222 protein-coding genes, 2 tRNA genes, 1 other RNA gene, 2 pseudogenes, 1 CRISPR repeat array and 2 riboswitches (2 of these 230 only partly in view) are annotated in these 230686 nt (G+C 61.6%); of the genes and pseudogenes, 78 read left to right on the top strand and 149 right to left on the bottom strand.

All coding sequences use genetic code 11. The features are described from left to right. Positions 1–1943, top strand: the 3' portion of a protein-coding gene (locus GS_RS01375) for an ATP-binding cassette domain-containing protein (RefSeq protein ID WP_010940950.1). 226 nt of this gene lie to the left of the window's left edge; the window shows 1943 of its 2169 coding nt (coding positions 227–2169); the start codon falls outside the window, past its left edge; its stop codon occupies positions 1941–1943. Beyond that, positions 1936–3108 carry an HlyD family type I secretion periplasmic adaptor subunit gene (locus tag GS_RS01370; protein WP_010940949.1) on the top strand — a complete coding sequence of 391 codons (1173 nt, stop codon included), beginning with the start codon at positions 1936–1938 and terminating at the stop codon, positions 3106–3108. Before GS_RS01375 ends, GS_RS01370 begins: the two co-directional genes overlap by 8 nt. 515 nt (positions 3109–3623) lie before the next feature. Here GS_RS01370 and GS_RS01360 read toward each other — a convergent pair. The 3 genes from GS_RS01360 to GS_RS01350 form a co-directional block, all read right to left on the bottom strand. Continuing rightward, positions 3624–5483, bottom strand: a complete 1860-nt coding sequence (locus tag GS_RS01360; protein WP_010940947.1) for a cytochrome c3 family protein — start codon at positions 5481–5483, stop codon at positions 3624–3626. A 300-nt stretch (positions 5484–5783) separates the two neighbouring features. Next, a complete protein-coding gene (locus tag GS_RS01355; protein ID WP_010940946.1) occupies positions 5784–7664 on the bottom strand; it encodes a B12-binding domain-containing radical SAM protein in 1881 nt (626 codons plus the stop codon). Positions 7665–7696: 32 nt separating this feature from the next. Further along, the gene (locus tag GS_RS01350; protein ID WP_010940945.1) at positions 7697–8242 is read right to left on the bottom strand and encodes an MXAN_5187 C-terminal domain-containing protein; all 546 of its coding nucleotides are present in this window, start codon (positions 8240–8242) and stop codon (positions 7697–7699) included. A gap of 160 nt (positions 8243–8402) precedes the next feature. Here GS_RS01350 and GS_RS01345 point away from each other — a divergent pair, with 160 nt between their 5' ends. Further along, positions 8403–9833 carry a bifunctional UDP-N-acetylglucosamine diphosphorylase/glucosamine-1-phosphate N-acetyltransferase GlmU gene (locus tag GS_RS01345; RefSeq protein WP_010940944.1) on the top strand — a complete coding sequence of 477 codons (1431 nt, stop codon included), beginning with the start codon at positions 8403–8405 and terminating at the stop codon, positions 9831–9833. A gap of 65 nt (positions 9834–9898) precedes the next feature. After that, positions 9899–11728 carry a glutamine--fructose-6-phosphate transaminase (isomerizing) gene (gene glmS, locus GS_RS01340; RefSeq protein WP_010940943.1) on the top strand — a complete coding sequence of 610 codons (1830 nt, stop codon included), beginning with the start codon at positions 9899–9901 and terminating at the stop codon, positions 11726–11728. A gap of 98 nt (positions 11729–11826) precedes the next feature. Here the strand turns inward: glmS and GS_RS01335 are convergent, their stop codons facing one another. From GS_RS01335 to GS_RS01320, 4 genes are all read right to left on the bottom strand, one after another. Continuing rightward, a complete protein-coding gene (locus GS_RS01335; RefSeq protein WP_235044945.1) occupies positions 11827–12105 on the bottom strand; it encodes a DUF1634 domain-containing protein in 279 nt (92 codons plus the stop codon). A 32-nt stretch (positions 12106–12137) separates the two neighbouring features. After that, a complete protein-coding gene (locus GS_RS01330; RefSeq protein WP_010940941.1) occupies positions 12138–12971 on the bottom strand; it encodes a sulfite exporter TauE/SafE family protein in 834 nt (277 codons plus the stop codon). After that, positions 12968–13693, bottom strand: coding sequence for a GntR family transcriptional regulator (locus tag GS_RS01325; RefSeq protein WP_235044943.1), 726 nt, complete (start codon positions 13691–13693; stop codon positions 12968–12970). The genes GS_RS01330 and GS_RS01325 overlap by 4 nt, the downstream gene beginning before the upstream one ends. A 350-nt stretch (positions 13694–14043) precedes the next feature. After that, positions 14044–14967 (bottom strand): LysR family transcriptional regulator, encoded by a 924-nt coding sequence (locus tag GS_RS01320; RefSeq protein ID WP_010940939.1) that lies wholly within the window; start codon positions 14965–14967, stop codon positions 14044–14046. 394 nt (positions 14968–15361) lie between these two features. On the opposite strand from GS_RS01320, the gene GS_RS01315 reads away from it, so the two are divergent. The 8 genes from GS_RS01315 (at position 15362) to GS_RS01280 (ending at position 22039) form a co-directional block, all read left to right on the top strand. Further along, on the top strand, positions 15362–16264 hold the full coding sequence (locus GS_RS01315) for an AEC family transporter (protein ID WP_010940938.1): 903 nt from the start codon (positions 15362–15364) through the stop codon (positions 16262–16264). 57 nt (positions 16265–16321) lie between these two features. After that, positions 16322–17557, top strand: coding sequence for a multidrug effflux MFS transporter (locus GS_RS01310; RefSeq protein ID WP_010940937.1), 1236 nt, complete (start codon positions 16322–16324; stop codon positions 17555–17557). Positions 17558–17734: 177 nt separating this feature from the next. Beyond that, positions 17735–18076, top strand: a complete 342-nt coding sequence (locus GS_RS01305) for a hypothetical protein (protein ID WP_235044942.1) — start codon at positions 17735–17737, stop codon at positions 18074–18076. Positions 18077–18487: 411 nt separating this feature from the next. Then, positions 18488–20254 carry a cation:proton antiporter gene (locus tag GS_RS01300; protein WP_010940935.1) on the top strand — a complete coding sequence of 589 codons (1767 nt, stop codon included), beginning with the start codon at positions 18488–18490 and terminating at the stop codon, positions 20252–20254. Between the two features lie 60 nt (positions 20255–20314). Beyond that, positions 20315–20782 carry a universal stress protein gene (locus GS_RS01295; protein WP_010940934.1) on the top strand — a complete coding sequence of 156 codons (468 nt, stop codon included), beginning with the start codon at positions 20315–20317 and terminating at the stop codon, positions 20780–20782. Between the two features lie 206 nt (positions 20783–20988). Beyond that, positions 20989–21558, top strand: a complete 570-nt coding sequence (locus GS_RS01290) for a flavin reductase family protein (protein WP_010940933.1) — start codon at positions 20989–20991, stop codon at positions 21556–21558. Next, entirely contained in the window at positions 21555–21761 is a 207-nt protein-coding gene (locus GS_RS01285; protein ID WP_010940932.1) for a hypothetical protein, read from the top strand. The genes GS_RS01290 and GS_RS01285 overlap by 4 nt, the downstream gene beginning before the upstream one ends. Continuing rightward, positions 21749–22039, top strand: a complete 291-nt coding sequence (locus tag GS_RS01280; RefSeq protein WP_010940931.1) for a putative quinol monooxygenase — start codon at positions 21749–21751, stop codon at positions 22037–22039. The genes GS_RS01285 and GS_RS01280 overlap by 13 nt, the downstream gene beginning before the upstream one ends. A gap of 87 nt (positions 22040–22126) precedes the next feature. Here GS_RS01280 and GS_RS01275 read toward each other — a convergent pair whose 3' ends face one another. The 9 genes from GS_RS01275 to GS_RS01235 all read right to left on the bottom strand — a co-directional run bounded on the left by GS_RS01275 (position 22127) and on the right by GS_RS01235 (position 34227). Continuing rightward, positions 22127–22564 carry a hemerythrin family protein gene (locus tag GS_RS01275; RefSeq protein WP_010940930.1) on the bottom strand — a complete coding sequence of 146 codons (438 nt, stop codon included), beginning with the start codon at positions 22562–22564 and terminating at the stop codon, positions 22127–22129. Positions 22565–22669: 105 nt separating this feature from the next. Then, positions 22670–24520 (bottom strand): sensor histidine kinase, encoded by a 1851-nt coding sequence (locus GS_RS01270; protein ID WP_010940929.1) that lies wholly within the window; start codon positions 24518–24520, stop codon positions 22670–22672. A 202-nt stretch (positions 24521–24722) separates the two neighbouring features. After that, positions 24723–25370, bottom strand: coding sequence for a response regulator transcription factor (locus GS_RS01265; protein ID WP_010940928.1), 648 nt, complete (start codon positions 25368–25370; stop codon positions 24723–24725). Continuing rightward, the gene (locus tag GS_RS01260; RefSeq protein WP_010940927.1) at positions 25371–27863 is read right to left on the bottom strand and encodes a PAS domain S-box protein; all 2493 of its coding nucleotides are present in this window, start codon (positions 27861–27863) and stop codon (positions 25371–25373) included. Between the two features lie 310 nt (positions 27864–28173). Further along, a complete protein-coding gene (locus GS_RS01255; protein ID WP_010940926.1) occupies positions 28174–29292 on the bottom strand; it encodes an IS4-like element ISGsu1 family transposase in 1119 nt (372 codons plus the stop codon). A gap of 661 nt (positions 29293–29953) precedes the next feature. Next, a complete protein-coding gene (locus GS_RS01250; protein WP_010940924.1) occupies positions 29954–30394 on the bottom strand; it encodes a DUF2721 domain-containing protein in 441 nt (146 codons plus the stop codon). Between the two features lie 45 nt (positions 30395–30439). Then, positions 30440–31417 carry a DMT family transporter gene (locus tag GS_RS01245; protein ID WP_010940923.1) on the bottom strand — a complete coding sequence of 326 codons (978 nt, stop codon included), beginning with the start codon at positions 31415–31417 and terminating at the stop codon, positions 30440–30442. A gap of 60 nt (positions 31418–31477) precedes the next feature. Then, entirely contained in the window at positions 31478–32764 is a 1287-nt protein-coding gene (locus GS_RS01240; RefSeq protein WP_010940922.1) for a B12-binding domain-containing radical SAM protein, read from the bottom strand. Further along, complete coding sequence (locus GS_RS01235; RefSeq protein ID WP_010940921.1) at positions 32764–34227, bottom strand: B12-binding domain-containing radical SAM protein; 1464 nt, start codon at positions 34225–34227, stop codon at positions 32764–32766. The genes GS_RS01240 and GS_RS01235 overlap by 1 nt, the downstream gene beginning before the upstream one ends. A gap of 181 nt (positions 34228–34408) precedes the next feature. On the opposite strand from GS_RS01235, the gene GS_RS01230 reads away from it, so the two are divergent. The 12 genes from GS_RS01230 (at position 34409) to GS_RS01175 (ending at position 45837) form a co-directional block, all read left to right on the top strand. Further along, positions 34409–35239 (top strand): polysaccharide deacetylase family protein, encoded by an 831-nt coding sequence (locus GS_RS01230; RefSeq protein ID WP_010940920.1) that lies wholly within the window; start codon positions 34409–34411, stop codon positions 35237–35239. Then, on the top strand, positions 35224–35886 hold the full coding sequence (locus GS_RS01225) for a glycosyltransferase family 2 protein (RefSeq protein WP_010940919.1): 663 nt from the start codon (positions 35224–35226) through the stop codon (positions 35884–35886). Before GS_RS01230 ends, GS_RS01225 begins: the two co-directional genes overlap by 16 nt. Positions 35887–35935: 49 nt before the next feature. Next, a complete protein-coding gene (locus GS_RS01220) occupies positions 35936–37312 on the top strand; it encodes a radical SAM protein (protein ID WP_010940918.1) in 1377 nt (458 codons plus the stop codon). A 91-nt stretch (positions 37313–37403) separates the two neighbouring features. Next, on the top strand, positions 37404–38303 hold the full coding sequence (locus GS_RS01215) for a lysophospholipid acyltransferase family protein (protein WP_010940917.1): 900 nt from the start codon (positions 37404–37406) through the stop codon (positions 38301–38303). Positions 38304–38307: 4 nt separating this feature from the next. Continuing rightward, positions 38308–38565 (top strand): phosphopantetheine-binding protein, encoded by a 258-nt coding sequence (locus tag GS_RS01210; protein ID WP_010940916.1) that lies wholly within the window; start codon positions 38308–38310, stop codon positions 38563–38565. Next, complete coding sequence (locus GS_RS01205) at positions 38562–39854, top strand: B12-binding domain-containing radical SAM protein (protein WP_010940915.1); 1293 nt, start codon at positions 38562–38564, stop codon at positions 39852–39854. Before GS_RS01210 ends, GS_RS01205 begins: the two co-directional genes overlap by 4 nt. A gap of 14 nt (positions 39855–39868) precedes the next feature. Next, entirely contained in the window at positions 39869–40699 is an 831-nt protein-coding gene (locus GS_RS01200) for an ACP S-malonyltransferase (protein ID WP_235044940.1), read from the top strand. Between the two features lies 1 nt (position 40700). Then, positions 40701–41123 (top strand): acyl-CoA thioesterase, encoded by a 423-nt coding sequence (locus tag GS_RS01195; protein ID WP_010940913.1) that lies wholly within the window; start codon positions 40701–40703, stop codon positions 41121–41123. After that, positions 41120–42505, top strand: a complete 1386-nt coding sequence (locus GS_RS17675; protein ID WP_010940912.1) for a lipid biosynthesis B12-binding/radical SAM protein — start codon at positions 41120–41122, stop codon at positions 42503–42505. Before GS_RS01195 ends, GS_RS17675 begins: the two co-directional genes overlap by 4 nt. A gap of 61 nt (positions 42506–42566) precedes the next feature. Beyond that, positions 42567–43043: a MaoC family dehydratase gene (locus tag GS_RS01185; protein WP_010940911.1), complete on the top strand. Its 477-nt coding sequence runs from the start codon at positions 42567–42569 to the stop codon at positions 43041–43043. A gap of 11 nt (positions 43044–43054) precedes the next feature. Further along, entirely contained in the window at positions 43055–43471 is a 417-nt protein-coding gene (locus GS_RS01180) for a thiol-disulfide oxidoreductase DCC family protein (protein WP_010940910.1), read from the top strand. Positions 43472–43551: 80 nt separating this feature from the next. After that, positions 43552–45837: a Tex family protein gene (locus GS_RS01175; protein ID WP_010940909.1), complete on the top strand. Its 2286-nt coding sequence runs from the start codon at positions 43552–43554 to the stop codon at positions 45835–45837. Positions 45838–45840: 3 nt separating this feature from the next. On the opposite strand, the gene GS_RS01170 is transcribed toward GS_RS01175, so the two are convergent. Beyond that, a complete protein-coding gene (locus tag GS_RS01170) occupies positions 45841–46653 on the bottom strand; it encodes a formate/nitrite transporter family protein (protein ID WP_010940908.1) in 813 nt (270 codons plus the stop codon). A 14-nt stretch (positions 46654–46667) separates the two neighbouring features. After that, complete coding sequence (locus GS_RS01165; protein WP_010940907.1) at positions 46668–47327, bottom strand: YceH family protein; 660 nt, start codon at positions 47325–47327, stop codon at positions 46668–46670. Between the two features lie 255 nt (positions 47328–47582). Between GS_RS01165 and GS_RS01160 the strand changes: the two genes are divergently transcribed. Both GS_RS01160 and GS_RS01155 read left to right on the top strand, forming a co-directional pair. Beyond that, positions 47583–49358, top strand: a complete 1776-nt coding sequence (locus tag GS_RS01160; RefSeq protein ID WP_010940906.1) for a response regulator — start codon at positions 47583–47585, stop codon at positions 49356–49358. A 45-nt stretch (positions 49359–49403) separates the two neighbouring features. Then, positions 49404–50474 carry a type IV pilus twitching motility protein PilT gene (locus GS_RS01155; protein WP_010940905.1) on the top strand — a complete coding sequence of 357 codons (1071 nt, stop codon included), beginning with the start codon at positions 49404–49406 and terminating at the stop codon, positions 50472–50474. A gap of 5 nt (positions 50475–50479) precedes the next feature. Here the strand turns inward: GS_RS01155 and GS_RS01150 are convergent, their stop codons facing one another. Continuing rightward, positions 50480–52132, bottom strand: a complete 1653-nt coding sequence (locus tag GS_RS01150) for a fatty acid--CoA ligase (protein ID WP_010940904.1) — start codon at positions 52130–52132, stop codon at positions 50480–50482. Positions 52133–52300: 168 nt separating this feature from the next. On the opposite strand from GS_RS01150, the gene GS_RS01145 reads away from it, so the two are divergent. Further along, the gene (locus GS_RS01145) at positions 52301–52804 is read left to right on the top strand and encodes an FKBP-type peptidyl-prolyl cis-trans isomerase (protein WP_010940903.1); all 504 of its coding nucleotides are present in this window, start codon (positions 52301–52303) and stop codon (positions 52802–52804) included. Positions 52805–52867: 63 nt separating this feature from the next. Here the strand turns inward: GS_RS01145 and GS_RS01140 are convergent, their stop codons facing one another. Further along, on the bottom strand, positions 52868–53785 hold the full coding sequence (locus tag GS_RS01140) for a DNA cytosine methyltransferase (protein WP_010940902.1): 918 nt from the start codon (positions 53783–53785) through the stop codon (positions 52868–52870). 16 nt (positions 53786–53801) lie between these two features. Beyond that, the gene (locus GS_RS01135) at positions 53802–55430 is read right to left on the bottom strand and encodes an L-lactate permease (protein ID WP_010940901.1); all 1629 of its coding nucleotides are present in this window, start codon (positions 55428–55430) and stop codon (positions 53802–53804) included. A 180-nt stretch (positions 55431–55610) separates the two neighbouring features. On the opposite strand from GS_RS01135, the gene GS_RS17380 reads away from it, so the two are divergent. Next, entirely contained in the window at positions 55611–55751 is a 141-nt protein-coding gene (locus tag GS_RS17380; protein ID WP_010940900.1) for a hypothetical protein, read from the top strand. Between the two features lie 72 nt (positions 55752–55823). Continuing rightward, a complete protein-coding gene (locus GS_RS01130; protein WP_010940899.1) occupies positions 55824–56156 on the top strand; it encodes a cupin domain-containing protein in 333 nt (110 codons plus the stop codon). Between the two features lie 20 nt (positions 56157–56176). On the opposite strand, the gene GS_RS01125 is transcribed toward GS_RS01130, so the two are convergent. The 7 genes from GS_RS01125 to GS_RS01095 all read right to left on the bottom strand — a co-directional run bounded on the left by GS_RS01125 (position 56177) and on the right by GS_RS01095 (position 61936). After that, positions 56177–56989 (bottom strand): protoheme IX farnesyltransferase, encoded by an 813-nt coding sequence (locus tag GS_RS01125; protein ID WP_010940898.1) that lies wholly within the window; start codon positions 56987–56989, stop codon positions 56177–56179. Then, positions 56986–57900 carry a cytochrome c oxidase subunit II gene (gene coxB, locus GS_RS01120; protein ID WP_010940897.1) on the bottom strand — a complete coding sequence of 305 codons (915 nt, stop codon included), beginning with the start codon at positions 57898–57900 and terminating at the stop codon, positions 56986–56988. The genes GS_RS01125 and coxB overlap by 4 nt, the downstream gene beginning before the upstream one ends. Positions 57901–57909: 9 nt before the next feature. Next, positions 57910–58200: a cytochrome C oxidase subunit IV family protein gene (locus tag GS_RS01115; protein WP_010940896.1), complete on the bottom strand. Its 291-nt coding sequence runs from the start codon at positions 58198–58200 to the stop codon at positions 57910–57912. Positions 58201–58216: 16 nt separating this feature from the next. Further along, positions 58217–58819, bottom strand: a complete 603-nt coding sequence (locus GS_RS01110; RefSeq protein ID WP_010940895.1) for a cytochrome c oxidase subunit 3 family protein — start codon at positions 58817–58819, stop codon at positions 58217–58219. Next, complete coding sequence (ctaD, locus tag GS_RS01105; protein ID WP_010940894.1) at positions 58816–60441, bottom strand: cytochrome c oxidase subunit I; 1626 nt, start codon at positions 60439–60441, stop codon at positions 58816–58818. The genes GS_RS01110 and ctaD overlap by 4 nt, the downstream gene beginning before the upstream one ends. After that, positions 60438–61274: an SCO family protein gene (locus GS_RS01100; protein WP_010940893.1), complete on the bottom strand. Its 837-nt coding sequence runs from the start codon at positions 61272–61274 to the stop codon at positions 60438–60440. The genes ctaD and GS_RS01100 overlap by 4 nt, the downstream gene beginning before the upstream one ends. A gap of 95 nt (positions 61275–61369) precedes the next feature. Beyond that, positions 61370–61936 (bottom strand): nitroreductase family protein, encoded by a 567-nt coding sequence (locus GS_RS01095; protein WP_010940892.1) that lies wholly within the window; start codon positions 61934–61936, stop codon positions 61370–61372. Between the two features lie 527 nt (positions 61937–62463). Between GS_RS01095 and GS_RS01090 the strand changes: the two genes are divergently transcribed. Then, positions 62464–62679, top strand: a complete 216-nt coding sequence (locus GS_RS01090; protein ID WP_010940891.1) for a hypothetical protein — start codon at positions 62464–62466, stop codon at positions 62677–62679. An 83-nt stretch (positions 62680–62762) separates the two neighbouring features. Here GS_RS01090 and GS_RS01085 read toward each other — a convergent pair whose 3' ends face one another. The 17 genes from GS_RS01085 to GS_RS01005 all read right to left on the bottom strand — a co-directional run bounded on the left by GS_RS01085 (position 62763) and on the right by GS_RS01005 (position 79210). Then, the gene (locus GS_RS01085) at positions 62763–63635 is read right to left on the bottom strand and encodes a bifunctional 5,10-methylenetetrahydrofolate dehydrogenase/5,10-methenyltetrahydrofolate cyclohydrolase (RefSeq protein ID WP_010940890.1); all 873 of its coding nucleotides are present in this window, start codon (positions 63633–63635) and stop codon (positions 62763–62765) included. Positions 63636–63799: 164 nt separating this feature from the next. Further along, positions 63800–64687: an ATP-binding protein gene (locus tag GS_RS01080; RefSeq protein ID WP_010940889.1), complete on the bottom strand. Its 888-nt coding sequence runs from the start codon at positions 64685–64687 to the stop codon at positions 63800–63802. Between the two features lie 365 nt (positions 64688–65052). After that, on the bottom strand, positions 65053–66561 hold the full coding sequence (locus GS_RS01075) for a radical SAM protein (RefSeq protein WP_010940888.1): 1509 nt from the start codon (positions 66559–66561) through the stop codon (positions 65053–65055). Positions 66562–66602: 41 nt separating this feature from the next. Then, positions 66603–67400: an ABC transporter ATP-binding protein gene (locus GS_RS01070; protein WP_010940887.1), complete on the bottom strand. Its 798-nt coding sequence runs from the start codon at positions 67398–67400 to the stop codon at positions 66603–66605. After that, entirely contained in the window at positions 67393–68304 is a 912-nt protein-coding gene (locus tag GS_RS01065) for an ABC transporter permease (RefSeq protein WP_010940886.1), read from the bottom strand. The genes GS_RS01070 and GS_RS01065 overlap by 8 nt, the downstream gene beginning before the upstream one ends. 16 nt (positions 68305–68320) lie before the next feature. Then, complete coding sequence (locus GS_RS01060; RefSeq protein WP_010940885.1) at positions 68321–69313, bottom strand: ABC transporter substrate-binding protein; 993 nt, start codon at positions 69311–69313, stop codon at positions 68321–68323. A 477-nt stretch (positions 69314–69790) separates the two neighbouring features. Next, entirely contained in the window at positions 69791–70591 is an 801-nt protein-coding gene (locus tag GS_RS01055; RefSeq protein WP_010940883.1) for a DUF4350 domain-containing protein, read from the bottom strand. 171 nt (positions 70592–70762) lie between these two features. After that, positions 70763–70963: a cold-shock protein gene (locus tag GS_RS01050; RefSeq protein ID WP_010940882.1), complete on the bottom strand. Its 201-nt coding sequence runs from the start codon at positions 70961–70963 to the stop codon at positions 70763–70765. A 195-nt stretch (positions 70964–71158) separates the two neighbouring features. Next, the gene (gene zupT / locus GS_RS01045) at positions 71159–72061 is read right to left on the bottom strand and encodes a zinc transporter ZupT (RefSeq protein ID WP_010940881.1); all 903 of its coding nucleotides are present in this window, start codon (positions 72059–72061) and stop codon (positions 71159–71161) included. Further along, the gene (locus tag GS_RS01040) at positions 72058–72684 is read right to left on the bottom strand and encodes a TetR/AcrR family transcriptional regulator (protein ID WP_010940880.1); all 627 of its coding nucleotides are present in this window, start codon (positions 72682–72684) and stop codon (positions 72058–72060) included. The genes zupT and GS_RS01040 overlap by 4 nt, the downstream gene beginning before the upstream one ends. 24 nt (positions 72685–72708) lie before the next feature. After that, a complete protein-coding gene (locus tag GS_RS01035) occupies positions 72709–74067 on the bottom strand; it encodes a B12-binding domain-containing radical SAM protein (protein WP_010940879.1) in 1359 nt (452 codons plus the stop codon). A gap of 64 nt (positions 74068–74131) precedes the next feature. Continuing rightward, positions 74132–74743 (bottom strand): nucleotidyltransferase family protein, encoded by a 612-nt coding sequence (locus GS_RS01030; protein ID WP_010940878.1) that lies wholly within the window; start codon positions 74741–74743, stop codon positions 74132–74134. After that, the gene (locus GS_RS01025) at positions 74740–75507 is read right to left on the bottom strand and encodes an XdhC family protein (RefSeq protein WP_010940877.1); all 768 of its coding nucleotides are present in this window, start codon (positions 75505–75507) and stop codon (positions 74740–74742) included. Before GS_RS01025 ends, GS_RS01030 begins: the two co-directional genes overlap by 4 nt. 35 nt (positions 75508–75542) lie before the next feature. Then, positions 75543–77714 carry a xanthine dehydrogenase family protein molybdopterin-binding subunit gene (locus GS_RS01020; RefSeq protein WP_010940876.1) on the bottom strand — a complete coding sequence of 724 codons (2172 nt, stop codon included), beginning with the start codon at positions 77712–77714 and terminating at the stop codon, positions 75543–75545. Next, entirely contained in the window at positions 77711–78181 is a 471-nt protein-coding gene (locus GS_RS01015; RefSeq protein ID WP_010940875.1) for a (2Fe-2S)-binding protein, read from the bottom strand. The genes GS_RS01020 and GS_RS01015 overlap by 4 nt, the downstream gene beginning before the upstream one ends. 236 nt (positions 78182–78417) lie before the next feature. Further along, positions 78418–78627 (bottom strand): hypothetical protein, encoded by a 210-nt coding sequence (locus GS_RS01010; protein ID WP_010940874.1) that lies wholly within the window; start codon positions 78625–78627, stop codon positions 78418–78420. 76 nt (positions 78628–78703) lie between these two features. After that, the gene (locus GS_RS01005) at positions 78704–79210 is read right to left on the bottom strand and encodes a DUF3750 domain-containing protein (RefSeq protein ID WP_161598794.1); all 507 of its coding nucleotides are present in this window, start codon (positions 79208–79210) and stop codon (positions 78704–78706) included. 206 nt (positions 79211–79416) lie between these two features. Here GS_RS01005 and GS_RS01000 point away from each other — a divergent pair, with 206 nt between their 5' ends. After that, positions 79417–80181, top strand: a complete 765-nt coding sequence (locus tag GS_RS01000) for an SDR family oxidoreductase (protein ID WP_010940872.1) — start codon at positions 79417–79419, stop codon at positions 80179–80181. Between the two features lie 80 nt (positions 80182–80261). Continuing rightward, positions 80262–80750 (top strand): PaaI family thioesterase, encoded by a 489-nt coding sequence (locus tag GS_RS00995; protein ID WP_010940871.1) that lies wholly within the window; start codon positions 80262–80264, stop codon positions 80748–80750. Between the two features lie 93 nt (positions 80751–80843). Here GS_RS00995 and GS_RS00990 read toward each other — a convergent pair whose 3' ends face one another. Beyond that, on the bottom strand, positions 80844–81062 hold the full coding sequence (locus GS_RS00990) for a dodecin (RefSeq protein ID WP_010940870.1): 219 nt from the start codon (positions 81060–81062) through the stop codon (positions 80844–80846). Between the two features lie 54 nt (positions 81063–81116). After that, positions 81117–82199 (bottom strand): ADP-ribosylglycohydrolase family protein, encoded by a 1083-nt coding sequence (locus tag GS_RS00985; RefSeq protein WP_010940869.1) that lies wholly within the window; start codon positions 82197–82199, stop codon positions 81117–81119. 169 nt (positions 82200–82368) lie between these two features. Here GS_RS00985 and GS_RS00980 point away from each other — a divergent pair, with 169 nt between their 5' ends. The 3 genes from GS_RS00980 (at position 82369) to GS_RS17375 (ending at position 84889) form a co-directional block, all read left to right on the top strand. Continuing rightward, positions 82369–83508, top strand: a complete 1140-nt coding sequence (locus GS_RS00980; RefSeq protein ID WP_010940868.1) for a PQQ-dependent sugar dehydrogenase — start codon at positions 82369–82371, stop codon at positions 83506–83508. Between the two features lie 885 nt (positions 83509–84393). Continuing rightward, positions 84394–84594 carry a cold-shock protein gene (locus GS_RS00970; RefSeq protein ID WP_010940866.1) on the top strand — a complete coding sequence of 67 codons (201 nt, stop codon included), beginning with the start codon at positions 84394–84396 and terminating at the stop codon, positions 84592–84594. Between the two features lie 145 nt (positions 84595–84739). Further along, entirely contained in the window at positions 84740–84889 is a 150-nt protein-coding gene (locus GS_RS17375; protein ID WP_010940865.1) for a hypothetical protein, read from the top strand. Positions 84890–85020: 131 nt separating this feature from the next. Here the strand turns inward: GS_RS17375 and dbpA are convergent, their stop codons facing one another. Next, positions 85021–86403 (bottom strand): ATP-dependent RNA helicase DbpA, encoded by a 1383-nt coding sequence (dbpA, locus tag GS_RS00965; protein WP_010940864.1) that lies wholly within the window; start codon positions 86401–86403, stop codon positions 85021–85023. Between the two features lie 438 nt (positions 86404–86841). Here dbpA and GS_RS17510 point away from each other — a divergent pair. The 4 genes and pseudogenes from GS_RS17510 to GS_RS00945 all read left to right on the top strand — a co-directional run. Continuing rightward, a pseudogene (locus GS_RS17510) lies at positions 86842–87045 on the top strand (MFS transporter); the annotation flags it as partial. A 14-nt stretch (positions 87046–87059) separates the two neighbouring features. Next, positions 87060–87407, top strand: coding sequence for a transcriptional regulator (locus GS_RS00955; RefSeq protein WP_010940862.1), 348 nt, complete (start codon positions 87060–87062; stop codon positions 87405–87407). Between the two features lie 100 nt (positions 87408–87507). After that, positions 87508–87991 (top strand): annotated as a pseudogene (locus tag GS_RS17790) (DUF1579 domain-containing protein). Positions 87992–88165: 174 nt separating this feature from the next. Beyond that, positions 88166–89371 (top strand): MFS transporter, encoded by a 1206-nt coding sequence (locus GS_RS00945; RefSeq protein WP_010940860.1) that lies wholly within the window; start codon positions 88166–88168, stop codon positions 89369–89371. Positions 89372–89396: 25 nt separating this feature from the next. Here the strand turns inward: GS_RS00945 and GS_RS00940 are convergent, their stop codons facing one another. Further along, on the bottom strand, positions 89397–90044 hold the full coding sequence (locus GS_RS00940; protein WP_010940859.1) for an HAD family hydrolase: 648 nt from the start codon (positions 90042–90044) through the stop codon (positions 89397–89399). A 243-nt stretch (positions 90045–90287) separates the two neighbouring features. Further along, positions 90288–90364, top strand: a riboswitch (cyclic di-GMP riboswitch). Positions 90365–90486: 122 nt separating this feature from the next. After that, positions 90487–90563, top strand: a riboswitch (cyclic di-GMP riboswitch). Positions 90564–90628: 65 nt separating this feature from the next. On the opposite strand from GS_RS00940, the gene GS_RS00935 reads away from it, so the two are divergent. The 3 genes from GS_RS00935 to GS_RS00925 all read left to right on the top strand — a co-directional run bounded on the left by GS_RS00935 (position 90629) and on the right by GS_RS00925 (position 93422). Then, entirely contained in the window at positions 90629–91936 is a 1308-nt protein-coding gene (locus GS_RS00935; RefSeq protein ID WP_010940858.1) for a L,D-transpeptidase family protein, read from the top strand. A gap of 98 nt (positions 91937–92034) precedes the next feature. After that, positions 92035–92337: an Lpp/OprI family alanine-zipper lipoprotein gene (locus GS_RS00930; RefSeq protein ID WP_010940857.1), complete on the top strand. Its 303-nt coding sequence runs from the start codon at positions 92035–92037 to the stop codon at positions 92335–92337. 155 nt (positions 92338–92492) lie between these two features. Continuing rightward, positions 92493–93422: a L,D-transpeptidase family protein gene (locus tag GS_RS00925; RefSeq protein WP_010940856.1), complete on the top strand. Its 930-nt coding sequence runs from the start codon at positions 92493–92495 to the stop codon at positions 93420–93422. 45 nt (positions 93423–93467) lie between these two features. Here GS_RS00925 and GS_RS00920 read toward each other — a convergent pair whose 3' ends face one another. Together GS_RS00920 and GS_RS00915 are read right to left on the bottom strand one after the other, a co-directional pair. Continuing rightward, a complete protein-coding gene (locus tag GS_RS00920) occupies positions 93468–93977 on the bottom strand; it encodes a M48 metallopeptidase family protein (RefSeq protein ID WP_010940855.1) in 510 nt (169 codons plus the stop codon). Between the two features lie 155 nt (positions 93978–94132). Continuing rightward, positions 94133–94768, bottom strand: coding sequence for a flavodoxin family protein (locus GS_RS00915; RefSeq protein ID WP_010940854.1), 636 nt, complete (start codon positions 94766–94768; stop codon positions 94133–94135). A 154-nt stretch (positions 94769–94922) separates the two neighbouring features. On the opposite strand from GS_RS00915, the gene GS_RS00910 reads away from it, so the two are divergent. Next, positions 94923–95267 carry a winged helix-turn-helix transcriptional regulator gene (locus GS_RS00910; RefSeq protein ID WP_010940853.1) on the top strand — a complete coding sequence of 115 codons (345 nt, stop codon included), beginning with the start codon at positions 94923–94925 and terminating at the stop codon, positions 95265–95267. Between the two features lie 105 nt (positions 95268–95372). Here the strand turns inward: GS_RS00910 and GS_RS00905 are convergent, their stop codons facing one another. The 3 genes from GS_RS00905 to GS_RS00895 form a co-directional block, all read right to left on the bottom strand. Then, entirely contained in the window at positions 95373–95894 is a 522-nt protein-coding gene (locus GS_RS00905; protein ID WP_010940852.1) for a GNAT family N-acetyltransferase, read from the bottom strand. Positions 95895–95903: 9 nt separating this feature from the next. Then, positions 95904–96278 (bottom strand): DUF1992 domain-containing protein, encoded by a 375-nt coding sequence (locus tag GS_RS00900; RefSeq protein ID WP_010940851.1) that lies wholly within the window; start codon positions 96276–96278, stop codon positions 95904–95906. 121 nt (positions 96279–96399) lie between these two features. Continuing rightward, positions 96400–97011: a TetR/AcrR family transcriptional regulator gene (locus tag GS_RS00895; protein ID WP_010940850.1), complete on the bottom strand. Its 612-nt coding sequence runs from the start codon at positions 97009–97011 to the stop codon at positions 96400–96402. 233 nt (positions 97012–97244) lie between these two features. Here GS_RS00895 and GS_RS00890 point away from each other — a divergent pair, with 233 nt between their 5' ends. Next, entirely contained in the window at positions 97245–98807 is a 1563-nt protein-coding gene (locus GS_RS00890; protein ID WP_010940849.1) for an acetyl-CoA hydrolase/transferase C-terminal domain-containing protein, read from the top strand. A gap of 196 nt (positions 98808–99003) precedes the next feature. Here the strand turns inward: GS_RS00890 and GS_RS00885 are convergent, their stop codons facing one another. The 35 genes from GS_RS00885 to GS_RS00715 form a co-directional block, all read right to left on the bottom strand. Then, the gene (locus tag GS_RS00885) at positions 99004–99735 is read right to left on the bottom strand and encodes a cupin domain-containing protein (protein ID WP_010940848.1); all 732 of its coding nucleotides are present in this window, start codon (positions 99733–99735) and stop codon (positions 99004–99006) included. A gap of 246 nt (positions 99736–99981) precedes the next feature. Continuing rightward, complete coding sequence (locus GS_RS00880) at positions 99982–100359, bottom strand: VOC family protein (RefSeq protein ID WP_010940847.1); 378 nt, start codon at positions 100357–100359, stop codon at positions 99982–99984. A gap of 204 nt (positions 100360–100563) precedes the next feature. Next, a complete protein-coding gene (locus GS_RS00875; RefSeq protein ID WP_010940846.1) occupies positions 100564–101019 on the bottom strand; it encodes a YaiI/YqxD family protein in 456 nt (151 codons plus the stop codon). Positions 101020–101039: 20 nt separating this feature from the next. Then, positions 101040–101522: a GreA/GreB family elongation factor gene (locus GS_RS00870; protein ID WP_010940845.1), complete on the bottom strand. Its 483-nt coding sequence runs from the start codon at positions 101520–101522 to the stop codon at positions 101040–101042. 29 nt (positions 101523–101551) lie between these two features. Continuing rightward, on the bottom strand, positions 101552–103189 hold the full coding sequence (locus GS_RS00865; protein WP_010940844.1) for an ABC-F family ATP-binding cassette domain-containing protein: 1638 nt from the start codon (positions 103187–103189) through the stop codon (positions 101552–101554). A 121-nt stretch (positions 103190–103310) separates the two neighbouring features. Beyond that, entirely contained in the window at positions 103311–104477 is a 1167-nt protein-coding gene (locus GS_RS00860; protein ID WP_010940843.1) for a Fic family protein, read from the bottom strand. A 245-nt stretch (positions 104478–104722) separates the two neighbouring features. Further along, positions 104723–104992, bottom strand: coding sequence for a transposase (locus GS_RS00855; protein ID WP_235044935.1), 270 nt, complete (start codon positions 104990–104992; stop codon positions 104723–104725). 63 nt (positions 104993–105055) lie between these two features. Then, positions 105056–105607, bottom strand: coding sequence for a hypothetical protein (locus GS_RS00850; RefSeq protein ID WP_010940841.1), 552 nt, complete (start codon positions 105605–105607; stop codon positions 105056–105058). Continuing rightward, positions 105594–106949, bottom strand: coding sequence for an AAA family ATPase (locus GS_RS00845; protein ID WP_010940840.1), 1356 nt, complete (start codon positions 106947–106949; stop codon positions 105594–105596). Before GS_RS00845 ends, GS_RS00850 begins: the two co-directional genes overlap by 14 nt. Positions 106950–107016: 67 nt before the next feature. Then, on the bottom strand, positions 107017–107379 hold the full coding sequence (locus GS_RS00840; protein ID WP_010940839.1) for a MarR family transcriptional regulator: 363 nt from the start codon (positions 107377–107379) through the stop codon (positions 107017–107019). Then, positions 107376–107663, bottom strand: a complete 288-nt coding sequence (locus GS_RS00835; RefSeq protein WP_010940838.1) for a toxin-antitoxin system TumE family protein — start codon at positions 107661–107663, stop codon at positions 107376–107378. The genes GS_RS00840 and GS_RS00835 overlap by 4 nt, the downstream gene beginning before the upstream one ends. 121 nt (positions 107664–107784) lie before the next feature. Then, a complete protein-coding gene (locus tag GS_RS00830) occupies positions 107785–109017 on the bottom strand; it encodes an LL-diaminopimelate aminotransferase (protein WP_010940837.1) in 1233 nt (410 codons plus the stop codon). Positions 109018–109218: 201 nt separating this feature from the next. Continuing rightward, positions 109219–110019, bottom strand: coding sequence for a 4-hydroxy-tetrahydrodipicolinate reductase (dapB, locus tag GS_RS00825; RefSeq protein ID WP_010940836.1), 801 nt, complete (start codon positions 110017–110019; stop codon positions 109219–109221). 21 nt (positions 110020–110040) lie between these two features. Continuing rightward, positions 110041–110913 (bottom strand): 4-hydroxy-tetrahydrodipicolinate synthase, encoded by an 873-nt coding sequence (gene dapA, locus GS_RS00820; RefSeq protein ID WP_010940835.1) that lies wholly within the window; start codon positions 110911–110913, stop codon positions 110041–110043. A gap of 33 nt (positions 110914–110946) precedes the next feature. Continuing rightward, a complete protein-coding gene (lysA, locus tag GS_RS00815) occupies positions 110947–112200 on the bottom strand; it encodes a diaminopimelate decarboxylase (RefSeq protein ID WP_010940834.1) in 1254 nt (417 codons plus the stop codon). A 137-nt stretch (positions 112201–112337) separates the two neighbouring features. Next, a complete protein-coding gene (locus GS_RS00810; protein WP_010940833.1) occupies positions 112338–113111 on the bottom strand; it encodes an LPS translocon maturation chaperone LptM in 774 nt (257 codons plus the stop codon). 38 nt (positions 113112–113149) lie between these two features. Next, complete coding sequence (argH, locus tag GS_RS00805; RefSeq protein WP_010940832.1) at positions 113150–114526, bottom strand: argininosuccinate lyase; 1377 nt, start codon at positions 114524–114526, stop codon at positions 113150–113152. 21 nt (positions 114527–114547) lie between these two features. Next, entirely contained in the window at positions 114548–115711 is a 1164-nt protein-coding gene (locus GS_RS00800) for a hypothetical protein (protein ID WP_010940831.1), read from the bottom strand. A gap of 10 nt (positions 115712–115721) precedes the next feature. After that, positions 115722–116165 carry an NUDIX domain-containing protein gene (locus GS_RS00795; protein WP_010940830.1) on the bottom strand — a complete coding sequence of 148 codons (444 nt, stop codon included), beginning with the start codon at positions 116163–116165 and terminating at the stop codon, positions 115722–115724. 166 nt (positions 116166–116331) lie between these two features. Beyond that, complete coding sequence (locus GS_RS00790; protein WP_010940829.1) at positions 116332–117552, bottom strand: argininosuccinate synthase; 1221 nt, start codon at positions 117550–117552, stop codon at positions 116332–116334. A 32-nt stretch (positions 117553–117584) separates the two neighbouring features. Next, complete coding sequence (gene argF, locus GS_RS00785; RefSeq protein WP_010940828.1) at positions 117585–118496, bottom strand: ornithine carbamoyltransferase; 912 nt, start codon at positions 118494–118496, stop codon at positions 117585–117587. Next, the gene (locus GS_RS00780) at positions 118493–119692 is read right to left on the bottom strand and encodes an acetylornithine transaminase (RefSeq protein ID WP_010940827.1); all 1200 of its coding nucleotides are present in this window, start codon (positions 119690–119692) and stop codon (positions 118493–118495) included. Before GS_RS00780 ends, argF begins: the two co-directional genes overlap by 4 nt. Positions 119693–119772: 80 nt before the next feature. Further along, the gene (gene argB, locus GS_RS00775) at positions 119773–120651 is read right to left on the bottom strand and encodes an acetylglutamate kinase (RefSeq protein ID WP_010940826.1); all 879 of its coding nucleotides are present in this window, start codon (positions 120649–120651) and stop codon (positions 119773–119775) included. A gap of 133 nt (positions 120652–120784) precedes the next feature. Continuing rightward, positions 120785–121900: a hybrid sensor histidine kinase/response regulator gene (locus GS_RS00770; RefSeq protein WP_010940825.1), complete on the bottom strand. Its 1116-nt coding sequence runs from the start codon at positions 121898–121900 to the stop codon at positions 120785–120787. Between the two features lie 22 nt (positions 121901–121922). Next, entirely contained in the window at positions 121923–124550 is a 2628-nt protein-coding gene (gene alaS / locus GS_RS00765) for an alanine--tRNA ligase (protein ID WP_010940824.1), read from the bottom strand. A gap of 71 nt (positions 124551–124621) precedes the next feature. Then, entirely contained in the window at positions 124622–125101 is a 480-nt protein-coding gene (locus GS_RS00760; RefSeq protein ID WP_010940823.1) for a regulatory protein RecX, read from the bottom strand. 28 nt (positions 125102–125129) lie between these two features. Beyond that, complete coding sequence (locus GS_RS00755) at positions 125130–126290, bottom strand: type IV pilus twitching motility protein PilT (RefSeq protein ID WP_010940822.1); 1161 nt, start codon at positions 126288–126290, stop codon at positions 125130–125132. Positions 126291–126293: 3 nt separating this feature from the next. Then, positions 126294–127310, bottom strand: a complete 1017-nt coding sequence (gene recA / locus GS_RS00750; RefSeq protein ID WP_010940821.1) for a recombinase RecA — start codon at positions 127308–127310, stop codon at positions 126294–126296. Between the two features lie 132 nt (positions 127311–127442). Further along, positions 127443–129572, bottom strand: a complete 2130-nt coding sequence (locus GS_RS00745; RefSeq protein ID WP_010940820.1) for a sensor histidine kinase — start codon at positions 129570–129572, stop codon at positions 127443–127445. Positions 129573–129615: 43 nt separating this feature from the next. Then, positions 129616–130857, bottom strand: a complete 1242-nt coding sequence (locus GS_RS00740; protein ID WP_010940819.1) for a competence/damage-inducible protein A — start codon at positions 130855–130857, stop codon at positions 129616–129618. Further along, positions 130854–131306, bottom strand: a complete 453-nt coding sequence (locus GS_RS00735; protein WP_010940818.1) for a phosphatidylglycerophosphatase A family protein — start codon at positions 131304–131306, stop codon at positions 130854–130856. The genes GS_RS00740 and GS_RS00735 overlap by 4 nt, the downstream gene beginning before the upstream one ends. Further along, a complete protein-coding gene (gene larC, locus GS_RS00730; protein WP_010940817.1) occupies positions 131303–132469 on the bottom strand; it encodes a nickel pincer cofactor biosynthesis protein LarC in 1167 nt (388 codons plus the stop codon). Before larC ends, GS_RS00735 begins: the two co-directional genes overlap by 4 nt. Positions 132470–132476: 7 nt before the next feature. Then, entirely contained in the window at positions 132477–133226 is a 750-nt protein-coding gene (gene larB / locus GS_RS00725; protein WP_010940816.1) for a nickel pincer cofactor biosynthesis protein LarB, read from the bottom strand. A 206-nt stretch (positions 133227–133432) separates the two neighbouring features. Then, complete coding sequence (locus GS_RS00720) at positions 133433–134047, bottom strand: DUF2269 family protein (protein ID WP_010940815.1); 615 nt, start codon at positions 134045–134047, stop codon at positions 133433–133435. A 227-nt stretch (positions 134048–134274) separates the two neighbouring features. Beyond that, complete coding sequence (locus GS_RS00715) at positions 134275–135855, bottom strand: peptide chain release factor 3 (protein WP_010940814.1); 1581 nt, start codon at positions 135853–135855, stop codon at positions 134275–134277. A gap of 149 nt (positions 135856–136004) precedes the next feature. On the opposite strand from GS_RS00715, the gene GS_RS00710 reads away from it, so the two are divergent. Further along, on the top strand, positions 136005–136703 hold the full coding sequence (locus GS_RS00710; RefSeq protein ID WP_010940813.1) for a PilZ domain-containing protein: 699 nt from the start codon (positions 136005–136007) through the stop codon (positions 136701–136703). Between the two features lie 150 nt (positions 136704–136853). Here GS_RS00710 and GS_RS00705 read toward each other — a convergent pair whose 3' ends face one another. Continuing rightward, complete coding sequence (locus GS_RS00705; RefSeq protein WP_010940812.1) at positions 136854–137291, bottom strand: DoxX family protein; 438 nt, start codon at positions 137289–137291, stop codon at positions 136854–136856. A gap of 234 nt (positions 137292–137525) precedes the next feature. On the opposite strand from GS_RS00705, the gene hemB reads away from it, so the two are divergent. Together hemB and GS_RS00695 are read left to right on the top strand one after the other, a co-directional pair. Next, entirely contained in the window at positions 137526–138503 is a 978-nt protein-coding gene (gene hemB, locus GS_RS00700; RefSeq protein ID WP_010940811.1) for a porphobilinogen synthase, read from the top strand. Positions 138504–138581: 78 nt separating this feature from the next. Beyond that, complete coding sequence (locus GS_RS00695; RefSeq protein WP_010940810.1) at positions 138582–139682, top strand: ribonuclease Z; 1101 nt, start codon at positions 138582–138584, stop codon at positions 139680–139682. A gap of 8 nt (positions 139683–139690) precedes the next feature. Here the strand turns inward: GS_RS00695 and rdgC are convergent, their stop codons facing one another. After that, on the bottom strand, positions 139691–140857 hold the full coding sequence (rdgC, locus tag GS_RS00690) for a recombination-associated protein RdgC (RefSeq protein ID WP_010940809.1): 1167 nt from the start codon (positions 140855–140857) through the stop codon (positions 139691–139693). Positions 140858–141133: 276 nt separating this feature from the next. Between rdgC and GS_RS00685 the strand changes: the two genes are divergently transcribed. Next, entirely contained in the window at positions 141134–141640 is a 507-nt protein-coding gene (locus tag GS_RS00685; RefSeq protein WP_010940808.1) for a chemotaxis protein CheX, read from the top strand. Positions 141641–141797: 157 nt separating this feature from the next. Here GS_RS00685 and GS_RS00680 read toward each other — a convergent pair whose 3' ends face one another. The 4 genes from GS_RS00680 to priA all read right to left on the bottom strand — a co-directional run bounded on the left by GS_RS00680 (position 141798) and on the right by priA (position 146366). Further along, on the bottom strand, positions 141798–142553 hold the full coding sequence (locus GS_RS00680) for a DUF116 domain-containing protein (RefSeq protein ID WP_010940807.1): 756 nt from the start codon (positions 142551–142553) through the stop codon (positions 141798–141800). 2 nt (positions 142554–142555) lie between these two features. Continuing rightward, positions 142556–143509, bottom strand: coding sequence for a methionyl-tRNA formyltransferase (fmt, locus tag GS_RS00675; protein ID WP_010940806.1), 954 nt, complete (start codon positions 143507–143509; stop codon positions 142556–142558). Positions 143510–143519: 10 nt separating this feature from the next. After that, on the bottom strand, positions 143520–144023 hold the full coding sequence (gene def, locus GS_RS00670) for a peptide deformylase (RefSeq protein WP_010940805.1): 504 nt from the start codon (positions 144021–144023) through the stop codon (positions 143520–143522). An 87-nt stretch (positions 144024–144110) separates the two neighbouring features. Continuing rightward, on the bottom strand, positions 144111–146366 hold the full coding sequence (gene priA / locus GS_RS00665) for a replication restart helicase PriA (RefSeq protein ID WP_010940804.1): 2256 nt from the start codon (positions 146364–146366) through the stop codon (positions 144111–144113). A gap of 122 nt (positions 146367–146488) precedes the next feature. On the opposite strand from priA, the gene ttcA reads away from it, so the two are divergent. The 11 genes from ttcA to GS_RS00610 all read left to right on the top strand — a co-directional run bounded on the left by ttcA (position 146489) and on the right by GS_RS00610 (position 156688). Next, positions 146489–147262 carry a tRNA 2-thiocytidine(32) synthetase TtcA gene (gene ttcA / locus GS_RS00660; RefSeq protein ID WP_010940803.1) on the top strand — a complete coding sequence of 258 codons (774 nt, stop codon included), beginning with the start codon at positions 146489–146491 and terminating at the stop codon, positions 147260–147262. A 206-nt stretch (positions 147263–147468) separates the two neighbouring features. Next, positions 147469–148446, top strand: a complete 978-nt coding sequence (locus GS_RS00655) for a 4Fe-4S binding protein (RefSeq protein ID WP_010940802.1) — start codon at positions 147469–147471, stop codon at positions 148444–148446. Positions 148447–148470: 24 nt separating this feature from the next. Further along, positions 148471–149124, top strand: coding sequence for a lactate utilization protein (locus GS_RS00650; RefSeq protein ID WP_010940801.1), 654 nt, complete (start codon positions 148471–148473; stop codon positions 149122–149124). A 3-nt stretch (positions 149125–149127) separates the two neighbouring features. Continuing rightward, positions 149128–149844, top strand: a complete 717-nt coding sequence (locus GS_RS00645) for a ComF family protein (protein WP_010940800.1) — start codon at positions 149128–149130, stop codon at positions 149842–149844. Positions 149845–150002: 158 nt separating this feature from the next. Further along, positions 150003–151118: a hydrogenase small subunit gene (locus tag GS_RS00640; protein WP_010940799.1), complete on the top strand. Its 1116-nt coding sequence runs from the start codon at positions 150003–150005 to the stop codon at positions 151116–151118. Between the two features lie 3 nt (positions 151119–151121). Next, on the top strand, positions 151122–152822 hold the full coding sequence (locus GS_RS00635) for a nickel-dependent hydrogenase large subunit (RefSeq protein ID WP_010940798.1): 1701 nt from the start codon (positions 151122–151124) through the stop codon (positions 152820–152822). Positions 152823–152831: 9 nt separating this feature from the next. Further along, positions 152832–153500: a Ni/Fe-hydrogenase, b-type cytochrome subunit gene (cybH, locus tag GS_RS00630; protein WP_010940797.1), complete on the top strand. Its 669-nt coding sequence runs from the start codon at positions 152832–152834 to the stop codon at positions 153498–153500. Between the two features lie 3 nt (positions 153501–153503). Next, positions 153504–153974, top strand: coding sequence for a HyaD/HybD family hydrogenase maturation endopeptidase (locus tag GS_RS00625; protein ID WP_010940796.1), 471 nt, complete (start codon positions 153504–153506; stop codon positions 153972–153974). 157 nt (positions 153975–154131) lie between these two features. Then, positions 154132–154482, top strand: a complete 351-nt coding sequence (locus GS_RS00620; RefSeq protein WP_010940795.1) for a VOC family protein — start codon at positions 154132–154134, stop codon at positions 154480–154482. A gap of 17 nt (positions 154483–154499) precedes the next feature. Beyond that, positions 154500–155105, top strand: a complete 606-nt coding sequence (locus GS_RS00615) for a hypothetical protein (protein ID WP_010940794.1) — start codon at positions 154500–154502, stop codon at positions 155103–155105. A 278-nt stretch (positions 155106–155383) separates the two neighbouring features. Then, positions 155384–156688, top strand: a complete 1305-nt coding sequence (locus tag GS_RS00610) for a pyridoxal phosphate-dependent aminotransferase (RefSeq protein WP_010940793.1) — start codon at positions 155384–155386, stop codon at positions 156686–156688. Positions 156689–156802: 114 nt separating this feature from the next. Here GS_RS00610 and GS_RS00605 read toward each other — a convergent pair whose 3' ends face one another. The 11 genes from GS_RS00605 to GS_RS00555 form a co-directional block, all read right to left on the bottom strand. Continuing rightward, positions 156803–157756, bottom strand: a complete 954-nt coding sequence (locus GS_RS00605; protein ID WP_193360258.1) for a transglycosylase domain-containing protein — start codon at positions 157754–157756, stop codon at positions 156803–156805. Between the two features lie 2 nt (positions 157757–157758). After that, positions 157759–158778, bottom strand: a complete 1020-nt coding sequence (gene pdxA / locus GS_RS00600; protein WP_010940791.1) for a 4-hydroxythreonine-4-phosphate dehydrogenase PdxA — start codon at positions 158776–158778, stop codon at positions 157759–157761. Between the two features lie 86 nt (positions 158779–158864). Then, positions 158865–159281 (bottom strand): F0F1 ATP synthase subunit epsilon, encoded by a 417-nt coding sequence (locus tag GS_RS00595; RefSeq protein ID WP_010940790.1) that lies wholly within the window; start codon positions 159279–159281, stop codon positions 158865–158867. A gap of 60 nt (positions 159282–159341) precedes the next feature. Beyond that, positions 159342–160754 carry a F0F1 ATP synthase subunit beta gene (gene atpD, locus GS_RS00590; RefSeq protein ID WP_010940789.1) on the bottom strand — a complete coding sequence of 471 codons (1413 nt, stop codon included), beginning with the start codon at positions 160752–160754 and terminating at the stop codon, positions 159342–159344. A gap of 57 nt (positions 160755–160811) precedes the next feature. Next, the gene (atpG, locus tag GS_RS00585) at positions 160812–161675 is read right to left on the bottom strand and encodes an ATP synthase F1 subunit gamma (RefSeq protein WP_010940788.1); all 864 of its coding nucleotides are present in this window, start codon (positions 161673–161675) and stop codon (positions 160812–160814) included. A gap of 21 nt (positions 161676–161696) precedes the next feature. Continuing rightward, on the bottom strand, positions 161697–163208 hold the full coding sequence (gene atpA, locus GS_RS00580; protein ID WP_010940787.1) for a F0F1 ATP synthase subunit alpha: 1512 nt from the start codon (positions 163206–163208) through the stop codon (positions 161697–161699). Between the two features lie 8 nt (positions 163209–163216). Next, positions 163217–163759, bottom strand: a complete 543-nt coding sequence (atpH, locus tag GS_RS00575) for an ATP synthase F1 subunit delta (protein ID WP_010940786.1) — start codon at positions 163757–163759, stop codon at positions 163217–163219. Further along, on the bottom strand, positions 163756–164376 hold the full coding sequence (locus GS_RS00570) for an ATP synthase F0 subunit B (protein ID WP_010940785.1): 621 nt from the start codon (positions 164374–164376) through the stop codon (positions 163756–163758). The genes atpH and GS_RS00570 overlap by 4 nt, the downstream gene beginning before the upstream one ends. A gap of 2 nt (positions 164377–164378) precedes the next feature. After that, positions 164379–164804, bottom strand: a complete 426-nt coding sequence (locus GS_RS00565; RefSeq protein ID WP_010940784.1) for an ATP synthase F0 subunit B — start codon at positions 164802–164804, stop codon at positions 164379–164381. A 178-nt stretch (positions 164805–164982) separates the two neighbouring features. Continuing rightward, positions 164983–165822, bottom strand: coding sequence for a ParB/RepB/Spo0J family partition protein (locus GS_RS00560; protein WP_010940783.1), 840 nt, complete (start codon positions 165820–165822; stop codon positions 164983–164985). Further along, positions 165815–166588, bottom strand: coding sequence for a ParA family protein (locus tag GS_RS00555; RefSeq protein WP_010940782.1), 774 nt, complete (start codon positions 166586–166588; stop codon positions 165815–165817). Before GS_RS00555 ends, GS_RS00560 begins: the two co-directional genes overlap by 8 nt. Before the next feature lie 187 nt (positions 166589–166775). Here GS_RS00555 and GS_RS00550 point away from each other — a divergent pair, with 187 nt between their 5' ends. Then, positions 166776–167057 carry a cytochrome c3 family protein gene (locus GS_RS00550; RefSeq protein ID WP_010940781.1) on the top strand — a complete coding sequence of 94 codons (282 nt, stop codon included), beginning with the start codon at positions 166776–166778 and terminating at the stop codon, positions 167055–167057. Between the two features lie 60 nt (positions 167058–167117). Here the strand turns inward: GS_RS00550 and GS_RS00545 are convergent, their stop codons facing one another. From GS_RS00545 to GS_RS00485, 13 genes are all read right to left on the bottom strand, one after another. Next, positions 167118–167507 (bottom strand): response regulator, encoded by a 390-nt coding sequence (locus GS_RS00545; protein ID WP_010940780.1) that lies wholly within the window; start codon positions 167505–167507, stop codon positions 167118–167120. 17 nt (positions 167508–167524) lie between these two features. After that, positions 167525–169636 (bottom strand): ATP-binding protein, encoded by a 2112-nt coding sequence (locus GS_RS00540; RefSeq protein ID WP_010940779.1) that lies wholly within the window; start codon positions 169634–169636, stop codon positions 167525–167527. A 147-nt stretch (positions 169637–169783) separates the two neighbouring features. After that, positions 169784–171694 (bottom strand): selenocysteine-specific translation elongation factor, encoded by a 1911-nt coding sequence (gene selB / locus GS_RS00535; RefSeq protein WP_010940778.1) that lies wholly within the window; start codon positions 171692–171694, stop codon positions 169784–169786. A 30-nt stretch (positions 171695–171724) separates the two neighbouring features. Further along, positions 171725–173503, bottom strand: a complete 1779-nt coding sequence (locus tag GS_RS00530) for an ABC transporter ATP-binding protein (RefSeq protein ID WP_010940777.1) — start codon at positions 173501–173503, stop codon at positions 171725–171727. Between the two features lie 150 nt (positions 173504–173653). Beyond that, positions 173654–174241, bottom strand: coding sequence for a GTP-binding protein (locus GS_RS00525; RefSeq protein WP_010940776.1), 588 nt, complete (start codon positions 174239–174241; stop codon positions 173654–173656). An 18-nt stretch (positions 174242–174259) separates the two neighbouring features. Then, the gene (locus GS_RS00520) at positions 174260–174751 is read right to left on the bottom strand and encodes a roadblock/LC7 domain-containing protein (protein ID WP_010940775.1); all 492 of its coding nucleotides are present in this window, start codon (positions 174749–174751) and stop codon (positions 174260–174262) included. A 266-nt stretch (positions 174752–175017) separates the two neighbouring features. Then, positions 175018–178605, bottom strand: coding sequence for a pyruvate:ferredoxin (flavodoxin) oxidoreductase (nifJ, locus tag GS_RS00515; RefSeq protein ID WP_010940774.1), 3588 nt, complete (start codon positions 178603–178605; stop codon positions 175018–175020). 64 nt (positions 178606–178669) lie between these two features. Then, positions 178670–179263: a recombination mediator RecR gene (recR, locus tag GS_RS00510; RefSeq protein WP_010940773.1), complete on the bottom strand. Its 594-nt coding sequence runs from the start codon at positions 179261–179263 to the stop codon at positions 178670–178672. Between the two features lie 188 nt (positions 179264–179451). Next, positions 179452–179766, bottom strand: coding sequence for a YbaB/EbfC family nucleoid-associated protein (locus GS_RS00505; RefSeq protein WP_010940772.1), 315 nt, complete (start codon positions 179764–179766; stop codon positions 179452–179454). Positions 179767–179836: 70 nt separating this feature from the next. Then, a complete protein-coding gene (gene dnaX, locus GS_RS00500) occupies positions 179837–181576 on the bottom strand; it encodes a DNA polymerase III subunit gamma/tau (protein WP_010940771.1) in 1740 nt (579 codons plus the stop codon). 79 nt (positions 181577–181655) lie between these two features. Then, positions 181656–181754: signal recognition particle sRNA small type (gene ffs / locus GS_RS00495), an RNA gene on the bottom strand. A gap of 93 nt (positions 181755–181847) precedes the next feature. Further along, a tRNA-Ser gene (locus GS_RS00490) sits at positions 181848–181935 on the bottom strand. Between the two features lie 11 nt (positions 181936–181946). Further along, a complete protein-coding gene (locus GS_RS00485; protein ID WP_010940770.1) occupies positions 181947–183719 on the bottom strand; it encodes an ABC transporter ATP-binding protein in 1773 nt (590 codons plus the stop codon). Between the two features lie 651 nt (positions 183720–184370). On the opposite strand from GS_RS00485, the gene GS_RS00480 reads away from it, so the two are divergent. The 8 genes from GS_RS00480 to GS_RS00445 are packed head-to-tail and all read left to right on the top strand — an operon-like array spanning position 184371 to position 191586. After that, on the top strand, positions 184371–184955 hold the full coding sequence (locus GS_RS00480) for a 4Fe-4S dicluster domain-containing protein (protein WP_010940769.1): 585 nt from the start codon (positions 184371–184373) through the stop codon (positions 184953–184955). Beyond that, complete coding sequence (locus GS_RS00475) at positions 184952–185842, top strand: CoB--CoM heterodisulfide reductase iron-sulfur subunit B family protein (RefSeq protein WP_010940768.1); 891 nt, start codon at positions 184952–184954, stop codon at positions 185840–185842. The genes GS_RS00480 and GS_RS00475 overlap by 4 nt, the downstream gene beginning before the upstream one ends. Next, on the top strand, positions 185843–187840 hold the full coding sequence (locus GS_RS00470) for a CoB--CoM heterodisulfide reductase iron-sulfur subunit A family protein (RefSeq protein WP_010940767.1): 1998 nt from the start codon (positions 185843–185845) through the stop codon (positions 187838–187840). Next, positions 187840–188340, top strand: a complete 501-nt coding sequence (locus tag GS_RS00465; protein WP_010940766.1) for a hydrogenase iron-sulfur subunit — start codon at positions 187840–187842, stop codon at positions 188338–188340. The genes GS_RS00470 and GS_RS00465 overlap by 1 nt, the downstream gene beginning before the upstream one ends. 33 nt (positions 188341–188373) lie before the next feature. Next, positions 188374–189303, top strand: a complete 930-nt coding sequence (locus tag GS_RS00460; protein WP_010940765.1) for a 4Fe-4S dicluster domain-containing protein — start codon at positions 188374–188376, stop codon at positions 189301–189303. Positions 189304–189346: 43 nt separating this feature from the next. Beyond that, complete coding sequence (locus tag GS_RS00455) at positions 189347–190351, top strand: 4Fe-4S dicluster domain-containing protein (protein ID WP_010940764.1); 1005 nt, start codon at positions 189347–189349, stop codon at positions 190349–190351. A gap of 11 nt (positions 190352–190362) precedes the next feature. Continuing rightward, positions 190363–190731 (top strand): hypothetical protein, encoded by a 369-nt coding sequence (locus GS_RS00450; RefSeq protein ID WP_010940763.1) that lies wholly within the window; start codon positions 190363–190365, stop codon positions 190729–190731. 12 nt (positions 190732–190743) lie between these two features. Next, positions 190744–191586, top strand: coding sequence for an FAD/NAD(P)-binding protein (locus GS_RS00445; protein ID WP_010940762.1), 843 nt, complete (start codon positions 190744–190746; stop codon positions 191584–191586). A 98-nt stretch (positions 191587–191684) separates the two neighbouring features. Here the strand turns inward: GS_RS00445 and GS_RS00440 are convergent, their stop codons facing one another. From GS_RS00440 to GS_RS00420, 5 genes are all read right to left on the bottom strand, one after another. Continuing rightward, positions 191685–192860, bottom strand: coding sequence for an aminotransferase (locus GS_RS00440; protein ID WP_010940761.1), 1176 nt, complete (start codon positions 192858–192860; stop codon positions 191685–191687). 13 nt (positions 192861–192873) lie between these two features. Further along, positions 192874–193674, bottom strand: a complete 801-nt coding sequence (gene pgeF / locus GS_RS00435) for a peptidoglycan editing factor PgeF (protein WP_010940760.1) — start codon at positions 193672–193674, stop codon at positions 192874–192876. Between the two features lie 2 nt (positions 193675–193676). Further along, positions 193677–194645, bottom strand: a complete 969-nt coding sequence (locus GS_RS00430) for an RluA family pseudouridine synthase (protein ID WP_010940759.1) — start codon at positions 194643–194645, stop codon at positions 193677–193679. An 84-nt stretch (positions 194646–194729) separates the two neighbouring features. Further along, positions 194730–194993 carry a hypothetical protein gene (locus GS_RS00425; RefSeq protein ID WP_010940758.1) on the bottom strand — a complete coding sequence of 88 codons (264 nt, stop codon included), beginning with the start codon at positions 194991–194993 and terminating at the stop codon, positions 194730–194732. Positions 194994–195036: 43 nt separating this feature from the next. Next, complete coding sequence (locus GS_RS00420) at positions 195037–196452, bottom strand: DegQ family serine endoprotease (RefSeq protein WP_010940757.1); 1416 nt, start codon at positions 196450–196452, stop codon at positions 195037–195039. Between the two features lie 181 nt (positions 196453–196633). Between GS_RS00420 and GS_RS00415 the strand changes: the two genes are divergently transcribed. Next, on the top strand, positions 196634–197224 hold the full coding sequence (locus GS_RS00415) for a helix-turn-helix domain-containing protein (RefSeq protein WP_010940756.1): 591 nt from the start codon (positions 196634–196636) through the stop codon (positions 197222–197224). 18 nt (positions 197225–197242) lie between these two features. On the opposite strand, the gene GS_RS00410 is transcribed toward GS_RS00415, so the two are convergent. The 3 genes from GS_RS00410 to GS_RS00400 all read right to left on the bottom strand — a co-directional run bounded on the left by GS_RS00410 (position 197243) and on the right by GS_RS00400 (position 198472). Next, complete coding sequence (locus tag GS_RS00410; RefSeq protein WP_010940755.1) at positions 197243–197584, bottom strand: PilZ domain-containing protein; 342 nt, start codon at positions 197582–197584, stop codon at positions 197243–197245. A gap of 9 nt (positions 197585–197593) precedes the next feature. After that, positions 197594–197791 carry a hypothetical protein gene (locus tag GS_RS00405; RefSeq protein ID WP_010940754.1) on the bottom strand — a complete coding sequence of 66 codons (198 nt, stop codon included), beginning with the start codon at positions 197789–197791 and terminating at the stop codon, positions 197594–197596. 81 nt (positions 197792–197872) lie between these two features. Continuing rightward, a complete protein-coding gene (locus GS_RS00400) occupies positions 197873–198472 on the bottom strand; it encodes a hypothetical protein (protein ID WP_010940753.1) in 600 nt (199 codons plus the stop codon). Positions 198473–198583: 111 nt separating this feature from the next. Between GS_RS00400 and GS_RS00395 the strand changes: the two genes are divergently transcribed. From GS_RS00395 to GS_RS00380, 4 genes are all read left to right on the top strand, one after another. Continuing rightward, positions 198584–199501, top strand: coding sequence for an NAD(P)H-binding protein (locus tag GS_RS00395; RefSeq protein WP_010940752.1), 918 nt, complete (start codon positions 198584–198586; stop codon positions 199499–199501). 72 nt (positions 199502–199573) lie between these two features. Further along, positions 199574–200227 carry an isoprenoid biosynthesis glyoxalase ElbB gene (gene elbB / locus GS_RS00390; protein WP_010940751.1) on the top strand — a complete coding sequence of 218 codons (654 nt, stop codon included), beginning with the start codon at positions 199574–199576 and terminating at the stop codon, positions 200225–200227. A gap of 53 nt (positions 200228–200280) precedes the next feature. Continuing rightward, the gene (locus GS_RS00385; RefSeq protein WP_010940750.1) at positions 200281–200883 is read left to right on the top strand and encodes a porin family protein; all 603 of its coding nucleotides are present in this window, start codon (positions 200281–200283) and stop codon (positions 200881–200883) included. A 445-nt stretch (positions 200884–201328) separates the two neighbouring features. Beyond that, positions 201329–201778: a GSU0071 family protein gene (locus GS_RS00380; protein ID WP_010940749.1), complete on the top strand. Its 450-nt coding sequence runs from the start codon at positions 201329–201331 to the stop codon at positions 201776–201778. A 70-nt stretch (positions 201779–201848) separates the two neighbouring features. Here the strand turns inward: GS_RS00380 and nrfD are convergent, their stop codons facing one another. From nrfD to tadA, 8 genes are all read right to left on the bottom strand, one after another. Continuing rightward, complete coding sequence (gene nrfD / locus GS_RS00375; RefSeq protein WP_010940748.1) at positions 201849–203102, bottom strand: NrfD/PsrC family molybdoenzyme membrane anchor subunit; 1254 nt, start codon at positions 203100–203102, stop codon at positions 201849–201851. Positions 203103–203104: 2 nt separating this feature from the next. Next, the gene (locus GS_RS00370; protein ID WP_010940747.1) at positions 203105–203878 is read right to left on the bottom strand and encodes a 4Fe-4S dicluster domain-containing protein; all 774 of its coding nucleotides are present in this window, start codon (positions 203876–203878) and stop codon (positions 203105–203107) included. Next, positions 203871–204353 carry a multiheme c-type cytochrome gene (locus tag GS_RS00365; RefSeq protein ID WP_010940746.1) on the bottom strand — a complete coding sequence of 161 codons (483 nt, stop codon included), beginning with the start codon at positions 204351–204353 and terminating at the stop codon, positions 203871–203873. Before GS_RS00365 ends, GS_RS00370 begins: the two co-directional genes overlap by 8 nt. 104 nt (positions 204354–204457) lie before the next feature. Then, on the bottom strand, positions 204458–205105 hold the full coding sequence (locus GS_RS00360) for a carbonic anhydrase (protein ID WP_010940745.1): 648 nt from the start codon (positions 205103–205105) through the stop codon (positions 204458–204460). After that, on the bottom strand, positions 205086–205793 hold the full coding sequence (locus GS_RS00355; protein WP_010940744.1) for a peroxiredoxin-like family protein: 708 nt from the start codon (positions 205791–205793) through the stop codon (positions 205086–205088). The genes GS_RS00360 and GS_RS00355 overlap by 20 nt, the downstream gene beginning before the upstream one ends. Positions 205794–205864: 71 nt before the next feature. Beyond that, on the bottom strand, positions 205865–206077 hold the full coding sequence (locus tag GS_RS00350) for a GSU3473 family protein (protein WP_010940743.1): 213 nt from the start codon (positions 206075–206077) through the stop codon (positions 205865–205867). 167 nt (positions 206078–206244) lie between these two features. Further along, a tRNA-Ser gene (locus GS_RS00345) sits at positions 206245–206334 on the bottom strand. Between the two features lie 60 nt (positions 206335–206394). After that, a complete protein-coding gene (gene tadA / locus GS_RS00340; RefSeq protein ID WP_010940742.1) occupies positions 206395–206934 on the bottom strand; it encodes a tRNA adenosine(34) deaminase TadA in 540 nt (179 codons plus the stop codon). A gap of 380 nt (positions 206935–207314) precedes the next feature. Between tadA and GS_RS00335 the strand changes: the two genes are divergently transcribed. Beyond that, positions 207315–208634: a tyrosine-type recombinase/integrase gene (locus tag GS_RS00335; RefSeq protein ID WP_010940741.1), complete on the top strand. Its 1320-nt coding sequence runs from the start codon at positions 207315–207317 to the stop codon at positions 208632–208634. A 26-nt stretch (positions 208635–208660) separates the two neighbouring features. Here the strand turns inward: GS_RS00335 and GS_RS17785 are convergent, their stop codons facing one another. From GS_RS17785 to cas1, 5 genes are all read right to left on the bottom strand, one after another. Next, entirely contained in the window at positions 208661–208873 is a 213-nt protein-coding gene (locus GS_RS17785; RefSeq protein ID WP_369126802.1) for a helix-turn-helix transcriptional regulator, read from the bottom strand. A 213-nt stretch (positions 208874–209086) separates the two neighbouring features. Continuing rightward, entirely contained in the window at positions 209087–209389 is a 303-nt protein-coding gene (locus GS_RS00325) for a type IV secretion system DNA-binding domain-containing protein (protein WP_164930414.1), read from the bottom strand. Between the two features lie 130 nt (positions 209390–209519). Continuing rightward, on the bottom strand, positions 209520–209978 hold the full coding sequence (locus tag GS_RS00320; protein WP_010940738.1) for a DUF3232 domain-containing protein: 459 nt from the start codon (positions 209976–209978) through the stop codon (positions 209520–209522). A 752-nt stretch (positions 209979–210730) separates the two neighbouring features. Continuing rightward, positions 210731–213552: a CRISPR direct-repeat array (repeat unit 37 nt; unit sequence GCTTCAATGAGGCCGGGGCATCATGGCCCCGGAATAC). 205 nt (positions 213553–213757) lie between these two features. Then, positions 213758–214045: a CRISPR-associated endonuclease Cas2 gene (gene cas2 / locus GS_RS00310; RefSeq protein ID WP_010940736.1), complete on the bottom strand. Its 288-nt coding sequence runs from the start codon at positions 214043–214045 to the stop codon at positions 213758–213760. Positions 214046–214049: 4 nt separating this feature from the next. Continuing rightward, positions 214050–215729, bottom strand: a complete 1680-nt coding sequence (cas1, locus tag GS_RS00305) for a CRISPR-associated endonuclease Cas4g/Cas1g (RefSeq protein ID WP_010940735.1) — start codon at positions 215727–215729, stop codon at positions 214050–214052. 113 nt (positions 215730–215842) lie between these two features. Between cas1 and GS_RS00300 the strand changes: the two genes are divergently transcribed. Both GS_RS00300 and GS_RS00295 read left to right on the top strand, forming a co-directional pair. Next, positions 215843–216070 carry an addiction module protein gene (locus GS_RS00300; RefSeq protein ID WP_010940734.1) on the top strand — a complete coding sequence of 76 codons (228 nt, stop codon included), beginning with the start codon at positions 215843–215845 and terminating at the stop codon, positions 216068–216070. Beyond that, positions 216063–216359: a type II toxin-antitoxin system RelE/ParE family toxin gene (locus tag GS_RS00295; protein WP_010940733.1), complete on the top strand. Its 297-nt coding sequence runs from the start codon at positions 216063–216065 to the stop codon at positions 216357–216359. Before GS_RS00300 ends, GS_RS00295 begins: the two co-directional genes overlap by 8 nt. Positions 216360–216409: 50 nt before the next feature. Here the strand turns inward: GS_RS00295 and csb2 are convergent, their stop codons facing one another. The 9 genes from csb2 to istA form a co-directional block, all read right to left on the bottom strand. Beyond that, positions 216410–218029, bottom strand: a complete 1620-nt coding sequence (gene csb2 / locus GS_RS00290) for a type I-G CRISPR-associated protein Csb2 (protein ID WP_010940732.1) — start codon at positions 218027–218029, stop codon at positions 216410–216412. Positions 218030–218042: 13 nt separating this feature from the next. After that, the gene (gene cas7u, locus GS_RS00285) at positions 218043–219134 is read right to left on the bottom strand and encodes a type I-G CRISPR-associated RAMP protein Csb1/Cas7g (protein WP_010940731.1); all 1092 of its coding nucleotides are present in this window, start codon (positions 219132–219134) and stop codon (positions 218043–218045) included. Between the two features lie 2 nt (positions 219135–219136). Beyond that, positions 219137–220027, bottom strand: coding sequence for a type I-G CRISPR-associated protein Cas8g2 (gene cas8c, locus GS_RS00280; protein WP_010940730.1), 891 nt, complete (start codon positions 220025–220027; stop codon positions 219137–219139). Then, a complete protein-coding gene (cas3u, locus tag GS_RS00275) occupies positions 220024–222768 on the bottom strand; it encodes a type I-G CRISPR-associated helicase/endonuclease Cas3g (RefSeq protein ID WP_164930412.1) in 2745 nt (914 codons plus the stop codon). The genes cas8c and cas3u overlap by 4 nt, the downstream gene beginning before the upstream one ends. A 26-nt stretch (positions 222769–222794) precedes the next feature. Then, a complete protein-coding gene (locus GS_RS00270) occupies positions 222795–223193 on the bottom strand; it encodes an HIRAN domain-containing protein (protein ID WP_010940728.1) in 399 nt (132 codons plus the stop codon). 73 nt (positions 223194–223266) lie between these two features. Then, on the bottom strand, positions 223267–224229 hold the full coding sequence (locus GS_RS00265; protein ID WP_010940727.1) for a helix-turn-helix transcriptional regulator: 963 nt from the start codon (positions 224227–224229) through the stop codon (positions 223267–223269). 221 nt (positions 224230–224450) lie between these two features. Next, on the bottom strand, positions 224451–225230 hold the full coding sequence (locus GS_RS00260; protein ID WP_262421276.1) for an IS3 family transposase: 780 nt from the start codon (positions 225228–225230) through the stop codon (positions 224451–224453). A 66-nt stretch (positions 225231–225296) separates the two neighbouring features. Next, positions 225297–226091, bottom strand: coding sequence for an IS21-like element ISGsu6 family helper ATPase IstB (istB, locus tag GS_RS00255; RefSeq protein WP_010940725.1), 795 nt, complete (start codon positions 226089–226091; stop codon positions 225297–225299). After that, positions 226088–227113: an IS21-like element ISGsu6 family transposase gene (gene istA / locus GS_RS00250; protein ID WP_010940724.1), complete on the bottom strand. Its 1026-nt coding sequence runs from the start codon at positions 227111–227113 to the stop codon at positions 226088–226090. The genes istB and istA overlap by 4 nt, the downstream gene beginning before the upstream one ends. Before the next feature lie 34 nt (positions 227114–227147). Between istA and GS_RS00245 the strand changes: the two genes are divergently transcribed. Both GS_RS00245 and GS_RS00240 read left to right on the top strand, forming a co-directional pair. Beyond that, on the top strand, positions 227148–228056 hold the full coding sequence (locus tag GS_RS00245) for an RHS repeat domain-containing protein (protein ID WP_010940723.1): 909 nt from the start codon (positions 227148–227150) through the stop codon (positions 228054–228056). Positions 228057–228290: 234 nt separating this feature from the next. Next, a protein-coding gene (locus tag GS_RS00240; protein ID WP_164930410.1) for a chitobiase/beta-hexosaminidase C-terminal domain-containing protein crosses the window boundary here: on the top strand, positions 228291–230686 show its start. 3748 nt of this gene lie beyond the right edge of the window; the window shows 2396 of its 6144 coding nt (coding positions 1–2396); its start codon is at positions 228291–228293; its stop codon lies beyond the right edge, outside the window.

Here is a 230686-nt window from a genome sequence, read left to right as displayed (position 1 = left end):
CGCAGCTTCGCTGGGAACGCCTCGATCGCCGTCATCTCCCCGTCCTGGTTCTCTGCAACGGCCGCTGGCAGCTGGCCGAGCAGGGCGAAGGCGAAACCATCACCCTGACCGCGGCCGACGGAACCTCCGCGCACCTCAACGCCAATGATTTGACCGACACCATCGTCCTCTGGCTCAAGGCGGAACGGGTTGAAGCCTCTGCCGTCGAGCTCCTCCAGAGCAACGCCTCCCGCTTGCTTTTGGCAGAGCTGCTCAAGGAGAAGCGTTGGCTCGTCGAGGTATTCGTCGCAACAATCATCATCAACCTGCTCGCGGTTGCCACTTCCCTCTTTTCGATGCAGGTCTACGACCGTGTTGTTCCGACGTTCGCCTACTCGACCCTGACCGCCATGGTGGTCGGCATGGGGATCATGGTCCTGTTCGACTGGGTGCTCAAGTATCTACGGGCGAGAATCCTTGACGACGTGGCGAAGCGGGTCGACATGGCACTGTCTCAGAAGCTGTTCGAGCATGTGGTGGATCTTCGACTCGACCGGCGCCCGCGCAGCCTCGGCTCCCTCGCCGCCCAGATGAACGGCCTGGAGACAGTACGAAACTTCTTCTCCTCCACCATCGTCTTTGCCTTGACTGACCTTCCCTTCGGCCTGATGTTCATTGCGATCGTGGCCAGCATCGGTGGCCAGGTCAGCTTGGTCTACATCACGCTCGTGCCGGTGTCCCTCCTCCTCGGCTGGCTGGCCCAAAGGAAGCTACGGCTGCTGGCCCGGCTTGAGATCCAGCGCGGGCACGAGCGGCACGGCCTCCTCGTCGACACCCTCCAGGGCGCAGAGACGATCCAGTCCAGCGGTAGCGCATGGAGGTTCGCGGACACCTGGCGCGGCATCACCGCCACGATGGCCGGCTATTCGCTCAAGAGCAAGCTGATCTCAAGCCTGACCACGACCACTGCGGCAACCCTCGGCACGGTCGGCTACGTGGGCGCAATAGTGGTTGGCGTGATCCAGATCGAAGAGGGGCACCTGACTACCGGCGGACTGATCGCCTGCACCATCCTGGGAGGCAAGATTCTCGGCCCGTTGGCCCAGAGCGTGGGGATTCTTGTCCAATGGCAGCATGTGCGCGAGGCCATCGAAATGGTGAATCGCCTGCTCGCCATGGAAACAAGCCGTCCTGCGGACAAGAGCCTTCTGGTTCCGGACAACCTCCCCGATCGGCTGGAGCTGGACGGGGTCCGCTTTTCCTACCCAGCCACCCCCGTGGTGCGCCTCCAGTTGGGGTCGCTCCAATTCGCGGCAGGCGACCGGGTGGTACTCATGGGCCCCAACGGCTGTGGCAAGTCTACCCTGCTCAAAGTGGCGGCGGGGCTCTACAAGGCGGGCGAGGGGCAGGTGCGGCTCGGCGGCGCCGACATCTGGGAGCTTGATCCGCAGGTGTTGATGGAGCGGGTAGGATACCTTCCTCAGGATGTGCACCTCTTCAAGGGAACTCTGCGGAGCAACATCGCCCTTGCCGGAGGGGTGGGCGATTCGCGGCTGCTGGAAGTCGTAGAGCTCCTGGGCATCGACAAGCTGGCGGCCGACAATCCCCGCAGCATGGAGCTGGAAATCAGCGAGGGAGGGCAGGGACTTTCCGGGGGACAGCGTCAGCTCACGGCCCTTGCCAGGATTTTCATGGCGCAGCCGCGGGTATGGCTGCTGGACGAACCCACGGCAGCCCTTGACATGGAATCGGAAGAACGGGTTTTCAAGGCTATCCAGAACTGGACGCGGCCAACTGACATCATACTGATCGCGACCCATCGCCCGCGCCTGCTGGCCCTCGCCAACCGGCTGATCGTCATGCGCCGTGGACAGATCGTAGCCGACGGGGCTCCCAATGACGTGATCCAGGCAATGCAGGCGGGTCCCAAGACACCTCACCATTCAGGAGCAGTGCATGAATGACGCCATGGAACAGACATCGGCCAAGCCGGTCCGCTCAGTGCTGCTGTGGGCCTTCGTCGTTGCCTTCATTCTCTTTTTCATCTGGGCGTACGTTTATCGTGTCGACCAGACGACCCGCGGGATCGGCTCGGTCATTTCCAGCAGCCGGGTCCAGGTCATTCAGGCAGTGGACGGGGGAGTGCTCCAGTCTCTGAAGGTAAAGGAAGGTGACCGGGTCAGGCGCGGACAGGTAGTGGCCTTGCTTGACCAGACCCGCTCCGGAGCTTCGGTCAGAGAGCTCGACGCCCGGCTGGCGGCGATGAAGGCCCAATCGGCCAGACTCCGGGCCGAGGTGCTGGGCTCTCCGTCGGTCGCATTTCCTCCCGAATTGCGCGGCTTCCCGGAGCTGGTCAAGGTACAGCAGGCACTGTTCGATCAGCGACGCCAGAGCCTCCGCGAAGAGTTGCGGACCCTTGACGTCGCGGTAAAACTTGCGCGGGAGGACGCCCACCTGGTGGCGCAGTTGGCCAAGACCGGCGACGTGAGCCGCTCAGAGGTGATCAGGAGCGAACGGGCATTGAACGATGCCGAGGCACAGCTGATCAACCGGAAAAACAAATACTACCAGGATGCAAGCGCCGAGTTGGCAAAGATTGAGGACGAGATCAACCAGAACGAACAGGTGAGGACTCAACGCAACCAGCAACTGTTCGACAGTGTCATGAAAACTCCCGTCGACGGAATCGTAAAAAATGTCCGCGTCACGACCCAAGGGGGCGTGCTCCGCTCCGGCGAGGAGCTCATGCAGATCGTCCCACTTGACGACAAGCTGATCATCGAAACCAAGGTGAAGCCGTCCGATATCGCCCAGATCCGACCGGGCCTGCCCGCAGCAATCAGGTTCGACGCCTTCGACTATACCATCCATGGTGCGGTCGACGGTACGGTCGCCTATGTCAGCGCAGACACCATCAAGGAGGAGTCCAAAGCGGGCGAGCAGACCTATTACCGGGTCCATGTCGAGATAGCCGGCAGCAATCCGGTCAGGACGAGAACCGGTAAGCAGCTGGACATCATACCCGGCATGACGGCCCAGGTGGATATCCGTACCGGCAGCCGGACCGTGCTTGACTACCTGCTCAAACCACTGCGCAAGACCATGACCGAATCGATGGGCGAGCGCTGACGGGCTCTCCGCCTTGCCAACCAGATTGCCGGTGTGGCTGAAGCGGCAATGAGAATTCGCGACGGCATAAGGCTAAACGCATCCATGCACGAAGAGATTCGCCGGCGAACAACATCGCCGGATCTCTGGAACCGTCATCACATCATGATGGCGCAACATGCGGCACATACACCAGATGCAGCCGGCTTCGTGACATCTGCCGCCCAGCCGGCTGCACTTCCTTGATACCCCGCCCGACCCGACAGTGGCTGGGCTCCTTCCTTGAGCACAATCCAATTCCCCGAGCATTCCCCCGCAGGCTTGGCAGCCGGCACCAGAAAATGACGCGGCAACCGTCCCAGTTCATTCGCCGTGCGAGGGCATCAGTGCCTTGGCGCCTGAGATCGTTGGATCTGAACAGAATACCTAATGTTGGCGAAAAGTGCGGGGGCTCCACAGCGTTACTTCGCAAATGCAAAGGGGGAACCGGCTGACCGGTTCCCCCTTTTCGTTCCTGCGATGCCGCTACTGAAAGATCAGTGCGCGCCTCCGCTCAGGAAGGCGTACAGCATGAGCACGACCAGGGTGAGGCCGATGACTACCGCGGTGAAACCAAAGCCTTTCACGATGAAGTCATAGACGACGCCACTGGTTTTCTTGGCGGCGAATTCCTCGGTGATGCCGAGTTCCTCATAGCGCTTCCACTGGTCGCCGCGCTCTTCGATGAACTCATGTTTCGGCATCTGACCATTGAAGATGACGAAGTCCATCGGGAACTTCTCGGGCCTGCCGTGGGTGTTGAAGAAGTGGACCGTGAAGATGAAGCCGGTAGCAAGCAGCGCCTCGTCGGAGTGGACGATGGTGGCCACGTTGAACATCCAGCCCGGCAGGAAGCTACCGAAGAACTCAGGGAACCAGAGCATCAGGCCCGAGCCGCCGATGGCAAACATACCCCAGAAGACCGCGATGAAGTCGAATTTCTCCCAGTAGGTCCAGCGCTCGAAGGTCGGCTTCGGCCCCCGGAACAGGAACCAGCGGACCATCCCCGCCACATCCTTGATGTCGCGGAAGTTGGGCATGAGAGAGTCGGGTCCGAACATGCGCTGGAGCCAGTTACCCTTGATATCCTTCCGGACGAAGAGGAAGTGGAAGGACAGGAGCAGAGCACCCGCGAAGTAGACGAAGGTGATGCCGGCACCGATGCGGTGAACGAGCGCGGCATTGGCCGAGTGCCCGAAGATGTGATCCATCATGAACTTCGCCCAGTGCTGGCTGCTGAACTTGAGCGGCAGACCCGAGAGAGACAGGATCAGGAAGCTGATGATGACCAGGAGATGGAGGAAAATGTGGCGACGCTTGAAGCGGCGGTACACCTTGTGCCCATCGGGGATGTGGTGCTCGGCATGGCCGTGAATGAGCGCCTGTTGCTTCTCGCGGTTTTCCACGAAGCCGCGGAACATCCAGAGCAGCGTGTGAATCCAGAACACGGCGAAGGTGCTGACGAGCAGGCCGGTCATGGCGATGAAGGTGTAGTAGAGGATCGGGTACTTCTCACGATCGCCAAGCTCACCGTGGGAGTAGAACTTGGTGAAGAGGGGGGTCGCCTTCGGGTGGCACTTGGCGCAGGTGGCGACCAGGTTCTGGGGATTAACGCTGGAGTTGGGATCCTTGGCCGGGAGCACGCCGTGGGCGGTGTGGCAGTCGGCGCAGCCGGCGACCTTCTCGGGGAAGCCGAGACGGTAGTTCTTGCCGTGGTAGCTGTCCATGTAGGTCTTGACGGCGACGGTGAAGACGTTGTTGCGCTCCATCATCTTCTCGTCGGCGTGACACTTCAGACACACCTTGGTATGGAACTCTCTGTTTTCCTTGGACTTGGGATCACCCAGCGGTTTGATGTCATGCAGGTTGTGGCAGTCGTTGCAGGCTGCCGAATCCATGTTCCCGGCCGCGACGCCCTTGCCGTGGATCGAGTTGCGGTAACCGGCCTCCTTATCGTGGCACTGGATACACTTGGCCACGACCTTGCGCTTATCCTTGTTCCAGTAGGAGTGGGTGTGGATATCGGTGTGGCAGTCAGCGCACCTGACATCTTTCTGGGCATGGACACTGGAGTAGTGTTCGGCGTTTTCCTTCTTGTGGCACCGTTCGCAGCGCACCTTTTCGACCTTGACCTCACCCTTCATGTGCTTGGTCAGATCGGTGATCTCCACGTGACAGCTGGTACAGGCATTCTTGCCGTGTACCGAGGCAGAGAACGCCGCGGCCGAAATCTTGTTGCTGTGACAGCCGAGACAGGTGGCGGGATCAATCGCCATGCCGCTCTCGGCCGCTGCCGTGCCGGCGAGGGTCACGAACAGCAGAAACGCGGGGAACAGCCGGAGAAACGTGGACAACATATATAACTCCTCCTCTGTTGGTGTATTCTATTCACACAAATAGAACACGGTATCGCCCATTAATACTCAAACCCATTTCCAGTCAGGGCGCATTATTGACAGCCATAGCAAACAGGAATTACATGGGGGATAATTTGCGTTAACGGCTATCGTAAAACCGTATTTTAAAGTATAAGAGTACTTCAATGAAACAGCTCTGAATCCCGGCGATACTAATACACGCAAACGAGAAAAAGCAACAAAATTGTATGATTTTTTTATACAGAGCGTAACGGGGAAGAGGGCAAACTCACACTTGAACTACTGCGCCTGAGTCGCAAGGACAACGATCCCCTCTGCCGCGGCGAAATCGAGAAATTCCCGTGCCTCGGCCCGGGTCAGGCCGGCACGGGACGCTGCTGCGCCGGCCTGGCCGGTACCGTCGAGCCCCTGCAGAAATTTCGCATATGATTCGAGAAGCGGTTCCGTGTAAACGTCTCCTCCCCGGGGATAAATGACCGCCCAAGAGCCGGAAGGGGCAAAGCAGTCGCGGAATGCCGCCAGATCCACCTCTCCCGCTTCGAGAATATCGACGATTTCATAGGAGAAGTGGGCAAGCCGGGCCGTCGGCGCGAGGGAAAAGACCGCTCCGAGCAGATCCCGGCCCGACAGTTCCCGGTCGGTTGGAAGAGGAGGCGGCGGCGCAACCAGTGCTGCCGCGAAGTAGTAATGGTAGTCCACCAGATCGAGGGCCAGGGGAAGAAGCGCCGCCCGCTTGCGGCGGCGGAAAATCCGGTCGAGAAACTCCCGCTGCATGAGCCAGATATCCTGATCGCCCAGGTCGGTACCGCGCTCCCCCTTCTGCCGGGTATCATCGAGCCAGGCGGCAAACTCGTCGAGCAGGGCGGCGGGAGACAGGCGCAGGGCCGACGCCACGCTGTTGAACCAGGCAACGGCCTTTCCGCGGGTATAGAAGATATCGCAGGCTTCGGCCAGGCGAGCAGCCCTCTCAAGGTCCGAGGGGGTAAAGGTGGGGGATCCCGTAAGGGTATAGGGAGGCGCGGTAAGGTGCTCCAGGCCTTCCGAAGACGCCCGGTTGGCGAGGATGGTGCCGGGAAGGATCGCCAGGGGAAAGATGTCCAGGTGATTCGGGTAGAGCTCCAGGGCAAAGTCGAGGCTGCGGCGGAACGCAGCCAGGGAGTCGCCGGGAAGCCCGTAGATCAGGTCGAAACCGAAAATCGCCCCGCTTTCGTTGAGCAGGCCAATCCGCTCGCGAAAGTCGTCGGGATCCAGATGGCGCCTGATTCTGCGCAGGATTTTCGGGTCGGCGCTCTGGAGACCGATCTGAAGGGAACAGGTAATCCCCGCGAAAAGCTTGGCCATCTCCCGGTCGATGAACTCGCTCCTGACCTCGAAATGGAAATGGACATGGCGGGCGCGGGCCCGAATCATCTTCAGGACTTTTTTCGCCCGTTCCCGATCCTGGTTGAAGGTAGAGTCAAGGACAAACACCTGAGGAACGCCACTGCGGACGATCACGTCGAGCTCCGCGTCGATCCGCTCCAGGGAGTAGCGCCGCACCCCGCGCTCTCCCTTGTCGTCAAAACAGTATTCGCAGGAGAAATCACAGCCTCGGGCAAGCTGCCAGAGGATGCCGGGATAGCCGGACGGATCGATAATCCCCGTCAGCAGGGGCGATGGGGCGGTATCAATAAGGCGGATCGGACGAGCCGGCGTGTGCTTGAGCGTGTCGTTGTCAAGCCAGGCCGTACCCACGGCTCCCCGGCCCGGTTCACCGATCTCAAGGCGCCCCATCACATCGAGAAAAGGGATTTCCCCCTCGCCCTGGATGAGGAAATCAAAGGAAGAGCCGGTGAGCAGTCCCGCCGGATCGGCCGTTGCTTCGGGGCCGCCGGCAAAGAGCGTCAGACCCGGTGCGCGGCGCCGCAACTCATCCGCCACGGCACGGGCGTCGTCCCGGTTCCAGAGGTAAACGGAAAACCCGACGGCATCGGGGGCATTGGCAAGGATATCGTCCACGCAGGTGCCGACAGCCGTGCCGGTAAAAAAATCGCACAACACGGCCCGCACCCGGGCCGACAGCTCCTCGTCGGTAGCAAGATATGCCGCAAGACAGGCATTGGCGAGGGGAACGGCCTGGGGCGAGGGATAGGGATGAATGGCGACAAGGACAACCTTCACGTCAGACTCCGAAAAAGAGAAGACAAGGCGCTTCAGCGGCGGGGACGGGCCTTGATCTTGGGCACGCCGTCTTCCACCACCACACGGAATTCCACCTGGTCGGTGCCGTACTTGGCTTTGATGACCGGCTTCTGGCGTTCGATGGCCGCGGCGACCTGATCGCGGGAGACCTTGTCCGTGGAAAGGTTGCAGGAACGGCGAGCCTCCACGAACTGGCGATAGAGCTCTTCCGCCTCATCCTTGGGAGGCGGGGGTTCATGCTGCCGCACCTCCGGTGATGAACGTTCGTGGATCGCCATCCTGAAGCGGTCCCGCGAGTACTTCCCTTCTTCCATGAGCCGGAGGATTCGGTCCCAGTACTGGCGGTAACTGGCGTAGCGGGAAACAAGAGAGGTATACTTGAAGTTGAGCATGGTATTGACGATCTTCACGGCTGAGTGCTTGCGCGCCAACCGGTCGACCGTTTCCCGCAGACGCAGGGGTTCCCGCTTCTCGATACCGAGGAAGTACTGCTCGTACTTGATGACGAGCTCATTGAGGCTCTGCTCGAACAGGTGTATGTCTTCAGGTATTCCCATAGGTTCTCCGGCAAAAGACTACTCTAGAACCCATCCCGTGTAAAGGCGAAAGCTCGCGGTTTCGCCACGTTAATCACTTGACTGGAAACCTCGGCATCGTTTAACGTTACTTGTTTTCGAATACGAATTATTTCCGACGCTTTCAGTCCGGGAGGAACCCATGGATAATCTTGCGGCAATCATCCTTGCCGCCGGCAAGGGGACAAGGATGAAATCGGGGATCGTGAAAGTCATGCACCCCCTGGCCGGCGCGCCGATGGTGGCATGGCCGGTGGCAGTGGCCCGACAGGCCGGCGCGGGACGCATCGTTGCCGTGGTCGGCCACCAGGCCGAGCGTCTTCGCGAGCATTTCTCCAACGATGCCGACATCACCCTGGCCGTGCAGGAGGAGCAGCTCGGCACCGGGCACGCCGTTGCCTGCGCCGCCGGGGATCTGTCCGGCTTCAGCGGAAAAGTTCTCATTCTCTGCGGCGATGTCCCCCTCATCCGCACCGAGACTCTGCGGGCCATGGTGACGGCCCACGAGGCGACCGGGGCGGTCCTCACCGTACTCACGGCCCGTCAGGAAAATCCCCACGGTTATGGGCGCATCATCCGCGGCTTCGACGGCAGGGTCATCCGGATCGTGGAGGAAAAGGATGCGACCCCCGACGAGCGGAGCCGCACCGAGGTGAACGCCGGCATTTACTGCGCCGAGGCATCCTTTCTCTTCGATGCGGTGAAGCGGATCGGCAACGATAACGCCCAGGGGGAATATTACCTTACCGATATCATCACCATGGCCAATGACCGGGGTCTGCGCTGCACCGCCCATCCGGTGGCCGATCCGGTGGAGGTCATGGGGATCAACGACCGGGTCCAGCTGGCCGAGGCAGCCCGGCACGCCCGCCGTCGAATCGCCGAGGAGCATATGCTGAACGGCGTCACCCTGGTTGACCCGGCGGCCACCTACATCGACCAGGGGGTCGTCATCGGCGCCGACACCACGATTCAGCCGGGAGTCCAGATCGCAGGCGGCTGCCGGGTCGGCGAGGGGTGCACCATCGAGGCCGGCGCAATCATCAAGGGGAGCGAACTGGGCGACCGCTGCGTGGTGGAATCGCGGGCGGTGATCCGGGGCTGCCGGCTCGGCAGCGACGTGGTCATCAAAGCGGGTACCGTCATGGAGGATTCCACGGTCATGGACCACGCCGCCATCGGCCCCATGGCCCACCTGCGCCCCGGCAGCGAGCTCGGGGCCCACGTGAAGATCGGCAACTTCGTGGAAACCAAGAAGATCGTCATGGGAGAGGGGTCCAAGGCATCCCACCTGACCTACCTGGGGGACGCCACCATCGGCCGGAACGTGAACGTGGGCTGCGGCACCATTACCTGTAACTATGACGGCGTGAACAAGCATCGGACCGTCATCGGTGACGACGTCTTCGTCGGGAGCGACGTGCAGTTCGTGGCGCCGGTCACCATCGGCAGCAACACCCTCATCGCGGCAGGCACCACAGTGACCCGGGATGTACCAGCGGATTCGCTGGCCATAGCCCGGACGCCGCAGATAAACAAGGAAGGCTGGAAACTCAGGAAACGGGATCAGTAATCATGACGCGGGGATCGCTGACACGCGCCCCCACTGAGCCCCCCATACAAACGGAGACCTGATCTATGTGCGGAATAGTCGGCTATATCGGCGCTCAGGAAGCAACCCCCATCATCCTCGACGGGCTCAAGCGGCTCGAATACCGGGGCTACGACTCGGCGGGAATCTGCACCCTTCTGGAAGGGAAGGCGGACAAGCGCCGCAGCGAAGGAAAACTCATCAACCTTGAGAGGCTCATCCAGAGCACTCCCCTGGCGGGCCGCATCGGCATCGGCCACACCCGGTGGGCGACCCACGGCCCCCCTTCGGAGCGCAACGCCCACCCCCACCAGGCCGGCTCCATCATCGTGGTGCACAACGGCATCATCGAAAACTACCTGGAACTGAAGCAACGGCTCGTGACAAGCGGCCGGGTTTTCAACAGCGACACGGACACTGAAGTCATCGCCCATCTGATCGACGACAAGTTCGCGGGCACGGGCGACTTCGAGCGGGCGGTTCGGGAGGCCCTGGCCGAGGTCCGCGGCGCCTATGCCCTCTGCATCCTCTGCGAGCGGGAGCCCGGCGTGCTCATCGCCGCCAAGCAGGGCTCCCCCATGGTGGTCGGCCTGGGCGAGGGGGAATTTTTCGTCGCCTCGGACATTCCCGCCATCCTCTCCCACACCCGGGAGATGGTCTTCATGGAGGACGGCGAGATAGTTGTCTTCCGGGACGGCCACCCCACCTTTTCCACCGTGGCCGGCGCGCCCCTGGATAAAAAATCGCGCCACATCGACTGGTCCCCCCTCATGGCTGAAAAGGGTGGGTACAAGCACTTCATGCTCAAGGAAATCTTCGAGCAGCCCCGGGCGGTCCAGGACACCATCACCGGCCGGTTGCTGGAGGAGCAGGGGGACGTGCGGCTTGAGGAGATGAAGCTCGCCGACGAGCAGTTGCGGGGAATCGGCCGGATCTGCATCGTTGCCTGCGGCACCTCCTGGCATTCGGCACTCGTGGGCAAGTTCCTCATGGAGGAGCACTGCCGCATCCCGGTAGAGGTGGACATCGCCTCCGAGTTCCGCTACCGCAACCCGGTCATCGACTCGAAGACGCTGCTGCTGGTCATCTCCCAATCCGGCGAGACCGCCGACACCCTGGCCGCCCTCCGGGAAGCCAAGGCCCGGGGCGCCATGACCGCCGCCATCTGCAACGTGGTGGATTCCTCCATCGCCCGGGAAGCCCACGGCGTGCTCTATACCCATGCCGGACCCGAGATCGGGGTGGCTTCCACCAAGGCCTTCGTCACCCAACTGGTGGCCCTCTACCTCTTCACCATCCGCCTTGGCCGGGCCGTCGGCACCATCGACTGCGAGCAGGGACGCACCATGATCGGCGGCCTGCTCAAGGTGCCGGCACTCCTGGAGCAGGCCCTGGAGACCAACGAGCAGGTGGAGCGGATCGCCCGGCGCTACATGAATGCCCGCGACTTCCTCTACCTGGGGCGGGGCATGAACTATCCCATCGCCCTGGAAGGCGCCCTGAAGCTCAAGGAGATTTCCTACATCCACGCCGAAGGCTACCCGGCCGGCGAGATGAAGCACGGCCCCATCGCCCTCATCGATGAGAACATGCCGGTGGTGGTTCTCGTGCCGAAAAACAGCACCTACGAAAAGGTCCTCTCCAACATGGAGGAGGTCATCGCCCGGGGCGGACGGGTGATCGCCATCTGCTCCGCCGGTGACGAGGCGATTGCGAAAAAGGCCGAGGTAACCCTGGAGGTGCCCACCGACGGCGAGGAACTGGCCCCGATCATCCTCTCGGTGCCGCTTCAGCTCCTGGCCTACCACGTGGCGGTCCTCAAGGGGACCGACGTGGACCAGCCGCGGAACCTGGCGAAATCAGTCACGGTGGAGTAGACATGCGACGGCTGTGATGTCGTTTGCAGCCAAGCGGCGCGAGTAGTAATGCAAAAGGGGCCTTCGGGCCCCTTTTTGATGGTATTGAAACCGGTGCCCTATCCAACCTGCCCGAGCAGGACGCCCGCAGCGAGCGAACAGAGCACGACCAGGCAGAACAGGGTAAAGAGCCAATCCCGCTCACGGAAAAAGACCAGTCCGGCCACCAGCACCCGCATGATCGGCGTCGCCAGGAGCACGACCAGGCCGGCCGTGATGAACCGGGGCGCATAGGCGGCCCCTGTCAGCAGCGTGGCCGCAATACCGATTGCCAGCAGGATGGCGGCGATGATCGAACCAATGCGCAGCAGACGGGCCAGGATCAGTTCTATCGGCACAACGCCCTCGTTTTCCGGCTGGTTCGGACTTGTCACGGACTGACCCCCTTGTACATCATCATGACGGCCGTGTAGATGATCAGCGGGATGAAGAGCTTGCGGATGGTGGTCGTCTTCATCCTGACCATCAGCCGGGCTCCCACCAGCGCTCCCAGCAAGACCCCCAGCACCACCGGCCCCGTAATCAACGGATTCACGTCGCCCCGGACAAAGTAGACCACCGCGCCGGAGGCCGCCGTTACCCCGATCATGAAGTTGGAGGTGGCGGTCGAGGCTTTGAACGGCATGCGCATCACCTGGTCCATTGCCGGCACCTTGAAGATGCCGGCGCCGATTCCCATAAGGCCGGCCGCGGCACCCGAAAAATACATGATGATCAGGCCGAGAATGCTCCTGGTCACCTGGTAGTCAACGCGGGCATTGAGGACATGGTCGTGGTAGGAGCCGGCAAGGCCCAGCCGCTGCGATACCTTGTCGGGCAGCACCTCGCCCGGCAATTCGGCCTTGCGGGCCTTGAACATGTTGTAGCCGGAATAGGCCAGCAGCACGCCAAACATCAGGAACAGCACGCGCTGGTTGAGGTAGCCGGCCACCAGCGCCCCGGTCAGCGCGCCGGTGGCGGTCCCCATCTCCAGCCACATGGCGACCCTCACATTGGACAGCCGGTCGTTCAGGTAGGCCACCGCCGCACCGGTCGAAGTGGCAATGATGGACACCGTCGATGCCGCCACGGCTGTGCGTATCGGTATGCCGAACAGCAGGGTCAGGGCCGGCACGATGATGATTCCCCCGCCCAGGCCCAGGATGGCGCCGGCAACGCCGGCCGTTATTGCAATCAGGAATATTTCCAGCGTGGTCATGATCATGCGTGCGGCCTGCCTCTCTTCAGTTCGACTTCGTATTCGTAGCGATCAGAGCGGTAGAGCGTCCTGAACCACACGAGCGGACGGTCGGCAGCGCCGTGGATGACCCTGCTGACACGCAAGACCGCTTCACCGGCCCGCACCCCCAGCAGGCGCGCCTCTTCCGGTCCGGCACTCATGGCGCCGATCCGCTGGCTGCCGCGTAGAGGAGCGATGCCGTTGTGGGTCAGCAGCAGGGCCATGCCGTGCTGTTTCAGGAGTTCCTCGTTCAGCTCTACCCCAAGGTCGCAGGGAAGCCACACGGTCGAAAGCATGAGCGGCTGCTGCTCCACAGTGACGATCCGGTACAGGTACCACCCTTCGGCGCCGGGACTTCGCTGCAGGGCCTCAGCCACTTCGGCGATCATGGGTCGGGTCTCCAGCGCCAGCACCCTGACCCGGGGATCAAGTCCGCGCAGCTGCAACTCTTCCAGGTGGCCCGTCAGGTTGGCCAGCGACTCGGTTATGGGCCGCTCTTTTGCGCCGGCCACAAAAGTCCCCCGCCCATGCTTCCGGTAGAGCAGCCCGGCAGCCACGAGATTTGCCAGGGCCTGGCGGATCGTGATCCGGCTGACCCCGTACTGCTCGATCAGCAGCCTTTCGGGAGGAATCGCTTCGCCGGCCTGCCACTTGCCGCTCCTGATGACCTCCCGGAGATGACTCTCGATTTGATGATACAACGGCATGCGACTGTGCGGGTCCAGCACGCGGGCATCCTTTCCAGCGTTAACATTATGTTGTCATGACAACATAACATCATTTCACCCATGAGGACAAGACCGGATCTCAAATCGGACAGAGTCAGCCGTTCCGGGCACGGTCCGGCATCACCCGGGGGGCGTGGCCGAATTATCTGATTATTTGTCGTTGTGCCACACGGCGTATTCCTTTAGGCCTGAACCATGAAACGCTCCAGCCAGCATAGGCCTGCCGACAACACGGCGCCGCGCATCGTGTCGATGGCCGCCTACCAAGGGGCCGGGCCAAAGAGGAAATGGGCCGAAAAGGCAAGAGGGGTGTACGCGGGAAGCCATCTTCAACCAGCAGGAACCAACCGCGCGGGACACGAGCCGACCGGTTGATGCGCCCTGGCGCTCTGCTCCAGCAGAAAATCAACAAACGCACGGTTTGCCCGCGACAGATAACCGTATTTTTTCCAGGCGATCTGGAGATCCAGGTACAGGGGCGGGTCCAGGGGAATCGCCTCCAGATCGTCGTCTTCCTCAACCACCATTCTCAAGAAAACCGAAATGCCCATCCCTTTCCGGATGAGCGACTTGACCAGGGTGTAGAGATTGGTCTCGAACCTGATGGCCGGATTGAGCCCCGCCCCTCTCATGACGTCGAAAACGAGCTCCCGCAGGTAGTACCCTTCCTTGTAGAAAATCAGGGGATGGCGGGCGAATTCCTGCAGCGGAAGACGTTCCATCTCCGCCAGGTGGTGGTTCTTGGGTACGCAGACGATCACCTCTTCCCGCAGGAATCTCCGCAACTCGAGCGTGTCGGGAAAACTCGCGCCAGCAATGACACCCATGTCGAGTTCCCCATCGAGGATCATCTTCTGGATCTTTGAAGCTCCTTCGCCGGACACGCTCAGGTGCAGCTCCGGATAGCGGTTGGAGAAGTCCCGGATGATCTGCGGAAAAAAGTAGGCGCTCATCATGGGGGGTATCCCCACCCGCACCTCGCCCTTGGCAAGACCGCGCAACTCCTCCATTTCCGTTTCCGTCGACGCCACTTCCTCCAGGATCTTCTCCGCATGCCGCAGAAAGATCTCGCCTTCGGCGGTCAGAGACACTTTCCGCTCCTGCCGGTTGAAGAGCACAAGGTCAAGCTCCTCCTCAAGCCTCTTCATGGCCATGCTCACGGCCGGCTGAGCCACGCGCAGCCGCTCCGCGGCCTTGGTGAAGCTGCCGAACCTGACGATTGCGACGAAAAACTGCAACTGGCGGATATCCATAGCCGGGCCCTTGAATAAACATAAGTTATGCAATTCATAACTATAATATATTTTATTTATATTTCGACCACTGCTATCTTGATTATATCTGACAATGTCGTACGGAAGGCAGGTACCGCTAGGGACAGAGTTCACCAAGGTGCGGGGCATTTCATACCTTATGCCTCACCCTGTGCGGCGGGAGCTTCGCCGCCCACCTCCCCCGGAGATATATGCAGTCGCTTCTACCGGGCGTTCACGCCGGATGGCACGGGTTGACCGAAGGGGGGTCATCCATTCGTCACGGAACCCGAAGGCCGGCGCTAATGGGTCGACTCCCAGGTCGCACATTGGACCGGGGCGTATAAATGACGATGGGCACGGGCGATCCGAATAGCCTGTGCCGGGAGAAACCATGCACAACTTTCTCATAATCGGAGCCTTCATTTCGCTGGGGATTCTCCTGCGGCGGTTCAAGGCGCTGCCGGAACATACCCCCTTCGTGCTCAACAAGATCGCCATCAACGTCTGCCTGCCGGCGCTCATCCTCCTCAACGCCCCCAAAATCGCCTTCACTCGCGACGCGGTGACGGCGGCGATCATCCCCTGGGCGCTGCTGGCGCTTTCCGTGGGACTGGTGCTGCTCGGGGCGAAGATCTGGCAATGGCCGCGGCCCGTCGTGGGGGTGCTGCTCCTGATCGTTCCGTTGGGAAACACCTCCTTTCTGGGGGTGCCGATCATCCGGACCTTCTTCGGCGCGGACGGCCTGCCGCACCTGATCGTCTACGACCAGATAGGGACCATGATGATCTTCGCCACCTACGGCTCCTTCATCCTTTCCCTCTACGGCCAGGATGGAACTCTGTCCGTTTCCGCCGTGGTCCGCAAGATGCTCCTCTTCCCGCCATCCCTGGCCTTGGCCGCCGGGCTCGCGCTCAAGTCGTGGTCCTATCCGGACGGACTGTCCCTTGCGCTCCACTACCTGGCACTGCCCTTGGTGCCGGTGGTGATGACGGCCATCGGCCTGCAGCTCCGGCTGAGGTTGCCCCCCCATCTCGCGGCGCCGGTCGGCATCGGACTCGGTATCAAGATGCTCGCCGCTCCGCTGGCAGTCCTGGTGGCATGCCGCCTGGTCGACATGAACGGCCTGGCGGTAGGTGTTTCGGTCGTGGAGGCAGGCATGCCGCCGATGGTAACCGCCGGAGCCCTGGCAGTGGTTGCAGGAATGGAGGCGGAGCTCGCCATCGCACTGGTCGGGATCGGCATCCTCTGCTCCTTCGGGTCGCTGCCGGCACTCTTCTGGCTGGTAAGCCTGTAAGAAACGGGAGCAATAGTGCGGCATGAACATCATTGGCGGAACGGAGAACCCTGCCCTATGGAAATAACCTCCACGGCCCCGGCGTTCCAGCCGGCCGACATGACCCGGCGCGAACTGGCGCGACTGGTCCTCATCCTGGGTGCGCTGACCGCTTTCAGCTCCATGTCCATCGACATGTACCTTCCCGCCTTCCCGCAGATCGCCCGGGACCTCGGCGTGCCACTCGGAACGGTGCAGCTCTCCATCTCCGCCTTCCTGTTCGGCTCGGCCGCGGGGCAGCTCGTGTACGGTCCGCTGGCCGACCGGTGGGGCAGGCGAACCCCTCTCCTCGGGGGACTGGCCCTCTATGTGGCGGCAGCCTTCGGATGCGCCGCCGTCCACACGGGGGAGGGGCTGCTCTTCTGGCGGGTGGTTATGGCGCTGGGAGGCGGGGCCGGCATGGTGATCTCCCGCGCCGTGGTGCGTGATCTCTACGACACCGCCGAGGCGGCGAGGATGTTTTCACTTCTCATGCTGGTCATGGGGGCCGCGCCGATCCTGGCCCCAATCGCGGGGGGACAACTCCTGCTGATCACCGGCTGGCGGGGGATTTTCGGTTTTCTGGGGATCTTCGGCATTCTCTCTCTCGCCGCGGCAGCGGCATGCCTTCCCGAGTCGCTGCCGCCCGAACGGCGGAGCACGCGCGGTGTCGCCGAAATGGCCGCCATCTACGGCCATCTGCTCCGCAACCGCCGCTACCTCCGCTATGCCATCGCCCTGGGCTGCGTCGCCGGGGTCAACTTCTCCTACATCTCAGGCTCCCCGTTCGTCTTCATCGAGCTGAACGGCGTCTCTCCCCAGCAGTTCGGCCTTTTCTTCGGGGCCAACGCCTTCGGCCTGATCGGCGCATCCCAGGTGAACCGCCGGCTCCTGCGACGCTTCAGCGCCCAACGGATTCTCAACGTCGCGTTCACCGTCAACGCAGCGGCGGCCCTGCTCCTCACGGTGGCGGGATTCACGGGGGTGGGCGGCTTCCCGGCCCAGGTCGTCCTTCTGTTCGTGTGCCTCTGCATGACCGGATTTCTCTATCCCAACGTGACGGCCCTCGCCATGGCCCCCTTCGACAAGGCGGCAGGGAGTGCATCGGCGCTTCTGGGAACGATCCAGTACACCCTGGGGGCAAGCGCGGGGGCTCTGGTTGGGATGCTCCACAACGGAACTGCGGTGCCGATGACCGCTGCCATGGCGGCCTGCGGGCTGCTGGGCTGGTGTGCCGCCGTGGCCGGAATCCCTCGCGCCCAAGTCGACCACTGACCGCTTCCCCGGAGAACGTGCCCTGGCGCCATCAGGACTGGCTCAACAGCAACCACTGCCGGACCGGCCTCACACGCGGGCGGAGAGACTCCCTCCGGGGACTGCGCGGGACGCTCCGCAGAGTTGGCGCATAACTTTAACTTGTATCAGCCGGCAACTATGTACTATGGTCCTCATATGCAAACAGGGCTGAAAAAATTCTCGGGAACACCCCTGCGAATTGCGGTGATCGCCACGATCTTCGTTGTTCTCGCCCTCAACGGGGTCGCCAGCTCCGGTTTTCTGGAGCATGGCGGCTCCCTCCAGCCGAAGTGCGCCATCAGCAAGTCACAGAGCGCTACGGCCCATTCGACGACCCTCAAGCATGTCCAGATCGTAGTCCTCGGCCAGCGGCTCTTCGAGTTTCACAGCCCGGTGTCCTTCCTTTTGAACGGCCATCAGGACCCCCGCCCACAGACATCCCTTACCGCATCGATCGTTTTCACCCGGGCCCCACCCGCCCGCAGCAGTCTTTCATAGCACAACACCATCCAACTGCCACCCTTACGATTGCCGACAATTCTCTGGCAGAGAGGGTCGAGATGTTCGATCTGATCCCCGCACCCGGGCGAGGACCATCACAGGCCCCGCCGAAGGTCTTTGCCCGGAGCATCAATCGAAATCCCCGCACTCTGCAATAACGCCGCTCACCGCGCCGATGGCCGCCCGTAGCTCCAGACCTGCGGCGGAGACGCGTTGCGCGTTTGTCCCTTTGCCCTTTGTGCAGTCATTATTCTTTGGCATCAGTTCATCGGTTTTGCGGCTAATCCAACCGTTTCGAACGGCAGACAGGGCACGGCAGACGTAACGCATCGAATTAGGCCGGCACGACCGGCTTCGGCCCCACATGCCGCCGGCAGACGGTCCGCCGGGAGGAGGAATTAAGAACATATGCACGATCTTGGACTCATCATGACCATCACGGGGAGCTTCACCGCGGCGCTGCTCCTGGGGTATCTGACCCATCGCCTGGGCATGTCGTCGATTGTCGGATATCTTCTGGCGGGCATTGCCGTCGGAACCCACACGCCGGGGTTCGTCGCCGACCTGGGGATGGCTGAACAATTCGCCGAAATCGGCGTCATCCTTCTGATGTTCGGCGTGGGGCTCCAGTTTCACGTCAAAGAACTGCTCGACGTGCGGCGTGTGGCCATTCCCGGCGCTGTATGCCAGAGCGCCGTGGCCACACTGCTGAGTTGCCTGCTGGCCAGGTGGCTCGGCTGGAGTTGGTCGGCGGGTATCGTCTTCGGCTTCGCCGTGTCGGTTGCGAGCACGGTCGTGCTTCTCCGCGTGCTGGTGGACAACAATGAGCTGCATACCCCCACCGGCCACATTGCCGTGGGCTGGCTCGTGGTGGAAGACATCTTCACCGTTTTCCTGCTGGTGATCCTGCCCATCTTTTTCGGCTCCGGGGTGGCCGGATCGGACAGCCTCCCCCTCGCCATCGGGCTCTCCGTGGTCAAGATAGCCCTCCTCGTCGCCCTGACCTTCTTCGTCGGAAGCCGCCTCATCCCCCGCCTCCTGTGGCACGTGGCGGCCACGCGCTCACGGGAGCTGTTCACCTTGACCGTGCTGGTGCTCGCCCTGGGGATTGCCGTGGGCTCCGCCAAACTCTTCGGCGTGTCCATGGCGCTCGGGGCATTTCTGGCAGGCATGGTGGTCCGGCAGTCCGATTTCAGCTTTCGGGCCGCATCGGAAGCGCTGCCGATGCGAGATGCCTTCGCGGTCCTCTTTTTCGTCTCGGTGGGGATGCTCTTCAACCCGACATACCTGATGGAGGAACCCGGCCTCGTACTTGCCACCCTCGTGATCATCCTGGTGGGCAAGCCGCTGGCCGCGCTGGTGATCGTTCTCGTCCTCGGCTATGCGCCGCGCGTTGCGCTGTCCATTGCCGTCGCCCTGGCGCAGATCGGGGAATTCTCGTTCATCCTGGCCACCGTCGGCAAAGACCTGGGCGTCCTCGGCGAAGGGGGAGCCAACACCCTCGTTGCCGCATCGATCATATCAATCAGCCTCAACCCACTGCTGTACCGGCTCATCGGGCCGTTGGAGAAAAAAGCCCGACATTGGCGCCTCTGGCGCATGCTCGACGAACGGGCGAAGTCGCGCACCACAGGGAGTGCCGAAGACGCGGGCAGCCATGTGCTCACGTCCCGGAACAGGGCAATCGTGGTGGGATACGGCCCCACGGGCAGAACCCTGGCCCGTCTGCTCAGTGAAAACGGGATTGACCCGGTCATTATCGAGATGAACCTGCACACGGTCCGCCAGCTCAACGCCGACGGCACATTGGCCATTTACGGGGATGCCACGCGCGAGGAAACACTGAAGGGGGCGGGGGTGGAGAGTGCTGTTGCCTTCATCCTGACCTCGGCAGGGATGCAGGGAAGCGACGAGGCCATCCGCCTGGCTCGGGAACTCAACCCCAACCTGCGCATCATCGCCCGCGCGGCCTATCTGAGGGATATTCCGGCCCTGCGCCGCGCCGGGGCCGATGCGGTGTTCTCGGGAGAGGGCGAGATAGCGCTCAACATGACCGAGCACATGCTCAACAAACTCGGCGCCACGCCCGAGCAGATCGACCGCGAACGGGAGCGGGTCCGGTCGGAGCTCCTCGGAGGGACGCCGGCCGTAACACCGCTCGCCACGGATCACTAACGCCGGAACCAGCCCCGCACATTACACAGATGTCCCGGCACTATGACTGGAGGGAACGGAATGAGAATTCTTCTTGCAGTAGATGGTTCACCGGGCAGCGACGCTGCCGTTGCAGAGGTATGCCGCAGGCCCTGGCCGGCCGCAAGCGAAGTCCGCATCGTGACCGTGCTTTCCCCGCTGGAATCGCTCCCCTTGCGCAACTCTTCACACATCCCCCTGTCCTATGACGAGATCTTCGAGCAACAGGGGTGGGATGCGGCCAAACGCTTGAAGGACGCGGCCGAAACCCTGCAGCAACGGGCACCCGACCTGCACGTCACGCCCGTGCTGCTGGAAGGCCGGCCCAAGAATGCCATTCTGGACGAAGCCGAACGATGGTGTGCGGACCTGATCGTTGTCGGCTCCCAAGGATCCGGGGCGCTCAAGCGCTTTTTCCTCGGCTCCGTATCCCTGGCCGTTGCCCTTCACGCGCCCTGCTCCGTGGAGATCATACGCCGCTCGCCCGATCAGCCGGACCCAGCGGCCTGAACGGTCGAGCGCCGGAGGGAACCGGTCTTGTCGCTCCCGGAGCAACGACTCTCCCCTGAGTAACCAGAGCGGTTTCGGTCCGGATAAAAAGTATTCCTTGTTGCTGCCGGTCCGAGTTATATTCTGTCCGCAACGGGACTCGTCCCCCCGGCGTCGCCCGTTGGAGAGCGAATCGAACGTTTCCGAAATCCTTGACTGGAGGTCCCATGAAACAATCACTCGGTGCCAGAACACTGCTCGTCCCGACCCCCGTCCTGATGGTTGGAACCTATGGCCCCACAGGCACGCCGAACCTGATGAATGCGGCCTGGGGCGGCATCTGCTGCTCCGACCCGCCGTGCGTTACGGTATCCGTGCGCACGTCACGGCTTACCTACGACAACATCGTTCAGCGCAAAGCATTCACGGTTAGCGTGGCCAACGAAGCCACAATGGTGGAAGCGGACTATGTCGGCATCGCCTCAGGCCGTGATGCCGACAAATTTGCCGTGGCCGGCCTGACCCATGTCGCCGGCGAATACGTGGACGCACCCTATGCGGAGGAGTTTCCGCTGGTGCTGGAGTGTCGGCTGCTGCATACCCAAGAGCTGGGGCTGCACACCCAGTTCATCGGCGAGATCGTCGATGTGAAGGCGGACGAGGCCATCCTGGGCGAGGACGGACTCCCCGACATCCTCAAAATCCGGCCGCTGGTCTATGACACCGCCCACAAGGGGTATCACGCGGTCGGACAACTGGTTGGCAAGGCCTTCTCCGCAGGGAAGAAGCTACTATGACGCCTGAGGTTTCCGCACTGGACAAGGCCCTCGCAAAGGTCTGCGAATTGTGCCCGGTCTGCCTTCATGCCCGCTATCACCAGCAAGGGGTCGTCTTTGAATTCGTGCGGAATGTGGAGCGGGACATCTGCCCCTTCTGCAAGGCCTATGAACGGGTTCACGGGAAAAAGTCCCACGAGAGGAGGCAGCCATGCCGACGGTAACGGTAATAGCGGAAGTACGGGCACGGGAAGAGGCGGTCGACGCGGTCAGGGTCGAACTTCTGAAACTGGTGTCGGAAACCCGTCAGGAGGAAGGCTGCCTTGAATACCGGCTGCATCAGGACGGGGACGACCCGGCCCTGTTCATCTTCTACGAGAACTGGCAGAGTCCGGCCTGCCTGGAACGGCATCTGGGGTCCGGCCACTTCCGGGCATACCTCGCCGCGGTCGAGGGAATGATTGCCGGCAAGACGGTCCGCAGGCTGTCGGAACTCACCTGAAGGGTATCAACGCTTTTGATGAGGTGGTGGGGTTTGGGCCGGAGGGGTCATGCGTGGTTTCGGCGCTGTCTGCGCCGAAACCCGGCGTCACTTCACGTAAGGGACGTAGCGTGCGTCGTTGGACTGGATGTGGCTCAACCACCACTTCTTGAGGAAATCCATCAGTTCCCAGGAGAGATCTTCGCGCTTTTCACGGTACTCCGAGCGGATTGAGCGGGTACGCTGCATCATCCAGTCATGGTGCTTCTTGTGCTCCTCATACTCGGGATACTTTGCCAGGCGGAGGAGTTGCTCCTCATCGGCGAAGTGGTTCTGGGTGTAGGTGGACAAGTCATCGAGAATGCGGCCCAGATCGAGCAGCCCCGTCCTGCCCTGCAGATAGTCGTACACCTCATTGATGAGATCAATGATCTTTTTGTGTTGACCATCGAGCTTCGGGACGCCGACACTGTAGCTGTCCTGCCAGACAATGAACTTCTGGGATGCTTTGTTACTGTTTGAGGCGCTTGAATCCGCTGTTCCCATGCTCACCCCTTTCCAGAACCTGTGCACTATACTAGTTAATCAGGATGGTTGTTGCGGGTTATTTTAGCACGAACCGGGCCAATCGCCTCCGCGCGGAACATTTCTTCAGTTATCCAGAGTAAAGAAGAACACGGCGCCGTGCCCTTCCCGGCCCTGCGCCCACACACGCCCCCCATGGCGCTCCACGACACGGCGCACCGTTGCCAGACCAACGCCCGACCCCTCATAGTCCTCCGCGCTGTGGAGCCTCAGGAACGGCTTGAAGATTTTTTCGGCATGTTCATTGGCAAAGCCAACTCCGTTGTCCCTGACAAAGAAGACCGTTCGCCCCCGATCCTCGCCCACACCGAACTCTATAACGGCATCCTGCCGCTTCCCCGTGTATTTCCATGCATTGCTGAGGAGATTCTCCATAACGACTTGCAGCAGCCGGGGATCGCCGTTCACCTCGATCCCGTCGGTTATCCGGAATGCAACCGCGCGCTCCGGCTGAGACAGCGTCAGATCCTGCACAATGCCATGTGCGATCGTGCTGAGATTGGTGGGACGCCGGTTGATTTCCCCCTTGCTGACCATGGCAAGGCGGAGCAGATCGTCGATCAGTTGCCCCATCTTTCTGGCTGCCGAACAGAGCCGGGCCAAGTGTAATTTCCCCGTATCGTCAAAGGCCTCGTAGTAATCCTCCTGAAGAGCCCTGCCGAACCCTTCGATGTGGCGCAGGGGGGCCCGCAAATCGTGGGAAACCGTATAGCTGAAGGCTTCCAGTTCCCGGTTGAGTGCCGCCAACTCCGACGTTCGCTGCGCCACCCGTTGTTCGAGCTCGGCATTGAGTCTGGACAGTTCATCCTCGGCATTCTTTCGCCGGCTGATATCGGTCATGACCCCGCGGAGCTTCACGTGGCCGTTCGTGTCCTCGACAACCACGAATGAGTTCCGCAGCCAGATAATGTGGCCATCGGCGGCGAGTCCGCGATACTCCAACTCATGGCTGGTTCCCTCGCCATGCGCCGTGCGGCAGGCGGCAAGCACCCACGCGCGGTCGTCGGGGTGGATGCAGCGCTCCCAGAACCCCGGCTCGGCCAGCCATGCCTCGGCGGGATAGCCCAGGATATCCTCTGACCTCCGGCTGACAAACGTGAAACAAAAACTCTCGACGTCAAGCTCCCAGACGATGCCGCTGATGGCATTGACCAGTTCGACATACTTTTCGTTGCTTTTTCTGAGACTTTTAGCCGCAGACTTGCGGTCGGTGATGTCGGTGAACATTGCGATCACGCCGGCGTTCAGCCCGGCAGGATCGTGCAGTGGCGCAGTGGAGATGCTGACACTGATCAACTCTCCGTTTTTCTTCATGCGCACGCCTTCGATATCGTGCAGGACCGCCTCCTGGCAGGCGCTCCCGCAGACCCGCTCCTCATCTTTCGTGTCGTCGGGGTGGAGCAGGGAAAAGGGCGTCCCCCGAACCTCCCCCTCAAGCCAGCCGAAGAGGCGCTCGGCGGCACGGTTCCACACCACGACCTTGTCTTCCCTGTCAAGCGCCACGATGGCGACCGGTGACGCCTGGAGGATGGCTGCCATTGCCTGATGTGCCTCGAACAATTTTTTCTGGCTCTCGTAGTTCTCGGTCAGCTGCTGCCGAAGTTCTTCCTCGGCCACGATCAGTTCTTCGTTTTGCTGCCTGAGTTCCTCCTCTACCACGGTCAGTTCTTCATTCCGCACCCGGAGATCTTCCTCGGAGCGACTGATCTGCGCCGTATCCCGGTGGACGAGCCAGTAGAGGAGCATGGCGGTCGCGGCCACGTACACCCATCCCTTTCCCATCTGGAGTCGCGTGAGGAGATGAGGGTCGCCAACCGCGAGATAGAGCAGCCAATCGGAAAAGAGAATCCATGACACGCCGACGAGCGCATAGATCGCAGTAATCCGTAACGCTACATTCTGATTGCTGCCGGCCATGCTCCTTCCTCCTGTGTTTTGCCGGATCATTCCGCTCCGGGGCCGGAAGCGGCGTATACATGTCAAAGGACATGGGCACGGTTGGGACAGGTACTGCAGGGTTTCCCGCGGTATGAACAAAAGGATAGGCGCCCAACGACAGTAAATATCCGAAATAACGTCGTCAGTCTGTCAGGAATGTTTGACTCAAACAGTGAAAAGACTATTTTGCGGGGGTAACGCCGTGTAGAAGGGCAAATTTGACCAGCGAAGGGATATTGGTGATACCGAGCTTAATCATCAGCCTGCTGCGGTAGGTTTCGATGCTTTTGGGTGAAAGGGAAAGGATTTCAGCAATCTCAGAGCTTTTCTTCCCCTCGACTACCAGCTGCAGGACCTCCCGCTCCCGCTGGCTCAGGCTGTCGAGGGGACTTTTCGGGAGATCGGCGCAGGCGGAGCGGTGCATGTCGGACGGCAGCCGACTCCCTCTGCCGAAATAGCGGTGCCCCCGCATGACCGTTCGCACTGCATCGGTGACCTCGGCACCTGCCGATTCCTTCAGGAGATACCCCCGCGCGCCGGCCTGGAGCGCGCGGTAGACGTGCTCAAGGGTGTCGTGCATGGAAAGAATGACGATTTTTGTCGCCGGCTGCTCTCTGGCAATCAGGCGGGCGGCTTCGATGCCGTTCAGTTCCGGCATGGTAATGTCCATAACCACCACGTTGGGCTTAAGCGACTCGGCCATCGCTATCGCCTCGCGCCCGTCGCCGGCCTGACCGATCACGGCAATATCGCTCTGGGATTCGAGAATCATGGTCAGTCCGTCCCTTACGACGGCATGGTCATCGGCAATGAGAACCTTGATCACCATCTACGAACCCTCGTCAATTTCAACAGTCAGTACCGTACCTTTGCCCGGCGCGGTATTCAGCCGGAACGTCCCGCCGATCAGTTCAGCCCGCTCGCGCATGATTGTCAGCCCCCAGCCGCTTCCCGCCGGTGTCGGCGAGGCACTTTCAGGTGCAAATCCAATACCGTCGTCCACAACCGAAAGCCGCACCCGCCCATCGCCGTGATCCAGGGAGACCTTCACGTTCCCTGCGTTTGCATGTTTCGAACAATTCGTGAGGGCCTCCTGAACGATACGAAAGAGCGCTATTTCCTTTTCCGCAGGCATCCGGGGAACGCTGTCGGCCCCCCGTACCGTCACCTCAATCCCGGTCCGCCGTGAAAAAAGATCAGCATGCCAGCGTAGCGCTGCCGGCAGACCGTAGTCGTCCAGCACGGGCGGCCGCAGCTTGGCAGTTAGGCCCCGGACCGTGCGGCTTATGTCTTCGATAAGCCGTTCCGTGTCTTCGATCCTCGCCTTGAGGCACCCGTCCGGGCCCTGCACGAGACGGTTGCCGATAACGGAAAAGTTGAGATTGAGGGCGGTCAGATCCCTCCCGATCTCGTCGTGCAGTTCGGCGGCGAGCTTCTTCCTCAGGTCCTCTTCCATCTCGGTGAGACGCCGGGTGTAGCAGCGGAGGGCTGCCTCGGCCCGCCGGCGTTCGGCAATCTCGGAGGCCAGCTCCATGTTCCGCAGTTTCAGTTCCGCAGTCCGCTGGTGAACCAGCTCCTCGAGCAGTTCCCTGTGGCGATGAAGCTCATCCTCCGCCAACCGGCGCTCGGTGATATCGATGAATGTCGCCAGGACCGTGCCCTCAATCGTTATCCCGGAAACTTCCACCAGACGAATATCACCGTTCTTGCACGCGACCCGGAATTCAGCGGGTTCGATATCACTCGCACCGTTCGGGCCTCTTTGCACGGACGCCTGCCAGGCATCGGCCGTCTCCCCTCGGCAGCGCCCATCGGTGCAAACCCGACTCCACCACTCCTCCTGCGTCGGGATGTCTTCCGGCGCATAGCCGAACAGCCGCGTGAACCGGTCGTTTACGTACCGCAAGGTGCCGCTCGCATCCGCGAAGCACAGTGGCAGCGGCGCCATCTGGACGAGACGCCTGAACCTTGACTCGCTTGCACGAAGAGATTCCTCGGCCTGGCTGCGTGCGGCTACCTCCTCCTGCAAGGCCCGGTTGGCCTGTTCCAGATCCGCAGTCCTTTCCCTGACGCGAAGCTCCAGCTGTTCCTTCGCTTCCCGGAGGGCCGCCTCCGCCGCCTTGCGGGCGGTTATGTCTTCCACGATGGCGATGTTGAAGCTCGGCTCCTCGCCGTCCGCCCACAGGGGAGAGACGGTCAGTCTGACCCACACGTTGCAGCCGTCCCGGTGCAGGTAACGCTTCTCTCTCGTAAAGGTACGGATTTCCCCCTTCAAGAGCCGGGAGATGCACTCCAGGTCGACCGCCAGATCGTCGGGGTGGGTGAGCTCCTGGAACCCCATCGTCAGCATTGTCTCGGGAGAGTAGCCGACGATGTCGCCGTATTTCGCATTGACCCTGACGAACCGGCCCGTCAGCGGATCAACCAGGGCCACCCCGACTGCCGCCTGCTCAAAGACCGTCCTGAAGCGCTTTTCGCTTGCGAGCAACTGCGCTTCAGCCTGCTTGCGCTCCACCAGGTCCATGATCATCGAGGCGAGCTCATGCAGCGCATCCGCATCTTCACGGATGTACTCCGTCGCCTTGTTGCCCACGCCGATAATGGCGAGCACCTTGTCGCCATGAATGATCGGCACACCCATCACCCGCACAATGGGGGGGTGTCCCTCGGGCAGTTCCTTTTTATGTGGAAGCCCGGCGTAATCGTTATGGATCATGGCAGTACGTTCGCGACAGCAATCACCCCAGATCCCGGCCCGTCTGGTCGGATGGTGCTCTTTTTCGCCTCTCACCCGGCACATGGTGGCCAGGGTATTGCTCGACCACGCCTGCAGGGAAGCCTGCTCCCGGTCCGGGGCAACAACATGGAGGTAACCGATACTGCTGTCGGTCAGCCGTTCAGCGGCATCCAGGGCTGACCGAAGTAACTCGTCGAGGCTTTCGCACCGGGCACGTTCCGACAGCTGCAAACGGATGCGCAGCAACTCTTCGGAGCGACTGCGCCCGGCGGAGTCCCGAAGGTACATCACCAGGCGGTCATCACCAGCCCTGGCCACCCGGAGGAACGCCCGCACGGGCTGCCCATCCCGCCCGATCAAAGAACATTCTCCTTCCCAAAACCCGGTGTCGGTCAAGGCGGCTCCGGCGCGAAGCACGGCCTCGCACTGTTCCGCATGCATGATGTCGGCCAGAGCGCTGGGGGCGGAGTGACGCGATCCTATGCCCAGGAATTCGAGACTTGCCGGGCTGGCTTGCACAATGCGTCCCTGCGGTTCTACCAGCAGAACGGGAAACGGCGAATGTTGAAGGTGCCGATGGATCACTTCCGAAACTCCTGCAAATACAGATCAGACACTTCGAGCCCGAGGTTCGACTGTTCCCTTGAACTCAGCTAAGTCTATTAATGCCGTAAGCAAATCGCCGCATTCCCACAAGCTCACGAACGAACATCACCCGCAATCAAACACTAGCAGAGGACTTGATCTTTGACATGTAATTCCGCCACGATTAAGTGCACAACTTCGGCAGAATAGAAAATAACAAATCAGTCCGTCTGTCGGGAAAGTTTGACTACCCGTAAATTCTCCCTGGAACTGAAACTTGATATGCCGCGCCACTGCTGTCCCATAGTTTCTAAAGCAGCACCAGTTGTGGCGAAGCCTCTACTTTCGGTGGTTTGAATAGGCTTTCAAGGTCTCGCCGCTCGAACAAATTCAGCTGTAATAACCGTAATATCTGCTGCATCGACGATCCGATCTTTGACAGAAACGTCAAGTATGCCAGTACCAGATACACGCACAGGGCAATCCAGATCTGTGTGAGTACGGCATTCTCCGAGGTGCCGAGGAAGGTCTTGATCTTCAGGTTCTGTTTGATCCACTTGAAGAACAGTTCGATCTTCCAGCGCTCTTTGTAGAGATCCGCCACGATTGCTGCTTTCAGGTGATGCGCATTGGTCACGAAGCGGTAATCGTTGCCGTCATCGGCGATGAACTGGACAAGCCGCAGTTTGTCCTTCATCCCTTTGAGCCGAATCTCCTGGTCAAGAATGACGCCCGTTGCTTTCCTGCCGGGACGCTTCTTGAAGTATTCCACCAAGGCGTTCTCTTTCAGCCGGGTTACGAAGAAGATGCCGTTGGTCGTTAGTTGCTGCCACCAGTCGTAATCGGTGAAGCCCCGGTCAAAGACGGCCAGTGAACCGGCAGGCAGTTGTAGCATCCTGGCCCAGGACATCTCGTGCTTCTTGCCTTCGGTCACATCGATGAACTCAGGCAGATAGCCGTCAGCATCAAGACCGACATGCATCTTTATGGCACCCTTCTTCTGCCGGTAGGTGGCCCAAGGGAACGCCTCCAGACAGAGATTGATGGTGGTGGCATCCAGCAGATAGACTTTTTCATCGATCTTGAAGCGATGACTGGGTGCAACTGCCTTGCATCGATGCAGCATTTTGTAAAAGAGCTCTTTGTACAACTCATGCGGCTGTTCATCGTTCACTCTGGCCAAGGTGGTACGGGAAACCGTCTTCATGCCCAGATGATAGAGCTTGTGGCCTTGGGCCTTGAGGTTTTCCACGATATCCCGCAGACTTTTTCTGCCGGAAAGTTGACAAACCATCATCGCCATGAACTGCGACCAACGGTTAAAAGAACGAAACTTCTGCCCGATGTGATGCTTGCGGGCAAGGGATTCAAATTCATGTCTCTTGAAAAAACCGACAACTTGGTTAAGGACTGTGTTACAATGTGCCACGGCTCTGATCTCCTTGTTAATATTGGTGTTTTGGCGAACTCAATATATCACAAGTAGCTCTCAGGGCCTCTCTTTATTCAGTTAAACTATGGGACAGCAGTGATGCCGCGCAAAGCTCCATGACAGGTCCATCGCACAACCGGGCGACTGTGACCGGCCTGCCGTCATGCCCGCTGCCAGCAGCAGGGTTTAGCCGCTGGATGTGTCATTCATGATGCGCGGAACATCTTCTCTTTTGCCACGCCGGTGAGGGGTCACGGACTGGAGGCCGACGAGATGAGAGGGTACTCAACACCAACCGTAACAGTTACCGCAGAGGCGACAGTGAGGGAGGCTGCCGGCGCTGTCAGGACAGAGCCCCTGAACCTGGTGGCAGAAACACGCGTGGAGGAAGACTGTCCGGAGTATCGTCTGTCTCGTGACCTGGAGTCCCCGAGCCAGTGCGCCATCCGCGGGAGACGGCAGGGTTATACCTGGCGCAGCCCTCACGATGGAACTTCGGCAATTTGCGGCACCGAAAGGGAGGCGGTAGCCGGCAGGGCTGCCCACAGGAATCCGGCACGTGCCTGCGGTGCTGAATAGATTGTGGAGGTGGTGGCGGAATATCTCGTCGTGGAGCGGATTGTGTACAGTCATCGCGCTCGGCCCGGGATCGGCAGCGTCAGCGCATCCCCAGGCGTGCAGTGGCGATCGCCAGGTAGATCTCCCGGAGAAAGCCCAGCAAGCCTCCGATCAGTGCGAGCATGGCAAACACGAACAGCAGGGCGGCAACGTCCGACACATTGACGTGGAGGAACGCACCCACAAAAAGCAGGGCTATGACCACGCACACGAGGAGCGCGCTTATCGTGCACGAACTGATGGCCCAGTTGATCAACCGCATGCGGCGACCGAGCGTTGTCAGCTCAAGCCTGGCCAAGGCCCTGCCATCACTGGCGACATCGGCAAGGTGCTGTTCGATGACGCGGGCACGGTCAACGATGCGGCCCAGCCGATTGATGAGCACGGACAGAATCGCGCCGACACCGGTGAGGAGAAAAACCGGCGCGACAGACATCTGGATGACATGGGCAATGTTCGAAACGACGGGCTCTGGCTGCATTATGCCGGCATCTCCCCCGGGGATGAATTCCATCCGTGATCATTATTACCCTTTCTCTGCCCGGCTGTGAACCATTTCTTTAAGCGGACCCGCGGTCTGGGCCCGGACATACAGCATGAGCCCGCCGACGACCAGCACCAGCCCCGCGGTGCCCGACGAGCCCGGCAGTGCGCCATGGAGAAAGACGATCTCCCCTAGAAGCGAAAAAATAACCTCGGTCGATTGGGTCGCATCAATGGCGGCAAGTTCGTAGGTAGTTGACGCGCAATGCCGGGCATGAAGAAACAGGCTCGTGGCAATGACGCCGGAAAACACCGCCACCAGGGCCGTGTTGACCAACTGACCGGGCGAGGGGGGCGGGGGCGCTGCCACGATGAGCAGCACGACCCAGAAGGGGATCGAGCCGAGCACCATGAGCAGTACCCTCCCGAAGCTGTCGTCGACGACGGGGTCCGTTATGGCCGGCAGCAGAGAAGATGTCCCATGGCGGGCCTCCCACACCATCTGGTTGCCCAGGGGATAGGCGAATGCCGCGGCCACAACCGGCACTACCCCCCGCAGGATGTCGCCCAGCGGAGCGGCGGTTGCCTGCTCAAGGGTAACCAGCACAATGCCGAGAAAAATCATGGCAGTGAACAACACCCCCCTGGCCGGCACCCGGCGGCCGAACAGCAGGAGCACCACCGGTGTCGCGAGGATGGTAATCTGCCAGGTGGTTGCCACCACCCAGCCGGGAGCGAACGACGCGCTGAAGGAGATCAGGGCGTAAAACGCCCCGCAGCCGACACTTCCCGCCGTGGTCCAGAACAGCCAATTCCGGCGAAAGGCGTCCCATGCAGCAATCAGTACCCCCCGTCGTCCTTTCAGCAGCAACCAGGTGCAGAGCAGAAGCAGCATGTATCCGTAGCGCAGGCTCGCGGTCCATGCCCAGTGCCCTCCCTCCAGGCTCATGGCCCGGTTGAGCACGAACGTGCTGCTGAAGAAGAATGCCGCAAGTATTCCGAAGACAATCAAACGGGTCATGGCAGACGTTCCATCCTCATGCCGGCAGGGTACGCATCGGATCGAGAGGAGAACGGTGCCCTACGGCGCCCCATCCTCCAGCAGGTCGTTTGGTCCCTTGCGCAGCATGTTGTAGGCGAAATTCGTCAGGCGGCGCCCCGGATTGCGCATGACGCGGGTGGCGATGGCCCGCCAGGAGTAGGCCTCACGGCGTGCCTCCAGCCAGCCCCGGTGAAGCCGTTCGGGAGACATGAGACGGGGCCGGAAGACCACGGTAGAGTGATCGTAACGGGACCAGTCGGTGGTCAGGAGCCGCCCCTCCTCCTGGAACTGGCGGAACAGGGCCGTGCCGGGGTAGGGGGTGAGGATGTGGAAGGTGGGGACGCTGGGGGAGCACTCCTCCAGGAAGCGGACCGTGGTCTCGAAGACGCTCTCGTCGTGGTCGTCGAAACCGAAGATGATGGAGGTTTCCAGGATGATGCCGGCGTCGCGGACCCGCTTCATGAGATCGGCCTGGGAGTAACGGGTGCCGGACTTGGCCATGTTGGCGTGGGCCCCGGTCACCGACTCGATCCCCACGAAGAGGCCGATGCACCCCGAGTCCGCCACGAGTTTCAGGAGCTCCGGGTCCTCGGCAAAACGGAGATTGGTCTGGGAGCCCCAGCGGACGTTCATCTCGGCCAGCCCCCGCAGGATGGGCCGGGCCTTGGCCGGATCGCCCAGGAGGTTGTCGTCGAGAAAGACCACGAGCTTGCGTCTGAAGGAGCGAATCTCTGCCAGGATGTCGTCGGGGTCGCGGTAGCGGAAGGTGCGGCCGAAGTAGGGAGTGACGGTGCAGAAGGAGCAGTCGTAGGGGCAGCCCCGGCTCGCCTGGACCGTCTGGGTGGTGAGGTAGCGGCGGCCAGCCAGGATCTCGCGGCGGGGCCAGGGGGCGGAGAGGATTTCGTCCGTGGGGACCGGCGCCCGGTAGACCGGTGCGAGCCGCCCGGCCAGGAGGTCGTCGAGAAGGTGCGCCCAGACCGGCTCGGCCTCCCCCACCACCACCGCGTCGGCGTGCTCCAGTGCCTCGTCGGGCAGGACCGTGGGGTGGATTCCCCCCATCACCACGGGGACACCCCGGGCCCGGAACCGGTCGGCGATCTCATAGGCCCGCGTCGCCTGGTGGGTCATGGCCGTGATCCCCACCAGGTCGAAGGTTCCGTCAAAGGGGACCTCGTCATGGACCTCGTCGGCCAGGATCACCTCCCAGTGGCGGGGCGTGGCCGCGGCCACCATCTGGAGCGAATGGGAGGGAAGCTGAAAATAGCGCGCCCAACCGAGCTTGTGGGTCGCCGGGTAGATCAGCAGCAGCCGAGGGGAACGGGACATCAGGCGGCTCCCCCGCAGTACGCCCCGGCGCTGAAATCCACCAGGGGCTCCGTTGTCCGGGGCCGGGTCGCCTCGTACTCCCTGAGATAGGCCTCGGGCTTCATCATCCGCTGGGTCCGCCAGAGGACCCGGGCGATGTAGGGAATCTGGGAGGGGCGGACCTGCTTCATCCAGTCCACCAGGCTCTTGTCTCCCGAGGTATTGAGGATGGAGCGGCGCCAGGTCTCGGCATAGAGCTCGAAGAAACGCGGGGCGCCCACCCGGGGGTCCCACAGGAGGTGGTGCATGTCGAAGTTGGACCAGGGCTGGCGGGCAATGCGCGGGGCCACTTCCCGGAAGAAATCGGTGCCGGACAGGGGCGTGAGGATCGTGAACCCGGCCCGCTGGAGGCCGTAGCGGGCCACAAAGTCCCAGAGGTCGCGGAAATCGTCCTCACCCCAATCAGGATCGATGAGGAAATTGCCGTTGATGCCGTAGCGCAGTTCGCGGGCAAGGCGGACCGCCTCCACGCTCTCGGCCACGCCGGAATCCTTGGTGATCCCGGCGAGCCCCTTGTCCGTGGCCGCCTCCAGCCCCAGAAAGATGTCGAAATCCTTGGCCAGGGGACGCCAGGCGGCCATGAGGTCGGCGCTCCGGCAGATGAGGTCGGTGCGGGTCTGGACGAGAATCCAGCGTTTGAAAACCCCGCGCTTTTTCAGCGCCTCGGCCAGCTCCAGGCTCCGGGCCGGATTGTGCCAGAAGAGGTCGTCGGCCACGAAGATCGAATCCCCGGCCGTGGCGAAATCCTCCACCACCGCGGCAATGCTCCGCTCGCGGCAGGAACGGCCGTAGAGCTGCCAGACGGAGCAGAAGGAGCAGCGGTGGGGGCAGCCCCGGGCCGTCTCCACGAGCCAGACCGGCTTAAAGAGAAGGCAGTGGTAGCCGGAGCGGTGCCGGTCCACCAGGTCCCGGGCCGGGAGCGGCACGAGGTCGAGGCAGGTCTGGCGGTCGAGGCAGGGGGTGTCGCGCCAGCCGTCGGGTTCGCGCAGCCGGAGCCCCGGTACCTCGTCAAGCCGCCCACCCTTCGCCAGGGCGGCGGCAACCAGGGGCACGATTTCCTCCCCGTCGTCGCGGCAGATGGCGTCCACCGCGTCGCACTCCAGAGGAGCGGGAAAGGCGGCGGCCGCATGCCCCCCCACGAAGATGAAGGCATCGGGGCTTGCCCGCCTGACCTCACGGGCCGTTTCAACCACCCGCTCGTACTCCAGGGCGTGGAGGCAGGATATTCCCACGAGACGGGGCCGGGTGCGCCTGACCCAGGTTGCGGCACCGGGGCGGAAGCGAAGATCTGCCGCGGTAACGGTGTGGCCGTGGGCGCGAAGCGCCGCGCCGATGTATTCGAGCCCCAGGGGCTCGACCCGAAAGAAGGGGCCGAGGCCGAACCGGTCGTTGCCGGGATGGGGGCGGAGCAGGAGAATGTTCATCTGAATCTCGCCAAGGTGAAGTAACGGGGGTATTGTTTCCGAAAAGGGCGGCGGGGGTCAAGGGTAATATGTTTCGTTAAAGCTGATTCCCTGCGTATTGACTAAAGTTAGGCGGGAGTATTATACTTTCGCTATTCTTGAAAGCAGAGGGGGAGATGCCATCCCCTTTTTTTTCTCGGTGATGCCCGTTCTGAATGCCCTGACCATCGACGTGGAGGACTGGTACCATGTCTGCGGACTCCCCGGCGAGCCGGTCGTCAGTCCTGACACGGAGCGGGTCGTTCCCGCCGTCGGACGGCTGCTGGCGCTGCTGGCCAGGCGCGGCTGCCGGGCCACCTTCTTTCTGCTCGGCTCCGTGGCCCAACGGCATCCGGGCCTGGCGCCGTCAATCGCCGAAGCGGGCCATGAGATTGCTTCGCACGGCTGGTCCCACCGGCTCGTGACCGGGCTCTCTCCCGAAGAATTCCGGACGGAGCTGCGGCGAACCGGTGACCTCCTGGAACGGCAGACCGGCCGGCGCCCCGTGGGATTCCGGGCACCCCAGTGGTCCCTCTGCCGCCGGCGGACCCCCTGGGCCTTTCCCATCCTGCGGGATGAGGGATACCGGTACGATTCCAGTCTCTCGCCGCTCCCCTTCGTGGGAGACCGGCGCGGTCCGCGCGGTCCGTTCAGGATCGACACCCCGGCGGGGCCCCTGGTGGAGGTGCCGCCCCTGGTGACGCGGACCCCCTTGGGAAACCTGCCGACGGGCGGCGGGTGGGGCTTCCGGTTCTTTCCGCTGGGGCTGATCGGGGCCAGCGTAGCGGGATTGAACCGGCGCGGCATGCCGGCGGTGCTGTACGTTCATCCCCGGGAGGTTGACCCGGAGGGCCCGCGGCTGGCGCTGCCGCCCCTGCGCTCCTTCGTGGCCTACGGACCGCGTAGCGATGCGGCACCGCGACTCGACGCCCTGCTGGAACGATTCTCATTCACTACACTCGATCAGTTGGTTGACCGTTGGGATACTGTATAATCATACCAGCCTACAACGCGGCCCGGACCCTGCCGGCCGTGGTCCGGGAAGTCCTCGGCCTGGGGATGCCATGCCTCGTGGTGGACGACGGCTCCACCGACGGGACCTCCGCCACGGTGGAGGGGCTGGGGGTACACCTGCTGCGCCACGACGGCAACCGCGGCAAGGGAGCGGCCCTGCGGACCGGCTTCGAGTGGGCGCTCGCGCACGGATACTCCGGCGTGGTGACCCTGGACGCCGACGGCCAGCACGACCCCACGGCCATCCCGCTCCTGGCGGCTACGGCCCGGGAGCGCAACGTCGACATCCTCATCGCCTCCCGCGATACCCAGTTCCGGGAGATGGCGGGGCTTCGCTCCGTCTGGAACCGCTTCGGCGTCTGGTGCATGAGGAAGCGGACCGGCTTCACCATCACCGACAGCCAGTCCGGGTTCCGCTGGTACTCCGCCCGGCTCCTGAAAGGGGTCTCCCTGGAGGCGAGCGGCTACCACCTGGAGATGGAAATCCTCATGAAGGCATGGCGGGGTGGATTCGCCATCGATTCGCTCCCCGTGGCCGCCCGGGTGGCGGACGGACGTGCCACGAGCCATTTCCGGCCGGTGCGGGATACCTGGAATATCTGCATGACGTTCCTGCGCCACATGTGAGGCTGCGCAGGGGCCCTTTTGCCGGGAATCACAACGAGGTCACAGATTGATGCTCCAGAGCCTGAAAAACTATACAACCGAAAAGATCGTCTCCCTCCTTCTCTCCATGGCCACCAACGCCTCCAACGAGAACCTGGCGCGGATGACGCACCTGATGGAGCTGATCCCGAAGAAGGAATACTACAAGGAACGGATCCGCTGGATCCGGAGGCTCATCCGGGAGAACCATCCTTCCATCGAGTTTCCCCGCCGTATCCTGCGGGAGATCCACCCCAACCAGCGGGAGAAGTGGATCACGAACCTGGCGGTGAACCACCTCCTCTCAGGCACCAACAAGCGGAAGGCGTGGCAGGAGCGGGAGGGGTACTATCCCCCCTCCACCGTGGTCATCAGCACCACCATGAAGTGCAACCTCTCCTGTTACGGCTGCTACGCGGGCGATTACGCCAAGGCCCTGGAGCTGACCAACGACGAGATCGATTCGATCCTCACCCAGATGAAGGAGATGGGGGTTTACTTCGCCGTCATTTCCGGCGGTGAGCCGTTCTTTAAAGAAGACATCTTCGAGATCTTCAAAAAGCACTCGGACATGGCCTTCCTCGTCTTCACCCACGGCGGGCTCATCGACGAGGCCATGGTACGGAAACTGGTGGAGGTGGGGAACGTGATGCCCGCCTTCTCCCTGGAGGGGTACGAGCAGGAAACCGACGAACGGCGCGGCCCCGGCCATTTCCGCAAGGTCATGCGGGCCATGGACCTGCTGCGGGAGGCGGGGCTCTCGTTCTGCGGCTCCTTCACCCAGACCAGCCGGAATACCGACATCATCACCAGCGACGAGTACATCGACATGCTGGTGGCGAAGGGGGTCTTCGCCCTCTGGCTCTTCACCTACGTGCCGGTGGGACGGGAGCCCGATCTGGAACTGATGGCGACACCGGAGCAGCGGGACGCCCTGCGGCGCCGGATCGTCGATTTCCGGGCCGCCAAGCCGATGCTCTTCGTGGACTTCTGGAACGACGGACCCATCATCAGCGGCTGCATCGCGGGGGGGCGCAAGTACTTCCACATCAACGCCAACGGCGACATCGAGCCGTGCGTTTTCTGCCACTTCGCCGTGGACAACATCCGGCGCACCACCCTGCGGGAGGCCCTGCGGTCGCCGCTGTTCCGGAAAATCCGCCAAGTGCAGGGCGAGCACGACAACCTGCTCCGCCCCTGCATGCTCATCGACCACCCTGACGTGGGGCGCGAGCTCTTCCAAAGCGCCGGGGCCTATCCCACCCACGAGGGGGCCGACGCCATCTTCACCGCTCTGGCGGACAACATGGACGACTATGCCCGGCGGTACGCCGAGTTCGCCGACCCGGCCTGGGAGCAGGAGTTCGGCGCCGGGCAGGGGAAACGGCCCAAGGGCGTAACCCGCTGATGTATCTGAAACCTGAATCCCTGGAGCCGAAGAGCCACGGATTCGGGAGAAACTTCACCGACGCCGGAACTCCGGCATGACGAGCTGACACGTGCCGCTGCACAACCGGATAAACCTGTTCCTTATCAACCTGTTCACCCTGCTGGTCCCCCGGACGGTCCATGCGCCCTTCGCCTTTCTGACGGGGCTGATTCTCTACCTGGCCATTCCCGGGCCCCGGCGAGGGGTGCGTGCGAACCTGAGGGCCGTGACCGGCAGGCGCAACGTGGAGCGGCTGGTGCTCTCCACCTACTACAAGTGCTCCCGCAACTGGACCGACATCATGCTCATGATGCGCCGCCGGGGCGAGCGGCTCTTTGCCCTCATCGGCCGGCAGGAGGGGCACGGTATCCTGGATCGGGTCCTGGCGGAGGGGAACGGTGCCATCATCGTTTCGCCCCACCTGGGCAACTGGGAACTGGGGGGGCTGGGGCTGGCCGAGCGGGGCTACCGGCTCAACGTCATGACCTTCCGGGAGCCCGACGAGCGGGTGAACGACCTGCGGGAGCGGGTCCGGGAGGAGCGGGGCATCCGCTTCATCTACGTGGACCGGCACGACACCTCTCCCCTGGCTGCCGTGGAGGCGGTGAACGCCCTGCGCCGCAACGAGGTGGTGGCGCTCCTGGTTGATCGCGACGGCTCGTCCCAGACCATGGAGCTGGAGTTCTTCGGCCGGCCGACCCCCATCCCGGTGGGGGCCGCCTACCTGGCCCTGGCCACGGGTGCGCCGGTCATGCCGGTGTTCGTCCCCCTGGAGGGGAGCCGCTACGCGACCATCATGGAGGAGCCGATCCGGTTCGTCGGCGGGCGGGGCCGCAACGCCGAGGCCATCCGCCGGGGGATGGAGCAGGTACTCGGGGTCTTCGAGCGGTACATCCGCTGCTACCCTGACCAGTGGTACAACTTTTTCGACTTCTGGAACAATGAACACAACGAAACCGTGAAGGGATAACCGCATGTCCGACCAACTTATTGTGCAGGTAAAGCAGATGATCATCGACGCCCTCCGGATCGAGGGAATGTCCCCCGACGACATCGACACCGACGCCCCCCTCTTCGGCGAAGGGCTCGGCCTCGATTCCATCGACGCCCTCCAACTCGTGGTGGCCATGGAGAAGGATTTCGGCGTGGTGGTCCCCGACGCCGCCACCGGCACCAAGGTCTTCGCGTCGGTCCGAAGCATGGCCGACCATATCGCCGCCAACCGGAAATGAAGATTCTCTTCGTGGCGCCGGGCTGGCCCCGGGGCAGGCTCTGGGGCGAACTGGGCTTCAAGTTCCCGTCCCTTGCCCTGGCCGCCCTGGCTGCGGTTACTCCGCCCGAGTGGGACGCGGCCCTCTGCGACGAGAGCCGGGAGACCATCGACTTCAATGCCCCGTGCGATCTGGTGGCCATCACCGCCATGACCCCCCAGGCGCCCCGGGCCTACGAGATCGCCGCCGGCTTCCGCGCCCGGGGAAAAACCGTCGTCATGGGGGGATTCCACGCCAGCAATCTCCCGGACGAGGCCCTCGGCCACGTGGACGCCGTGGTGGTGGGCGAAGGGGAACTCTCCTGGCCCCTGCTGCTGGCGGATTTCCAGGCGGGCCGGCTCCAGCGCCTCTACCGGTCCCCGGGGCTCCTGCCCATGGCATCGATCCCGGTGGCCCGGCGCGAGATCTTCGCCGGCAAGGGGTATCTGCTGACCAACACCCTCCAGACCACCCGGGGTTGCCCCTTTGACTGCGAATTCTGCTCGGTCACCGCTTTTTACGGCCGCAAGTACCGGGAGCGCCCCGTCGAAGCGGTGCTGGCCGAGCTGGAAACCCTGCGCAAGGCCAATTCCTTTGCCTTTTTCGTGGACGACAACCTGGTGGCCGACCGCCGCTACGCCCTGCCCCTGTTCCGGGGGATGAAGGGAATGGGATTCAAGTGGCTCTCCCATGCCCCCATCGATTTCGCCGGTGATGAGGAGTTGATGCGGGCCGCCGGCGAATCGGGCTGCATCGGCATGTTCGTGGGATTCGAGTCCCTGGACCAGGAGGCCCTGGCCGCCATGGGAAAGGTGACCAACAGCTCCTCCGCGTTCCTGGACCAGGCCCGGAAATTCCGGGACCACGGCATCGGCATCCTCGGGTCCTTTGTCCTGGGCTACGACGGCGACACCCCGGACTCCTTCGGACGCATCCTCCGCTTCTGCGAAGAGGCCCGGATCGAGGCGGCCATCTTCCCGATCCTCACCCCCTACCCCGGTACCGCCGTACGCCGGCGGCTGGAGGCCGAGGGGCGGATCACCTCCAACGACTGGCGCGACTACGACATGGGGCACGTGACCTTCCGCCCCACGGGAATGACCGCCCGGGAGCTCCAGGATGGGCACGACTGGCTCAACCGCTCCTTCTACTCCTTCGGCTCCATGTGGCGGCGCATCGGCAAGCTGCACCGCTCGGTACAGGTCTTCGGCCCCATGAACCTGGGGTTCCGCAGCGCCATCCGAAAATCCGACAAAACGAAAGCCTCCTGACCATGATCTGCTTCATGTTTCCCGGACAACCCCTCGCGCCCCCGGTCGAATTCCCGGAGGACGCGGATTTCGAGGCCATTGCCCTTTTGACGCGGCAGCGGGCCTCCTTTGACCTGCACACCTTTTCCTGGACCGGCGAGCCGTCCAGCGATACCGTGGCACTCCAGGCCTACGGCGTGGCCATGGGGCTCTACCGGACCCGCCGGCTCAGGGCCGAGGGGATCGCGCCCCGGCTCATCGCCGAGCACAGCATGGGGATCTACCCCGCCCTGGCCGCGGCCGGCGCCCTGGATGAGGGGGACGCCCTGGAGCTCGCCGTCCGCCTCGGCAGGACCATGGCCGCCATGGGGAGACAACGGACCTACGCCCTCGGCTGCATGGTGGGGCTCACCCTGGAACCCCTCCTGGTCATTGCCGAGAACAACGGCGTGTACCTTGCCAATCACAATACGTCCCGCCACTTTCTCCTGGCCGGCGAACGGGGGGCCATGGAGGACGCCTGCGCCGAGGCCCTGGCCCGCGGCGCCTTCTCGGCCAGGCTCTTTCCGTGCGACGCCCCGCTCCACACCCCGCTCATGGCGGAGGTGGCAGAAGAGCTTGCTGCCGTTGCCGGCGATTACCGCTACCGGGAGCCGTCCGTCCCCCTGGTGGACCACATCGACCAGGACTTCCTGGCCGCCGCAGACCTGCCGGTGTTCATGGTCCGGGACCTCATGGAGCCGGTCCGGTGGGAGCGCACCTACCGCGCCCTGCGCGCCGCCGGCGTCGACCGTCTTTACGAGGTGGGGGCGGGTGATTCCCTCCGCAAGTACAACCGGTGGATCGAAAGCGAGCGGGGGAGGTAGCATGCGGGAACACGAGACACCACTCACCGTCCGTTTCAACGAGGTTGACTCCTACGGCGTTGCCTGGCACGGCCACTACGTGGCCTGGCTGGAGGTGGGGCGCAACGACCTGGCGGGGCGATTCGGGCTCGACGCGGCCCAGATCGGCGAGCTGGGATACCTGGCGCCGGTCGTGGACCTGGAGCTCTCCTATCGCCGACCGGCCCGTTTCAACGAGGAACTGCGGATCATGACCACGGCCCGCAGGACCGAAACGGCCACCATCGAATTCGCCACCCGCATCCTTGGAGCCGACGGCACCCTCTACGCGCGGGGGCGCACCGTTCACGCCCTCACCGACCGGGACGGGGTGCTCCAGTACCGCCTTCCCCCCGCAGTGGGCGAACGGCTGGAACGGCTGCTCGCCTGGACGGAGGGGGCATGAGGCTCCTCCTCGTGTCGGCAAACCGGGAGCGGAGCCCCTACCCGGTCTTTCCCCTGGGGCTCGCCTGCCTGGTCCCGTCCCTGGAGGCGGCCGGCCACGAGCTCCGGGCCCTGGACCTCTGCTTCGAAGCCGATCCGGAGGAGGCCGTGACCGCGGCTCTGGCGGATTTTACCCCCCAGGCCGTGATCATCTCCGTCCGCAACATCGACAACGTCACCTGGCCCGGCTCCCGCTCCTACGTGGCCGGGGTCAAGGCCATCGTGGACCGCTGCCGGGGCATAGCCACCACCATCCTGGGGGGATCGGGCTTCTCCCTCATGCCCGCCGAACTCCTCGCCTTCACCGGCGGTGACCTCGGCGTGGCGGGCGAGGGAGAGGAGATCCTGCCCGAGCTCCTGGCCTGCATTGAGCGGGGCGAGTCCCCGGCGGGTTTGCCGGGAGTGGTGGCCGGCGCCGGGGCCTTTGCGCCGCCCCGGCCGGTGGAGCGGATCGCCGCCCCGGACCGGCGCCTCTTCGCCCTGGCCCGCTACCGGCGGGAGGGGGGGATGGCCAACATCCAGACGAAGCGGGGATGCCCCTTCGGCTGCATCTACTGCACCTATCCGCTCCTGGAGGGACGGCGCATGCGGCTCCGGCCGACGGCGGAGATCGTGGCCGAACTGCGGGAACTGGCCGATGCCGGCATCGACTACGTCTACTTCGTGGACGACATCTTCAACTACCCTCCCGACTTTGCCGAGGAGCTCTGCCGGGCCATGATAGCCTCGGGTCTCACCATGGGCTGGTCGGCCTTCATAAACCCCCAGTTCATCACCCCGCGCCTCATGGAATCCATGGTGGCCGCCGGCTGCGACGCCGTGGAGTTCGGCACCGACTCGGGCTCGCCAGCCATGCTCCGCAACCTGGGCAAGTCCTTCGGCGTGGCACAGATCCGGGAGTCGTCCCGCATCTGCCGCGAGCTGGGGGTCGACTTTGCCCACTACATCCTCTTCGGCGGCCCCGGCGAAACCCCGGCGACCATTGCCGAGAGCTTCGCCCTCATGGACGAGGTGGCCCCCACCGCGGTCATCGCCATGACCGGCATCCGGATCTTCCCCGGCACCCCCCTCTTCGAACGGGCCGTGGCCGAGGGGATGGTGACGCCGGATGAACCGCTCCTGGAACCGACCTTCTACCTGGCCCCCGCCATCAGGGACGTGCTGGGGGAACTCGTCACTGACGGGGCCATGACGCGGCGGAACTGGGTGGCGCCGGGACTGGAGATCAACATGAGCGACGCCATGCTGGAGGCCATGCGCCACTTCCCGGTGCGCGGTCCCCTGTGGAAACTGATCAAGCGGCTGGGACGGAGCCACGCGAAACCGCTTTCCCAGCCTCAATAGCCGCTGTAGGGGCACTTCACGAATTGCCCCTACAGTGAACGGCAGATTTCACGGAGGTTCTATGTCGGCAGCGGACGACCTGATCGCATTCCTTGCCCCGAAACTCGGCACTGAAACCCACGTGGGCCCCTGGCTCACCGTCGACCAGGAGCGGATCGACCGGTTCGCTCACGTAACCGGCGACATCCAGTGGATCCACACCGACCCGGAGCGGGCCCGGCGCGAATCCCCCTACGGCGCCACCGTGGCCCACGGCTTTCTGACCCTCTCCCTCCTCCCCTGCCTCACGGAGGCGAACCATCCGGACTTCTTCCAGCGCAACTACCCCGGCATGCGGCTGCGGGTCAACTACGGCCTGAACCGGGTCCGCTTTCCCCAGCCGGTAATCGTGGGCTCCCGGCTCCGGGCGCGCACCCTGCTCAAGGCGGTGGAGCCCCTGGCCGGGGCGGTCCAGATCACCTACGAGATCACCGTGGAGATCGAGGGCAAGGACAAGCCCGCCTGCGTGGCCGAGCAGGTGGTGCGGGTCTATCCCTGAGGCGGCGCACCGTGCCGACCCCTCCGGCATTCCCCCTCACCGTCTTCTATGACGGCGCCTGCTCCGTCTGCGCGGCCGAAATGGCGGTCTACCGGCGCAAAAACCACGGGGGACGGCTCGTCTTCGTGGACATCAGCGATCCCGCCTTCGACCCGTCCCCCTGGGGCATCACCCTGGAGGCGTTCATGGCGCAGATGCACGCCATCGACCGGGATGGCCGCGCCTACCGGGGAGTGGAAGGCTTCTGGGCCATCTGGCAGGCCTTCCCCGCCTCAACCTTCTACGGGCTCCTCGGCACCCTCGTGATGCTGCCGGGGTTCAACCTCCTGGCCCGGCTCGGCTACCGGGGATTCGCCCGCATCCGCAGGTACCTTCCCAAACGCGCATCCCGCTGCGACGGCGGCACCTGCCGCATGGACCGGCACTGAAGCCTTCCCCGCTTTTCAAACGCCGCCCCCTGTGGTAGGATGCCCGCCTTTCCCAACTCCCCCGGAACAGAGGACTTTCCATGGCACTGAGCGACCAGACCCTGCAGGATATTCTCCGCTACCTGACCGAAGAAACCGGCCTCGCCCCCTTCCAGGTGGCGAACACGGTGGAACTTCTGCGCGAAGGGGGCACGGTCCCCTTCATCGCCCGCTACCGGAAGGAGCGGACCGGCGAACTGGACGAGGTCGGCATCCGCGGGATCGAAGAGCGCCTCGCCTATTTCACCGAGTTGGAGGAGCGCAAGCTCACGGTCCTCAAATCCATCGAGGAACAGGGGAAGCTCACCCCCGAGCTGGCGGACCGCATCCGGACATCGCGCCAGAAGACCGAGGTTGAGGACCTCTACCTCCCCTACAAGCCCAAGCGGCGCACCAAGGCGACCATCGCCCGGGAGCGGGGGCTGGAGCCCCTGGCCGACCTCATGGCGGCCCAGGAGCTGACCGCGGGCACGCCCGAAGAGGCTACCCTCCCCTTCGTGGACCCCGCCGGCGAGGTGCCCGACGCGGCCGCCGCCCTGGAGGGAGCCGGCCACATCCTGGCCGAGCGGCTGGCGGACGACGCCGATGCCCGGGCCTTTGTCCGCCGCCTCACGGCCGACCAGGGGATCTTCTGTTCACGGGTGGCGGCCGACCGGAAAGGGGCGGTCACCAAGTTCGAGATGTACTACGACCACCGGGAGCCCCTGAAATCGGTACCCTCCCACCGGATGCTCGCCATGCGCCGGGGCGAGAAGGAAGAGGTGCTCGTCCTGACCATTGAGGCGCCGACGGAGGAGATCCTCGCCGGCCTCCGGGCCCGGATCGCGGGGCGCGCCAGCATCTTCCGCCAACTTCTGGAAGGGGCGGCAGAGGACGCCTACAAACGCCTCATCGCCCCCTCCATCGAAGTTGAGCTGCGGCTGGAAGCCAAGCAGCGGGCCGACGAGGCAGCCATCACCGTCTTTGCCCAGAACCTCCGCAACCTCCTCCTGGCGCCGCCGGCCGGCGGCAAGCGGGTCCTCGGTGTGGACCCGGGGCTGCGGACCGGCTCCAAGCTGGCTGCGGTAGACGGCACTGGCCGGTTCCTGGAGCATGTGACCATCTACCCCCACGCCGGCGGCGAAGGGAAGGTGGCGGCCGCGAAGCGCGAATTCCTCCGGCTGGTGGAGTGCCACGGCATCGAGATGGTGGCTGTGGGGAACGGCACCGCGGGACGGGAGATGGAGCAGTTCGCCAAGGAAACCCTGGCCGAAGGAGGCAAGAGGATTCCTGTGGTCATGGTGAGCGAGGCCGGGGCCAGCGTCTACTCCGCCTCGGAGATCGCCCGGGAGGAGTTCCCGGACCTGGACCTGACCGTGCGGGGGGCCATCTCCATCGCCCGGCGCCTCCAGGATCCCCTGGCCGAACTGGTGAAGATCGACCCCAAGAGCATCGGCGTGGGCCAGTACCAGCACGACGTGGACCAGCGCGCCCTGAAGAAGTCCCTGGACGCGGTGGTGGAGTCGTGCGTCAACTACGTGGGAGTCGACCTGAACACCGCCTCCTGGGCGCTCCTCTCCTACGTCTCCGGCGTGGGGCCGTCCTTGGCCCGTGCCATTGTCCGCCATCGGGACGAGCACGGTCCCTTCCCCGCCCGCCGGGCACTCATGAAGGTCCCCCGGTTCGGCGACAAGGCCTTCGAGCAGGCAGCCGGCTTTCTCCGCATCAGGGGCGGCGAACACCCCCTGGACGCCACCGCCGTCCACCCGGAGCGCTATCCGGTGGTGGAGGCCATGGCAACGGATCTGGGCGTGTCCCTCAGCCAGCTGGCCGCCGACCCGGCCCTGCCGGCGCGGATCGACCTGAAGCGCTACGTGACCGACGCGGTGGGGCTTCCCACCCTGCGTGACATCATGGAAGAGTTGAAAAAACCGGGCCGGGACCCGCGGGAGGAATTCCGCACCGCCGCCTTCCGGGACGACGTGACCGAGATCGGCGATCTGAAGGAGGGAATGGTGCTCCAGGGGGTGGTGACCAACGTGACCGCGTTCGGGGCCTTCGTGGACGTGGGGGTCCACCAGGACGGCCTGGTCCATGTGAGCCACCTCTCGGTCAAGTTCGTGAAGGACCCGGCCGAGGCGGTGAGGGTGGGGCAGGTGGTGCAGGTGAAGGTCTTGTCCGTGGACGTGCAGCGCAAGCGCATCTCCCTCTCCATTCGGGAGGCAGCGCCCGGCGGTGCCCCGCGGAGCACGGAAAAGCCGGCGCGAAAGGAAGAGCCGCGGAAAACCGGCGGCGGACTTGACCTGGGAGGGCTGGAACGGGCCGGATTCCGGGTGAAAAAGCGGTAACGGTTAGGCCTGTTTCCCCTCTTTTTTCAGGTGGATGAACCAGTAGGCAATAGCCACGAAGATCACCCCGCCGATGACATTGCCGATGGTGACCGGCACCACGTTCCCCATGAATGCGCCCCAGGAAAGGTCCGGCTCCGTCGTGCCCCGGGCGCCGGCCACCAGGAGTCCCGTGGGGATGAAGTACATGTTGGCCACCGAGTGTTCGAAGCCGCTGGTCACGAAGGTCATGATGGGGACGTAGCAGGCGAGCATCTTGCCCCCCACGTCCCGGGCCGCCGTGGCCATGAGGACCGCCAGGCAGACGAGCCAGTTGCAGAGGATACCCCGGATGAGGGCGGCGCCGAAGGGGATGGCGCACTTGGCCGCAGCGATCCTCACCGCCTGGTCGCCCACGGCCCCGTTCTCCCAGAGCCTGGACTCCACCATGAGCCAGGCGAAGAAGAGGGAGCCCGCCAGGTTCCCCAGGAGCACCACTCCCCAGTTCTCAAGCATCTTCACCCAGGTGATCTCGCCGTGCAGAAGCGCCACGGTCAGAAGGCTGTTGCCGGTGAAGAGCTCCGCCCCGCAAATCACCACCAGCATGAGACCCACCGAAAAGACACTGCCCCCCAGGAGCCGGGCGACCCCCTGCCCCACATGGAGCGCTGCGTCTTGGGTCACCACCGTTGCCAGCTGGGCGCCGAAGGCGATGTAGAACCCGGCCAGCAGGCTCAGGAGCACCGTGCGGGCGAGGGACTGGGTCAGAACACGCCGGCCGTTCTCAACCGTTGCGTTCAGTGCCTCGGCCGGGGTCAGGAAACGCTTGTCCGTCATGACGCTCTCCCCTCTCACTCGAACTGGGACCTGAACTCTTCCATCACCTGTCGCAACTCGCCCACTTCCGCCCTGAGCGTCGCCACCTCCAACTCCAGCGCGGCAATCCGCTCATTCTCCGCCATGACCTGAAGCCGTGCCCCCTCCGGCGGGGCCGTCCGCTCCTCGGCCGACAGGTCCGGCTCTCCGGCCAGCAGATGGGCGAAACGGGATTCCTTGCGGCCGGGCTGACGGGGAAGCCGCATCACGAGAGGCGGGGTGCGCTCCGCCAGTTCGCCCAGCACCTGCTCCACGGCAGCCAGATCGGCAAAGGGATGCATCCGCTCCGCGCGGGTACGCAGCTCCCCCAGGGTCTGGGGCCCCCGCAGGAGCAACTCTGCCAGGATCGCCAGTTCGGCCGGGGAGAACCGCAGCCGCTCCGACAGGATATGGCGATAGCGGGGAACCCGCCCCGAATCGGCCGCCTGGATCGCCACATGCTTCATCTTCAGGCCGTCCAGAGCCCGCACCACCTCGGACTCCTCCAGGGCCATGACCGGATCCCGGTTCGACTTCTGGTTGCAGGCCGTGGTGAGGCTGTTGAGGGTGAGGGGATAGTACTCGGGGGTCGCCAGCTCCTTTTCGATCAGGCAGCCGAGAACCCGCACCTCCACGTCGTTCAGAAGTATCTCCATAGGGTCTCCTTTGTCGTTGGGGTTGGCCTCGCAGTATACCCGGATTCGGCGCCGAACGCATGCGCTTTTCAGCTTCAGCGGACGGACTGCGGAAAGGTTTCCTCAAGCAATTCCGTTTCTTTCCGATAGGTGTACTTGAAGGGGCGCTCGTTATCGAGTTTAATTGAACCTGGGTCCAGCGGGGAAAGTCGCCCCCCTGACGGTCCAGGGCTGGACCGGGCGCATCCTGACGCCCCCTGCAAGGAGAACCGCCTCATGTCTTTCACCGGTGACCTGGAACACCTGTCGATCGTCGACGTCATCCAACTGCTGCACGCCACCCGCAAGTCAGGCACCCTCACCGTGCGGGGACGCAAGGGAGAGTCCCAGCTCGTCTTCAACGACGGCTACATCATCAGCGCCAATCACTTCGACAACAGCGTCCGGATCGGCAACATCCTCGTAGAGGCCGGCGTCATCAGCAAGGAGGTCCTGGAGCAGGCCCTGCAGGAGCAGGAGGAGGCGGGAGCGGGACGGAAACCCCTGGTGGCAACACTTCTCGAACGGGGCAGCGTCCGCAAGGAGGACGCCTACCGGGGGCTTGAGGCCCTCATCGAGCTGACGGTGGTGGAAATTCTCACCTGGAGGCGGGGCACCTTTGATCTGGACGTGAACCGGGTCAGCGTCTCCGACGAGTACCGCTATTTCCCGGAAAAGCTCCATGAGGAAATCACGCTCCACACGGAAAATGTCCTCATGGACGCCCTCCGCATCTACGACGAGAAAAAGCGCGATGGTCTGCTGGTGGAGGAGGAGTTTGCGATCGAGGCCCCTATCCCGGACCTCTCCGGCGATGAAGCCGCCGATTTCAACATCTCGGCCGACGATCTGGGACTCGGGGACCTGGATCAGATCGAACGGAAAATTCCCCAGGTCTTTCTGGGGCTGGAGGATCGCAGCCCCTCCCTTCAGCGTAAGATTCAAGAGCTGGGCGCAGACCTTTCCGACAAAGAACAGGAGGAGCTCTTCGCCTTTCTGGGCCGGCTCGGGAACACCGCACCAGCCGCCGGTGCGCCCACTCTTTCCGCCATCCTCTTCAGCCCGGACGACCTTTTTTCCTACTGCGTAACCACCGTCTGCCGTCAGGCGGGGATTTCCGTTTTCACCACCAACGACGAGCAGGACCTGGCCCCTCTGGCGCAACAGTTCGCCTCCCGTGGCGGGCAGACGACCCTGATCCTTGACTCGCCGGCATCGCCCGGCTTTACCCTGCCCGCAGAAGATGCGGCGCGGCTCCTGCGACGAGTCAGGGAGCACCACCCCTCCCTCGCCCTCATCCAGCTCGCTTCGCCCCTTGAGCCGGCCTTTGCCCTCCAGGCCCTGAAAGACGGAGCCGTGGCCGTCTTCCCCCGCCCCGTGCGCGAGGTGAGCGGCGACACCTTCCTGGAGGACACCCTCCGGCTTCTGGACGCCCTGCCCCTCTATCTGAGGCGGCGGGGCTCAGACGGCGGCGAAGCGGCCATGGCCCAACTCGGCAAAACGTTAATGGAGTTGCGGGCACTTCGCGAGCCTCCGGAAATCGCCCTGACCCTCCTGAGTACGGTGGCAGGCACCTTCGAGCGGGCACTCACTCTCATCGTGCGCGAAGAGGAACTTATCGCCGAGCGGAGTATCGGCATTCGGAGCCCCCGTGGCGCCTGCGTCTCACCCTCTTTCGGGACGAGGATCCCCCTGGACCGCCCGTCGGTGCTCCGGGACGCGATTGAAAAAAGAGCTGCATTTTATGGCGAAACTGACGATGAGATACTGAAGGGGCATCTTTTTCCCATCATCGGCGCTCCGCTCCACCCCACGGTCATCCTGCTCCCGCTGGTCTGCGGCGGCAAGGTCATCGCTCTCATCTACGGGGATTTCGGCCACAAGGGGGCAGCGCCCGTGCGCACCGAGCTGCTTGAGCTCGTGACGGGCGAGGCGGGGTTGGTTCTGGAAACGGCGCTCTATCGCAGGAAACGGGAGCGGAAGGCTCCCGAGGGGACGGCCTGTGACCGCTGAACGGTCTTTCCGGCCGCATTTTTTAGATAGCAGTGAGGTACCGCCATGGATATGAACCTTCTGTCCCAGATTCTGGGCATTGCCTTTGAAAAGCGGGTTTCCGACCTCCACTTCGAGGTGGACAATCCCCCCTTCTTCCGTGCCAAGGGGCAGTTGCTCCGCTCAAAGTTGCCGAAGCTCTCCCCCCAGGACACCGAATTCATCGCCCGGGCCGTTATGGAGCAGAACCACCGGACCCTCCCCGACGAGCTGCGGGAGCTGGACGCCTCCTACTCGCTCCCCAATGGCGGGCGCTTCCGGGTGAGCATCTTCCGTCAGCGCGGGAGCATCGGCATCGTCATGAGGGTGATTCCTCCCCACGTGGGGACCTTCGAGGAACTCAACCTGCCGCCGGTCCTGGGAGAGATCGCCAAAGCCCCCAACGGCCTCGTGCTGGTCACCGGCCCCACGGGCAACGGTAAGTCGACCACCCTTGCCTCCATGATTCGCCACCTGAACGAGACCTGCACCTTCAACATCATCACCATCGAGGACCCCATCGAGTTCCTCTTCACCTCGGACAAGAGCTGCATCATCCAGCGGGAGGTGGGAATCGACACGGTCGACTTCAGCGCGGCGCTCCGCTCGTCCCTGCGGATGGACCCCGACGTGATCATGGTGGGCGAGATGCGCGACCTGGAAACCATCGACGCCTGCATCAAGGCGGCGGAGACGGGCCACCTGGTCTTTTCCACCCTCCACACCCAGAGCGCCGTATCCACTATCAACCGGCTCATCGGCCACTTCCCCCCCGATGCCCAGGAGGTCCTGCGCCAGCGCCTGGCCGACATCCTGGTGGCCACCGTGTCGTTACGGCTCATCAAGGACAAATCCGGGGAGAACATCCTGCCGGTGGTGGAGGTGATGCGAGCCACAACCACCATCCAGGCCTGCATTCGCGAGGGACGCCTGGACGAGATCGAGAAGCACATCGAAAACGGCCGCTCCCTCTACCAGATGCAGACCCTTGACCAGCACCTGCTGGAACTGTGCGAGAAGGACGTCATTACCTTCGACCAGGCCAAGCAGATCACCCGCTCCATGGACCTTGAGCGGAAGCTGGCCTTCACCGAGTAGCCGTCCTATGCCAGGTACTTCTCCCGCAGGGTCACTTTGCTGATCTTGCCCACGCTCGTCTTGTCGATGGCATCCACGAGCCGCACTTTCAGCAGGACCACCTGCTTGCTGACCATCCCCTTGTCGGCGTATTCCCGGACAAAATGCGCCAGGTCCTTTTCCCCCACCCGGCCGGCCTCCTCGGGCTTCAGCACCACCAGGGCCAGGGGGCGCTCCCCCCATTTCTCGTCGGGCTGGCCGATGACCGCCACTTCGGCCACGGCGGGATGATGAGCCAGGATATCCTCCAACTCCAGTGAAGAGACCCATTCTCCCGCCACCTTGATCACGTCTTTGGTCCGGTCGGTAATCCGTACGTATCCCCGTTCGTCCCGCACCGCCACGTCACCGGTATGGAGAAAGCCTCCCTCCCAGAGCTTTTCCGAGGTACGGTGGTCCTTCAGGTACCCCTGGGTCAGCCAGGGGGCGCGCACCACGATCTCGCCGGCGCTCCGGCCGTCCCGAGGCTGCTCTGCCCCGGTTTCCGGATCCACCACCCGCAGGTCCACGAACGGCAGCGACAGCCCCGTGAGGCAGCGGACCTCGGCCTGCTCGGCCGGGCTTCCCGCCAGCATTTCAGGCGTGAGACGTGAGAAGGTCAGAATGGGGCAGGTCTCGGACATGCCGTAGCCGGTGAAAACGTCGATACCGCGCTCCAGCGCCTCGCAGCAGAGGGCCCGGGACATGGCGGCCCCGCCGATGATCATCTTCAATCCCGCCAGGTCGACCCGCTTGGCATGGGGATGCTTGAGGAGCATATGAAGGATGGTGGGGACACAGTGGGTAAAGGTGACCCGTTCCTTTTCGATGAGGTCCAGGAGCAGATCGGGCGAGTAGCGCCCCGGATAGACCTGTTTGATGCCGAGCATGGTGGCCAGATAGGGCACGCCCCAGGCGTGGACATGGAACATGGGGGTGATCGGCATGTAGACATCCCCCTGGTGGAGGCGGCCATGGGCGAAGACCGTCCCCAGGGACGCCATAACTCCCATGGTGTGGAGCACCAGTTGGCGGTGGCTGAAGTAGACCCCCTTGGGGAGGCCGGTGGTCCCGGTGGTGTAGAAGGTGGTTGCCCGGGTGTTCTCATCGAAATCGGGAAAATCGTACTCGCCTGAGGCCGCGGCCAGGAGCGCCTCGTACTCACCCACAAAGGGGATGTGGCTCTCGGGCATCTTTTCCTCGTCGGTGAGGAGCACATACCCCCGCACCGTGTCGATCCTGCCCCGGATCTGCTCCAGAATGGGGAGGAATTCGCTGTTCACCAGCAGCAGATCGTCCTCGGCATGGTCGATGGTATAGAGGATCTGCTCCGGGGAGAGGCGGACGTTGATGGTATGGAGCACTGCGCCGATCATGGGCACCGCGAAGAAAAGCTCCAGGTAGCGGTGGCTGTCCCAATCCATGACCGCCACGGTATCGCCCGCCTTGACCCCCAGGCCCGTGAGAACATTGGCCAGGCGCCGGACCCGCTCGCGCAGATCGCGGTAGGTGTGGCGGATCACGCCCCGGTAGACGATTTCCTGGTCGGGGTTGTCGACCACGGGATTGCGGAGCAGGCTCTTGATGAGCAGGGGATAGTCGTAGGCTGAGGGGGTGCGGGGTATCAGGGTATCGGTCATGGCGGAACTCCTTTGGTCCGGGAATGGCGTGGCCGCTCATCTTACACGATTTTCACCGTCAAGGCACCGGGTTAACCGCCGGCCGGCACGATTTTTTGGTGGACTGTTTACCCCTCGCACCTGTACTCTAGAGAGGCAGAAACATCATTAAACAAAAAGGGAACAACAATGGCACAAGCACAAAAAGGTGACCGGGTAACGATCGATTTCACCGGCACCCTGGAAGACGGAACGGTTTTCGACAGCACCCTCGAAGGGGCTGGATGCGACACGGACGACTGCGAATCCGATGACTGCGGCGACGGCAGCTGCGGCTGCGGTTGCGAGGAGAGCGGCCCCATGACCCTGACCATCGGGGGGGGCGAGTTTTTCGAGAAGATTGAGGAGGCGCTGATCGGCATGGCCCCGGGTGAGAAGAAGACCGTGGTCATCCCGGCGGCGGAAGGCTTCGGCGAGTACGACGAGGAAAAGGTCTTCACCGTCGAGCGTTCCGATCTCCCCCCCGACCTGATCCCCGAAGTGGGTCAGGAACTGGTCATCTCCAACGAGAACGACGAGGACTTCGGCGTAACCGTGGTTGAAGTGACCGACGAAAGCGTCACCTTCGACGCCAACCATCCCCTGGCGGGAGAGGACCTCACCTACGAGTTCCAACTGGTGGAAATCCTCTAGCTCCTCCCTTCTCCTCCACAAAAAAGGCGGCCTTGAGCCGCCTTTTTTCATTTCCCTCCCCGATCACCCCTCCTCAGCCGGTAACGGCAACGCCCGAAGCACCTCCCGCACCGCGGCCACGGACAGACTGTTCCCCACCAGTTGCCAGCGCTTGCGCAGCGGCACCTCTTCCGGAAAGCGGAACGACGGTGGAAAGTGCAGCAGGCGGGCGATCTCCTCGGGGGAAAAACGCCTGACACCGTCGCTGCAGCGCAGGTAGGCCCCCGATGCCGTGAGGGACCTGCCGTAGCCCGAAGTGAAGCAGGTGGTGTAGGCATCGGGATCGGCAGGGTCGAGAATGCGGAAGCCCGCGCCGAACCGTTCCACGATGGCGGGGGAGAGCAGGAGCTCGGCCGGCTGGCCGTTTGCCGGCAGGAGATCAAGGTACTCGGCCAAAGGCTGCCGGGGCAGTGGCGAGAGAACCTCCGCCGGTGCCAGGGACTCCCGGGAGGCGGCCAGATAGTAGCGGGGGCGACGGGAGGGAATGCCCAGCTCCGTGGGGCAGAGCAGCCGCTCCTGCAGCCGGTACCCCCGCGACGACAGCACCTCCGTGAGCCGGCCGTGGGCTTCGGAGCCGACAAAGCCGGCCACGTTCTCCAGGGCCAGATGGCGCGGCAGAGCCTCATCGGACATCCTGGCGGCCAGATTGAGGATATGCACGAGGCTCCGGGCCCGGGGATCAGCCAGATCCCGGCGGACGCCCCGTTCGCAGTAAGGCTGGCACGGAGGCGACAGCCACCAGAGGTCTACCCCTCCTGCGGTCAGCTCCCAGGCGCTCACCCGCTCCAGATCCACCTTCCGCGCGCCGTGGCCGGGGAAGTTGAGCCGGTAAGTGGCAAGGGCCGCCTCGTCCTGGTCCATAGCCGCCACCACGCGGACGCCCGTCCCCTCCACCGCGGCGGCGAAACCGCCGATGCCGCAGAAGAGCTCGACCGCCCTCATCCCCGCCCCTCCGGGCTCACGAAACTCTCCCCATGCCGTTGACCGTGAGCAGAACCACCACGAACAGGGAGGTGACCAGGGTCAGCAGGAGTGCGAAGACAAAGGCGATGCGGATCACCTTCCCCTCCTCGCCGATCCTGTCGATGGCTGCAGCAGCGTTCTGGAGCTTGGCGGGCGAGATGACGCTGGCAAGCCCACCGCCGAAGGCGAGCCCCGCCGTGACGATGATCAGCCCCGACAGCGGCATGTCCAGGTTCTTGGCCGTGGTCATGGTGTACTTGGCGAACATGGCGATGGTCGATGCCTCGCTGCCGGTGATGAACCCGCCGAAAAGCCCGATGAACGCCACCACCTCCCCGTACATCCCCTGGAAGGCCAGCGCCGAGGAATCGGCCAGCACCGTGACCATGCTCGGCACAACGAACCGGCCCGCCGCCATATCGTAGCCCGCCATGTTCATTATCTCGCCGATGGCAAAGAAAACGGCTGCCGCGAACACCGGCCGGGGTGCCCGCCGGACCCAGGTCCGGACTGTTTCCCGGAGCTGCTCCCCCGTGGGCTTCAGGAACGGCACGGCCAGGATGGTGCTGACCAGGATCCAGGTGTAGGCCTGCCACAGGGCCCGCGTGTCCAGGGGCTTGCCGTCGGCCGTAAGGCCCGCGATGGGCAGTTTCATGGTCCGGTAGAGCCAAGAGAAAAGGTCCTGGGGAACGTTCAGGACGAGAATAAGGATAACGAGGAGGGTCCACGGCATGAAAGCCCGCCAGAGGGGCATGGCTGCGGCGAATTCCCGCTCCTCGGCGGAGAGGAGGGAGCGGTCGATCACTTTGCCGCCGGTGACAACCAGGTAGGCCGCCATGGCGGCAATGACGGCGATGCCGCAGAGGACGCCCGTCAGCACCACCAGGTTGTCGTACTGATTGGTGAAGCGGGCCACCACGCCGATGACCGCGCCGGTGAGGAGGCAGGGGAGCCACCCGTCCCGGATCGCCTGCCACTTCCCCACGATCCAGAGCATGCAGAACCCGATCATGGTGGAAACCACCGGAAGGAACATGTAAAAGACCATGCCGGCCTGGTGAAGGGCGATCTCGTTCCCCTTGCCGAGAAAACTGTTGGCGATATCCACGAAGACCACGATGGGCGCGCCCAGGAGCGCATAGGTGCAGAGCGAGTCGTAGCCGATTGCCGGCAGGGCGATGGCCACGTAGGTGGAGTAGCCCATGGCCAGCAGGATCGGCGGCAGGATCGAGACCGGCGTGGCCCCCACCGCCACCATGAGGGTCCCGAAGCCGATGTTGATCATCATGATCTGCACGGCCCGGTTGTCGCTGGCAATGGTCCTGATGAAGATGGTGATCCGCCGGAGCGCGCCGGTCTTCTCCATGAGCGCCATCTGCAGAAGCGACGTGGCCACGATGAGTGACACGGAAAAGGAGCGGATAAAGCCGGCGGCGGTAGAGCGGAGAATGACTTCCGGCGCGGTCTGGAATCCGAGCCAGGCCACCACCGAGATGGCGAGCCAGCCGATGATGCCGCTCACATCGGCGGCCTTGCGGAACACCAGAAGCATGACGAGGATGACTACGATGGGGAGCAGGGTCAGCAGCAACGGCAGGGTCAAGGGAATAACCTCCAGTAACATACCGGCCCCTCAGGAGTCGGGGGCGGTGCATCGACAGACCGTCGCACAGCATACACCCGGCACCGCCGGCGAGGCAACCCCCACGGAAGACCGCCCACCCTTGACCTGCATCAAGGCCATCGCGGGCCGGCGATGCTATCGTACCAGACATGGCAGCACCATCACCGCAGGAGGAATGCCATGACCACAAGTGAACTGATCGTCACCGCAACCATCTGGGCCCTGACTGCCGTCGGGGGGTTCTTTGCCCTGCGCGGCATCTGGCGGCGGCGCCGGCACGGAGCCGCTGTCGCGGCAAAGAACCGCAATCGCCTTCCTTGACTCCCGTCAATGGCGATTCGCCCCGGATACGGCATACTGTACCCATACCACAACAAAGCACGGGAGGATATCATGAGCACAGGAAACGAAACTCTCGCGGGACGCGCCATCGGCATGTCCGAGCTGGCCCAGTACCAACCCGGCTCGGTCGTGAGCCGCACCCTCATCGACAAGAAGATCGGCACCATCACCCTGTTCGCCTTTGACGAAGGCCAGGGACTCAGCGAGCACACGGCCCCCTATGATGCCTTTGTCCAGATCGTGGACGGCGTCGCCGACATTACCATCGACGGCCAGGTCCACCGGGTCGCCGCCGGGCAGATGATCATCATGCCCGCGGATCGCCCCCACGCTCTGAGGGCCGTGGAACGGTTCAAGATGCTGCTGGTGATGATCAGGGCCTGACGGGTACCGGCGCTGCTCCCTTATCGGAGGAGCAGCGCCAGGGCCATCAGGGGCGGAAATGCATTGAGGCAGGAAAAAAGCGTTGCTTCGGAGCGAGGACGGCAGACCGGGAGGAGCAGGAGCGGCACCGCGGCGATCCACGGGGCCATGCGCGGAGCCATGAGGCCGAAGGCGGGGAGGAGCAGAACACTCGCCGCGAGCGCGCCCAGCCAGAGCCGCACATGGAAGGAAGGCCCGAGTCTCCCCGCCCCCGGGGTGAACAGCGGGATGCCCGCCCGCCGGTAGTCGTCGGCGTGACGGCGCTGGAACAGCCAGAAGTGGGGAACCTGCCAGAGAAAGAAGATGCCCGCCAGGAGGATGATCCGATAATCTCCGGGCGCGCCCCCGGCAAGGGTCCAGCCGATCACCGGCGGAAGTGCGCCGCTCACGGCCCCGATGGCCAGGGCCAGGGAGGTGCGGCGCTTGAGCGGCGTATAGACCGCCAGGTACCAGGCGAGCGCCACGGCACCGAGCAGCGGGGGGACGGGGCCGCCAGCGGCAAGCACCAAAAGGCCCGTCCCGATGCAGGCACAGCCAAGGGCAGTGGCCATGGCGGGAGAGAGATCGCCCCGGGGCAGGGGCCGTTGCCTGGTCCGCTCCATGAGGCGGTCCAGGTCCCGCTCCAGCACCTGGTTAAGGGCCGAGCCCCCCGCGGCCAGGATCGCGACGCCCGCCAGCGCCACCCAGAGAGTCGCATGTGCGGCATCGGGGACAAGGGCATGCCCCGCCACCGCCGCGATGCCATTCAGCAGCGCCAGCCGGGGCCTGAAGAGAACAAGGTCCTGCCGGGTCACTTGAGCTCCCTGATGAATTCCACCATCTCCTCCACCTCTTCATCGCTAAGTCCCGGATAGGGCGGCATGACCGGCGGGAATCCCTTGACAACCTGGGCCGCCGGCTGACGGATGGAACGCACGAGGTATGCCTCGTCCACGGTCAGGGTCCGCTCGACGCCATCCTCCGTCACGGTCACCTGGTGGCCCCAGATACCCTTAAACGTGGGGCCCAGCCGGGGAGACCCATCCAGGGAATGGCAGCCGAGGCAGCCGTGCTTCTCCAGCAGTTCTCTGCCGTGTCCTTCTTTCTCCTTTTCCCCTTCCTCCCCATGGCTGAGCCACGCCTGGAACTCCGCGTCGGGAATCGCCTCCACTGTAGTGATCATGGCCGAGTGACCGGTACCGCAGTAAACCGAGCAGAAGATGTCATAGGAACCTGCCTTGGGAGCCACGAACCAGACATGGTTCTTCATCCCCGGCACCACGTCCCGCTTCACCCGGAATGCGGGAATATAGAACCCGTGCAGAACGTCTTTGGACACCAGATCGACCCGCACCGGCTTGCCCACCGGCACGTAGAGACGAGGGCTCGTCCTGCCGCCCGGATACTCGAAGCTCCAGGACCACATGCGGCCAACGGCCGTAACTTCCATGGCCCCCGGCGGCACATGACGAAGCGACAGGTAGCTGGACCAGCCGTAGTAGAACATGGCCAGAACCAGCACCGTGGGAAGGGCCGTCCAGACGATCTCCAGCCAGAGATTCGTCGCCGCCTGCGACGTGGGCTCGGGGGAGCGGGAGCGGTGGTAGCGGATGACAAAGGCCACCATGACCACCGTGATGCCGGTCAGGAGGAGGATGCAGGCCCCCAGGATGAACATGAAGACCGGGTCAACGGCTTCGGTTGTGGTGGTAGGGAAATCGCGCACGTCAGTCCCTCAGCGGTAGAGCACGTCGAAGAAGGTGATTCCGATGAACAGGGCCAGGGTCACCAGGGCCAGGAAGAGGAGCCACCGCAGGAGCCATCCCTCGTATTTCATGTGCATGAACACGGCGATCACGAGCCCCCCCTTGACGGAGGCTATGGTCAGGGCCGCCGCGACCTTGTATCCCCCCAGATCGAGCCTCGTCACAAAAACCGTGGCCGCGGTAAGGATGAGAAGCGCTGCCCAGACCGAGGCCAGGGTGCCGTAGCCGACGGGGCGGTGGGTTGTGGAATCGGACGTCATGCGCCTTTCCTTCCTGTCACAGCATGAGGTAGTAGAGCGGAAAGATGAAAATCCAGACCAGGTCCACCAGGTGCCAGTAAAGTGCCCCGTTCTCGAGCCAAATATAATCGCCGGCATGAACCCGGCCCCCCTTGACCCGCCGCGCCACCACGGTCAGCAGGACCCCGCCGATCAGGACGTGGAGCCCGTGGAGCCCGGTGGTGAGGTAGTAGAGACCGAAAAAGACCGACTCCCCCGGCGGTCCGGCCGCCAGGTCCGGTGAGCCGGGATAGATGCCGTGACTGATCTTGGCGCTCCACTCAGCGTACTTGATACCCAGGAAGAGTCCGGCGCAAAGGATAGTTCCCCCAAGCGCCCGGAACGCCACGCGCCCCTCGTCCCGCTGGACCGCCGTTACCGCCAGTGCCGCCAGAAGACTGCTGGTGAGAAGGATCACCGTATTGGCCGTGCCCAGAACCAGGTCGAGCCGGTGCCCCGCCGCGGCGAACTCCGCGGGGTAGCGGTGGAGATAGACCGCATAGAGGATGAAGAGTCCCCCGAAAAGAAGCATCTCCGTGAAGAGAAAGAGCCACATGCCGAGCTTGGCGCCGGCGTAGTCCCGATGGGTCGCATGGCTCATGGTATCCCCGCTCCCCGGAAGTCATAGGGTCCGTGGGTCACCACCGGCTCCTCGGCAAAGTTCTCCGTGGGGGGCGGGGTCGGGATGGTCCATTCCAGGGTCGCGCCTCCCCAGGGATTCGCCTCGGTCACGGGCTCCCCCTTCCACAGCCCCCGGAACAGGTTCACCAGCATCACAGCGAGCCCCAGAGCCAGGATCCAGCTGCCGATGGTAGACACCAGGTTGAGCGTCGCGAACTCGGGAAGGTAATCGTAGTAGCGCCGCGGCATCCCCTTCATCCCGAGGACCTTCATGGTGAAATAGAGAATGTTGAACCCCACGAACATGAGCCCCCAGGCGATGACCGCCGGCCGGCGGGCGTACATCCGCCCGTAGAACTTGGGCAGCCAGTAGTGCATGGCCGCGAAGAAGGCGAAGCCGGCGCCGCCGAACATGACGTAGTGGAAGTGCCCCACCACGAAGTGGGTGTCGTGCACATGGACGTCGGTGGCGGCCGCACCGAGAATCAGGCCGGTCAACCCGCCGATGGAGAAGAGAAGGATGAAGGAGAGGGCGAAGAGCATGGGCGGATCCAGGGAGATGGAGCCCCGATAAAGGGTGGAGATCCAGTTGAAGACCTTGATGGCCGAGGGTATGGCCACGATGAAGGAGAGGAAGGAGAAGACCAGCACCGCCGTATCGCTCATGCCGCTGGTGAACATGTGGTGTCCCCAGACGAGCGACCCGGCCGCTGCGATGGCAAGACTGGAGAAGGCAATCATCTTGTAGCCGAAGATGGGCTTTCGGGCAAAGACCGGGATGATCTCCGACACCACTCCCATGGCAGGCAGGACCATGATGTAAACCGCCGGGTGGGAGTAAATCCAGAAGAGATGCTGGTACATGAGGGGATCCCCCCCCCGGCTCGGATCGAAGAGGCCGACCCCCAGGATCCGCTCGGCAATGATCAGTACCAGGGTGATGCCGAGGATCGGCGTGGCCAGGATCTGGACCCAGGCCGTGGCGTAGAGGGACCAGACAAAGAGGGGAAGCCGCCCCCAGATCATCCCCTCGGCCCGGAGCCGGTGGATGGTGGTTACGAAATTGATCCCGGTCAGGATGGAAGAGAATCCGACAATGAAGACCCCGAAAACCGCAAGGGAAACGTTGGTGGCCGTGCGGCCGCTGAAGGGGAGGTAGAAGGTCCAGCCGGTGTCCGGCGGGCCGCCGCCTGTGACGAGGGAGAGGAGGATCACGCCGGCGCCGGTGGCATAGAGCCACCAGGAGAGGAGATTCAACCGGGGAAAGGCCACGTCCCGGGCCCCGATCTGGATCGGCATCAGCATGTTGCCGAAGGCGCCGGGAATGCCGGGGATGATGAAGAGAAAGATCATCACCACGCCGTGTACGGTGAAAAAGGCATTGTAGGCATCGGGCCCCATGATGGTGCGCCCCGGCGCCATCAGCTCCAGCCGGAGGATGAGCCCCAACACGACCCCCACCAGGAAAAAGCCGAATACCGACCAGAAGTAGAGCAGCCCGATCCGTTTGTGGTCGGTGGAGAGAAGCCAGGCGCCGATACCGCCCTTTTCCGTATCGCTCCAGAAGCCGGCAGCGGAGCCTGTCCGTTCAGACCGGTTCATGATCCTCCCTTGCGCTGCCGTGAGCCCGTTCTGCCCGTTGTCAGCAGAAAGGCGAGAAATGCCCCGGCTGTCAGGATGACTACCGTGGCGCTCACGCGCAGCAGGTTGAAGACATAGGTTTTCTGCTTCGGATCAAAGGAAAAGCAGTATCCCACCACCGTCCGGATGGTCTTGCCGACTTTCCCCTCCCGCGCCTCCAGCAAGGCCAGGGTCACATCCTTGGGCAGGAAGGCGGTCCCGTAGAGATAGCGGATGATGGTGCCGTCCCCGGCGATCACCACGCTTGCCACCGGATGCACGAAGTCGCGCCCCTTCCGCTGGAAGCGATATCCGATCGCGTCGGTCAGTTGCCGGATATTCGCCGCGTCACCGGTCAGGAACCGCCAGCCGTCCCCAGGGAACGGCGTGGTGATGGCACCCTGATAGATCCGCCGGTAACGGGCAGCCAGATCGGGCGGCTCCGTCTCGTCGAAGCTGACGGAAATCACCCGGTACTCCTCCCCCGGTTTCCGCCGTATCTCGGGGATCACCGCTGCCATGCCGTTCTGGAGGAAATTGCAGACATTGGTGCAGCGGTAGTAAACGGGAAGGATAATCGTCGGTCCCGTAACCAGATCCGCCAAGCGAACCGGCCGGCCGGCTTCGTCGTTGAACGTCAGGTCGAGGGGAATCTTCTCCCCCAACCGCTCGTCGACTCCCACGCCGGCTGCCTCCGCCGCAGCCGGCGCAGCATGGTGATGGTGCTCTTCAACCGGCGTGGATCCGTCGGTGGCCGCGCCACCGTGCAGGGGCAGCACCAGGGCCAGGCAGAGGATAACGAGATATCGCAGCACCCTTCCCTCCGTCATGGACGCCGGAACCTGTCGAGGGCCGGTGCGGGGGCGGTCTGTTCTGCCGGTCCCGCACCGGCGTTCTTTCCAACGGCCGGCTAGGACTTCCACTTGCCCTGGAACACGATCTCATCCAGGGGCTTGCGCGCCGGGCCCGACTTCGCCTGCGTCTCCTCCCGGGGATAGCCCAGGGGGAAAAGCCCAACGATCCTGATCTCCGGCGGGATGTCCAGGAGGTCGCCGAGCTGTTCCTCGCCGAAGACGCCGACAAACACCGAGCCGAGTCCCACGGCATGGGCGGCGAGCATGAGGTTTTCCGTGGCGATCCCCACGTCCGTCATGTAGTACTGCTGCCCGCGCAGATCGCCCGACTCGCCGGGCACGCCGCAGGCAACGATCACCACCGGCGCTTCGGCGAGCGCCTTCTGGGCCGGGTTGGTCCTGTAGCCGAGCGGCGCGAAAAATGCCTCCACGAACGACAGCTCGCTGATCTTTGCCTTGACTTCGGCATCCTGCACCACCACGAAGCGGCTGCACTGCATGTTTGCCCAGGAGGGCGCCTGACGTGCCGCCTCCAGCACCATCTGAAGCTTTTCCGGCTCCACCGGCCGGTCTGAAAATGCCCGCACGCTCCGTCGCGTCCTGATTGCCTCAAGAGTATCCATTTGCATGCCTCCTTGTTGGTTCATACCGGTTTTTGCTCGCCCCAGGGGATCGACGGACCGGGCTCTCCCCGAGAGAAAACGCCCGCTCAAAACAAAGAACCGCTCAGAACTGTCGGCTCCACCCTGAGGCAAAGTAGAACTAAGTTTACCGGTAGCCAGCCTCCGACGCAAATCAGGAAGGCATTTTCCAACTGAAATCGCGACAATTGCAACTCATGTTCTGCATGCGGCAGTCAGTCGCGGCAATGGGCCGAAGATACCCGATTGTAACAAAAGGCCCCCATGAACTCAAAGTGCCCGTTATCAAAATAAAATTTCGTTTCCCACAAAAAAGTCATGCAACTACGGCATGTTACAGTATAAATAAAATCAGTATACACATTAAAACCAAATAGCAGTCTATATAGCGACACAACACACTTGTAACATGTTGTTTTGTTGTAACTTTTTTCACATTACCCCTTGCATTCCTCAGGAGACCCGTTTATAGTTTCAGTAAACTAGTCAAGAATGAAAGGAGTAACACCATGAAGTGCCCCGTATGCAAAGCCCACGGCCAGCAGGTAGCCATCGATCTCCACTCGGAAGGTTTTTCCGAAGACATCGTGACCTGCGATATCTGCGGAACAGTGTGGGCGGTTAACCACGGCGCGATGGAAATCATCACTGATCCCCAGGAGAACTCGTTCCTCGAAGCCGTAACCGAGTGCGTTGAAGCGCACGACTACAGCTTCGCGGCCTAACGACACTGAACGCACGAGGGGCGGGACACCTCTCACGGCGCCCCGCCCCCGTGGAAGCGTAGCAGACGGCTCATGGACTCCGGTCAGGCCAGATTGAAATTATTCTGGTAGGCCATGAGCGTATTGATCATCAGGGCGGCAACGGTCATCCTCCCCACACCACCGGGGACCGGCGTGATCCAGGAACATTTCTGCGCCACATTTTCGAAATCCACATCCCCCACAATCTTGCCGCTCTCCAGACGATTGATCCCCACGTCTATCAGCACGACCCCATCCTTGACCATATCGGCCGTAACAAACCCCGGGATGCCCACGGCAACGATCACGATGTCCGCCCGGCGTGTTTCATCCAGCAGGAGCTCGCGCGGAGTTTCGATATGGGTGAGCGTCACCGTGGCGTTGCCGATATCGAAGTCGTTGGAGAGCATGATGGAGATCGGCTTGCCCACGATGTTGGACCGGCCGATCACGACGCAGTGCTTTGCCTTTACCGGCACCTCGTAGAACTGCAGCAGCTTGCAGATGCCGTAGGCGGTGGCCGGACGGAACGCCTTCTGCCCCAGGGTCATGCGGCCGAAGTTTGCCGGATGGAATCCGTCGATGTCCTTTTCCGGCGCAATGGCGTTGATGACATGCTGCTGGTTGATGTGTTTCGGCAGGGGCAGCTGGACGATGAGCCCGTCGGTGGTGGGGTCTTCGTTAACCTCCTTGATCTTTGCCAGCAACTCCGACTCCCTGATTGTCTCGGGGAACCTCAGCAATGTGCTCTCGAAACCGGCGAGGCCGCTGGTGGCGATCTTGGATTTCACATACGATTCACTCGGCGCGTGCTCGCCTACCAGAATGATGGTCATGTGGGGCGTGCGCAGCCCCGACTCCGTGTAACCCGCCACTTTCCTGGCAATCTCGGCCACCAGGCTCTCGGCACACTTCTTTCCGTCCAGCAGATTCATCTCGACACGCTTCCTCTCTCCGTCAATCCGGGCTTACCCCCTCAACGGGAAACGACAAACCATTTTTCGTATACAAATCGATAACTTCACCAACAGGCTCCCGTTGTATCACAAAAAATGACCGGCCACAACATCACCCCTGGCGGAGCTGTCGGGAGATCATGTTACCGCCCGCCGAGCAGGTAGCGCCCAACCCAGTGCCGTGAAAACTGAAACGCCGTCCGCCCGCATCGCTTGCTCTTGTCGTGGGACCACTGGATAGCCTCCCGCTCGATCTCCTTGGCCCAGGGAATCTCCACCCTGCGCTGGCGGGCCTCCCGCTCGATGCAGAGGCGAACCGCCTCCAGATAACGGTCCTGGGAGAAGACGTGGAAGGCAACCCACAGCCCGAAACGGTCAGAGAGGGAAATCTTTTCCTCCATGGCCTCGCTCTGCTGGAGCTCGCCGTTGACGTATTTCCACCCCACGTTGTCCGACTCGTACTCGGGGATCAGGTGCCGACGGTTTGAAGTCACGTAGATGAGCACGTTTTCCGGGGCCGAGTAGACCGAGCCGTCCAAGGCGCTCTTGAGCATCTTGTAGCTCAACTCTCCCACCTCGAAACTCAGGTCGTCACAGAGAAGGATGAAGCGGTAAGGCTCGTTCTCTACGGCAGCGAAGATCTCGGACAGATAGATCAGGTCCTCTTTCTCCACCTGGACAATCCGGAGGCCCTGAGCGGCATATTCATTCAGCAGCGCCTTGACGAGAGACGACTTCCCCGTCCCCCGCGATCCCCAGAGCAGGGCGTTGTTGGCCGGAAGCCCCCGGAGGAACTGGAGCGTGTTGTTTGTCATCACCTCTTTCTGCTTCTCGATGCCGAGCAACTCGGGCAGGGTGACGGTATCGGTCTGGCGCACCGGTTCGAGATAGCCGGAAAAAGAATGGCGGCGCCAGCTGGCGGCATGACACACGGACCAGTCCACCGGTGCCGTGGGGCGCGGCAGGAGCATTTCCACGGAGGTGAGCACCCGTTCAAGACGGGCCACGAGTTCAGGTTTCAGGTTGAACATAACGCATCTTTCTTGCCGGGCATTTGGAAAGACTAGCCTGTCACAGCTCCACCGACGGTCCCCCAAGGGAGTCGGGGATTCTCCCGGAGAAGAAAGTCCAGCTCAAAGCAGGGTGCCGGTGCGCCAGGAAATCGGCTCTATGGCTGTTGAGGCGAATCGGGGGACCCGGGCGACGCGTGGAGTCTTATCCGAGGGAGAATCCCCGGCCCCTTTACACCACCAGAAACCAGCAATGACAAAGTAGAATTAACTGCCCGTAATTTGGACTGAAAAGCCGATTGATCCTGTATACGCCACGGCCATTGACCCTGTCAAAGCAATTCTGCCCGGGATACAGGAGGCGCGGAATGGATGACGCAGCCTGATCAGGCCCCGGCGAAAAAGGGGGCATGGTTGGATGTGAAGACCGGCGGATCCCGGCGCAGGATCGGCGCCACGGCGGGATGGCGCGTGAACTCCCGGTCCAGGAAGCGCCGCACCTGCTTCCGGTCCCAGCCCCGGGGATGCCGGAAGGCGGTGTAGAGCGAGAGATCTCCCTCGTAAAACGGCGCGGTGCCGTAAGCATCGGCCTCATCTCCGCTGATCGGCATGTTGAACACCGCTAGGTTGAGGAATCCGATCTCCTCCCGGTGCTCAGCCACGAATGCCAGCGTCCGCCGGGCAGCCTCTTCCGTTTCCGCGGGGGTGCCGAACAGGAGGTAGGCGTACACGGCAATGCCCGCCGCGCTCAGGCTCCGGAGGGCCCGAGCCGCCGTTGCCAGATCGATCCCCTTGTGCAGCCGGTCCAGAACCCCCTGATCCCCCGACTCGAGCCCAAGCTTCAGCATCACGCATCCCGAGCGCCTGAGGGCCCGGCAGAAGTCGGGATCGGCCAGTTGCTCGTCAACCCTGGCGAAGCCATACCAGGGGACGCCCGGCGGGGCAGCTGCCATCCCCTGCAGGAGCGACGGACTGACGGCATTGTCAAGGAGGTGCAGCAGCGCGGGTTGGTGCCGGCTGACCAGGGTCTCCAGATCGGCCAGTACTCGCTGAACGGCGCGGGGGTGGTAGGCGTTCCCCTCGGCCCGCTCGGGACAGAAGGAACAGTGGTTCCAGTAGCAGCCGCCGGCGGCGCTGTAGGGCAGAACCAGTCCGGGGGAAAGGTAGTCGTGCAGGGGCAGCGGGTCGTAGGCGGGCGGCACCTGATGGCAGAGCGGCTCTTCGGCCCCCAGAAGCCGCAGAAGGGGCAACTCCCCGGGCCCGTCCACCAGGTGATCCACGAGGCCGCCGAACGGATTGCGCCACCCGGGGCGCCGCAGCCACGAAGTGACCAGTCCGCCGCCCAGCACCAGGGTCAGTCCGGGGAACCGCGTGCGGAGAAAGCCGATCATGGCAAAGGCAGAAACCGCTTGGCTCAGGTAGTTGAGGGACAGGCCCGCCACGCGGACACCATCCAGCAGTTTAGGCAGGCGTTGACTGAACCAGGGATGGAAGGGATTGCGCTCAGGCTCTTCCGCGGCCCTGAGCAGATCGGCGCTCGATACGGGGGAAAAGCCGTCCTGCCGGTAATCTGCAAGCCCCGGCACTGCGCCGGAGTCGCGCCCCGCCGCGGCCAGGAGCCGGTTCAGGTCGCTGACCGCACGGCGGTACCGGTCGGGGGAGCGGCAGGCGTCCATTCCCCGCAGTGTGGCCACGTGATCTGCACGGCTGCGGGATGCCCGGCGGGTCCAGGTGTCGGTAGCCGCAGACGGCTGCTCCAGCAGCCAGAGGAGCCCCTCCAGGCTGGCATCCAGCACCCGGCAGGGAAGGCCGTGGGCCCGGAGCTCACCCGCAAGGCGGGCGATGCCTGCGGGCGGTTCGCCCGGCTTGGCTACGGGGGGATGGATGAGGAGCATGGCTGAGGTCGGGACGGCGCGGGACCGGTAACGGCCCGCGCCTAGTCGTCGGATAGAAGGGTGCGGTCGTTTTCGAAGGAGGTGTGGCGGATCTGGTGGAATTTGTCGATGAGCTTCTCCACGGTCAGCGCCCGCTTCTCCTCCCCCTCGGCCTCGAAGATGATCTCCCCTTTGTCCATCATCAGGAGCCGGTTGCCGTACTCGATGGCATGGCTCATGTTGTGGGTGATCATCATGGCGGTGAGATTGTATTCCCGGATGAACTTGTCGGTGAGCTCCAGGACGATCTGGGCGTTCTTGGGGTCCAGGGCCGCCGTATGCTCGTCGAGAAGGATCAGATCCGGCCGTGAGAGGACCATCATCAGGAGCGTCAGGGCCTGGCGCTGCCCCCCGGAGAAGAGGGCAAGGTTCTCCTTCATCCGGTCCTCCAGCCCCATCTTCAGCTGGACCAGTTCCGTCCGGAAGTACTCCCGCATCTTGTGGTTCAGGCTCCTCTTGAGCCACTTGAACCCCTTTTTATAGGTGATCATCATGTTGTCTTCCAGGCTCATGGTTGAAGCGGTTCCCAGGAGCGGATTCTGGAAGATCCGGCCGATGTACCTCGCCCGCTTGTACTCGGGTTCGCGGGTGATGTTCCGGTCATTCAGGAAAATGGAGCCGGAAGAGGGGGTGATGGTCCCGGCAATGAGGTTGAAGAGGGTCGACTTGCCGGCGCCGTTGCTGCCGATGACGGTGATGAAGTCCCCCTCCCGGACCTTCAGGCTGATGTTCGAGATGGCCTGGTTCTCGTTCACCGTCCCCGGGTTGAAGATCATTGACACATTTTTGAGCTCAATCATTTTTCACCACGGCTTTAACGGCGAATTTCTTCAGCTTCCTGCTCTGGGTAAGGACCAGCAGCACGATAATCAGGATCCCCTTGATGAGGTTCAGGTCGTTGGGGGTCATGTTGATGACGTAGCCGTAGTAGCGCCCCACGTACATGACCGCGTAAAAACAGATTGAACCCAGAACGGCGCAGAGGGTGAGCACCCCGATCCGGTTGCTCTTCATGACCAGGAACTCGCCGATCATGACCGACGCCAGGCCCGAAATGATGATCCCCTGGCCGAGCCCCACATCGGCGAAGCCCAGGTACTGGGCCGCAAAGGCGCCGGAAAGGGCCACCAGCCCGTTGGAAAGGCCCAGGCCGATGGACTTGAGAGTCTTGGGGTTCACCCCCTGGGAAATGACCATCTGCTCGTTGTTCCCCATGGCCCCGATGGTGAGCCCCAGGTCGGTGCGGAAAAAGAGGTCGAGCAGGAGCTTGATCACGAGGGTCACCACCGCGAAGAAGACCAGGAGGATATACTCGTCCGGGATGATCCCCGTAAGCCGCTCGGTCACCAGGGAGAGGATCGTTTCCTGGTTCAGGAGCGGGACGTTCGCCCGGTTCCCCAGCACCCGGATGTTGACGGAGTAGAGCATGGTCATGGTCAGGATGCCGGCCAGGAGGTTCGGCACCTTCAAGTGGTTATGGATGAGGGAGGTGACCACGCCGGCGATCACCCCCCCCACGAAGGCGATGAGAAGCGCCAGCCAGAGGGTTACCCCCATCATGATGCACTGGGCCATGAGGGCCGCTCCCAGGGGAAACGACCCGTCCACCGTCAGGTCGGGAAAATCGAGTATCCGGAAGGAGATGAATACCCCCAGGACCATGATCCCGTAAATGAGTCCTTCAACAAAAATACCTTCGATCATGGAAACCTTCTTGCTGTTACTTCTTGGTCAGCTTGCCGTTCTCGACAACCTTGTTGGCGCTCTTCACGATGGCGGCCGGCACGGTGAGGCCCAGCTTCTTCGCCACGTCCAGGTTCACCAGCAGGTCCACGTCGGAAGCCTTGGTCATGAAACGGGTCGGAAGCTGCTCCGGCTTCTTGCCCTTCAGAATCTCGGCCACCATCTTGCCCGTGGCGCGCCCCATCTTGTAATAGTCGAAGCCCCAGGCCGCCAGGACGGGATGGCTCTCGGCAGAGCTCGGGTCCGCCGACATGACCGGCACCTTGTTCTTCATGGCAACGTCGGTCAGGGCGCTCATGGCCGACACCACCGTGTTGTCGGTGCTCACGTAGAGGGCGTCGACCCTGCGGATGATTGACTGGGTGGCCTGCTTAACCTCGGCGGACTTGGACACGGTGGTCTCCACGTACTGGATGCCCAGATCCTGGCATGCCTTCTTCACCACGCCGGCCAGCACCACGGCATTCTCTTCGGAGCTGGTGTAAATGTGGCCGAGCCGCTTCACCTTCTTGATCTGGAGCAGGAGCTCGATCTGCTGCTTCACGGGGGTCATGTCGGAAACGCCGGTGACGTACTTCTCACCCTTGGTCAGGGATTTCACCAGACCGGCCTTGACCGGGTCGGTCACTGCGGAAAAGACCACCGGCGTCGTTTTCAGGGTATTGACCAGGGATTGGGCGGTGGGAGTGGCGATACCCACGGCCAGGGTCACTTTCTCGGACTGGAATTTATTGGCGATGGAGGCGGCGGTGTTGGCGTCGCCGTTGGCGTTCTGCAGATCGTACTGGGCATTGATCTTCAGGGCGGCCAGCTCGTCCTGAAGCCCCTTTTCAACGGCATCCAGGGCCGGATGCGAAACGATTTTCGACACTCCGATAAGGACCTTGCCGCCGGCAGGTGCCGCCATGGCCGTCGAAAGCAGCGCAAGGGTAAGGGACATGAACACAGCCAAGAAACCGAATTTTCTCACCGGACACCTCCTGAGCTCTGGTTGATTTCCATCGGCCGATCAAGGGCTAAGACAGAATCTGCACACAATAGCACCGCTGGCTGGCCGGCGTCAACGTGATACTCTGCTGTAACCCCGGCAGAGTCATGGAATTTTGTAGATGGTAAGACACGCAAGCGTCATGATCTGCAACATCGACACATATGCGGTCAAAAGGTCTAACCAGCACTCGAGCAGCAGGCCCGACACCGCTCCAAAAACGAAACAAGGCGGCACAGTGGCCGCCTTGCTCGTACGCCTTGCATTTTTCCGCTTCGTGGTCAGGCAGACCAGAGTCATGGCCGTGACCCGGCTCCGTCCACCCTGCTTGGCCGCGGAACCCCCCCCCCCGGCGGCCGCAACCTCGTCGAGCCACGACAGATGCCGTCCTTTTTCGCGCCGACGCCCCAGATGAAGGCAACCGACCCGGAAGGGCTCAGGGAATGGGAGATGTACAGATCACATGTCCCGGCCTCGAACCTTCCCGCCGGAGAGTTTACCGCCCCCCAGCCATTGGGCGAGATTTCTCGCAAGACGCGAGTTCGCCTCATCCAGGTACCGGTTCTGGAAAATGGCATCATCACCGAAGACCAGAATGCGCCCGGCCCCGACATTCCCCTCCGCCACAACCGTGAAGCGATCCATGGCGTCGCGCTCGGTAAGCTGTTGGTCGCCATTCAGATCCACCCAGGTTTCGGCGCTCGTCCGGGCGAGCGGAGCCTGGCCGTTGAGGGCCCAGCCGCCGTAGAGGCTGAAGTGATCAATACCGGCAAAGAGGGGGTGTGCCGTCAGATCGCGCACCTGGAAGCTGATATCGTCAGTTCCCACCAGGTTGATCTGCTCATGAAGGACGCCATTGGAAAAGGCAATTCCCACCCTCTGCATGAGAGCGCCCACCGGAGGGCCGATGTGCAGCATCAGCGCGACCCTTCCCCCGCGCTCAATGAAGCGGATCACCGCATCCACCTCGGCCGGGGCCAGAGGGGCAAAGGGGCCGGAAATCACGAGGCCTGTCGCCTGCCGGAGCGACTCGTCGGTCAGCCGTTCCCGGCTGGCTGCAACCCGGAGCCCCTCCTCGCCCAAAATGGCGCCGAAGCGGGACAACTGCAGCTCCCCTTCCTGCTCAATGACGAAACACTGGCCGTGGCCCTGATCCACCATCACCAGCGGCGCGGCCCCCCAGGCCGGTATCCCGGCACACAACAACGCACCAAGCACGAGAAACAACGCAACGATTCTTTTTCCGGGCAGGCGAGACATGAATGACCCCCTCCATCAAACAGGATATTTAAGGTCCTTTTTATATCATTTGCCTCGTGCGGGGGGCAAGCGCTTTTTCGTAAACCATGGGGAGGAATCAGCCCGTTCGCATCGGACACAAAAAAAGGCCCCGGATATCTCCGGGGCCTTTCTCACTGCAGTGCGGTCAATCTATATCCGCGTCACGTTAGCGGCCTGAAGCCCCTTGGGGCCCTTGGTCACTTCGAAGGTTACCCTATCGCCTTCAGCAAGGGACTTGAAGCCGTTGCCGTTGATGGCGGAGAAATGCACGAATACGTCCTCGCCATTCTCCTGCTCAAGAAAACCAAAGCCCTTGCTGTCATTGAACCACTTCACTGTTCCGTTTACCATGTACTTGCTTTCTCCATACTTACTTTTTTGATGTGTTCCGCATCGCGCGGACATACAAACAATAGCAGGTTCAGTTTCAGGAAAACAAGAAAAAAACCCGGAACATCACAATTTTTTTTCGGTCGCGCCGGAACCGGCGGAACAACGTGTGCGCTGAGGCATCAGTGAAGCGTCTTTGGCCGTTGTGCCGCCCCCTTACTTCATCAGCAGCAGGCTCAGCGCCATGACCGCCATACCCCCCACGAGCCCCAGCAGGCTGTCGTGTCCCTTGCCGTAAGCCCGACTGGCCGGCAGCAGTTCATCCAGGCTGATGTAGACCATGATGCCCGCGACCCCGCCGAAGAGCGCTCCCGTCACTTGGTCGGGAATGGCGCCGGACGCCCCTCCCGAAAACAGCAGGAGAGCCAGGTAGCCGATGGCGGCACCGACGGGCTCGGCCATGCCGCTCAGCAAAGAAAGGGCAAATGCCTTTCGGCGATTGCCGGTCGCGTAGAAAATCGGCACGGAGACGCTGACCCCCTCGGGGATGTTGTGGAGCGCAATGGCCACGGCAATGGCGGCCCCGACACGCGGACTCTCCAGGGCAGCCAGGAATGTGGCCATCCCTTCGGGGAAGTTGTGGATCGTAATGGCAAGGGCGGTGAACAGGCCCATCCGCAGCAGGTGTCGCTGCGGCGGCCGGTGATCGTGGGTGCCGGTCGGTGCGCAGCGGGGATCGGCGGCAAGGGAGCCGAAGTCGGGCAAGGGGGCGGAGCGGTCGTGGAGGGGGGCTATCTCATGGTCGGCGTGGATCTCGTGGGGGTTTTTCGCTGCGGGAATCACGGCATCGATGAGGCCGATGCAGAGCATACCCCCGAAGAACGAAGCGGCGTTCAGCCAGTGCCCCCAGGACTCGCCGCAGGACCGCACCAGGGAGTCGAGCCCCTTGGGCAGAATTTCCACGAAGGAGACATACACCATGACGCCGGCCGAAAAGCCGGTAGCCACCGAAAGAAACCGGAAGTTCGTCCGCCTGGCGAAAAAGGCAATGGCACTGCCGATGCCGGTGGCCATACCGGCAAACAGGGTCAGGCCCAATGCAACCAGAGCGGGGTTCATGGAGCGGCCGGGCCGGAGCGGCCAAGCATGCGCGCCCCCTCTTCCGTCAGGCGGCAGCAGACCGTGCGTCGCACCAGTTCGTTGCCGCGGCGCAGGGTCGACTCGGTAACGTCTTCTCCGCCGACCTCGAGGTAATTCAGCCAGAACAGGGTCAGCAGCCAGATCTCTTCCGCGAAGAGCCCCAGTTCGTCCTCCTCCATGGGCCTGAGCACTCCCTGGGCGATGCTGCTTTTGATAGAGTGACGGACGAGCCGGAGCATGGCTTGATGGACCCTGAGATGCTTTTCGCGCAGAAGCGGGTCGCTGAGGATGAGAGAGGTCAGTTCCCGCTTGAAGAAGCGGTAGCGCCAGTTGAAGCGCTGGATCATCAGGAAGGTCTCTTCCATGGCCGCCAGGGAGCCGGCCGGATGCTCGGCGATAATCTGCTCGTAATCCTCGAAGCCCACCGCGTCCATCTGATCGAAGATCGCCCGGATGATCTCCTCCTTGTTGCGGAAATGGTAATAGAGATTGCCGGGGCTGATCTCCATGGCCGCTGCGATGTGATTGGTGGTGACCGCCTTGGTCCCCTTCTCGTTGAACAGGGTGATGGCAGTCTCGATGATCCGTTCCCTGGTAGTCATGGAAGGAGCATACGTCGGTTCCGCTCAGTAATCAAGATGGGCGGCACGCAGCCGGGCGAGAAATGTTCCGAACAGGCGCATGCGCAGCAACAGGCCGTGGAGCCCGAACTTCAGGAGCGTCGGCAGCGAGCGGTGAATCGGCACGGCCTTCCCGTAGAGGCCCGCCATTTCCTCGTAAAACTCGGGGAGCGGCAGCCGGGTCGGCAGCAGGGCGTGGAGCATGTCATACAACTCCGGTTTGGTGGAGAGGAGTTCGGCCTCCCGCGCGGCATGGAGCTCGGTTCCCGGCAGTGGCGTCATGACCGTGAAGGTGGCGTAGGTGAGCCGGAGCTTCCTGACATAGGCGACCAGGGCGCGGAAGTCGTCGCGGGAGTAGTCCGGGTCAACCATGAACGAGGCGTACATCATCACCCCGAGATCCCTGAGAATCGTTGCCGCCCTCGCCTGCTGATCGGTGGTGACACCTTTCTTCATGGCCGCCAGCCGCGCGTCCGAGAAATCCTCCATGCCTACGAACACCTGCTTCAGTCCGATGTCGGCCCAGGCGCGGAAGAGTTCCGGATGCCGCACAATGGTATCGACGCGGGCATAGAGAAAGTAGTTCTTCCTGATGCCGGCGGCCCTGATCCTGTCGGCCAGAAGCGCCATCCGCTTCGTGTCGCACATGGACTCGTCGTCGCAGAAAAAGACATTCGGCTCGGCGATCCCCTTCAGCTCCTCCACTACGCGGTCCGGGTCCCGCCGCAGGTAGGCGCCGCCGGTGATGGACCAGAGGGCGCAAAAGGTGCAGCGGGCCGTACATCCGAGAGAAGTCCTGATTGAGGCAAGGGGGGTGAACCACTCACTGAAATAGCCGGCGCGGTAGCGGGCCGTCAGATCCCGTGCCGGAAGGGGAAGTTCGTCAAGGGGGGTGTAGGGACGGGGCGGCGTGAACAGCATCCCTGCCGGTGACGGGACGCCGAGCCCGGCAATGTCCTTCAGGGGAGCGCCCCTCTCCCGGGCGGCGAGGAGTTCGCGCAGGGCGGCCACCCCCTCGCCGATCACTACGGCATCAAAGGCGCTTTCGTTGAAGTCCGCCGGCCGCACCGTGGCATGGTGCCCGCCCACCACGAGAAAGGAGTCCGGCAGCAGTTCGCGGACCTCCTTCGCAATCCGGTGCGCAATGGTGACCTGGCTCGTGAAGGCCGTCACTCCCACCACATCGGGGCGGAACTCGCCGAGTACCCGGGAAATGTCCGACTCCAGCCGCGCGTCGAGGAGGTACACCTCGTGGCCTTCGAGCCTGGCCCCGGCTCCAAGGTATTCCAGGGCAAGAGGCTCGAACAGGTAGACCTGATCCATCAGGGGATAGTGACTTGGGGGCTGGATGAGGAGAATCTTCATGGCCTGCACCTCCTAGAGTATTTACTCTATTTAGTGCAATTGCTCTATTATTGGCAAGCTTTTTTTACCGGAGCGACAGGCCCTCCTGGGGCGCCATCAGACGACAGACGTGGCGGTAATCCTCCGGCGTGTCCATGTCGATCAGGATTCCCGGATCAGCCACCGCCACGCAGCATACCCGGGCCGGATCGCACACCACCAGGTCCCGGAGGGTCAGTCCGTCCTCCAGTTCGGCCAGCACAGGCAGGGGGAAGAGAAGCGGATGCCCCCGTCGGCCGCCGTGGGTAGGAATGATGATCCGGCCGGGCTCCGTTGCGTGGCGATCCCGAAGGCGGGCAACGGTCCCCGCCGCCACCAGGGGCTGGTCGCAGAGGGAGACGATAACTCCGCCCACGGCACTCCCGAAGGCGTCACGTCCCGCCCGGACCGACGATGCCATGTCCCCTTCGCGGTCCGGGTTGACCACTACTCGCACGCCATGGCCGGCTGCGGCCCGGGCCACCTGCTCCCCATCAGCCGAGACGACCACCGCAATCTCTCCGACACCGCCCCTTCTCAGGGTGTCGAGGCAGCGCCCCAGCACCGTGGTGTTCCCCAGGGGCAGGAGCTGCTTGCACCGCCCCATGCGGATGGAGCGGCCGGCAGCAAGCAGCAGTGCCGCTACGGAGCCCCTCATGCCTGCCTCCTGAGCTTCACCAGCTGTCCCACGATACTGACCGCGATCTCCTCCGGGGTCTGGGCACCGATGTCGAGGCCCACCGGCGTCACCACCCGGGCCTGGCGTCCCGCCTCGTACCCCTCCTCCGTCAGGGTTTTCATGAGTGCCTCCCGTTTGCGGCGACTGCCGAGCAGTCCGATGAATCCGACTTCCGTGGCAAGACACCCCCGCACGGCATCGAAGTCATGAACATGTCCCGGCGTGGCAATGACCGCGAAACTCTCCCGATCCAGCGTCAGCCGCGCGAACGCCGCACCGACCGGGACGCAGACGATCTCATCGGCCCCCGGCAGTAGTGCCGGAACGGCGTATTCGGGGCGCTCGTCAACCACGATCACCCGAAAGCCGCAGCCGTGGGCAAGGGCCGTAACAGCCCGCCCCACGTGACCGGCACCGAACATGACCAGCAGCGGCCGACGCCCTTGGGGCTCTATAAAGACCGACATGCTGCCGCCGCAGGCGTAGCCGTGCTCTTCGGTCAGAACGAACTCCAGGGTGCGGGGTGCCCCCTCCGCCAGGGACGCTCGGGCCGCCGCCAGGGTGTCCTGCTCGACATGCCCGCCGCCGACGGTGCCCAGGGCGCTGCCGTCACCCCGAATGAGCATCTTGGCGCCTGCCTTGCGGGGTGACGAGCCCGAGCTCGCCACCACCGTTGCCAGCGCAAAAGGCTCGCCCAGCCGGGCGAGCCGCGCCATTTCCTCGTACAGTTCCAGATCGGTCACTGATATGTCCTTTTCGATTCGATGAGTTCAGCCCCTCAGGCGGCCCGGCCGCCGGCCCGCTTGACGGTTTCCGGTGTCAGCGGCAGCGATCTTACCCGGATGCCGCTGGCCGCGAACAGGGCATTGGCCACCGCCGGCGCGATCGGCGGCACCCCCGGTTCCCCGATGCCGCCCGGGTCCTCCCCGCTCAGGACGATGTGCACCTCTACCGTGGGCATCTCCGCCATGCGAACCAGGGGATAGTCGTCGAAGTTCCCCTGCTCGACCCTGCCGTTCCTGAGGGTTATGGCCCCGTGCAGGGCAGCGGAAAGGCCGAAGGTGATCCCCGACTCCATCTGGGCCTCGATGGTGTCAGGATTGACGATGCGACCGCAATCCACTGCGCAGACTACCCGGTGGACCCTGATCCGTCCGTCGCCGGACAGTGAGACTTCGGCCACCTGGGCAATGAAGCTGCCGAAGGACTCGTGCACGGCAATGCCCCGCCCACGGCCTTTGGGCAGTGGCTTTCCCCAGCCGGCCTTCCGGGCGGCGGTTTCCAGGACCTTCAGGTGACGCGGATGCTTCGCCAGCAGGGCACGGCGGTACTGGTAAGGATCCTTGCCGGCCGCGTGGGCAAGTTCGTCCAGGAAGCTCTCTACCACAAAGGCGGTGTGAGAATGTCCCACCGACCGCCACCAGAGCACCGGCACGGGATTCCTGGGGCTATGCAGCTCCACCTGGAGATTGGGGATGGCGTAGGGGGTGTCGGCGGCCCCCTCCACAGACGTATCGTCAATGCCGTTCCTGATCATCGCCTCGAAGGGGGTCCCGATCATGATCGACTGCCCTACGATGCAGTGATGCCAGGCCAGCGGATACCCCCTCCCGTCCAGACAGGCTGCCACGCGGTCGCGCCACAGGGGGCGGTAGAAGCCGGCCCGCATGTCGTCCTCCCGGGTGCGGATCACCATGACCGGTTTGCCGACGGTCTTGGCCACCTGTACCGCCTCGATCACGAAATCAGATGCCGGGCAGGCCCGGCGGCCAAAGCCGCCCCCCAGAAAAGTGGTCTCCAGAGTGACCTGCTCGGGCTTGAGTCCGGCCACCCGGGCCGCGGCATTGCGGTCGCCGGTCTGAAACTGGCTGCCGGTACGGATGAGGCAGCTGTCGCTCTGTAAATCCACGAAACAGTTCAGGGGCTCCATGGTGGCATGGGCCAGGTAGGGAACCTCGTACTCAGCCTCGAACCGCCGGGCGGCTTTCGCCAACTCGGCCGGGGCGTCGCCGTCCTTCCGGGCCACGGCGCCCGGGGTGGCTGCCAGGCGGGCATACTCCTCTCTCATGGCGTCCGTCGAGACCCGCGCCCCGTCCCCTTCGTCCCAGGAAATCGCCAGAGCCTCCCGTCCCTTCAGTGCCGGCCAGAAGCCGTCGGCCACCACCGCGACCCCCGCATCCACCGCCACCACGTCCAGAACGCCCGGCACCGCCTTAGCCTTGGCAGCATCGAAGCCTTTCACCGTGCCGCCAAAGACCGGCGGCCGGGCTATGAGGGCGGTCAGCATGCCGGGAGCCCGGACATCGATGCCGAATACGGCCGTACCCTTGATCTTGGCCGGACTGTCCAGACGTTTGAGCGGCTTCCCGAGAAGGGTCTTGGCGCCCGGTTTCAGTTTCGGCTCCTTGGGTACGGGCAGGGAGGCTGCCTTGGGGGCCAGGGTGCCGAAGCTGAGCTTCCGGCCCCCGGGACCGAGCACGAACCCCTTCTCGGCCCGGCAGGCAGCCGGCTCCACTCGCCATTCCTGCGCCGCCGCCGCGATCAGCATCTCGCGCGCCGCCGCGCCGGCAAGAGAAAGCCGGGACCACTCGGAGCGGACGCTGGTGCTGCCGCCGGTGACCATGATCGGCCCGAACTGGGTGTGGTTGTATTCCGGCGCCACCGGCGAGGGCCTGAAGGTCACCCGCTTCCAGTCGCAGCAAAGTTCCTCGGCCACCAGCATGGGGAGCGAAGTGTAGACACCCTGCCCCATTTCAGACTTGTTGACAATGACGGTTACGCGTTCGTCAGTGCCGATATGCAGAAAGGCGTTGGGCGTGAATGCCTCCGCCGTTGCAGCAGCGGCATCTCGTCGCCCCAGGGGGAGATGGCAGGCCAGCAGCAGCCCGCCGGCAGCCAGGGCACTGGTCTTCATGAACTGTCGGCGACTCACTCCATTGTCATTGCTCATGACCGGCTCCCTCCCTTCCGGGCCCTTCTGCCGCCGGCGGCATGAATTGCACGGCGGATGCGGCCGTAGGTTCCGCAGCGGCAGAGATTGCCGCTCATGGCGCTGTCGATGTCGGCGTCGGTGGGGCTGGGCTTGCTGGCCAACAGGGCCACGGCGGACATGATCTGGCCCGGCTGGCAATAGCCGCACTGGGACACATCCTGGGCCAGCCAGGACTTCTTGACCGGATGGTTCTCCGGGATGCCTTCGATGGTGACTACCTTTTTCCCCTGCACGTCACCGACCGGGGTGATGCAGGAGCGCTCGGGGCGACCGTCGATGTGGACTGTGCAGGCTCCGCAGAGCCCCTCGCCGCATCCGTACTTGGTTCCCGTAAGCCCCAGCTTATCGCGCAGCACCCACAAGAGAGGTGTGTCCGGGCTCACGTCCACTCGCTGCTCTTTTCCGTTCACCAGAAAAACAATCATGACGCGCCTCCTTTTCCCCGAGTCTCCGCAGAGATCCGGAGAAAAGTATAACGCTCAGCAGGGGTGCCGCAACAAACAGTTAAAATAAGGCAAAAAACTCCGCTGGAGAGCTCAGCCTATCCTCCGCTGGTGGACAAAAAAAATGCCCCGGATTCCTCCGAAGCCTTCCGTGACCACGCATCGCCGTTTTCACGCAACCTTCATGCGCATCGGCAGAAGTTCCTGCCTTTCTCCCCCTAACTCAGGTTGTCGTAGTCGCCGCTCGTGTAGGGGAACGTATCGTGCTTCACTTCATGGCTCAGGTCGGCAATGGTCCCGCACAGATCACACCGGTATTTGTCACCGATGGCCGTGTAGGAATCATGTCCGCATGCTCCGCTCCACGTCTTGATGTCGCATCTCTCCGTGGACGGACTGCCGGTTGTTGTTTTGCGTGTGTCCAACATGACCATGCACCCCCTTCCATATAATTATTGTATCACGGTTGGGGGCAAGGGGGCGCCGCCATCCTGGGCCCCGCGCTCAGTCGCCGTAGCCGCTGCCGAGTGCGGAAAAGGGGAGGTCCAGGTCGAGTTGGGGTACCTGCCGGGAAATCCAGGCCGTGAACGTATTACTGTTGGGTCCCGGGAAAGCCTGGTAGGTACCGGCCCACGGATAGGAGCGGGCCGCCCGGTCCACCGCGTCGATCAGTTCATCAACCCCTGCGCCCCGATGCTCTTTGAGCAGCCGGGGTTTTTCACCGAACCAGAAGCGGTCGGGCAGGTCCTTTTCGATGCGCACCACCGGCTGCCCCCGATGCAATCGCCACCCCACCACCTCGTACACGGTGTACCCAGGCTCACCGGTACCCTTAGCGGCGATCCATGTGTGGATCGCAAACCATCCTCGCCAGCCCCACGCCCGGGCGCCGTACACCTGGAGCACCGCTTCCTTCGTCACCGCCGGGTCCGGCGCGATGCCCGCAGGCTCACGACTGGCGGTGCGCCAATCCTTTCCGGAGATGCAGCCGGCCAGGGCTAGCATCACCATGCTGAGCAGCAGGATTCTTTTCAAGTGAGTCCTCCGAAAGAGAGTGAGGGAGATGCTGGAATTCCGAGGGCACGCAGACGGCAATTGACATCTCCGGAGTTGTGCCTGCCTGGCCCGAAACGCCGGGAATATTCATCAGTGGCTTGCGCACCGCGAAAATACGGTGCATAGTCTCTGGCATCACTGCAACCTCAGGGGAGGATCACATGAGCAGAACGGTATTCATCACCGGGGCGTCGGCGGGGTTCGGCGCGGCATGCGCCCGGCTCTTCGCCGACAGGGGAGACCGGCTGGTTCTGGCGGCCCGCCGGGAGGAACCGCTCCTGGCGCTCAGGGACGAATTGGCGCCGCGGACGGAGGTGCACGCCGTCACCCTTGACGTGCGGCGGCGCAAGGCGGTGCAGGATGCGATTGAGGGGCTGCCCGACGCTTTCAGCCAAATCGACATCCTCGTCAACAACGCGGGGCTCGCGCTGGGACTGGAGCCGGCCCACGAGACGAACCCGGACGACTGGGACGCCATGGTCGACACCAACATCAAGGGGCTGATCTACTGCACCCGCTTTCTCCTTCCGGGCATGGTGGCCCGCAACCGGGGACATATCGTCAACATCGGGTCGGTGGCCGGTTCCTGGCCCTATCCCGGCGGCAACGTCTACGGGGGCACCAAGGCGTTCGTGGAGCAGTTTTCCCGTAACCTCCGGGCCGATCTGCTGGGGAAGCAGGTGCGGGTCACCTGCCTGGCGCCGGGGATGGCCGAAACCGAGTTCTCCATGGTCCGCTTCAAGGGCGATGCGGAACGGGCGGCCCAGGTCTACGCCGGGACCCAGGCCCTCACGGCCGAGGACATCGCGGGCATCGTCGCCTGGGTGACGGAACTCCCGCCCCATGTGAACGTCAACGCCCTGGAGGTCATGTCGATCTATCAGTCGTGGGGGCCGCTGGCGGTCCATCGGGATGGGGCGAACTGACCCCCCGCCCGCCCGTATCGCCGCACTGCATTATCACCGCATCCCGCGCCGGGATGCGTACGCTACGGAGGAAACTAATCGTGTCAGAAACATCACCTCAACAGGGTGCCGAAAGCATCTGCCCGCCTGTCGACCTGAGCGGTGATGCCGGCTGGGTCCCCTTTGATGCACCGTCGCTGGTCGGCGAATCGCTCCGCTTTGTTTCCGGAGAGCCCGACGGCAACCGCTTCCGGGTTCGCTACTATCGCGACAGCGAACAGCATCTCCATGCCCGCATCTGGTTCGGCCCCGAGACCGAAGGCCCGCCGGGCCACGCCCACGGCGGGGCGGTCTCCGCCGTGATGGACGAAGCACTGGGCCTTGCCGCATGGGCCGCCGGCTACCCCATTGTAGTGGGGAACCTCAACATCAGCTTCCGCACCATGCTCCCCCTCCAGAAGGTAGTCACCGTGGAAAGCCGCGTCGTCTCCGCCCAGGGCCGGAAGGTCATGGTTCACGGCCGGCTCTTCTGCGGCGATGCGGTCTATGCGGAAGGGGAGTGCCTCTGCATCACCCTGCCGGGGCGCTGACCGGGCAGTCCCCATCTCCGGCGGAACCCGGACGGTCAGCCGCCCTCCCCCGGGTTCCGCCCCCCCCGAATGCCCGCCGGCCGGAAAGCTCCGTCAGTCCTTCAGCTCGAAGGAAACCTTCAACACCACCTGGTATTCAGCCACCTTGCCATCGGCACCGATGTGACCGCGGACTTCCTGCACCTCGAACCAAGAGAGCTTGTCAAGGGAGTTCCGGGCCCTGACCAGGGCCGTCTCGATGGCCCCCTCGATGCTCACGCCAGACACGCCGATGATCTCCACCTTCTTGTAGATTCTGTCCTTGCCGTACATGACTGCCTCCTTTCATCCCCGAGGGGCGGCTGCTACGGGACTCTGCCCGTTCGTTCAGGCACAAACCTGTGCGGCCAGGTCGTCGGCCAGCCGGCACAGGGTGGCGGATTCCTCCAGGCTGTCGATAAAGCGCCAGGGGATGCGCGAAAGGCCGACCTGGGCGCCGACCAGGGCACCGGCAAGCATGGCCCGGGCCTGGTTCTGGCCGCCGCCGTTGACGGCATGGAGGACCGCGGCCTCGAAATCGTCGCGGAAACGGGCCGCCAGATAGTAGACCGCCGGCAGAATGTGGTAGATGGCGCAGGGCATGCCGTAGACGACAGAGACCTTCCATGCTGGCTCGATCCGGACCTGGGGGTCCGCCGCGGCTGCCGCCATGTAGGACGGGGTCAGCAGGGCGTCGGGAGAAGCGAACTTGCCCGCCCGGGGGGGATCCGGCTCACCGGGGCGGGGCGGCTGCAGGTTGCCGGTGGTGACTGCGTGAAACGGCAGTTCCCCGCGCGCAACCAGCGCCATGAGCCTGGCCGACAGGTCTGCGTCGAGGGGATGCCCCCGCACCAGCATCCCCAGCACCGCACCGTAGGCGGTGGTCATTGACACGACGGTGTCGTCGATCTGGGTAAGGACGCAGTTGCCCGCCACGGCGGCGGCAAGGCGCGCGGGCTCGCATGCGTAGCGCACCGCAAGGGCGAGGGTCCGCTCCGCCGCCTCGGTGGTGTCGGCATGGCCGCCGGTCCTGCCCCACGGAAGTTTCAGCTCCACCCGCTGCCGCCACAACTCGCGGATGGACTGGCTGGTATAGCCGCCCGGACCGCACACGGGGGTCCCGTCCAGCAGCGGCAGCAACTCCTCATCCAGGCGGCGGCAGAAATCCGCCTCGTCATAGCCGCCGCACGCCACCAGGGAACGAAGCAGCAGTTTCAGGATGTACCCCGCCTGGGAAAGCTGGCCAGCTTTCAGTCCTGCATGGTAGCGGTCCGGCCGGGGGTCGGTATAGTCGGAGATCCACGGGCCGAAGTCCCGGCGCATCTCATCGAGATCGTAATACCAGTGGGGCCCCAGGCCCAGGGCCTCGCCCACGAAGGCGCCCATGACGGCGCCCGCGGCCCGGTCCCGGATGGTGGTTGCTTCAGACATGCTGACCCTCCCTCTCCGGTGGAGACGCGGGACCGACCTCGGCCCGCGGACAAAGACACCGGTCGTTATGGAAGGATAACAAGGACGGGGCATCAGTCAACGAAGCCTTGCGCATCGTCCCGCCGTGGTACACTTGAGGGACACGAACAAGCTGTCGCGGGAGGTTTCCATGCACCCGATCAAAACCCTTCGATTCCTGCTTGCCCACCTGTTCCTGCTGGCTGCTGCCACGGGCTGCAACGCCGCCCGGACGCTGCCGGCCGCCATCACGCTCCCCCCCGGATTCAGCATCGCCGTTTATGCCGACAACGTGCCGGGGGCCCGCTCCATGGCCCTCGGCGCCAAGGGGACCCTGTTCGTGGGGAGCCGTGGGGAGGGCAAGGTCTACGCCCTGGCGGACCGCAACAGCGACCAGGTGGCCGACGAGGTAATCACCATCGCCAAGGGGCTGCAGATGCCCAACGGTGTGGCCTTCCGAAACGGCTCCCTCTACGTTGCAGAGGTGAGCCGGGTGCTGCGGTACGACGCCATCGAAGAGCGCCTGAAAAATCCCCCGCCGCCGGTCGTCGTCAACGACTCCTTCCCGGACAGGACCCACCACGGCTGGAAATTCATCCGTTTCGGCCCCGACGGCAGGCTCTACGTGCCGGTGGGGGCCCCGTGCAACGTCTGCGAGGAAAAGGACCCCCGTTTCGCCACCATCATGCGAATGAATCCGGACGGCACCGGCCTGGAGATCTTCGCCAACGGAGTCCGCAACACGGTGGGCTTTGACTGGCACCCCCGCACCGGCGAACTCTGGTTCACGGACAACGGCCGCGACTGGCTGGGGAACGACCTGCCGCCGGACGAGCTCAACCGGGCGCCCCGGTCCGGTCTCCACTTCGGTTTTCCCTATCGGCACGGCCGCGACATCCCCGACCCCGAATTCGACGCAAAGCGCAAGCCCGACCAACTCGTGGCGCCGGAGATGGAGCTTGGCCCCCACGTGGCAGCCCTGGGCATGCGCTTCTACAACGGCACCATGTTCCCCGAACGCTATCGCAACCAGATCTTCATCGCCGAACACGGCTCCTGGAACCGGAGCGAACGGATCGGCTACCGCGTCGTCCTGGTGCGCCTCGAAGGGAACCGCGCCGTCTCCTACGAGCCCTTTGCCGAGGGATGGCTTGACAACGACAAGGTCTGGGGCCGGCCCGTTGATGTGCAGGTAATGCCCGACGGCAGCCTGCTCGTTTCCGACGACAAGGCCGGGGCCATCTACCGCATCAGCTACCGGCAACAGCCGCTGGCCCATGGCGCGCAGTGAGTGCATCTCCTGCATACTTAGCCCCCCTGCGAAGGGATCACCCGCTTGGGGCCGTTGCAGCCGATCTTTGCCACGTTGCACGAGCCGCAGGATCAAACCGCCACAAATGCCGGCACACGCTTGTATTCCGTTCCTAAAGAAAGAGGGGACACCATGGCACCCGACACACAATGACAAAGGCGGTCCTTGATGGGCCGCCTGTCTTAACACAAGATGTCGCCGAGGCACTCTCCGCGATACTTACTTTTTTTTGGTCATCCGGGGGGGGCGAGAAGGCTTTGCCACAACAGCAGCTTCAGGTGGAGGAACATATGAGTCCGGGGCAGCGGGTTCGAGCGTACAGAAGTACGATGCCGCTATCTTGCGGCTTTTTCCGTCACTGAACTGGATCATTGCCAAGGTAGCCGTCACTTCCAGAACCTTGCCGGAGCCCCATCCCAGCCCACCAGTGTGACTAACAATATTACCGACTTTAATAGTCATTTGAGTAACCCCGCTTTCTTTTATTGAGGTGAATGATTTGTCAAAACCTCCGGAACCTGATAATGCGTAGAAAACAAATCCTAGAATCCAACAATACTCCTATTTAGTTTAAAACCATACAATAATATTTCTATCGATCAATTAATGTTATATACAATCTATTTATTATCCATAAAATACTTACAACACTCTCAATATACTAGGAATTTTCAATAGCCACATCAAGCTAATGAAAGAAAAATCCCTTCATGATGTATTGGCAATCTACTCAAAATAGCCCTATTTGCTCCCTCTAAATAATATAAATAGGTTGACTTACCTGGAACAAAACTGTTAGGTTCGATACAAGTTCGGCATGACGCCTGACAAAAACAACAGGAAGTATCAGGAGAAAGTACACACATGGTAAACGGTACGGTAAAATGGTTCAACGACAGCAAGGGGTTTGGTTTTCTTGAGCAGGAAAATGGTGAAGACGTGTTTTGTCATTTTTCCGCCATTTCGGGTGACGGATTCAAATCCCTTACTGAAGGCGATAGAGTAACGTTTGAAATCACCAAGGGGCCGAAAGGCCTCCAGGCTGCAAACGTGACCAGAGCGTAACCGCTTGTCCCCAGCAGACAAAAAAGCCCCGGGTACCCCCGGGGCTTTTTTGTCTCTGAAATTTCGGTCCACGACATTAAATCCGCGGCAGCATCGGTTTCCTTGATGGAAATCCCGGCTAACCCTGCACAGGAGTGATGATTCAATGGCTAAACCCAATTTTCAGTTTCAGAAAAGGCAGAAAGAGTTGGAACGGAAGAAAAAAATGGAGGAAAAGCAGCAGCGAAAGCTCGCAAAAAAAGATCGTCTGCCTGGCAGCATCGAGAGCACCTCTCCCGGCGGGGAAACCGAATGACAACGGCAACAGACCGGTTGACCGCCTTTCGTTCACCTTAACACCGCAAGGCTTCAGCGGAGTCTCGGGAGAACGGCATGGTCAGCAGATTGCCACGCATGCCCCGCTTCTCTTCCAGAAAACCCATATCGTCAGACTGCTTTCCTCACCTTGAAGAAACGCCCCTTGATCCTGTGTCCCCTCAGAAAGTTCAAGGCCTGCTCACTGCTCTGCCGCGCAATGGCCACGTAGGTAAAGAAATCGAACACATCAATCTTCCCCACCTCGCTGGCCGGCATACCTCCCTCTCCGGTGAGTGCCCCCAGAATATCACCGGGCCGCAGCTTGTTTTTGCGGCCCCCGTCGATGCAGAGCGTCACCATGGGGGGCAGCGGCGGCTTCGCCGTTAGCGGTGCCAGCGTGGACAGGTCGCCACGGGCGATAATGCTGCCGGGCACATCCGCGATGGCTGCAATCAGACGGCTTTCCCGGGGCGTTACCAAGCTTACGGCCAGCCCCCGCTCCCCGGCGCGACCGGTGCGGCCGATGCGGTGGGTATGGACCTCCGGATTGCGGGTCAACTCGTAGTTAATCACCGCCGAAAGCTCCTTGATGTCCAGCCCCCGGGCGGCAACGTCGGTTGCTACCAGCACCGATGCGCTCCTGTTGGCAAACCGGACCAGCACCCGGTCCCGCTCCCGCTGGTCCAGGTCACCATGGATGGCCAGTGCGGCATACCCCCGGACGGCCAGGGCATTGGCCACCTCCTGGCACTCCAGCTTCGTGTTGCAGAAGATGAGAGCAGACTCGGGACGATAGTGCCCGAGAATCCGCTCGACCGCTTCGATCCGCTGGCCGCTGTCCACCTCGTAGAATACCTGCTCGATGGCCCCCTCCCCATGGACCTCGTCCACGCTGACCTCCACCGGCTCCCTCTGGACCCCGGCGCTCATGGCGGCAATGGAGTCCGGGTAGGTGGCGGAAAAGAGGAGAGTCTGCCTCTTGGGCGGGGCGGCGGCGATCAGGGCACTGATGTCATCCTGGAACCCCATGTCGAGCATCCGGTCCGCCTCGTCCAATACCAGGGTCCGCAGCGCGGAGAGGTCAAGGCTGCCGCGCCGCAAGTGATCCAGCAGGCGGCCGGGTGTGCCTATCACCACATGGGCCCCATGCTCCAGCGAACCCAGCTGGGGCCCGAAGGGAACACCGCCACAGATGGTCAAGATCTTGATGTTGTCGGTGAATCGAGCCAGACGCCGCAGTTCCTTGCCCACCTGATCGGCCAGCTCACGGGTCGGGCAGAGCACCAACGCCTGCACCCGGAAGGATAATGCATCCAGACGCGACAGCAGTCCGATGCCAAAAGCCGCGGTCTTGCCGCTACCGGTCTTGGCCCTGGCGATCACATCCTTGCCGGCCAGGATGAGCGGCAGGCTGTGGGCCTGAATCGGTGTCATCTCGGCATAGCCGAGGGAGGCCAGGTTCCTGAGCATGGGGGCTTTCAGGCGAAGCGACGAAAATGCTTTCGGATTCATGGGGACACTCCCGTTCTGCGCCCACAAAAAAACCACAGGGCCGGCCCTGTGGTTCAGACGCTTGCCAGATATACCACGCTGCGACCAAGGGATCAATCCAATAAGCCAATCAATGTGGTGACCTTCCCCCGGAACGAGATATAGTTGAATCAAGACGGTTCAGCGCAGACAAAAGGGATATCAGATCATGGCAAATCCATTCGTCCATGTGGAACTGGCTACCAATAAGCCAGCAAAGGCCAGAACCCTCGGGGCGCCCCTGCGCTCTGACAGGCGAACCCGAAGCAATTGAAATCCTGGCAGGATACTGATTTGGTGTCCGGAAAGAAGCTGCACCATGAACACGATAGCGGAATCAATGACCTCCACCAAGAGAGACCTTGTCATCACCCGCACGCTCCCGAACCACACCGTACCACCCGAGAGCCCGGCACAGCCATGACCTCCCTCCGCCGCAACATCTCCCTGCTCTATGCCTTCTCCTTCCTGCAGATGACCCTGTTCCCCATGGCGGTCATCACGCTCTTCTGGAAGATCGGACAGAGCCTGTCCGAGATCCTGCTCCTGCAGGGCATCTTCGCCGTGGCCATGGTGGTGATTGAATGCCCCTCCGGCTACTTCAGAGACCGGATCAGCTACCGGCGGAGCAAGGCCCCGTGAACCGGAGGGCGAGAAAGCCGGCTGTCCCGCGTCCCGCGCAGGAAACGGCACGCCGTGCCGTCATCACGCTGATCCGCAACCACCCCCTCTCGGCCAGGGATATCTCGGGGCAGGCACACATGACGGAAAAAGATGTCTACAGCCACCTGGAGCATATCCGCCTCAGCATTCACGCCACCGGGGAGTTCCTGGAAATAACCCCAGCCGAGTGCCGCTCCTGCGGCTTCGTGTTCTCCAAACGCGACCGCCTCACCCCGCCCGGCAGATGTCCCGTCTGCCGGGACGAGTTCATCTTCGAGCCGCTGTTCGCAATCCGCCGGCGGGAGGATCGCAGCAGGGAATAGGTCATCTTCCCGCATCCCTCCCGCCGCGACAGTGATACAATGGAACCATGGAAAGGAGATGATCGTCATGTCGCAAGGCGAAAAAATTCATGAGCCGACGATGCAGGCCGAGCCCCAGCAAGAGCACCTCTGGCTGCAGCAACTGGTCGGCGACTGGACCTACGAAGCCGAAGCACTGATTGAACCGGACAAACCCTCCGAAACATGCACGGGGAGCGAAACCGTTCGCCCCGTGGGAGGTCTCTGGATTCTGGCCGAGGGAACGGGCGGGATGCCCGGGGGGGGGAGACGCGACCATGCTGCTTACCCTAGGCTATAATCCGCAGAAGCAACGGTATGTGGGAACCTGGGTCGGGTCGATGATGACCCATCTCTGGGTGTATGACGGCGAACTGGACAAGGACGGGAAGACCTTGACCCTAAACAGCGAGGGCCCTGATTGTTCCGCCGAAGGGAAAATGACGGCGTTCCGGGACGTGATCGAGCTCAAGAGCCGCGACGAGCGCACTCTCACCTCGTACATGCTGACCGGCGACGGCACGTGGCTGCGGGTCATGACGGCACGCTACCGGAGGGTTGCTTGAAGGGGGAAAACGGTGCGCAGGGGGGGCTGAACGAGTCCTTTGACAAGCCGGCCGTAATCCTGGGACGGGAGAGGAAAGGACCATGAGGGACACGATCCTCGGGTTGGTGCTGCTGGTGCTGGCGGCACCCGCCGCTGCCGGTGAAATGTTCTGCCAGAAATGTTCTACACAGCCATGACCTCCCTCCGGCGCAACATTCCCCTGCTCTATGCCTTCTCCTTCCTGCAGATGACCCTGTTCCCCATGGCGGTCATCACGCTCTTCTGGAAGGACCAGATCGGGCTGAGCCTGTCCGAAATCCTGCTTCTGCAGAGCATCTTCGCCGTGGCCATGGCGGTGATGGAATACCCCTCCGGCTATATCAGCGACCGGATCGGCTACCGGGCGGCCCTGACCGCGGCCTCGGCCCTGGGAATCGCGGGATGGGCGGTCTATACGGCGGCCACATCGTTCAGGGACGTCCTTATCGCCGAGATCCTCCTCGGCATTGCCACCTCGTTCATCAGCGGCACTGACAGTGCACTCCTCTATGAATCCCTCAAGGAACAGGGGGAAGAAACGGCCTATGCCCGCCACGAAGGGCGCTCCACCTTTTTCGGCCAGACCGGTGAGGCAGCCGGGGCGCTCTTTGCCGGCGTCCTCTATGCCCGCTATCCCCTTCTTCCATTTTTTCTGCAGGTGGGGGTCTGGGTGCTGGCCCTTTTCCTGACGCGCAGACTGACCGAGCCCGCACGGGAGCGGCACCACCAGGCCAGCCATCTGAAGGAGGCACTTGCCTCGGCCAGCTACGTTTTCGTCCGCAACCGGCGCCTGCGCGCCACCATCCTGCTCAGCATCGCGCTCGGCCTCGCCTCCTTCTATCCGGTCTGGCTGATCCAGCCCTACATGCGCGACAGCGGCGTGCCCCTCGCCTCCTTCGGCCCGATCTGGGCCGGGGCTAACCTGGTCGTGGCCCTCTTTGCCGTACTGAGCCACCGGGTGCGGGCCGGGCTGGGGGACCGCCCGATGCTCCTGCTCCTGGTGCTGCTGGTCTGGGTCGGCTACCTGGGGCTGGGTTGGACGGCGGGGGCATGGAGCTTTCTCTTCTACTACCTGCTCACGGCCATGCGGGGGATGCGGGGGCCACTCCTCCTCCACCTGGTCCAGGACGAAATCCCCTCGGCCAACCGGGCCGGGATGCTGTCGCTGCAGTCCCTCTGCTTCCGGCTCCTGTTCGCCTGCACCGCCCCCCTGGTGGGACGCTATGCCGATGCCGCTGGCGCGGGCGGCACCTTCCGTCTCCTCGCCGCAGCCTACCTGCTCGTTCTGCCGCCGCTGGTCTATCTCTTCTTCAGGCACCTGCACGCGGATGGCTCCTCTGCCTGCAAGGGCGGGACTTGAGTTCCGCACGGCGGCACCGTGCTCCTCACTCTTCGTCGAGATTCAGGAGCGGCGGCAATTGGTGAATGCCGTCCAACAGCCACCGTGCCGCGCCGAAATCGCCCCCTTGATTCATGGTGCCCGGGATCGCGGCCACGGCAAGCCCGGCCCGGGCCGCGGAGGTGACGCCCCGTTCCGAATCCTCGATGGCCAGGCAGCGGCCGGGGTCGAGCCCGGCGCGGGCACAGGCCGCCAGGTACGGTTCGGGATCGGGCTTCGACGCGCCGTAGTCCTCGCGGGTGAGGATGAAATCGAAATAGTGGAGCAACCCGCTCCCACGGTGCATCTGCAGGAAATTCACCCGCCGGCAGCTGGTGACGATCGCCATGGGGAGCCGGCCGTGGAGCCGCTCCAGGGTATCAAGGACCCCCGGCATTACCCGCGCCTCTTCCCCCAGCAGCCGGAAGTATATCTCGTCGCGGACCAGGCGCAGGTCATCCGCTGCCCTGTCGTCCCGCCCCGGCCCGGCGGCGAGATCGAGCACGCTCTCACCCCGGCGCAGGGAGATCCGGCAGAAGTCGTCGAGGGAAAGCTCTACGCCCACCCGTGCCAGGGCCTCGGCATTGGCACGGTAGTAGAGGTGCTCGGTCTCCATCAGCACCCCGTCGTTGTCCCAGAAAATACCGTCGAACATAAATCTCCCCTATCCCGTTTGGCAGGTGGCGTTGAAGCGACGCCACCATCAAGCTTAAAATCCTCCGCGTTTGTCAGTCAAGGCCCAATGTCCCGGCAACGCACGCTCCGCACCCGGACGGTCTACCCGCAACGGCAGCCGATGGGTCGCGCTCTGAAATCGGTGTGCGGCACCGGCGAACTCCGGAAAAATGTTGACAAATTCTCATTGCAGTGCTATCCATGCGGAAAAATCAGTTGCGATAGACGACAATACTCAACCATTCGCGAGAATGGGGCGGAAAGCCTACAGGGTCTCACCGAGACAGCCGGGTTGCCGAAATATCACAGGATATCGGCCCCGGCTTTTTTGTTGCGCGAGTCAGTGAGAGGTGCGCCCGAACAGGCACCGGATCGTGCCGGTTCCCATCGACAACGAACACGGCACGACAACTGCTGGTGATAAACGATAATACTAAACCATCCGCGAGGATGGGGCGGAAAGCCTACAGGGTCTCACCGAGACAGCCGGGTTGCCGAACTATCACAGAATATTCGGCCCCGGCTTGTTTATTTTCATGAGACAGAAAGGTACCCGTGTAACCCATGCGCAGAATCGTTACGCTGCCAACCGTGGCCTACTGGCTTCGTTCCGCTGTCCTGGGCATCTGCGTCATTGCCCTCACGGGCTGTGCCGCCACCCGGCAAGCCTGGTTCTCACCGGTCCACCCTGAAAGCGAACTTGAACGGAACCGGTTCCAGGTTGCGCCGGGAACTGACGTCATCGGCCGACTGGGGCTGGTCAAACTCGAAGAGGGGGATACGCTGCCGGATGTGGCGCGGCACTTCAGCGTGGGCATCAATGCCATCAGCGCAGCCAATCCGGGGGTTGATGTGTGGCTGCCCAAGGCAGGCCAACGCATTACCCTGCCCCTGAACTTCATCCTGCCGGATGCCCCCCGGAAGGGAATCGTGATCAACCTGGCCACCATGCGGCTCTTTCAGTTCAAGGAAAACGGCGGAGCCCTGGCCGTGTCGACCTACCCGGTCGGAATCGGGACCAAGGAGCGGCCCACCCCCCAGGGACCGACACGCGTGGCGCGCAAGGCCAGCCGGCCGACCTGGTATGTGCCCGCCTCCATCGCCGAAGATCACCGGAAAAAGGGGGACATTCTCCCTGCCCGGGTACCGCCGGGGCCGGAGAACCCCTTGGGAGACTACGCGCTCTATCTGAGCAGGTCGGGCTACCTGATCCACGGCACCAACAAACCGGCCAGCATCGGCCTGAAGGCATCCAATGGCTGCATGAGGCTCTATCCGGAACATATCGAGGTGCTGTTCCGGGATACGGCGGTCAACACCCCGGTGCTCATAGTCAATCAGCCCTATCTCATCGGCCAGCGCGACGGCGTGCTCTACATGGAAGCCCACACCCCCCTGGAGGATTCGGGCACCAGTGAACTGGCCCGGATCCATGCGAAGCTGAAATCCTTTGAAAGCGCATCGGCGCGAACGCTTGACTGGGACAAGATCAAACAAGTCCAGGCCGAGGCCCGGGGGATTCCCGTCCCTATTCTGGAGCTGAGGCCGGGAGCGGAGCAAGAGGCGGCCTCGCCCCTGAGAATCGAGCACCCGGCAGCGCTGTATGGCAGGCCGGAGCTGCCGGCGCTCAAGCTGGACGCATGGTATGTCATGGTCGGCGACATGCGCGACGAAATGGAAGCCCGGAGGATGGCCGCCATCATCAACCATCAGGGGCCGCCGATCCCGGCCCGGGTGCTGTCGAAGGATTCGAGCTACCGGATCATCGCCGGCCCGTTCAGTGACGACGGCAAGGCCAGGGATGCGGCCAAACGGTTGAAAATCGACCTTGACATAGACGGCATCGTGATCGAACCCGGCAGGACCATCTGACCTGCCCCGCCCTATCGAACCGAAGGGAGGTGATGCGGGACAACGGGACGTCCCTCGGCAACCCTCGGAGTACACTACACAAACAGGAGGTATGTGTTATGAAGACAAGACTATCGGTAATCTCGGTGACGCTGATTCTCGCCGCTGCCTTGGCCGGCTGCGCGACATCCAGGGAAATGGAGCAGGTACAGGCCGACCAGCGCCTGCTCGACGCGAAGATCGAACAGGCGCTGCAGGAAGCGCAGGCCGCCAAAGCCGCGGCAGACGCGGCAAAACTGGAGGCGCAGGACGCCACCACCCGTGCCGAAAGCGCCGAAAAGGCCGCCCAGGAACGGGAACGGCTCGCCGATGAAAAGGCGAAAAAGGCCGATGCCGTGTTCCAGAAATCCATGAGGAAATAGCGTCTCTCCGCTCCGGGCAGCGACGTGCCGAGGCCGAAATCCCCGTCTCGTCGCTGCCCGCCGGCTGAACCCGTTCGAGCCACTCACACCTGCCGGGACGGCCGGTTCCCGGCACATCATATTCCTGATGCTTCCGCCATGGAGTAACGGCATCTATGACATTCACACGACACAGGATGGCTGCGCGCTTTTTCCCGGTCTGCATCTGCTGCATGCTGCTTCTCTGCGGCTGCAGCCACCATCGGGCCGCGTCGATCTTCCAGGAGGCGAACGACCTGTTCTCCCAGGGGAACTACAGCGCCTCCCTCGACGCATATACCCGTATTGGCGAAACCCATCCCGCCGCGAAAGACCGGGTGCTGTTCGAAAAGGGATTCATCCATGCCTATCCCAGGAATGAACACAAGGATTACCAGAAAGCCCTGGAGTGCTTCGAACAGCTGGTCAGGGAGTTCCCGGAGAGCAGGTACCGGCAGGACAGCGAGCGGATGATCTTCGGCATCAACACCGTCGTGCTCAAGGACGGCACCATTGCCGCGCAGCAGGCCCGCATCGAAGCGCTCAGGCAGGATCTCGACGACAGAAACAAGGACATCGCCGCCCTGCGGGAAACGATTAAAATCCTCGAGCAAAAGGTATTTGCCATTGCCACCCGGAAGGGGGCGGTGGACAAAATCCTGATTGAAAAGAAAGACCGCAGGCTGTCGCTGCTCTCAATGGGCGAGGTGATCAGGACCTACAAGGTAGCCCTGGGGGGCAACCCGGTGGGCCCCAAGGAACGGCAGGGCGACAACAAGACCCCGGAGGGGTCCTACGTCATCGAGGGGAGGAACAAGGGCAGCCGCTATCACCTGTCCCTGCGCATCTCCTATCCGAACGAAAAAGATAAAAAGCGGGCACGGGAGATGGGAGTCTCTCCGGGCGGGGACATCATGATTCACGGCATCAAGAACGGGCTCTCGCAGGTCGGCGCCGCGCACGCCGAGGTGGACTGGACCCAGGGGTGCATCGCCGTAACCGACGAAGAGATTGAGGAAATTGCAGAGGCGGCGCCCAACGGGACGGTGGTCGAGATCAGGCCATAGCAGAGACTGCCACGGCCAAGAAGCAGCCGCTTCGGTACCCCCGGGTCAGGGCAGGTAGGGTGATCCGGCTATTTCCACCTGGGTCAGGAAGAGCCGGGTGTCGAACTCCAGTTGGTGATAGCGGGGCTCCATATACTCGCAGAGCTGGTAGAACGCCTTGTTGTGCTCCTTTTCCTTCAGGTGCGCCAGCTCGTGCACCACAATCATCTTCAGGAACTCCAGGGGTGCTTCCCGGAAAATGGACGCGATGCGGATCTCGTGCTTTGCCTTGAGCTTTCCCCCCTGCACCCGCGAGACAAAGGTGTGGGTTCCCAGGGCATTCTTGATCGCATGGATCTTGCCATCATACAAGACCCGGCTGAGCGGCTGGGCGGTGCGCATGAATTCGTTCTTGACCGCGACGGTGAAGTCATAGAGGGCCCGGTCGGTCCTCACGTCGTGCACCGTCGGATACCTCTGCACCAGGACTTCGCCCAGGCGGTTCTCCGTTACCAGGTGTGCCACCTGGGCCGTCAGCTGCGGCGGGTAGCCGGTCAAATACTTCAAACGATGCATCTGCAGGTGTTCCCTTCCCGGTTGTTGCCGCGCGGATCGTGCGTGTCCGCCGGGCGACCACGCTTCTTTCCCATTGTGATTCAGCCGGCTCCCGCATTTCAACGAAAGAAACGGCACTGGCGGCCGATCGGCCGCCATGCACATTCCCATAGGCATCAGCGGATGAAGCTCATGTACGTCTTCGTTTCCCGCTCCGGCGGGGTGACCGCACCCTTGCCGTGCTCCACCAGCTTCAGCAGCCAGGCCATGTTTTTCCCCAGCACCCGCATGATCTGGACCCCTTCCTCGTCCTGGGTCGCCTCGCCCGGAGCCCGGCCGTGGATCACGTTCCAGTAATTGGACGTCGGCACCAGCATCTCGGCATAGGTCAGGAAGTTGTTCAACTGGTTAAACGTCGGGATGCCGCCCGAACGGCGCACCGCCACCACCGACGCGCCGACCTTGTGCCGCAGCATGCCGTCGTTGACGCCGGTCACGTAAAAGGCCCGGTCCAGGAACGACTTCATCGTGCCGGCAATGGCGGAATAGTAGACCGGCGAACTGATGATGATCCCGTCGGCCTGCTTCATCTTCTGGATCCACTCGTTGACCTCGTCGCCCGGCAGCACGCAGCGCTCGTTCTTGTTCTTGGCGCACTGGCCGCAGGCAATACAGCCCCGGACAACCTTGTTGCCCACGTGGACGATCTCGGTTTCGATCCCTTCACTTTCCAGTTCCGCAGTCACCATCTTCAGCGCATGCCAGGTATTCCCATCCGCCTTGGGACTGCCGTTAAACGCGACCACCTTCATATCGCTACCCTCCCGTGCAAATTGCGGTTCACTTTCCCAACCGATTGGGCTATCTTTGCCCATAGGTGCTAATCCGTCAATTACGTACTTATTCGATACGTAGTTATTTCAAAGATACATAGTTCCTTTTTAGGAACCATCATGGAGCGCGGCAATGAGCACGACATCGTCAGACCGCCTGGTCTATCGGGGAAAAGAGTACACCTGCGGCATCGACGTCACCCTGGCGGTGGTTGGTGGAAAATGGAAGGCCTCGATCCTCTGGCACCTGGCCCAACAGACCATGCGCTTTTCCGATCTGCAGCGGCAGTTCTCGGACACCACGCGCAAGATGCTGACCCAGCAGCTGCGCGAACTGGAAACCGACGGACTGGTACACCGGGAGGTCTATCCCCAGGTGCCGCCCAAAGTCGAATACTCCCTCACGCCAAAAGGGATGAGCATTTATCCCATCCTCCAGCAGATGTGCAGCTGGGCGCGTGAACATTTGCGGGATTGAGAGGGCGCCGGGAAGGACCTCGTTGTATGAATAACAGTAAAGGCGGCCCCGTGGCCGCCTTCTTCATGAGACGTGACGTCTCCGGGATGCGTGTCTGCCCGCAGCTTACCGTCTCCCGCGCTTTCTCCCCTTGGTCGCGGCGGTCGGCGCGGCGGTGGTAAATTCGGGCTCATAGCCCACCACGAAACTGTCGGTGGCCGTGTTGCGCATGCCCAGAAAATGCTCGTTGTTCTTGTCAAAGGGACAGATGGGCGTGCTGCACGGTTCGAAACCGAACCGGCTGTAATAGGCGGGTTCACCCAGAACGAAGAGGGTCCGGCTGCTGATTGCCTCCTGGCGCAGGGCGAACCTGAGCAGCTCCAGCCCTACCCCGCGCCCCTGGAACTCCGGGGCCACGGCCATGGGGGCCAGGTGCAGGCCGCAGACGTCGCGGCCATGGTAGGCATTGGTAAAGGCGATGTAGGCGATGACCTTGCCGCCGATGATGCAGGCCCATTCGTGGATGGACCTGTCGTTTTCGTGGAGTTTCTGTACCAGCGCGGCTTCATACTCGCTGCCGGGAAAGGAGCTGCGCAGAAGCGCGTAGATCTTGGGACGGGCCTCGATGGCCGGTTTCTGAATCTTCATTTCTATCCTTTATTCGCCGCCGAGCTTTGCGGCGACCTTATCCCGGTACTCGGGAAAGTCGTCCAGGTTCATGGGGCGGTTACGCATCATGGCGAGCTTGAGCAGCTTGAAGTCCAGCTCCCGTCGCCGCTGACGGCGCTCCTCGCTCTCCTCCAGGGAGTTCACCAGCTCACGGAGCGAGACGATCTCCTTGCGCAACTCCACCTCGGGCGGGACAAAACCCGCATTCTTCAAAATCCGGTAGGCCATGCGGAGCTCGGCCGGCACGCCGGAAAGGTCCTCGTCCATGGCCAGCAGCTTGCCCGCGCCGACGAGGTTGCTCAACTCTCCCCGCGCCATTGCCTCCTGGATCTTTCGTTCCGCCATGGTTGCCAGAATGTCCATGAGTGACAAGCTCCCGGGCGTCATTGTGGCCCAGTTTGCTTCGATATTACAAGCCCGAATGCGGAGACCGCGGCGCTCTGACCACCGGATGCCGGATGGCACGGAGGTGACGGCTGCGGGCCTATGCCGGCGCGGCCCCGCCGTCGGCCATGATCCCCCGGGTAAAGATGGCAACGTACTGGCGGATCAGTTCCTCGTCCTGGTCCGGCGAGTGGCTGGTGAGCCCCTCCGTGGCCAGGGTGCTGAGGAAGAAGTAGTTGACCATACCCGCCAGGGCCAGGGCGCTGTTCACGGCGTGGAGATCCCGGCGGAAGAGGCCGCGCGTCATCCCCGCCTCGATGCTCTCCGCCAGCAGGCGGATCACGGAGGCGATGGCGGGGGAAACGATTGCAGCGAAGCAGGGGGTTGGGTTGGTGAGTTCACTGGTGTAGAAGCGGAGGAGCTGGGGGTTGTTCCGGTGGCGCTGGATGGTCCAGCGGAGGTAGGCTGTCATGACCGCCAGGGGATCCCCCGCCTGGCCCCGGATGTCGTCCAACTGGCCGAAGCAGGCGAACTGCTCCTGGAGCACCGCCGCGTAGAGCCCCTCCTTGCCGCCGAAGTGGTAGGAGATCATTGAGATGCTGGCGCCGGCGGCCTGGGCGAGCTCCCGGATGCTGACGCCGTAGAACCCCTTCTGGGCGAAGAGCTCCGTTGCCACCTCCATCAGCCTGCTGCGACAGTCCGCTCTGGTCATCCCGTTCCGCCCCCCTTACGTTGTCAGTGACAAAGAGTATCAAAGCCGCCGCCGAAAGCCAAATCCAATCCCACTACACATACTGTTTACCGAATATTGTTGCACCCTCGACAATGCTATTGCTATGATGCAATCGAACGAACGTTCGATCATGTCGAGCGCTCGCATTCACCGACGACACCGCCAACCCGGTGCCACGGACAACACAATGCAGGGTGAGGAGGAAGGGAACCGTGTCGGAATTGCACAGAAGAATCAGGAAGACGAATCTCCATGAGCGGATCAGGACGGTAGAAGAGGTCATCCCCCTCTTCCAGGACGGCATGAACCTGGGCTGGTCGGGCTTCACCCCCGCCGGCTACCCCAAGGCGGTACCCATCGCCCTGGCGGACCATGTGGAGAAGAACGGGCTGCAGGGGAAGCTGCGCTTCAACCTCTTCATCGGCGCCTCCGTGGGCGTCGAGACGGAAGACCGCTGGGCCTCCCTGGACATGATCGACCGCCGCTGGCCCTACCAGACCGGCAAGAACATCCAGGCCGGCATCAACTCCGGCCGCATCCGCATGGGTGACCGCCACCTCTCAATGTTCGCCCAGGATTTGGGGTACGGCTTCTACACCAAGGAGAACGGCGGCCGGCTGGATCTGGCCATCATCGAGTGCTCCGCCATCACCGAGAACGGCGGTCTGGTGCTGACCGCCTCCTGCGGCGCCGTCCCCGAGATCGTCCAGATCGCCGACAAGATCATCATCGAGATCAACACCGCCATCCCCAACTATGAAGGCCTGCACGACATCATCGAACCCGTCAGCCCTCCCAACCGGCTCCCCTACCTCATCAGCCGGGTGGATGACCGGGCCGGATCTCCCTACGTCCGCGTCGATACCGACAAGATCGTCGCCATCGTCGAGTCCACCCATCCGGACAACGGCCGCGCTTTTGCCGAGCAGGACGACACCTCCGAGGCCATTGCCAACAATATCCTGGACTTCTTCCAGGCAGAGGTGAAGGCGGGACGCCTCCCCAAGAACCTGCTGCCGCTCCAGTCCGGCGTCGGCTCCATCGCCAACGCCGTTATCGGCGGTCTGGCCAAGGGCCCCTTCTCCGGCCTGAGGGTCTGGACCGAGGTACTGCAGGACACCATGCTTGACCTCTTCGACTCCGGCAAGCTCGATTTCGCCTCCACCGTCTCCCTCTCCTTCTCCGTGGACGGCTTCAAGCGCTTCTACGGCGACTGGGACAAGTACAGCGACAAGGTCATCATGCGCCCCCTCTCCATCGCCAACCACCCGGAGCCCATCCGGCGCCTGGGATGCATTGCCATGAACACTCCCGTGGAGTTCGACATCTACGCCCACGCCAACTCCACCCTGGTCGGCGGCACGCGCATGATCAACGGCATCGGCGGCTCCGGCGATTTCCTGCGCAACGCCTACCTCTCCATCATGCACACCCCGTCGGCCCGCCCCACCAAGACCGACCCCACCGGCATCACCTGCGTCGTGCCCCACGTCCCGCACGTTGACCATACCGAGCACGACCTTGACGTGCTGGTCACCGAGCAGGGCCTAGCCGACCTGCGGGGCCTGGCCCCCAAGGACCGCGCCCGCGAGATCATCGCCAAGTGCGCCCACCCGGACTACAAGCCCCTCCTCACCGAGTACCTGGAGATGGCCACCAGGGACTGCATGGCCCGCAAGGCGGGGCATGAGCCCCAGTTGCTGGACCGGGTGTTCAAGATGCAGGTGAACCTGGCCAAGAACGGAACAATGAAGATCGACAACTGGGATATCTAGTCGGTTGAAAGCAGATATTGATGTGACAACGGCGGCCTCCGGGCCGCCGTTTGCGTTTCTCGACGGCAACACGCGACAGGCTGACGGCCGAGGATTTCGAACGTGCCTCAGGTTTCCCTCGCGGCGGATTCCGCGAAGAGCAAGCCCCTCCCTTCCTTTTTGGTCCGGATGTCGTACCCGGAATTTCGCAGTCCCTTCAGTCCCCGTCCCGGGTCAGCCGCCGGATGATGCCGGCATGGGTCGGGAATCGGCCAAGCAGATCGGCGCGGCTTCCCATTTCGAAATCGGCGAAATCGAACCCGGGGGCCACGGTGCACCCCACCAGGGAATAATCGCCCGTGGTCTCGGCGCCGAACCAGCAGCCCGCTGGCACCACCGCCTGGAACGTTTCCCCTGACGCCGGATCGCTCCCCAACGTCAGGGCATAGCTGCCGCCCGCCGGGGTGATCACATGCACGATCAGGGGCGCACCGGCATGGAAGTGCCACAATTCGTCGGACCTGATCCGGTGCAGGGCCGAAATATCGCCCCGCTCCAGCAAAAAGTAGATGGCCGTCGAAAAGGAGCGCTCGCCGCCGACCTGTCCCGGCAGAAGCGTGCCGGGAATGGTCCCGGCCGCCCGGTAGGTTTCCCGGTACCAGCCACCCTCCGGATGACGCTCCAGGCCAAGGCCGGCAATCAGCTCCGCGGCGGCCGGTCCGCCGGACCGGTCGGGGGCCACGAGGCTGAAACGGGGGCGTTCGGCACCGTCCACGGCCACCGTTCCCAGGAACATCGCCAATGGCCGCACCCAGAGGGAATTGTTGTCGTAGAGGCAGCGGTAGACCACCATGGGTTCGTCCGTCTCGCTGTGGCGGGCCGTGCCGACCACCCGGTACTCACCCCCCTTGTAGTGCCGGTAGAGCCCCGGCTCCGGTTCTTGGTACATGGAAACGTCCTCCTCTCTGCACGGCAGAAACGGTTGTAGTTTGATTGCGGTACGCCCGAAGGCATCATGCCATACTTTTGCAAAACCTGCTCAATCAGTCGCACGCCTGTCCTCTGCATTCCCGAACAGCTGGAGCCTGACTGCCCCCTTGAACCCCTGTGCACGCCGCCCTGCGCCCGAAAACAACAACGGCGGCCCTTCGGCCGCCTTTTGAATTACCCGTGGTCTCCCCGGATTTCTTCACCGTCATTCCATCGAGTGGAGACCGATCATGTTCCCTTCCGTGTCAATAACCAGGGCAATGAAGCCATACTGCCCGATCGGGAACTTCTCCCTGAAGATCTGGCCGCCGCTTGCTACGACCCTGCTCGCCTCAACGCTGCAATCGGCGCAACTGAAGTAGACGAGGGTGCCGTTACCGCCGGAAGGCTTTCCCTCCATCCTGACAAGGGCGCCGCTCGCGCCGGGGGCGTTCTCCAGCATCGGGAAGGACCAGATCTCCATACCCGGAATCGGGCTCTCCAGCTGGGTCAGACTGAGCCCGAGCACCGACTCGTAGAACTTCTTCGCGCGTTCCATGTCCTGGACGTAAATTTCGAACCAGACGATCGGATTGTTTGTCATTATGGAACACCTCCTTCTTTAGTTAACATTATACACCCGATCAGCCGGTGGTGGTCCCATTGTGTTAGCCCCTCGCGCGCTCGAAGGTAGGCTACCTGCGGGGGATACGGAAAAGGATTGGCAGTAGAAACAGCAAAGGCGGCCGAGAGGGCCGCCTTTTGAATTGCGTGGGGAATCTTGCCCCCCCTGAGGCGTGGCAACAGACTAGCGTCTGAGCATGCGATGCAGCAGGCTGTCCAGGGCCGACGCAAAGCGGTTGCGGTCGCTCATGCTGAACGGCGCCGGGCCGCCCCCCTGGATCATGCCGGTGTCGCGCAGCTCGCTCAGCAGATCGCGCATGGCCAGCCGCTCGCCGATGGATTCCTCGCTGTACAGCTCGCCGCGCGGGTCGAGCGCCACGCCCCCCTTGGCCACGATCCGGGCGGCCAGCGGCACGTCGGCGGTTACCACCAGGTCGGTCGGGGCGGCGTGCTCGGCGATGTAATCGTCTGCCACGTCGAAGCCATCGGCCACCACCACGCTCTCCACCAGCGGGCCGGCATGCTTGGCGAGGCTCCTGTTGGCCACCAGGCAGAGCGGTACCCGCAGCCGGGTCGAGGCCCGGAAGAGGATTTCTTTCACTGCCCGCGGGCAGGCATCGGCATCGATCCAGATCTTCATACTGCTCCCAACGATTCTTCTCAGGTAACAGCCACGATGGTGTAAAACTTCCCCTTGCCGGCGTCTACCCCCTGCACTTCATCGCCCGCCGCAAGACCGAGCAGCCTGTTCCCCAGGGGAGAAGCAGGGGTAATGACCACAATCTCGCCCGCCGGGTCGGCCAGCTTCATCCCGCCTGCCTGGGGACCGATGAACAGCCGCCGCGTCCTGCCCGCCTCGTCCTCCAGGGTCACCAGGGCGCTCAAGCGCACCGGCGCACCGGCGTCGAACTCCTGCAGTTCCAGGGAGCGGTATGCCTCCAGGCTCTGGCGGATCTCCTGTGCCCGGTTGGCCTGCCCCTGGGCGACATAGGATGCCTCCAGCGCAGTGGTATCGTACTTGTTATCCGGCTGGCACTCTTCATGGGTAGCAGCGGCATGGGCATGGAGGGCCGCCGCGGTGAACAGGGCAAGATCGGCCTCAAGCCGGGCAATAATAGTGGCAACGAGGTGCTGTTTGGTCATATTCGCGGAAGAGATACCCCGACAGGCTCCTAGAGCGTCAGGTCGCAGTGCCCCTGGCAGAGCCGGTCCCGTTCTTCGGCCACCTCGGCGCTCTCCAGGTAGTCGTCGAAGGTCATCTTCCGGTCAATGATCCCACCGGGGGTGAACTCCACGATCCGGTTGGCCAGGGTGTTGACGAACTCGTGGTCGTGGGAGCTGAAGAGCACCACCTCGCTGAAGGCGATCAGGCCGTTGTTCAGGGCGGTGATGGACTCCAGGTCCAGGTGGTTGGTCGGCTCGTCCAGCACCAGGGCATTGGCGCCCAGCAGCATCATCCGCGCCAGCATGCAGCGGACCCGCTCGCCGCCGGAAAGGACCGAGGCCTTCTTGGTGGCCTCGTCGCCGGAGAAGAGCATCCTACCGAGAAAGCCCCGGGCAAAGCTCTCCCCTTCCGTCGGCGGAGCAAACTGCCCCAGCCACTCGATCAGGTTCAGGTCGTTGTCGAAATAGCTGCCGTTCTCCTTGGGGAAGTAGGCGCTGGTGATGGTCACCCCCCAGCGGAACGAACCCGCGTCAGGCTCCAGCTCGCCGGCCAGGATCTGGAACAGGGTGGTCTTGGCCAGGCTGTTGGCGCCCACAAAGGCGATCTTGTCCCCTTTCCCCACGATCAGGTCCAGGTCCTTGAACACTTGAACCCCGTCGATCTCCTTGGAGAGGCCGCTGATCTCCAGGATGACGTCGCCACAGGGGCGCTCGGGCTTGAAGACCACGTAGGGGTACTTGCGGGACGACACCGGCATCTCCTCCACGGTCAGCTTCTCCAGCAGCTTCTTGCGGGAGGTGGCCTGCTTGGCCTTGGAGGCGTTGGAGCTGAAGCGCTGGATGAACTCCTTCAGCTCGGCCGCCTTGTCGGCGATCTTCCGGCTCTCGTCCTGCTTCTGCTTCAGGGTCAGCTGGCTGGCCTGGTACCAGAAATCGTAGTTGCCCACGTAGACCTGGATGCGGCCGAAGTCGATGTCCGCCACGTGGGTGCAGATCTGGTTGAGAAAGTGCCGGTCGTGGGATACCACGATCACCGTGTTATTGAACCGGGCCAGGAAATCCTCCAGCCAGGTGATGGTCTTCAGGTCCAGGTGGTTGGTGGGCTCGTCCAACAGCAGCACATCCGGGTTGCCGAACAGCGCCTGGGCCAGCAGCACCCGCACCTTCTCGCCCCCCTCCAGCTCCTTCATCTGCTTGTGGCGCAGCTCTTCCGGAATCCCCAGGCCGTTCAGCAGCACCGCCGCCTCGGACTCCGCCTCGTAGCCGTCCATCTCGGCAAACTCAGCCTCCAGCTCGGCGGAGCGGATGCCGTCCTCCTCGGAGAATTCCGCCTTGGCGTAGATCGCCTCACGCTCGTGCATCACCTCGTACAGCCGGGGATTGCCCATGATAACGGTATTGAAGACCGTGTGCTCGTCAAAGGCGAACTGATCCTGCTTCAGGAATGAAATCCGCTCGCGCGGGCCGACGCTGACCGTGCCGGAATCGGGCTCGGACAGACCCGCCAGAATCTTGAGGAAGGTGGACTTGCCGGCGCCGTTGGCGCCGATCAGGCCGTAGCAGTTGCCGGGCACGAACTTGATGTTCACGTCCTTGAAGATGACCCGCTTGCCATAGGCCAAGCTGATGTTGCTGGTACTGATCATGATGAACTCTCTCTTTCTGCTGCCAAAAGAAAACCGCAGGGGGTCTCCCTGCGGTTCAGGTGCACTTTAGCTATAGCATACTATGCCTTGGCCGGGCAATGACTACCTTTTTTTCTTTCACCTACCGGTATAGCTCAGTCCCTTCCCGGATGATGGACAGGTAGGATTCGTGCAGGAACACCCGATCGCGCTTCTTGCCGCTCACCTCGATCAGAATGCCGAGTGCCGCAAGATTGTTCACTGCCTTACTTGCTGCCGGGGAGCTGATTCGGAGTTCCCGCGCCACGTACGGGATGGTGACGTAGGGCTTGCGATAGAGCATCTCCAGAAGAGCCAACGCCGTTGGTGCTGCTTTGCCCAGGCCGGTTACCTTCTGTCTGTCCCGCGCCATCAGGTCCATGATCGCTTTGGCGGCATCGGTCGCCTGTTTCGATATCTCGTATACCCCCTGCAGGTAGTACTTGATCCACCCCTCCCAGTCGCCGTCTCGCCGGACCGCGTTGAGCCGCTCGTAGTACTCCTGGCGGTGCTTTTTGAAAAAGAGACTCAAGTAGAGCAGTGGCTTTTCCAGTACCTGATCATGGCAGAGAATAAAGGCTATCAACAGCCGCCCCATTCTGCCGTTGCCGTCCAGAAACGGGTGGATGGTCTCAAACTGGGCATGGGCCAGGCCAGCCTTGAGCAGCGGCGGAACTGACTCATCGTGCAGAAATTTCTCCAAGTCGCCCAGACAGGTAACTACCTCATTGGCCGGCGGCGGCACGAAGGCGGCATTACCCGGCCTTGTGCCACCGATCCAGTTCTGGGATGTCCGGAACTCGCCAGGACTCTTGTGCCCCCCCCTGATGCCGGCCATCAGCCGGGCATGAATCTCTTTGATCAGCCGCAGACTCAGGGGCAGCTCTTGCAACCGCTCCAGGCCGTAATTCATGGCATCCACATAATTGGACACCTCATTGATATCGTCCGGTGAGCTCTTACCCTCAATCTCTCCTTCGTACTCCAGAAGATCGTCCAATGACGCCTGCGTCCCCTCGATCTGGGAACTTAGCACCGCCTCCTTGCGCACGTACATGTAGAGGAACAGGTCAGGGTTGGGGAGGGTATAGGTGCAGCCGTCCAGCCGGCCCAAGGCACGGTTGGCCCGCTCCATCAGCCATCCCATTTCGTCGTCGATCTGCAGCGGTGGATTGGGCGGTAGCGGATGTGGCACAAAAGCGCTGTAACCTTCTGCACCTTTTTGCTGTACCACCAGCCTGCCGCCGCGCGGCGATACTTCCGTAAACATGGGGACACCTCGTAATGTTTGGAGGGTTTTCGTTTCTTAGGCGCGGTTGCTACGTAACGATAGCTTCATAGCTCAACGCGCTAACAAACTATACGGCAGCATCGTTTATTAGACAAGAGGCTTATGTAACGAAACATGATTTTCGTTTGCTAGCTGAATTGTTTGTACGAGGTTATTGGCAGGAACAGCAAAGGCGGCCGACTGGCCGCCTTGCGAGACTGAGTATGGTGTCCCAGGAATTCGTTCTAGCGGTTCTGGAACAGATGGCCGGTGCGTTTGTGTCTGCGGTTGAAATAAACGGCATGGCCGGTGAGCAGGCGGCGCATGGTCTGCGCCAGGGGAACCGTGGTGGGCATCAGCAGCAGATGGAAGTGATTGGACATGAGCGCCCAGGCAAAGCATCTGGTGCCGCTCTGGGTGAGAAGTTCCGACAGACGGGAGACGAAACGCGCCCTGTCGTGGTTATCGTCAAAGATGTCGCGGCGTTCGATACCGCGGACGATGACGTGATGCAAGATATTTGGTATGTCGAGGCGTGGTTGGCGGGGCATGGGGGAAGGGTAACAGGAGTCAGCTAATTAGCAAGCAACGTCCCCTTTGCCTTCCCCCAAAGTTGGACCTTTTGATGGTAAGGCACCTTCTGCCAACCAATCAGTAAGCTCTTGAGGAGATTTATCGGGGTTAACCCAAATAATTTGTTTAAGTTCGCCAACATTTGAAGCAGCTTTTACAAGCAGTTGCTTTACGATTTCGTCCATCGAAGAAATGCAACAATCAGTTGATAACGCAGCCTCGATTAACATGAAATCTTTTTCTAATGCTTCCCGCTCAGCTTCTGAAAAGGGAAGATCCTTGATTTTTTTAAGTAATTCAGGTCTCGAAGCAACTATTGGGCGACAAATTTTTTTTCTCGATTCCATTTGTACTCGCCATTTTCTGGCAAATCCAGAAGCATGCTTATGCCACTCAGTTCCAATTTCTGATGTAAGAACTACCCGGTGGCAGATTGTTAAAATATTTTTTAAGAAATCTCTACAATGTTTGGAAGTCGGAAAAACAGCATCTTCGCCCCCAGCTGACCTAACCACACAAGTATCAACGACAAAAATACGAGATTTATTTGCAGCCACTAGAATCCACTCCTAATTTAGACTCGAACGCATCTAAATATCTACTTTCGATCTCCAAATTTACTGCACCGAAGTCTTCAGGCCATTGCCCAAAGCTTCCAGAGCTATCAAGTGATGCACTTGTCACAATCGTAAGGCCGTCATCATCCCGAGAAAACCAATGTAAGCTAACGACGTCAGAAGGCAATTTCTCTTCCGCTACCAATGACTGCATGGTCAAGAGAAATATTGAACTGTGTGTTTCAACAACTACTTTTACACCTCTATTCACTGCGTCAGTTATGACTTCTGCCATTACAGCTTGTGCTCTCGGGTGAAGATGAATTTCTGGTTGTTCGAGATAAACTGTTTGGCCTGGCGCTGCAACATGTAGTGCAACAACAACTGGTAACGTCTGAGAAACGCCAAAACCAACATCAGCAATATTGACTAAATCCATTGCGCCACCCCTAGTAGCGTGAGGCAGGCGGCCTACTTTTAGTTCAACTTGAGTGTCATTAATTCGACTTGCGGCAACCTTCCAGGTTAATCCTAATCTTTCAAGATCAGCACACAGCTCTCTCAATTTATTGTTTTTACTATCTTGCCAGTCTGCAAGAATACTCGCTGAATAAGTTTCAAACGTACCAGGAAAACTTCTCCCCACCGCTGTAATAGGATATGTTCTTGCTGGGTTTCCTCTCAGACCAGGCAAATGAATAATATTTCGTATTGCGTTTGCGACAATTGAACTAGGCGAAACGTTTGGTCCCATTTGTGAACCATCTTTAGACTTTGGTACTGCCTCAAGAAAACACCTATTTCGCGTAATATGCCACTCTATCTCTGGCCTGTATTTTTTAGGCAATACTTTGTAAAGATCTTTAAATTCGTTTGGTACGATTCTTTCTGTATCTGATGCCGACATACTTTGATTGAAATGAATTTCATTTTTATCACCGTAAGTCATTTCGTCTATTTTGAACCCTTTATTAATCTGTTTTTTATATGATGTAGTGAGTAGTTCATTTTTAGCAACTCGAATTCCAACAGAAAATGAATTCAGTTTATTGTTCTTACATTGAGTCAAAATGTCACTTGCAGAATTATACTTTAGGTTTGGTCCATTAAGCAATAACGGACCAGGATCATATCCGGCCTCTAATGTTTGTTTTAACAGTAGTAGTGGTTGCATTATACTAGATTTACCAGAGCTATTTGATCCAGATAATATTGTAAGCGGCTTTAAATCAATTGTTTGTAGCCTGCCAATTGACTTATAGCCAGCAACTGACAATTCAGTTATTCCTTTTTGCAAAGAGTGCTGTAGTTTCTTGCTTATTGTTTTAACGCTCGTTTTCATAGCCGTGACACTCCTTAACACTTTGGGACGAGTTCCGGGAGTTCCGGGGACAGTTTACTTAACTCCCTTACGCCGCCAGACGAAAGGTAGCATCAATCTCGTCCCAAGGGACGAAGAACCGGCTCTCTTCATCCTTCTCCACCAGTCCCAGCCGCTCCAGGGTCTTCACGTCGTCAAAGACGTTGCGGTACTGCCGGTGGAGTTTCTTCGCCAAGGCGTTGATGCTCACATGACCCATGGCGTGCAGGGTATTGAGCAGTTCGAACCGTTTCGGAGTGAGGTATTTGAGCAGCGTGGGGAGGTCCTCGAAGTAGAGGCGTTCCACCGGCTGCTCCGGCCGCCATCCATTGTCGATGCTGCGAGCTAAATCCCGTGCCTCGGAAAAGAATTCGTCGTCGGACTTGATTCCTATCTTGATGTCCCGTTTCATTTTTTCAACACCTCCCTGACATCCCCTTCAAAGTCAGCGAACAACTTCTCCAGACTGGTAAAAACGTACGGCTGTTCGCCATCAACGACATGCCGGTGGTCGCCCTTCCCCCGTTCGTTGTCGTACCTGACCAAAGATGAACCGGTTTCCAGGACGCCGCAGAAAAGACGGTACTTAAATCGGTGGCTGCAACCATCTACGGGGGCATCGAGTATCCAGACCGCCAATTCGATGATGATCCCTTCTCTGACTTTCTTGTTCCTGAGAACAAGCGTTGCTCCCACAGTCTTACCTCCCGAAACATATGTTATTAGATAACACAATTCACATCCGCGTCAACAGGGGAATCTCACCGGCAAGAAGATAAATAAAGAAGGGCGACCTCATCGGCCGCCCTTCTTTAATCTACTTCAAATTCTTCTTTATCCTCTCCACCGCCTCGATCACATTCTCGCGATGGCCGAAGGCCGACAGCCGGAAGAACCCTTCGCCGCTGGGGCCGAATCCGCTCCCCGGCGTTCCGACCACGTTGCACTCGTTCAGCAGCTTGTCGAAGAAGTCCCAACTGCTCATGCCGCCGGGGGTCTTGAGCCAGATGTAGGGGGCATTGACCCCGCCGTAGACGGTGAGGCCGGCGGCGGCCAGGCCCTCGCGAATGATCCGGGCATTCTCCATGTAGTAGTCGATGATCTCTTTGTTCTGCTGCCACCCCTCGTCGGAGTAGACTGCGGCGGCGGCCTTCTGCACCGGGTAGGAGGCGCCGTTGAACTTGGTGGTGGTGCGGCGCAGCCAGAGCTTGTTGAAGCTGTACTTCTCGCCCGTCGGCGTGGTGCCCATGACCTCTTCCGGCACGACCACCAGGCCGCAGCGGACGCCGGTGAAGCCGGCAGTCTTGGAGAAGGAGCGGAATTCGATGGCGCACTTCTTGGCCCCTTCGATCTCGTAGATGGAGTGGGGGATTGCGGGATCGGTGATGAAGGCCTCGTAGGCGGCGTCGAAGAAGATGACGGCGTCGTTGGCGATGGCGTAGTCGACCCACTTCTTCAGCTCGGCCTTGGTGGCCACGGTGCCGGTGGGGTTGTTGGGGAAGCAGAGATAGATGATGTCCACCTTCTCGGTGGGGAGGGACGGAATGAAGCCGTTCTCCTCGGTGCAGGGCATGTAGACGATGCCCTTGTAGTAGCCCTTGTCGTCGGCCTCGCCGGTGCGGCCGATCATGACGTTGGTGTCGTTGTAGACCGGGTAGACCGGGTCGCCGATGGCCACGACGTTGTCGAGGGCGAAGATGTCCAGGATGTTGGCGCAGTCGCACTTGGAGCCGTCGGAGATGAACATCTCCTCGGTCTTGAGGTCCACGCCCAGGGGCTTGTAGGACTTTTCGATAATGGCGTTGATCAGCCAGTCATACCCCTGCTCCGGGCCGTACCCGGCGAAATTCTCGGTGGTGGCCAGGTCGTCCACGGCCTCGTGGAACGCCTTGATCACGGCCGGGGCCAGGGGCCGGGTGACATCGCCGATGCCGAGGCGGATCACCTTGGCGCTCGGGTTGGCGGCGGCGAACTCCCGCACGCGGCGGCCGATCTCCGGGAAGAGGTAGCCGGCCTTGAGTTTCAGATAGTGGTCATTGATCTTTGCCATCGTCGATGAATCCTCCGGTTTCGTATTGGATAAAGGAAATGCCGCTCAAAGCGGCAATTCGGATGTATGGCGTTCGCTTCAACCTGAAAAAGGTTGATTGTGCCAAGGTCAAGGCGTCACGGAAGAGCGCGGAGACGCAGCTGCGCTACGTCGCACGCGCGCTGGCGCGGACAACGCCGAGATTGGCAACACGCGGCATTTCTACTTCAGCCCCAGAACGTCCTGCATGTCGTACAACCCCGGCGCCTTGCCCACCACCCACTGGGCGGCCCGGACGGAGCCTCGGGAGAACATGTCGCGGGTCATGGCCCGGTGACTGATCTCGATCCGCTCGCCCATGCCGATGAAGTAGACGGTGTGCTCGCCGACGATGTCGCCGCCGCGCACGGTCTGCATGCCGATCTCTTCCTTGGTCCGCTCGCCGCAGATTCCCTCGCGGTGATAGGTGGCCACCTTGTTGTAGTCGCGGCCCAGGGCCTCGGCCACCACCTCGCCCATGCGGACGGCGGTGCCGCTAGGGGCGTCCTTTTTCTTGTTGTGGTGCAGTTCGACGATCTCCACGTCGAAATCGTCGCCCAGGGTCTTGGCCACGTCCTTGAGAATCTTGAAGCAGACGTTGACCCCGACGCTCATGTTGGGGGCCAGCACCGCCGGGATCTCCCGGGCCAGTTCCACGGCCAGGGCGCGCTCCTCGGGGGTGAAACCGGTGGAGCCGATGACGATGGACTTTTTCTTGAGGGCGCAGACCTCCAGGTTCTTGAGGGAAACCTTGGGAGTGGTGAAGTCGATGAGGACGTCGCACCCTTCCACCACGGCGTTGAGGTCGTCGGAAATGGCGACGCCCAAGGCGCCGCAGCCGGCGATGAGGCCGGCATCCTGCCCGACCATCTCGTGGCCCGGCCGCTCCAGGGCTCCGGAAATGGTGCAGCCAGCCTCCCTGGCGGCAACGATGATCCTCTGGCCCATACGCCCGGCGGCGCCACAGACAGCTATCTTGGTCATATCAACCTCGCAGTTCGCGCGTTAAATCAGCTGGTACTCTTTCATGATGGCGGTCAGTTTCGCCTTGTTCCCCTCGGACATGGGGCAGAGCGGGAGGCGGACCTCGTCGGAGCACTTGCCCATGAGACCGAGCGCCGTCTTCACCGGGATCGGGTTCGACTCGATGAACATGGCGTTGCTGATCTTGAGGGTGTTCAGGTGGAGCCGACGCGCCGTCTCCAGATCACCGGCAAAGAAGGCGTCGGTCAGGTCGGCCACGGCCTTGGGCATGATGTTGGCCAGCACCGAGATGACCCCCTTGGCGCCGCACGCCATCATGGGGAAGGTGATGAAGTCGTCGCCCGAGAGGACATCGATCTGGTCGCCGCAGAGGGCCAGGATCTCCGAGGCCTGCTGGAGCGAACCGGTGGCCTCCTTTATGGCGACGATGTTCTTGTGGGGCGCCAGCCGGGCGACGGTCTCGGGGAGCATGTTGACCCCGGTGCGGCCCGGCACGTTGTAGAGGATCTGGGGGATGGCCACGGCATCAGCGATGGCGGTGTAGTGGCGGACGAGCCCCTCCTGGGTCGGCTTGTTGTAGTAGGGGGTGACCAGCAGCACGCCGTCGGCCCCGGCCTCCTTGGCCTTGCGGGAGAGCTCGATGGCCTCGGCGGTGGAATTGGAGCCGGTGCCGGCGATGACCGGAACCCGCTTGTTCACCTGCTCGATGACGATCTTCACCACGTCCATGTGCTCGTCATAGTCCAGCGTCGATGATTCGCCGGTGGTGCCGCACGGAACGATGGCGTCGGTGCCGTTGGTGATCTGGAACTCCACGAGTTCCCGCAGTTTCTCCTGGTCCACCGCGCCGTTGGTGAACGGGGTGACGATGGCGACAATGCTTCCCTTGAACATATCCGTATCCTCCCTCTCTGGGGTTGTCTTTCGTTACAGGAACGACGGCACCCGCTCGCCCCGGATCAGGTCTTCCACCGTCTCCCGCTCGCGGACCACTTCGAACTGGTTACCCTTGACCATCACCTCGGCCACCCGGGGGCGGCTGTTGTAGGTGCTGCTCATGGCGAAGCCGTAGGCGCCGGCCGACATGAAGGCCATCAGATCGCCCTGGCGGAACATGGGTACCTCCCGGTCCTTCACCAGGAAGTCGCCCGACTCGCAGATGGGACCCACGATATCGGCCACGATCATGCCGTCCTGGTCCTTGACCACCGGCTGTACGCCGTGGAAAGAGCCGTAGAGGGCCGGACGGGCCAGGTCGTTCATGCCGGCGTCGATCATGATGAAGTTCTTCTCGTCCCGCTCCTTGGTGAAGAGGCACGTGGCCACCAGGATGCCAGCGTTGCCCACGATGTTGCGGCCCGGCTCGAAGAGCAGGTGCATGCCCAGCTCTTTGGTGGCCGCGACGATCTCCTTGCCGTAGTCGGCGGGGAGCGGCGGCTCTTCGGTGCTGTACTGGATCCCCAGGCCGCCGCCGCAGTCGAAGTACTGCAGGTCGATCCCCTGGCCGCGCAGGTTGGCGATCATCGTCTTCAGCTTCTCGATGGAGTCCACGAAGGGAGTGACCTTGGTCAGCTGGGAGCCGATGTGCATGTCGATGCCGATCACATCGATGCCGGGGAGCGTCTTGGCGCGGGCGTATTCGGCCATGGCCCGGTCGATGGTGATGCCGAACTTGGCGTTCTTGAGGCCCGTGGTGATGTAGGGATGGGTCTGGGGGTCCACGTCGGGGTTGACCCGGATGGCGATGCCCGCCTTCTTGCCCATGCGGGAGGCGATCTCGGAGATGCGGGTCAGCTCCTGCTCCGACTCCACGTTGAACATGAGGATGCCGGTGTTCAGGGCGTACTCGATCTCGTCGTCCTTCTTACCCACCCCGGAATAGACCACTTTTTTCGGATCGACGCCGGCCTGGAGGGCGCGGTAGAGCTCGCCGCCGGAAACGATGTCGGCGCCACCGCCCAGGGTGATGAACGTCCTGAGCACTGCCTGGGTGGAGTTGGCCTTGACCGAGTAGCAGATGGTGTGGGGCACGCCGGCGAAGGCCTCGTCAAAGGCAGTGAAGTGCCGGGTCAGGGTGGCGTGGGAATAAACATAGACCGGGCTACCAACCCGGGCCACGATCTCCTTGAGCGAAACCTCCTCGGCGTGGAGCTCGTTCCCCTTGTACTGGAAGTGATTCATGGTGTCCTCCGTTTATGAAAAGTGAATAATCGTCACGCTGTAAACAAAAGTGGATATTTTTAACATGCAAGGCCTAAAAAGTCAAAAGATTAGCGGCTTATCGCCCGGTTCCGGCCGCAGCGCGCACTGCCTGGCCCCTACTCCGGTTCGGTCAGGGCGCCCCGTACGGTGTTGGATGCGGCGCCTTCCACCAGTTGTCCGTCCACGGCAACGACCTGGCGCACCAGATAGACATAGGTGACGCCCCGCTCCAGGCGCTGGTCCTCGTAGCTCGTGCCGGTCACCGGCGACGGCGTCAAGAGGACCAAGCTGGCGAGGTCGTCGCCCCGGCGGCGGTAAATGTAGGCGCCAACGGGCTCCCCGGTCGCAGGCGGGGACGGTTCCCACTGGAGCGCGACGCCGGTTGCGCTCGATGAAGCGGCGAGGCGCGGCGCAGGCGGGGCCGCCACCATCGTGCGACGGGCCCGGTTCGAGGCCCCGCTCTCGCTGCCGTCCTTCTTGAATGAGATAACCTTGTACTGGTAGGTGGCCCCGTTGGTCAGGCCGCGGTCGGCCAGCACGTAGCGGCCGTCATAGGAACGCACGTCCTGGGGATACTCCAGGTCCACGGTCCTGATCAGCGTGTAGGCGGTGGGGCACTCCTCGCAGTCCTGCCCCGGCGGGAGCACCGGCCTGCGGTAGACCCTGAACCCGGCCAGGTCCTTGAGGGGGCGGCCCCCCTCATCCTTCTCGGGCGCGGGCCAGGAGACGTAGAAGGCGTCATCCTTCTGCTCCACCGTCAGGGTAGAGACAGAGGCAGGCACGAAGGATTCGGGCGGCACCAGCGGCCCCTTCCTGCCGCAGCCTGCCAGGGCGGCCGCAAGTGCGATTCCGGCGACGAGCTTGACTACGATCCGATGATTACCGCCCACTGTCCCCTCCCCGGCCCTGTGCCGCGACGCGAATCACGCTATCTCCCCACCTTGGCCCGCTCGATCTCCGCCTTGACGCGCTCCAGGGCCGTGCCGCCGGTGGCGACGCGGGCGTTGACCGACGCTTCCAGGGTAATCGCGTCGAAGATGTCCTCGCCGATCTTGTCCGAGAACCCCTGCCATTCATCCATGGTCAGATCCGGGAGATCCTTGCCGTTGGCGATACAGTAGGCCACGGTCTTCCCCACCACCTCGTGGGCGTCGCGGAAGGGCATCCCCTGGCGGACCAGGTAGTCGGCCACGTCGGTGGCGGTGGAGAAACCCTTGGCGGCCGCGGCCCGCATGTTCCCGGCGTTGATCCGCATCTCCCGCACCATGTCGGCGAAAATCTTGAGGCTCCCCTTCACGGTGTCGATGGTGTCGAAGAGAGGCTCCTTGTCTTCCTGCATGTCCTTGTTGTAAGCCAGGGGCAGGGCCTTCATGACCGTGAGGAGCGCCATGAGGTTGCCGTAGACCCGGCCGGTTTTGCCGCGGACCAGTTCCGGCACGTCCGGGTTCTTCTTCTGGGGCATGATCGAGGAGCCGGTGCAGAAGGAATCGGTCAGCTCCACGAACTTGAACTCGCTGGTGGACCAGAGGATCAGCTCCTCGGAGAAACGGGAGAGGTGCATCATCAGGATCGAGGAGGCCCCCATGAACTCCAGGGCGAAGTCCCGGTCCGATACCGAATCGAGGGAATTGCGGGTCACGCCGGGGAAGTCCAGCAGCTCGGCCACGTGTTCCCGGTCGATGGGGAAGGTGGTCCCGGCCAGGGCGCCGGCGCCGAGCGGAAGGACGTTCATCCGCCGCAGGCAGTCCTCCATCCGCCCCTTGTCCCTGGTGAACATCTCCACGTAGGCCATCATGTGGTGGGAGAAGAGGATGGGCTGGGCGGTCTGCAGGTGGGTGTAGCCGGGCATGATGACGCCCAGGTTGGCTTCCGCCTGGTAAATGAGGGAGTCCACCAACATATCCAGGTAGGCGGAGATCTCCACGATCTCGTCCCGCAGGTAGAGGCGGATGTCGAGGGCAACCTGGTCGTTGCGGGAACGGCCGGTGTGGAGCCGCTTGCCGGCCTCGCCGATCTTCTCCGTGAGACGCGCCTCGATGTTCATGTGGATGTCTTCCAGGGCCACGGAGAAGTCAAATTTCCCGGCCTCGATCCGGGCAAGGACCTCCTGGAGCCCCGCCACGATCTTTTCGACCTCAGCCATGGGGAGGATGCCTTGCTTGCCCAGCATCCGCGCGTGGGCGATGGAGCCCCGGATGTCCTGGTGGTAGAGCCGCTTGTCGAAGTCGATGGAAGCGGTGAATTCCTCGACGAATTGGTCGGTCGGCTCGGAAAAGCGGCCGCCCCACAGTTTTTCGTGTGCCATGACTATCTCCTGATGGTGTGATTACATGTTCTGCGCGATCTCGAACCCCGCCACCAGCTCATCCCCGCTGATCTTGACCCAGCCGCCGTCCCGGGACGGGCGCATGATCGTGTGGACCTTGAGGGGAACCCGCGTGGTGCGCGGATCGATCTCGTGGTGGAGCGGAAGATTGAAGTAGTAGAGACGGGTCCCGGTCCCGAAGCGAAGCCGGCAAATCGGAGCGCCGTCGAAATCGTCGGTGGCGAACTCCGAGAGCTGCACCCGCGCCAGGCGGTGGCTGCTGTTGATGACCACGGAGGAGGTGCCGAAGGCGTGCCCGCCGGGGACATCCTCAATCCGGGTCTCCTCTGAGGTATTGCCGAAGACCGTTACCGTTTCCCGCACGCCGGGCGTGTCCTCCAGGTACTCGCCGTAGAACCCGGCGAGCACGTCCCGGTAGGCCCGGTGCTCGGGCTTGGGGTTGCACTGGACCACGAAGATGGTGTCCAGGGTCTGCCGGGTGGAGAAGTAGAGCTGGTTGGCGTGGTCAATGATCTGCTTGATGTTGGAGCTGTACAGGTCCCGGTAAAGGTAGTCCAGACAGATCAGAACCATGAAGTTGAAGCAGGAGGGGCGGCTCCGGAAGAGGTAGAAGTGGCGCCCGCGGTAGAGATCGTGGAACTTGTCCAGGAATTCCTCCCCGTGGAAGGGGTGGCTCTTGGCCTCCAGGAAGACACGCAGTTTCCCCGTGGCCTCCTTCACCGCAATGCAGCACCAGTTGACCGGCATCTCCAGCACATCGCCCGAATCGATGTCCCGGTCCACCAGCTCGATGGCCTCGGCGTTGTCCTCCCGGAACCGCTCCAGCATCTCCCGGTAGGCCTTGAGGCTCACGTGCTCCACCCCGAACATGGTGACGGTGTTGGGGCGGAAGGTGCCGCTGATCGCGGTCAGCATCTCGTCGAACCGGCCGACCGGGACGTGGGTCTCGGGAAACATGAGGAAGTGGAGCTTCTTCAGGTTCCCCTCGCCGGCCGCCACCAGGTCGAGGATCGACCGGACCCGCTCCCACTGGCGGTCGGGCTCCTCGATGGCGAATCCCTTCTCCGCCCCCCGCAGGTGGTTCGGCACCTGGGCGATCATGCAGTGGAGGTGGTGCCCCAGGGGATATTCGAGATTCACCTTCTTGTCGATGATCTGGACCATGGGAACCTTGTCACGTCTCGCAGCTGCAGAGCTCCGGAAATACCTTGCCGAGGATGAAGCGGGTCCCTTCGGGCATTTTGTAGCCCGCCAGCTCTCCGCGGGGGACCCAGCGGGCCTCCTCCACCTCGTCGCGGTTGTGGTCGATGTCACAATAGATGGGGTGGCAGAGGTAGTAGAGGATGATGAAGTGGTAGTTGTCCTCGCCTGGGGTCACGTGCTCGAACACGTCGATGAGGTCTTCCACCTCTACCTGGAGCCCCACCTCTTCCATAACCTCCCGCTGGAGGGCCGCGACGATCGGCTCACCCAGGTCGATCTTCCCACCGGGCATGACCCATTCCCCCTTGAAGGGGGTCACGTTCCGCTTGGTGAGGAGCACCTGACCGTCATCATCCACGATGACGGCCACGACAGAGGTGACGATGTGGTCTTTCTTGAATGTCTTGTCGGCCATGGGATAGACGAAGGGACACGGCGGACCGTGTCCCTTTTGATCTTTCTGAAAACGCGAATGTTTCGCACGGTCAAGGCACTCACGAAACGGTGCGGAGGCATACTGAACGTACGCCGCACAAGCAGTTTCGCAGGGCAACGCAGAGCGTGCGGAAAAGGCGCGTTTTCTACTTCTTCCCCTGCATGAGCGACCTGATCCGCAGCCGCAGGGAGTTGATCTTGATGAAGCCGGTGGCGTCGGCCTGGTTGAAGACCTGATCCTTTTCGAAGGTGGCGAAGTCCAGGTTGAAGAGAGAGTTGGTCTCGGACTTGCGCCCCACGGTACGGCAGTGCCCCTTGTAGAGTTTCACCCGGGCCACGCCGTTCACGCACTTCTGGGAATCGTCGATCAGGGTCTGGAGCATCTCCCGCTCCGGCGAGAACCAGTAGCCGGCATAGACCTGGCGGGCGTACTCGGGGATGAGGGAGTCGCGGATCCGCATGACCTCGCGGTCCATGGTGATCTGCTCCACCGCCGAGTGGGCCTCGCGCAGGATGGTGCCGCCGGGGGTCTCGTACACGCCCCGGGACTTCATGCCCACGGAGCGGTTCTCCAGGAGATCGACCCGGCCGATACCGTGCTCGCCGCCGATGTAGTTCAGGTGAGCCAGGAGCTGGGCCGGGCTCATCTTCTCGCCGTCAACGGCCACGGCATTGCCGTTTTTGAATTCGATCTCCACGAACTGGGGCTTGTTGGGGGCCTTTTCCGGCGCCTTGGTCAGCACGTACATGTTCTCGGGGGGCTCGGCCCAGGTATCCTCCAGGATGCCGCCCTCGAAGGAGATGTGGAGGAGGTTGCGGTCCGAGGACCAGGGACGCTTCTTGGTGACCGGGATCGGGATCCCGTTCTTCCTGGCGTAGTTCACCAGGGCCTGGCGGCTGTTGAGCTTCCACTCGCGCCAGGGGGCAACCACGGTGATGGCCGGGTCAAAGTGGTAGTAGGCCAGCTCGAAGCGGACCTGGTCGTTCCCCTTGCCGGTGGCGCCGTGGGAAACGGCGTCGGCACCCTCGATCTTCGCGATCTCCATCTGACGCTTGGCGATGAGGGGGCGGGCGATGGAGGTGCCCAGGAGGTAGTGCCCCTCGTAAATGGCGTTGGCGCGGAACATGGGGAATACGAAGTCCTTGACGAATTCTTCCTTCAGGTCGTCGATGTAGACCTTGTCGGCGCCGGTTGCGATGGCCTTGTCGCGGATCGGCGCCAGTTCGTCGCCTTGGCCCAGATCGGCGGAGAAGGCGATGACCTCGCAGCCGTACTCGTTCTTGAGCCACTTGAGGATGATGGATGTGTCGAGTCCGCCCGAATAGGCAAGGACGATCTTCTTGACGTCTTTGTGCGCTTTGGCCATGGGGATCTCCTTTTGATCGGAATAAAATCGGGTTACTTCATCAATGAAGCCATGATGGCTTTCTGAATGTGGAGCCGGTTTTCGGCCTCGTCCCAGACGGCGGAGCGGGGGCCTTCGATGACACTGTCGGTGATCTCCTCGCCCCGGTGGGCCGGGAGGCAGTGGAGGACCATGCAGTCGGGCCGGGCCAAGGCAACCAGGGCGTCGTCGAGGCAGTAGCCCTGGAACGCCGCCTCACGCTCCTTCTGCTCCTGCTCCTGCCCCATGCTGGCCCAGACATCGGTGTTGACGACGTCGGCGTCGCGCACGGCCTCCTCAGGGTCCTCGGTGATGGTGATGGAGGACGTGGCCCGCTGCTGGGCCCAGTCCCAGACCTGCCGGTCGGGCTCGTACCCGGTGGGGCAGGCCAGGGCCAGGTCGAAGCCCAGGATGGCGGCGGCTTCAATCCAGGTGTTGGCCATATTGTTGCCGTCGCCGACCCATGCGAATTTCAGTCCCTGATAGCCTCCCTTGTATTCGATGACCGTGAAGAGGTCGGCCATGATCTGGCAGGGATGGAACAGGTCGGTGAGGCCGTTGATGACCGGCACCGACGAGTAGCGGGCGAACTCCTCAACGATCTCCTGGCCGTAGGTGCGGATCATGACGCCGTCGCAGTAGCGGGCCATGACACGGGCCGTGTCCTTGATGGGTTCGCCCCGCCCCATCTGGGACGTGGCCGAGGAGATGAACAGGGGATGGGCTCCCAGTTGGGCGACTCCCACCTCAAAGGAGACGCGGGTCCGGGTGGACGATTTCTCGAAGATGAGGGCCACGCTCTTCCCCTCCAGCAGCCGGTGGGGAACGCCCTGCTTCTGCTTGTCCTTCAGTTCCCGGCTGAGGGTGAAGAGCCCGTCGAGCTCCTCTTTCGTAAACTGGTTGAGGGCCAGAAAGTGCCTGATCATTTCGTCATTTCCTCCAGGATGCCGTCGAGAACGGCGATCATGTCATTCACTTCCTGCTTGGTCACCACCAGGGGAGGGACGAACCGGAGTACCCGGTCCTGGGCCACGTTCAAGAGCACGCCCCGCTCCAGCCCCTTGAGCACGATGTCGCCGGCCGGCACCGACAGTTCCATGCCGACCATGAGACCGATGCCCCGCACGTCGGTGATGATGTCGTATTTTCCCTTGAGCCGCTCCAGCTCCCCCACCAGGTATTCGCCCATCTCCTCGGCCCGGTTAAGGAGCCCCTCCTCCAGCACGGCCCGGACGGCTGCCAAACCCGCGGCGGTGACCAGGGGATTGCCCCCGAAGGTTGAGCCGTGGGTGCCGGGTGAAAAGGACGCGGCGATCTCGTCCCGGGCCAGCATGGCACCGATGGGGGCGCCCCCGGCAAGGGCCTTGGCCAGGGTCATGATGTCGGGGGTCACGTCAAAGTGTTCATGGGCGAAGAGCTTGCCGGTCCGCCCGATCCCCACCTGAACTTCGTCGAAGATGAGGAGCAGGCCGTGGCGATCGCAGATCTCCCGAACCTTCCGGAAGTAGTCGGCAGAAGGGACGACCACGCCCCCTTCCCCCTGGATCGGCTCCAGCATCACCGCGCAGGTCGTGGGAGTGACCGCTGCCTCCAGGGCCGCGGCATCGTCGAAGGGGACGTAGGTGAAGCCGTGGAGGAGCGGGTCGAAAAACTTCTGGACCTTTTCCTGGCCCGTGGCGGAGATGGTGGCCATGGTCCGGCCGTGGAAGGAGGCCAGCGCCGTGATGATGCCATAGCGTTCGGCGTCGCCGGTCTTCTCCCGGGCATGCTTGCGGGCCAGCTTGATGGCGGCCTCGTTGGCCTCGGCGCCGCTGTTGCAGAAAAAGACCTTGTCCGCGAAGGAGTGGGCGCAGAGCAGCTCGGCCAGCTCGATCTGGTTCGGGATGTGGTAGTAGTTGGAGCAGTGGATGATCTCGGCGGCCTGCGTGCGCAGCGCCTCAACCACTTTCGGATGGCAGTGCCCCAGGTTGTTCACGGCCACGCCGGCAAGGAAGTCCAGATACTCCTTCCCGTCCGCGTCCCAGACCCGGCACCCTTCTCCCCGCACCGGCACCAGGGGGTACCGGCCATAGGTCTTCATGATGTATTTGTCAGCCTTTGCAATCCATTGAGTGGTATTCATATCAGCGATCCTCATGGGCGGCCTGGGCCGCGCCTGTCCGTTTCATGCCTCTGACCGGGGCTTCCTGCCGGGAGAGGCCGTCATCGGTGGATCTCGGTGCCGACGCCGACGTCGGTGAAGATCTCCAGCAGAACCGCGTGAAGCACCCGGCCGTCGATGATGGAGGCCTTTCTGACCCCCTCCTCGATGGCATCGACGCAACAGGTGACCTTGGGGATCATGCCGCCGGTGATGACACCGTCGTCGATGAGGCCGGGCACCGTATCGAGGCGGATGCTGGAGAGGAGGGCCCCCGCCTTGTCCTTCACCCCTGCCACGTCAGTGAGCAGGATCAGCTTTTCGGCCCGCAGGGCTCCGGCCACCCGGCCGGCCACGAGGTCGGCATTCACGTTGTAGCTCTCTCCCTGCTCGCCTACCCCCACCGGGGCGATGACCGGGATGAACTTGCCGTGCTCCAGGGTCTGGATCAGCTCCTGGTTCACCTTGACCACGTCGCCCACGAAGCCGATATCCACCGACTCCACGGTGCCGTCATCCTGCCTGACCTCCTGGAGAAGCTTGCGGCAGAGGAGGAGATTGCCGTCCTTGCCCGAGAGCCCCACGGCCCTGCCCCCGTGCTGGTTCAGGTACCCCACCACCTCCTTGTTCACCTGGCCGGTGAGCACCATTTCCACCACCTGCATGGTGGCGGCGTCGGTGACTCGCATCCCCTTCACGAATTCAGAGACGATGCCGTACCGCTTGAGGGTCTCATTGATCTGGGGGCCGCCGCCGTGGACCACAACGGGGTTGATCCCGAGGGACTTCAGCATGATGACGTCGAGGGCGAAGGATTCCTTCAGGGCCTCGTCTGCCATGGCGTGGCCGCCGTACTTAATGACGATGGTCTTGCCGGAGAAGCGCCTGATATACGGCAGCGCCTCCATGAGGGTATTTGCCTTGTCGATGAGATGCTGCATCCGGAATGGCCTCCCGGGCGGTGGGATAGGGGCGGGGACGGTCGCAAGAAAGGTGTAACTATAGCAGAACGAGGGAAATAATCAACCGTGAAAGGGGCTCACAGCGCGCGTAGCCGGGCGGATGACGCCGATCTCAGGTGGCTGCGCTGGGGAGGGCAATGGTGACCCGGGTTCCAGCTCCGGCTTCGCTCTCGATAGAGATGGTGCCATCGTGGAGCTTGACGAACTCGCGCGCGTAGAAAAGGCCGAGGCCGAAACCGCGGATCTGACCGGTACCTTCGGGGTCCACTTGGTAGAACTTCTCGAAAATTTTGGGTATTTCATCACGGGGGATGCCCACGCCCGTGTCCTCGACGGCCAGCAGGTACTCGTCGCCCGACTCCCTGAGAGTGATGGTGATCTTGCCTCTCTCCCGGGAAAACTTGTAGGCGTTGTCGATGATCTGGCCGATGGCGAAGGTAATCTTCTCACGGTCCAGGGAGATGGGAGGCAGCGGGGCCAGGTCGAAGGAGGTGACGATGCCGGGCTTGGCGACCGCCTCACGGGAGGACGTGACGAGCTTGGGAATCAGGTCCTGCAGCAGGCACGGCTCTAGTTGGAGGCCCGCCTCGGCGTCCATGAAGCGACTGAAGGCGAGGAGTTCGCTCACCAGGCTTTCCAGGTAGCGGGACTGGCCGAAGATGAGCTCCAGGTTCCTGCGGGATTCAGGGTCCTCGGGGTCGTAGACGCCGCACGCGAGATTCTGGAGAAAGAGCGAGATGGCGGTGAGCGGCGTCCGGAACTTGTGGGAGATGAGCGACAGAAAGTTGCTCTTGAGCCGGTCCATGCTCTTGAGATTGGCGATCTCCTCCTTGAGGACCTTCTTGTCCAAGGCGCGGTCCACTGCCGTCTTGAGCTGCAGCAGGTTCAGGGGTTTGGTGATGAAGTCGTCGGCGTCCGCCTTGAGCGCATTGAGGATGATATCCTTTTCGGCGTAACCGGTCATAACGATGACTACGAGCGTCGGCTCCATCTCCTTGAGGCGCCGCAGGAGCTCGATGCCGTTCAGCTTCGGCATCATTACGTCGGTGAGGATAACGTCGATCCCCCCCCGCTCGAACAGGCGCAGGGCCTCTTCGCCGTCGCCGGCCTGAAGGACCCGGTACCCCTTGAGGGCCTTGGCGCACAGGTCGCGGATCACCGATTCGTCATCCACGACGAGAATCGACTTGAGACCGCGCTCAGACTGCATCTTGGTCACGATATCCATGGTGTTCCTGCCGTTTCCCCGGTCAGGGGACGAGTTCACACACCTTGCCGAGGGCCTCGCCGAGCTTGTCCGGCAGGGTTCCGCCCGCCTGGGCCAGCTCCGGCTTCCCTCCTCCGCTACCGCCGATGATGGGGGAAAGCTGACGGATCAGGTCGCCGGCCTTGACGCGGCCGGTCAGATCCTTGGTCACCGCCACCAGAAGATTCGCCTTTCCTTCCTTGACGCACCCGAGGGCCACAACACCAGAGCCGAGCCGGTCCTTGAGGGTGTCGGCAAGCTCCCGGAGCTTCTTCGGATCGTCCACCTCAGCCAGGGTGGCGAGGACCTTGACGCCGTTCACCTCCCGGACATCCGCCAGCAGGTCCGCCGAGCGGGCGGCGTTGAGGCGCGACTCCAGGGTCTCGATTTCCCGCTGCATATCCTTCTGACGAGTCAACAGCCGCTGGAGACGCTCCACATTGTCGCCCCCCTCGGCCTTGATCAGGGCGGCGATCTCTTTCCGCTCGTCCTCCAGCTGCTGCACGTGACGCAGGGCGCCCATGCCGGTCAGGGCCTCGATGCGGCGGACCCCCGCGGCAATTCCCGCCTCGGAGAGTATCTTGAAGAAACCGATGTCGCCGGCGGCGTGGACATGGGTGCCACCGCACAGCTCCATGCTCACTTCGCCCACCCTAACCACCCGGACAGTGTCCCCGTATTTTTCGCCGAACAGTGCGGTGGCGCCGATCTCCATGGCCTCGTCCAGGGCCATTTCCCGAGCATGGACGTCGTCGTTGGCCATGATGCAGGAGTTGACGATCTCCTCAACCCGCCGGATCTCTTCGGGCGTCATGGCCGCGAAATGGGTGAAGTCGAAGCGGAGGCGGTCCGGCCCCACAAGGGAGCCCGATTGCTTCACGTGATCCCCCAGCACCTGGCGGAGCGCCGACTGGAGGAGATGGGTTGCGGTATGGTTGCGGGCGGTGGCGTCGCGGCCCGGCGCGACCTTCAGATCGCAGGCGTCGCCCTGCCTGATGGTGCCCTCGACCACGGTCCCCCGGTGGACGATGAGATCCGGGAAAGGACGAAGCGTTTCCGTCACCTCCACGTGGGCGCTGCCCGTGGAGATGGTTCCGGTGTCCCCCACCTGGCCGCCCGACTCGCCGTAGAAGGGAGTGGCGTCGGTGATGATCTCCACCCGGTCGCCGGCCGTGGCCTCGGCCACCTCGGCCCCGCCCTTGAGGAGGACCGTCACCGGAGAGTAGGCGGTGCGGGCTTCGTAGCCCGTGAAACGGCTCCGGACGCCCCGGGAATGGAGGGTCTTGTGGACCTCGGCGATCCCCTCCTCGCCGGAGCCCTTCCAGTGCTCCCGGGCCTGCTCCCGCTGTCGCTCCATGCAGGCTTCGAAACCATCTTCATCGATGGTGAACCCTTCGCTCCGGACGATGTCCGCGGTGAGATCCGTGGGAAAACCGAAGGTGTCGTAGAGCCGGAACAGGGTCTCGCCGGGGATGACCGTGCGCCCTTCGTTCTTGAGATCCGCCACGGCCTCGTTGAGGATGGCGAGTCCCCGGTCGAGGGTTTCGGCAAAGCGCTCCTCCTCGGCCCGGATCACCTTTCTGATGTACTCCTCACGCTCCAAAAGTTCCGGGTAGGCGTCGCCCATCATGGCGTTGACGGCCTCTACCATCCGGCAGATGACTGGTTCGGCAAAGCCGAGCATCTTCGCGTGCCGGGCGGCCCGGCGCATGATCCGGCGCAGCACGTAGCCCCGTCCCTCGTTTGAGGGGAGGACCCCGTCGCAGATCAGGAAAGTGGTGGCCCGGACGTGGTCCGCCATGACCCGCATGGAGACGTCGTCTTTCTCGCTGTGCCGGTAGCGCTTGCCCGAGAGCTTTTCCACGTGCCCGATGATCCCCTGGAACAGGTCGGTGTCGTAGTTGGACTTCACCCCCTGCATGACCGTGGAGATGCGCTCGAGCCCCATGCCGGTATCGACGGAGGGCTTGGGCAGGGGGGTGAGCACCCCGTCGGCGGAGCGGTTGAACTGCATGAAGACGTTGTTCCAGATCTCCATGTACCGGTCGCAGTCGCACCCAACGGCGCAGTCGGGGCTGCCGCAACCGACCTCGGGACCGTTGTCCCAGAAAATCTCGCTGCAAGGGCCGCAGGGCCCGGTATCGCCCATGGCCCAGAAGTTGTCCTTCTCGCCGAAGCGGTAGATCCGCTCCCGGGGAACCCCCTCTTGCAGGTGCCAGATGTCGGCGGCCTCGTCGTCGTCCGTATAAACCGTCACGTAGAGGCGGTCTTTATCGAGGCCCAGGTCTTTGGTGAGGAATTCCCAGGCAAAGGCGATGGCCTCTTTCTTGAAATAGTCGCCAAAGGAAAAGTTGCCGAGCATTTCGAAGAAGGTATGGTGCCGGGCGGTGCGCCCCACGTTCTCCAGGTCGTTGTGCTTGCCACCGGCCCGGACACACTTCTGGGAGGAGCAGGCCCTGACGTAATCACGCTTCTCCAGGCCCAGAAAACAGTCCTTGAACTGGTTCATGCCGGCATTGGCGAACAGGAGCGTTGGGTCATTGTGGGGAATGAGGGGGGAGCTGGGCACGACGGCATGCCCCCGGTCGGCGAAGAACTTGAGAAATCGGGCGCGTATCTCTTTTCCGGTCATCGGGTCCTCTGTATCTGCATGATCATTGTAATTAATACGTGTGGTCAATCTCTTCGTACGGTGCCGTTCCGTCATTCATCGACAGGACACCGGAGCGCTTCAAGAATGGCACTGAGCCCGAACCCGCGGCGCTGGAACCAGCCCACCACCCGCCGCTTTTCGCGAGGGTCCGCCACAGCCGGATCGAAGCCGGGAAATTTCCGGGCCAGCAGGTCTCCGACCAAGGCCCGTTCGTCGCAACCGGCCGCCGCCTGGGCCAGGGCCTCTTCGGCCAGTTCCGGTGGAATCCCGCGGCGGCGCAGCTCGACCCGGAGTCGAGCCCCCACCATTTTCCCCTGGGCCAGGGCCGATTCCGCCAGGCGGCAGGCAACACGGCGGTCATTCAGGTAGCCGAACTCCCTGAGGCGCGCGACGATGCGGTCGATCTCCCCCGCGTCGATCCCCCTGGACCTCAGCTTGCGGGCAAGTTCGGCTTCGCTGTGGTCCCGACGCGAAAGGATGTCGAGGGCGGTGGACAACGGGTCACGCCGCCGCTCCGGTCGGGAATGCATGCTTAAATCAACCTCACGGGCCACCGGCCTAGAACTTCTCGATGCCCTCGACGGAGCCCTCTCCCTCCGCAGGGGGAGCCTCGTCATGGACGAAGTCGTCCCACGTGCTGTCGGAGGTGGACGAAATGCCGGACACCTTGAGGGCGAAGTCGTCGGGGTTGGACGACTGGCGGAGCGCCTCCTCGTAGGTGATGAGCTTCTGGGTGTAGAGCAGCATCAGGGACTGGTCGAAGGTCTGCATCCCGTACGAGGTATAGCCCTGGGCAATGGCTTCGGGGAGGAGTTTCGTCTTGTCCTTGTCGTCGATGTATTCCTTGATCCGGGCGGTGCCGATCATGATCTCGACCGCCGGTACCCGGCCCTTGCCGTCGGCGCGGGGGACCAGGCGCTGGGAGACGACGCCCTTGATCACGCCGGCGAGCTGGATCCTGACCTGGCGCTGGTGATAGGGAGGGAAGACCGAGATGATCCGGTTGATGGTCTCGGTGGCATCCAGGGTGTGGAGGGTCGACATGACCAGGTGACCGGTTTCGGCCGCGTGCATGGCGGTCTCGATGGTCTCCAGGTCGCGCATCTCGCCGACCAGGATCACGTCCGGGTCCTGGCGGAGGGCACCCTTGAGGGCGGTGGCGAAGGAGACGGTGTCGAATCCTACCTCCCGCTGGGAGAGGATGCTCTTCTTGTCGCGATGGAGGAATTCCACCGGGTCTTCAACGGTAATGATGTTGCAGGTCCGGTGCTCGTTGATGTAGTCGATCATGGCGGCCAGGGTGGTGGACTTGCCGCTCCCCGTGGTGCCCGTGACGAGAATGAGGCCCCGCTCCTCCATGGCCAGTTTTTTAATGACCGGCGGCAGGGTCAGGTTCTCCATGGAGGGAATGCCGAAGGGAATGAAGCGAAACACCATTGCCACCGTGCCGCGCTGGGAGTAAACGCTCACCCGGAAGCGGCCCAGGCCCGGCACGCCGTAGGCAGTGTCGCATTCGAAGTGCTCCTCGAAGAGACGCTTCTGCCGATCGTTCATGATGGCGAGCGCCATGGCGCGCACTTGGTCCGGCGCCAGCCGCGGCGCGTTCGGGATTGGCCGCAGGCGGCCGTCGATCCGCACGACGGGCGGGAGGCCCGTTTTGATGTGGACGTCGGACGCCTTGGCGCGAACCGCGACGGTGAGGATATCGTTCAGTTCCATGGGCTATGCCGCTTCCTTCGCCCCTTTGCGGGGAATGCCGGCCACGTCGTAAACCTTCCCTTCGATCTCGTTCACCAGTTCTGGCCGCTCCTTGAGGAAAAGGCGGGAATTTTCGCGCCCCTGGCCAATCCGGTCTCCGCCGTAGGAGAACCAGGCGCCGCTCTTGTCCACGATCCCCTTCTCCACGGCCAGGTCGAGGATGTCGCCCTCGCGGGAAATGCCCTCACCGTAGTAAATGTCGAACTCCACCTCTTTGAAGGGGGGAGCCACCTTGTTCTTGACCACCTTCACCTTGGTGCGGGAGCCGATGACGTCCTGCCCTTGCTTGAGGGATGCGATCTTGCGGATATCGAGACGTACCGAGGCGTAAAACTTGAGGGCGTTGCCGCCGGTGGTGGTTTCGGGGTTGCCGAACATGACGCCGATCTTCATCCGGATCTGGTTGATGAAGATGACGCAGCAGTTGGACTTGGAGATTATGCCGGTGAGCTTGCGCAGGGCCTGAGACATGAGCCGGGCCTGGAGCCCCATGTGGGAGTCGCCCATCTCCCCTTCGATCTCGGCCTTGGGAACCAGTGCCGCCACCGAGTCGATGACGAGGACGTCCACAGCGCCGCTTCTGACGAGCATCTCGGCAATTTCCAAGGCTTGCTCCCCGGTGTCGGGCTGGGAGACGAGCAGGTCGTCCGTCTTGACGCCGAGTTTGCGGGCATAGCCGATATCGAGCGCGTGCTCGGCGTCGACGAAGGCAGCGATGCCGCCCATTTTCTGGGCCTCGGCCGCGATGTGCAGGGCGAGCGTCGTCTTGCCCGACGACTCGGGTCCGTAGATCTCGATAATCCGCCCGCGGGGGACGCCGCCGACGCCGAGGGCCAGGTCGAGGGAGAGGGAACCGGTGGGGATGGCGGCCACATCGGGGAGGGCCTCATCCGCCCCGAGGCGCATGATCGCCCCCTTGCCGAACTGCTTTTCTATCTGGCTGAGCGCAAGCTCTATCGCCTTTTCGCGTTCTTGGGTCACAATCGCCTCCTGGGCGGTGCCGACGGCGGCCGGCGCCACGTTTCGTATCGGTCAGTTGATCAGAAATAACACAGATCTTTCGGTCTTTTCAAGGGTATCTTTCCGGCAGATCCTGCCCGTTTCGAAAGGGTGTCACGCTCCCTCTCCGGGGATGTCTCCCGCCAGGGGATCCCGGGGGGCGGCCAGAGGGATGACCGGCGTCCGCAGACTCTCCTCAAGGGGAAGGAGAACCAGAAACGCGCTGCCGAAGCGGGCCTCCGGATCAACCCCCGGGCTCTCGACCCAGACCATGCCCCCATGGGCCTCCACCATCCCCTTGACGATGGCCAGTCCAAGCCCCGTCCCCTTTCCCTGGAACTTGAACTTGCCGCTGGAGTGGTGACGGATATCGCCAATTTCGTAGAATTTGTCGAATATCTTCACCTGCTCGTCGTGGCTGACCCCGATGCCGTTGTCGCGGACCGCCACCTCCAGATAGCAGCGATCCCCGATCTGGCTCGGGAAATCGGCATTGAAGCGCGCCAGGATCTCCCGCTTCGGGGCAAGGGCCCGCCGGTCGACCACCCGCGCCGAGATGATGATCGTCCCCCCGTCCGGAGTGAACTTGACCGAGTTTTCCAGCAGTTCCGAGAATATCTCCTCGAAGCACTCCTGGTCGCCTATGCAGTGGGGGAGCCCCTCCAGGTTGTTGAAGACGATTCGCAGGCTCCGCTCCGCAAGCAGCGGCTCAAGCTTCGTCACCACCTGGCTGAACACCTGGGAGATGTGGAGGGCACGCCGGGCCACAGTGGCCGACTTGGCCTCAAGACGGGCAACCTTGAGGATATCGTTGACGATCTCGAAAAGGCGCTCTCCCCCCTCGTGGATCATGTCGAGGACCTGCCGGCTGTCGGGGTCGCCGGCTAGGCTTGACGAGGAGCGCAGAAAATCGGTGCCGCTGATGACGCTGGTAAGGGGGGTGCGAAACTCATGGGAAATCATGCCGAGAAAGTTGTTCTTCATCCGGTCGATTCGCTCCAGCTCCTGATTGGCGCGTTCCACGAGGGTCAGATTGGTGCGGAGCCGGTGCTGGGAAAGGGCAAGCTCGTGACTGCTTTTCTCCAGGAGGCGGAACGACCCCATGAGCTCATCGCTTTTCCACTTGAGTTCATTGAAGAGGCGGGCGTTTTCGATGATGATGCCCATCTGGCCGGCTATGGAAAAGAACAGCTTGAGCTCTTCGTCGGTGAAGGAACGCATCTGCCGGTTCAACAGGTACATGACGCCGGTGACCCGGTTCTTGGCGAACAGCGGGACCGCCGCAAACCCCTTCCAGCCTGCCGACTCATCCGAGAGCCCCGCCATGCACCCTTCCATGGCCAGATCGTCCAGGGCGAAAGGGCCGCGCGTGGCGGCAACCCTGCCCAACAGTCCGCCGTCGGCTCCGGCATCAAGCGCCTCCCTGAGCCGATCCGGAACGAAACAGGTAGCTGCCGGGCGCAGGGTGCCGTCCCGCTCGCGCAGATGGATGCCGCCGCCGTCAACGCCGAAGACTTCGATCGTTTCCCGCAGGGTTACGTCGAGGACCGTCTCCAGCTCCATCTCCTGGTTGGCTCTGGTGATGATGTTCACCAGGGAGGCGAGCTCCCGGTTGCGCTGGCGCATCTCCCGCTCGGCCCGGTGCTTGAATGTGATGTCCCTGATCGTGGCATGGACCACCTTCTCGTCGCCCAGATCAATGAGGCGGGCTTCCACCTCCCCCAGGAAGCGATCCCCTCCCCGGCGGCGGAACGCAATTCCGTCGGTCCGGCCCCTTCCGCGCCGGACCACCCTCAATACCAGCAGGGAAAACTTCTCCTGGTCCTCCTCGGGCACCAGGTCCTTCCCCTTGAGAGTGACCATTTCCTCCTTGCTGTACCCCAGCAGTTCGGTGCCCCGACGGTTCACCTCCACCAGAAGCCCCGTGTCGGCATTGAAGACGAAGACCGCATTGCCGGCCCCTTCCAGAAGACTCCGGTAGCGCCGGGCGATCTTGTCCAGCTCCCGCTGGTACTGCATAAGCTCGTGCAAATGGGCCAGTTCATTGACGCTGCGTGTCTTGCGGTAGCTGACCACCATGAAAATGATGCAGGAAACGAGCAGGAAAAGAACCAGGGTAAGGAAGTCGAGGAGGGGAAAATCGTGGCGACGGTAGACGACAAAGGACGCCGCAAGCACGCCAAGCACCAGGAGCGCCGAAACACTGACAACAATCAGATACACCCTGTCGTTGCGTAAGGACATGACGAGCTTTCCCGCTGCGGGAGAAAAGGACAGCGGCTTCGATTCAGGCGGTGAGGAGGCGCCTCCTCAGCCAGTCCAGGGCCGTGACGGCCGTGACGGTCCGGATGGCGTCCCGCTCGCCGGCGAAGCGGTACGACTTGACCGAGCAGCCTGCCCGGTCGGCCAGGGCCAGGTAGACCGTGCCGACAGGCTTGTCGTCGCTCCCCCCATCGGGGCCGGCGATACCGGTAACGGCCAGGGCCAGATCGCTGCCGGCCACGTGGCGGGCTCCCCTGGCCATGGCACGGGCAACATCGGCGCTCACGGCTCCTTTTTCAGCCAGAAGCGCGGTCGGAACGCCCAGGAGTCGCTCCTTGGCCTCGTTGGCATAGGTGACCAGCCCCATGAAAAAGTAGGCGGAACTGCCAGCCACGTCGGTGATCCGCTTGGCAATGAGCCCGCCGGTGCACGACTCGGCCAGGGCGAGGGTGAGCCCCTTTTCGCGAAACAGGCGGGCAACCGCCGTATCGATGGTGTTGTCCCCCTCGGCCACGATCACATCGCCCAAGCGCTCTCGCACCAGGGGCAGCCCCCCGGCAATGATCTCCGCAGCCTCCTCCTCGCTTCGGGCAGTGGCCCGCAGTTTCACCTGCACTACCGGAAAATCGACGCAGTAAGCAATGCCGAGCCCCCCACGGGAACGCTCCAGTCCGCTCAGTCGACCGCCGATTTCCGCCTCGGAGAGGCCGAACAGCGTCAGTACCGCCGTTCGGGTGACCTCCGGCCCGCTCCGCCGGTCAAGGACCAGGGGCACCACCGACTCTTCCAGCATCCTGGCCATCTCGGCCGGGACGCCGGGGAGAAAGACCAGAAAACATTCCCCGTGCAGCAGGTGGAAACCGCACGCGGTGCCGAGCGCGTTCGGAATGAGACCCGCCTTGGCCGGCAGGAGGCACTGGCGCTCATTGGCGGGATACAGCTCGCGCCCCCGCCGGGAGAAGAAGTCCCGCAGCCGGTCAAGGGCCGCCTCGTTCAGGACGAGGCGTCGCCCCGTTGCCCGGGCCGCGGCCCGGGCCGTGACATCGTCGTCCGTGGGACCGAGCCCCCCCGTGACGATGACGGCATCATGAGCCGGAGCGAGCATGCCGAGGGCCGCCTCGATCTCCCCCTCGTCATCGCCCACGGTCAGGTGCCTGCCCACGGCAAGCCCCGCGTCCGCCAAGCGTGCGGCGATGCGCGCGGCATTGGTGTCCACCACTTCGCCCCGCAGGAGTTCGTCGCCGATGGAAAGGGTTGCGATCTTCACAGGTACCCCAGCAGCAGATGGAGGGCGGCGCAGGCATAGAGCCCGGCCGCCACGTCGTCCAGCACCACACCGTAGCCGTTTTTCATCCGTCGGTCGAAATAGCGGGCGGGCCAGATCTTCACGACATCGAAGAAGCGGAAGAGGAGAAAGCCGGCCAGGATACTCCGCCAGTCAGCGGTCACCCCGGCCATGGTAATGAGATAGCCGATCACCTCGTCAATGACCACCTTGCCGGGGTCCTTCTGACCGAACTCCTCCTGGGCGCGTCCCGCCACCCAAGACGACAGGAAGAAGAACGGCACGAGAGTGGCGAGATAGAGCCAGAGGGGCAGCCGCGCCAGCGCTAGGTAGAGGGGGATGGCGCCGAGGGTTCCCACCGTCCCGGGGGCAACGGGCGACAGCCCCGTGCCGAACCAGGTGGCGGCGATAACCACGAATCGTCGGGTCACTGTCCGCACTCCCGCTCAACGATCCGGTAGACCTCCATGAGCGGCATGCCCCGCTCGGCGGCGATCCGGCAGCAATCGTCGTATTCGGGCGCCACGCGCGCCACCCCGTCCCCATTGATGACCTTCACCCGCACCCTGCCGAGGGTCGTATCCCGCTCCTCCACGAGGCGCCGGAGCTTCAGCCGCCCCGCCGGGTGGAAACGCACCCCGATGGCTGAAGTTTCCCGCAGGATAAGCGCCGCAAGTTCGTCCCGTTGTTCGGGATGAACCACCACCGTGAGCCTGACCGCGGGCCGGTTCTTCTTCATCTGGAGGGGGGAAAAGGCGGCATCCAGAGCACCGGCGGCAAGACAGCGCTCCATGACGTATCCCAGAATCTCCGGGCTCGTGTCGTCGATGTGGGCCTCAATGACCACCACGTCGTCCCGCTCGAACCCTCTGTCAATCTCTCCCTGGAAGACACGCAGGATATTTGGAATGTCGGCGAAATCACGGGTTCCGGCTCCGCAGCCGACGCCGGTGACGGTCATGGGCGGAATCGGTCCGAATCCGGCGGCCAGGGCCGCCAGGATGGCCGCCCCGGTGGGCGTAACCCGTTCACCGGGCCCCGCCTCGCCATGAACGGGGATGCCACGCAGGAGTTCAGCCGTGGCGGGCGCCGGCACCGGCAGACGTCCATGGGCTGTTTCCACGAAACCGCTCCCCAGGGGCAGGGCCCCCCCGTGGATGGACTCGATCCCGAGCCAGTCGATGGCTGCGGCGGCGCCGACGATGTCGGCGATGGAATCCACCGCTCCCACCTCGTGAAAGTGCACCCGTCCCAGCTCGACGCCGTGGACCTTGGCCTCGGCCTCGGCCAGACGGAAGAATATCCGCTGGGCCTTCTCCTTGATTCCGTCGGCAAGGGGGCTCTCTTCGATCATGGCGGCAATGTCGCCGTAGTGCCGATTAGGCTGGTGCTCTTCCACATGCACAACGAAGCGGGTGGCGGTGATCCCTTTGCGGCTCGTCCGCTCCGTGGCAAGGGAGTAGCTCGAATGAGGCAGGCGGAGACACCCCACGGCATCGCGCACCACCTCGAAGGGAACTCCCAGGTCAAGGAGCGCCGCCACGGTCATGTCGCCGGCAATGCCAGCAAAGCAGTCGAAATAAAGTATCTTCAAACGGACCTCATTCTCTGTTGATTTTGCTCGCTGCAACGGCGGCACCGAACCCGTTGTCGATATTTACTACGGTCACGCCGGCGGCGCAGGAGTTGAGCATGCCCAGCAGCGCGGCGATGCCGCCGAAGGAAGCCCCGTACCCAACCGATGTAGGAACGGCAATGACAGGCCGGTCCACGAGCCCCCCCACCACTGAAGGGAGCGCACCCTCCATGCCGGCCACTACAATGAGCACGCGTGCGGAGAAGAGCACGTCGCGCCGGGCCAGCAGCCGATGGATGCCTGCCACTCCCACGTCGTAAAGGTGCGAGGCCTCGTTGCCGAGCATCCGAAGGGTGACCAGGGCCTCGGCGGCCACCGGCAGGTCGGAGGTGCCGGCCGAGAGAACGAGCACCGTGCCGAGCCCCCGTTTCTCGATCGGGCGCTGCTCCAGGGTGAGGCAGCGGGCATCGGCGTGCCACATAGCAGAGGGGAACGCCTCTTTCACTGCCAATGCCTTGGCCTCGTCGAGGCGGGTCACCAGGATGTTATTCCCCTTGGCGGCCAGGGAGGCCATGATCCGCTCCACCTGGCCGGCGCTCTTGCCGGCCCCGAAAATCACCTCGGGGAAGCCCTGGCGCAACCCCCGGTGGTGGTCCACAAGGGCGTCACCCACATCCTCGTAGGGGAGATGCCGCAGCCGCTCCAGCATCTCATCCTCGCTGAGCGCACCGTCTTTGAAGGAACGCAGGATGGTTTTCAGTTCCCGAGGGTCCATGGGGGCTCCGATCATGTTCGTACATAGTGTAGCATACCTGGGGCACAAGGACAGGCGCGCCGTATCGACGCCGGACCGTTCCCGGCGAGCGGACCCCGGCCCTGCACGGACCGGGGTCTGGCTTGTGTATAGCACCAAATTGTGGGGTTGGAAAGGGGTGAGGGAGACTTCGGCGGTAATTGTGTCCCGCCGGCGGGAAGCGTTGTTCAGTCGCGCTCGAGCCTGAGCAGGTTACAGATCTGCCCCTGAAGCCCCATGAAAGGAGCGACAACCGGCCGCAGCAGCACGGCCAGCCGCCGTTCCAGCTGGCGGGCGGCGGGGGAGCAGGGCTCCAGTTCCGGCTTGAAGATGGAGATGAGAACCAGAACGAGAAGCACCACCATCTGGGCAACACCGAAAATGACGCCCAGCCGGTAGGTTTGGACGTAGGCGAGGTTGTCAAAAACCGCCAAACGGTTGAGGCCGGTAATCTCTGAAAGGTCCTGGAGCCAGGGACCGAGAAACACGATCCCGAACAAGGTGGCCACCACGGTCACCACCCACTTCACCGAAACCCAGCGGTGGCGGAAAAACCCCCAGTGGGTCGTGAGCGATATGAGTGCGCCCGAAAGGATCGAACCGGCAACCCCCGGCCCGATGAGCCAGTTGTCCAGGGACCGGATGGCGTCGTTGACCGCGAAGAGCTCGTCCCCGTTGGTGGCGAGGCGGTCCTTATAGAGAAGGATGAGGATGGCCTGGGCGCCGCCGATCCACATCATGGCGGAGAAGGTATGGATGTACTTGAGGAGAAGGCGGGTCTGGGGGCTGGCCTGATACCGCATGTGCAATCCTCCGTGTCGGGATGGGGAGAGGCGCCGCCGGTGGCCGCGCTTCCGCCCTTGCCTAGAAAGAGTGCAAAGCGGATTCCTGTATACGACAGTTTTGCGTATACGCAAAACTGTCTATCGTTACAGAGGGATTACACATTATGTGCCAATTATGCCCTCTGCATTTTGTGTCAGACCCGTCACAGCATGAGCCATAAGTGACACACATTGTGCTTAGGTAATCAGCTGTGTTCACGGGTGGCGTGGAAGGTGAGGTCTTTCCAATTGTCCATGGTGTTGTCGAGGCGCCATTGGGAGCCGGCCAGATACGCCAGATCCCCCTCGCCGTCGATGTAACAGTTCATCACTTCCTTCTTCTGGAATTCCTCGACCTTCTTCTTCTCCCCGGTCACCCAGCGGGCGGTCACGTAGGAAACCGGCTCATAGGTGGCCTTCACGTTATACTCGTGCTCGAGCCGGTGCATGACCACGTCGAACTGGAGGAGACCGACGGCTCCGACAACCCAGTCGGCACCCATGAGCGGGCGAAAGACCTGGGTGGTCCCCTCTTCGGCCAACTGGGTCAGCCCCTTTTCCAGGGCCTTGGATTTCAGGGGATCCAGCAGGCGCACCCGGCGGAAGTGTTCAGGGGCAAAGTTGGGAATGCCCGTGAACTTGATATCCTCCCCCAGGGTGAAGGTGTCGCCGATCTTGATGGTGCCGTGGTTGTGAATGCCGATGATGTCGCCGGGAAACGCCTCGTCCACATGGGTGCGGTCCTGGGCCATGAAGATGGTTGCATTGTTGATGGCCACCTCGCGACCGAGCCGCACGTGGCGGACCTTCATGCCCCGGGTGAATTTGCCGGAACATATCCGGAAAAAGGCGATCCGGTCCCGGTGGGCGGGGTCCATATTCGCCTGGATCTTGAAGGCGAAGGCAGTGAAGGGCTCTTCATAGGGGGAAACGGTGCGGCTGACCGCCTCACGGGGAAGCGGCGCCGGGGCATGATCCACAAAGGTGTCGAGAAGTTGCTGCACGCCGAATGTATTAATGGCGCTACCGAAGAAGACCGGGGTCTGGAGCCCGGCATGATACGCCTCTTCCTCGAAGGGATGGGCGGCCCCTTCCAGCAGCTCCACATCGGCACGCAACTCGTCGGCCTGGGAGCCCAGGAGTTCGTCCAACTGCGGGTCGTCGAGACCGGTCATGGAGATAACGCCGCCAGTTCCGCGCTCCGCCTCGGCATCGAAGATAACGAGCTCTTTGGTGTAGAGGTGATAGGTGCCCCGGAAGCGCTTGCCCATGCCGATGGGCCACGTCATGGGGGCACACTGGATTCTCAAGACTTTTTCGATTTCGTCGATAAGCTCAAAAGGATCCCGACCTTCACGGTCAAGCTTGTTGATGAAGGTCATGATCGGCGTGTGGCGCAGGCGACACACATCCAGGAGCTTGATGGTCTGGCTCTCAACGCCCTTCACCGAATCGATGACCATCAGGGCCGAGTCGACGGCGGTAAGGACCCGATAGGTGTCCTCTGAAAAGTCATTGTGACCGGGAGTGTCCAGCAGGTTCACTTCGTAATCCCGGTAGGTGAATTTCATGACCGACGAGGTGACGGAGATGCCGCGCTGCTTTTCCATCTCCATCCAGTCCGAGGTGGCGTGGCGGGCCGCCTTGCGGGCACGGACCTCGCCCGCCTGCTGGATGGCGCCGCCAAACAGCAGCAGTTTTTCGGTGATGGTGGTTTTACCGGCGTCCGGATGACTGACAATGGCAAAGGTCCGCCGACGATCGACTTCCTGTTCGTTGTACTTCATTGCGTGGAGCTCCGAAAGGCTTGAAAATATCTGGACAAAGAAAAGGCGAAGAAGCTACTCTTCGCCTTGAAAATCAATAATACACCAGCACCCCGACGGTTTACAACCAAAAGAACGCCGGGGGCGACACCTCGCTCAAGGATGGAGTAATGCACGACTACTACCAGTTGGTTACGGTTGCCGACCTTCCCCAGGACAACCGGCAAATTCTGGACACACTGACAGCCATCGGCGCGGGCAAGCTGCCCAACGACCTGAGACTCCTGAACTACTACCGCTCCATACCGGTCAACTACGGCGCCACAGTGGAATCAGTGGAACGCGGCTCGGTGGAGCTGACGGTAAACCAGCAGCAGGCCATCGTCATGCAGCTGGAAAAGCAGGTGTTCCTCAAAAGCGGCCACTTCCCCAAAGACGTGCTGGCGGCCGTCACCTACGTCAATATCGACAAGAGCGTGGCCATCCTCGCCAACTTCGCCTATGCGGTGATCAGGTCGGAACGCCGTCAATTCGTGCGGGTGGAGGTCAAGGACAAAATCGAGGCAAGCTTCTCGGGGGACGGCTTCACCGTGGCCGGCCTGTTGAACGACATCTCCCTGGGAGGCGTGGCCATCTCCGCAACGATCCCCACCCATCCCGATGCGGGCATCAAGGGGAAGGTCACGCTGCGCCTGCCCGGAGGGCCCTTTGAGATGCCAGCCCAGGTTCTGCGGGTCATCCCCGCGAAACAGACAGACCTCTGCATCATTGAGATCCAACCCGACAACCGGACTGAGAAGGGGATATCCCAATACATCTTTCAGCGCCAAGTTGAGATCATCAGGGAACTGAAGGACTCTATTTTCTAGCAGGCGCACCACCTGCATGCCCGTCGTCCGCCCCTCCGTCGTTCGACCCTCCACATGACGCAGTTACGTCTGTGGCCATGCCCAGTCGTCGCGGCCAATCCGGCACTCATTCGACCCCGATGGGACGACTATGAAATCAAGGGCAAAAAGTTACCGTTTGAAGAGATAGCGATCAACAGACCACGCCCCGCCCCCGGCAAAGACGAGAGCCAGCGCCATACCGAGCAGGGCGAGGTTGTACTCGATGCCGTTCCCCCGGGGGCCGTTGAGGAAGAAGCCGTTCGCCCAGTGAACCTTGTACATGGCGACCGCCATGGTCGAGGCGATGCCGAAGCCGGACAGCCGGGTGAGGAAACCGCAGAGGACGCCAACACCACCCCCGAATTCGGCAATGATGGCCAGCAGCGTGAAAATCGGCGGGATTCCCAGCTTTTCCTCGAATACTCTGAAGGTGGCGGTGAGCCCCTGCCCCCCGAAGGCACCGAGAAGCTTCTGGGAGCCGTGGGCAATGAATATGGCGCCGAGCGGCACCCTGATCATGAGAAGCGCCAGTGAATCTGCCACGGCGCCCATGTTCGACTTGGCCATGGGAACCTCCTGCATTGGCGTGCCGGCGTGCGCATCACGCATGACCGGCCACTGCTATTCTTGCCACAAGAGCCGTCCGCGCGCAACGGTAAATACCCCTTGCCGGAAGCGGCTTTCGTCGTCTCAGCGTCGCTGCGGAAAACTATTTGAGTGAGAGCCACCAGATGAGTTAGTATGACCAGGTTGGGCAGCAGCCGCCCAGGCTGCCATCAGACAGCAAGGAGATCAGACGCCATGTTCTATCCCACCTTCAGAGCACGCAGGATCAGAGGCAAGGAGGTCTTTCGCCGGATGGTCAGCGAGACCACCCTTTCCGCCACCGACCTGATCTATCCGATGTTTTCCGCCTTCGGCACGGGCATCAGGAAGGAAATCTCTTCCATGCCGGGGATTTATCAACAATCCATCGAGCACATCGTGGCCGAGGCCCAGGAGGTCCATGAGCTGGGCGTGCCGGCGGTGATCCTGTTCGGCATCCCCGAGACCAAGGACGCCGTGGGCAGCGACGCCTACGCCGAGCACGGCATCATTCAGGAGACGATCCGGGCCCTGAAGAAACAGGTGCCGGGGCTGGCAGTCATTACCGACGTCTGCATGTGCGAATACACCGACCACGGTCACTGCGGCATCATCAAGGACGGCGACGTGGACAACGACGAGACCCTGGAGCTCCTGGCCAGAGAGGCCCTCTCCCACGCCGAGGCCGGGGCCGACATGGTGGCTCCTTCGGACATGATGGACGGACGAGTCATGGCGATCCGCGAAATTCTGGACAACAACGGCTACAAGAACATCCCGATCATGAGCTATGCCGTAAAATACGCCTCCGGTTACTACGGCCCGTTCCGGGAGGCGGCCGAGTCGACCCCCCAGTTCGGCGACCGCCGCTCCTACCAGATGGACCCGGGGAACCGCCGGGAGGCCATCCGCGAAGCCCGCATGGACGTGGAAGAAGGCGCCGACATCATCATGGTGAAGCCGGGGCTTCCCTACCTCGACATCGTCCGGGACCTGCGGGAGGAATTCGATCTCCCCGTGGCGGTCTACAACGTCTCCGGCGAGTACAGCATGATCAAGGCCGCCGGCCGGGCCGGCTGGATCGACGAAGAGCGGGTCATGATGGAGACCCTCCTCTCCTTCAAGCGGGCCGGCGCTGACCTGATCCTCACTTACCACGCCAAGGAGGCTGCGCGGGTCCTCAAGAGAGGATAGCCTGTTTCCGTGATACACTGAAAAGGCCTGCCGGGTGGCGGGCCTTTTTTCGTATCAGCCGCATTCGCGAGGCATCCTATGAAGAGCCGCCTCCCCTTCCGTTACCTGGAGCCCACCTTCTGCGCGGGGCTCCTGGACGACCCGGTCCTCCTGGTGAACGTCCGGCCCCTGGGGCGCTCGATCCTGGTGGACTGCGGCCAGATTCACCATCTGGCCAAGCGGGTCCTGAAATCCATCGATGCCGTCTTCGTCTCCCATGCCCATATGGATCACTTCATGGGGCTGGACACCCTGGTCCGCCACATTCACGTCTCCCCGCGGACGGTCGAACTCTTCGGCCCGCCGGGGATCGCCCGGAAAGTGGCTGCAAAGCTGGCCGGTTACGACTGGAACCTGACCGAATCCTACTGGTGCACCTTCCGGGTGAGCGAAGTCCATCCCGAGCGTATTGTCCGGTTCACGTTCCCCGGCTCCGAAGGATTTCCCTGCCTGCCCGAGGAAGAGACAACGCGGGAGGGGACCGAGATCTTCCGCAACGACTTTCTCGCGGTCGACGCGGATCTCTGCGACCATAACACCCTGCCGACCCTGGTCTTTCGCATCACCGAACGTCCCACCTTCTGGATCGACGAGGCAAAAGTCGATCAGGAGGGTCTTGTGCCGGGGGAATGGCTGCGGGAGCTGAAGCACCGCTTCTATCGCGGCAGACTGGATGGGAAGACGATCACCGTGCCCGTGCGCACGGCCGGCGACACGGTGGCACAACGGATCCGGGAAGGACGGGAGCTGTTCGAGGCAATCCGGAGGAGCCAGGAGCCTGCCAGCATTGGCTACCTCACCGACATCGGCGCCGGCGACACCAACCTGGCGACGGTGCGGCGATTACTTGCCGGTGTCACGCTCCTTGCCTGCGAGTGCTCGTTTCTAGCAGCCGACGTGGCCAAGGCCCGCACCTCCCACCACCTCTGCACGGCGGATGTATCGGCCCTCGCCCGGGAGATCCGTCCCGGCTGGCTCCTTCCCATGCATCTTTCCAAGAGCTACAATACAAAGGGCCACCTCCTCTACCGGGAGCTGACCCTTGCGCCGGAAACCCGGCTGATCCGCCTGCCCGAGCATCTTACCCCCCGGCCGCTTCTGCCGGGGGAGTTTCCGGGCCTCTGGAAAATCGCGGAATAGAGGGGGGCTTACTCCCCTGCCAGCCACCCTTCGATCCGAGCCAGTTCTTCGCCCCATCCGGCACCCAGACGCACCGTGAGGAATTCGCCGTACAGGCTGTCGAAGAGCTGGAGTCCCTGTTCCAGAACATACATCCGCTCGTAAAAGGCCGCTTCCCGTTCGCTCCCTTCGTCCACGTGCTCGCCCTTTTCGATGGCCACCTTGGGGGACTTGAGGGAAGCAAAATGGAAGAGTTCCCCCTTGAGGGTCAACTTCCAGACATGCTCCTCCTTTTCCAGGTAGAGAGTCGATTCGGTGATCCGCTTGCCGTGGGCAAGGGCAGTGCGGGCTTCTCGGAAGTGGTCCTGGGGACCGGCCACGGTGATTTTCTGGGTTCCTGCCTCCCCGGCGCTCACGAGGACCAGGCGATCGTTCAGGTAAGCCACGAAGGGCTCGCCTGCCAGAGCCGGGCCGGGCTGCCCCACGCAGTACTCGGAAGAATCGGTCATGGTCCGGTGGAGAAGCCAGAGGAGGAAATCCCACCCGAGCCACTGGTTGCTCCTGATCAGATCGATGGCGGCATCGCTCGTGGCGAGGTTGGCCTGTTCGAGGGCAGGCTTCAGCCCTTCGCCTCCCACGGCCTCTGCCCGGGCATAGGGATGGATCGCCACCAGGCGCGTCCCCTCGAAGGTCTTCTTGAACTGGGTCTCGAACAGCTCGATAATGGGAGCCGACAGGGAGGTAAAGGTGACGATACCGGTGCGGGTGTCCCAGACCGCATCCCAGGTGGAGGGAACCGGCAAGGTCTTGGCCAGGAGGTTGAGGCGCACCGCCTCTTTCAGCTCCTCGCGCTTCTGCTTGGGCACCCGGTTGAGGCCGGGATGGGCCGAGAGGTACTCATGCTCGGCCACCTGAAGATAGGCCTTTACCAGCGCCGCCGGAAGCTTGCGCTGGTCGCGGCGCAGGGTGAAGGCCACGTAATGGTCACGCCAGAAGGCGGCGGGGATGTCGAAGCTCATCTGCCGATGGTCATCCAGATGAACCCACCCCACGGACTGCTCGGCGACCCCTTGATCGATGGACTGAAAGGCCTGTCGGGCGAGATGTTCGGCAATCCAGGGATAGAGGTCACCGGCAGGGAGATCCCCCGCGACCCGGAACTGGCATATGGCTGTTGTTGTTGAAAGAATACCCATGGTTCTGCTCCTTCGGATGAGGTGGAAAGGGATCAGTGATACACCGGCGGGGCGCCGGGGCGCAAGCAGATTATCGATCGACGGGCGCGATGCAATGGATTTATTCAACACATGAAAAAATTATTGCAGTTTTATCCGTGAGCGCCGATATATGTTTATGCGGGAACGCGAATACCGGGATCGCACGCGGTGGATGGCGGAAGCAGAACGCGTCGTCCGAACAATCCCTGCAAAGTGAGAGCAGAGCCGTGTCCAGGCGAGTAAAGGAGCATGCGTATGGCGTTGAGTTTTACCGTCAAGGAAGCCACCTTCAAAGAAGCGGACCTGGTGGGACACATCGTGGAGTCGGTCAAAAAAATATTCTCGACCATGATCTTCATAGATGACATCGTCGATGAGTATCCCCTTGCCAAACCCGAATCCCACTTCATCGCCAGTATCTCGGGGATGGTCGGCCTCGGGGGCGATTTTTCGGGGATGGTCGGCATTCACATTCCCATCGAATTCGCCAAGGAGGCGACCGCATCCATGCTCGGCATGGAGTTGGATGAACTCGAAGGCGAAGACGACATCCACGATGCCGTGGGCGAGATCACCAACATGCTCGCCGGCGAAATCAAGATGCTCTTTTCCGCCAACAACCTCACGGTGGGTCTTTCCACCCCGTCGATTATCTCCGGCAGCGATTATACGGTAGAGGTGGTTTCCAGCGGGGCCGCCGTGGTGGTCCCCTTCAACCGCAACGAACACCGCTTCCTGGCAACGCTGCAGATCGAGGCGTAGCACACATACCGTCTGCCCGGGCGCGCCGAACAGCGTCGTTGCCGCCCGGCCCCTCCCTTTTCTCCGCTGAGCCGCCTTCAGCACACACCTGAACTGCAATACATCTACAGGGAACGTGAAACAGAGTGCGGAATGAACGCTGCCGTACGGCAGCGCATCATCCCATAATGACCTGGAGGGATTCGTCTATCTTGGCGATGTCCACCGAGGTATTGAAGCAGGGCCCGAAGGGGCGGTCGTTGAGAACGCCGATGACCGGCAGAGGATAGCAGTCCTTGATGCCCGAGGTAAGATCCCGTTCACAGGCCACAGCCACCACGAGCTTGGGACGCTTCTCAATGATGACCTTGCGGGCAAGGGTGCCGCCGGTGGCCACCGAGATGTCGATCCGGTACTTCTCGGCCAGCTCAGCCAGCCCCTTGATGTCGCATCGGCCGCAACGGATGCACTTGTTGATGTCGCCTGTCACTTTGATCTCGCAGTCGAAGAGCTGGAGGCAGTGGGGCAGCAGGATGAGAATCCGGTCCGGTTTCACCTTGTAGCGCTGGGACAGGACCAGGCTGTTGTTCATGGCAATGAACGATTGGCGGATGGTGTCAGTGGAAATGCCGAAGGCGCGCCCCAGAAGTTCGATGACCGGGAGCAGAAACTTTATGACCACGCCTCGCAGAAAGCGGGTGAAGTACATGTCCTTGCCCAGGGCGGTGGTCAACACGAGCACGGCAGTGCCCAGGAGTGCCAGGAGCGAGAGGCCGCCGAGCACGATTCCCACAACCCTCGGCAGGCTCGGATGGATATTAGCGAGCCCGGTGGTGGGTACCCACCAGAGAAGGTAGATTCCCCCCACGATCAGGAGGCAGGTAAGCCCCATCAGGGCGATGAACAGACGTTTCTGGGGAGGGTGTTCCGCCATTGTCAGTGCTCCACGCTCCCTGCCTCACCGAGGCGCGTTCCCGGTTCCAGGCGGAATCCGGCAAGAAACTCGGCAGTCGGGAGCCGCTTGCGTCCCTCCAGCTGCAACTCCTGGATCAGAATGCTGCCGGAGCCGCATCCCACGAGAATCCCCTCCCTGCCAACCCTCAGGATCTCGCCGGGCTCGCCGGTTTCACCGGCGACAGCCACCCGGTAGAGCTTGAGGGTCTTCCCGTCCAGGAAGGTATAGGCTCCCGGCCACGGGGTAAAGCCCCGCACCTGGTTCTTGACTTGCACCGGCTCTCGGGTCCAGTCGACGAGGCCATCCTCCTTCTTGAGCATGGGAGCGTAGCAGGTGAGGGAATCATCCTGCTTTTCGCGCACCAGTTTGCCGGCCAGCAAGAGATCGAGGGTCTCGTCGATGGTCTCGGCACCCAATTGCGACAGGCGGTCATGGAGGGACTGGGCATCCTCGTCGGGCCCGATGGGGATGGCCCGTTTCACGAGCATGTCCCCGGTGTCGAGGCCCGCATCCATCATCATGGTAGTGATTCCGGTCTCGGTCTCGCCGTTGATGAGACACCAGTTGAGAGGAGCCGCTCCCCGGTAGCGGGGAAGGAGCGAGGCATGAATGTTGATACAGCCGTGCTTCGGGATATCGAGCAGGCTCTGGGGCAGAATCTGGCCGAAGGCCACGACGACGATGAGATCGGGGGCGAGCCGGCGAATCTCATCGACGGACTCCGGGGTTCGCACCTTGAGGGGCTGGAGCACCGGGATGTCGTGCTCTTGGGCCAGGGCCTTCACCGGTGGCGGCACGAGCTTCTGGCCGCGCCCCTTGGGACGGTCGGGCTGGGTGACGACGGCGATGACCTCCTCGCCGCGCTCGATCAGCTTCCTGAGCGTGGGGCAGGCAAATTCGGGGGTTCCCATGAAGATGATGCGCAGTCCGGCCATAGGTTGATCCTCACTCCTCTTCGGTCATGCGGCGGTATTTTTTCTTGAACATTTCCTTCTTGAGCGCGGAGAGGTGATCCACAAAAAGGACGCCGTCCAGGTGGTCGATCTCATGCTGAAAGGCGATGGCAAGCAGTCCCTCCGCCCGATGGACGACCTCCTCTCCCTCCAGGTTGAGGGACTTGACCACCACCCGCTCGTGGCGGTGGACATTGGCCGAGTACTTGGGGACCGAAAGGCACCCCTCCTCCTCGTAGGACTCTCCCTCGCCATGAATGATGACCGGGTTGATGCAGACGATCAGCTCGGGCCGCTCGTCGCGCTGTGAAACATCAATGACGATGACCCGCTGGCTCACGCCGATCTGGGGGGCCGCCAGCCCGACGCCCTGGGCATCGTACATGGTTTCGGCCATGTCGCGAACCAGTTCACGGGTGGCGTCGTTGATGATGGTAACCGGCACCGCTTTTTTCTTCAGCACCGGATCGGGATAGGTGAGGATCGTGCGTACCATGGTCTGAACCTTCCGTAATGGGTTAATCTTTTTGATAATAGCCAATTGCGGCGGGAAAAATCAAATCTAAACGAGGGGCATGGGGGTTTACATGAGATCCACGGGGTCGATGTCAACCAGGAGCCTCACGCCAGCCTGAGGCTGGAAGCTCTCGCGCGCCCGACAGACGAGGCGATGGAGGGCAGTCCGGCCTGCGGCCTTCAGAAGGATCTGCCGGCGGAAACGGCCGCGAAGCTTGGCCAGGGGCGCGGGCGCGGGCCCCAGAATCTCGACCCGCCCGCCCCCATCCCGGCGCAATTCGCGCAGCCGCGCCGCCAGGAGCTCACTTGTCCGCTCCACGGCCGATGCGGCGGTGCCGCTCAGACAGAGGGCCGCCAGATGGGCAAAGGGGGGGTAGCCGGTCTCCTGGCGGAACGCCAGTTCTGCCCCGTAAAAACCGTCCATATCGCCGGCCACGGCGTGGGCCAGGGCGTAGTGATCGGGATTGAGGCTCTGGATCAGCACCCGGCCCGGATCATCCCCCCGTCCTGCCCGTCCGATGAGTTGGGTCACCAGCTGGAACGTCCGCTCGGCACTCCGGTAATCGGGGATATTGAGGGTCGATTCCACCGACAGTATCCCCACCAGGGTGATCCCCGGGAAGTCATGCCCTTTGGCCACCATCTGGGTGCCGATGAGGATGTCGGTCTGTCGCTCCGCCACCTTGCGCAGGATCCGGGCGTGCCCCCCCCTGCGGGCAGTGGTGTCCCGGTCCATCCGGTCCACCCGGGCATGGGGAAAGTGCTCCCGCACGTACGCTTCCACCTGTTCGGTGCCGAGCCCCAGGTGGATGATCCGTCCGCAGCCGCACCCCGGACACATGGACGGGGCCGGAACGGCATAATCGCAGTAGTGGCAGATGTGCCGGTTCCTGCCCTGGTGGTAGGTGAGGGTTACCTGGCAATTCGGGCAGCGGAGCACGTGGCCGCATTCTTCGCAGGTGAGCCAGGTGGAGAAGCCGCGGCGGTTGAGGAAGAGGAGGGTTTGCTCGCCGCGCGCCAGGTTCGCCTCCACCTCCGCGGCGAGGCGTGGATGGAGGACATGTCCCCTGGCACCCCGGACGTCGATGATCTCTGCCGACGGCAGGGGAAGGCCGTTCACCCGTTCGGGGAGATCGAGGCATTCGAGCTTGCCGCCGGCAACCGCATACCAGGTAGTGACCTGGGGCGTAGCGGTGCCGAGGACCACGCAAGCCCCGGCCATCTTGCCCCGTACCAGGGCCATGTCGCGGGCGTTGTAGCGGAACCCCTCCCCCTGCTTGTAAGAACCTTCGTGTTCCTCGTCCACCACGATCATGCCCAGATCGGCCAGAGGAGCGAAAATCGCCGAGCGGGCACCGATGACGATGGCCGCCTCACCCCGGCGGATCCGGCGCCATTCATCGAAGCGCTCTCCATCGGAGAGACCGCTGTGGAGCACTGCCACCCCGCACCGGAACCGCCGGCGGAACCGGCTTACCAGCTGGGGAGTGAGGGCGATCTCGGGGACCAGGACCAAGGCGCTCCTTCCCTGTTCGAGACAATGGGCGATGGCCTGGAGATAGACTTCCGTCTTGCCGCTGCCGGTGACGCCCCGGAGCAGGAAAGGGGTGAACCGTCCAGCGTCCAGGGCCGCCCGCAGCCGGACCAGGGCAGCGGACTGCCGCTCGTTGAGCTCAAGGGGACGGTCGTGACCAACGGCTTCCATCCGGAACGGGTCCCGGTAGATTTCCCGCTCAGCCATCTCCACGAATCCCAGCTCCCGCAGCCGCCTGAGCTGAACTGAACATTCACCGAAGAGACGCCGCAGCTCCGACGCCGATTCCTCCTCCCGCTCCGCCAGGTGCGCCAGCAGCTCCGAGGCCTTGCCCGGCGGAGGGACAGTATCCGGCACCTCGGCAACGGCGCGATAGACCCGTTCGGTCTTCACCGAGCGGCCACCGGTGAGCTCTCCCTCGTCCAGGCCCGCGCCGCGGCGACTCTGGACGTTGATCCCCGCCGGGAGCGCCGCCTTGATCACCTCGCCGAGGGGGTGGAGATAATAGGAAGAAGCCCAGCGGTACAGAGCCAGTTCGCCGGGTGTGAAGAGGGGGCCATCGTCCAGGAACTCAAGAACGTCGCGCAGCTCCCGTCCGTCGTCATCGGCAACCTCCAGCACGTAGCCGGTCACTTTCCGTCGGCCGAAGGGGACGAGGAGCCGCCGCCCCACCGCAGCCGCCGGAGCCAGCGGAGCGGGCACGCGGTAGGAAAAGGGGGCATCGAGCGGAAGCGGAACCGCCACGTGGACAATGACGGTCTGCCGTTCGTTCACGGGGAATGATGACATGGCCCCATGGTACCAGCAGTCGGGCATCCGGACAAGGAGAGACCTGAATGCCCGGATGGCACGCCTTGACGAAACCGGCGCGTTTCCGCTACCCTGAGGGCTTGCACGGAAGGGAGATTCGGGTGGAATTCATCGATAACATACGATACAAGAAGATAAAAAATGCCGTGGGCCGGGCAGTGGCCGACTTCGGCCTCATCCGGGACGGGGATCGGATCGCGGTGGCGGTGTCCGGGGGCAAAGACTCGTACACCCTGCTGCACATCCTTGAGGGACTGCGGCGCCGGGCACCGGTGAAATACGAGCTGGTTGCCGTCACCATCGATTCCGGCTACCCCGGATTCCGCAGCGACGTGATAGCCTCCTACTTGCGGGAACAAGGGTTTGCCCACCACCTGGAGACCACGGACCACTATGACATCATCCGCGAAAAGCGCCGCCCCGGCTCGTCCTACTGCTCCATCTGCGCCCGGCTGAAGCGCGGCGTCCTCTATACCCTGGCCCAGAAATTGGGCTGCAACAAACTGGCCCTGGGACATCACCTGGACGATTTCGTGGAGACCCTGCTTCTGAACCAGTTCTTTGTGGGGACCCTCAAAGCCATGGCGCCCCGGATGCTGGCCGACAACGGCGAGACAACGGTAATCCGGCCGCTGGTCTACGTGGAGGAACGGGAGATCATCCCCTTTGCCCGGGAGAACCGCTTTCCGGTGGTTTGCTGCTCTTGCCCGGTCTGCGGCACCGCTGATCTCCAGCGCCGGCGGATGAAAAAGCTCCTGACCGAACTGGAAAAGGAAAACCCGGCAGTCAAGCGGAGCCTGCTGCGCGCTCTGGGCAACGTGCAGCCGCGCTACCTCCTCGACCTCGAACTGCAGCGGCTCTGCGACGTTCCCTGACCAGGGGACGGGGTTGTGAGGCCCCCTGTGCCTCCCCTCGGGGAACGGGCCGGTCGCGCAACACGTCCGCAAGGGCGATGCCGGCACAGTAGACAACGAGAATAACGCCAAAGGCGACAAGCGGTTCCATGGCAGCCTCCTTGAGTATCTGATACGGAAAGGGTACCAGGACATCGCGACACAATATGTCTCAACGGGAGATCAACATGAGCAACCGCTACATGCAACCCCTCCGCATCGCCATCCAGTTGGGATTTCTTGTTTTCATGCTCTACCTGGGGGTGCGGTTGTATCTCTTCGTACAGCACTTCCGCACAGGGGGCGCGACCCCCTTTGTGCCCCGCCCCGACGGCGTGGACGGATTTCTGCCCATATCGGGCCTGCTGGGGCTCAAGGACTGGTTTGCCGGCGGCACAATAAATCCGGTGCATCCCGCGGCCGTGGTGGTCTTTGTGACGGTAGTAGCGGTGTCGCTCTTGCTCAAGCGCTCCTTCTGCTCCTGGATCTGCCCTGTGGGGACCCTGTCGGAACTGCTCTGGAAGCGTGGTTTCACCCTCTTCCGCCGCAATCTGAGGCCTCCCCGCTGGCTCGATGTGGCCCTGCGCGGCCTGAAGTACCTGCTTTTGGCCTTCTTTCTCTATTCAATTCTGTGGGTCATGCCACCTCCGGCGGTAAAGGCCTTCATTTTCATGGATGATCACCTGATTGCCGATGTGAAACTGCTGAACTTCTTCCTGCACCTGTCAGGCATCCCCTTGGTGGTCATCCTGGTGCTGCTGGTCCTGTCGCTGCCTGTGCGCAACCCCTTCTGCCGCTACCTCTGCCCCTACGGAGCGCTGCTCGGCCTCGTCTCCCTCCTCTCGCCGGTGAAGGTGACGCGGGAGCGGACCGTCTGCGTCTCCTGCGGAGTCTGCACCCAGGTCTGTCCGGCCTACATCCCAGTCATGGCCAAGGAGCGGGTCCATTCGGAAGAGTGCATCGGCTGCTGGCGCTGCGTCAGCCACTGCCGCGCCCAGGGAGCCCTGTCCATGAAGCTCACCGGCAGGCGGGTGGCGGTCAGCGGCACCGTCTTCGCCGTGCTGGTGGTGGTGATCTTCGTTGGAGGATCCGTTGCGGGGCGCGCCACCGGACACTGGAAATCTCAGATTCCCTATGCCGAGTACATGCGGCTTCTGGGACCGTGACCCCCTGAAGAAAGGAGTCTAACCATGTCACTTACCACGGAACTCGTGGACTGGACCCATGAACAGAAGTGCCGCAAGGCAGTGGCCGCACTTGAGAAGAACGGCTTCACCGCCGTCTATTGCCCGAGCGGCAGGGAGGCCTTCGACTACATCCTGACCGAGGCGGTGGACGCCCGGAGCATTGGTTTCGGCGGCTCCCTGTCGGTAGTTGACCTGCAGGTGATCGACCGGCTCAGGGAGATGGACAAAGAGCTCCTGATCCACGGCCTGCCGGGACTTTCTCTTGAGGAACGTGTTGCCATCATGCGACGTCAGCTCACCTGCGACCTCTTTCTCACCGGTACCAACGCCCTTACCCTCTCTGGCTGGCTCGTGAACATCGATGCCACGGGGAACCGGGTTGCCTCCATGTTCTTCGGCCCGCGCACGGTGATCGTGGTCGCCGGCAGGAACAAAATCGTGGACGGCGGGGTGACCGAGGCCATCGCACGGGTGAAGGAGTGGGCATCGCCCCCCAACGCCCGACGGCTCAGCTACAAGACACCCTGCGCCACCACCGGCTTCTGCTCCGACTGCAACTCCCCGGACCGGATCTGCCGGATCACCACGGTGATCGACCGCAACCCCCGGCTCACGGACCTCAGGGTCCTGGTGGTGAACGAAGACATGGGGCTCTAGCCGGTGATCGTCCGGGCGCTGCTCGACATCCTCTTCCCTCCCCTCTGCCACCTGTGTCGCGCCCCCATCCCGGGGGCGGAGAAGCTTCACCTCTGCCCCGCCTGCCTCGCCCGGGCAAAGCCGATCGGCTCGCCCCTCTGCACTGTGTGCGGAGTTCCCTTCGCCACCGAAGGGGGAATCGACCACCGCTGCGGCGACTGCATCGTCTCCCCGCCTCCCTATGAGGGAGCCCGGGCCGCCTACCTCTTCGAGGGACCGGTGCAGGAACTGGTGCACCGCTTCAAGTACGGCCACAAGGCTCACCTGCGCCGCCCCCTGGCCCTCCTGGCAGCGGAGCGGCTTTCTTCCTTCGTGGCCGAGTCAGCCTCCGACCTGATCATCCCGGTCCCCCTTCATCGCTCCCGTCTCCGGGAGCGCGGCTTCAACCAGGCGATCCTGATGGGCGAACTGCTTGCCAGACGGTGGCGCATCCCTTTGCACCGCGCCACCCTGGGCCGGGTCCGCGCCACGGCCCCCCAAGTGGGGCTCACCTCCGCCCAGCGGCGGGAAAATATCCGGGGAGCCTTTGCCGTCCCCTCCCCCGCTGCGGTGGCCGGCCGGAGGGTACTGCTGCTGGACGACGTCTTCACCACGGGTAGCACCATTGCCGAATGTGCCCTGGTCCTCCGGAAGGCCGGAGCCGCCGCAGTCCACGCCGCAACTGTTGCCAGAACCCCCTAGCTCCCCCTTCCCCACCTCGGGTTTCCACCCAGATTGTCACTTGACAACACCAGGACCATCGCGGAAAGTATACACTAACAAATAACGTTTTATCATACTGCCCTATCGTGAATATCCCCACCTGAGCCTTCCCACGCCTAATGAAGGAGGATGCTTTCATGGCAGGTAACGACGATGGCAACGACTTGGTGAAACAGCATTGCAAGAGCTCGGGAACATGGGAAGAACAGGGGATTTCCCGGCGTGACTTCCTGAAGTTCTGCACCGCAATGTCGGCGGTGCTGGCCCTGCCGGTTACCCTGGTGCCTCGAATCGCCGAGGCCCTGGAGGATGACAAGCGCCCCTCGGTCATCTGGCTCGAATTCCAGAGCTGCACCGGCGATACCGAGGCACTCCTGAGAGCCGCCAATCCCACCGTGGCCGACATCGTCCTGGACGTCCTCTCCGTGGACTACGCCGAGACCATCATGGCAGCGGCGGGCTTCCAGGCCGAAGCTGCCAGGCACGCAACCATGAAAGCGCGATCCGGCACGTACATCGCCGTGGTGGAAGGAGCGATTCCGACCGGAGCAAACGGCGCCTACTGCTGCATCGGCGGCCGGTCGGCCCTGGACATCACCCGCGAAGTCTGCGGCGGCGCCATGGCAACTATCACCGTCGGCACCTGCGCCTCCTACGGGGGGATACCGGCGGCGGCGCCCAACCCGACCGGGGCGGTCGGCGTCAAGGATGCGGTGCCGGGGGCCACGGTCATCAACCTCCCCGGCTGCCCCGTCAACACCGACAACCTGGTGGCTACCGTGGTCCACCTGCTCACCTTCGGCTCCCCGCCGGCCACCGACGGCAAGGGCCGCCCTCTCTTCGCCTACGGCAAGCGGATTCACGATAACTGCGAGCGACGGCCCCACTTTGACGCGGGCCAGTATGTGGAACAATGGGGCGATCAGGCACACCGGGCGGGCCACTGCCTCTACAAAATGGGCTGCAAGGGCCCCGAAACCTTCCACAACTGCCCCTCCCAGCGCTACAACGAAAAGACAGCCTGGCCGGTTTCGGCGGGCCATGGCTGCGCCGGCTGCTCCGAGCCCCACTTCTGGGATTCCATGACACCGCTCTACAAGCGGCTCCCCAATGTGCCCGGCTTCGGCATAGAGGCTACCGCCGACCAGATCGGCCTGGGAATCGCAGCGGCCACAGCGGCCGCATTCGGCATCCACGGCGTGGTGAGCGCCCTGCGCAAGGGGAACGATTCCGACGATGAGAAGGAGGGGTAGCTCATGGCCATGATCGTTGTTGACCCGATCACGAGAATCGAGGGACATCTGCGCATCCAGGCCGAGGTGAACGGCGGACGGATCACCGATGCCTGGAGCTCCTGCACCATGTTCCGTGGGATCGAAAAAATCCTGAAGGGGCGCGATCCCCGCGACGCCTGGTATTTCACTCAGCGTTTCTGCGGCGTCTGCACCACCGTGCACTCCATCGCCTCCATCCGGGCGGTGGAAAATGCCCTGAACGTGAAGATCCCCCTGAACGCCGAACTGATCCGCAACCTCATCATCGGGAGCCAGGTGGTTCAGGATCACGTTATTCACTTCTACCATCTCCACGCCCTGGACTGGGTCGACGTGGTCTCGGCCCTCAAAGCCGATCCATCAAAGACGGCGACCCTGGCGGCTTCCATCTCTGACTGGCCCCTCAATTCTCCCACCTACTTCAAGTCGATCCAGGACCGGCTGGCGGCCTTTGTCAACAAGGGACGACTGGGCCCCTTCGGCAATGCCTACTGGGGTCACCCGGCCTACAAGTTGCCGCCCGAGGCGAACCTCATGGCCACGGCCCACTACCTCGAGGCGCTGGACTGGCAGCGGGAGATCATCAAGATCCACGCCATCCTCGGGTCCAAGAACCCCCATCCCCAGACCTTCCTGGTGGGCGGCATGGCGGTGCCGATAGATCCGAACTCTCAGAACGCCCTCAACGCAGACAAGATCGCCGAGATCGGCCAACTCTTGAAAAAGACCCGGGCCTTCGTGGAAAAGGTCTACATCCCCGACCTGCTGGCGGTGGCGTCCTTCTATACAGAATGGGCCGGCATCGGCGGCGGGGTCGGGAACTACCTCTCCTACGGCGAATATCCCCTGGACAACAGCGGCAAACCCGAAAAGCTCTGGCTCCCCCAAGGGATCATTCTGAATCGGGATCTGTCCCGGGTCTACCCCATCGACCAGCGTAAGATCACCGAGAGCGTGGCTCACTCCTGGTACGAGGGGGAAGCCGCGGGGGTCCACCCCTATGACGAGACGACCGAGGCCAGGTACACCGGGCCGACACCGCCGTACGAGATGCTCGACACCGACGGCAAGTATTCCTGGGTAAAGTCGCCCCGTTACGACGGCAAACCCATGGAAACCGGGCCCCTGGCGACCATTTTGGTAGCCTACGCGGCAGGCCACCCCGGGGCAAGAGGCGCGGTGGACATGGTCCTCGGCAAGCTCGGCGCGGGCCCCGAAGCACTCTTCTCAACCCTGGGACGTACCGCGGCCAGGGGAATCGAGACCCTGCTCGTGGCCCGCGAACTCTCCTCGTGGCTCGACATGCTCGTGGCCAACATCGCCGGTGGCGACCTCACCATCCACAACGGCGAAAAGTGGGACCCGGCCACCTGGCCCCGGGAGGCTGCCGGGTATGGCTGGCACAATGCCCCCCGCGGCGCGCTCGGGCACTGGATCAGGATCAAAGACCAGAAGATCGAGAACTACCAGGCCGTGGTTCCCTCCACCTGGAACGCCTCGCCCCGGGATGAAAAGGGGCAGCTGGGCCCCTACGAGGCTGCGCTGGTAGGGACTCCCATGGCGGACCCCGGCAGGCCACTGGAGATCCTCCGGACCATCCACTCCTTCGACCCGTGCTTGGCCTGCGCCGTGCACGTGGTCGACCCGAAAGGAGGAGAACTGGTCAGCGTGAAGGTCCTGTAGGAGGAATTCATGGCACGGAACCGGAATTGTCTCTACGAGGAGTACGTCTGGGAGGTCCCGGTGCGGGTGACCCACTGGGTCAACATGCTCGCCATCGTCGTGCTGTCGGTGACCGGCATTTACATCGGATCGCCCAAGACCCTGGGACTCTCCGCCTCTGACTATGTCATGGGCTGGGTCCGCGTCATCCACTTCACGGCGGGCTACACCTTTGCCGTAAGCGTCGCGAGCCGGATGTGGTGGGCCTTTGCCGGCAATCGTCACGCGGGATGGTGTGAATTCGTCCCGTTCCTCTACCCGGAGGGTCGCCGGAACATGTGGCGGATGTTCACCTACTACACCTTCCTCTCCCGGAAGGTCCCGCACCCCATCGGCCACAATGCCCTGGCGGGCGCCACCTACCTTCTGGTCTTCCTGCTCTACCTGACCATGATCTTCACCGGGCTCGCCCTCTATGCCGAGCACCGCCCCGGCGGCGCCATGCACGTGCTCCTTTCGCCCCTCTACTGGCTGTTCAGTAACCAGGGGATGCGCCTGACCCACCATATGGTCATGTGGCTTCTCATCGCCTTTGCTATCCACCATGTGTACAGCGCGTGGCTCATGGACGTGAAGGAACGCGGCGGCGTCATGTCGAGCATTTTCGGCGGCTACAAGCCGGTGAAGCGGAGGGAGTAACCGCTGAGCATCCTGGTTCTCGGCATAGGAAACCTCATCATGTCCGATGACGGCGCCGGCGTGCGGGCGGTGGAACTGATCCGGGAACTCCATCCCTTGCCTGCCGGGGTGACGCTCCTGGACGGCGGCACCCTTGGCCTCGACCTGCTTCCCCGGTTCGATGGAGTCGACCGGCTGCTGGTAGTGGATGCCATCGACACGGGCGCGCCGGCGGGCACCCTGGTGCGGCTCGAGGGAGAGGATATTCCGACAGCGCTCCGCACCAAGGTTTCCCCCCACCAGATGGGACTCCAGGATCTTCTTGCCGTGGCCGATCTCCAGGGAAACCTTCCTGGGGAGATGGTCCTTTGGGGAATCCAGTACTGTTCCGTGGAACCCGGGACTGACCTGTCGGCGCCGGTATCGCGGGCGCTCCCCCTGCTGGTGGACCAGGTGCTGGCCGAACTGGCGGCATGGGGCATCCATCCCGTTTGATCCCGCCAATGTCGACACACTCCTTCATGACGGGCGCGGACCCGAGTGTCCCCGCGCCCGTCAATTTTGGCGGGAAGCGATTCCCCCTTGCCGCGGACGGTACCGTCTGCTATGGTTCGATCCATTGTGATCCGTATACTTTTTCGGAAGGATTCCCATGATCGAAGCAATGAAAAACGTGGTGGTTTTCGTCCGCGATTTAGAGGCGGCAAAGCGGTTCTACAGTGAACAGCTCAAACTTCCCCTTGCCCAGGCCGGCATGACCATGATGGAGTTCTTCTCCGGCGGCACCACGCTTGGGGTGGCTCAGGCCCTCACCCCCGACGCACTGGTCTTCGTGGGGCGGCATACCGGCATCACGTTCCGGGTGAAGGACATCGACAGCTTCTGCAAGGAATTGGTCCAGGCCGGCGTCCGTTTCGATCAACCCCTTGAGCAGAGCCCTTGGGGCAAGATGGCGGTGGTCAGCGATCCGGACGGCAACCTCTTCGCCCTGGTGGACCGGTAAGGCATTCCGGCTCTATCATGTGGTTTCTCCGCACCGGTGTACTTCTCTGGCTCCTGTCGACCGTTGCCATCGGCACAGTGTCGGCTGCGCCCCCGCCTGCCCGCCCCGAAACCGGCAAGGGCGTCCTGCTGGTAAAAAACTCGCTCGCGCATGATAATGCCGGCGGGGGGTCTTTTGTCGTCATCTATCGGGAACCCGGCATTGGTCGCATCGGCGAACTGCGGGTGGCATCGCTTCCCGCTCTCGCCGGAGTGGTCAAGACCCCGCCAGGGGTACTTGCCCTGGCGGTAACCGCTACAAAGGGGGAGTGGCTGAGGGTTCACTATGACGATGCAGGCCGGTCCGGCTGGCTGGAACCCCGCCGGACCTGGACCTACCTTACCTGGGAAGAGTATCTTCGCGGTAAGACGGCACGGCTGCTGCGCGGACTGAGGAAAGAATTCTACCTGGCCCGGAGCGGGCCGGACGGCAGTGCCCCGGAACTCCCCCCGCTCACGCCGGAGCGGAGCATGCGAATTCTTGACGTTGACGGAGACCGGGCCAGGGTCCTTGTGGACCTGAGCGTGATGGCGTGGCTGCGCTGGCGCGACCCGGACGGGCGCTTACTGATCACCGTTGAGTGACGCTGGCGGGCAGACTGTCCGGTAACGGCACATTCTCTGCGGAAAAAAACATTGACGCCACGCACTCACCGTGGTATCTGAAGTCGCTATGAAGAAAAACATCGTTTCCATCGCTATAGCAGCACGAGCTATCACCGCAGCGGCGTCCGTCGCCGCAGGGTTACCCGCTGCCGTGTGAGGAGGCGTATACGCTTCGTGTATCGGAAGGCCGTGGGTGACCCCCACGGCCTTTTTCATTTTCAGGCAACCACAACAGGACTACAAGGGGGACGACTGACGTGAGAAATGAACTGGTTACGCCAGGAGCCGGCGAACTGACCTATGAAATCCGCAACATCGTGAATGTGGCGGAAAAGCTCCAGAAGCACGGCGTCAAGATCAACTGGGAGAATATCGGCGATCCGATCGTGAAGAAGGAGGAAATCCCCCGCTGGATGAAGGAAATCGTGGCAGCCGCCGTGATGGAGAACGATACCTGGGGCTACTGCCATACCCGTGGGGTACTGGAAACCCGGGAGTTTCTCTGCGGGCTGACCAACAACCGCGGCGGGGCCCAGATCACCCCCGACGACATCATCTTCTTCAACGGACTTGGCGATGCCATCTCCACGGTTTATGGCAATCTTCGCCACGAAAGCCGTATTCTGATGCCATCCCCCACCTATACCACCCACTCCATCGGGGAAGCCGCCCACGCCCAGGCAGCGCCGGTCTGCTACAGGCTGAAGCCCGAAGACAACTGGTTCCCCGACGTGGAAGATCTGGAGAACCATGTAAAATATAATCCGCAGATCTCCGGCATCCTTCTCATTAATCCGGACAATCCCACCGGCATGGTCTACCCCAGGGAGATCCTCGAACAGATCGTAGCCATCGCCCGCAGGTACGATCTCTTCATCATTGCCGACGAGGTCTACAACAACATCACGTACAACGGCCAGACCACCGTGCCCATCTCCGACGTGATCGGCGAGGTGCCGGCCATTGCCATGAAGGGAATTTCAAAGGAAATCCCCTGGCCCGGCTCGCGCTGCGGCTGGATCGAGGTCTATAACGGCAACCGCGACGAGCAGTTCCACAAGTTCCTGAACTCCATCCTCACCGCCAAGATGAACGAAGTCTGCTCCACCACCCTGCCGCAGAAGTGCATCCCGGCCATCATGAAGCATCCCGAGTACCAGACGTACCTTCGGGAGCGAATCGCATGCTACGAGCGGATGAGCACCATCACCTACGACTGCCTCAAGCAGGTTCCGGGTCTCATGGTTAACCGGACCAACGGTGCCTTCTACATGTCGGTCGCGTTCCGGGACGGACTCCTCACCGACCGGCAGTCGCTGCCCATCGAGAGCGTGGAGGTCCGTGAACTGGTGGAGAAGCTCGTGAACGCCCCCGGGGTTTCGCCGGACAAACGTTTCGTCTATTATATCCTGGCAAGCACTGGCATCTGCATCGTACCTCTTTCTTCCTTCAACACCCCGCTTCAGGGCTTCCGGGTTACGCTGCTTGAAAAGGATGAGAACGAGTGCATGCGCATTTACCGTACCCTGGCGGAGAGGATCAAGGAGTACTTGAACTCCTGATCACGATTCGCCGTGGTAACATCAAAAGGGGTGACCGGAACAATCGGTCACCCCTTTTTTTCTTCTCTCCGATTGCCGCACCAACGGACAGCAGTCCGAGCACGTCCGGCTACCTCAGCGAGCAGGCGGCGGGCTCTGCTGTTCGCCACCATCTCCTGCGGCCGGTTCGCCGTTCGCAGCTGGTTGTGACGACGCCGCCGGCACCTCTTCGGGCGCCTGCTCGTCGGGCGCTGTCGTTGACTGGGGCTCAAGCGGCACGGTTGCGCCCGTCCTGTTCTCGAAGGTCGTTTCCTCCTTCTCAATGCTCGCATCCACCTTCCGCTGGAGTCCGGCAATGTTCGGCGTCTGGGCAAGGGCCTGCCGGTATTCGTCGTCCGACAGCACTCCCTTGCCGCGCAGCAGGCGCAGGATCATGTCCGAGCGTTTCAGGACCTTGCCAAGGTTCTTGTACGGGTTGTAGGCCACCCGCGGCCCCGGCAGCATGGCGGCCAGGAAGGCACACTCGCGTGGAGTAAGCGCAGAAGCAGGTTTGCCGAAGTAGTATCGCGCACCGTGGCCTATGCCGTAGACCATGGGACCTAACTCCACGACGTTCAGGTAAAGCTCGATTATCCTCCCCTTGGTCAGTTCCTCTTCCATCCTTTTGGCAAGGACAATTTCCTTGATCTTTCGCGAGATGGTTTTCTCACGGGAGAGGAACAGGTTCTTGGCGACCTGCTGCGTGATGGTCGATGCACCGCGGGCAAAGCTCTTTTTTTCGAGATCGTACTTGATGGCGTTCTTGATCGCCTTGACGTCGATTCCTTCGTGCTTGTAGAAATTGGCGTCCTCAGCCAGGATAACCGCCCACTTCATCTCCGGGGGGATGCTGCCTGACGGTGTCCAGTATCGGTTCTTGGGCCCTACCGTGAAGGGATGGTACTCTCCGTGCCAATCCTTGACCTGAATGGTCATGGTGGTGCGACGGTTCTTCAGTTCTGCAACCGACGGGAGAAACATGAGCGATATGGCGATATAGATCCCATACGCAACCACGGCACCTATGGCCAGATACAGCAGTTTCTTCATCCTCACGGCGCTCCGCTCTCCTCTCGCCTGCTCCCGGCCATTGCCGCGGCCATCATGATGGCGGCCTTCATACTCTCGGCAGAAGCCTTCCCTGTGCCCGCCAGGTCGTAGGCGGTACCGTGGTCCACTGAGGTCCGAATAATGGGGAGTCCCAGGGTAACGTTCACACCATCGTCAAAATGGAGGAGCTTCAGGGGAATGAGCCCCTGGTCGTGGTACATGCAGACAACCGCATCATAGGCTCCGTGCACGGCAAAGTGAAAGAGGGTATCTGCGGATAGAGGGCCTGTCGCGTCAATACCTTCCTGCCGTGCCGCCTGGACAGCTGGAGCAATGATCCGAGACTCTTCGTCCCCGAACATACCGCCCTCGCCGCAGTGGGGGTTGAGGGCAAGCACCGCGATGCGGGGATTGCGTGTAAAGTAGCGGTGCACGTCCCGGTGCGTGATACGAATGGTTTCAAGGACTTGTTCGAATGTCACCAGTGCGGGGACCCGCACCAGGGCCTCATGAATGGTTACCAGCGCTACCCGCAGCCGTGCCCCTGCCAGCATCATGACGACGCGATCTGCTCCGGTAAGCTCGGCAAGAAGCTCCGTGTGGCCGGGATACCGGTGTCCCGCCCGGTTGAGAGCCCCTTTGTTGATCGGTGCCGTTGCCATACCGTCAGCCTCACCCTTGAGACAGAGGTCTGCTGCATGACAGATGGAGCGAAAGACTGCATCACCGCTGGCGATCGTCGGTTGACCATAGCAAAGGTCTTCGGCGGAGAGGGACGTAACCTTGCGCAGCGTAATGACTCCGTCGGCAGGTTCCTCAAAGGGAACGCTCTCTGACGTCTCTATTCTGAAACCGGTTCCGGTCAGAGCAATTCCCCGGCTCATGGCGAACTCGTCGCCGACCACAAGGTGTCGACAGCACTCTCTCACCGCCGGATCGGCCAGGGCTTTCGCTATGATCTCGGGGCCGACGCCGGTCGGATCACCCATCGTGATAACAATGCGAGGTTTTTTCATCTGCATGGCGGAATCATAGCAGGTTTCAAGCGCATCCCGGTGAAAAAAAAAGAGCGGCAGAGCCGCTCTTTTCAGCATGTTGTCGATGGTGGTTATTTTCTCGCAGCTTTTCCGGCAACCTGCATCCGGATAAGGGCACGCTCCAGTGCCGCTTCCATAACGCGGTAATCCTTGTCTTCGGGAGAAAGCTTCTTGAGTGCAGCTTCAGCGCGCCCCAGGGCAGCCTTGGCGCGCTCGAGGTCTATCTCGTCGGCACGCTCGGCGGTCTCAACCAGTACCGTAACCTTGTCGTCCTCAACCTCGAAATACCCCCAGTTGAGTGCAAGATGGACGATTTGCCCACTTTTCTTATAGGTAAGCTCCCCAATCTTCAGTGAGGTAAGAAAGGGGGCATGCCCCGGCAGAACGCTGAATTCACCCAGCGCACCTGTTGCCGTGATCTCATCGACTTCTTCCGACAGGATCTTCTTATAAGGGGTAACCAGATCGACTTTCAGTTTTTCAGCCATCTATCGTAGTCCTTTATGCGGGGGATACCATCCTCCCCCGCGACGAGGTCATATAAATCCTTAGGCAGCGAGCTTCTTGGCCTTTTCGAGGGCCTCTTCAATGGTTCCGACCATGTAGAAGGCCTGCTCGGGGACATCGTCATGCTTGCCGGCGACGATCTCCTGGAAGCCCTTGATGGTGTCCTTCAGCTCAACGTACTTGCCGGGGCTGCCGGTGAAGGCTTCGGCAACGTGGAACGGCTGGGAGAGGAAACGCTGGATCTTCCGGGCCCGGGCAACGACCAGCTTGTCCTCCTCGGAGAGTTCGTCCATACCGAGAATAGCGATGATGTCCTGGAGATCCTTGTACTTCTGGAGCACGTACTGGACCTGCCGGGCAATGGAGTAGTGCTCCTCGCCGATTACCTGGGGATCGAGAATCCGCGACGTGGAGTCCAGCGGGTCAACGGCCGGGTAGATACCGAGCTCGGCAATCTGACGGGAAAGAACGGTCGTTGCGTCCAGGTGGGCGAAGGCGGTTGCCGGAGCCGGGTCGGTAAGGTCGTCGGCCGGAACGTAGATCGCCTGAACCGAGGTAATGGAGCCCTTGGTGGTGGAGGTGATTCGCTCCTGAAGCTCTCCCATCTCTGTGGCCAGTGTGGGCTGGTAACCAACGGCGGAGGGAATCCGGCCGAGGAGCGCGGAAACTTCGGAACCCGCCTGGGTGAAGCGGAAGATATTGTCAACGAAGAGAAGCACGTTCTGACCTTCTTCGTCACGGAAGTACTCGGCGATGGAAAGGGCGGAGAGGGCAACCCGGGCACGTGCTCCCGGCGGCTCGTTCATCTGGCCGTAGACGAGGGCGGCCTTGTCGAGAACCCCGGACTCCTTCATCTCCATCCAGAGATCGTTTCCTTCGCGGGTCCGCTCACCGACGCCGGCAAACACGGAGAAGCCACCGTGCTGCTTGGCGATGTTGTTGATGAGCTCCATGATGAGAACGGTCTTGCCGACGCCGGCGCCGCCGAAGAGGCCAATCTTGCCGCCCCGAGCGTAGGGAGCGAGAAGGTCGACGACCTTGATCCCGGTGGTGAAGGCTTCAACCTTGGTGGACTGGTCCACGAAGGCGGGAGCTTCGCGGTGGATTCCGTACTCTTTCTCGGCGTTGACCGGACCCATCTCGTCCACCGGCTCGCCGATGACGTTGAGGATTCGACCCAGGGTCTTGCGGCCCACCGGCACGGAAATCTGCTTACCGGTATCGAGCACTGCCTGGCCCCGGACAAGACCGTCGGTGGAATCCATGGCGATGGTCCGGACCGCGTTTTCACCCAGGTGCTGGGCCACTTCGAGCACCAAGTTGTATTCCTTATCGTCAATGGCCGGGTTGGTCACCCGGAGGGCGTTGTAGATGGGAGGCAGTTTGCCCGGCTCAAACTCGACGTCAATAACCGCGCCGATGACCTGCGAAATTTTACCGAAGTTCTGACTCATGGTGCCTCTTCCTCCTGCGGCCCGTGCCGGGCCTCTATTTTATAATCGTGAGATTGCTTAGCCCTTGATCGACTCGGCACCGGAGATAATCTCCATGAGCTCGGTCGTGATGGCGGCCTGACGTGCCCTGTTGTACTGGAGCGTCAGCTTGCCGATCATCTCGGTCGCGTTTTTGGACGCGCTGTCCATGGCGGTCATACGGGCGCCGTGCTCGGACGCAACCGACTCGAGCAGTGCCTTGAACACCTGCACTTCGATGTGCTTGGGAAGAAGTTCCGCCAGGAGTTCACCCTTCGAAGGCTCGTAGATGTACTCGGGAGCATACTCCTCTGTAGAGGCGGCCTCGGGTGCGATCGGCAAAAGCTTCTCCAAGGTGATATCCTGGGACATGACGCTCTTGAATGCGTTGAAGAGTATGTAAACCTCATCGTATTCTTCGGCGATGTACCCTTCTATCATTTCCTGGGCCAGCAGAGCAGCTGCCGGGTAGCTGAGATTCGCCAGAACGTTTCCATAGTTTTTATGGATTTTCTGACGGTTCTTCAGGAACTCGTACCCTTTGCGGCCGACGGTCGTGACGGAAATTTCGGCGAACTCGGCCTTTTTTTCCTTGATGAAGCGTTCCGCCGCTTTGCAGATATTGGCGTTAAAGCCACCGCACAGGCCCCGGTCAGAGGTGACCACGATCAAGAGAGCCTTCTGGCTGAGACGCTGCTGCATCAGCGGACTCCCGCTCTCGTCCTGGCTCTTTGCCAGTCGCTGGAGCACTTCCCCCAGCTTCTTCGCATAGGGACGGGCGGCAACCACGTTTTCCTGAGCGCGGCGCAGTTTGGCGGCCGAGACCATTTTCATGGCCTTGGTTATCTGTCTGGTATTTTTGACCGAGACAATACGCTTTTTTATGCTTTTAAGGCTTGCCATATGGTGAGGACCGTCCTTAGATTACGCAGTAAATTCCTTCTTCAGCTCTTCCAGAGCGGCGATCATCTTTGCCTTCAGATCGTCGTCAATGGCCTTCTTGTCACGCAGTTCGGCGAGGATATCGGCCTTTCTGCTGTCGAAGAAGGAGTAGAGCTCACTTTCATAGCGACGCAGGGAGGAGACGGGATACTCGTCAACAAAGCCGTTGTTGGCGGCGAAGATGACGAGAACCTGCTTCTCGTTCGGGATCGGCCGATACTGGGGCTGCTTGAGGATCTCGACCAGACGCTCGCCACGGGCAAGCTGCATCTGGGTCGCCTTGTCCAGGTCGGAACCGAACTGGGCGAACGCAGCCATCTCGCGATACTGGGCGAGGTTCAGACGGAGCGTACCGGCAACCTGCTTCATGGCTTTTACCTGGGCAGAGCCACCGACCCGGGAAACCGAGAGACCGACGTTGATGGCCGGACGCACACCTGAGTAGAACAGGTCGCTCTCCAGATAAATCTGGCCGTCGGTAATAGAAATAACGTTGGTCGGAATGTAGGCGGAAACGTCACCGGCCTGGGTCTCGATGATCGGGAGCGCCGTAAGCGATCCGGCTCCGCAGTCGTCGGAGAGCTTGGCGGCACGCTCGAGGAGACGGCTGTGCAGGTAGAAGACGTCACCCGGATAGGCTTCACGTCCCGGCGGACGACGGAGGAGCAGGGAGAGCTGACGGTAGGCAACGGCCTGCTTGGACAGGTCATCGTAAATGATGAGAGCATGCTTGCCGTTGTCCCGGAAGTACTCGCCCATGGTGACGCCGGTATAGGGAGCGATGAACTGGAGCGGTGCCGGCTCGGAAGCGGAAGCGGATACGACGATGGTGTAATCCATCGCGCCGTATTCCTGCAGCTTGCTCACCACCTGGGCAACAGTGGAACGCTTTTGGCCGATGGCGACGTAAATGCAGATCAGGTCGCCGCCCTTCTGATTGATGATGGTGTCGATGGCAACAGCGGTCTTACCGGTCTGGCGGTCGCCGATGATGAGCTCCCGCTGACCGCGGCCGATCGGCACCATGGAGTCGATGGCCTTGAGGCCGGTCTGCATCGGCTGATGGACCGACTTCCGCTTGACGATACCGGGGGCCTTGACTTCGACCTTGCCGAAGGTGGTGGTATTGATCGGCCCCTTACCGTCGATGGGCTGGCCGATGGCGTTGACCACGCGACCGATGAGGGCTTCGCCTACCGGAACCTCCACGATCCTGCCGGTCCGCTTGACGGTGGTCCCTTCCTTGATGTTCTCGTTGTCTTCACCGAGGATCGCCGCACCGACGTTGTCCTCTTCGAGGTTGAGAACCATGCCGGAGACCCCGCCGGGGAACTCCAGGAGCTCGCCGGCCATGGCCTTGTCCAGGCCGTGGATACGGGCGATACCGTCACCGACGGAGATGATGGTGCCGGTCTCGGCAACCTCTACCTCCTTGCCGTACTCCTTGATCTGCTTACGGATAATTTCGCTGATTTCTTCGGCTCTGATTTCCATGGAACCTCTCACCCCTTCTGTAATATATCCTGAATCCTGTTCAACTGGGTCCGTACGCTGCCGTCAAATACCTTGTCGCCAATCTTGGTGACCACTCCGCCGATGAGAGCGGAGTCCACTTGAGCCGAAAGCTCTACCCGCTTGCCGGTCGCTTTGGCAAGGGCACTCTTCATCCCCTCAACCTGGGCATCGTCCAAAGGAAATGCCGACGTGAGGACCGGGCGGACAATGCCGGAGAGTTCATCGGCAAATACTGCGTAGCTGTGCGCGATCTGGGGAGTGAAGCCGATTCGCCCCCTATCGAGGAGTACCTGCAGAAAATTGGAGACGGTGCCGGAGAGATTAAGCTTCGCAAGGACATCCCTGAGAATTTCCCTCTTGGCTTCAATGCGGTACGCGGGGCTCTTGAGAACGGAAGCCAGGTCGGCATTCCCGTCGAGAAGGGCCGTGAACTGCCCCAACTCGACACCGAACCGGTCGACCGCTCCCTCCTCGGCCCCGAGCTGCACCAGCGCCTTGGCGTAGCGACGTGCAATAGCGTTCGAGATCAATGTAAGTTCTCCACCTTGGTAAGATATTCGCTAACCAGCCGATCCTGGTCATCTTTCTTGATAGCCTCGCGCAGAGCCTGCTCGGCCATCTGTACCGCGAGGCGCGCCGCTTCGTCACGAAGTTCGGCCCGGGCCTTGAGAACTTCCTGAGTAGCGGTCGCCGTAGCCTGTTCACGTATCTTTTCGGCAGTGATTCTGGCCTCAGCGATAATGCGCTCTTTCTCCAGCTCACCTTCCTTGCGGATGGCGGCATAAATTCCGTCGATTTCCTGATTGGCTTTTTCAAGTTTCTCGCTGTACTCGGCGAATTTCTTCTCGGCAGCGGTCCGCGCCTCTTCGGCCTCACGCAGGGCCTTTTCCACATTGGCTGAGCGATCAGCCAGGGCCCCTTTGGCATTGGCCTTCTTGAGCGCCCAGACAATCACGCCGGCCAAAGCGATGAAGTCGATGACCCGCCACATGAAATCCTTCATCTGCTTGCCGGTATCCACGTGGTGGGCGCCTTCCCCGCCACCCGAGGCATGGCAGAGTACAACAGTGCCGGCCACCAGAAGGCAGATCGCGGCAGTCGACACAAAAGGCTTCAGGAGCCCGTTTTTCTTAAACGCGTAGGCCATTGTTACAGACTCCTCCCGAGCACTTTCTGGCAGATTTCAAGGGACAGGGAACGGGATTGCTCCTTCAGGAACTCCTTGGCATCGACGGTTTCCTTGGCCACCCGGCTCTTGATGGACGCAAGGGAATCGGCAGCTTCCTTCCGGGCCTTCTCAAGAATCGCCGACTCCTCCTGCTGGGCCTCCTTACGCAGCACCTCGCGCTCAGCACCGGCCTTGGCCTTCACATCGCGCAGGCGCGCCTCATAGAGGGCCATCTTCTCCTGCACCTCTTTGTCGACTACCGCAGCGCGTTCCCTGGATCCGTCGATCTGCGCTTTCCGGTCCGCGATAACCTTCCTGATCGGCTTGAACAGAAAAACGTTCAGGATGATCATGAGAACCAAGAAGTTGATTACCTGAATAACAAAGGCAAGATCGAGACTTATCACTCTACACCCCGTTCGTGATCCGACTGAATTTTGTATACAGTATACAAATCGGCTGTATTAAAAAAAAATACTCTGGCGTGGCCGTAAACAGACGTTAGCTACCACAGGCTATCCTGCATGTCAAGGGATTTATGCCGGTTGCCTCGCCTTTGCGGGCTGCCCCGTGCCCCGCAAAAGACTACGCGATAAGCATATCGACAATCCTCGACAGCTCTTCCTGGTTGCCGAATGCTATCTCGATTTTTCCGCCCCGGCCACCGCGCCGGATGACCACGCGGGTCATGAGCCGCCGCTGGAGTTGTTCCACGAGGTCCGCGGAATGGACATCGGCAGTTTTTGCCTTCGCGCCGGTCCTGGCTCCGGCCTTGAGTCGCTTGACCAGGCCCTCAGCCTCCCGGACCGTGAGATTCCCCTTGATGATAGCGTCTCGCGCCTCTTTGATCTGGGCGTCGGAATCAAGCGCAAGAACCGCCCGGGCGTGCCCCATGGCAAGGCGCTCCTCGACGATATCTCTCTTCAGTTCGACCGGGAGCTTCAGTAACCGCAACGAGTTGGCTATGGTGGAGCGGTCCTTGCCGACCCGCTTCGCCAGCTCCTCCTGGGTGAGGCCGAAATTCTCCATGAGCGCATGGTAGGCCTCGGCCTCCTCCACGGCATTCAGGTCCTCGCGCTGGATGTTTTCGATGAGGGCCATCTCCAGGGCCGTATCTTCGGAAACATCCTGGATCACCACCGGGACTTCGCGCAGGCCCGCCTTCTGGGCGGCACGCCAGCGCCGCTCACCGGCGATGAGTTCGTAGTGATCCCCTTTTTTCCGGACCACCAGGGGTTGGATAATACCTTTTTCACGGATCGAGGCGGCCAGCTCTTCCAGCTTTTCCGGGACAAAAGTCTTGCGGGGCTGATTTTTATGGGGGCGGATATCTTCGATGGGGCACGAGAAGTAGCGCTTCCCTTCCTCTTCCACGACGGGAAGAAGGGCCGCCATCCCCTTGCCGAGGCCGGTTTTTTTAACCACGACGGACCTCCCTTGTCATGAGTTCCCGGGCCAGTTCCATGTAGCTCACCGCCCCCCGGGACGTGATGTCATAGAGGATGACGGGGCGACCATGGCTGGGCGCCTCGGAGAGGCGGACATTGCGAGGAATGACCGTCTGGAAGGCAATGTCCGCAAAATGACCTCGTATTTCCTCGCTCACCTGACGGGACAGGTTGTTTCGGCCATCGTACATGGTCAGAACGATCCCTTCGATGGCAAGGCCGGGGTTGAGCCCCTTCTGCACGAGCTTTATGGTCTTGATAATCTGCGAGAGCCCCTCCATGGCGTAGTATTCGCACTGGAGAGGGATCAGGACCGAATCGGCGGCGGTCATGGCATTCACGGTGAGCAGCCCCAGGGATGGGGGGCAATCAATGATGATATAGTCATAACGCTGCGAGAGACGGGCGAGCGCCGCCTTGAGCCTGCGCTCCCTCTCGGGCATGGAGACCAGCTCGAGTTCAGCACCGGCCAGGTCGGTGGTCGAGGGGAGCAGATCCAGGTGGGCAAGGTCGGTTCCGACGATGAGTCCCGACGGGTCCACATCATTGATGATGGCGTCGTAGACCGATTCCTCCAGCCCAGCCTTGTCAACACCGACACCGCTGCCGGCATTCCCCTGGGGATCCATGTCGACCAGCAGCGTTTGCTTCTCGGCTGCAGCAAGGGATGCTGCCAGATTAACGGCCGTGGTGGTCTTGCCGACCCCCCCTTTTTGATTGGCGATACAGATTATTTTGGCCATGGCTCAATCGCTTCGTCGTTGGCAGTCCTGGAAACTCGTGATAGTTACCATACTCGACACCGTTTGTGAAGGTATTTTTCCTGCGTTCTTTCAAGCTGTTGAACGGGAGGGGGTTTCTCTTTGACTTACGTCAAACCTTCGGGGAGCCACTCAGGGTATGGTATGGCTAAAACTCCCGAGGTTACGTATGAACATGCATCTCGTTCTGGCAATGGCGATGGTTTGGTTCCTGGCAGGAGATATTTCTCTGGCCGGGGCCTTCGAATGCAACGTCTGTCACAGTAAAAACCCGGCCATGGTAAAAATGCACGAGGCCGTGCGGGGACGGGGCTGCTTCGGTTGCCACAAAGTCGGCGAACGCCTCATGGGAAAGGGGCAGCCTAAGGACAAGGCGTCGCTGATGGAGCGCCGCGTGAAAGATGCCGCCTGCCTTGAATGTCACAAGGTGAAACCGCAGGCTGGAGAATAGCCCGCCTGCACCCGGCCACTGCGAGCTGCGAGCAGGCGGAGGGCCGTGACGCAGAGCCGGTCAGAATGACAGGCCCGCCGTCGCGAGAAGCGCCATGATCTTCTCACCATCAATGGGCTTCGTCAGATAAGCCAGAACGCCCAGTTCGCGGCATTTTACCACATCGGTTTCCTCCTGGGACGAGCTGATGACGATGACCGGAGTATGCCGGGTACGCTCTTCGCTGCGAATGGTGCGCAAGACCTCAAGGCCGTTCATCTTCGGCAGCTTGAGGTCGAGAAGCACGAGCCAGGGGTCCAGGGGGGGGGCCGCCTCGAAGAGCTGGCCGACCGCCTGTTCTCCGTCACGGGCCACGACAACGTCCTGCAGCCCATGACGCCGCAACGCCCGTAGCGCAAGGAACTCGTCGTCGGGATTGTCCTCCACAAGTAGTATCGTCTTGGTGTCCACCACCCCACCTCTATCGATTAATCGGGAAAAACGAAGAAAAATACGGCACCTTTTCCACTCTCTCCTTCGGCCCAGATGCGCCCGCCGTGACGCTGAATGATCCTCTGCACAGTTGCCAGTCCAATCCCGGCGCCGTCGAACTCGGCAGGGCCATGAAGCCGCTGGAATGGCTGGAACAGAGTGCCGGCATACCTCATGTCGAAACCGACGCCGTTGTCACGCACAAAGCAGGTCTTCATACCGTGGAGCATGGTCGAGCCGAAGGCTATCTCTGCGTCCTCGCGGCGGCTGGTGAATTTCCATGCATTACCCATCAAGTGCCGCATGACCGTTTCCAGGAGCTGCGGGTCACCTCGCACGATTACGCCGGGCTCAAGGGAAAAACTCACCCGTCTTAACGGCTGCAACTGGTGCAGTTCTTCAGCGACCCGCTCCGCCACCCCACTCAAATCCACGGTTACGTTAGAAAGTTCGCACCGAGCGAGCCGACTGAGGTCCAGCAAGGAGTCAATGGCCCTGCGCAGGTCCATACTGATGCGGCAAATTCGCTCCGCATAGTGACGGGCCTGGTTGTCGAGACCTGCGAAACAGTCTTCGAGCAGTCCCCGGCCAAGGCCCTCAAGCCTCGCCAGATGGGAGCGAAGATCATGGGATACGGCGTAGCAGAATCCTTCGAGCTCCCTGTTAGAGCATTCGAGCTGCTGGGTCCGGTGCCTGATTCGCTCCTCGAGGCTACGGTTCAGGGACAGAATTTCCTCCTGGGCCTTCTTCACCTCGGAGATGTTTTCATGGACCACGGCGACCCGGCCACGGCTGCCGTTCTCAAGCCTCGTGACACGGACCTGGAACCACCGTTGCTCATCGGGGGAGTGGCATGGATAATCCACATGGAACTCATTGATGCGGCCGGCTATCAACTCTCGAATACCCCGCGCCACAGCGGAAGCGGTGACGGCATCGTCACCCTTCACGTTATCGCACAATCCGAGATAATTGTACCCAATGAAGTGATTGGGGTGAAGCCCCCCGTTTTCATCGGCGAATTTTCGCCAAGCCCGGTTGACGGTGACGATGTCCCCCTCGCCGTTCAAAATGGCAACTGGAGCTGTCAGAGAATCAATCGTGGCGTGGAAAAAGCGCTCAGACCTGCGGCGCTCCTCAATCTCTTCCAGCAGACGCGTGTTCGCATCCAGCAATTCAGCGGTTCGAGACCTGATCCGATCTTCCATCTCTGCCACAAGGTGCTGGAGTTCATCTTCGGCGAGTTTGCGGCCGGTGAGGTCGGAAAGGATGATAGTCGTTCCGCAAAATTTTTCACTGACGTCGAGCATCCGCTGCACGGTAACCAGAAAATACCGGCACCCGGCAGCTGTGTCGATGCTCTCCTCGAAACGCGCCTCCCGCGCCTTCCCCTTCAGAAAACGCTTCAGCCGGCTCCAGCGGGGGACGGCCACCTCCAGCCCTGGGCTTCCACTCTCACGATAGTAATGCGTGCCGGGCGGCGTCGGACCGGCGAATAACTCGACTGCAGCATGGTTCATGAGTACTGGCCGGCCGTCGGCACCCAGAAGCATAACAGGAGAAGGGATGCTTTCAAACAGTGTGAGGAGCCTGTTCTTCTCGTTGGTGATGGACCGGTTGGCCTCCTCCAGTTCGGCAAGCCGCTGGGGATCGGAAACCGATGACCATTCAGTGGTGAACCCAATTTCAACACGGTCAAAAAAACGGTCGATGAAGAGCCGGCCGGATTCAAGGGTTTTCTCATCCACCCCACTGCCGCGCACCAGATCCTGGTAGCTGCGGCGGTAGTATTTCATGAGGCCGAGGAACATACCGAGCGTCACACCGCGCATGCGGTGACGTCGGGCTTCCTCAATGCCGAACAGCGTAACGGGGTCTGCAACGGAATCGTAATCCGGCGACAACTCGGGAATCGGCTCTTTTGCCCGGAGAGCATGGATGAGCGACGCGGAAAGGCCAGCGATGGAAATCCGCCAGGCTTCTTCAAGCGTGGACGTATAGCGCGTGTAGCCGCAGCTTTTGGCGTAGCCGAGCGCGCGAGCCGCAAGCCATCCTTCGTGTTCGGTGACAATTCGTTCGAGGGGTTGAAGCGTCAGTGCATTGTCCATGTCTGCACCCAGCCACACAAATGAATACACCCATGGTACGGGCCAATAAAATTCCCTCTGAGCTGCCGAAAGCTATTAAGCATTATTCAGAGAAATAATACCCTATGCCATCACCTATGCAATTCAGGGATTTCCCTATACGACGCATCATCCCCGCCTGAGAACCCGTTTGTCGCCCACACGAATCGTTATTTTTTCCTGGTCGAAAAATTCGAGCAGCGGGATCATGAACTTACGCGACAGCCCCGTGAGCTCCCGGAACTCCGGCGGCATTATTTCTCCCTTCTCACGGAGGTATGCCATGAGTTTCTCTCGGATGTCAGCCACAGGCTCTGGTGCATAGAAAATGTCGCTCTTCACCTTGACCGCCCGCTCCTCGCGGGCCAGAATGTTGAGGTGCTCCAGCAGCATTTTTTCAGCGCAGCGCAGGGAGTCGCACATCTCCTTGATGGTGGGCGGCTCATACCCGCCGCGCTGGAGCGCTTTCTCGAGGCGGACCTGAAGATCCGCCTGGTCCACAGTTATCGTTCCCTTGCGGCCCGGCAGCTTCACCAGATCACGATCCACAACGATCTTGCCCTCTTTCTCGAGGGAAGTGAGAAGGGGCGTGAAGAACCGTGGATCGCTGCGCCGCGGCAGGCGGGTCTTGAGTTCTTCCTTGCCGAGACCTTCCCTGAGTGGGTTGTCCCGGAGATACCCCTCGACCTCAGACAACAGACCCCCTTTGAGCGAGACAAAGGAGGCGCGGGAGAGGAATATGCGCGGTTCGCGCACCATCTGGACCACTTCGCCGGATGACAGAAGCGTTGCCATGGTAGCCTCGGCGCGCCGGGCGCTGAGACCGCCGCGCACGACAATGTCCTCGAAGCAGATGCCGGTGAGCAGGCTGCCCGACACGAGAAGCCGCACCGTATCGGACTCGGAACGCTCACCGAGCGCCTCCAGGAGCGCAAGAGCTTCGTCGGAACGGCGGCGGCGGCGCGGGGGCATGGGGTCGAGCACTTTTCCCCCGCCAAGGGTTGCTTGGGGAGAGTAGGAGCGGAGCACGAAGGGGTCTCCCGGCAGCAGGAGGACGGGGTGCCTGAGGCGCAGCTGGACGAACGTCGAATCTCCGGGGGCGAGCACGTCACGGTCCAGCAGAATCACTTGGGCAGGCACCTCATAGGTGGCGGAGTGCAGCCGGAGCGTCGAGCGGTGCCGCAACTCCCGAGGTGCCGACGGCAGATAGTCGAGCCGGGCATCCACGGCGCGAGTGGTCCGGTAGACGCCACGCGGAACCACGATATCTCCCCGTCCTACCTCCGTATGCTCCACCCCCTGAAGGTTGACCGCCACCCGCTGCCCAGCGCTGGCGGCATCCCCCCGGCGGCCGTGGGTCTGGACCCCCCGAACCCGGGCGGACAGCCCCGACGGCAGAAGCTCTACCTCGTCTCCCACGCTGATGGCGCCCGACAGCAGGGTGCCGGTGACCACCGTGCCAAAGCCCGTAACCGTGAAGACTCGATCAACCGGAAGGCGAAAGGGACCCTCTGTCTTCTTTTCGTCCACCTGGCCTGCCAGTCGCGCCAGCTCCGCCTTGACGGCCTCGATGCCGGCACCGGTCCGGGAAGAGACCGGCACGATGGGCGCCTCCTCAAGAAAGCTCCCTGCCAGATAGTCCCGGACCTCCTCCACTACCAGCTCCAGCCAGTCAGGATCGACCATATCGCTCTTGGTAAGGGCAACAAGCCCCTTTTTGACCCCCAAGAGCTGACAGATCTCCAGGTGCTCCCGGGTCTGGGGCATGACACCTTCGTCTGCGGCAATGACGAGCATCACCAGGTCCATGCCGCCGACCCCCGCCACCATGGTCCTGACGAAACGCTCATGCCCCGGCACGTCCACGATGCCGAACTGAAGCCCTCCCGGCAGCTCAAGGTGGGCGAATCCCAGCTCGATGGTAATGCCGCGCGCCTTTTCCTCGGGGAGGCGATCGGTGTCGATGCCGGTAAGGGCCCGTACCAGTGACGTCTTGCCGTGGTCGATGTGCCCGGCAGTGCCGAGAATCAAATGCTTCATAACAATACCTCCGGAAAATGCAACATCAGGTCAATCCCTGAACTGAAGCTGATAGAGCCGTGCATAGATGCCCCCTTGCGCCAGGAGCTCGCCGTGGGTCCCCTCTTCTACCTTTTCTCCCCGGTGGATGACCACTATCCGGTCCGCCCCCTGGACCGTCGAGAGGCGGTGCGCCACCACAATGGAAGTGCGACCAGCCATGAGTGCGGCAAGCCCGTCCTGAATGAGCCGCTCCGACTCGGTGTCGATGCTGGCGGTTGCTTCGTCCAGCACGAGAATCTCAGGGTCGAAGGCAACGGCGCGGGCAAAGGAAATGAGTTGGCGCTCCCCGGCCGACAGGTTGCTCCCTCGCTCGCGCACCTGCTCGTCGTAACCTCCGGGGAGGAGACGGATAAAGCGGTCTGCCCCCACCAGTCGGGCTGCGTCATCCATCCGGGCACGGGCACGCTCGTCTCCCAGATGAATGTTGAAGCCCACCGTGCCGGTGAAGAGATAAGGGTCCTGGAGAACCACCCCGATCCGTCGGCGGAGCTCTGACAGGGGGATTGAGCGGACATCATCGCCGTTGAAAAGGATGTCGCCCCTATTTACGTCGTAGAAGCGCGAAAGGAGTCGGGTCACCGTCGTCTTGCCGCCGCCGGTCTCCCCAACGAGCGCCACGGTCTCGCCCCGGCGAATCGTCAGGTCGATTCCACGCAGGACGTAGTCGTCCTCCTGGTAGGCAAACCAGACGTTGCGAAACCGGATGGTTTCGATGGGAGGCGCGCCGGCGCTGACGGCAGGACCGCTGACCCCGGCGTCATGATCGGGTGCCGTGTCGAGCAGGCCGAAGATCCGCTCAAGGGCGGCCATGGCGCCCTGCATGATGGAGTATTTTGCCGACAGGTCCCGGATCGGGCCGAAAAATTTCTCGATGTACTGAATGAAGGCAACCAGCGCTCCGAAGGTAAGGGCTCCCCTGAGGACCTCTCCTCCGCCGTACCAGATGATGAGGCCGACAGCCACCGAGGAGAGTGTCTCCACAAGAGCGTAGAGAGAGGCGTCCCAGGTGATGACCGGCAGATTGGCGTCACGGTATGAGCCGTTGAGCCGGGAAAACTCGGCGCGCTCCCCGGCTTGCCGGTTGAAGAGCTGAATCACCGACATTCCGCCGATGGTTTCGGCCAAAAAAGTGTTCAGGTTCGCCAGGCGGGCGCGCACCTCCCGAAACGCCTTGCGCATCCTGATCCTGAATGTGAAAGCGACCCAGACAAGCAGCGGCAGCACCGAAAAGGTGATCAACGAAAGCGGGGGGTTCAACCAGAGCATTACGCCGACGATACCGGCCAGAAAGAGGATGTCGCCAACAACAGTTATGATGCCGGCGGCAAACATTTCGCCGAGCACCTCCACGTCGCTGGTAAGCCGTGTCACGAGGCCGCCGGTGGCGGTACGGTCGAAGAAAGAGACGGGAAGTCGCTGCACGTGGGCGAACAGCTCCAACCGCAGGTCGAGCATTACCCGCTGTCCCAGGTACTGGAGAAGCCACACTTCGAGAAAGGTTATCAGCGATTCGGCCACGATGAGCAGGAGAAACCCTGCGGCAACCAGCGGCAATCCCTCCAGCCGTCCCGTGACGATGTGATCGTCGATGGCGGCCTTGAGGACCAGCGGCTGCGCCAGCCGGGCCGCCGCCGAGAGCGGCAGGAGCACGAGCGCCGCCAGCGCCAGCCAGCGATAGGGATGCACATAGCGGATGAACCGCAGCATGAGCCCCCGATCGTATGCCTTGCCGACTATTTCATCTTCGTAGGCGCTGCCGTAGTGCATCGCTCTCCTGCCGGGCTGTCCGTCCGCTTTGGTAGCTGTCGCCGGAGCCCATAGTAGCGCTAATGTTCGGCTCCGCACAACGAAAAAAGCCCAAGGAAACCCTTGGACTTTTCGTAGTTATTTGCCGGCTGGTTGCCAACCGCGAGGGCTTCAGCGCCCCTTTTTGAGATCGATGAGGATCAGTTTGGCCACGGCCTTGAGGGTCTCGAACACCCCTTCGCCGGTGGCTGCGCATGCCTCGAAGTCGGGCACGTTCCGGTGATTGAGTTCCCGGCGCAACTCCTCAACCGGCACTATGCCGGGGAGATCCCGCTTGTTGTACTGTATCACAAAGGGGATCTTCTCCAGATCGTACCCTTGTTCCTTTAGGTTAACCGCCAGGTTCTCCAGGGACTCGATATTGGCATCCATCCGCTCCTCTTGGGAGTCGGCCACGAAAACGACTCCGTCGACCCCTTTGAGGATCAACTTGCGGGATGCGTCGTAAAAGACCTGTCCCGGCACCGTATAGAGGTGGAACCGGGTCTTGAACCCTCTGATCTCACCCAGGGCAAGGGGAAGGAAGTCAAAGAACAGGGTCCGTTCGGTCTCGGTGGCGAGACTGATCATCTTCCCCTTAGCCTCCGGAGCGGTCTTCTGGTAGACGTACTGGAGATTGGTGGTCTTGCCGCACAGGCCGGGGCCGTAATAGACTATTTTGCAGTTTATCTCTCGCGAAGCGTAGTTGATGAAAGACATTGCGCCGTACCCCCGCCGCTAGCTGAAAAGATTGTCGATGTCGTCGTCGGTGATCTCGGCGAAGGGAAACTCCTGGATACCGCTTCGCTCCTTTTCCTCAGCCTTTTTCATGAGTCGGTCGAACACGGTGGTCAGTTCGTCCGACGCCTTCTTCACCCTCAGCCGGACGAGCCCCAGGGACGAGCGGTTGTCGAACAGGACCACCAGGATCACCCTGCCCCCGACGATGGAGATGTGAAGGTTGTCCTTTTCACCTTCGTGGAAAAGGATGGAGAACTCCTTCTCGCCGATCAGCTTGGCCAGGCCGCCCGTGGCCGCGATGTTGCCCGCCGTGAGCGAAGCAAGCGAGGTGGTGTCGAACCGCTCGGTTTCTCCCACGCCCGAGATGAGCTGGCCGTTCTTGTCGACCAGAAAGATGACCTTGGCGTTGGCTTCCCGGAGAAGCTTCTCGATGACCGCATTGATCAGCTTGAACTCCTCGTCGTACATGACCATCTGAGGATAGGACATGAAACACCCCTCGACCGGGTTGTGGAATGACGGCCCGTTATAACAAAAATTTGACACTCACACAAGGATTCTAACGGTCAGTGTGACGCTTGTCGTCCTTTCAGGCGCCGCGTGCCCGGCAGCAACCGTTTACAATGCAACATCAGGGCCAAATCAGTCGAGAGTTTCCTCCCGGAAGAGGGGCCTCACCGTCCGCCCCATCCCCTAAAACAAAGGCCCCGACGAGTTCATCCCGTCGGGGCCTTCTGGCTGTTATGGGTCAACTGCTACTTCTCGCAGGTATCCTCGAAGTTGAGGGCCGCCAGCTTCTGGTAGTAGCTGAAGTGGGCCTTGGACCATGCCGCCGCTTTTCTCATGAGATCCTCGTACCCTTTCGGGTTGTTCTTCTTGAGGACGCGGTAGCGGTTCTCGCTGTTGACGTACTCTTCAAAGGCGATGGTCGGGGCCTTGCTGTCGAGCTGGAGCGGGTTCTTGCACTCGGCGGCCAGCTGCGGATTATAGCGGTAGAGGGGCCAGTAACCGGACTGAACCGCCCGCTTCTGGGCATCCACGCCGCTGGTCATGTCGATGCCGTGGGCGATGCAGTGGGCATAGGCGATGATGAGCGACGGACCGTCATAGGCCTCGGCCTCCAGGAACGCCTTGATGCACTGGGCCGGATTGGCGAGGGAGACAGTGGCCACGTAGACCGACCCGTAGGCCATGGCCATCATGCCGAGATCCTTCTTGGAGACCGGCTTACCGCCGGCGGCGAACTGGGCCACGGCGCCCAGCGGGGTCGACTTGGAAGCCTGGCCGCCGGTGTTGGAGTAGACCTCGGTGTCGAGCACCAGCAGATTGATGTTCTTGCCGCTGGCGATGACGTGGTCGAGGCCGCCGTAGCCGATATCGTACGCCCAGCCGTCGCCGCCGATGCACCAGACGGACTTCTTGACCAGGTAGTCGGCCACGGTGAGCAGGCGCTTGGCATCCGGCTCGGGACAGGAAGCAAGGGTCTTCTTCAGCTCCGCCACCCGGGCCCGCTGGGCCTCGATGCCGGCCTGGCTCGACTGGTCGGCGCCCTTGATCTCGTTCATGAGGGGCACCGCGCTCGTGCAGGAAGAGCAGGAGCAGGAAGACGAAAGCTTGTCGACCAGCTCAAGGGCCATGGCGTTGAATTTATCCACGGCCAGACGCATGCCGTAGCCGAACTCGGCGTTGTCCTCGAACAGGGAGTTCGACCATGCCGGCCCAAGCCCGTCGGCCCGCTGGGCATAGGGGGTGGTGGGCAGGTTTCCGCCGTAGATGGAGGAGCAGCCGGTGGCGTTGGCAATGACGGTCCGGTCGCCGAAGAGCTGGGTCAGGAGCTTCAGGTACGGGGTCTCGCCGCAGCCGAGGCAGGCGCCGGAGAATTCGAACAGCGGCCGCACCAACTGGGAACCGCGGACCGTGTCCAGCTTGGCTACGGTGGGGTCCACGTCCGGGATGGTGAGGAAGAAGTCCCAGTTCTCGACCTCTTGAGAACGCAGGGGCGGCTGGTATGCCATATTGATGGCCTTGTGGTTCGGGTCTTCCTTACTCTTGGCCGGGCAGTTGTGGACGCAGGCGCCGCAGCCGGTGCAGTCTTCCGGGGCTACCTGGATGGTGAACTTCTGCCCCTTGAACTCGGGAATCTTGCAGTCAACCGACTTGAACGCTGCCGGGGCGCCGGCAAGGGCGGAGGCGTCATAGGCCTTCATCCTGATGGTGGCGTGGGGGCAGACGAAGGAGCAGATGCCGCACTGGATGCAGAGCTGCTCGTCCCACACGGGGATCTCCACGGCGATGTTCCGCTTTTCGAACTGGGAGGTCGCCGTCGGGAAGGTGCCGTCGGCCGGCATCTTGGACACCGGCAGGTCGTCGCCGAGGCCGGCGATGATGGGGGCGGTGGTCTCCTGCACGAACTGGGGGGCCCTGGCGCTGACCACGGGAGGCTTCTGGAGGGTACTGGTTGCCGTTGCCGGTACCGTTACCTCGTAGAAGTTGTTGAGGCCGGCCTCAACCGCCTTGTAGTTCATCTCCACGACCTTCTCGCCTGCCTTGCCATAGGTTTTCTTGATAGCGTCCTTGATCTCGTCAATGGCCTGATCCAGCGGGATGATGTTGGATATCTTGAAGAAGGCGGTCTGCATGATCACGTTGATCCGGGGACCGAGCCCGATCTCGTTGCCGAGGCGTACCCCATCGATCACGAAGAACTTGAGCTTCTTGTCGATGATCTGCTGCTGCATGTCGGCGGGGAGCCTGTCCCACACCTCGTTGTGGTCGTAAGGGGCGTTCAGGAGGAACGTGGCACCCTGCTTGGCCTTGGCCAGCATGTCGTACTTTTCCACGAAGGCGAAGTTGTGGCAGGCCACGAAGTCGGCCTCCTGCACCAGGTACGGCGCTCTGATGTACTTCTTGCCGAAGCGCAGGTGCGAGGTGGTCATGGAGCCGGCCTTCTTGGAGTCGTAGACGAAGTAGGCCTGGGCGTTGTTGTCGGTCATCTCGCCGATGATCTTGATGGAGTTCTTGTTGGCGCCCACGGTACCGTCGGAGCCGAGGCCGAAGAACATGGCCTGGTAGGCCCCTTCCATCGGGTTGAAGAAGGACGGATCACACGGGAGGCTGCTGTTGGTCACGTCCTCGGTGATGCCGACCACGAACTTGTTCTGCGGCTTGGCAGTGGCTAGGTTATCGAACACCGCCTTGGCCTGGGCCGGGGTGAACTCCTTGGAACCAAGGCCGTAGCGACCGCCCACGATGACCGGGTAGCCGTCGAACTGGCACTTCCCGTCGGCCATGGCCTCGCCGATGGCAGTGCGGACATCCAGGTACAGGGGCTCGCCCAGGGCGCCGGGCTCCTTGGTCCGGTCGAGGACCGCGATCTTCTTCACGGTCTTGGGCAGGGCGGCAATGAAGGCATCGATGGGGAACGGCCGGTAGAGGTGGACCTTCACCACGCCGATCTTCTCACCCTTGGTGTTCAGGTGCTCCACGGTCTCCTGCACCGTGTCGGCGCCGGATCCCATGATGACGATGACCCGGTCGGCGTCGGGGGCGCCCACGTAGTCCACCAGCTTGTACTGGCGGCCCGTGATCTTGGCGAACTTGTCCATCTCCTCTGCCACGATCTCGATACATTTCGGGTAGAAGGGGTTAACGGTCTCGCGCCCCTGGAAGTAGACGTCAGGGTTCTGGGCGGTGCCGCGCATGACGGGATGGTCCGGAGAGAGGCCCCGGGCCTTGTGGGCGGCGATCAGTTCGTCGTCCAGCATGGCGCGCATGTCGTCGAAAGTCAGCTCCTCCACCTTGAGAACCTCGTGGGAGGTCCGGAAGCCGTCGAAGAAATGGAGGAACGGCACCCGGGAACGAAGCGTCGCGGACTGGGCAATCAGGGCGAAGTCCATGACCTCCTGGGAGTTGTTGGAGCAGAGCATGGCCCAACCGGTGGAACGGCAGGACATGACGTCCGAATGGTCGCCAAAGATGGAGAGGGCCTGGGCCGCGATGGCGCGGGCGGAGACATGGAAGACCGTAGAGGTCAGCTCGCCGGCGATCTTGAACATGTTCGGGATCATCAGGAGCAGACCCTGGCTGGCGGTAAAAGTGGTGGTCAGCGCACCTGCCTGGAGGGCACCGTGCACGGCACCGGCAGCGCCGCCTTCCGACTGCATCTCGACAACCGACGGTACGGTTCCCCAGATGTTTTTCTCGCCCATGGCGCTCTTGATGTCGGAAATCTCACCCATGACCGACGAAGGGGTAATGGGGTAGATGGCAATGACCTCGTTGGTGGCGTGCGCCACGTGGGCAGCCGCGGTATTGCCGTCGATGGTTACCATTTTGCGACTCATGCTCTCCTCCTCTGCGATAGGTACGTACAGCCCGAAATCTGTGCGTTGAATTAGTACAACGTTGTTACAGCTCGCTCCGTCCTTCCAGCGCCCGCTGCACCGTGGCCGCATCCACGAACTCCAGATCGCTGCCGAGCGGTATCCCGTGGGCGAGTCGTGTCACCCTGACCCCCAGGGGCTTGATCATCCTGGCCAGATAGAGCGCGGTTGCTTCGCCCTCCACGGTGAAGTTGGTGGCAATAACCACTTCCCGAACCCCTCCCCCCTCCAGCCGCTTCATGAGCTCCGCAACGCGGAGCCGGTCGGGGGTAACACCGTTGAGCGGGGACAGCGCCCCCTGGAGCACATGATAACGCCCCCTGAAGGCTCGGGTCCGCTCAACGGCCAGAAGGTCCTGGGGTTCCTCGACGACGCAGATGGCACCGTCATCTCGGGCATCGGAGCAAAACCGGCAGGGATCGTCCTCGGTAATGCCGAAACAGACGGAACAGAACCGCACCCGGGACATGACGTCCCGAAGACTGTCAGCCAGGGCAGCGGCGTTGTCGGGGGATTTCAAAAGATGAAAGGCGAGGCGCAGGGCGGTTTTCTCGCCAACTCCCGGCAGCTTTTGCAGTTCCGCGAGCAACCGTGACAATGAGTCTGAAAAATGTACCATACTTTATCCGCCATTTAAAACATTTTTTTATTATAATGTTAATAAAAAAATTTAGCCGAAATAAAATTTCGGCTAAATTGCTAATTACAAGTGGCTTTATTCAGAGAGGAACCCCCTCGCCGAACGCCTGTCCGAAGTCCGATCTTTCCCGGAAACGAACAGCAAATCAAGTTCGCGTATACTGCCCTTTAAAACAGGCCGGGGATATTGAGTCCGCCCGTAACCTTGCTCATCTCCTCGGCAAACTGGGATTGAACCTTCTTGAGCGCCTCATTTACGGCCGTGACGACCAGGTCCTGAAGCATTTCGACATCTTCCGGATCAACTGCCTCGGGCTTGATCGCCAGAGAAACAATCTGATTCTTGCCACTCACCACGGCGGTGACCGCGCCGCCCCCCGCGGTGGCCTCGGCGGTCCGATTGGCGGCTTCCTCTTGAAGTTTCGCCATTTTCTGTTGCATCATCTGAGCCTGTTTCATGATTCCGGCCAAACCCTTGGACATCTTCTCCTCCATTGTTACTGTGATGTAAATTTACTCTCGCTCAATGACTTTTGTTGAAACTAAAACATGGTTATAGCTTGCCTCGCGTCCCCAGCGGGGCAACCTCTGCGAGTGTTCCGTCAAAGACCTCAAGGGCCGAGGATACCGCCGGATGGGATTCGGCCGACCGCTTCAGGCCGGTGCGGCGCTGCTCATCTTCAGCTCTTTTTTTTTCAAGCAGGTTGGGAGGCGCATGGCCTTCACCGGTCAACACCTTGAGGGCAACCGTCATGGGTGCCGAGAAGAAGCGCTCCGCCAAGGCCTTGAGAGATGCTTGCGCATCGCCGTCCCGGAGGCTCGACAGAGCAAAGGAGTTTTCCGGAAAACCGATTTCTAGGCGGTCAGCGGCAATATGCAGCGGACTGCCGTACTCCAGCGATGTGCCGATCCGGGGCTTGGCCCCCTTGACGAATGCAACAAAATCGGCCCACTCATCCCCGGTCCGCCGAGGTTCCTGAACGGGCGAGTCACTACGCGACGGGGGCGGCTTTGCCTCAGCCCCGGCAGGAACGGGGCGGGGTCGTTGTTCGGCCAGGGCAGAGGGTGCCGGACGCGGCACAGGGGCGACCCCGGCCTCCGGCGGGGGTGAGGGGCGCCATGACGCCCGGGCGTCGGCCGCAACACCGCTGCCCCGCTCCTCGATTCTGCCGAGCCTGTCCAGCAGTTCACCCACCGGCACCAGGGGCGCCAGCGTCGCCATTCGAACCAGCGCCATCTCCAGGACCAGCCGGGGGTAGCCCGAGTGAGCCAACTCGCCGTCGGCCCGCAGGAGGATTGTCATGTGCCGCTGCAGATCCTCCAGCAGCGCCGAGGATGCCTGTTCACGAACCGACTGGAGCTCCGCCTCGGAGAGGTCGAGCAGGTCTCCCGCATCGCCCACGGCCCTCATGATGGTCAGATTGCGGAAATGGTCGATAAGTTCGCCGCAAAACTGACGCATGTTGTAACCGAATTCGTCCACCCGGGCAACCACCCCGAGCACACTGCGCGTATCACGGCCCAAAACGGCGGCCGACGCCTCCAGCAGCAGGCGCCGGTCCACGACACCCAGAAGGCTCACCACATCATCATCGTTCACCGTCTCGCCACAGAAGGCAAGCACCTGGTCCAGGACCGACAGGGAGTCCCGCATGCTGCCGTCTCCCTTGCGCGCCACCACGGCAAGGGACTCGTCGCTGATGGAAATCCCCTCACGGTCGACGATGTAACGCAGTCGGGCCACCACCTTTGCAAGCGGAATCCGCCGGAAATCGAAGCGTTGGCAGCGTGAGAGTATGGTGATGGGAAGCTTGTGGGGCTCGGTGGTGGCAAAGATGAACTTCACGTGGGGCGGTGGCTCCTCCAGGGTCTTCAACAGGGCGTTGAAGGCGTTGGTGGAGAGCATGTGGACTTCATCAATGATGAAGATCTTGTAGCGCAACCGCGACGGAAGGTACTTGACGTTCTCCCGCAGTTCGCGAATATCGTCGACACCGGTGTTGGAGGCCCCGTCAATTTCAAGAACATCGACCGAGGTGCCGGCCGTGATCTCGGTACAGGCGGGACAGACGTTGCACGGCTCGGGACTCATACCCTGCTCGCAGTTGAGGGCCTTGGCCAGAATCCGGGCCGACGAGGTTTTGCCGACGCCGCGGGCCCCTGTGAAGAGGAACGCGTGGGCGATCCTGCCGGAATCAATGGCGTTCTGAAGGGTTCGGCTGACGTGCTCCTGTCCCGTGAGGTCGCTGAAGGTCTGGGGACGCCACTTTCGTGCGAGAACGAGATAGGACACGGGTCAACACCTCACTACGGGTTCGGTTCGTGCGCTTGCGAAGGGAGAGGGGCACATCGGGGATTTTGCGGGCACAACTGATAGCTGGGCTCCCCCGCGGCACACGGAATCAGCTACTACCGTTGCTTCCTTCCGGATCTGGCGGGGTTCATAACCTACCGTTGCGCGGGACCCAGCTATCAGCTCTGCCCGCAAAGGGGTTCCGGCCACCGGATCGGAGCGCCCGGACAGCGCGGATATGAAGGCTAGCCCAAGGGGCATGGATTGCTTATGGCGGAGAGAGAGGGATTCGAACCCTCGGTACCTTGCAGTACACACGATTTCCAATCGTGCTCCTTCGGCCACTCGGACATCTCTCCGGAACGATGGACTATAATACAGCATTTTCCGTTTGTAAAGCCCCTTTTTCCCCTTCCTTTTCCACGCCATCTTCCCGGAAACCGGCGATCTCGTCGCGCAACTGCTGCTCGTGCCAGAGGGCCGCGTAGGCTCCACCCCGGGCAACAAGTTCATCATGGCTTCCCTGCTCGGCAATGACACCGTCTTTGAGCAGCACAATGACATCACAGGTACGAACGGCTGAGAGTCGATGGGAGATGATGACCACGGTCCGATCACCGTAATACCCGGCCAATGACCGGAGGATTTCCTCCTCGGTCCGGGCATCCACCGCAGAAAGCGGATCGTCAAGCACCAAGACGGAAGGGTTGCGCAACAACGCGCGGGCGATGGCCACCCGCTGCCGCTGCCCCCCCGACAAGGTGACCCCCCGTTCGCCGACGACAGTGGCAAGCCCCCGGGGAAAACGGGCCAGATCGCCATCCAGGCTCGCCAGCCGCGCCGCCTCCATCACCTCGTGCTCCGTGGCCCCGTCCCTGCCGCAGGCAATGTTCTCGCCGATCGTCCGGGAAAAGAGGAAACTCTCTTGGGGCACAAAGCCGACACCGCGTCGAAGCACCTCCAGGGGAATCTGGTTGATATCGGTTCCATCAATGAAAAGCTGCCCATCACCAACGGGATAGAGTCGCGCAAGCAGGCGTACGAGGGTCGTCTTGCCCGATCCGACCCCCCCCACAATGCCGACCCGTTTGCCCGCCTGCACCCGGAGCGATACGCCTCGCAACACCTCTCCGCCGTTGTAGCTGAAGCGGAGGCCCCGCAGCTCGATCTCCCCCCGGATGGCGGCGATCGGCGCCGGTGCCTCCGGGTCCGCCACCAGCGACCGGGCGTCGAAGATCTCATTCAGGCGGGCCATGGAGGCGCCTCCCCGCTGGATCAGGTTGAGTATCCAGCCAAAGATGACCGTAGGCCAGACGAGCATGGCCAGGTAGCCACTAAAAGCGACGAAATCACCCAGGGTGAGAATCCCCTCGATGACGCGGCTTCCGCCCACAAAAAGAACCACCAGGGTGCCTAGGGCCGACGTGGCCGCCATGAGAGGGAGCATGAGCCCCCTCAGGCGCGCCATCGCCATATTGCTGGCAAAGTAGTCGAGACTTGCCCGGCGAAAGGCATTCACCGCCGCCGCCTCGCGACGGTAGGCCCTCACCACTACGGCTGCAGAGACATTTTCCTCAGCCTGACTGGAAAGCTTCGCCAACTCCTCCTGCGCCCGCCGCGAGCAGTGATACATCCTTCGCGTGAGCCCCTTGACCACCAGGATCATAAGAGGGAACGGCGCAACAGCCAGAACGGTGAGCGTCACGTCAATGTTCGCCATGAGCACCAGCGCCGCCCCATAAATGACGACCGTATTGATGACGTTCAGCACCCCGAAGCCCAGGAGCATCCGGATATTGGTCAGGTCGTTGGCGAAGCGCGACATGAGGTCGCCGGTCCGCTCCCCGGAAAAATAGGGCATGTCGAGGGAGAGAAGCTTGGCGAAAAGGTCCTCGCGGATTGCGAACTCAATCCTGCGCGCGGCGTGCAGAAGCTTGGTGCGCGAGAAAATGCGAATGACCCCTTGCACAAGTGCCGCGCCGATAATGACCCCGCCATACCAATCCGGTGAGCGGGTCGCCTGACCGGGAGACCGCAGCCCTTCCACGGCAAGCTTCAGGAGCCACGGAATCAGGAGTGCGCATCCGTTCGTGCCGACCAGGCAGAGGGCGCCAAGAAGATACGTGCGCCAACAGGGACGCATGTAACCGTATAATCGGGAAAGCTCGCTGATGAGAAACCTCGGAACCAACAGGATTACCACCCCTTGTAATCCATTTCGCCCACCTTGTCAAAAGAGGCTTCCACAAGCTGTTTCTTTTTTGTTACCATACACCCAGCGAGGCCAGCACACGGTGAACAGCTATCTTGGTCTGACCAGCAATAACAGCTTTGAATGACTAAAATTCGTAGCAATTGCCAATTATCGCATCTCCTTCACCAGTCTTCACGGGCATTTACAAGTGGTATTTTACCTTGACGTACCAAGGAGTTACATGGTAAACACAAAAGTGGTCTTACCACTTATTCAACGCTTTGATCACATACGAGCTTTTGGCAGATCACATCGCTACCACACACCGTTTTACTTTGGCGTTGACAAGGCGACCTTTCGTGTGATAGCACAATTTATTAAGACTAAAAAACGCCCCTGTTCCCGTCCGTCAATACACTGATGGCCGCGACACCTGTTTAGTAAAAATAAAACAGCTGTTGGCCCTGCTACCATCCGGCAAGATCCGCCGGGGCATCATCCTGCCGCATCCGCGGAAGACACCTCATCCTCCCGCCCCCAGATCTTGGTCCGTTCACCGCCGCTGTTTTCCTGCGGCCCCACCCGCCACCAGGAGGTAGTGTGAAGCACTCCAAGATGCGCCTCTCGACCGAAACCATGAATCTCGGTTTCGTGCGCAAGGTCGAAGCTCTCTCCGGCAGTTCGGTCCGCCGCTGTTTCCAGTGTGGCAAGTGTTCGGCCGGCTGCCCCATGCGCTCGTTCATGGAGCACCCCCCCAACCGGATCGTCCGATTCCTGCAGCTGGGTCAGTACGAACGCGTGCTGGCTGGACGCAGCATCTGGTACTGTGCCTCCTGCGAGACCTGCACCACCCGTTGCCCCAACAAGGTGGATCTGGCCGCCATAATGGACGCCCTGCGCAAGTGCTCGTGGGATGCCAAGGGCCCGTCCAAGGAAAGCCTGGTACAGCTGGCGAACCGGCTGTTCATCGAAAACATCCGCACCTACGGCCGTCAGTACGAGATGCGGCTTGCCGCGGTCTTCAACGTGAAAAGCGGCCAGTTCCTCAAAGACCTGATGCTTGGGCCGAAGCTGATCACCAAGGGAAAGCTCCGGATGTTCCACCAGAAAAACCGCAACATCGCAGAGATCGAGAACATCTTCGCCCGAATCGAAGCGCTGCGTAAAAAAGGTGAAGCCCCGTGACCCCCGCAAAGAACCTGCTGAACTATTCCTACTATCCCGGCTGCTCCCTCCACGCTTCGGCAAAAGAGTACGACGAGTCGACCCGGGGGCTGTTCCGGGCGCTGAAGATCGGACTCCACGAGGTTCCCGACTGGCTCTGCTGCGGTGCGACCCCGGCCCACAACGTGGACGAGCTCCTCTCCCTCTCCCTCTGCGCCAAAAACCTGTCCTTGGCCGAGGAGGTCGGCGGCGACCTGGCCGTGGCCTGTGCCGCCTGCTTTTCGCGCCTGAAGGTGACCCAGCACCGACTGGCGGACAATGAAGAAAAGCGCCGGCAGGTGGAGTACGCCATCGACGGGAAGGTTTCCTTCGACAACAAGGTGAAGCATCTTCTGGAAATCCTGGCCAAGGACTTCGGCCTCGACCGGCTGACGGCAGCCGTGAGGAAGCCGCTGGAGGGGCTCAAGGTTGCCTGCTACTACGGCTGCCTGCTGACCCGGCCGCCCGAGGTGCCGGAACTGGACGACTGCGAGGCGCCGACCATCATGGAGCGGGTCATCGGCGCAGCCGGGGCCGAAACAGTTACCTGGAGCCACCGGATGGAGTGCTGCGGCGCAAACTTCACCCTTTCGCGTCCCGGCGTGGTACTGAAGCTCTCCGGCGATATCCTTGCCTCGGCCAAAGCAGCCGGCGCCAACTGCATCCTGGTGGCCTGCCCCCTGTGCCACGGCAATCTGGACATTCGCCAGAAGGAGATTGAGGAGGCCAGCGGCCAGTGGTTCGGCATGCCGGTCTTCTACATGACCCAGCTCCTGGCCCTGGCGGTAGGGGTTGCGCCGGCGAAGCTCGGGTTCGACAGCATGATCGTCAATCCCCTGCCGCTTCTGAAAGAGAAAGGGTTGGTCTAGATGTCCCGAATCGGCGTATTTGTCTGCCATTGCGGCGAAAACATCTCCCGTACCGTTGACGTGGAGCGCGTGGCCGGGGAACTGGCCAAGGTTCCCGGCGTCGCTTTTGCCACCGACTACAAGTATATGTGCTCCGATCCGGGGCAGGGCCTATTGAAGAAGGCGGTGGCCGAGCACCGGCTCGACGGTGTCGTGGTGGCGGCCTGCTCTCCCCGGATGCATGAAAAGACCTTTCGCACCGCGGCCAAGGCGGCCGGCCTGAACCCCTTCCTCTGCGAGATGGCCAACATCCGCGAACACTGTTCCTGGGTTCACGAGGACCGGGACGAGGCAACCGCCAAGGCCATCTCCATTGTGGAGATGATGGTGGCCCGCGTCAAAAAGGACCGGCGGCTCGTGCCGATCACCGTACCGGTCACCAAGCGGGCCCTGGTCATCGGCGGCGGCATCGCCGGCATCCAGGCGGCCCTGGATATAGCCGACGCGGGCCACAAGGTGGTGCTCGTGGAGCGGGAGCCCTCCATCGGCGGGCACATGGCCCAGCTCTCCGAGACCTTTCCCACCCTGGACTGTTCCCAGTGCATCATGACCCCCAAGATGGTGGATGTGGCCAACCACCCCAACATAACCCTCCACACCTACAGCGAAATCGAGAGCGTTGACGGCTACATCGGCAATTTCCAGGTGACCATCCGGAAGAAGGCCCGCTCCGTGGACGAGTCAAAATGCACCGGCTGCGGGGTCTGCATGGCCAAGTGTCCCCAGAAGAAGATCCCGAACAGTTTCGACAAGAACCTGGGGATGCGCCCCGCCATCTACGTCCCCTTCCCCCAGGCTGTGCCCAACACGCCGGTCATCGACCGGGAAAACTGCACCTATTTCAAGTCTGGCAAATGTGGCGTCTGCGCCAAGGTCTGCGGCCCCCGGGCCGTGGACTACGAACAGCAGGACCAGCTCATCGTCGAGCCGGCCGGAGCCATCGTGGTTGCCACCGGCTTTTCGCTCTACGACATCGGCCCCAAGCCGGCCGGCTCCCCCATCGAGGGGTACGGCGAGTTCGGCTACGGCACCATCCCCGACGTGATCGACGGGCTCACCTTCGAGCGGCTTGCCTCCGCCTCGGGCCCCACGGGGGGCAAGATCGTCCGCCCCTCCGACGGGAAGGAGCCGAAACAGGTGGTCTTTGTCCAGTGCGTCGGCTCACGGGCCCGCGAAAAGGGGATCTCCTACTGTTCCAAGATCTGCTGCATGTACACGGCAAAGCACACCATGCTCTACAAGCACAAGGTGCACGACGGCCAGGCCTATGTCTTCTTCATGGACGCGCGGACGCCGGGTAAGAACTACGACGAGTTCTGGCGCCGGGCCATCGAGGAAGAGGAGGCGGTCTACATCAGGGGAATGGTCTCCCGCCTCTACCAGAAGGGGGACAAGGTGGTGGTCATGGGGAGCGACGTCCATGTGGGTGTCCAGGTGGAGATCGAGGCGGACCTGGTGGTGCTCGCCACCGCCGTGCAGGCGCGGGAGGGGGCCGACTCCCTCGCCCAGAAGCTCGGCATCTCCTATGACAACTACAACTTCTACTCCGAGGCCCACGCCAAGCTCAAGCCCGTGGAGTGCGCCACCGCCGGGGTCTATCTGGCCGGGGCCTGCCAGGGGCCCAAGGACATCCCCGACACCGTCAGCCAGGCGTCGGCTGCAGCGGCAAAGGTCATGACCCTCTTCGCCCGCGACGAGCTGGAGCGTGAGCCCATCGTGGCCAAGGTGGACGAGCGGCGCTGCGTTGCCTGCCTCTACTGCAAGAAGATCTGCCCCTACGGTGCCGTGGAGGAGAAGGAGATCCGCGACCGCCAGGGGAATCTGATCCGGGTCGTGGCTTACGTGAACCCGGGGGTCTGCGGCGGCTGCGGCACCTGCCAGGCCACCTGCCCTTCAAAAAGCGTGGAGCTGGATGGCTACACCGACGAGCAGATCATGGCCATGATCGAGGTGCTCTAATGCACATACACAAAGAGAAACACGCTTTCGAACCCAAGATCGTTGCCTTTGTCTGCACCTGGTGCACCTATGCCGGCGCCGACCTGGCCGGGACCTCGCGGATGCATTATCCCGCCAACGTCCGGGTGGTCAAGTTCCCCTGCACCGGCCGGATCGATCCAGTCTTCATCCTCAGGGCCTTCCAGAAAGGTGCAGACGGCATCCTGGTATCGGGTTGCCACCCGGGCGACTGCCACTACATGGCCGGCAACTTCCACGCGCGGCGCCGCTTCGCTGTTTTTCGCCAACTCCTGGACTTCATCGGAGTCGATCTCCAGCGGCTCCAGTTCTCCTGGGTTTCGGCCGCCGAGGGGGGGAAGTGGGTTGAGGTGGTGACCGAGCTGACCGAACGGGTTCGCGCCCAGGGGCCCATGCCCGAATTCAAGGAACTGGAAGCCGAGGAACACTGGTCCGGGGCCATCGACACGCCCGAGCTCAATGCCGCGTACAACGACATCTGAAGCCGGCTCCCACGGAGCTTGCAAGGGTTCATCATGACGAATACCGCACATACTATCGACACGGCGCTCTATGACGCCGTCACCGACGCCCTGCGGGCGGAAGCGAAAAAGGTCCTGGAATCGGGCACGGCTGCCGCCGTGATCGGCTGGCAGGCGGGGCGCCGCAGGGGGAGCGCCGTTCCGGCCATCGTCACCGATCCCGCCGACGCTGAAAAGCTCATTTTTTCCCCCTCCTGCGTCAACAATCTGGCCCTTTACCTGACCAAGGCCAAGAAGGAAGTCCGGGAAAAAGGCAAGCTGGCCGTGGTGGCGAAAGGGTGCGACATGAAGGCCCTGGCCGGCCTCATGGGCGAGAACCAGCTCAAGCGCGACGACGTCTACATCATCGGCGTGGCCTGTGCCGGGGTCTACGGTCCGGCGATCCGCGGCAACGCTCCCCTGGACGACGGCACCCTGGCCCGCAAGTGCCGGGAGTGCGCTGCAGAACTCCCCGAAGGGGCCGATGTATCCCTGGGGACCGTCCCCCGGCGGCCCGCCTTCACCCCCCATGAGGCGGCTGAACTGGCCCGGCTCGAAGCCATGACACCGGCCGAGCGGTGGGCGTTCTGGAAGGAGCATTTCTCCCGCTGCATCCGCTGCTACGCCTGCCGCCAGGTCTGCCCCTTCTGCTACTGCGAGCAATGCCTCTGCGACCGCAACCGCCCCCAGGCGGTGGAGACCACGCCGCGTCCGGCGGGAAACATGGCCTGGCACATGGTCCGGGCCATGCACCTGGCCGGCCGCTGCGCCGGCTGTGCCGAGTGCGAACGGGCGTGCCCCATGGACATCCCGCTCAACCTCCTCAATCGCAAGATGGCCAAGGAACTGAAGGAACTCTACGGCCACGAGGCGGGCTTCCAGGCAAAGGAAAAGGGTCCGTTGGCGGAGTACCGGGAAGACGACAATCAATCGTTCATAAAATAACCATGCAGGGGCGCCCGGCCGGGCCGCCCCTCCAGGAACCACCATGCCGAAAATCATCACCGACCAGAATCTCCGCCTTCTCATCGATACGCTCGTGGGCGAGGGCAAACGGGTCATCGGCCCGAAAGCCGCGGGCACCCTGACCCTGTACGAGCCGCTGGCCTCTGCGGAAGAGCTGTCCTTGGGAGAGCTGCCCCGCCGTTCCGCCAAGGAGACCTTTTTCCCCCTGTGCGAAAATATCCTCACCTATGAAAAAAGCAGTTCCGGGACCACGGTACACGACATCGACCCGGCCCGCTTCCCGGAAACGGTGCTCATCGGCGCCCGCCCCTGCGACGTGGCGGCGGCCCCGGTGCTCGACGCAATTTTCTCCTGGGACTTCAAGGACGAGTTTTTTCTGGAGCGGCGGCGCAAGACCACGATCATCGGCCTTGCCTGTACCACCGCGGACGATGCCTGTTTCTGCACGGCGGTGGGGCTTTCCCCGGCGGACACCAGGGGAAGCGATCTCTTCCTCACCCCCCTTGCCGGAGGAAGTTACCGCTGCGACGTGATTTCAGACAAGGGAGAGGCGCTCCTGGCCGCCCATGCCGGACTCTTCGCCGAAACGGATACCGCCGAGCCCGTTTCCCTTGCCGAACCCCAGTTGGGGCCGCTCGACCTGGACCGGATCAAGGCCTGGCTCGACACCCATTTTGAGGACCCCCTCTGGGAAGAGATCGCCGCCCGCTGTGCCGGCTGCGGCGCCTGCGCCTTTCTCTGCCCCGCCTGCCACTGTTTCGACATCAGTGACGAGGGGAGCGAGAAGCAGGGGGCGCGCCGCAAGCACTGGGACGCCTGCGGCTTCGGCAAATTCACCTACCATGCGTCGGGCCACAACCCCCGCGAGGTACAGCCTCATCGCTACCGCAACCGGATCATGCACAAGTTCAAGTACTACCACGACAAGTTCGGCCAGCGCCTCTGCACCGGCTGCGGACGATGCATTCGTGCCTGCCCGGTGGGGATCGACATCGCCCAGATCATTGACGACATTAATAGGAAGTAAGGGGGCACCCCATGGAACGCTTCATCAACATCGACCGGGTTGTCGCCGTCCAGATGACCACACCGGAGGACAATCCGCTGGTGACCGATGCCAGCCGGATCATGGATGTCTGGTTCGACGGACCAGCCATCCGGAAACAGCTCTTTAAGAAGGTATCCAGAACGGAGCAGGAACAATTCGCGGCCAACCTGCTGAAGCGCGGCTTCGTGCAGTCCGGCAACCTGCTGATCAATCCCAGGGCAGTTTTGTTCGCGGAAATGGAAAACCACCTGCTGGGTGGCGTGATCACCATCGGCTTCGGAGACAACAACCGCCCCGTGGAGCTCAAGGTAAAGGGCCAGGCATTCTCGGACCTGGCGGCAAAACTGGCGGAAGGATAAAAGGGCTCCACCATGTGCGATCACAAGAACATCTACCTCCCCCACCTGGCAACGATCGAGGAAATCGTTGACGAGACCCCCGACATCCGCACCTTCCGGCTCGTCTTTCAGGATGAACGGGTACGGGAGCATTTTACCTTCAGGGCCGGCCAGTTTGCCGAGTACTCGGCCTTCGGCGCCGGCGAGGCCACCTTCTGCATCGCCTCGGCCCCCACCCGGCAGGGATACATCGAGTGCTGCTTCCGGGCCGTGGGGCGGGTCACGGAAGCATTGCGTTCCCTGGAGACCGGCGACACCATCGGTGTGCGCGGACCCTACGGCAACTCGTTTCCCGTCGAAGAGTTCTTCGGCAAGAACCTCGTCTTCGTGGCCGGAGGTATCGCGCTGCCGCCGCTGCGGACGCTCATCTGGCAGTGCCTGGACTGGCGGGAGAAATTCGGCGACATCACCATCGTCTACGGCGCCCGGACCGAGGCCGACCTCGTCTACAAGCGGGAACTCAGGGAGTGGGAAGAGCGGAGCGACGTACGCCTGGTAAAGACCGTGGATCCCGGAGGGAATTCCCCCTCATGGGACGGGCAGGTGGGCTTTGTGCCGACGGTCCTGGAGCAGGCCGCGCCAGCCGCGGACAACACCATCGCCCTGGTCTGCGGACCGCCCGTCATGATCAAGTTCACCCTTCCCGTCCTGGAGAAACTGGGATTCGCCGACACGGCCATCTACACGACCCTGGAGAACCGGATGAAGTGCGGTCTCGGCAAGTGCGGCCGCTGCAACGTGGGCAATGTCTATGTCTGCAAGGACGGCCCGGTCTTCACCGCGGCCCAGGTCAAGGCCATGCCCCAGGAGTTCTGAACCGCGAGCGATTCTGAGCAAAAGCCCCCTGCCGTAACGTTCGGCAGGGGGCTTTTTTCGTTCCGCGACTGGCGGATGAGGATCGGAAGAGGAGAATCTCAGAGGGCAAACGCTCGGAATCGCTCCACCGCCCCGGGGATGGCTTCGTCGCGGATGTTGCCGAAGGCGAGGCGGAGGTAGGGTTCGAGGCCGGGGCCGAATACTTCGCCGGGGAGACAGATGATGCCGGCTTCCACGGCCAGCCTGCGGGCAGCCTCACGGCCGGTGCCCTCCTGCAGGGGATGCCGCACCCAGGCGAAGAAGGTGCCGCTCGCCACAAGGCTGAACGGATTGCCGGGACGGGTAAAGAGCGACCGGAAGAGGTCGTGCCGTCGGGTCATCATGAGCCGGTTCTCTTCCACCCAGCCGTCCAGGTGACTGACCCCGTAGAGCACGGCATACTGGGTGATGCGCGGCTGGCAAACCGCCATGGTGTCCTGGGCCTTAAGGGCGTGGCCGATGAACTCTTTCGACGCGGCGAGACAGCCGGCCCGGTACCCCGTGAGGGCATAGGTCTTGCCGAAGGACATCAGGTGGATCAGGTGGTCACCCCAGCGGGGGTCAAGGAAAAGATCGTGGGGCCGCTCGCCGCCGGGGATGAAGTCGGCATAGGTTTCGTCGAGGACCAGCGCGATGCCCCGGCGCCGGGCCACCCCGTGGAGTTCCTGGATCGTTTCCGGTGGAGTGACCACGCCGGTGGGGTTGGAAGGGGTCACCAGCAGAATGGCCCTGGTGCGCGGGGTGATGAGACGCTCCACCGCGGCCGGGTCAGGCACCCCGCCCCGTTCCTCGTCAAAGGGGAGGTAGACCGGCCTGACGCCCAGAATATCCAGGGCCATGGGATGGTCGAAGTAGGCGGGGAGCGGGACGATCACCTCGTCCCCGGCGCGGCAGAGGGTAACCATGGCGAGCCAGAACGCCTGGCTGGCGCCGATGGTGAGGCAAAGCTGATCCGGATTCATGGCCGCGCCGTAGACCCGGCCGTAGCGGGCGCACACCCCCTCCCGCACCTCGGGGAGCCCCTCGTCGGGCGAGTATTTCGACACCAGCGGATCGTCCAGGAGCGCCGCCAGGTAGTCGGTCAGCTGACGGGCCGGCGGATAGTCGGGCACGGCCTGGCACAGATCCACCAGCGGGCGCTCCGGATCGGGCTCCCGGTGAGCGAGCCAGCTCTTAACCTCGGCGATGGGCGCGCACTGGACTGACCGGATCTGATCGGAAATGGGAAACTTCATCGGCGCCCCCGCCCTATCCTTTCAGCATGATGAATCCCATCTGTCGACCGGTATCTCCCTTGTCGCGACGGTAGGAGAAGAACTGCTCCGGCGAACAGCAGACACACTGGCCGCTCGTCTCGATATTCCGCTCCGCAATACCCGAGGCTGCCAGCTGCCGCGCGTTGGCCCGCGCCAGGTCCAGATGCCACCGGGCCACGCCGCTGAGGGTTGCGACCTCATCCCACTCGCAGCCCGCCTGGCGAAACGCCTGGAAAACGGGGGTATCCACCTCGTAGCAGCAGGGACCGATGGCCGGCCCCACGGCCGCCAGGATATCCCGGGGATCGGAGCCGAAAACCGAGACAAAGGCGTCCACCCCCTTGCGGCAGATGCCCGATGCGGTTCCCTTCCATCCTGCGTGGAGCGCCGCAGCAACGCCCTTCACCGGGTCCAGCAGGAGCACCGGCACGCAGTCGGCAACGCAGACGCCGATCATCACGCCGGGCTGGTTAGTGATGATCCCATCGGCTTCCAGCCGTTGGAAGTAGCCGTAATCGGGGTTCGGCGCATCAATGACCAACAGGTCGGTCCCATGGACCTGGGTGACGGTCACCAGGCGCTCCACGGTGCCGCCGAATGCCCGGGCCAGGATGCTGCGGTTCCCCTCAACGCTGTGGGAGGCGTCCGCGGTACCGGTACCCAGGTTGAGGGAATTGTAGGGGGTGCGCGACACCCCTTCGTGGCGGGTGGTGAATCCCTGCACCGCCACACCTGCGGCGGCCAGCAAGGACGGTTCCACGTAATGAACCTTGTCGGCTCGTTTCATCTCCATGATCAGGCTCCTTGTCGTTCCAGATAATCGATAATCCGCGCCATATCCTCGGGCAGCTCAGTGTCGAACTCCAGGTATTCCCCCGTGACCGGGTGGACAAAACCAAGGGTTTTGGCGTGCAGTGCCTGACGTCCCAGTTCCCGGATGAGCTTACGCAAAACCGGGTCCCTGAGATTGTTGATCCGGCCAGCGCCCCCATAGACCTCGTCTCCCACCAGGGGAAACCCGGCCTCGGCCATGTGCACCCGGATCTGGTGGGTACGCCCCGTTTCCAGCCGGAGCCGCAGCAGCGTCACGCCGGTGAAACGGGCGGCCACCCGCCAGTGGGTGACCGCGTGCTTGCCGTGACGCGCCGCGCCCGACATCTTCTTCCGGTCCGTGGGATGCCGGCCGATGGCCCCCTCGATCCGCCCCTTGTCCTCGCGGGGCGAGCCGTAGACCAGGGCCAGGTAGACCCTCTTGACCGTGTGGTCATGGAACTGCCGCGAAAGCGATTCGTGGGCCCGGTCACTCTTGGCCACCACCAGGACGCCCGAGGTATCCTTGTCGATGCGATGGACGATGCCGGGACGAATCTCACCGCCAATGCCCGAGAGATCCGTACAGTGGGCCAGAAGGGCGTTGACCAGGGTCCCGCCGGGATTTCCCGCGGCCGGGTGAACCACCATGCCCGCCGGCTTGTCGACCACCACCACGTCGCCATCTTCGTGGAGGACAACCAGCGGAATCTCTTCCGCTTCAGGCACTGCGGGGGCCGGTGGCGGCACCGTCACCACCACCCGCTCTCCGCCCCGAAGCTTGAGAGACGGCTTCTCGAGGCGATCGTCCACCGTCACCCGCCCCTCTTCGATCAGGCGCTGGGCCGCCGAACGGGTTATTCCCTGGACCGAGCGGGCCACGAACTGGTCGAGCCGTTCCGCTTCACCTTCCGTCGGCACCGACAGATCGTATCGCTCATCTTGTCTCTCCACCCTTGCTCCTCTCCGTCCCTGAACAGGACGGGGGCGCGACCGCCGGCCGTGCCCCCGTCCGAACCCTTTCCCGCTTTTCCGCCGCTACCAGATGGCCGACTCGATCTTGCCCGCCCGCTTGATCAGGACATCAACTAGCGCCAAGTCGAAAATGCCGGCCCCCGCCAGCTCCGGCGCCACCCGCGAGGCGAAATGCTGGCGCCCCTCCTCAATCTCTTCGGCCAGCAGATCGAAGATGGTGTCGTTCTTGATCCCCTGCTCGACCTTTTCCCGGTTGTAAATGGCGATGTCCGAGATGATGGCGCGGGCAAGGCGGCGGGCCTGGTCGGGATTGTCGATCATTGTCATGGTATGTCCCCTGTCGTTGGCCGGCCCGTGAGCCGGAAGTCCGCTACCTGAGCCTGAGGGAGAAATAGATGCTCGCCTCGCCTCGTCGCACCAGAAGCACTACCGAACCGCGCCGGGCCGCCTCGCGCATGACGCGGTCGTACTCTGCCAGGTTCGCCACGGGCCGCCGGTTCACCGCCACGATCACGTCCCCCTCCCGGATGCCCGCCTCGCCGGCGGCGCTCCCATCATCCACCTGGACCACCAGGACGCCGGTGAAACCTTCCTGACGGTATTCGCGGGGTAGTTCCTCCACGGCGAGGCCAAGGGTGTCGGGCGCCCCTCCCTGAGGGCGCGCCTGGCGTGCCTGGGCACTGTCGGAACTGGCCGTCGCCAGGGAGAGTTGAACCTCTTTCCCTTCTCGGAAGACCACCACCGGCACCTTTGTCCCCGGCGCCGTGTCGCCCACCACCCGCTGGAGGTGCTGGGCATCCTTGATCTCCTTGCCGGCGAACCTGAGGATGATGTCCCCCTGCCGGATACCGGCGCCGGCAGCGGGGCTCCCCTTAACCACATCACTCACCAGGACGCCCTGGGCCTTTTTCAGGCCGAATTCCTTGGCAAGATCGTCGGTGACCGGTTGAATGGTAACGCCGAGCCAGCCGCGGGTGACCTTGCCCTTGGTGATGAGCTGAGTTACGATCTGCTTTGCCATGTTGACCGGGATGGCAAAGCCGATCCCCTGACCGGCGGCCACGATGGCGGTGTTGATGCCGATCACCTCGCCGTGGACGTTCAGCAGCGGCCCCCCCGAATTGCCCGGGTTGATGGAGGCGTCGGTCTGGATGAAATCTTCATAGGTCTCGATTCCCATGTTGGACCGGCCGGTGGCCGACACCACGCCGACGGTCACGGTCCGGTCCAGGCCGAAGGGGTTGCCGATGGCCACCGCCCACTGCCCCACTTGAAGCTTGTCCGAATCGGCCAGGACCGCCACGGGGAGTTCCTCCCGCGAGTCGATCTTGATGACCGCGATGTCGGTCTTGGGGTCGCTGCCGACGATGTGGCCGTCGTAGACGTTCTCATTGGAGAGTTTGACCTTGATGCTTTCGGCGTCGCGCACCACATGGTCATTGGTGACGATGTACCCTTCCCGGTTGATGATGAAGCCAGAGCCGAGGCTCTGTTCCCGCCGGAACCGGGGGCGATTGTCGAAGAAATCATTGAAGAAGGGGGAAAACTCGAAGAAGGGCTGCTCGATCTTTCTCCGGCTGACGGTGGAGATGTTCACGACCGACGGAGTAACCTTCTTGACCAGCTCGACGAAGGCCTGCTGGGTGGCAAGGATGTCTCTGGGAACCTCCTTGACCGGCGCGTCGGCACGGCCCGACTCATAGAAGAGCTTTTCTTCCTTCTTCGAGCAGGCGGTGAGAGTTGTGACAAAGACCAACGATATCAGTAGCAGACGACGGACGAACATGCAAAGAACCTCGCTCATACCGGTTCATGAGAGCTGATCGCTCTAACCCTTTGAAAGAGTAGCCAATATGCCCGGGGATGTCAACGCCCTTTCGGCGCCGAGCCGCGCCCCGCGGCCATTCGGATTAGCACTTGACGCTCCCGCGGGAGTTGACCTATAACGGGCAGGAGAGGAGTTCATCGTGGACGATATCAAATCCCAGATCAAGGAATTGCGGCTCGGCGCCAAGATCAGAAAACTCCGTCAGGATCGGCGGCTCACCCTCCAGGAACTGTCTGAGCTCTCGGGACTCTCGAAACCCCTTCTTTCCCAGATCGAAAACGATCAGGTCACCCCTCCGATTGCCACGTTGCTCAAGATATCCAAAGGACTGAAGGTGGGCATCCACTACTTTTTCGAAGAGGAAGAAGACCAGCAGAAAGTGGTGCTGACCCGGGCAGCACAGCAGCAGCCGACCCGGCGGCGCTCAGGCAATGATGCGCCCCATGGCTACATCTACCGGTCCCTGGCCCCAGGCATCAGGCACAAGCCCATGGAACCCTTCCTGGTGGAGTTCGAGTTGACCGACTGGAGCGACAGCTTCTTCTACCGGCACGATGGCTTCGAGTTCATCTATCTGCTCGACGGAGAGCTGGAATTCCACTACGGTAGCGATGTCATGCGGCTCCTGCCGGGCGACAGCATCTACTACGATTCCTCGGAGCCCCACGGCTACGTGTCGGTGGGAGAAGAACGGGCCCGGGCAGTGGCGGTTCTCTATACCCGGGACTGAGCCGGTCCGGCCGAAAGGTTAACGAACGGGCCGTTCCCGCTGCCGCTGCTCCAACAGCAGTCGCATGAACTCACGCAACGTCTCCCGGCCCCGGACATCCATCTCCACGAACCGCAGGCCCATGGCCCCTTCCGGCTCCAGGCGGCTCCAGACCACCTGGGCCTTCAGGGTCACGGCACTGGCCGAGCGGGGGGTGAAAAACTGGAGGATAACGCTGCGCCCGACCGGCAGCGGGTCCTCCGTAATGACCGCCACCCCCTCGTCCGACAGATCAAAGGTGTAGAGGCAGGTGGCTCCGTCCATTTCCACGAGCCAGCACCCCACCTCCACCGACAGCCGCTTGCTCTTTCGTCCTTCCACGGCACTCCCCTACTCGGGCGCTTCCTCGCAGTCAGCAGCCACCCAGCTGTCCAACTGACCATTCGTCAGCCGAACCTGAATGGTTCCCCCCTCCTCGGTGCAGCCGAAGGTGAAGCCGATCTCGCCGGTTTTCACGTTCCGGACCCTGACATTCTCTTCCTTGTGTTCGGTGCGATTGCATACCGCTGTGCGGTCCTGCTCTTTCATGGCGTCCCTCCCTCGTGTTCGGTTCTGACGAAAAAAGCCTAGCACGGGCCATCCGCTTTGCAACCAGGTCCGCCGGGGATGCTACAGATCCTCGCCTTCCCGGACCCTCGCCCGGACCACCCGCACGCACCCTCCGCCCCCGGCCAGGTCAGCATATACCCGTGCCAGGAAACGGACCGTCACCACTTTGTGGATGTAAGCCTGCGTGAAGCGATAGAGCCATTTCCGAAGCCGCGACGGTTCACTGCTCCCGAGCAGCAGCGGGCAGTAGTCGGTCAGTCGCAGAGTGAGACGCACCCCGGAAACGTCGTCATCCAGCATGAACGAAAGCTCTCCGCGGTCGCACTGACGGCCCTGAACCAGGAATCCGCCGCAGATGCGGAGGGAGAGCGATTCATGGCCGGGACCCTCCCGTCGTGCCGGCGGGGTAAAGAGAATCAGGCTCCGGCGCGTCCCGGCCAGACGGAAGGCGATACCGTCCGCCGCGACCATCGGCCGGATCAGGGTAAGCGTGAAGCGCCGGATGTAGGCAAGATACCGCTCGAGGAGAAACTCAGCGGAAAGCCGCGGGCGGAGGTCTGAGGGTACCGTCGTCCACTGGACCGAGAATACAGAGGAATCCTCCATGAGGATCTGCTGGCAGGCTATCTCTCTCGTGAACGGACCTTCCGTTTTGCGCATCGCCTCCTCCCGCCACAACCATACCACAGCCGCCTGCCCTTGTCTTACGGCAGAAGCGTGTACAATAGGTAGATAGATAGATTTTCGCCGCCATCTGCCCAGGAGGAATTTATGAACCCCGGAGAAGGGATCGTATTGGTCACCGGTGCAACCGGATTTATCGGCAAGAGGCTCGTGTCGGCCCTACTGGCCGGCGGCCACCGGGTGCGCTGTCTCGTCCGACGGCCCGATGCCCCGCTTCCCGACGGGGCAGAGCGCGTGGTGGGCGACATCCTGACCCGCGAAGGGCTCGATGCCGCCCTGGCGGGGATCGACACCGCCTTCTACCTGGTTCATTCCATGGCCGGCGGCCGAGCCGGGTTTGAACGGCGGGACCGGGAGGCAGCGGAGCATTTTGTGGCTGCGGGCAACCGGGCGGGCCTGAGGCGGGCCATCTACCTCGGGGGGCTCGGCGAGACGGGCGATCATCTGTCGGAACACTTGGCGAGCCGCCTCGAAGTAGCCGCCATTCTGCGGCGGGGCTCATTCCGCACCACGTTCCTGCGGGCAGCCATCATCATCGGTGCCGGTGGCGCTTCCTTCGAAATGATCCGGGCGCTGGTGGAGCGCCTGCCGGTCATGATCACTCCCCGGTGGGTCTCCACGCGCTGCCAGCCAATCGCCGTGGGGGACGTCATCAGCTACCTGACCGGCTGCCTGGAGGACGAGCGGACCACGGGCGAAACCTTCGACATCGGCGGCCCCGACATCCTCACCTATCGAGAGATGATGGAACGGCTCGCAGGGGTGGAGAAAACATTCACCATGATCCTGTCAGTGCCGGTGCTGACGCCCAGACTTTCGTCCTACTGGGTGGGTCTTGTCACGCCGGTACGACCCTCTATCGCCATTCCGCTCATCGAGGGGTTGAAAAATGAGGTCGTCTGCCGCGAAAACCGGATTCGCGACTTCATCCCCTTCCCGCTCACCACCTACGAGCGGGCCGTGACGATCGCGCTTGCGGAAGATAAGGGGAATGATTACAATTAGTGCCGCTTTAAGCTGCACCCACCGAATATCGTCCCGCATCATTACGATTCCAGGACAACGAAGGAGGAGCCCATGAAAAAGATCGGTGTTGTTCTTTCCGGCTGCGGCGTCTATGACGGTAGCGAGATCCACGAGGCGGTCCTGACGCTCCTCGCCATCGACCGCAACGGTGCCGAGGCGGTCTGCATGGCCCCGAGCATGGAGTTTCGCGAGGTGAACCACCTCACCTCCCAGGAAACCGGTGCCACCCGCAACGCACTTGTGGAGGCAGCGCGGATCGCCCGGGGTAAGATTCGGGATGTGAAGGATGTGTCGGCTGTGGAACTCGATGCCGTTATCTTCCCCGGCGGTTACGGCGCGGCAAAGAACCTGTGCACCTTTGCCGAGAAAGGGGCGGCGGCCACCATCAACCCGGAAGTGGCCCGCCTCATCCGCGAGATGGCCGTGGCCAAAAAACCCATCGGAGCCATCTGCATCGCCCCGGCCCTTATCGCCGCCACCCTCGGCCGCGACTACAAGCCGAAGGTGACCATTGGCACCGACGCCGGCACCGCCGCCGCCATTACGGAAACAGGCAGCGAACATGTTTCCTGCCCGGTTGCCGAGTTCGTCGTTGACCGGGAAAACAAAATCGTCACCACGCCCGCCTACATGCTCGCCAACCGTATCTCGGAAGCGGCAGAGGGGATCGAAAAAGCGGTCAAGGCCGTCGTCGAGATGGCCTGATAACTACCGCGGCGCCAAGCGGCGTCGCGATCACGACATGGAGGTTTCTCGACATGAAACGACTTATTGCCCTGCTCTGCCTGACTCTGACCGTCGCTGCCGGCAGCGGTACCGCGTTGGCGGAAAACATCAAGGGGCGACTCGGGATCACCGGCAAAATCGGCTTTTACCTCCCCGGCGACAGCGATTTCGACAACTACAAACTGGAGACCGACGCCGGGTTCCTCGGTGGCGGTGGACTGATCTACGGGGTCACGGACAACCTGGCGGCAGAGGTCGATGTGACCTATACCAAATTCGGCGCAGAGCTGGTGTCCGGCCTCGACCAGGGCGACTTCTCGGTGACCAACATCGCTATGGGAGTCCAGTACCGCTTCGACACCCCGCAGCCGAAGCTCTCTCCCTATGCAGGGGGAGGCATCGACATCCTCATCAGCGATTACGATCGCCCGGGCGGGGCCGATGTGGACCCCACCGTCGGCGTTCACCTCTGCGGCGGACTTGATTACTTCCTGACCAAGCACCTCGTCCTGAATGCCGAGGTAAGAGGGGTCGTGGCTCCCGAAGTGGACATCGACGCACCGGGGGGAAAATCGGGCAATTTCGATCCCAGCGGCGTTGCCGCCACCTTCGGTGTCAGACTATTTTTCAACTGACTCGACGACATGCTCGTCAAAAAAGAGGACGGCTACTGCCGTCCTCTTTTTTTGTCGGCAACGATCCTTATGCTCCTCGCATTTTGTCCAACCTGCTCGCAGTAATGCGAAATTTTCGGCCCTCCTTTAAACCGACTGCCGGTACGCGAACCGTCCCCCTCCCAATTTGATACAACGCGCAAACAATTTAGACACAATGCACCCGCTGAAATCTGTAGTAAAATTATATACACGGCTCCGAGATCCCGAAGTCGCAAGGGGATTCATTGGTGTCCCTCGCAAAGGCTGCCAGATGGCACGTTTTATGAATTATCACAGACAGCCACGGCATTCCGGGCGAGGGTAACCAACAATCGACAGTCATTCACCGGAGCAGGCCAATGCTCCGGCTTCCAGGCTACCCGGCATGCCCCGCAAGAAAACGCCATACTCCGCGGGAGGGACCATGGACACTACAGTGATCGACGAAGCCATCGATAAATACGTGCACGAAAGGATGGAGAAGGGAAAAACGCGTGCTGCGGAACGCTTCCTGTCCTATGCCTATCTCAAATATGCAGGGGATGAGGTGGGCGAGTTTCTGCGCAAGGCAAAGGGGCTGACCCGCTACTACGTCGACTTTTTGACCCTCATGGAGAACCCCTTCAAGGGGCCGGAGCTCGCTTGGTTTGCCTCCATGATCGTAGTCGGCATCGTCTCGTGCGTCATGCTCAGCGAAGAACAGACCAGGCTGGCCGGTATTTTCATCCTGTCGGGAACCCTGGTGCACGCCTGGTCCCTGCTCCGGATGGTTGCAAAGAAGTGGCGCGAAATAGGCGTGATGATCGCCATTTATCGCGAGATCATCGAGATTATCGAGCGGGAAACATCATCGCTCCCATCCTCAGCCCGATAATGCGGACACCCCTTTCTCTCCTTTCATGGGGCGGCTCAATGCCGCCCCTTTTTTTGTCGCAAACACATCGTTAGTGACGTTCATCGGACCCGAACACCGGGAAAATCCGGGAAAGAAACCAGAACAGAACAAAGGGCACCGATCCGACCGCAAGCGCCCCGAACAACCCCTCCTTGAACGTTTCCAGATCATGGGGAATGATCGGCAGATGATAGTGCATGAAACCTGCAAATGAAGCGGAGAAGGCCTGACCGCCGATAACGACGTTCCATCGCATCATAAAGACGCCGAACAGTACCAGCAGCGTGCCCGCAACCGCCCGGCGCACGGTGAGCCCGGGCAGAAGGAACAGAATGAACGGCACAAGGTTGCCGAGGCCGTACTGGAGCACAAAGATGGCGACAAAGTCCTTGCCGTAGATGACGCTGCGCAGGATATCCCACGACTTGACTGCCGTGTAGCCCCGGAAGATGAGGTCCAGCAGCTCCAGAGTAATGGCCAGAATGAGGAACATAATGAGATACCGCGAGGTCATTCTCACCACGTTGGCCTCCTCCCCTCCGTGTTCCGCGGGGGCCGGCAGCCCCGGGTTGTCCCTCCGTCGCCAGGCCGCAACGAACTTGCGCAGCTCCATTGTGACAATGTAGGTCAGAATACAGAGAGCAATCCCCGACACCACGGCGGAGCAAATGAAGATGACGGGCATGAGCGGAGTCATCCAGAGGGCGTTAGCCTTGACGGAACCGAAGATGAATCCCGCGTAGCCGTGAAGGAAGCAGGCAACGGGAATGCCAACAGCCGCCAATATCTTAACGGCCCTTTCATCCTGCTCCAGGGCACGGTGGCTCACGTCCCAGGCGCCCAGCACCAGCACCGAATAGAGGCGCATCTTGATGGTTTCCGCCCGGGTGTGCTCCCGCTGTTCCTTCAGCTGCCGGGCCGTGGCGGCAAAATACCCCCGGTAGACGAACCAGAGCTCCGAGGCGACGATCATCCCGTAGGTGAGGAAGACGATGCCAAAGGCGGCAATGGCCGATGTGAAGTGCGGCGTCATGAGGACATGATGGTTGCGCAGCGGCTGCTGCAGGTGGAGCAGAAGCGGCAGAGGCGCGCAGGGAAGAAGCGCGAAGGAAAAGACGAGCGAAAAGCGGGCAATGTCCTTCAACTGCTTGACTCCGAACACATGGTAAAGTGACGAGAGCACGAAGGCCCCGGCAACGAGGCCGGTCAGGAACGGGTACATGACGATCTGAATGGTCCAGTAGATGTACTCGTTGGGATAGACGAACAGCTCTTTGACGGTCCAGGCCTCCCCGTGCACCATGGCTAGCGTACCTCCTTGGAGAGCCCCACATAGTAGACCTGGGGCTTGGTTCCGTACTCTTCCTTGAGGATGCCGACCCGCCCGGCCATGATGATCTTGGTGATCGGGTCATGCGGATCGCGAAGATTGCCGATCCGGCGGGCGCCGAACGGGCAGGCGTCGACGCACGCCGTCGCCTGCCCCTGGGAAATCCGGTGGTAACAGAAGTTGCACTTCTCCGCCACCTTGTGCACCGGATGAAAAAAACGGACCCCGTACGGGCACCCCATGATGCAATAGCCGCAGCCGATGCACCATGAGCGGTCCACGAGCACGACCCCGTCGACGGTCTTGTAGGTGGCCCCCACGGGGCAGACCTGGACGCAGGGCGGGTTGTCGCACTGATTGCAGAGTTTTGGGACAAAGAAGGCTTTTTCCACCTCTTCATCCCCCACGTCCCGGGGTTTCCCCGTTCCGACCTCGATTCTCTTATCGGTGAAACCGTCGCGGGCGCCACGTGGCGAATCAATGAGAACCTCGCCATCCGGTTTCACCACGTAACGCTCGACCCACGTACGAGTCACGTTGGCCTCGTAGGGGACCTCGTTCTCCACCTTGCACGCCTTGACACAGAAGCCACACCCCACGCATTTGTAGGTATCAACCAGAAAGGCCCAGCGCAACTCCGGCCGTGCCGCCAGCAGCCTTTTCGGGTCGACAAGCTCCAGAGCCGCCGCCGGCACCGCCAACCCCGCGACAACCACCATGCTCCGTCTGAGAAACTCGCGTCTATTCATAGCGCTTCAACTCCTCCAGATTTGGGTGGTGGGGATCGTGGCAGAGCCGGCACTCGGCCTGGGGGTTGTGTGTATCGGGATCTATGCCGCGAATCTGCGATCTGCCGCTGGATGGCGTCACGAGTTTTGCGTGGCAACGGAGGCACAGCCGGCGGCTGTGGTCAATGGTCAGGGTCGGCGGGTCCTTGGGGTGCCCCAGGGCAGGTCCGTGACAATTCTCACAGGGAATGACGCCATGGGGAGAGCGGTCGATACTGGCGACCTTTGCAGCGTGACATCCAACGCAGTAGGCTTTGGTCCGGTACTTGACGGGAACCTGTTTCCACTCGTTCTCGTTCCCCTTGCGGTGCCAGCCGTACATGTACCCTTGCTCATGCACCCCGAAATCGTTAGGCACCAGAAAGCTGCGTGCCAAGAGCAGCGCTCCGGCCACGCTAAGGGCAACATAGAGGGGACGCCAGACATGGCTCTTCACGCAACCTCCTCTTCAACCATTCTACAATTCTTCCGGCGATGCAGAGCCGGGATCCGGGGCAGCGTTTGCTTAGAGGGAACAGCAAGGCCCCTTTGCGACGAAACTTACGGGAGCGGGCAATACTCCGTGGCCCGGGACGAAACTGCCGCCCCCTCTCCTGGCCGCTCAGTGGACAGAATCTTGATTTCACCGCTCTCCATGTCGTAAATCCAGCCATGGATGCTCAGTTTGCCTTGGCGCATGGCGGTACGGACAAAGGGATATTCGCGCAGGTGTTCCAGCTGGAGCCGGACATTTTCCTCCACGATGAGCTTCATACGCTGCTCGGGAGGGAGACCGATGTGGAGCGCCCGGATCTTTTCGTCGACCCGTTCCTTGGCCTTGTAGGCATTGATGAGCCAGATGGGAATGTATTTGTCGTCAGCCCGCTCCTCGTCCAGGGCCTGAATGCCGCCGCAGCCGTAGTGACCACAGATAACGATATCGGGGATGCACAAATGGTTGATCGAGAATTCGAGCACTGCCGAAAGGTTCCAGTCGTTGACCGAGACCACGTTCCCCACGTTACGGTGGACGAAAACTTCTCCCGCCTTGGTCTGGGTAATGGTGTTGACCGGCACTCGAGAGTCGGAGCAACCGATCCAGAGAACTGTCGGACGCTGCCCCCGGGCAAGGGTCGCAAAGGTCTCGCGCTCCTTTTCAAAGACCTCCGCCACAAAACGCCGGTTCCCCTCAAGAAGCCTGGTTATCATCACGCCCCCTCTCCTCGCGGATCCGCTCCAACACGTCTAGTATCGTCGCCGGCTCGAGGCGCCGGGTGTAATCGGCATCCACGAATGAATACCGGATGGTCATCGTGCCATCAATGACGAACGTGCCGGGAAGCGGCAACTCCCAGGATTCGTCGCCGTTGTAGTCCGCAAGATTTACCCCGAACCCGAGATAGATGCGACGCATTTCCTCTCCCAGCGGATACACGAGGCCAAAGCTGCGGGCGACCAGATTCCCCACGTCACTCAACACCTCATACTGCAAAAAGTTCTTGAGTAACGTCGCCTGCGACTTGTCCGGGGTCTGGGGTGAAATGGCCAAGAGTTCGCCCCCCAGCTCCCGAAGCCGTGGCAACACCGCCTGATACGCCCGCAACTGCAGGCTGCAGTATGGTCACCATGCACCCCGATAAAACGTCACCACTGCCGTTGACTGGGCCGTGACCTCGGAAAGCCGGATTTGCCTGCCCACTGCATTGGGCAGGGTGAAGTCCTGCGCCCGATCGCCAATCGTTGCAGCATGTCCGACTATCCCCGACAGTACCAGTTCGGTAGCGGTGCGTTGCAGCGTTGCCGCATGCTCGGGGGACATACCGGCAAGGTAGTCCTCTCTCAGAGCGTCGAGCTCCTTCTGTAGTTCGTAGACGGGTTTTTGCTCATCAATGGCCACCACAACCTCCTCTCTGGAGACAAAAAGACCGGAACCCGCTCAAGGCGGGCACCGGTCCCCATACTGCACGTTCAGGCAGCCCGGTGCAGGTTGTTCTCTATACGCCGTCGCTCAGGGCCCGGATATCCCCTGCCCATGCTCCGTCTGAGCGGATCGCGCCCCACCACCGCCCAGCCGTCAGATCGAAGGAAGGCAACTACCTTGCCATCGTCCAGATACTCCTGGAGTCGCCACGCCTTGAGCATATCGTAGGTGTCATTCTCATATCGGACCCGGATGAGCATAGATAGCACCTCCCGCAGGAGAATCTGCCGGCCCGGACGGATAGTCTTAGAAAGTTTAGCAGTCGAGCAGTGACTGTCAATGCACCTCTGTTGACCGCATCGAAGCAATCATGCTGTTACTGCAAAGAAAAAGGGGCATACCGTTTTACCGGTTGCCCCTTTTGGTATGGCGGAGAGATAGGGATTCGAACCCTAGGTACCGCAAGCGGTACAACAGATTTCGAGTCTGCCGCCTTCGACCACTCGGCCATCTCTCCGTAACATTGCTGGACCCTGCATGGAATGCGGGTCGTTTATACCTCATTTACAAAAAAAACTCAAGGCTCTGGTGGCACTTTCCTTTCATCGATGAAAAGCGCGGGGGTAGCCTTGGCCTTTTTCCTGCGGCGAAGATCACGAAAAAAGTCACTCAGCATCGTGCCACATTCTTCCTGACAGACGCCGGGCGATAACCTTACCTGATGATTCAGGCGCGGGTCCGCGGAGAGATCGTAGAGTGACCCTGCTGCGCCCCCCTTGGGGTCATAACAGCCGAAAACGACCCGTTCCAGTCGTGCGAGGATAATAGCCCCCATGCACATGAGGCACGGTTCCAGCGTCACATACAGAGTTGCGCCCGTAAGACGCCAGTTTGCCGACCTGCGGGCGGCCTGCCGGATGGCGATCATTTCGGCATGGGCAGAGGGATCATTGCTACCCTCGCGGAGGTTGTGCCCCCTCCCGATCACTGCACCGTCACGCACGATAACGGCCCCGATGGGAACTTCGTCACGGGCTGCAGCTTTTGCGGCTTCTCGAATCGCCTTTCCCATCCAATAGGCATCGTCGCGAATGGGGGTCTTTTTCAAAGATGACATTCCTCTGTCGCCATGCTCCCGGTAGGTCACGTTAATCCACCCTGCCCGAGCGGCCTCGGATAGAAAAAGGGGCTAGGCAATCTGCCTAGCCCCTCTGATATGGCGCGCTCGAAGAGATTCGAACTCCTGACCCCCAGATTCGTAGTCTGCACCATAGTTCATTTCATGGGGTTTCAGGGGCAGCCTCAGCACGCCAGAAATCTAGCACAATTGTTTGAATTTTTAAAGCTTTATTTCGTTTCCGAGCTTCAGCAAATTTCATTTCCCTGCATGCCCTGTCATCCTATTGGAGGCCACGGAAGAGGCCACGCGAAAAATTCCGAATGCCTCCCCTTAACACCCTCCGGATATTCCGAATATCCACAAAAAGGAGGGTACCAATGGCACGGCAGTCTACCAAGTTTAGCGATAAGTTTCTCCGGGCTCTAAAGCCGCAGGAAAAGCCCTATGACATTCGCGAAGGTGATGGCTTCGGAGTGCGAGTCTTCCCCAGCGGGGCAAGATCATTTTTCTACATGTACCACTTTGACGGGAAGCGGCGCTTCTTGAACCTCGGCAAATACCCCCAGCTCTCATTGGCCGATGCGAGGCAGAAGCACCGAGATGCAGTTTCACAGCACGCTAAGGGCATCGACCCCTTGGCTGCCACACAAGAACAGAAGCGGGAGCGACGCGAGGCGATAACCGTGGCCGACCTCATCGACGAATACGTTAAGAACTGGGCCAAGGTGTACAAGGTCGAGCGATCCGCCACCGAGGATGAGCGAGCCCTGTCGAAGGATGTTCTCCCTTACTGGGGCAAGAGGAAAGCTAAAGACATCAAACGGACCGACGCCATCGCCCTGCTTGAGCGCATAGTCCGGCGAGGCTCTCCTGGCCAAGCGCGGAACATTCTGAAGGTGGGCCGCAAAATGTATGAGTTCGCCATCGAGAGGAAGTACGTGGAAGCTAACCCGTTTTCAAGAATAAGCAAGGCGGTGCCGGCAACTATGCCGCGCACAAGGTCAAGAGTGCTAACCGAAAGCGAAATTAAATACATCTGGAGCGCCATCGATAAAAGTGCGGGCTCGGACGAGACGAAGCGCGCTTTGAAATTGATCTTGGTGACCGCGCAGCGGCCCGGAGAAGTCATCGGTATGCATCGCAGAGAGATCGATGGCGAGTGGTGGACAATCCCACCTGAGAGAATAAAAACAGAAAAGGACCGCACTCGGTCCAATTCGGTAGGCCCACAACCTCATAGGGTCTACCTCTCTCCACTGGCGCTTGAGCTCATCGGCGATAAAGATGGCTACATTTTCGAGAGCCCCCGTGGTGGCGCGATGGACTCCAAAGCTCTATCCCACGTGGTTCATGCAGCTCCACTGGTGCCTGAGCTCGTCAGAGACACAGAGGGCCATGTTTTCGCAGGCCCCTGTGGCCCTGTAGCTGCCAAAGCTCTGATGCAGCTACTTGAGAAAGAAATCGCGTACCCCGACAAGGAGAAATACTACGGTCTGACTCGATGGACCCCTCACGACCTACGGAGGACAGCACGTACTAGAATGTCCGCCATCAACATTCCCACCAGGCACGCGGAAAGAGTGCTGAACCACACCCTCCCAGGCATCCAGAAAACATATGATTTGTATCGTTACGATCCTCAAAAAAAAGCCGCCCTGACCAAATGGGCCGCATATCTCGAAGAGCTACTACGGTAGTAATTTACGATCTGAGCAAGGGCGGCTCATAGAGCCGCCCGCACCTCGCCCACCTCGCCTACCGTTGCAGTTGAACAGAGCGGCCGGGTCCTCCGCCACTCCTCTACCTCCTCAGAATCCCAGGCCACCGCACGGAGACCGATTCTTCTTCGGCGAGGGAAAAGCCCGGCCCGCTCCCACCGCCACAATGTCGCCTCCGAACACCCTGCAACCGACAGTACCTCCGCCAACCGTATCATTCTACCCATGCGACACCTCCTGAAATGTTATGGAGGAAATATCAGAAGGGTGTTAAGGGGGGAGGTAGGATTGTCATGAAAAAAAGGGAGATCGCTCCCCCCGGATACCAACCACGATCGTCAACCGCTATTTCTCGACGTTTATCCAGAATCCCTCCTGAAACCGCATGCCTAGCCCACTCCAAAGAGTCTTGAGGGAGTTCAGCGAAACGGTTACCACGAAACCATCCTGGTACCGGCAGTGGTAACGGTAGCCTCCCCGCCGGCGACACCGTGGATCATCTCGGCGATTTCCTCAATTGGAGCCGTGAGCGAGTTCCAGATCCCACGATTGCTCCGGTAATTGTCCCGCCAAAGCGACGAAAGGATTCCGGTGAAAACATCACGAGCGGCGCCGTTCCAGAACGGGTCTGTGTTGCCCGCTGCCGCCGGGATCAGTGACGCGGCGAGCGCCTGGATATCTATAGTCGTTTCTAAGTCGTTGAAAATCGTCCAACCGACGCACCTTTTGTCCAATGGCTGCCTGACGAAGGGGGTGTTATCCAAAGGTATGTCGATGTTCGACCATGGCTTATCACTGTGCTGTTAAGACAGGGTGAACGTCCCGGGTGAGCGGGGGCCTCGAAAGGAGGCGAGTCAAGAGGGGTTAGCGGTGGCGGTTTTCGTAGATCCCTGTGAGCAGTTCACCTGCCCAGTCGGCAATGGCGATGCGGTCCCGGTTAGCTTCGGGCTTCGGGAAGATCCCTCCCTCGATGCCGGCTTCTTTCAGTTCTTCGCCGTATTCTTTGACGATGTAGCGGTTGAATACGTGAAGGCTGGAAATGAGGCTTTCGTGGGCGAGCCTGCGAGAGCGGTCGAGGGTTTCGGTAAGCTCTCTCAGTTCTTCACCGTCGAGGCGAAACCTGGCGGATGCCATGCGGTGTTCCATCTCGACAACTTTGCTGAAGTACCGGGTTCCTGCGTCAATAAGCCCTTCGAGGAGCTTTGCAGCAACCTCGTCGTGGCCGGTGATCTCGATTACCTTTTTGTATCTTCCCATGGTGGTCTCCGTCGCTTTGTGATACTCGGCGACGTATGATACCACGGATGCAGTGGGTTGTTGCATGGTTTCCTCCTTGTGAAAGGGACACTCCCCCCCTCGCGGGAGTGTCGTTGACAGTTCTCCCGGCGGTGGGCGGGTGCCTCGAAAGGAGGCTATTTCTTCTTCCATGCGGTGATGATCTTGGGTGCCCCCTGGGCCATTCTGGCGACGATGGTGCAGCCGCCGAAGGTGAACCTCAGGGGTCATCGTTCAGGATGGGCGTGACAAGTTTCACGCCCAGAAGGGCTTCTAACGGCACATCCCTTTCCAGGAAGCGGTTTGCTCCGTGGAGGGACAGGGTCATGCTGCCGGCCATGACGCACCTCCTTGCTCATGGGGGATGGACCGGTGGGGGCATTGATGATGGTGCCGGCAAGGCTTCCGAAGATAACCACGCATGCCACGACCACCAAAAGGCCCGCAAGGACAACGCCCATGATGTCGGAGATGGTTGGTGCCGGCAGTGACCGTGTGCTGCTATTTCTCTCGGTGATTTGTTTTTGGATCAGGGCCTCGGTGGAGGCCCGAAAGGGGTATTGGCTGGACATGATATGCCTCCTCAGTGGGAAGACACTCCTCCCGTGCGGGAGTGTCGTGGACAATCTCCCGGCAGCGGGCGGGTGCCTCCGATGAGGAGGCGGACAGCGCTAGTTGGAGCTGGATATGTTGGCGAAGGCTTGTGTTTCGTTCCACCACCCCGAGCCTTGTTGCTCTTGTTGAGCGTTGATCAACTCTTTTGTGCTGGCGACGTCAGCGACTGCGTCGGAAAAGGTGATGGCGGCATTGGTCATGATCGCAATGGCCCCGGAATACTTCGAGGGGTATGCCAGTTCGGGCAAATCGACGGCCGAGCTTCAATGAGGCCGGGGCATCATGGCCCCGGAATACGGGGGAGGGGCTCGCTTGCTGGATGGGCGCATCTCGTCGCTTCAATGAGGCCGGGGCATCATGGCCCCGGAATACAACGGGCAGAGGCGGAATATTTCTTCGTTGAGCAAGCTTCAATGAGGCCGGGGCATCATGGCCCCGGAATACACCCTTGGAAAACAACTACCTGCCCGAGACGTTACCCGCTTCAATGAGGCCGGGGCATCATGGCCCCGGAATACTCACCCACGCCGAATTCGACAGCATGCACAGCGATGCTTCAATGAGGCCGGGGCATCATGGCCCCGGAATACAGGAAAAACGGCACGCCGCCGTGGTGCAGATGTACGAGCTTCAATGAGGCCGGGGCATCATGGCCCCGGAATACCCGGTCGCTCTGGTGCAAGTCACCTACAACTATGCCGCTTCAATGAGGCCGGGGCATCATGGCCCCGGAATACAGCGAGGATCGCGTCACGCTCACCAGCGGACACATGCTTCAATGAGGCCGGGGCATCATGGCCCCGGAATACGAGATGTCCGTGATATTCCTTGTCGCGGTAGAGGTAGCTTCAATGAGGCCGGGGCATCATGGCCCCGGAATACTTCTTCCTGGGTCAGTGTCTCGGGCCGGTCTGCCGTGCTTCAATGAGGCCGGGGCATCATGGCCCCGGAATACTTTTATATAAGGAGAAGGAGAAGGAGAAGGGGTTGCAGCTTCAATGAGGCCGGGGCATCATGGCCCCGGAATACATCCGAAGCCTATGAGAAGTACCGCAAAGTCATGAAGCTTCAATGAGGCCGGGGCATCATGGCCCCGGAATACGGTCGACTTCGTGCACAAGGGCGCGACGGTATACGTGGCTTCAATGAGGCCGGGGCATCATGGCCCCGGAATACCGACTGGGGAGGTGCCCACGACTTCCAGCATCACCACGCTTCAATGAGGCCGGGGCATCATGGCCCCGGAATACCGCCGCTGGAGGATTACCTGTGCGCCCTGAGAGAGGCTTCAATGAGGCCGGGGCATCATGGCCCCGGAATACGACCACCGTCGGCGAAAACACGGCGGCTATCGAGACGCTTCAATGAGGCCGGGGCATCATGGCCCCGGAATACCAATACACCTGGATTACGCAAGCGCCGGTTACAATAGGCTTCAATGAGGCCGGGGCATCATGGCCCCGGAATACCGGCCACCATGCCGGCGGCGCGCCAGGTGTCGACGTCGCTTCAATGAGGCCGGGGCATCATGGCCCCGGAATACGGCGATGCGTTTGTAGCCTTTGCCATTAATATCCAAGCTTCAATGAGGCCGGGGCATCATGGCCCCGGAATACGGACTGGGCCGTCAACAATATGAACTGGTCAGACGGCTTCAATGAGGCCGGGGCATCATGGCCCCGGAATACCCGAACAGGAACGAAACGCCGAGCGCGCCCGCAAGGAGCTTCAATGAGGCCGGGGCATCATGGCCCCGGAATACAGGGTGGAAGAACAGTTGGTGGACTGGATCAAGCGTGCTTCAATGAGGCCGGGGCATCATGGCCCCGGAATACTTGTGATGTTGGGAGCTGAAACACTCACTGAGATTCAGCTTCAATGAGGCCGGGGCATCATGGCCCCGGAATACGTATTGTCCACCAGACAGGAAGGGGGAGCTTGACAAGCTTCAATGAGGCCGGGGCATCATGGCCCCGGAATACCGAAACTCCCCTTGTTGATCCGGCAGCCGTTATACAAGCTTCAATGAGGCCGGGGCATCATGGCCCCGGAATACACTCTCCGGAGAGCGGATCACCCTCTCAATGATCAAGCTTCAATGAGGCCGGGGCATCATGGCCCCGGAATACGCCCAGTGCCGGCAGGAGGGTGGCCTGGAGCGGTTGCTTCAATGAGGCCGGGGCATCATGGCCCCGGAATACGGGGCAAGCCCCCCGCTGGCCCCCCAAAAAGTTTAGCTTCAATGAGGCCGGGGCATCATGGCCCCGGAATACGTGACATGTTCGACCCTTTGTCCCTCCCTGAGCACGCGCTTCAATGAGGCCGGGGCATCATGGCCCCGGAATACAATCCAGAACTTATAAACAGCCTTCAGTCTATTTGGGCTTCAATGAGGCCGGGGCATCATGGCCCCGGAATACAGAATCATCAGATGATGTTAATAAGGCCGTTACCGGGCTTCAATGAGGCCGGGGCATCATGGCCCCGGAATACTTCATGGGGTACTGCCTGACGCGGGAAACGCGCTACGAGCTTCAATGAGGCCGGGGCATCATGGCCCCGGAATACCGAATTTACCCTCAAAATCACCAGCGGGCTTGAAGACGCTTCAATGAGGCCGGGGCATCATGGCCCCGGAATACGCGGCGTACAACCTGGTCCTCAAGCGTCCGACCATCGCGCTTCAATGAGGCCGGGGCATCATGGCCCCGGAATACCAAACCGGACAACGTTACGGACGGCACAGCCCTTGCGCTTCAATGAGGCCGGGGCATCATGGCCCCGGAATACGGCGACCTGTACCTTCAGGTGGGCGATGACATCAAGCTTCAATGAGGCCGGGGCATCATGGCCCCGGAATACGATTAACTTGCAATGTCCGTACATTTGGCATAAAAGCTTCAATGAGGCCGGGGCATCATGGCCCCGGAATACAGCCCATTCACAGAAAAGAGAATCCCCGGCAAAGTTGCTTCAATGAGGCCGGGGCATCATGGCCCCGGAATACGGCTCTTTTCCCGCCCTTGATTCCATGGGGTCTCATACCATGGAATTCGAGCAGTATAACAGACCTTCCACGTTACACATCCGATTTATCATTGAACTCACATACCAAACTACGTATCTATTCAATTTCCAGAGAGCATTTGAAATTCGAGCACTGGCGTACTTTGCAGCATCATTGGACCACTCGACCAAGGACGGCATCCGCATCAGACTATCACCGCTTGGCGCAAGATCGGGTCAAATGTCTTTCCTATGCTGCTCACTTTTGGTTTAACGTTCTCGGCCGGACCAAGATCGAGGATAAGCACGTGGTCTTCCGCGTGGTTGACAATTTCGTTGATTGCCGCCTCCATTTTGATGATTCGAATCCTGTCAAGGCGGCACTGAAACACCGACAGTTGCAGCCAGCAGCCGAAGCCGTGCATGGTCTTGAATAGCCGCCGCCACCGGCGCTGGTTGCGAATATCATAGCTCACAATGTAGAGATGCTCCATCCCCTCACCTCGTGACAAAGTTCGGATAGGCGGGGATCTCCCCCGAAAGGTAACGGGTCAGAAGCCGCGCCTGCACCTCCAGCAGCCGCCGGTAACTGATTGTGTACTTGAAGATGGGGTGTGTCACCTCCTGCTCCATACGGCGCTCGAACCCAGCGATGAAACGCTTGCGTGCGCTGTCGGTCAGGTTGCAGCCGCCGGCGGAACGGACGAAGTCGCCGGTGCGGATCTCGCCGTTATTGATTGCCATAAGCACCGTTGAATCCGCGATCAGCGGCCGAAACGGCTCCATCATGTCAAGAGCCAGGGCCGGACGGCCGAAGCGGGGCTGATGGTAGAAGCCCCGGTAGGGATCGAGTCCCACGGCGGCGAGCGCCACGGTCCACTCCCGGGTGAGCATGGCATAGGCGAAGGAGAGCAGGGCATTGACCGGATCCTTGGGCGGACGGCGGTTGCGGGTGGTGAAGTCAAAACCCATCCCTTCGCCATCACCACCGCGGAGCATCCGGCTGAAATGCTGAAAGTAGCGGCCGGCGGAAGCCCCCTCGATGCCGAGCAGCACCTCCAGCGAAGGGGCTCGCATTGCGTGGCGCATGTCATCCTGCAGCGACATGAGCAGACCGGGGGGCGCCTTTGCTTCGTCACCTTCCCCCCGCCAGTTGCGCCGCAGCAGCGTCCGACAGTTGGCGATCTTGGCTACGATCCAGCGCCGGGCGAGGTTCAGGCAGGTCTCCGGATCAAAGCTCCGCTGGTACTGGTAGGTGCGGGTTTCCACATTGCGGTGCCCCGTGCTGACGGTATGCCCCATGAACCAGCCCCCGTAGGAGAGCCAAGTGACGGGAATCTCCCGGCGCAGACATTCGTGGAGGGCCGCCGTCGTGAGGGTCGCGTTGCCGAAGAGCGCCACCTGCGACGTCTCCCCCAACCGGGCCTCGGCCACCCGTACCCGCTCCTCTTCGATGACCAGGCAATCGCCGTCCTTGCGCACATAGGCCTTAGGCGACTGGACATAAAGAGGAAGCCCCCGCCCGTCGGCCGGGATGATCGGGCGGGGCTCCACCGACAAATGGGAGAGAAAGCGCACTTCATCCGGCAGACAGATCCCCACCAGCGAGCAGCGAGGGCATTTGGGACTGTCCTCCAGCGGCGGGGGCATCGTGCCCGACAACGCCGTGCGTCCCATCTCATCAATGGCGGCCAGGGTTCTTCCGATCAGTTCATCATCAAATGCAACCGGCACCCGTTCGCGGGAGGCAACGAAGTAGAGAGCGCCGCCATCGCTGGCAAATCCGTGCTCCCGCAGAAGAAGCCCCTGGGCACAGAGCTGAACCCGCTCCGGCTCGTATGCTCCGCCGGCCACATGGGGGCGTTTGCCCCGCTTGTAATCGACAGGAGAAACGTATGCTCCCTCCCCTTCCACCAGATCGATCTTGGCGGTAATTCCCAGCCGTTCCGAGCTGAGACTCACCGAGCGGGCATGTATCCTGGAATCCTCCTGGGTCTCGGAGGGCAGCACTCCGCCGCCAGCATCGACCCTGCGGTGGCGGATAACGCCATCAACCGTGAACTCATTGTGGGAGAACTCACCCTGCACCCACATGAGATAGGCCAGTCGCGGGCAGTAGACGTGTTCGTTGAGCATGCGAACCGGGATGAGAGGAATACTCCCGTCTGTCTCAGCCATTGTCCCCTCCTTAAGACCGCCACGGCTACCGGCAGTACGGATGATTGGAAAAATCAACCATATTTGCTAAGATGCACTCACTCTCCGGACAATTTTCCATAAGAGGTTACGCCATGGGTAGACTAGCAAAGGAAAACATACTGGACCTCAGCATATCCGAACGCATCCAACTGGTTGAGGATATCTGGGACAGCATCGCCAGCGTTCCCGAGTCAGTCCAGTTGACCGACGAACAGAAGATTGAGCTGGACAGGCGCCTGGATGCCTACCATGCCGACCCCGGCAAAGGATCGCCCTGGGACATCGTCAGAGAACGGATCAGGAACCGGCGTGATGTTTGAATTGATCGTCCGCCCCGAGGCAGAATCCGAACTAGCAGACGCCTTTGACTGGTATGAGGACCGCGTTTCGGGACTCGGCTCGGATTTTCTGCTGAACGTAGATGCCGCGTTCCATTCCATCCTCCGCAATCCCCGCCAGTTTCCGGTTGTTCACAATAACCTCCGCAGGACCCTCATCAGGCGCTTCCCCTACCAAATTTTCTTTTTGCTCGAAGAGACGCGGGTTGTCGTTCTTGCCGTGTTTCATGCCAAGCGTAATCCGAGGCGGTGGATGAAGCGCGGCGGGTGAAGTGATTAGAAATCCTCCTTCCTACTTTGTAATTTTTCTACATGACATCGTCAGTCAACGGGGGCGAAAAGACCGAGGCCGTAGAATCGCCCACCTCCAATGCAGATTGGGCCATCAATCCGCACCGGCATCTGACAATCATTGCGCCACTGGATTTTGACATGGTAACGCGGGAATTTCTTGAGGTGGTCCGGCACGCCATAACGATCCGCCAGATCGGCGCCACGCCAGTAGCCAACCTTGCGCCATTCGATCAGTGCATTCTTCGCCAGTATTTCGGGAAACTGCGCCTGCACAATGGCTTTCCGGAGCAAACCGTCGATCCGTTCATGGAGATGCCACAGTAGCCGCTTTTGCTCATCCGAGTTAGTGACGTGCTGGAGCCGGCGTCTGTAGTGCGCCGGGTCGTCATACCCCGGAAGAACGACGGGGGTAACGGTCGCCCAGGAAGAGGACGGTCGGAGGTACGAGCGAATCACCTTGTCGGATCCGGGGAGCAGGGAAAGCAACGCCACGTGCTCTTTATCATCGCTCTCGTCTTTCTTGATCTTCTCTAGCATCTGTCCCGAAAGTGCGCGACGCGCCCAGTCGATTTCATCTCCACACGCCCCATCAAAAGCGGTGATAATCACCCTGCGTACGCTGCCAATCACTGGTGCCTTGCCGGCACCTCGGGCCTCCAGACTCGGCACGGGGAGATATGCAAAACGTTGTGGTCCTGTCGGGAGATGTTTTTCATCGCCGATTGATTCGCCGTGCCCAAGGATGCAGCCGTTTATCCTTGATTCTTTCCAACCCGCGCCTTGCGCCGCCCGTCGTGCGGCATGGCGCGTCATCCCGGCCACGGTGAGCGCCCATCTAGCCGTGTCGAAGGCCCGGAATCCGCTGGCATCTGTCTTCAGCAGGGAAAATGCGGCAATTGCCCTCGGGGGTGGATCAATGGCCCGCCGATAATTGATCTTGTCGTAGACAGCCAACGGCGGAGGCGGAGTGAAGATGCCGTGCGCCAGCCGCGAAAGAAATCCTTCATGCCGCGCCTGCAAATCGGCCAGAGTCCCGTTGACCGGTACCCGTAGGCCGTCCACACCGGTCTCAGCGTGTGGCAACCAACGCTCACCGGGAAGAGACTCCATCTGCTCCTCGGTAAGCATCGCGCCATTTCCCACCACCATATCGATCCCCCAGCCCAACACGTTGATGTTTTGAGCCATCTCCACTATTGCATGGACGTAATCGGCTATCTCTGGGGCAACCGGTTCGCTTACTCGCCATAGGTAATGCACCGAACTGCTGTCTATCAAATGAATGGGACGGATGCTCTTCATCGTGCGGTGCGTCGCAGGGTTGGCGTCACCCGAGTTGGTTTCATTACCTCGACCCCATGCTCTCGCAACGATGTCCATGGCGTTGTTCGGCACTGAAAGTCGATATGGCGAAGCCGAAAGGATGCCTGACGGTGCGACAATCGCAGGAGCAGGCTGCGCCTGAAGCCACTGCAACGCAGAACTGCCATCTGACGACAATGCCCCGCCGTTCATCCGTGCTGATGCTGCCACCAATGCTTGAAAAACCCTTAACGGAGAAGGAGGCCATTCCGGCTCGTCACCGTCCCGCCTGCCGTGGAAACGGCCGTCGAGAAAGGCGATTGTCAATACAAAGTACATACTCATGGGATTCCCCCGCTCATTTTGCTTTTTTCTTAGAGCCTCCGGCATCGCTCACATCTTTTTTCGCCAGTACCTTGTCAAACGGTACTTCTCGATCCGGGGCTTTTTTTTCGTCAAGGTTACGCTCGGGGTCAATGCCAAACTCCTTTGCAACTGCCTTTGCATAGACAATCGCTTCGGTGTGCGTAATACCGACGTCATTGCGCGTCCCATCATTAAAAACCTCTTTAAACTCAAGGGGGTTTTCAGGGTCGAGCACAAGATTGCAGCCCTGACGCAGATAGCCAGTTACAGGCACAGTAAATGCTGTTAAGGCAAGACTGAGTATATAGCGGCGAAGGGCCTTGGACTTTGCTTCGTCTTGGCCTGCCGAAAGCAAGCGGAGCGCGGCAAGGTGGAGTGTGGCGTCACGGCGAATCCCCCCGGTGGCGATTACGCCGCCGAGAGCACCTGTCGCCGGGACATGCACAAACCCGCGTTGGGCAAACGGGTGCTTGCTCTTGACTTTGCCTTCAGCATCTCGCAAGTCACCGGGCTCTTCCAAAAGCCCTTCGGCGTTGTAGTCAACAGCCGGCACATACTGGGCAGAGCGGGTGAGAGGGCGAACATTGTAGGCCCTTATGGTCGAGGCAACGAGTCTGGGCAATTTGGCTTGGGTATCTCGTGAATCCCACACGCCAAACACAAGCGAGGTGGGTGCTATACGGGCTAGTGGCTCTGCATTGCCATTCAGAACGTTGTTGAACGCAGCCCTAAGGGTTTGCTGCAACTCAGAACAGCGAATAATCGCGTCCCCGGCTCGATGCCCTGCTTCGAGAAGATTTACTTTTTTGTTTCCCGCCTGGACCACTATTTGGGGGACAAGGCCAGCGTAATCCTTAGTCATGAAGATCGGCTCGATCCTGTTTGCCTGGGACCCGACACTGTCGATCAGGCAGACATTGCCGCCATCGTCGAATTTGTCGATGTTGTAGCCGGTATCGGCAAAGGTCGCTGGAAACAGCACACCGTCACGTCCCTCGACGGGCATCAGTTGTTCGCGAATAACCAGTGCCGCAGGTCCGGAGTTTTCCAACCAATGGTCATACTTCTGCACGAGATCGTTCATTGTCAGCTCCTTTGAATTGGGGTTGCGGGAAGAAAACTTTTCAGGTACTTAGTGCGATAAAGCAGTCGAAATTCAAATGCCTTTAGGCGAACTGGCCCAAACAGGCCACAGGCCGCTGGTGCAGCGACCTCTGAGACAAGAGGACCGAACCAAAGAAAATACTGAAACCGGTTCTCGGCATTAATCTTCATGGGGCGGAACCGCTGCAATCCGACGAATGCAAGGAACTCCAGGAGTGGCCGTGCCTGAACTTTGATTGTCTTCAAGGGGTCAAAGCTGAATCCAACGTCGAGATCGGACCCTACTCCACCAAGTTCAGAATCGAAGTTGAACGGCAGAGAATCATTCAGCATGCGTCTTCGCAACCAGTCATCCGGAGACGTATGACTCCAATCCCCAGAATCCAAAGCTGCTTTCATTCCCCGCCCGATTTCAAATACAGATTGCTGCCCGGCCCATGTCTTGAACATTGTTCCACCACAATATTCGTCGAGAAACCAGTCAACACGAATATTGAATGGTGAATGAAGTACAAGAGGAGCTTCCCGCCAAAGCTTGTCCAGAACTTTCTTCTCGGCTTCAAGCGAAGGGTCGGATTCGATTATCTTCTTCGGCACAGCCATGAGCTGATCGCGGCGTTTTAGCTCCGAATCTGACATGGTGTTGGTAAGGCGACACCGGGTAATCTCGGCAAGAAGTGTTGCAGGGGCACATTTCTGAGCTTTTTCTTGATATGGCCTTAAAGAGAACAGGAAACCATCCTTATCGAACCATCCTTCCGCTCCATCCCAAAGCCGGTCGGCCAATTCAAGCAGGCCGCAGCAAGCAAAGAACTGGCCGGGGTTGGTGGGATCGACGCGAATGCTGATTGCGGACTTTGAATTCGAACTCATTGGGCACCTCCCAGGGACAACGCAGCATTGCCATAAGCGGGGTCTTCACCAGCGACATATTGTGACGCCATGGCATCGGCAGCACGTACCAAGGATTCAAGATAGGCAAGCCCCCACCGGCCGTATTTCCGCTGCAACCGGCCATAACGGCGGGGGACCTCACTGACGATAGCCGCTACGGCCTCTTCTGACCGGTCATAATCAAACGTTTCCTTTTCCGGGAAGTGGGGCCGAGCCCGGCCATGATGGGCTGCGACCAGATGCAGAACGAGATCTTGTAACTCCTCAGACAATTCAAGAAACTCCGGGTAGTTGGATATGTCGATAAGTGATCCGAGCTCATGCCGATAGTCGCTGAGATCGATAGGCCGCATTCCGGACCCGGACTTCGCCAGGACAAGCCCAGGGTAGTCACGATTACCGATGGAGCGCTGCCAGATCAGGCGATCTTTGCCGAGGTCATGCCAGCGCGCTGCCAAGACTACCGCCTTTGCTTCCAGCGCGCCCAAGCCGAGCCTGTCGACGAGCTTCTTGGCGAAGTCTTCGGCAGACCGAAGGTGGGATGTCAGTTCCTGATTTACTCGTGCCGTCCTTGAGCCATCATCGTCAGCGGAGCGGGGCCGTACATACCAATGCCAGCACCGCCGTATAGTTGATTCTGCGCTTTCTTCCTCCTGTTCTTCGGCATCGGGGCGCACGTCGATAGTTCGCACAAGCCGCATTCCTGATAAAGGGCCCTCGTTGTCCCAAAGGCGGCAACGACGCGGCCTGTCGTTCTCGCCCAACCATTGATCTGCTATGTCATAAACCACCTTGGGGTCATAAGCGGCATCACCGTTGAGCATGCCTCCGTCGAGGCCACCAACCGCTGGCGGCAGCAACACAGTACAGTCGGCCAGTCTCAGCTTGTCCCTATCGACTAATTTCTCCAAGGGAAGCACGTCAACCTTGCCGTCAGCGTTGAGAAGCCATACAGGCTTTGCCGGACATCGGCTGGCGATTTTCTCAAGCTCGGAAAACACCCGTGTGGTCTGGTCGCGCAACAATTCGTGAGGCTTGAGGGGATAGTCTTCAAGCAGGTCTTCGGGCGGACAGATCTCCAACATGCCGCTGACCAGATAGACCTCATCCCGCCATGCAACATGGGTTGCAGGCGGCTCCCATTCGGTAACGCCATGCAGCCAATCGGCAACTGGCGGTCGGCCGGGCAGTTTCTGGCGAACCGAGGTCAGCGCCCAGACATCGAAAAGAATGTCACTTATCGGAAGAATGACGGGAGGTGGCGTGAAAGCAGCTTGCCGGTCGGCAAGGGGTATTTCGCTTAGTGCCGCAGGGCTCGCATCGCGACGCCGGTCTTCACGCAAGGGCAGTTGCTTCAACACGGACAGCGTTTGTGCGCAAGCCCGATCAAAAGGTGACAACGGTTTCTCTTTCTTCTTGGGCGCCGCGTCGGCAGTTAGATCGTCCTGGCTGGCGGCCCCCGCTGACGGATCATCGTCCAATGCGGCGGGCGCAGATTCGTCGAAACCAGAGCCCTTTCCGAATGGGCGATGAACGACGTCGATATGTGCATTGCCATCACCAAATCGATTCACCCGTCCAAAGCGTTGCATCATGCTTTCGAAGGGGGTCAGGTCGCAGACAAGATGATCCGCTGATATGTTGACCCCGACTTCTCCGGCGGAGGTACACACGAGATAGACGGTGCCCTGCTGTGGTATCGCTTCGGAGTGAGGCATGAAGCGGGCAAAGACGGCATTTTCCCTGGCCAACGTGTCGCGCTCGAAGCCGCGCAGGGTGCCGGTCAGGGTCTCTACACCATCCGGCACCACCTTGCGCAGAAATGCCGCTACCTTCATCACCTCTTTGACCCCGCGAAGAAAGACGAGAATTGCCTGCCCACTGTCTTTGTACCCTTTGGTCAGTTGTTCAACCTTCTCAGTAACCCTCTTTTCATCGTCAACCGGATGAAAAGAAATCCCTTTTTTCGCTTCGAGTCGTTTCCGGGCCACATCATGTTTCCGGTCTTCCCCTGTAAAGAGAGTATTCGCGTCAGTAATGTCAGAACGAGAAGTTGCCGTTAGTTCCATGACTCGTAACTGCCAGAAGTCGCGGCGGCGCTGCTGTTCCGATGCAATGGCCGATACCAGCTCCTGAAATGCGGGCTCCAGGTGGGCCTCGTCATGAACCAGTAAGGTGTCCTGTCCGAGAAATCCAGCATGCAACGGACGGGACTTGAACCCACACCCGTAACCGGAAAAGAGCAATCGACTGCCAATCATATCCACCGTGCCGACGATCACGGCAGACCGGGCCGGGTCGTCCCGCCACTCCGCGTTGTCAGCGAACTGTCCTCGTAGCGTGCTGATCGCCAAAGGTGCTGCATCAGCCCGGGTCGCGAGCGAACTCAGCACATCAGCAACAGCACAGAGTTCTGGCTTGGTAATGAGTGCTTCAAGCATTTTTCTGGCTTCATCCGTAGCCTGGTCCACCACGGTTCTCCGGTTCACCACATAGACGAGGCGCCGCGGAAATTCAGTAACTGTGCCGTTACGGGTATGGTGGGCCACTGCCAGAAGCCAGATTGCGATGATTGAAGTTTTCCCGAGGCCAGTCGGGACAGGGCAAGTTTCTGGAAACCGTTTGTCTACAAACATGGTGAATAGCTTCCGCTGCCATGGGAAAGGACTATTACCTGTTAGGAGTTTGTAGTTTGATTCAAAATCTTCAGATGTCGACATAGTTATCCCCCGTTCAACCATTTTCCTCACACCTCCTGCCAAACCCTCACCAGCACTCTCTCCCAAGGAGGAGCCAATGCATCTATTTCCACAATCTCAGCCCTCGTTGTAACGCCTTGGTCGAGAATCGCCGCCGGAATGCCGTTGATCCTGCGGGGGAGATACCCAAGCTTGTTTCCGGCTTGAGTTTCCATGGCAATGGCGAAGGGGTCATAGGGGTTGTCCGGCTCACGCCGCAGGCAAAGCTCGCCTCCTCTTTTAAGCATTGAGAACACTCCGGCGCTCATCCCCTCGTGATATTGGAAACCGGCGATATGGACCTCCAGGAGATCAATGCGCCTTCCCGCAGATGCGGGTTTCAGCGGCGCAGCCGGAATCAAGGCCGCTAATCCTAATACCTTGAAAAAGTCCCTCCTCCCGATCATGGCACCCCTCCGAACCGTGATGTATGCCGGGTACCATCCTATCAGCCCACATCCCCCATCCCGTGTACCAGGTCTAATATTTTTTTTGCATCTTCCCGATTTCCTCTCGGATTCGATCGCGAAGCCAAATTGGTTCCATGACCTCTGCATGGGAGCCATGCTTGAGGACCTCCATAAGGATCTCCGCCTCGTGCGAGACGGGAATCGTCAGCTCGACTTCTCCCGTATCGAGATCTCTTGTGGATTGATCCTGATGCCAGAGCTCTTCCCTGACCCAGCGGGCTCTATCGGCGGAAAATCTGATGGTGACATCGAACCGCTCGCGGTTCTGGAAGATACCGAACGTCTCATCGAGACAGGGACGCCAAGTGGTTTCATCGCGCGGCGAGAAAATTTCCTCCTCAAGATGGGCCAGGGACACCCGGGCCAGATGAAAATCGCGCCAGTCATTACGAAGGCGGCACCAGGCAATCAGATGCCATGCTCCCATATAGTTGATCATGTGGTGAGGCTCGACGGTGCGCGCGGTGCAGGCACCGGCAAGGGGAGAATAGTAGCAGAAGGTGAGAAGACGGCAGGAGAGCAAGGCACTGACGGCCTGCTCGAATATGACGGGATCACTTGCAGCCATGCCGTTCCAACGGAAGGAAAAGGCGCGCTCGGGGTTTATCTTTCCTTTGAGACCATTTGAAAGTAGTGCACCGAGACGATTGGATACTTTCTCGAGTTCGTCACCAAGAGGACCGGCTGCCGCATCTGTGAGAAGCTTGCGCGATGCCAGCAGCGCCACAAGTTCGCTTTCGGAGAGATGGGTGACGGGGAGTTGGTAGTTGGGGTCGTAATATCGATATCCCCGACGGGATGCGTCATAGTCTAGGGGAGCGCCAAGACGGTCCCGAAAATATTCGATGGACCGCTGGGCAGTCTTTATGTCGAATTCAAATTTCCTGGCAAGCGCCGAGGCATTGGGATAGCATCCGTTGCGAATTTGGCTGTCAAACCAGATGAACCGCTCGAAATATAGACGGTCTCCCACATGTCCCCCCTGAAATCGGCATAAGGTGATGAAAAAATACTCCCATCGTAAAGCAACATTAAGACTAACTTCCTTGAGACAAAAAGTTATCGGGTTTGAATAGAAGTGTAGCCAACGATCTTCTACTCGCCCAGAGCTGCTGGGGTTGAGGTGGTGCCGGTTTGTGAGACAGCCTGAAGGGGTGTTTAAGCAACGGCCCATGGTTGTTGGGTTTACAGGCTTCAGGCAGCCTTTTTCTCGGGCAGTCCAGCAAAGTAAACCTGGTCCGGGGTCCGCTTCTTGAGGGATTGGTGAGGGCGGACACCGTTATACCACGAGAACCAGGATGAAAGCTCCCGGGAAAGTTCAATCCCGGAGTCAAAGCTTTTGAGATAAAGCCTCTCGTACTTGAGAGTGCGCCACAGTCGCTCGACGAAGACGTTGTCGAGGCAGCGTCCTTTGCCGTCCATGCTGATCCGGATGCCGTTGGCGGTGAGCACGGAGGTAAAGGCTTCACTGGTGAACTGGCACCCCTGATCGGTGTTGAAGATCTCCGGGGTGCCGAAGTTGCTGAGAGCTTCATTCAGAGCCTCGACGCAGAACCTGCTGTCGAGGGTGTTAGACAGCCGCCAGGAAAGGACTTTCCGGGTTGTCCAGTCCATGATGGCCACCAGATACATGAACCCCTTGGCCATGGGGATATAGGTGACGTCGGCGGCCCAGACCTGGTTGGGCCGGTCGATGACGAGGCCCCGCAACAGATACGGATAGACCGGGTGCTGGGGGTGGCGCTTGCTGGTTCCCGGTTTCGGCGCGACCGATTCGATCCCCATCAGCCGCATCAGGCGACTGATCCGCTTTCGGCCGACAACCTCATCCGGAGTGGAAAGCAAGGTAGCCATCGTTCTGCTGCCCGCCCAGGGGTGTTCCAAATAGAGCTCGTCGATGCGACGCATCAGCACAAGGTCGCCCTCGCGCAGGCATGTTGCCGGTGGTCGGTAATAGGTGGGCCGGGGTGTCAACGGCAATCGAAAATTGACCCACTTTACCGGTTGATCGGAAATTGAAAAATGACCCACCTTCCTGGATTAGTCATCGATCTGAGGTGTCGGCAGTTGCTGGCCGAGAATACCTGCGCGTCGCTTCTCTTTCAGCCGGTAGCTGTCACCTCTGATCTGAATGACATGGGCGTGGTGCAGCAGTCGGTCGAGCATAGCTGATGTGAGTGCCGTATTGCCGCCGAAGGCTTGTTCCCATTCCCCGAAGCTCAGGTTCGAAGTGAGGATGACGGAACCTGTTTCGTACCTTTTGGCGATCACCTGAAAGAACAGATTCGCCTGCGTTTCGCTGAACGGGAGGTAGCCGATCTCATCGATGATGAGCAGTCTCGGCCCCAGGACACTGCGCCGCATTACTTCCTTGTACCGCCCCTGCCGCTGGGCGCTTTCAAGTTGCAGCATCAGGTCGGCGGCGGAGATGAAGCGTACCTTCACGCCGCACTGAGTAGCGCGGTAGCCGAGCGCGATGGCGAGGTGAGTCTTTCCGGTGCCGCTGGGACCCAGCAGGATTACATTCTCCCGGCGCTCGAGGAATGCCATCGCCGACAGGTCCAGAATTCGCTGTTTCGGGGCGCCGGTGGCGAACTCAAAGTCATAATCCTCGAGAGTCTTGATCGCGGGAAAACCGGCGAGCTTTGCCATTGTGTGGCGCGAGCGTCCCTGTCGGACGTCGTTCTCGGCCTTGAGTACCTGTTCAAGGTAGTCGATGTAGGAGGATTCCTGCTTTGCCGCGGCATCTGCAAGGTCGGTGTAGACATCGGCCACCGACAGAAACTTCAGATCATCGCAGAGCGTGACCATACGCTGGTGCTGGATGTCGCTCATAGCCGCCCCTCCTGAAGGATCTGATCGTAGAAGGAGGCGGGGCGCTGAAGGGGAATAACCGGCCACGGCATGGCAGCAATGACTTGCGGCTTGTCCGGCTCGACTGCAAGCCTTGGCGGCAGCGGCAGCATCGCTGACCGCTCGATCTCGAGCCGATCGCAGGGGCGTTCGCCGGTCTCCCCATGGATGCGGCAGTTGGCTACTTCGTTGAGCCACTTTCTGACCTCGATGTTCGCGGTTGCGACATCGAGAGTTAGTCCTGCCTGCTTCAGGCGCGAAACCAACGGGTAGTAGAAGCTGTACCGCAGGTAGCGGTTGAACCGCTCAACCTTTCCCTTGGTCTTGGCCCGGTACGGCTTGCACAACCGGGGGATGTACCCGAAATGCTTTGCCGTGTCCCACAGGCCGGTGTGGAAACGGTGGTTGCCCTCGCCGAAGGCGTTTCGCTCCAGCACGACGGTCTTCATGTTGTCATAGAGCACTTCGCGCGGGACCCCGCCGAAGAAGGAGAATGCCATCTCGTGGCATTCCCGAAGGACGTCGAACGCTTGGCTGGTGGTGAAGACAACGAACGAATCTCTACTGAAACCAAGCGTTCCAACGAATGCGTACAGCGGGTGCTTGCCCTTGCGCAGTTCGCACCAGTCGGCTTGCATCTGCTTGCCTGGCTCCGTTTCGAACCGGACAACGGGTTCCGGCGTGATGCGGGAATAAAGGGTCGCCAAAAACGTTCTGACAGTGCGTTCGCCGCCATCGTAGCCAAAGCTTTTGATCTCCCGAGCAAGCACCGGCGCGGGAATCCGATGCGGCAGAGCCGCCTTCACCCGTTCTTCGAGAAACGCTTTAAATGGGTCAAGCTTCCCCGGTCGCTTCGCTCGTTCTTTGTACCTGGGATCAGCGGTCGACCTGAGGAATTTCCTGACCGTGTTGCGGCAAAGTCCGGTGATACGCGAGATCTCCCGGATGCTCTTGCCCTGCTTCTTGAGAATTCTGACTTCCATACACTCTTCCTTTCCGATCATGCCGACCCTCCAGGTCGGCTAGGATAGAGGAAGAATGGGTCAATTTTCGATTTCCGAAGTGGGTCATTTTTACATTGCCGCTAACACCTATTTCTATCATCCTGACCATTTGGGTGGTGTGAGCGCGGTGACCAACGGTTCCGGGCAGGTGGTCAGCAGCACCAGCTATCTCCCCTTCGGCGAGGTCAGGCAAGGCGGCACAGAGAATTATTACACCGGCAAGGAAAACGACAAGGGGGCAGGGTTATACAACTTCGAGGCGCGCTACGTCAGCCCGGAACTGCGGCACTTCACCCAGGCGGATGTCGAGGAGCCCGATCTGGATGATCCGCAGGATCTGAACCTGTATGCGTACGCGGGGAACAATCCGCTCAGTTATGTTGACCTGGATGGCTACAAGAAGAAAAAGAAGGCAAAGCTGTCAAAGAGAGAAAAATGGATGATCGCCCATGGGGTTGATCCGGATCATGACAAGACACCGCTGAAGAAGGCGAAGAAGCTGTTTAAGGAGGGGAAGAAGTATCAAGTCGCAAAAAATATTTCTCGAACCAAAACACAAAGCAACCGAATGAAAGCCACAAACAATGCAGCACATGAAACTGAATCTTTAACAAACAATCAAGTCCCAAGTGACAATAATATTGATGTTAATCATCTACCAGACACTTCTGTGTTTATTGGTGAATATGATAACAGCCTAGATAAATGCGTTGAAGAATCTGATGATTTATTGTCAGCTGTAGAGAATCTGCCTGGTATAGGTGATTCAGTAACTGGATTAAAAATTATTGAATTCATTAAAAACGGTGATTACGCTAGCGCATCACAAGCATTAACTGAATATGCTGCTGATAAATTAACTCTTACCTATGAGGTAATATCAAAACTAAGGTTTATATATATCCAAATCAGATGTGGCTTGTTTGGACATAAAGCCGGATAAATTCATTTAAATGGAGAATGTTTAATGTTCTGTGAGGCGTATAAATATATTCGGGCCACTATAATCGGGCTGGTGTATTTAATGGCCATATTTTGCGTCTCTGTAATTTTTGACTCATCTGTGTGGGCAGGCAATATTTTCAGTTACTTTTACCAATCAAATTTATTTACTTGCACTTATTATTACGACTATAAAGTAGAACATCCATCCGGAGTACACGGTTTTGCCCCGCGGTTGTCCCTTTCCTACAACAGCTTCCTTGTTGGCAACACCAACAACCAGTTAGGCACTGGCTGGGAAATTCCTTCCAACCACATCCAGAAAAACAGCAACGACACATACTCCCTCATCCTGAACGGCGCCAGGCATGACTTGGTTGATGCCGGGAACGGCCGCTACCGCACCAGAATCGAATCGTACCTGAAGATCGAGAAGAAACCCTGCGCTGCAAACAGTTCCGGCGAAGCTTGGGAGGTGACTGCCAAGGACGGCACCAGATATTCCTTCGGCATCACGCAGGATGCGGACAACATTCTCTACCCCGGCATTCCGGAGACCCCCCAGGGGTGGCGCTGGAGCCTGGACAGGATCACCGACACGAACGGCAACGCCATCTATTATTCCTACGTGGAAGACCAGGGAGTCGTCTATCCCGGCAGGATCGAATACAACAACGACCGGCAGCGGGTCATTGAATTTACTTGGGAAGACCGGCCCGACCCGGTTTCGCTGGTGGATGAAGGCTCCGCAGTCACCATCGCTAAACGGTTGAGCAGGATCGACGTCTCGGTCAGCGGCAGCCTGGTGAAGAGTATCAGGCTGGCATATTCCCCCATAACCCCGGAAACGCCGCTATCGCTCCTTTCCAGCATCACCAAATACGGCTCTGATGGCGTCACCTCACTGCCGCCGACCCGGTTCACCTACACACAGGCCGATGCCCAGACCAGGTTGCTGGAGACGATCACCAGTGACCTGGGGGGTGTTACCACTATTGCCTATGCCCCTTCCTCCACCTGCCCGAACAGCAGCCTCCCCTCCAACTACTGGGTGGTGTCATCGGTGACTAGGGACAATGGCTTGCCGGCCGGCAACTCCCAGAGGACCATTGTGACCACCGGTTATGCCTGTGCGAACGGGCTGTTCGACGTTCCTTCCAACGAATTTCGCGGCTTCGGCATGGTGACGGAAACCCATCGGGATGGCACGAACATAATCTCGCAAGTCATCCATACCTTCAACCAGGACGATGCCCTGAAAGGGACCGAAGCCCAGACGCTGACGACGGATGCCGCCGGCAAACCGTACATCAAAACCGTGAACAGTTGGTCGGCGACCACAGCCGACGGTGTCCATAATGTGACCCTCGACCGGGTGGAGACCTTCACCTATGACGGTGTGGCGGCAAGCCCGAAGCAGGTGGTGAAAGACTACCAGTTCGACCAGTTCGGCAACGTGACCCTGGAGGCAGATTATGGCGATGCTGCTGTCAGTGGCGACGAGCTGTTCACCTTCCGGGAATACGCCCAGAACGAGAACCTCTGGCTGCTGAATAGGGTAAAACGCCTCTACAGCGCCGCAACGCCCGGCGGGGCGCACCTGCGGGAGAGCTGGTTCCAGTACGACGGAGGCGATCTGAATGCGGTGCCGGTGCAGGGGAACCTCACACGGGAGGAGCATTTCCTGGATAGCGGCGAGAACCCGGTAACCACCTACCGCTACGACAGCTATGGCAACCGCATTGAGACCATCGACCCCGAGGGGCGGGCGACGAAGGTGGAGTACGATGCGGACTACCATGCCTTCCCGGTGCGGGTGACCAATGCCAAGGGGCAGGTGACGGAGCGGCAGTTCGACCCAGCCATCGGCAAGCCGGTGCTGGAGAGAGACCCGAACGGCGCCGAGACGGTGTACGTCTATGACAACTTCAAGCGGCTGATGAAGGTGGTCAAGCCGGGTGACACTCTCGCCTTCCCGACGACGGAGATCAATTACAACCTGGACGGCAGCGCCCCGGAGAACGTGACCGTGAAGGCCCGCGAACAGGCGGGCACGGCCAATACGCTGGATACTATCCAGTCGGTGGACGGCCTCGGCCGGGTCATCCAGACCAGGGCCGAATACCAGAACCCGGCATCCCAGATTGTGGTCGATACCTTCCACGACGCTATGGGGCGCGAGTCGGGGCGCTCCCTGCCATACCTCGCCACCGCAAGCGTCGGTTATTCTGCTCCTCTGGCGACACCGAAGACGGTGACCGAGTATGACCCCATTGGGCGGCCGCTAAAGGTAACTAATCCCGACGGGACCTTTAGCCTGCGCAGTTACAACCACTGGTCCGTCACGGAAACCAACGAGAACAGCCACCTGAAGCAGAAGTGGTTCGATGCGGACGGCAAACTGGCGCAGGTGGCGGAGGTGAACGGCAGCGAGACCTATCTCACCCGCTACGGCTACAATCCGCTGGGGGAGCTGCTGACGACCACCAATCACCTGGGGAACACCACCACCCACAGCTACGACTCCCTGGGAAGGAAGACGAAAGTGGTGGATCCTGATCTCGGCACACGGACATCCCGTTACGACCGGGTCGGCAATATCATCGCCACCACCGATGCAAAGGGGATTGC

Origin of the sequence: Geobacter sulfurreducens PCA (assembly GCF_000007985.2) — a bacterium.
In the GTDB taxonomy this organism is placed as follows: Bacteria; Desulfobacterota; Desulfuromonadia; order Geobacterales; family Geobacteraceae; genus Geobacter; species Geobacter sulfurreducens.
This window is presented reverse-complemented; position numbering and strand designations above follow the sequence as displayed.

Bases quoted from the DNA above. Each gene is read 5' to 3' on its own strand.
- GS_RS01370 (WP_010940949.1), top strand. From the start codon at position 1,936: ATGAATGACGCCATGGAACAGACATCGGCCAAGCCGGTCCGCTCAGTG.
- GS_RS01360 (WP_010940947.1), bottom strand. From the start codon at position 5,483: ATGTTGTCCACGTTTCTCCGGCTGTTCCCCGCGTTTCTGCTGTTCGTG.
- GS_RS01350 (WP_010940945.1), bottom strand. From the start codon at position 8,242: ATGGGAATACCTGAAGACATACACCTGTTCGAGCAGAGCCTCAATGAG.
- GS_RS01345 (WP_010940944.1), top strand. From the start codon at position 8,403: ATGGATAATCTTGCGGCAATCATCCTTGCCGCCGGCAAGGGGACAAGG.
- glmS (WP_010940943.1), top strand. From the start codon at position 9,899: ATGTGCGGAATAGTCGGCTATATCGGCGCTCAGGAAGCAACCCCCATC.
- GS_RS01330 (WP_010940941.1), bottom strand. From the start codon at position 12,971: ATGATCATGACCACGCTGGAAATATTCCTGATTGCAATAACGGCCGGC.
- GS_RS01325 (WP_235044943.1), bottom strand. From the start codon at position 13,693: ATGCCGTTGTATCATCAAATCGAGAGTCATCTCCGGGAGGTCATCAGG.
- GS_RS01320 (WP_010940939.1), bottom strand. From the start codon at position 14,967: ATGGATATCCGCCAGTTGCAGTTTTTCGTCGCAATCGTCAGGTTCGGC.
- GS_RS01315 (WP_010940938.1), top strand. From the start codon at position 15,362: ATGCACAACTTTCTCATAATCGGAGCCTTCATTTCGCTGGGGATTCTC.
- GS_RS01310 (WP_010940937.1), top strand. From the start codon at position 16,322: ATGGAAATAACCTCCACGGCCCCGGCGTTCCAGCCGGCCGACATGACC.
- GS_RS01305 (WP_235044942.1), top strand. From the start codon at position 17,735: ATGCAAACAGGGCTGAAAAAATTCTCGGGAACACCCCTGCGAATTGCG.
- GS_RS01300 (WP_010940935.1), top strand. From the start codon at position 18,488: ATGCACGATCTTGGACTCATCATGACCATCACGGGGAGCTTCACCGCG.
- GS_RS01295 (WP_010940934.1), top strand. From the start codon at position 20,315: ATGAGAATTCTTCTTGCAGTAGATGGTTCACCGGGCAGCGACGCTGCC.
- GS_RS01290 (WP_010940933.1), top strand. From the start codon at position 20,989: ATGAAACAATCACTCGGTGCCAGAACACTGCTCGTCCCGACCCCCGTC.
- GS_RS01285 (WP_010940932.1), top strand. From the start codon at position 21,555: ATGACGCCTGAGGTTTCCGCACTGGACAAGGCCCTCGCAAAGGTCTGC.
- GS_RS01280 (WP_010940931.1), top strand. From the start codon at position 21,749: ATGCCGACGGTAACGGTAATAGCGGAAGTACGGGCACGGGAAGAGGCG.
- GS_RS01275 (WP_010940930.1), bottom strand. From the start codon at position 22,564: ATGGGAACAGCGGATTCAAGCGCCTCAAACAGTAACAAAGCATCCCAG.
- GS_RS01270 (WP_010940929.1), bottom strand. From the start codon at position 24,520: ATGGCCGGCAGCAATCAGAATGTAGCGTTACGGATTACTGCGATCTAT.
- GS_RS01265 (WP_010940928.1), bottom strand. From the start codon at position 25,370: ATGGTGATCAAGGTTCTCATTGCCGATGACCATGCCGTCGTAAGGGAC.
- GS_RS01250 (WP_010940924.1), bottom strand. From the start codon at position 30,394: ATGCAGCCAGAGCCCGTCGTTTCGAACATTGCCCATGTCATCCAGATG.
- GS_RS01245 (WP_010940923.1), bottom strand. From the start codon at position 31,417: ATGACCCGTTTGATTGTCTTCGGAATACTTGCGGCATTCTTCTTCAGC.
- GS_RS01240 (WP_010940922.1), bottom strand. From the start codon at position 32,764: ATGTCCCGTTCCCCTCGGCTGCTGCTGATCTACCCGGCGACCCACAAG.
- GS_RS01235 (WP_010940921.1), bottom strand. From the start codon at position 34,227: ATGAACATTCTCCTGCTCCGCCCCCATCCCGGCAACGACCGGTTCGGC.
- GS_RS01230 (WP_010940920.1), top strand. From the start codon at position 34,409: ATGCCCGTTCTGAATGCCCTGACCATCGACGTGGAGGACTGGTACCAT.
- GS_RS01220 (WP_010940918.1), top strand. From the start codon at position 35,936: ATGCTCCAGAGCCTGAAAAACTATACAACCGAAAAGATCGTCTCCCTC.
- GS_RS01210 (WP_010940916.1), top strand. From the start codon at position 38,308: ATGTCCGACCAACTTATTGTGCAGGTAAAGCAGATGATCATCGACGCC.
- GS_RS01205 (WP_010940915.1), top strand. From the start codon at position 38,562: ATGAAGATTCTCTTCGTGGCGCCGGGCTGGCCCCGGGGCAGGCTCTGG.
- GS_RS01200 (WP_235044940.1), top strand. From the start codon at position 39,869: ATGTTTCCCGGACAACCCCTCGCGCCCCCGGTCGAATTCCCGGAGGAC.
- GS_RS01195 (WP_010940913.1), top strand. From the start codon at position 40,701: ATGCGGGAACACGAGACACCACTCACCGTCCGTTTCAACGAGGTTGAC.
- GS_RS17675 (WP_010940912.1), top strand. From the start codon at position 41,120: ATGAGGCTCCTCCTCGTGTCGGCAAACCGGGAGCGGAGCCCCTACCCG.
- GS_RS01185 (WP_010940911.1), top strand. From the start codon at position 42,567: ATGTCGGCAGCGGACGACCTGATCGCATTCCTTGCCCCGAAACTCGGC.
- GS_RS01175 (WP_010940909.1), top strand. From the start codon at position 43,552: ATGGCACTGAGCGACCAGACCCTGCAGGATATTCTCCGCTACCTGACC.
- GS_RS01170 (WP_010940908.1), bottom strand. From the start codon at position 46,653: ATGACGGACAAGCGTTTCCTGACCCCGGCCGAGGCACTGAACGCAACG.
- GS_RS01165 (WP_010940907.1), bottom strand. From the start codon at position 47,327: ATGGAGATACTTCTGAACGACGTGGAGGTGCGGGTTCTCGGCTGCCTG.
- GS_RS01160 (WP_010940906.1), top strand. From the start codon at position 47,583: ATGTCTTTCACCGGTGACCTGGAACACCTGTCGATCGTCGACGTCATC.
- GS_RS01155 (WP_010940905.1), top strand. From the start codon at position 49,404: ATGGATATGAACCTTCTGTCCCAGATTCTGGGCATTGCCTTTGAAAAG.
- GS_RS01150 (WP_010940904.1), bottom strand. From the start codon at position 52,132: ATGACCGATACCCTGATACCCCGCACCCCCTCAGCCTACGACTATCCC.
- GS_RS01145 (WP_010940903.1), top strand. From the start codon at position 52,301: ATGGCACAAGCACAAAAAGGTGACCGGGTAACGATCGATTTCACCGGC.
- GS_RS01140 (WP_010940902.1), bottom strand. From the start codon at position 53,785: ATGAGGGCGGTCGAGCTCTTCTGCGGCATCGGCGGTTTCGCCGCCGCG.
- GS_RS01135 (WP_010940901.1), bottom strand. From the start codon at position 55,430: ATGTTACTGGAGGTTATTCCCTTGACCCTGCCGTTGCTGCTGACCCTG.
- GS_RS17380 (WP_010940900.1), top strand. From the start codon at position 55,611: ATGACCACAAGTGAACTGATCGTCACCGCAACCATCTGGGCCCTGACT.
- GS_RS01130 (WP_010940899.1), top strand. From the start codon at position 55,824: ATGAGCACAGGAAACGAAACTCTCGCGGGACGCGCCATCGGCATGTCC.
- GS_RS01115 (WP_010940896.1), bottom strand. From the start codon at position 58,200: ATGACGTCCGATTCCACAACCCACCGCCCCGTCGGCTACGGCACCCTG.
- GS_RS01110 (WP_010940895.1), bottom strand. From the start codon at position 58,819: ATGAGCCATGCGACCCATCGGGACTACGCCGGCGCCAAGCTCGGCATG.
- ctaD (WP_010940894.1), bottom strand. From the start codon at position 60,441: ATGAACCGGTCTGAACGGACAGGCTCCGCTGCCGGCTTCTGGAGCGAT.
- GS_RS01095 (WP_010940892.1), bottom strand. From the start codon at position 61,936: ATGGATACTCTTGAGGCAATCAGGACGCGACGGAGCGTGCGGGCATTT.
- GS_RS01090 (WP_010940891.1), top strand. From the start codon at position 62,464: ATGAAGTGCCCCGTATGCAAAGCCCACGGCCAGCAGGTAGCCATCGAT.
- GS_RS01085 (WP_010940890.1), bottom strand. From the start codon at position 63,635: ATGAATCTGCTGGACGGAAAGAAGTGTGCCGAGAGCCTGGTGGCCGAG.
- GS_RS01080 (WP_010940889.1), bottom strand. From the start codon at position 64,687: ATGTTCAACCTGAAACCTGAACTCGTGGCCCGTCTTGAACGGGTGCTC.
- GS_RS01075 (WP_010940888.1), bottom strand. From the start codon at position 66,561: ATGCTCCTCATCCATCCCCCCGTAGCCAAGCCGGGCGAACCGCCCGCA.
- GS_RS01070 (WP_010940887.1), bottom strand. From the start codon at position 67,400: ATGATTGAGCTCAAAAATGTGTCAATGATCTTCAACCCGGGGACGGTG.
- GS_RS01065 (WP_010940886.1), bottom strand. From the start codon at position 68,304: ATGATCGAAGGTATTTTTGTTGAAGGACTCATTTACGGGATCATGGTC.
- GS_RS01055 (WP_010940883.1), bottom strand. From the start codon at position 70,591: ATGTCTCGCCTGCCCGGAAAAAGAATCGTTGCGTTGTTTCTCGTGCTT.
- GS_RS01050 (WP_010940882.1), bottom strand. From the start codon at position 70,963: ATGGTAAACGGAACAGTGAAGTGGTTCAATGACAGCAAGGGCTTTGGT.
- zupT (WP_010940881.1), bottom strand. From the start codon at position 72,061: ATGAACCCCGCTCTGGTTGCATTGGGCCTGACCCTGTTTGCCGGTATG.
- GS_RS01040 (WP_010940880.1), bottom strand. From the start codon at position 72,684: ATGACTACCAGGGAACGGATCATCGAGACTGCCATCACCCTGTTCAAC.
- GS_RS01035 (WP_010940879.1), bottom strand. From the start codon at position 74,067: ATGAAGATTCTCCTCATCCAGCCCCCAAGTCACTATCCCCTGATGGAT.
- GS_RS01030 (WP_010940878.1), bottom strand. From the start codon at position 74,743: ATGAGGGGCTCCGTAGCGGCACTGCTGCTTGCTGCCGGCCGCTCCATC.
- GS_RS01020 (WP_010940876.1), bottom strand. From the start codon at position 77,714: ATGAGCAATGACAATGGAGTGAGTCGCCGACAGTTCATGAAGACCAGT.
- GS_RS01015 (WP_010940875.1), bottom strand. From the start codon at position 78,181: ATGATTGTTTTTCTGGTGAACGGAAAAGAGCAGCGAGTGGACGTGAGC.
- GS_RS01010 (WP_010940874.1), bottom strand. From the start codon at position 78,627: ATGTTGGACACACGCAAAACAACAACCGGCAGTCCGTCCACGGAGAGA.
- GS_RS01005 (WP_161598794.1), bottom strand. From the start codon at position 79,210: ATGGTGATGCTAGCCCTGGCCGGCTGCATCTCCGGAAAGGATTGGCGC.
- GS_RS01000 (WP_010940872.1), top strand. From the start codon at position 79,417: ATGAGCAGAACGGTATTCATCACCGGGGCGTCGGCGGGGTTCGGCGCG.
- GS_RS00990 (WP_010940870.1), bottom strand. From the start codon at position 81,062: ATGTACGGCAAGGACAGAATCTACAAGAAGGTGGAGATCATCGGCGTG.
- GS_RS00985 (WP_010940869.1), bottom strand. From the start codon at position 82,199: ATGTCTGAAGCAACCACCATCCGGGACCGGGCCGCGGGCGCCGTCATG.
- GS_RS00980 (WP_010940868.1), top strand. From the start codon at position 82,369: ATGCACCCGATCAAAACCCTTCGATTCCTGCTTGCCCACCTGTTCCTG.
- GS_RS00970 (WP_010940866.1), top strand. From the start codon at position 84,394: ATGGTAAACGGTACGGTAAAATGGTTCAACGACAGCAAGGGGTTTGGT.
- GS_RS17375 (WP_010940865.1), top strand. From the start codon at position 84,740: ATGGCTAAACCCAATTTTCAGTTTCAGAAAAGGCAGAAAGAGTTGGAA.
- dbpA (WP_010940864.1), bottom strand. From the start codon at position 86,403: ATGAATCCGAAAGCATTTTCGTCGCTTCGCCTGAAAGCCCCCATGCTC.
- GS_RS00945 (WP_010940860.1), top strand. From the start codon at position 88,166: ATGACCTCCCTCCGGCGCAACATTCCCCTGCTCTATGCCTTCTCCTTC.
- GS_RS00940 (WP_010940859.1), bottom strand. From the start codon at position 90,044: ATGTTCGACGGTATTTTCTGGGACAACGACGGGGTGCTGATGGAGACC.
- GS_RS00935 (WP_010940858.1), top strand. From the start codon at position 90,629: ATGCGCAGAATCGTTACGCTGCCAACCGTGGCCTACTGGCTTCGTTCC.
- GS_RS00930 (WP_010940857.1), top strand. From the start codon at position 92,035: ATGAAGACAAGACTATCGGTAATCTCGGTGACGCTGATTCTCGCCGCT.
- GS_RS00925 (WP_010940856.1), top strand. From the start codon at position 92,493: ATGACATTCACACGACACAGGATGGCTGCGCGCTTTTTCCCGGTCTGC.
- GS_RS00920 (WP_010940855.1), bottom strand. From the start codon at position 93,977: ATGCATCGTTTGAAGTATTTGACCGGCTACCCGCCGCAGCTGACGGCC.
- GS_RS00915 (WP_010940854.1), bottom strand. From the start codon at position 94,768: ATGAAGGTGGTCGCGTTTAACGGCAGTCCCAAGGCGGATGGGAATACC.
- GS_RS00910 (WP_010940853.1), top strand. From the start codon at position 94,923: ATGAGCACGACATCGTCAGACCGCCTGGTCTATCGGGGAAAAGAGTAC.
- GS_RS00905 (WP_010940852.1), bottom strand. From the start codon at position 95,894: ATGAAGATTCAGAAACCGGCCATCGAGGCCCGTCCCAAGATCTACGCG.
- GS_RS00900 (WP_010940851.1), bottom strand. From the start codon at position 96,278: ATGGACATTCTGGCAACCATGGCGGAACGAAAGATCCAGGAGGCAATG.
- GS_RS00895 (WP_010940850.1), bottom strand. From the start codon at position 97,011: ATGACCAGAGCGGACTGTCGCAGCAGGCTGATGGAGGTGGCAACGGAG.
- GS_RS00885 (WP_010940848.1), bottom strand. From the start codon at position 99,735: ATGTACCAAGAACCGGAGCCGGGGCTCTACCGGCACTACAAGGGGGGT.
- GS_RS00880 (WP_010940847.1), bottom strand. From the start codon at position 100,359: ATGACAAACAATCCGATCGTCTGGTTCGAAATTTACGTCCAGGACATG.
- GS_RS00875 (WP_010940846.1), bottom strand. From the start codon at position 101,019: ATGAAGATCTGGATCGATGCCGATGCCTGCCCGCGGGCAGTGAAAGAA.
- GS_RS00870 (WP_010940845.1), bottom strand. From the start codon at position 101,522: ATGACCAAACAGCACCTCGTTGCCACTATTATTGCCCGGCTTGAGGCC.
- GS_RS00865 (WP_010940844.1), bottom strand. From the start codon at position 103,189: ATGATCAGTACCAGCAACATCAGCTTGGCCTATGGCAAGCGGGTCATC.
- GS_RS00860 (WP_010940843.1), bottom strand. From the start codon at position 104,477: ATGTTTACGGAAGTATCGCCGCGCGGCGGCAGGCTGGTGGTACAGCAA.
- GS_RS00845 (WP_010940840.1), bottom strand. From the start codon at position 106,949: ATGAAAACGAGCGTTAAAACAATAAGCAAGAAACTACAGCACTCTTTG.
- GS_RS00840 (WP_010940839.1), bottom strand. From the start codon at position 107,379: ATGAAACGGGACATCAAGATAGGAATCAAGTCCGACGACGAATTCTTT.
- GS_RS00830 (WP_010940837.1), bottom strand. From the start codon at position 109,017: ATGGCAAAGATCAATGACCACTATCTGAAACTCAAGGCCGGCTACCTC.
- dapB (WP_010940836.1), bottom strand. From the start codon at position 110,019: ATGACCAAGATAGCTGTCTGTGGCGCCGCCGGGCGTATGGGCCAGAGG.
- dapA (WP_010940835.1), bottom strand. From the start codon at position 110,913: ATGTTCAAGGGAAGCATTGTCGCCATCGTCACCCCGTTCACCAACGGC.
- lysA (WP_010940834.1), bottom strand. From the start codon at position 112,200: ATGAATCACTTCCAGTACAAGGGGAACGAGCTCCACGCCGAGGAGGTT.
- argH (WP_010940832.1), bottom strand. From the start codon at position 114,526: ATGGCACACGAAAAACTGTGGGGCGGCCGCTTTTCCGAGCCGACCGAC.
- GS_RS00800 (WP_010940831.1), bottom strand. From the start codon at position 115,711: ATGGTCCAGATCATCGACAAGAAGGTGAATCTCGAATATCCCCTGGGG.
- GS_RS00795 (WP_010940830.1), bottom strand. From the start codon at position 116,165: ATGGCCGACAAGACATTCAAGAAAGACCACATCGTCACCTCTGTCGTG.
- GS_RS00790 (WP_010940829.1), bottom strand. From the start codon at position 117,552: ATGGCCAAAGCGCACAAAGACGTCAAGAAGATCGTCCTTGCCTATTCG.
- argF (WP_010940828.1), bottom strand. From the start codon at position 118,496: ATGATCAGGCACTTTCTGGCCCTCAACCAGTTTACGAAAGAGGAGCTC.
- GS_RS00780 (WP_010940827.1), bottom strand. From the start codon at position 119,692: ATGAATACCACTCAATGGATTGCAAAGGCTGACAAATACATCATGAAG.
- argB (WP_010940826.1), bottom strand. From the start codon at position 120,651: ATGCAGCATCTCATCGACAAGGCAAATACCCTCATGGAGGCGCTGCCG.
- GS_RS00770 (WP_010940825.1), bottom strand. From the start codon at position 121,900: ATGGATATCGTGACCAAGATGCAGTCTGAGCGCGGTCTCAAGTCGATT.
- alaS (WP_010940824.1), bottom strand. From the start codon at position 124,550: ATGACCGGAAAAGAGATACGCGCCCGATTTCTCAAGTTCTTCGCCGAC.
- GS_RS00760 (WP_010940823.1), bottom strand. From the start codon at position 125,101: ATGCATTCCCGACCGGAGCGGCGGCGTGACCCGTTGTCCACCGCCCTC.
- GS_RS00755 (WP_010940822.1), bottom strand. From the start codon at position 126,290: ATGGAACTGAACGATATCCTCACCGTCGCGGTTCGCGCCAAGGCGTCC.
- GS_RS00745 (WP_010940820.1), bottom strand. From the start codon at position 129,572: ATGTCCTTACGCAACGACAGGGTGTATCTGATTGTTGTCAGTGTTTCG.
- larB (WP_010940816.1), bottom strand. From the start codon at position 133,226: ATGGACCCTCGGGAACTGAAAACCATCCTGCGTTCCTTCAAAGACGGT.
- GS_RS00720 (WP_010940815.1), bottom strand. From the start codon at position 134,047: ATGCGGTATCAGGCCAGCCCCCAGACCCGCCTTCTCCTCAAGTACATC.
- GS_RS00715 (WP_010940814.1), bottom strand. From the start codon at position 135,855: ATGAAGTACAACGAACAGGAAGTCGATCGTCGGCGGACCTTTGCCATT.
- GS_RS00710 (WP_010940813.1), top strand. From the start codon at position 136,005: ATGCACGACTACTACCAGTTGGTTACGGTTGCCGACCTTCCCCAGGAC.
- GS_RS00705 (WP_010940812.1), bottom strand. From the start codon at position 137,291: ATGGCCAAGTCGAACATGGGCGCCGTGGCAGATTCACTGGCGCTTCTC.
- hemB (WP_010940811.1), top strand. From the start codon at position 137,526: ATGTTCTATCCCACCTTCAGAGCACGCAGGATCAGAGGCAAGGAGGTC.
- GS_RS00695 (WP_010940810.1), top strand. From the start codon at position 138,582: ATGAAGAGCCGCCTCCCCTTCCGTTACCTGGAGCCCACCTTCTGCGCG.
- rdgC (WP_010940809.1), bottom strand. From the start codon at position 140,857: ATGGGTATTCTTTCAACAACAACAGCCATATGCCAGTTCCGGGTCGCG.
- GS_RS00685 (WP_010940808.1), top strand. From the start codon at position 141,134: ATGGCGTTGAGTTTTACCGTCAAGGAAGCCACCTTCAAAGAAGCGGAC.
- GS_RS00680 (WP_010940807.1), bottom strand. From the start codon at position 142,553: ATGGCGGAACACCCTCCCCAGAAACGTCTGTTCATCGCCCTGATGGGG.
- fmt (WP_010940806.1), bottom strand. From the start codon at position 143,509: ATGGCCGGACTGCGCATCATCTTCATGGGAACCCCCGAATTTGCCTGC.
- def (WP_010940805.1), bottom strand. From the start codon at position 144,023: ATGGTACGCACGATCCTCACCTATCCCGATCCGGTGCTGAAGAAAAAA.
- priA (WP_010940804.1), bottom strand. From the start codon at position 146,366: ATGTCATCATTCCCCGTGAACGAACGGCAGACCGTCATTGTCCACGTG.
- GS_RS00655 (WP_010940802.1), top strand. From the start codon at position 147,469: ATGAGCAACCGCTACATGCAACCCCTCCGCATCGCCATCCAGTTGGGA.
- GS_RS00650 (WP_010940801.1), top strand. From the start codon at position 148,471: ATGTCACTTACCACGGAACTCGTGGACTGGACCCATGAACAGAAGTGC.
- GS_RS00640 (WP_010940799.1), top strand. From the start codon at position 150,003: ATGGCAGGTAACGACGATGGCAACGACTTGGTGAAACAGCATTGCAAG.
- GS_RS00635 (WP_010940798.1), top strand. From the start codon at position 151,122: ATGGCCATGATCGTTGTTGACCCGATCACGAGAATCGAGGGACATCTG.
- cybH (WP_010940797.1), top strand. From the start codon at position 152,832: ATGGCACGGAACCGGAATTGTCTCTACGAGGAGTACGTCTGGGAGGTC.
- GS_RS00620 (WP_010940795.1), top strand. From the start codon at position 154,132: ATGATCGAAGCAATGAAAAACGTGGTGGTTTTCGTCCGCGATTTAGAG.
- GS_RS00615 (WP_010940794.1), top strand. From the start codon at position 154,500: ATGTGGTTTCTCCGCACCGGTGTACTTCTCTGGCTCCTGTCGACCGTT.
- GS_RS00605 (WP_193360258.1), bottom strand. From the start codon at position 157,756: ATGAAGAAACTGCTGTATCTGGCCATAGGTGCCGTGGTTGCGTATGGG.
- pdxA (WP_010940791.1), bottom strand. From the start codon at position 158,778: ATGCAGATGAAAAAACCTCGCATTGTTATCACGATGGGTGATCCGACC.
- GS_RS00595 (WP_010940790.1), bottom strand. From the start codon at position 159,281: ATGGCTGAAAAACTGAAAGTCGATCTGGTTACCCCTTATAAGAAGATC.
- atpD (WP_010940789.1), bottom strand. From the start codon at position 160,754: ATGAGTCAGAACTTCGGTAAAATTTCGCAGGTCATCGGCGCGGTTATT.
- atpG (WP_010940788.1), bottom strand. From the start codon at position 161,675: ATGGCAAGCCTTAAAAGCATAAAAAAGCGTATTGTCTCGGTCAAAAAT.
- atpA (WP_010940787.1), bottom strand. From the start codon at position 163,208: ATGGAAATCAGAGCCGAAGAAATCAGCGAAATTATCCGTAAGCAGATC.
- GS_RS00570 (WP_010940785.1), bottom strand. From the start codon at position 164,376: ATGGCCTACGCGTTTAAGAAAAACGGGCTCCTGAAGCCTTTTGTGTCG.
- GS_RS00555 (WP_010940782.1), bottom strand. From the start codon at position 166,588: ATGGCCAAAATAATCTGTATCGCCAATCAAAAAGGGGGGGTCGGCAAG.
- GS_RS00550 (WP_010940781.1), top strand. From the start codon at position 166,776: ATGAACATGCATCTCGTTCTGGCAATGGCGATGGTTTGGTTCCTGGCA.
- GS_RS00540 (WP_010940779.1), bottom strand. From the start codon at position 169,636: ATGGACAATGCACTGACGCTTCAACCCCTCGAACGAATTGTCACCGAA.
- selB (WP_010940778.1), bottom strand. From the start codon at position 171,694: ATGAAGCATTTGATTCTCGGCACTGCCGGGCACATCGACCACGGCAAG.
- GS_RS00530 (WP_010940777.1), bottom strand. From the start codon at position 173,503: ATGCACTACGGCAGCGCCTACGAAGATGAAATAGTCGGCAAGGCATAC.
- GS_RS00525 (WP_010940776.1), bottom strand. From the start codon at position 174,241: ATGTCTTTCATCAACTACGCTTCGCGAGAGATAAACTGCAAAATAGTC.
- GS_RS00520 (WP_010940775.1), bottom strand. From the start codon at position 174,751: ATGTCCTATCCTCAGATGGTCATGTACGACGAGGAGTTCAAGCTGATC.
- nifJ (WP_010940774.1), bottom strand. From the start codon at position 178,605: ATGAGTCGCAAAATGGTAACCATCGACGGCAATACCGCGGCTGCCCAC.
- recR (WP_010940773.1), bottom strand. From the start codon at position 179,263: ATGGTACATTTTTCAGACTCATTGTCACGGTTGCTCGCGGAACTGCAA.
- GS_RS00505 (WP_010940772.1), bottom strand. From the start codon at position 179,766: ATGTCCAAGGGTTTGGCCGGAATCATGAAACAGGCTCAGATGATGCAA.
- GS_RS00485 (WP_010940770.1), bottom strand. From the start codon at position 183,719: ATGCGTCCCTGTTGGCGCACGTATCTTCTTGGCGCCCTCTGCCTGGTC.
- GS_RS00470 (WP_010940767.1), top strand. From the start codon at position 185,843: ATGTCCCGAATCGGCGTATTTGTCTGCCATTGCGGCGAAAACATCTCC.
- GS_RS00465 (WP_010940766.1), top strand. From the start codon at position 187,840: ATGCACATACACAAAGAGAAACACGCTTTCGAACCCAAGATCGTTGCC.
- GS_RS00460 (WP_010940765.1), top strand. From the start codon at position 188,374: ATGACGAATACCGCACATACTATCGACACGGCGCTCTATGACGCCGTC.
- GS_RS00455 (WP_010940764.1), top strand. From the start codon at position 189,347: ATGCCGAAAATCATCACCGACCAGAATCTCCGCCTTCTCATCGATACG.
- GS_RS00450 (WP_010940763.1), top strand. From the start codon at position 190,363: ATGGAACGCTTCATCAACATCGACCGGGTTGTCGCCGTCCAGATGACC.
- GS_RS00445 (WP_010940762.1), top strand. From the start codon at position 190,744: ATGTGCGATCACAAGAACATCTACCTCCCCCACCTGGCAACGATCGAG.
- GS_RS00440 (WP_010940761.1), bottom strand. From the start codon at position 192,860: ATGAAGTTTCCCATTTCCGATCAGATCCGGTCAGTCCAGTGCGCGCCC.
- pgeF (WP_010940760.1), bottom strand. From the start codon at position 193,674: ATGGAGATGAAACGAGCCGACAAGGTTCATTACGTGGAACCGTCCTTG.
- GS_RS00425 (WP_010940758.1), bottom strand. From the start codon at position 194,993: ATGACAATGATCGACAATCCCGACCAGGCCCGCCGCCTTGCCCGCGCC.
- GS_RS00420 (WP_010940757.1), bottom strand. From the start codon at position 196,452: ATGTTCGTCCGTCGTCTGCTACTGATATCGTTGGTCTTTGTCACAACT.
- GS_RS00405 (WP_010940754.1), bottom strand. From the start codon at position 197,791: ATGAAAGAGCAGGACCGCACAGCGGTATGCAATCGCACCGAACACAAG.
- GS_RS00400 (WP_010940753.1), bottom strand. From the start codon at position 198,472: ATGCGCAAAACGGAAGGTCCGTTCACGAGAGAGATAGCCTGCCAGCAG.
- GS_RS00395 (WP_010940752.1), top strand. From the start codon at position 198,584: ATGAACCCCGGAGAAGGGATCGTATTGGTCACCGGTGCAACCGGATTT.
- elbB (WP_010940751.1), top strand. From the start codon at position 199,574: ATGAAAAAGATCGGTGTTGTTCTTTCCGGCTGCGGCGTCTATGACGGT.
- GS_RS00385 (WP_010940750.1), top strand. From the start codon at position 200,281: ATGAAACGACTTATTGCCCTGCTCTGCCTGACTCTGACCGTCGCTGCC.
- GS_RS00380 (WP_010940749.1), top strand. From the start codon at position 201,329: ATGGACACTACAGTGATCGACGAAGCCATCGATAAATACGTGCACGAA.
- nrfD (WP_010940748.1), bottom strand. From the start codon at position 203,102: ATGGTGCACGGGGAGGCCTGGACCGTCAAAGAGCTGTTCGTCTATCCC.
- GS_RS00370 (WP_010940747.1), bottom strand. From the start codon at position 203,878: ATGAATAGACGCGAGTTTCTCAGACGGAGCATGGTGGTTGTCGCGGGG.
- GS_RS00360 (WP_010940745.1), bottom strand. From the start codon at position 205,105: ATGATAACCAGGCTTCTTGAGGGGAACCGGCGTTTTGTGGCGGAGGTC.
- GS_RS00350 (WP_010940743.1), bottom strand. From the start codon at position 206,077: ATGCTCATCCGGGTCCGATATGAGAATGACACCTACGATATGCTCAAG.
- tadA (WP_010940742.1), bottom strand. From the start codon at position 206,934: ATGTCATCTTTGAAAAAGACCCCCATTCGCGACGATGCCTATTGGATG.
- GS_RS00335 (WP_010940741.1), top strand. From the start codon at position 207,315: ATGGCACGGCAGTCTACCAAGTTTAGCGATAAGTTTCTCCGGGCTCTA.
- GS_RS17785 (WP_369126802.1), bottom strand. From the start codon at position 208,873: ATGATACGGTTGGCGGAGGTACTGTCGGTTGCAGGGTGTTCGGAGGCG.
- GS_RS00320 (WP_010940738.1), bottom strand. From the start codon at position 209,978: ATGCAACAACCCACTGCATCCGTGGTATCATACGTCGCCGAGTATCAC.
- cas2 (WP_010940736.1), bottom strand. From the start codon at position 214,045: ATGGAGCATCTCTACATTGTGAGCTATGATATTCGCAACCAGCGCCGG.
- cas1 (WP_010940735.1), bottom strand. From the start codon at position 215,729: ATGGCTGAGACAGACGGGAGTATTCCTCTCATCCCGGTTCGCATGCTC.
- GS_RS00300 (WP_010940734.1), top strand. From the start codon at position 215,843: ATGGGTAGACTAGCAAAGGAAAACATACTGGACCTCAGCATATCCGAA.
- GS_RS00295 (WP_010940733.1), top strand. From the start codon at position 216,063: ATGTTTGAATTGATCGTCCGCCCCGAGGCAGAATCCGAACTAGCAGAC.
- csb2 (WP_010940732.1), bottom strand. From the start codon at position 218,029: ATGAGTATGTACTTTGTATTGACAATCGCCTTTCTCGACGGCCGTTTC.
- cas7u (WP_010940731.1), bottom strand. From the start codon at position 219,134: ATGAACGATCTCGTGCAGAAGTATGACCATTGGTTGGAAAACTCCGGA.
- cas8c (WP_010940730.1), bottom strand. From the start codon at position 220,027: ATGAGTTCGAATTCAAAGTCCGCAATCAGCATTCGCGTCGATCCCACC.
- cas3u (WP_164930412.1), bottom strand. From the start codon at position 222,768: ATGTCGACATCTGAAGATTTTGAATCAAACTACAAACTCCTAACAGGT.
- GS_RS00270 (WP_010940728.1), bottom strand. From the start codon at position 223,193: ATGATCGGGAGGAGGGACTTTTTCAAGGTATTAGGATTAGCGGCCTTG.
- istB (WP_010940725.1), bottom strand. From the start codon at position 226,091: ATGAGCGACATCCAGCACCAGCGTATGGTCACGCTCTGCGATGATCTG.
- istA (WP_010940724.1), bottom strand. From the start codon at position 227,113: ATGATCGGAAAGGAAGAGTGTATGGAAGTCAGAATTCTCAAGAAGCAG.
- GS_RS00245 (WP_010940723.1), top strand. From the start codon at position 227,148: ATGGGTCAATTTTCGATTTCCGAAGTGGGTCATTTTTACATTGCCGCT.